Source organism: Microbulbifer variabilis (assembly GCF_052468405.1).
Genome location: NZ_CP174343.1, coordinates 3253701 through 3484386 on the forward strand (window position 1 = coordinate 3253701; position 230686 = coordinate 3484386).

The window sequence follows — 230686 nt, forward strand, 5'->3', positions numbered from 1 at the left end:
GCCAGCGCAGCTAGACAAACATGCCAGCTATGTTCAGCTGAATTTTCACGACGATTGATTCCGACCGGCCGAGTTTGACGCAAAACACTTTTCAATTTTTCCACCTCTATCAAGAAATCAAGAATCTGCTCAATCTCTCCCATAAAATTCCTTTGTTTATATTTCTTATTCAAATGGCTATTTAGCGAAAAAACAGGTATTAAATTCAATTCAAAATAATCAATTCTATAGCCATGCAGTATTAATTTTGCACACAATCAACGATGAAAAAAACTTTGACAAGTGAACTTATTCTTTGATCTTTCCTCGCATCGCCTTTACCTGAGAGCGTCGATTTTTGCTTTGCAGCCTTCTCTCTTTTGCTCCGCGACTGGGCTTGGTAGGAATACGCCGCTTTGGAACTTCAGCAGCCTGCTCAATTAGCTGTTGCAACCGAGAGAGGGCATCCTCTCGGTTTTTTTCCTGGGTACGGAAAGTCTGGGCCTTGATTACTACAATGCCATCAGAGGAGATCCGCCTATCTCTTATTTGCAGAAGCCGCTGTTTAATATTCTCTGGCAGCGAGGATTCATAGATATTAAAGCGCAAATGAATAGCACTGGATACCTTGTTAACATTTTGACCTCCCGCGCCCTGTGAACGCACAGCACTCAATTGAATTTCATCCTGAGGTATCTGGATTCGTCGCCGGGTGCCCAACATTTCACCTTTAAGTTCAATTCAAACACATCAGCAAGTGATAAGTCCTTGCATACCTGTGCATTTTAAGCTAACTCCTGGCGATAGAAAAAATACAAGTACAATACAAGTGTACCTATTTACCTCCTTAGGACTCTTCACGCAAATAAAGTGCAATGTGGAGAACGAGGTGAGTAATTTTAAAGTTAGGATGTATTTACCAAAAAAAAATCATCCAGTACTATTGCGCCACTTTTGTAGAGTGTCTCTCAAGGCCACTTCATCCCTAAAGTGACCAAGCAGCCAGCCTCTTTGCCCGTGACTTATTTTATTGTCTGGGTCAAATCCGCTAGTATTGCCACGCTTCCTTGAGGTACAGGAACAAAAAAAATAAAGACGCACACCGTTGTTTCCTCTGGATTCCTCCCGATGTTTCCTCTGGGTGTGCGATTACCGCGACTAGGAGAAAACCATGCCCAACGTCAAGCGCAGCCTCGCGGCCGCTATTGCACTTGCGACCATGACCAGCGCCTCTGCTTTTGCAGAGGAATCAGCTTTCAGCCAGGTTATTGCCTTTGGTGACAGTCTGACCGACGTAGGCAACTACGACGTATTTACCAATGGTGGTGATGCCAACGATATTGCCATCAACATCCTCTCTCAAAATCTGGGGCTGGGCCCTGTGACTGCTTCCTGCTCTGGAATGCAATCTCCTTTCTGCCTACCAGCTGTTGATCCAACATTGAGCCCTGCGGAACTTGAAGACTCAGTTTCAATGCAAGTTACCAGCGGTGCGCTTAATGCCGGTAGTGTTTGGGCTGTAGGTGGCCACAAAGCTGCTGATGTATTAATGAATGTGATTGGCACCGAGAACTATTTAGCTTTCCTTGAAGCCAATGGATTGCAAGATAGCCCAGCCCGACACAACGTCCTCAGTGCGCTGATGCCTCATGTCGGAGCTGATGGCCGTCCAGCCTACCCAGATTCTGAGCTTTTGGGCCTACTGCTTCTAAAGCAGGAAGAAGCTAAGCAACTGGCAATTAAAGCGAAAACTGCACAATTACAAGGTGATTTGGCCGCTGCAGTTGATCTTGGAAAGCAAGCGGAAGCAGCCAAAAATGAAGCCGGGCAGGCATTACAAGCGATTGTTGCCTCCACCGGTACCTCTGGAAACCCACACCCATTAGGCCGTGGTTACCTGGAAACCACCTCTGGAACAGCTGATGCCAATGCCCTCTACTGGGTCAATGGCGGCGGCAATGATCTGCTTAGTGGTTTTAGTAGTTTCGCTGCCGGTGAGATGAGCATTGAAGAAGCTACCGCTGAAATCGGTATAGCTTCCGCCATGCTGGCAACTGCAGCCGGAGCCCTGTCTGGTGCAGGCGCCAACTATATTCTGGTATCCAATGTACCCGATATCAGTAAGACACCTGCTGTTTATGCAAAGATTACCGCTAATTTAAATACTGCTGTAGAAGCAGGCCTCATGACTCAGGAACAGGCTGATGCAAAGCTGGAATCTTCTTTACAGCAAGCCAGCGCAGCCTCCGAAGCCTTTAACGCCAGCCTGCTAGCACAAGCCAAAGATATTGATGGCGTGCTGATGGTCGATCAGGCCGGCTTGCTCAAGGTGGCACTGGAAAACGCCGGCCAGCTGGGCCTTTCCGCTGAGTTCGACCAAAGCCAGTACTGTTACGACGGTAGCGGTGGTGAATGTATTGAGCACCCGGTTTACGGAATCAGCCAGGATACTGCTGACGCCTCCAAACTGATATTCAACGATACAGTACACCCGACGCAAGTTGGTCAGCAGGTACTCGCCGACTACTACACCGCTATCGTTAACGCGGCCCAGGTTGCCGGTCAGTTGCCTGATATCGGTGCCCAGGCGGCCCGCACTCACACCAACAGCCTGGATGAAAACCTGGCCGGTGTTCGTTATAGCCAAGCCCAAACTGGCGTGTTTGTGGGCAGCGTCTTCGGTGACATTGATTACGATAACGGTTTTGCCGCAGATATGAGCGGAGATAGCAATGCTAACCTGATCGGAATGACCTACGCCCTGCGCGACAATCTCGAACTAGGTTTGGCAGTGAGCCGCTCCGATATTGATGTGGACAACGCCCGCTCCGATATCGAGTCCACTTCCACTAACTACAGCCTGTTCGGCCGCTTCCACCACGATATCTTCTTCGTAGAAGGTAGCGCCACCCTGACGGACGTGGACTTCGACCAGGTGAACCGCGCCCTGGCTCTTGGCAATAGCTTCTCCTCAGAACTGGAAGGAGATACTTCCGGAGAAAACACCACCCTGAGTTTAACTGCAGGTGCCAATCTGTTCAGTTACTCCAGCTTCCAGTTCGGCCCCTTTGTTGGTTTAACTCGTGCAACTATGGAAGTGGATGGCTATACCGAAGACGCGATTGAGGGCTTCACCTATAGCGACTTGAATGGCAACGAGTTTGACCCGCTGGGTATGAACTATGGAGACCAGGAACGTCGTTACACCACCATGCGTTTTGGCGCCTTTGCCAATAAGAGCTGGAATACCGTTAACGCCTACGCCCAGCTCTGGTATGAAGATACTCGTGGTACCGACGAAGACACTCTGGAAGTTGGTGTTAAGTCCATGGCGGGCAATATGAATGCCATGCCCAGCTACTCTAGCGTAGATCAGGGCCTGTTCGACGACGGTATGGGCCTGATCGCCGGTATTCGCTGGCAAGCCGCTGAGTCTATTGCACTGAGCGCGAATGTGACTTCTCGCCCAACGGCAGAGTCGGCTTCCGTCAACGTAACCTACCGCTTCTAGTCCTGCGATAGCCTTTATGTTTATGTGCCTCCCAACTGGGAGGCACACTCTTCTCTCCACGCCCTTCTTCGAAACAGCCAGACTCAACTCTCGCCAACTGCTGACTGCCAAGGCAAAATAAGCGTTCAACTCAATATAACTGTGCGCCCTGAATGTTCCAAATTAAAACGCCCAATCTGGTTTTACTCGAGCTAGGACATGATGATGCAGAGCTGATGCTCAACCTGCTCAACGACTCCGACTTTTTACAGAATATTGGTGATCGAGGTGTGCGTAACCTTGAGCAGGCTCGCCAATATATCGAGAACGGCCCCGTGTCTATGTACCGACAGCATGGTTTTGGCCTTTATAAAGTGGAGCTCAAAGATGGAACTGCAATCGGCATCTGTGGCCTGATCAGGCGTAATGGTCTAGATGATGTGGATATCGGCTTCGCTTTCCTGCCGCAGTACCGGGGCAAAGGCTATGCACTGGAGGCCTCACAGGCCATAATGCTCCACGGCCAAAAAGCCTTAGGCCTGTTGCGTATTGTCGCAATCACTCGACCAGATAATACGCCCTCAATAAAGCTTCTGGAAAAAATCGGACTCAAAACTGAAAAGAGGATCACATTGCCCGGAGAGACAGAGGAACTACTGCTAATGGCCTGGGAGGCTGAGAATAACTGCTCTAAGGCATAGCAACAGATTGTTTCATATAAGAAAGTTATTGACTGTTATTGTCAGGCCCGCTTCCTGGAAGAGTTTCTCTCTTACAGAAAAGAGTGCCCCTCTCTATTACCTTACAATATCTAAGGTTTCTCGTTGACATACCCGAAAGCTGGGCTAGTCTCCTTTTACCAACCAGGAGAAGACAGCCATGATTATCGCGACAGATATGCCTGAAGTCAGCAGGTGTGCCGCCACTCAATGTGCCTACAATGCTGACGATGGCTGCCATGCCAGAGCTATCACTATTGGCCACGGGACAGATCCCGACTGCGATACATTCTTTACCAACTCGAAACATACTAGCAGCTCTCGCACTGCCGGCGTTGGCGCATGCAAAATGGAAGACTGTAAGTTCAATGACGATTTCGAATGCTCCGCTGAAAGTATTGAAGTTGGCCACACTGGCAACACAAACAACTGCCTGAGTTACACTCATTAAATTGATCATCGAAAGTCATTCGTAAAAAAAGCCCGACAATAATAGATTGCCGGGCTTTTTTGCATATATATGTTGGCTTCTAAGTTTATGTCTTAGCCAAATTCAATTCACCGCCTGCAAATCAGCCTTTGTTTTCTGAGTGCTATCACTATCTCGTGTCTCCCACACAATACCTTCCATATCTGCAAACTGCTTAAATAGATACTGGTAGTGGGCATCCAATACTTTACGTTTAATCTTCAAGGTGGGAGTTAAGAACTCATTTAGTGGAGTCCACTCCTCTTTGCAGATAAATATAGTCTTGATGCGTTCGTGATGAGGCAAGCGTTCATTTACTGTCTCCAATATTCTTTGGAGCTGTTCATTGACTTCGGTACGAGGCATTTTTTCTGCAGTTTCAGATAGTGTTGCCAACATTACCGGCTGATCCATTCCATGACCAAGCACACAAAGTTGCGCCAGAAGTGTCTCATTCCCAAAGTGCCCCTCTAGGCGACTGGGCTGAATAAATTTTCCTTTACTGGTTTTAAAAGTCTCAGAAATTCGGCCGGTAATATGTAACAGCCCATCCCCATCAATATAGCCCGAGTCTCCGGTATGGTAATAGCCGTCACGGATAACTTCCGCTGTTTTCTCAGGCTCCAGGTAGTAGCCTTTCATGAGGGAGCCACTCTTGAATAATATTTCTCCCTCATCAGAAATCTTCAACTCACAGCCATGGTATGTTTTGCCTACCGTACCCGGTACTGGCTCCTCCCCCGGCAATACAAAGCAACCATAGATAAAGTTTTCTGTCATGCCATAGCCATCGGCAATCTGCATTCCCATACGCTCATACCAGCGCAACAACTCAATAGAAATAGGCGAGGCTCCTGTTACCAGCATTCTCGCCTGGTCCAGACCAAGACCTGTACGCACCTTATTTTTTAGCCAGCTGCTCAATCCTGGTATGCGCAGTAAAACATTTTGTAATGCTGGTGGAATTTTTTCATCTATACCCTCTTTAAACTTGGTCCATAGTCTGGGGACTGAAAAGAACATCGTGGGTCGAGTACGCTGCAAATCCTCAAGGAACGTATCCAGGGACTCGGGAAAATGCACCGGGGTACCCGAGTAGAGGCAGTGAAATTCTACCAGGATACGCTCTGCAGCATGGGCCAGTGGTAAATAAGAGAGAACACGATCAGCCTCATTAAACCCGTAACCCCGAATCATATTTGGTACAACAAAAATTACTGAAGACCAGGTGTGCATAACCCCCTTCGGATTACCGGTGGTTCCAGAGGTATACATAATGGTAAAGAGATCGTCTTCATCGAATACCGGGCTTTCCTCGTAACGTGCACTGGCGTTTATAACCGCTTCGAGTTCCTGATCACAATGAATCTCACAACGCTGAATCGCTACACTCGGTAGAGAGTCTGCAACTTCCTGCAATGCAGCATTATTATCCGTGGCACCACAGAAAAGTAGTTTTGACTCAGAGTGCTGCAAGACGTAGGACATGGAAGACGCAGACTGCCCAGGGTATAGGGGCACGCTCACCATCCCCGCCAGCATGATACCTACATCCACGATAATCCAGTCTGCACAGTTTTTGGCATGGATCGCGATACGATCCCCAGGCTCAAATTGGCTAAGCAGGTAACCCGCAATCCTTCGGGCTTTGTCCATCACCTCATACCATGTGTATTCTCGCCATTGACGCCGCTGCATCTGGCGGAGAAATACTGTTTCTGGCTCTTCGGCCTCTCTCTTATAGAGGAGCTCCAGAGGCTGGAGGCCTTTCACCTTTTCGTATCGTTCTTCCGGGGTCATCGCTTTCCTCACTCATTATTGTGTTTATTGTGATCTGATGTGTTATTACTGCACCTAAGTACCATATCAGTGCAGTATGTTGCGCCCAGAGTATTTACCCTAGTTACCGTTTAGAACTAAATTACCACTATCGTCAGCCCTGGCTAAGACCAGAACTAAGGTATGGCAGTCGCAACACATAAGAAAGGCAGAATCTTCTTATCCTTATTATTCATCCAAAGTTACTGAAGATATGCGGTTAGTGCAATTCCTTGTGCCACCCTAAAAACAGTTATTTTTTATTAGATAAAATTAGACTGATCAGTCTGTGAGGTAGGTAGGAAAGTTCGCCAAATTGAAGTCTCAATAACTTTGTTGAAATAATCTGTGACTTGTCGACTTAGGCAACTGTACGATTAGCAACGGCAGCACTGAAGTTAAGGAAACCGAGCCACTAGTTAATAAGGCAATCAACATGTTTTTAAACATTAAACTTCAAATTTTAGAGCACCCCTAAATGGTGTAAATATTTGCAGCCTGCCGCCATACAAATGTTAAATTTTTTCCCAGGATAGAAACCTGTACAAATTGATAAACAATTTAAAACAGAGAGACAAACCTATACACAACTTTAAAAGACATTAATATCAAATTTCTTACTATTGTTACCCCAAATAAAACGCCCATTGATATAGCTTATAAAACCTTAGAAAACGAAGAGGCGAAAAAACAGAAGAAAGCATGTGAAGGAGTGAACTACAAACTCTAACAGTTTACAGATGCTGTCCGGAATTTTAAGTAAGAAAAGAAGAGAAACAGCTTTAGAGGTATTCAGTCAAAAGATTTACCAGGGGCAAATGAAAAATTTTCACTTGCCCCTGGTCTGCACTAGCCTACCTTCTCCCCGTGTGCCTGCTTATCCGCATGGTAAGAAGAGCGCACCAACGGGCCACAAGCTGCGTGCTTGAAACCGATTTGTTCTGCATAGCGGCGATATTCTTCAAACTCATCCGGGTGGACATAGCGCTGTACAGGCAAGTGCTCCTTGCTCGGCTGTAAATACTGGCCGATGGTGAGCATATCGATATCGTGCTCACGCATATCATCCATTACCTGGAAGATTTCTTCCTTTTCCTCACCCAGGCCCACCATCAAACCAGACTTGGTTAGTACATCCGGGCGGCGTTTTTTATATTCCTGTAGCAACTTCAGGGACCATTTGTAATTAGCTCCAGGACGGGATTCCCGATATAAACGGGGCACAGTCTCCAGGTTGTGGTTAAATACGTCCGGTGCCTCCTTCTCTAGAATATCCAGCGCAACATCCATGCGGCCACGAAAATCCGGAGTCAGGATTTCCACCTGCAGATCTGGTGACAGCTGGCGAGATTCACGGATGCATTCCGCAAAATGCTCAGCACCGCCATCGCGCAAATCATCACGATCCACCGAGGTGATCACTACATAGCGCAGGCTCATGGCGGCAATGGCTTCAGCCAGATTTTTGGGTTCTTCCGGATCGAGGGGATTGGGTTTACCGTGGCCCACATCGCAGAATGGGCAGCGGCGCGTACAAATCTCCCCCATGATCATAAAGGTCGCTGTACCACCACTGAAGCACTCCCCAAGATTTGGGCAGCTTGCCTCTTCACACACTGTGGAGAGCTTTTGCGAGCGCAATATGTTCTTGATACGGTCCACCTCTTTGGAGGCTGGGACTTTTACACGAATCCAATCCGGCTTACGCAAAACGGTATCACTGGCAATTACCTTGACTGGGATACGCTCGACCTTATCACCGTCGCGTAATTTTTCCCCCTGCTGGAGGCGGCGGGTGCGCTTTACCGGCACCAGATCGGGTTTTTCAGCCATTACTTAATTCCTGCTGTTCCGCGCTCAGTTGCGCCAAAGTGTGTTCGTCTAGTGGCTGCCACTCTGCTGAAGGCAGCTCGAGCGTGCGCAACAATTCGCACACAAAAATTTCTGCCACTTGCTTCCAAGTAGGTGTCTCTTGCAGTAACTCGGCCATTTGCACCATTTCCATACCTGCGTATCCACAAGGATTAATCCGGTGGAAGGGGGCCAAGTCCATATCGATGTTGATGGCAATACCGTGGAAGCTGCAACCACGGCGTACTCGCAGCCCAATGGAAGCAATCTTGCTACCACTGCGGGGGCCGCCCTCAGTCAAATACACTCCGGGAGCATCAGCGCGGGGGGCGGCAGCAATGCCAAAGGCCTTAAGCATCGCGACAGTGGCGCTCTCCAGTGCCGTCACAAGGTCACGTACGCCAATTTTGGCCCGACGCAAATCCAGAAGTGGATAAACTACCAATTGCCCAGGGCCGTGATAGGTAACCTGCCCACCACGATCCACCTGAACTACCGGGATATCCCCAGTATTCAGCAGGTGTTCGGCTTTGCCGGCCTGTCCTTGGGTGAATACAGGCTCGTGCTCCACACACCATATCTCATCAGAGCTATTTTCATCGCGGAGGTCAGTGTAGCGAGACATCGCGCGCCAGACGGTCTCGTAATCTCGCTTGGCGAGGTTGCGCACAACGGTCATCAAAGCACCATATGCACCGCTGGGTGCTCTTTCAACTCTTCAAACAGAGCTTTGAGCTGATCTTCACCGGTAGCGAGGATAAAGAATGTCATTGAGGTGAATTTACCGGTGCTACTGTCGCGCAGGGTAATTCGATCTTCATCCAGCCCGGGGGCATGGCGACGCATCACTTCCAGTACAAACTCGTGCGCTTGGTCATTGGCATCCCGCACCACTTTGACCATATAGTCTTCGCAGGGAAACTCAATTTTCGGGGGTTGCTGATTGGGGTCTTGGCTCATACCACTCTCCGAGGTCCGGCTGTCAGGTATTAAGAAGAAGCTTAGGCACAGCCGGGCGACGATTATACAGCGAGCAGTGTGCAGTGGACAGGGAGTGGCAGGGGGAAGTAGGCAGAGAGTTCGGGGAGCTGGCCAGGGGTGGCTAACAGCCACCCCTATCTCATAAGCTTGGTGAAGTTAGTTAAAGAAGCTGATCACGAAGCGCTTGATGGAATCCCACATCCGCTTAAAGAAACCGGCGCGCTCCACATCCTCCGCCGCTACGGCTTTCACATCGGCAACTGTCTGGCCATCCAGAGTCACAACAACTTTGCCCACTGGTTGGCCTTTCTTAATCGGAGCCTCCAGCTCACCATCAACAATCAGATCAGCTTTAATACCCTCTTCACCACCGCGGGGGATAGTGACAAAGATATCCTTCTCCACTGCGATACCAACGTTGGGCTCCTTGCCACCCCACACTCGCTCGGTTTGCAGGACTTCACCCTGGCCGTACACCTTGTGGGTCTGGTAATAACGAAAACCGTAAGCTAGCAGCTTCTGAGTCTCCGAAGCCCGCTTCTCGTCACTGTCAGTACCCACCACGATTGCAATCAAGCGCATACCACGCTTCATCGCAGAGGCCACCAGGCAGTAACCGGCCTCTTCAGTGTGACCGGTCTTGATGCCATCTACCGCAGAGTCACGCCACAACAGGCGATTGCGATTGGGCTGGTTGATACCGGAATAGCTGAAATACTTTTCAGAGTAGATATCGTAGTGCTCAGGGTGATTGGCGATCAGCGCGCGGGCCAGGATGCCCAGATCACGGGCAGTAGTCATATGCCCTTCAGCGGGCCAGCCAGTGGCATTAACAAAATTGGTATTTTCCATACCCAGAAGTTCTGCCTGCTGGTTCATTACCTCAGCAAACACTTCTTCACTACCAGAGACATGCTCCGCCAGGGCAATACTGGCGTCGTTTCCGGATTGAATAATAACTCCGCGCATCAGGTCCATAACTGGAACCTGGTCGCCAACCTTGACGAACATCTTCGAGCCGCCCTTCCGCCAGGCCTTCTCGGAGATACGCACTTTGTCATCTTCTTTGATACTGCCTTTGAGCATCTCTTCCGAGACAATGTAGGCCGTCATCATTTTGGTAAGACTAGCGGGGGGCACCTCTTTATCCGCTTCGTGCTCTACCAACACCTGGCCGGTATTGGCATCCACAAGTAGGTATGAGGTGGCCGCCAGCTGGGGCGGAGCCGGAATGAGTGATTGCGCCTGGGCCAGGCCCGCACAAAGCAACAGGAAAGAGCAGGCGATAATCCGTGTGATCATAGGTGAGAGTCTCGTTAATCCTCGTGTTCGTAGGCTGGCTGTTAACCCAATATTCATTTTAAAAGATTAATACACGACCATGGTCTGTCACCAAATGCCGTCAGCCAGGAATGTTGACAAAATACAAGAAAATTCGCGCCATTGCGCAGTATTTTGTAAACGGCTATTCAACTGACCGTCACCTATAGTAGCGGTCGCTGACTGCCAGAGCCTAGTGCAGGGCTCGTTGAAACATCAGACTTGGCTATTTATTCATATACCACCTGGGGATCACCCAACTGGTTCTTCTGCACGGTTTCCCGAGCGGTAGCCAGAGCCCTCTGCTGAGAAATTGGCCCAATACGCACCCGATAAAATGTCTTGCCACTACGCGTTACAGGACTGACAGAAACAGGATAGTCAATTGAAGCCGTCAGCTGTGCACGGATCTTCTCCGCCTGGCTGGCATTACGGTATGCACCAACCTGAAGAAAGGTATTTTCCGGTAACTGAATCGTCGTATCCTGCGGCAGGCTACGTGTAACGTCACCGGCCAGTATAGTTTCAGTCACAGGAGGCAGAGAGGCCGGGTCCAGCGCTTCTACCTCAACCCGTGCAATCCCCTTATCCACATACCCCAACTTCTGAGCGGCAGTATAACTTAGGTCGATAATACGCCCATGCACAAAGGGGCCACGATCATTTACGCGCACAATAATACTGCGGCCATTATCCAGGTTGGTTACCTTGGCATAACTGGGTAGTGGCAAAGTTTTGTGCGCCGCGGACATGGCGTACATGTTGTAGATTTCCCCATTGGCAGTACGGCGGCCATGGAACTTGGTGCCATACCAGGAGGCTTGGCCCCTCTCCTTATAACCTTTGACCGCACTGCGCACATGGTAAGTAACGCCCCTTACTTTGTAGGGAGATTTGTTTCCGGCTGGGCCAATGGGCTCGCGTACAGGAGTTGGCTCAGGTGTAGCCAGCATATCCACCGGGGCTGCTGGACCACTATCCTCAACGCTGTCGAAATCTGAATCGGCTTGCTTACCCGGCTGGGTTTGCGGCCCCCCACAGGCCATCAAGAATAAAGCGGCGAGGAGGGCCCCACGCCGCAAACTGCACTGAAACATAATCCCCCCGGCGCGCGGCAACCACTAGTTGCCGTCTCCAAGCCGCTATTATCTGAAACTACTTAATAAAATAGAAAGTTTTTGATTACAGGTGGCGCCATTGGTTCCACGATACTGGCAGTTTTTGCCGGTATGCGGCTATTAAGCTCTGCCTAGGATTTCCCTCCACGCGCTTTGACGATTTCCTGAGCCAACTCATTTACCGCCATAGCGTAGAGGCGGCTGCGGTTATAAGTGGTAATGGTGGAAAAATTATTGAGCCCCAACCAGTACTGCTTGCCCTGCTCTGTCTGCAGGGAGAAGACAATTGCCGGCATTTCCGGAGCAACCTGACTCGTCGCGTTGAAGCCTTTTTCTGCCAGCTCTCCCACAGTCCACTCTGGCAACAGGGTGTCATTGACGATTGTCATATCCGCATTGGGGCGCGGGCTCGCCAGCACGGTAACCGGCTCACCGGGTTTCCAGCCATGTTTGGCTAGATAGTTAGCCACACTACCAATAGCGTCAGTAGTGTTATTCCAGATATCCACCTTGCCGTCATTGCTGAAGTCCACGGCATAGGCACGGTAGCTCGAAGGCATAAATTGCCCGTACCCCATTGCACCAGCATAGGAGCCCCTAAGTGCAAGGGGGTCCATTTCCTGATCCCGGGTCAGAAGCAGGTAATTTTCCAGCTCTTTGGTAAAAAACTGTGAGCGGCGTGGGTAATTGAAAGCCAGTGTAGAAAGCGCATCCAGCACCCGGTAGCCTCCCATATTGCCACCGTAGCGGGTTTCGATACCGATGATGGCAACGATCATTTCAGCCGGCACACCGTATTTGTTCTCGGCTTCAGCCAGGGCTTCCTTGTTCTTATCCCAGAAATCAACACCACCGGCGATGCTCTGTGGGGTCAGAAATAGCTTGCGGTATTCATACCAGGGCTTGGCTTTTTCAGCCGGGCGCCTGATTGCCTTGAGTATCGAGTCTTTGCGCTTGGCCTCACGCATTAATTCCTGCAGCTCTTTGCGGTCAAATTGGTGCTCTTCCACCATGTACTCTACGAATTTCTGTGCATCCGCATTGTCACCATGACCGGGCTCCTGTGCGCAGGCGGCCAGGGCCAGCCCCATCCCAACCAATAGTCCCGAGGTCCACTTCAAAACGACCGCTCCTGTCTTCATCTCGCGTCTCTACACATCCAGTTATTAATGGTCAGCGCAAACTTTCAAAAATGCACTCTGCGCCGTTCTGTCCCTACAGCCATGAGGATACCGAATCCTGCCATCAAGGTAATCAGTGAGGTTCCCCCGTAGCTGATAATTGGCAAGGGTACCCCCACCACTGGCAGTAATCCTGTAACCATACCAATGTTTACAAACACATAGACAAAAAAAGTGAGCGTTATACTCCCCGCCAATAGGCGACCAAATAGGTGTTGCGCCATAAAGCTGATATAAATGCCACGCGCTATAACCAGGACGTAGAGTAATAGCAGCAACAATACACCGCGCATACCCCACTCCTCCGCCAGTACCGCAATAATAAAGTCGGTGTGGCTTTCCGGCAGGAAGTCCAACTGAGATTGAGTTCCCTGTAAATAACCTTTGCCATAGACGCCACCCGAACCAATAGCAGCTTTGGAATTAAAAATATTCCACCCTGCGCCAAAGCGGTCATCATGGGGGTTGAGCAGAGTTAGGATTCGCTGGCGCTGATAGTCACGGAGGCCCCACTGCCAGATCGGCCAAGCCGAAACCAGAACACCCAAGCCCGCAGCACCAATCATTTTCCAGCTCAAACCAGCGAGATAAAGTGCAAACAGGCCTGAGGCCGCAATCAAAATTGAAGTGCCCAAATCCGGCTGGCGCACAATCAGCGCAGCCGGCACTGCCACAATGGCCAAGGCTCCAAAAACAGTCATCAAAGATGGTGGTTGCGCACGCTGGTGCAAGAATGCAGCCACCATCATCGGCACCCCCAACTTCATAATTTCTGATGGCTGGAAGCGGAAGCCGGCAATTTCCAGCCAGCGCTGCGCACCCTTCGCACCAGTGCCAAATAGCAGCACCCCGACTAGCAAGGCACAGCCCCCTAAATAAGCCCATGGCGACCAACGCCGGTAAAAATCCAAGGGTATCTGGGCAACAATAAACATGCCCACAAATGCCAGACACATAAAAATAGACTGGCGCCGCACATAGTTTATATCTCCACCGGAAGCACTAAAAAGCACTCCCAGGCCAACCGAAGCCAACACCAATAGCAGCACTAACAAGGGCACATCAATATGCAGGCGACGAGCCAGGCTTACCGGCTTCCTGAGGCTGCCATGTGCATCGGACAGCCGGTGGGAAAAATCACGGCTAGCCATTATCCGCCCCCTCAGAAAAACTTACATCTGCGGTCGTATTGACTGCTGATTCGGTTCGCGGCACCCACTCAGCAAATAATTCCCTAGCCACCGGCGCAGCCACCCCACCACCGGCTTCACCGTTCTCTACCAATACCGCAACAGCGATACGTGGCTTTTCCACCGGCGCAAAGGCCACAAACAGCGCGTGGTCGCGATGACGCTCCTGTAGCGCCTCAGAGTCATAGCGAGCTCCCTGGGCGATACCCACCACCTGGGCAGTACCTGATTTACCAGCGACACGAAAATCCAGATCTTTGCCAGCTCGCTTACCTGTGCCATAGCTTCGATTAACTACAGCATCCATCCCCTCAAATACCAGATCCCAATTATCCGGATGAGCTTCCAGGTTGTGCAGTATTTCCGGAGGCTGTTCGGCCCCATTAATGGTTTTCACTATCTGGGGACGATAGTGAGTACCGCGATTCGCTAAAGTAGCGGTCATAACTGCCAACTGTAGCGGAGTGGCCAGTACAAATCCCTGTCCCAGCACCGCGTTGAGACTATCCCCCGGGAACCAGGGCATGCCTCGCGCACCGCGCTTCCAGTCCCGAGAGGGGAAAAGGCCAGAACGCTCCATCGGCAGGTCAATACCGGTTTTGGAGCCCAGGCCAAAGTGGGTTGCAATGTCGTGCATGCCGTCGATATCCCAGCGGTGTGCCATATCCCAGAAGTAAACGTCACAGCTCTGTGCCATCGCCTGGATCAGGTCCACCTTTTCACCATGCCCCCAGCGGACATGATCCCGATATATACGAGGATCATTCGGCAGTTTATAGAAACCCGGGTCCTTGATTTTGGTCTCGCGAGTGATAAGTCCCGCCTCAAGCCCTCCAAGCCCCATTAATGGCTTCAGGGTTGAGCCGGGCGGATATTGTCCTTGCACTGCGCGGTTAAAGAGCGGCACATCAAGTGAGTCGCTGAGGGCCCGATAATCGGCAAAGCTAATTCCGGTTACAAACAGATTTGGGTCAAAGGAGGGCTTGCTGACAAATGCCAAAACACCACCGGTGTTAACATCGATCGCCACTACAGCCCCACGGCGATCTCCCAGTGCATCGGAAGCCACCTGTTGCAGGTGCGCATCCAGGTGCAGGGTCAAGTCGGCGCCGGGCTTGGGATCCTGGCGTTCCAATACGCGCAATACCCTTCCCCGCGCATTGATCTCCACATTTTCATAACCCACCTCACCGAGCAGGGTTTTCTCGTAAGAGCGCTCCAGTCCCACTTTGCCGATACTATTGGTACCGCGATAGAGACGCACGTCTTCTTCAGTGAAGTTACTCAGGTCGCGATCGCTAATGCGACCTACATAACCAACACTATGGGCAAACAAATCCCCCAGCGCGTAATAGCGCACCAATTCGGCCTGCACTGAAACGCCGGGCATACGAAACTGATTAACGCTTATCCGTGCGATTTCCTCTTCGCTCAAACGAAAGCGGAGAGGCACCGGCTCAAACGGCCGACGGCGCTTCATGCGCTTGCGGAATTTAGACACATCGCTATCTTCGAGGCGAATTAAATGACCGATTAATTCAAGGGTTGCGTCCAGATCCTGCACTCGTTCACGGACAATAGAAAGGTTGAAACTGGCTCTGTTGTCAGCCAGTAATATTCCATTGCGGTCGTAAACCAGCCCCCGTGTGGGAGCCACCGGGCGCACCTGAATACGGTTCTCATCGGACTGGGTGCGGTAATCGTCGTAATTAACAACTTGCAGGTTATAGAAACGAGCTACCAGAACAGCCAGTAAGGCGATCACACCGACAATAGCCACCAACATACGGTTGCGAAATAACCGCTGCTCCGTGTGTGGGTCCTTAAGGTGATGGTCGTGAGGCATTAGAATTTATTTGAATGAATTTGACTGGCGCGCGAAAAGTCTAATCGCCTACATTACCACAGGGAATGTACGGAGAGAGAACTCGAATTGGCAAATCTCTCCGCCATTCATCGCAAACACTTTACTTGTGGTAAGGGTGCCCCGCCAAAAGTGTCCAGGCCCTATAAACCTGCTCTGCCAAAACCACTCTAACCAGAGGGTGTGGCAATGTCAGTGGTGACAGGGACCAGCGCTGATGTGCATTTGCCAAGCACTCCTGGGAGAGGCCATCGGGACCACCGATCAGCAGGCTGACATTTTCTCCCAGCAGTTGCCAGTCGCGCAGCTGACCAGAAAGCTGCTCGGTACTCCAGGGTTTGCCCTTCACATCCAGTGCCACTACATGATCGCGCGGACCGAGGGCTGCAAGCATTGCCTCCCCCTCTTTTTTCCGCGCCTTTTCGATCAACGCTGCAGAACTTTTCTGGCCGCGTTGCCCAAGAGGAATTTCCACCATTTCCAAGGATATTTCGCGGGGCAAACGCTTGGCGTATTCGGCATATCCCTCCTGAACCCAGCCGGGCATTTTCCCCCCGGCGGCAAGAATTCGGATCTTCACCCCACTTAGTCCTTGTGAGGGTCTCTGCCATCGGCATCATCACGGGTATTCGGTGTCATCGACCAGAGCTTTTCCAGGTCGTAGAAATTACGCACATCAGCCAACATGACATGTACGACTAGATCGCCATAGTCCACCAAAACCCACTCGCCCTGCTCTTTGCCCTCAACACCAATCGGGCGCACACCTTCCAGCTTAAGTTCATCCACCACATTCTCTGCCAGGGACTTCACCTGACGGCTGGAGGTACCTGTACAGATCACGAGGTTGTCCATTACATCGGAGAGTTCAGATACGTCCAGCGCAACAATGTCTTTGCCTTTCAGATCTTCCAGAGCCTTGAGCGCGATATCTTTAATATTTGTCATAACACCTTGATTCATTACTGGTCACCAATGGCAACCGCTTTTGTATAGAGTTGATGGTCTTCAATGTATTGCAATACGGTGGCCGGCAACAAAAATCGCGGCGACCGACCACTATTCAATAACTGGCGAATTTCAGTCGCCGAGATAGGCAACATGGTCTGCTCGCGCAATACCAAGCTTCCATATGCCTGCTCGTGCAAATCTTTTGCTGCCCCTTGATGGCTCTGTAGCAAGTCCATCAGTTCTGGATTGCCCCCCGCATCACCGCTTTCTGGAAGATGCCAGCCGGGGCGGGTCACTACCACCAAGTGTGCAAGCTCCAATAGCCTCTGCCAGCGGTTCCACCTATGCAGGGTCAACAGGGAATCAGAGCCCATACAAAAACTGATGGATACGTCCGAACCCAGTTCTTTGCGCAACTCCTCCAGGGTATCCACCGTATAGGTATCACCGCCACGATTTAGCTCCCTCTCGTCCAGCTGCAGCTCATCACAGCCCTGCAGGGCCAAAGCCAACATGTCGCTGCGCTGGCGCGAGGAAACCCCGGGACTTTGGCGATGGCGTGGCTGGTGGCTGGGAAGCAGGCGCATTTCATCGAAATCCAGGGCCTGGCGCAGTTCCAGCGCCATGCGCAGGTGGCCAAAGTGCACCGGATCAAAAGTGCCGCCGAACAGGGCTATCGTATGCCGCTTAGTCGCCAAAATTACCTCGTTACTGGCTCATGAGTGAGGGCCGGAATTAACGGCGAATGTGCCCATCCCCAAACACAATCCACTTCTGAGAAGTGAGCCCCTCCAGCCCCACCGGGCCTCGGGCATGGATTTTATCAGTACTGATGCCGATTTCCGCCCCCAGTCCATATTCAAATCCATCGGCAAAGCGTGTTGATGCATTGATGATCACCGAGCTGGCATCCACTTCCGCCAGAAAGCGACGACTGCGCGTGTAATTTTCAGTAACAATCGCCTCAGTGTGTCCTGAGCCGTAGCGGGCGATATGGTCCATCGCAGCATCCATATCTGCCACCACCCGAATGGACAGTACCGGGGCCAGGTATTCTTCACTCCAATCACTTTCTTTGGCCTCTGCGCACTGGGGCAGTATCTCGCAGGTACGGGCACAGCCACGCAATTCCACACCTTTAAGCTCATAGGCTTCTGCCAAACGCGGCAGCATTCGCTCTGCAATCCCCTCCGCCACCAGTAGGGTTTCCATAGCGTTGCACACGCCATAGCGATGGGTTTTGGCATTCAGGGCAATCTCAAACGCCTTCTGTTCATCGGCCAAGTCGTCGATATAAACGTGACAAACACCGTGCAGGTGTTTGATCACCGGTACTCTGGCCTCACGGCTGACCCGCTCAATCAGGCCAGTGCCACCTCGAGGAACGATTACATCCACATAATCTGGCATGGAGATCAGGGCACCAACTGCCTCGCGGTCACTGGTGCCCACCACTTGCACCGCCGTTTCCGGCAATCCCACTTCCCGGAGCCCCTGGGTAATACTGGCCGCGATCGCCTGATTCGAGTGCAATGCCTCACTGCCACCACGCAAAATAGTGGCGTTACCGGATTTCAGGCATAAACTCGCCGCATCAATCGTCACATTAGGGCGGGATTCATAAATAATCCCCACCACTCCCAGGGGTACACGCATCTTGCCCACCTGGATACCACTGGGGCGATAACATAAGTCCTCAACTTCTCCCACTGGGTCAGGCAGGTCCGCAACCTGCAACAACCCCTCGATCATTGCGTCGATGCGCTCATCATTGAGTTCCAGCCGATCGAGCAGCGCCGCATCCAGACCGCGTTCACGACCCGCCTGCATATCCTGAGCATTGGCCTCAGCCAGTTGAATCCGTTGAGCTTCCAATTCTGCGGCAATTGCCCGTAGAGCGCGGTTCTTACTATTGGTATCGGCTCTCGCCATTAGTCTTGAGGCAGAGCGAGCGGCGCGGCCCATCTGTTCGAGTTTGACGCGGGTGGATTGCTGATCAGTGGTATTGGTGGCGGTCACTTGGCGCTCCGTGCGAAATCCGGTCGGCCGCGCAGTATACCCCAGTGGCTATGGGTTGAAACGGCATAAATATAGGATGCCAACGGAAAACAGGTCGCATTCTTACTCCCTCGCCCAGCGGTCCAGGTTCTCGGCGATACTAGCGAGACGCATCAAGGGGTCCTCAACGGCCAACAACTCTACTCGCGCCTTATCCTCTAGGGGAAGCAACTGGGCGAGCTGCCAGGAGAGGGCATCTGCAGAGTCGACACTATCGAACTTGAGTGACAACATCTCAGCGCGATCCTTCAGCTCATCAAGCACCGATAGCAGGCCATCGCAGTCTGCGGGAATGGGTTTGGGCTCTTCGTTTGGCAACCATTCAACCTCCCCGAACAATAAACCGTTATCAGCGCGCTCGGTGCTGGCAATGCGGAAGCGACGCCGACCAACCACCTGTACATTCAATAATCCCCCCTCTCCCTGGCTCCAGTCGACAATGTGTACATAGACACCGAGCGGCCATACGGAGGCGTGTCCTACCTCCCCTCCGGAGCGGATCAATACAACGCCGAAGCCGCTATCACTTTTCAGTGACTCGCTGACAAGATGTAGGTAACGCTGTTCAAAGATACGCAATGGCAGGGTGACCCCCGGATACAGGGCCATACTCAGGGGAAAAAGGGGAATCTTTTGCAATGCTGTTCTCACCAGTTAGCTCATTTTGTAAAGATACCACCCACAGTACTACTCCTAGATAAATAGGAAGGGCGTTTTAGCGCCAATCCGCAGAACTGCGACAGAGTTTCCGCTTTATCCAAGTAATTGCCGGTGGCATGCTCGCCCTACACCCATTAAGCTGCTGCGGTTTATCAACCGAATGGAGACTATTGATGCCCAAAGCAACAGCCCGCCATATTCTGGTAGAGAGCGAAGGCAAGTGCCTGGAACTGAAGCAACAAATCGAGAATGGTGCAGATTTCGGCAAAATCGCCGAACAGCACTCCCAGTGCCCATCAGGCCGTTCCGGTGGGGACCTGGGCGAATTCAGCAAAGGCATGATGGTGCCCGAATTTGACAAGGTCGTATTCTCCGAGGAGCTCCACAAGGTGCACGGCCCGGTGAAAACCCAGTTCGGTTACCACCTGCTGGAAATTACCAGCCGCCAGGATTAATTGCTTGCGAATTAATCTACAAATAAAAAGCCGGGCAACAGCCCGGCTTTTTATTTGTAGAGAGGGGAATTCCCTCAGGCTTTGGCTGCGCCCTCAGGAATGTCCACTTCTCCCTTGTCCACTGAAGAGCCAGCACCCAGCGGCTTAAATATCACCAGCAACAACGGCAGCAGAGTGAGTGATCCAAGCAATGCTGCAGACATCGCCAGTGCGGTCAGTAAGCCAAAGTAAATTGAGGGCACAAACTTGGACAGCGCAAGAATTGAGAAGCCGGCAATAATCGTAATTGCCGTATAGAACATCGCGCGGCCAATAGTCGCATGGCTGCGATGCATGGTCTCCAGGTAATTGCCGTCTTTGGCGAATTCCGCACGGAATCGGTACAGGTAGTGAATCGCATGATCCACACCGATACCCACAGTAATCGCGGCGATGGTGATAGTCATCATATCCAGTGGAATACCGGCGAGACCCATACCACCTAATACCACACAAGCAGCGAGCATATTAGGCACCAGCGCAATAATAGCGATCGACAGGGAGCGGAACAACACCAGGAACATCAGCAGGATGCCCACAAATACCGCACCCAGCGTCAGGATCTGGGACTTAAACAGGCTCTGCAGCATATTGTTATACAGCACCAGCAAGCCGGTCTGATGGATATTTTCCGGCGCTATGCCCATTTCATTATGGGCGTAGTTGTAGATACGCTCGATCAATTCGCTACGGCGCAAATTCGGATCGGTTTCCATCACCCGCAAAGTGATACGCGCCTGGTTGTTCTCAACAGAGAGATAGGGATTTACCAGCACGCTACTGATTTCAGGCGGCAGGCTGGTGTTGGCTACTGCCAACTCAAAGTCATTGAGCTGACCGCCTTTTAAATCGCGAGCCACCTTAAACAGGGTCGCCAGGGACTGGACCTTGCCAATTTCCGGCTGCTGCTCCAGGTAATCGTGTAACTGTTCCAATTTGGTGAGGCCTGCCACAGTAAACCAGTAACTCTGCTCCCGGGACTCCTCTTCTCCACCGAAAGGATCATCAGAGGCGAAGGGATCTTCTTCAACCGCGAACGGGTCCTCCTCCGCCTCCATGGCAAAAGGATCCTCCTCACCTTCGAAGGCCGGTTCCGCTTCCTCCGGCTTGTCGAGGATAATATCCAGGGTCACTGTGCCACCCAGGCGGCGGTCAATCACCAACATGCCCTGGTAGATTTCAGTGGAGTCATCAAAGTAATCGATAAAGCGGTTTTCCACTTTCAGCTGGGAAATACCCACCACACTGACCACAGCTGCCAACAGGGAAACGCCCAGTACGATGAATTTATGGCGCTCAGCAAAGCTGGAGAAACGCAGGGTAAACGCGTGCGAATTATCCTGGCTCACTTTGCCCTGGCGCTTGGGCAGGATCATCAGGAAGCTGGGGATAATCAGGAATGACAACACCAGGGCCAGAGTTACTCCCATGGTCATCATCCAGCCGAAATCAATCACCGGACGGATACCGCTCACCACCAACGACACAAAAGCAACGATCGTGGTCAGGGCAGTGTACAGACAGGGCTTGGCCATAAAGCGCACCGTCTGCAGCACCAATTCCTCGCGCCCCCATTGCGGATTCTGCGCAATATATTCGCGATAGCGCACTGCCAGGTGGATGGTGATCGCCAGGGTAATAATCAGCAGTAGCGCAACAAAATTGGCGGAGATCACCGTCATGCGCCAGTCGAGCCAGCTGAGCAGTCCCAAAATCATCACTGCTGTAGTGACACAGGTAAGTAGCGGCAACAGTACCCAGCGCGGCTGGCGGAAAATCAGTAATAAGGTAAGGATAATAAAGGCGAGGATACCCACACCAAAAACCACCAGATCACTCTTGATAAAGGTAATCATGTCTGAGGTGATCATGGTTACACCACCGAGGAACAATTCCGCCTCGCCTTTATAACTGGCGAGAATCCCACGCACCTCATCAACCCGTGCCCGCGCTTCCAGCTCCTGGGCCGTTCGGTGTTCCAGATAAACTGCGCTTACCTCTTCCAGACGCGTAGCCTCTTCCGGGCTCAAACCCTCGCTATTGCGCTTGCGGCGCAGGGCGTCGCGCTCGCGCACCAATTCGATACCACGGCTGTCCAGTTTCAGGTTGGCAAGCAGCGCGGTCGTCTGGCCATCTGGACTTAGAATAAGCTCGCGGTAAATAGGACTGGAGAGGAACTCCTGCCGAGCCAGGTCCCTGTCAGTATCCGGATTGGACAGGGTGCGAATCTCGTCAGTGATATCGGTTAAAGACAGCTTGGGGCTGTACAACAAGGGCACATCGAGAATGGTTTGTACACTGGAAACGCCATCTACCCCGGCCAGCTCATCGCGCAGCTTGGCGAGAGTCTGCAGAGACTCGTCGCTGAACAGATCACCATCGTTGTAGCGGTACGTCACTACCAGGAAGTCGCCACTGGCGTAGCGCTCGGCAATCTCACGGAAATAGTCCAGGGATTTGTCCGCTTCCAGAGTTAGGGAGTCAGCGGAGGCATCGATCTTAAAGCGGGGCAGGCCCATAGCTGCCACAAGGGTGAGTAAGCCAACAACCATTAACACAGCCACAGGCCGTTTGGTCACCAGGTATTCGTAGCAGGTCTTGAAAGCTGACAGCATAAATTTCCGCTTATATCCAATAAATCAGTGGGCCGCGATGCGGCGCATATTTTGATCGCCCTGGCGGTGAATACGCAAATATAAAATTTGCAATATCACGGCGCTATTGGAAATATTTTCAGGGAGTATCGATATGTCCCAGATCGCGCTCGGGAAACAGCAAGTCCCGAACGCGCCGTTTGAGTTCTTTTGCTCCGGGAAAGCCGCCATCACGCTTGCGCTCCCAGATCAAATTTTCACCAATACGGATTTCAAATACTCCTCCAGTTCCGGGTTGTAATGCAACCTGTTGGAGGTCATCGGCAAAGGTATACAGTAGTTCCTGGGCCATCCAGGTGGCTCGCAGCATCCAGTTGCACTGCACACAGTAATGAATCGTGATGCTCGGTTTCACGGTTCTAGCCTCCCTCCAGTCTACTCACCCCAATGCGGAAGCAGCTTTTGTTCTACCCCCAGCTGGTCTAGTAGTCGTGCCACCACAAAGTCGACAATATCCTCAACTGTGCTCGGCTTTTGATAAAAACCGGGGCTGGCGGGCAGAATCATCGCGCCCATACGAGTGAGTTTGAGCATATTTTCGAGATGAATCTCCGAGTAAGGTGCTTCGCGTGGAACCAATATCAGCTGGCGGCGCTCCTTCAGGGCTACATCAGCAGCTCGCTCAATCAGATTGTTGGAGGCTCCACAGGCCACTGCTGACAGAGTGCCGCCGCTGGCTGGACAAACCACCATACTTGCCGGCGCTCCTGTGCCTGAGGCCACAGGAGAGAACCAGTCCCGTTTACCGAACAGGGTCAGCTGCCCCTCCTTTGCCGCAAAGCGATCGGCAAGAAAGCCCTGCAGGATATCATCATCACCCTCGGGCAGCTGCAGGTCTGTTTCCGTATTGATTACCACCTGAGCCGCATCAGACAATAACAACCAGACACGCACGTTAGCGGCGAGCAGGCACTGTAACAAGCGCAGGCCGTACTGGGCTCCAGAGGCCCCGGTCATGGCCAGGGTAACGGTTTTATCAAAAGTAGGTTGCTGCAAGGTCAATCCCTCGGGTTTCTTGATGGGAAACCCAGGGGTTGCCCACCGGTATTCTTTTCTAGACTGGGCGATGGTATTTCTGTTCCAGAGCGCCGATCAGGCGCTGGTGGATACCACCAAAACCTCCGTTGCTCATCACTACAATATGGCTGCCCTCACCCGCAAGCTGGAGCGCAGATTCCACTCCCCCCTCAATGGTGTCAAAAACTTTGGCTGGAACCGGGGAGTGGTGGGTGACTTCATCCAGAGACCAGTTCATTCCCTGTGGCTGATACCACAACACCATATCCGCACCGCTACAGGAGTTTGCCAGCTGGCCCTGGTGCACGCCCATTCGCATAGTATTGGAGCGCGGCTCAATCAGGGCGATGATCTTATCTTCCCCCACCTTGGCCCTGAGCCCATTTAAGGTGGATTCAATTGCTGTGGGGTGGTGGGCAAAATCATCGTAAACACGGATGCCTGCCACTTCACCCAAGCACTCCATACGGCGCTTCACCCCCTCAAAACGCCCCAATGCGACGGCACTCAATTCCGGTACAACACCCACGTGTCGAGCTGCAGCCATGGCGGCGAGGCCATTGCGCACATTGTGCATACCAGTGAGTTCCCACTCCACTCGCGCCACCTCAGCCCCTTCAAGCTGCACAGAGAAGCTGCTGCCATCCGCCGCAATATCGTGAGCCAACCAGTCTCCCGTGCGAATGCCCGGCGGGCCTTCAACACCGAAACGCTGTACCTCAGTCCAACAGCCCTGCTCGAGAACCTGTTCAACATTTTCCTCAGCTGCAGCAACAATCAGACCATTGGCCGGTACGGTACGTACCAGGTGGTGAAACTGCCGTTGTATCGCCGCCAGATCATCAAAGATATCCGCGTGATCAAATTCCAGATTATTGATGATCACTGTGCGTGGGCGGTAATGCACAAACTTGGAGCGCTTGTCGAAGAAGGCAGTATCGTATTCATCCGCTTCCACAATAAAGAAGGGAGACTCCCCCATACGTGCCGACACACCGAAATTACCAGGCACACCGCCGATCAGGAATCCAGGCTGCATATCTGCCGCTTCCAGAATCCAGGCCAGCATACTGGCAGTGGTGGTTTTGCCATGGGTACCGGATACTGCCAGCACCCAGCGTCCACCGAGGAAGTGGTCACATAACCACTGGGCGCCAGAGGTATAAGGCAAACCTTTTTCCAACACCGTCTCTACTGCGGGATTACCCCGGGACATGGCATTACCAATAATGACCAGATCCGGGGCTGGCTCCAATTGTGCCGGGTCATAACCCTCGGTGATCTGGATACCCGCCTGCTGCAACTGGGTGCTCATTGGTGGATAGACGTTCGCATCGCTGCCGGTGACCCGGTGTCCTTCGGCCACGGCCAACTGGGCCAGACTGCCCATAAATGTGCCGCAAATACCTAATATGTGGATATGCATGGCGGAAATGTGTACTCCTGCTGGTTGCGGCGCAAGCTTAACACGGCAAATCAAGCCAGTAATTGCCAAATCCCGCACTTGCAATGCAATTTACTCGCTATTCCATTAGACTCCGCCCCCGCACTGGTCGGCCTCATCCCCTGTACGGTGGTAGGAATTTTCCAACAATGGCCGACACCCGATACGAGCTCCCGGAATTCCCTACTAGTACCGCTAATTGAATAGTGAGTACTGGGAAGAATTACCGGATCGGGACACTTCCCTAGATTTCTACGAATACAGGATAACCATGTCGAAGAAGAACGCCTTTTACGCACAGTCCGGTGGTGTGACTGCCGTGATCAACGCATCCGCCTGCGGCGTAATAGAAGCTGCCCGTGAAAACCAGGACAAGATTGGCAAAGTCTACGCGGGGCTGAACGGCATCCTCGGCGCACTGCGCGAGGAACTGATCGACGTGAGCCAGGAAAGTGTGGAAGACATCGCCGCGTTGCGCCACACCCCATCCGGCGCCTTCGGCTCCTGTCGTTACAAGCTGAAAAGCCTGGAAGAAAACCGCGCGGAATACGAGCGTCTGATCGAAGTGTTCAAAGCCCACGATATCGGCTACTTCTTCTATAACGGCGGCGGAGATTCTGCGGATACCTGCCTGAAAGTATCCCAACTATCTGAAACCATGGGCTACCCAATCCAGGCCGTACACATTCCCAAAACTGTGGATAACGACCTGCCTCTGACCGACAATTGTCCCGGCTTTGGCTCAGTGGCCAAATATGTAGCGGTATCCACCAAGGAAGCCGCAATGGATGTCGCCTCCATGTGCGCCACCTCCACCAAAGTCTTTATCCTGGAGGTGATGGGCCGCCACGCGGGCTGGATTGCCGCAGCGGGTGCCCTGGCCCAGGAAGAAGAAGGCGATGCACCGCATATTATCCTGTTCCCGGAAGTGGCCTTCGATAAAGAAAAGTTTCTCGCCAAGGTACAGAAGACCGTGGATGAAAAAGGCTACTGCGTTATTGTCGCCTCAGAAGGCGCCCAGTACGCAGATGGCACCTTCCTCGCCGATGCCGGCACCACCGATGCTTTTGGCCACAAGCAATTGGGCGGTGTAGCCCCGACTCTTGCCAATATGATCAAGAGCGAACTGGGCCTGAAATATCACTGGGCACTGGCCGACTACCTGCAGCGCGCTGCCCGCCATATCGCCTCCGCCACCGATGTGGAGCAGGCCTACGCCGTTGGTCGCGCCGCTGTAGAAATGGCGGTAGCCGGCAAGAACGCGATTATGCCGGCAATTATCCGTGCAGAAGGTGAAGAGTACAGCTGGTCTATCGCGGAAGCGCCGCTGTCTGAAGTGGCCAACGTGGAAAAATTCATGCCTGAAGAATATATCAGCGAAGACGGCTTCGGTATCACTGAAGCGGGACGCAAGTACCTGCTGCCGCTGATCCAGGGTGAGGATTACCCCCCCTACAAAAACGGCATCCCCCAGTACACAAAACTGAAAAAGCAGCTGGTGGAAAAGAAGCTGGACACTGAGTTTAAAGCGTAATCTAAAAACTCTTTAGCCCTGGTTCAAAAAAGCCCCCGAATAAAACCGGGGGTTTTTTATTGGCGCAGCTGGAAAAATTACTTTTGTAATCCTGTATCTGACCAAACTGCAAATTCATTACCGCAGGGCTCGGCAAAGTGAAAGCGCCGACCTCCAGGAAAGGAAAAAATAGGTTTTATTACTTTGGCACCGCAGCTCTCGACTTTTTGTAAGGTATCCTCTAGGTCAGAACTATATAACACTACCAGCGCTGCACCGTTGACTGTTGAACTGTGCAGATTCGCCTGAAAAAAACCACCATCCAACCCTGCACCGGAAAAAGCAGAATACTCGGGGCCGTAATCCGTAAATTCCCAGCCAAAAGCTTCAGAAAAGAAAGCCTTGGTCTTTTCCAGATCCTTCGATGGGAACTCTACATAATTAATCTTTTCGTGATTATCCATATAACCTTCTCCCGGTATTCTAATTAAATGACATCCTAATCCGTGATGGGCTTATCTGGCGTGTCCACAACTCGGAAACTGCCATTGGCCACCGCCAGGGGTTGGTCATTATGCATAATAACTGCGCGATCCATCATCAGATCAAAATCCAACATGGCGTAAAGAACAACTCCACTTCGTCCCTGGTAGATATCCGGACGATAAACCAGTGCTGCCATGCGTACTCCCATTGGTGCATACGAATAACTGGCTTTGCCGACCAGTTTGCCCCCCGCAGTAACATAACAGCTGGACTCGGTTTCATAACTGACAATATGAGTGGATAAATCGGGAAAATCTCCCCCTTCGGAGTAATGGGTGCCAGTCCACTCCAGACTTAATCCCACAAGACTCTCAAATGTACGTGACATAGAAGGGACTCCCCCCTGCAATCCAATTGGTATGAACAGACTCAAGTATGGCCGTTCTTTCGGGGCGCAGAAATCCAGGAGCTTAAAAATTTATTAAGAGTGATTAATTTTTTGAGGGGAGCGAAATAAAAAGGACCGCACCACCAGGGTGCGGCCATTCGCTTCTAGGGAAAAGCTATCAACTTCAAGAATCCTGGAGAAGCGACGACAGGGAGCTGATAACCCCATCGCCAGGACAACCAGAATATTTATTATTAATCAAAAATTGATATATATCAGCGTGGCCAGGAAATTTTGACTTCGCGAGAGGCGCTATCTTCAGCACCATCGCCATCACTCACTGTGAGGGTAATTTCGTAATTTCCAGTTTGAGAGTAACGGTGTAACGCCCAGCGCCCACTACGTTGTACGCCATCACCAAAATTCCACTGATATTGAAGTTTATTATCGCCATTATATTGACTGCGATCTTCTACCCATACCCAGCGAAAAAAGCGATGTAAATTAAAGTTCGCTTGCAGAGAGGCAACGTCATCTTTCACTTCAATAATTTGCTCAATAGTGGATACCGCACCACGATCATCTTTTACCTGCAAACGTACCAAGTAACTACCTGGGATATCGAAACTGTGGCTGGGGTTTTGCTCTGTGCTTCTCGCACCATCACCAAAGTCCCAAGACCAGCTCACCAGGTTCCCATCTTCATCGCTACTGTTGTCGATAAAGTGGAATATAAGACCCTCAGACGCCCAGCTAAATTCAGCCGTGGGGACCAGGTTGTCTGCACCCAGGTCCAGATCAACGATTAAAGGGTCGTGATCCGATGCTCGGTAAGGCCCCGCGGAGTACAGATTTTCCTGCTGCTCTACGCTTTTATATTCGGTGTTGTAATCCAGCGCACGCGGCTCATCGGCATTGATATGCCAATCCACTGTGGCAGTTACCAGTGGAGCCAGGGAAGCGCTGGCAAGAGCATGATCCAGGTAACCGGACTGGCCGTCATACACATAGGAATAAGCTTCGCCTGCTCCGTACCATTCCAGCAGATCGGTATAACCTGCATCCTTAAGCACGGTAATGGGGTTTTCCATGGCGTAGCTGTTGAGATCACCCAATACCAGCACGCGATCGATGCCAGTTCCTGCAGGGTCGCTATCGATCCAGCCAGCCAAGGCATCCGCAGCCAGAGTGCGTAGGGAGTTCCAGCAGCCCTGTCCATCCCCCTGATCGCTGTTTAGGCTGCCATCACTGGGGCAACTGCCCTTGGATTTAAAGTGGTTCACAACCACGACGAGACGCTCACCGGAGGAAATCTCAGCAAATGCCTGTAACAGCGGTTGGCGATTACCATCGTCGAAGGGATAATCCTGCAGTGTGACAGCACTGCCGATCGGCATAACACGGTCGCTGCGGTAGATTATACCTACGGCAATTTCATCGTCGCCGAGCTGTGGGAGATCCGGATTTACAAACTGGTAGCTCTGCCCCGAGCCTGCGCTGTTCAATCCATTGACCAAGTCCTGGATTGCACTGTCACTACCGTAGCCATCATTCTCAATTTCCATCAGGCCAATGACATCGGCATCCATACGCAGGATTGCAGAAATAATTTTATCTCTCTGGCGCTCGAACTCTTCCGGGGTGTCAGCACCACGAGCTGTGGGGAAGCCGCCTCCGCTGCCATCGCCATTGAAGTAATTCAGCACATTAAAACTGGCAATACGCAAACTGCCTTCACCAGGCAGGACAGGAGCTTCCTCACGCAGGTTTATGGGAGAGAAGTGCGGTATCTCAACCGGGTGTACTCGATAGGCACCAAACCCATAAGCCATCACGCCGGTAAGTTCTTCCAGAGTATCTCCACTGCGCAGCGTGTTGTATGCGCTCAAACCCGGTGCCGGATAAGGCATTTCTTCAGGGTTTTGTACGGTGGAGCCATCATCCAGAATAATTTGATTGAGCTCGTTGGCCGCTGCCTGGGCAATAGCCGCTGAGCCGGGAGCATTATTGTGGGTAGGGATGTAAAGTCTGCCGCTGGAAAGAACAATCTCACCATAACGGCCCAGGTTGTAGTGACCATTGACTGTCAGGCTTTGCGGGAATTTCACCAGCATGCCCTCGAGCTGCTCCTGCTCTTGGGCTGAGTTAAATGGCATCTGCACATTGGCAGCCGTTACTTCGTAACCGCTACCACAAACGCTAACGCCGTCCACCTGATTCAGCTCAGTAAAATCGTAAAACTCATCAACAATACCGCCAACCCGCACCAGATCTCCAACCTGAACATCCACCCCGAAAGCATTATCGTGGATAAACAGACCTTCAGAGGTCGAGTCCTGGCCATCCTGATCACTGTCCTCTTCCTGCAGGAAGAAGCCGGCAAGGCCTGTATTGGAATCTTGGAAATTGCCAACTACTACGGCTTCAATTTCGTGGCGTTCACCCTCCAACGAACTTGCGAACCCTTCACCCTGTATCTGGCTGATGAGTGTCCCTGCATCACCACAAGCACCTAACTCGATTCCACCGTTGCCATCGCCACCGCCTGTATCACCCTCAATATGCCAACCCAGGTGGTCGAAGTTGTTCTGGCCAACACTGGACCACTCCTGGGCGGGATTGAACGCACTATTGCCATCCGTACGACCACTGACCACATCCAGGTTGCGTATCAGAGTCTGATTCTGGGTACCGACACTGCTATTGCCCCACTGGCTACCGGGGTCAGTACCAATTTGACCGATTACATCGACGAAACCGTTAGGGCCAGCAAGTGCTACCGCATCGTCACCATTGAACAGGCCACCGCTATAAATCTGGTCGGCCACATCCAGCATGGCTGCATCAGAGCTGCCGTGGGCGAGAACAAACACTTCATCATCACCCAGGGTTCCAGAGAGTGTGATATTTACAGCGGCAGAATCGGAACCATTGAAAAAAAGCTGTATCGAGTAATTACCCAGATCTACAGCCGCTCCGGTACCGTTATAGATTTCCAGTGCCTTGTTATTGCCGCTGCCCTCGATATATTCCGAGATTATGAGGTCGTTGGCCTGGACCTCTTCAGCCATCAGTGGAAGACCCAGGGCTGCCAGAGCAGCCAAGCCAAATTCTTTCATCGCCATTTTTCCCAATTGCCGGATTCGCATTTAGCGGCGCAAAGAGTGGCGGGGAATTCCTAAATTTCGATGAAACAAATGTTAAGGTTAAGTTTCAGTGACTCGACTTGGCGACTCATCCTCAATTTGCACTCAACTTGAGTAGCAAGCTCTCTCCCTTTAACAAAAAGACAAGCTGATAGTTGCATTTGTCACCAGACAGTATATAGTCATTTATATAAGTACTTATATAAATATTAATTTATGGATTACAGTCAATTGGGAACTCGCCTCAGACACCTGCTTGAGCTACTGGATGGCGATGTCAGTAAGAGCTATAGCAGCTGCGGTATAGAAAATTACAAACCGCGGTATACCCCAGTAATGCGCACTCTAATGCAAAAAGGCGACGTTACCATCGGCGAGATAGTAGCCAGTGCTCAACTGTCCCAACCTGCAGTCAGTCAAACCGTTAAGGATATGGTGAAACAGGATCTGGTAGAAATAGTGAAAGGAGTAGATGCGAGAGAGCGCAAGGTTAGACTGACCCACAAAGGCGCATTACTTCTACCGCGCTTGAAAGCTCACTGGCAAGCCACTGTATATGCAGAAAAGTCCTTAAATGCAGAGCTACCCATGCCATTGTCAGATTTGCTGGATACCGCCATCAACGCCCTGGAAAGAAGCCGTTTTCAAGATCGTATACAGAGGCAATTACCCGAGGAGATCAAGAAACAATGAAGCCAGTCATAGCGCTTTTCCTGCCCTTGCTATTCTCTGCCCATTCAGGCCAAGCTGAAGAAAAATGCCAGTTCAATACCAATTCAGTCATCAAAGCGGTATCTGCCGCTGTCAGAGATAAATACGTACTGGCAGATAAAGCTGATATCCTGTCGAAACAAATAGCTGAATTAGCAGACTCCGCCGAATTAGAGCAGTATTGCAACAATACCCAGATATTCTCCCAAAAAATCACTGATAAAATCCGCGAGTTATCCGGCGACAAGCACTTCTACTTGGAACATGTTGGAGACCAGGATGAGTCAAATAACTGGATAGAACAATGGCGAATAGAAGCCCCAAAAAATAATTATGGAGTGAAGAAAATCGAGATACTATCTGGCAATATCGCCTATATATCCCTTTCCTCTTTCCATACTTTTGAAAATGCCAAGCCCACCCTAGGGGCAGCTTTTACACTGATCCAACATAGTGATGGCCTAATTTTGGACCTGCGTAACAATGGCGGAGGCGATGAAAATACTGCAGGCGCTATTCTGGAATCCCTTATCGATACCACTAAGCCGCTCCCCTTTGTAATAGAAAGCAGGGAAAAGAAAATAAAACCAAGTCGTATCACCACTCTACCCTGGCCAGCCTACGGTACGGAGAGACCACTGGTGATCTTGATTAATGACCGCTCCTTCTCCGCCGCTGAAAGTGTTGCATTCTCGTTGCAGCAATTGGGCAGAGCCAAAATTATCGGCACTGCCAGCGCCGGTGGGGCGCACATGATGGATACACCCCAATCCCTACCCTTCGGATTTGAGATCGGCATTCCCAGTAGCCGCCCGGTTTCTACATTGACTGAAGGCCCGGTTAATTGGGAAGGGCACGGTGTAAATCCAGATATTGAGACCGGTGATCAAGATAGCTTACAGGTTGCTCTAAAAACGATAAAAAAACAAAATTAATCGTGAATCGTTTACAAGGACCTCGGTAATGGAGTTTAAGGATTAACGATGGCCACCTCCCTTCGACTAATAACCAAGGATAATTACGAGGCTGTTTGCGATCTAGATGTTGCCTTGGAGCAGCAGGAATATGTCGCATGCAATCTGTGGTCACTGGTAGAGGCACAGTTCAATACTGGGTATGAAACCCGCGCAATTTATTTTGGAGAAAATCCAGTTGGTTTTTTTATGTGGGTCAAGGAAAACCATGAAAAGATGTCTATATGGCGTTTTATGGTTGACCAGAAATACCAGCAAAAGGGAATAGGCAGGGCTGCCCTGAAGTTAGCCCTGCATGAGATCAGGCAGACCCCCACTAAGCAAATAAAGATTTGCTACAACCCCAAAAACCCAGTTGCTAAAGATTTCTACTCTAGCTTTGGCTTTGTAGAAGTTGGAATAGATGACGATAACGAGGACATGCTTGCCATAATCGACCTCTCCAATACAGAAGTCCAAGTTGAGCCCTGTACGTACCAGTAGCTTTAGAGCATAGAGTTATGATTACTTAGCGAAATGGACAAACAGGCTTAACTCCGCTCCAAACGGTTAAGCTCTGATCTTCCTTGTTGTCGGTAGGCGCTCCACTCCGGCTCTTAAAAGAGCCCTCCTCTATAGTCAATCGCATTAGCGCTGTGCCCTTGCGTTCCTGGATGTTGGGAGGGCGGACCTGCTCCCATCGGTCAGGCTCAATATCGTTCATTATGACTTTAAAAGCCTCATCGAACTCCCGGGAGTCATGCACACGTTCCCCACGGCAAAACAACACTGCCGAGCGATAGTTGGCACTGTGGTGAAAAGCAGATTTTGCCAGCACCCATTCATCGTATTGTGCAAATGAAATACAGATTGTTTCCCCCGCATCTACCAGCTTCTGCAAACGGCTTTTATTTGCCACATGGAAATACAGGAAGTCTCTCTTCCGCCATACAGTCAATGGAATAATGACCACCTCCCCATTCTGTATAAATCCAACATGGCCGAGCTTTAGCTCATCTACCAGCTGATACACAACCTCCCTTTGATAGCTGGCTCTCTTTGCCGCCCGACGTATCCTGCTCTTTGCAGTGGCAGGCAACTCAGGGCCAAAATGATTGGTAGTGTCCATAGAAACCTCCTTACTAACCGCTGCTCATTCAATCTATATCGCCAATCTAAGAAGTTACTGGTACTATGAAAAGGTCCAGTTTTTGCTCTTTCATGGTGCCAGTTTTGAGTGTTCCAGACTTCACTGACCTAACCCTGGATCGGGCCCAACCACTACAGGCCCAGCTGTATCGAATGCTTGTACAGCGCATTTGCAGTGGTCGGTTGAGCACCGGCAGTAAATTGCCATCTTCCCGCAGAATGTCGGCGTCTCTGGGAGTAAGTCGCAATACCATTACGCAGGTATTGGAACAGTTAAAGGCCGAAGGCTTCCTCACCAGTAGATCTGGTCAAGGCGTGTTTGTCTGTGCATCACTGCCGCCACATGTGGAAGCCCCCCAGCGAATGAGCTGGCAATCGGATACTGATCATCCACCACAGCTGTCAACTTTCGGGGAATCGTTAAGAAATGCACCGCTTGTCAGGGAGAAGCTATTGCCCTTTACACCGGGATTACCGGATCTCGATAGCTTTCCTTTTCATCTATGGAATCGCCTCTATCGGCGGCATCAAGACAGAACAGCACTCATCGGCTATGGCCCCAGTCAGGGCTATCAGCCATTAAGACAGGCATTGGCAGAATACTTACGTAACTCCCGGGGAGTCCGCTGTAGCGCCGAGCAAATCATTATTACTAACGGTGCCCAGGAGTCCTTGAGTCTCTGTGCACAAGTCATACTAAATCCGGGGGATACCGTAACCATGGAAAACCCCGGCTACCGACGAGCACGCATCGCTTTTCAATCCGCCGGTGCAGACCTCCATTTGGCAGGACTAAAAAATGGCTCTCTGGATGTAGAATCACTGACAAAGCACAATCACACCGCCAAGCTTCTCTATACCACCCCTACACACCAATATCCGATGGGTGGAGTAATGCCTGCCAGTGACCGCTTAAGGCTGCTGGACTGGGCAGCAAGCTCTGAAGCCTGGATATTGGAGGATGACTACGACAGCGAATTCTCATTTGTACACAAACCCGTGGCAGCGCTGCAAGGAATGGCGGAGGACACACCTGTACTTTATATGGGCAGCTTTAGCAAAACTCTTCAGCCCGGTATTCGTCTGGGCTATATGGTGGTTCCCACACCAGTGATACAGGTATTTAACCACGCCAAAGAGATGCTATCTGGTCACTCCCCCCTACTTGCCCAGGCCATAGTTGCCGACTTTATTGAAGAGGGACATTTCGTACGACACCTGCGTAAAATGCGCATCAACTATCGGGAAAAATGGCTGCATTTTTGCGGTTTGGCACGACATAAACTTGAACCCCAGGCGCAACTCATCGCAAGTAGTGCCGGAATGCACGTGGTACTCGCCACGCCCGGCAGGAATGACGTAGAACTGTCAAAGCAATTAGCCGAACACCGCATCGGTAGCACTCCACTTTCTTTTTTCTATCCCGACAAATCCTTGAACCATGGCCTGGTATTAGGGTTTGCCAATACCAGTAAACAGCAGCGAGAGGACTGTATAGATCTTCTGCAGCGTTTTTTGACAAACTCATCCAGCTAGCAAACTTTCAATATCACTATTATTGGCAACAGCATTTCTATGCTATGACCAATAGAAAATACTGTTAGTGCACCTCCTATGCACACTCACCCTGCACATGCCTGATCAACCCTAGCCTGAAGTTATCCACACTTTCCTATTGCCGATAAAGACAACAACTGGGATAGATACACGCTGAAATAGCGAACTTTTTTTTGGCACAAGTATTGATCTATGGGAATCGAATTCAACTAGGATAGGATTTATGCACAATTCCAGCCAAACTTTAGATACTAGCCAAACAAAAACGGCAACCTCGTCAACTGCATGGCTAGCCATGATAAGCCTTTTTTTAGGCGCCGCCTGTATCCAACTGGTCATTACGCGCTACCTTAATGGCGAGGTGGCACCGCAGGCCTTTGCAGCCGCATTAGAGCAGCTTATTCAAGCGGAAGAAGCCCCCACAGCCATTCAATCTTTAGCCATATTTTTTACGCCGCACATCACCAGCCTGACCTACTCACTGCATTTTGCCATTCTACTTGCCGGAGCACTCTTAATATTGCGGATATTAATGCCCCTAGGCGCCCTACTCATGTTTGTAAGCTTCATAGTATTATGGGGCTTTACTTATATGGGCGAAAATAGCTGGTTCTTTGAATTTTTATCACCGGCTTTGTATGCATTAGTCTTAGCGGTAAGCAGCTATAGCCTCACCCCAAATATTCAGAAACCATCCGATCACCCCTCATCTCATCCAACGCCCTATTACCAGCGTCTATTGGGCGATATTCTGGCACCCGATATAAGCTTTTTGTCCTGGTGCCTCTGGGTGATTGTGGTATCTAGCGTGCTGTTTGCGATATTTTTGATGTCGCGCAATGGTGGCAATCACATACTTCTAGCCAGCCTATTATCCAGTATCACCATTGCCGTCCTAGCAATACTTTCGAAATTTTTAGACCGATATCGCGTAGTCGCACAGACACAACAATCCAATCTGCTGGTAGGACGTTGGATTAACCTGTTCACCATCATCATTGGTGTTATGTTGATTTTCCAGGTTTATGAAGACAGCTTACTGAACTGGTTTACCGTAGAGGGCTATAGGGGACTGGTGAACTCCTATGTAGAATACGGAAACACCCCGTTATGGTTTCGCAACGCATTAGCCTGGGTTGCAGAGCATGCCAATATTTTTATGCCCATTCAAAGGGTTTTCGAAGTCTCTGCTGCAATCTGCATGGTCATATTAGTTTTTCGTTTCCCTATTGTTCTATTGACCACCGGGCTATTCGCCATTCTTTCCTTTACCGAATTCGGAGTAACCAATATTTGGCCCCCAGCACCTGGCAAGCCCCCGGCCTGGGTGTTTGAGCTACTACTCACAACGTTAGTGAGCTTAACCTGTGGCCTCTACTATCTTTTTGATGCTTTGAAATGCAAATCCTGGCGTTACTGGCTGCTTGGTTCCAAGGTGTTTGAATCCATATCTAACCTGGATAAACGCCTACTTTTTGTCTTATTTTTCATCTTGGAAATAATTTTATTTTCTGAAGGAGCCATCAGTAAAGAAAACGATATACTGGCATTACATTTTGCATTACTCGCACTGATTCCTTTATTTTATATATTGATACTTATAGATATCTTTAGAAAAGATATCACAACGCTCTAACCATCAATTAGATTTAAACTTGGTTAAAATGATATCTGGCCAGGCTCAACTCCTCACTTTATCATTCACATAATTAATCCGTAGAAAAAAATTCGTTAAAAATACAACATGAGGTTAAAGCACCCCATTTGATAAGCCGCTACTTTAGCTAGAACAAACTAATACTATAAAACTACTCTTAAAGACAGATATCTATTGATACCTGCCAAATAGCACATAAAGAATTTTTAAAAAAATTATCTGATAAGCGTAATTTCTGTGCCGCTTTCACTCTGATCAACCCAGGTCCAACGGGCACTGGGATTGACGTCAGGGAAATAAATATAGTAATCGCCGGAGAGTGGAACTGCCGAAAGCTTAACAGTACTGTTTACACCTATACAGCCGCTTGTATCGCTAACGATATAGAATAAATCTGATATCTCGCCACTCGTTTTTGGTAATTCATCATAAAATTCGGCAGTGTCTATCAGAGGCTCTTTTTCATCTACAACAAATAATATTTGATCTGCCAGATACTGTTTGACCTTAATTATGTCTTTATCTTCCAAGCAATTTTGATTATTATTTCCGAATCCCTTGAAGTGTAAATTAAGATCATACCTATCAGCTTCCGTCTTTGTATCAACCACTTCGGGCAAGCCAATACCCTCATCATTGGTCTTCATATAAGTCCCAGAAGGACTGACGAGATAGACCCTATCAACACCCACACCTGCAGCCTTTGATTGACTGGCGCAAACCAACCCTACAGCTAACAATATAAATTTAAAATTAAAATTAGATCGAATATTCATTTTCCCAGCATCCTTTTTTACATTTAATCTAAAATTATATTGATTCCATCATCATACCTGATATTAATTCGATTATTTTTTAATTGAGTAGATTCAGAAAAATAACTTAAAACTGACGAACACCTCACAAAGATAACAGAACCATCAAGCTAGACCCGATATATCAGAAATTGGAAGATACGCAGGTGTAACCACTTAAATTAAACATGACACGATGACATAAGCTTCGAATAAGAGCGATTTTTAAGCTAAGAAACACTATCGAAAATATTATAATCAGTCTGCATTCCAGGAAAATCAAACTAAAATTAGAAGAAGATATAGTAAGTTATGAGGCTAAGTTAAACACCTCGCAATTCTAAAAGATTTCGCATTCGCTTAGAAAGTAGCAGAATTTTATCAATGGTTGATCTCGCCCCAGCTTTACCCAAAAAGAAAAAATGGCCTCCCGGAAGGGACTCTGAGAGATAGTTTTCAGAAGTCTTAACTAAGCGCTTTAGTTCTTCCCAACGTGTTAGAGAAAGCTCCTTAAAACTCTTATCTCTTAGCACTTCCCTAATTAAAACTCGACTTCTAATAAATGCCCAGTCGGCTGTATTTAGCAGTACGTTTTCCGCATCACAAAGTGAATCTCCGTGGATAACTACAGGAAAAGGATAATCTTCATAACCAAAAGTATTAGCTGACTGGATACTTCCTTGAATATCATCAATAAAGCGGTTTTTCTTATACATTAAACCGGTGCCAATCAGGCCTACTGGTGTAGCCCCCAGCATACGCTCTCGATAGACTTCTTTCTTTAGAATAGGATGGCCATTATATTTACCTTGATCTTCCAAAGCTTGAAAAAACCAAGGATATAGACATTCTCGATTGGCTAAGCCCTCGGGTGTCATGGTGATATTTTCTGAATTAGCCTTTGGCATAAAGCCGGGAACTGCAGGATCTCCAGACATTGCGACAAACATCGCAATTGAAATCTTCTTTCCAATAACCTCCTTCCCAAGAGCTCCGGCAATCTTACATCCCATACTCCAGCCGCAAACGATCACCTCACGTTGTAAGTTATTCCTAGAAACCACCTCATCAATCACTTCAGCGACTTGCTTTCCCCAATCGGCAATCGTAAAGCTGGGATAGAAGTCATCAAAAACCTTATTGGCAATTGGGAAAGAGACAGCCAGGAAGGGATGGCCTGAGCGATGAACCCAGTAACTGATAAAATCCTCTTCCCTGGCCTCAGGACAGCCATAGAAGATACGTGCCAGATGAGAGTTACCCGGTATGAACACCATTAAAGGTTTGGATTTTTCCGCAGCAATATATCGGTAAAGAACAGGAAAGCCAGCTGCAGAGCCCAAGACTTCCCCTTCTTGCAATATCCCAGGCTGTATTTTTTTCATGCCTTTACCAAGACTGAAGCCCTACAGGCACGCTTCGATGCAGGGTTAAAGAAACCACTATAGAGAAAGTAATTAAATGCTGCACCAGCCTGATTAACCGGGCGCTTTGCCCCAGACTTCCTCCAGTCGCTGATCTCGCCCACAACGGAATCGATAGTACTTATAACGCAGTGGATTACGCTGGTAATAATCCTGATGGTAAGCTTCCGCAGGATAAAATGTAGCTGCGGGTTTTATCTGGGTCACCACTTTCTTACCCAGCTCGGCCTCTACTTTCTTCTTACTCTCTTCGGCCAGTTGTTTCTCTTCTTCATTGCCGTAGAAAATTTCAGCGCGATACTGGTCACCCCGATCACAGAACTGTCCACCAGCATCAAATGGGTCCACATTGTGCCAGAAGATATTGAGTAAATCCGAGTAACTCACTTTGTTAGCATCATACTTAACCTGAACCACCTCAGCATGACCGGTACCACCAGCGGAGACCTGATCATAAGTGGGATTTTTCACGTGACCACCGCTGTAACCTGAGGTGGTTTCCAGCACGCCATTCACTTTGTCATAGGGTGGTTCCATACACCAGAAACAACCACCGGCAAAAATAGCGGTACGGATATTTGGGGAATCCTGGGCATATCCGAGGGTGGCAGCCAGGAAGATAAACAGAGTAAAGACGCCGCGCATAACTAATTCCTGTGGACAATTCTATTGATAGGTAATCTTCTGTCGGCTTACAGGGTGAAACTCTTACAGTGTGACACTACCCTGGCAAGCACGCAGGAAAATATCGCGATATTCCACTGCGTTAAAAGACATGGGATTACTGGCTGCAGACGGATCTTCTGCAGCCAAACGTCCAATCTTATCGGCATCATCGCTACCAATACCAATTTCTTCCAAAGTATGAGGAATACCCAGCTGCTTACGCAGGCCAATAACCCAGTTAAGCACTGCATCAAAGCCGCTCTCAAACATATCTTTCCCGGTCAATTGCAATGAGAGTGCCAATTGTCCCATGGGAACCTCTATGGCTGGCCTGTTCGCTACAAGGACATAGGGCATCAATATGGCATTGAGTAAGCCGTGATGTTTATCGTAAAGGCCACCAAGTGGGTGGGCGAGTGCATGGATCGCACCCAAACCTCGCTGGAAGGCTGTGGCCCCCATACAGGAGGCAACCAGCATCTGCTGACGTGCTTTTAATTCAGTGCCTATCATATAGGCCCGTGGAAGGTAACTTTTAATCAGGCGCATACCCTGTAGGGCAATTCCCTCAGCCATAGGGTGATACATAGGTGAGTAATAAGATTCCAAGTTGTGAGAGAGGGCATCCATCCCAGTCGCCGCGGTAATTTCTGGTGGCAATCCCAAGGTAAGTTCGGCATCGAGAATCACAATATCCGGCAAGATATTAGGGTGGAAAATCAAGCGTTTAATTTGCGCAGCTTCATCGGTAATCACTGCTACACGCCCTACCTCCGAGCCTGTTCCAGCAGTGGTAGGTACTGCAATCACTGGCACCATACCATTAGGATCGACACGCTTGTAATTATCACCAATATCCTCGAATTCCCAAATGGGCCGGCTCTGCCTGGCCATTAACGCGATTGCCTTGCCGGCATCAATCGCTGAGCCACCACCAAAGGCAATGACTCCATCGCAATTTTTACTCCTTAAAATTTCGACGCCTTGATCAATATTCTCACTATTAGGGTTGCCTTTTATCGCTGAGAAAACTTCTAGTTCTAGGCTATTTTCCCGACAGGGAGTATAGGCACGCTCAATCAGTGGCATAGTGGCAAGACCGGGATCTGTCACCACTAAGGGGCGCTGTATATTCAATTCAGCACAGGCCTTGGCAAGATCCGCTATTCGCCCGGGTCCAACCCAAATATTGGTAGGGAAATTCCAGTTTACCCGGTATTTATCCACATTTGCCTCTCTATTTATCCAGTCCAGCCAATGCCCTCAATGACTTTCTGAAAACAGCTAATCTGCAACCTGTAAACGGGGCTTTATTGAGTTAACCAGATTAAAAATCAATGTACGGTTTATCGAGTTACAATCTTCCCAGTACCCTATTCCAAAATGATCCTCACCATTTGCCATAGACCAAATCTCTCCACACATCCCTTCATCTTCATAGCTCAGAAAATAGCCGGAAAATTGTCCCAGTTGAATTGCGGTAAGGGCTGCCTCACCCTCGTCGTAGTCATTTAGGAAAGTTTCAGTTTGTTGCTGTGCAGTTATCCCTTGAGAAAACCCTATTTTCAGTTGCGCATTGCTACACCGTTTCCTTAGCTCCATGCCCATTTCTCCATCAACCGTCTGTATGTACCACTTTTCCGGGAGGTCTATTGAATAATTTTCTAGCTCGTATTCCGCGGCACTAATCAATAACGGAGAAAAAAATGACAATACTATGCAACAATGTATGTACTTCACCTCAACACCTCCACCCAAATACCCACTCTATGTAACTTATAACTCACTAACTATTCAACGGTGTGAACTTTCATTGTGATAGATTTAACCACTTCGATTACCGGCGAGAAATCCACCGAATTACAGTCACTTTGAAAGTGTGCAACCAGTAAATCGATTCCATCGCCCAAAAACCAGTTTGCCATACACTTTCCTTTCGATTTAAAAGTGACGAAATAACCGGAATAATTACCAATCTGCACTGAAGAAACCGGATGTTCCAATGGATGTTGTTCTAAAAATACGTCAGGATCGCCACCATCTTTTAATAATCCCTCTCTCAGAATGTAGGCCATCAAGTTACCGGTGCCTTTCTGTCGAAATTGAATTCCTATCTTGTTGTAAGGGTCTTCGTACCTTGACCACTCACCGGGAACATCTAAAGTAATATTTTTATAAAGATAAGGTTCCGCTTTTAGCACCAATGAATTGAGTAAAAGTAACCCTGCAACACAACTTTTAATCAACCTCACAGAAATTCCCTCTTTAACGGTTCCCTAGCCTTAAATTTTAAAATGGAAGGACTTGGGTCTAGTTAACTGCTCAAATCCAACCCGGGACAAAGTACACCCCCTTCCGGACCGCTTTACCCCAGTCCAGGCCAACTCTGGGTCCAGGTAATCACACCGATTAAGGAAAACTGTGCCTACCTGTAAATGATCCCCAATTGCCAGGGCGACCTCTTCATCCTGTGAAAAAATTGCTGCGGTGAGGCCAAACTGGCTGTTATTCATAAATTCTAGAGCCTCGCCATCATCATGCACTTTTTGCACCCCCAATACCGGTCCAAAAGACTCCTCACGCATCAGGCGCATTTTTTGGCGTACTCCAGTCAATAACTGTGGTGCCAAATACTGGGTACCGCGTTTATCCAGCGGGAAGTCACTGGTGCTCAGGTGCGTCTTGGCGCCCTCGGCCACAGCTTCGTCTATTTGTACACGTACTCGATCAGCGGCTTCTGCACGAACGAGGGGGCCTAGTGTGGTGTCCGGATCATCCGGGCGGCCAAGCTGATATTTGCCAACCAGAGCGACGGCACGCTCTACAAATTCGTCGAATAGTTTTTCTTGAACATAAACACGTTCAATGCCGCAGCAGGATTGACCTGAATTAAAAAATGCGCCATCTACAATTGTCTCCACCGCCAGCTGAAGATCCGCATCTTCCCGTACATAGGCAGGATCTTTACCTCCCAGCTCCAAACCCACCTGAATAAAGCGGCCTGCTACGGTGCGCTCCAAGTTTGCCCCGGCTTCTACCGAACCCGTAAAAGCGATGTGCTGGATTTCCTCCGCGCATGCCAACCTTTGGGTGTAAGCGTGATTCAGGTGTAGAAACTGAAATACCCCGTAGGGTAGTCCTGCCTCTCTAAACGCCTCAACCATTCGCTCTGCACAGAGAGGAGTTTGCGCAGAGTGCTTCAAAATTACAGCATTGCCCGCCAATATTGACGGCACCACTGCATTTACAGCCGTCAGGTAAGGGTAATTCCAAGGGGCAATTACAAGGGAAATACCCAGCGGTTCGCGACGAATAAACCGGGAAAACCCCGGCTTGGCTGACAGCTGGATATCTGCGAGGGCCTCTTCCGCAATATCTGCCATGGCTGAAGCGCGCTCGGCAAAACCATCAATTTCCCCGGGGGCGAAACGTATTGGCCTTCCCATCATCCAACAAATTTCCTCAGCCAGACGATCTCTGCGCTCCGCAAAAAATTCCACTGCGCGGTGTACAATAGCGATACGTTCGATAAGAGGGGTTAGGCGCCAGGCCCGCTGGGCCGATGCCGCTCGATCCAAAGCCACACGAATTTCAGCTTCGCCAGCCAGCGCTCTTTCCAGGTACACGCTGTTATCTACAGGGGAAATACATCGCAGGTGGTGCATATTGGAAATCCCTTTAATTAATTTTCACCGGTTTCCTACCAGTGAAGGAAAGACAACTGGGTTACGCTTTCAAAAAGACGGGCAACTGCCCAATTAAAGTACAGATGTGAATGGCTTAAATCAGATTATTTCGAAATACCTATCCAGCTCCCAGTCAGTCACATGACGGCGATATTCACGCTCTTCCCATTCGCGACTGGCCGCGAAGTGCTCAACAAATTCACTGCCAAACAACTCCTTAGCAGCTTCAGAGCTTTTGAAACGCTGGGCTGAATCCCACAGGGTAGCGGGCAACGTTTGCTGGATCTCGGGCGTCAGTGCATAGGCATTGCCCTCAATAGGATCGCTTGGCTGCCATTGCTGCATCACGCCATACAGCCCAGAGCCGAGCGCTGCAGCCAGAGCTAAATAGGGATTGGCATCGGCGGCACCAAGGCGATATTCCACTCGCTGCGATTTACCGTTGCCAGGAATAGCGCGCAGCGCTGTAGTCCGATTCTCAACTCCCCAATTAGCGCCGGTAGGCGCCCAAAAGCCGGGTACCAGGCGACGGTAACTATTTACAGTGGGCGCCAACATGGCCAGAAACTCAGGCATCAGGCGCTGTTGGCCAGCAATAAACTGGCGCATAATTTCGCTGACCCCTGTGGGTTGGCTTCTATCAAAAAATGCCGATTCACCATTGTCCGCACTGCGCAATGAGAGGTGGATATGGCCACTTTGTCCGGGGTAATCACTGGACCAACGCGACATAAATGTCGCCATTAATCCCATGCGTTGAGCCAGGATTTTCATAAATGTTTTAAACAGGGCGGCCTTGTCCCCTGCAGCCTCTGCTTTATCCACTGCAATTGCGGCTTCAAGAACTCCTGGACCCGTTTCCGTATGCAACCCTTCCAGCGGGAAATCCATGCGCTCCCCCATATCCAGGATTTCCCCGTACAGTTCGGAATGCACAGAGTTGCGCAATATTGAGTAGCCAAACCAGTCCGGGGTGAAAGGCTTCAGATCGCGAAAGCCCTTTTCGCGCACGGAATGCGGCGTTTCATCGAATAGGAAATATTCATACTCAAGGGCAGCAAAGGGCTCAAAGCCCGCTGCCCGGCAGCGCTCCACCACCCGGCGCAAAGCCGCGCGGGGGCATACTGCCTGGGCCCGCTGATCAAACTCAGCCAGAAACAGCAACATATTCTCTTCAAAGGGAATATCTCGGCAGCTATCTGGAAGTATCCGCACAGGAGCATCCGGATACCCTGTATGCCAACCGGTATAGCGGGCGTTGTCATAGAGCTGGTCTTTTACATCCCAGCCCAGCACCACATCACAAAAAGAGAAGCCCTTATCCAAGGAAGAGAAAAACTTTTCGCGGCTCATATATTTGCCGCGCATGACACCATCGATATCGAAAAGGCCCACTTTGACATGACTGAGGCCGCGCCCTTCGACAATCGCACGGGCCTCCTGAACGGTTTTAACCTCCCTGGCTTTTAGCATTTCCGTCCCTGCCCCGTTGTTGTTATCAATGACTTACAGGATAGACCCGCCAGCCAAATCCTGACGCCCGATATTTCCCCAGGGGCGTGACTTTCAGCTGTGCCGAACTGCATATATAATCCGCGCTCCAAATTTTTCGTTTTACCCAGTTCAGGACCAGCAATGAGCTTCGACAAGATCCCCGCAGGTAAGGACCTGCCCAGCGATATCAACGTTATCATCGAGATCCCTGCCAACTCCGACCCCATCAAATACGAGGTGGACAAGGACTCTGACGCCGTATTTGTGGATCGCTTCGTTGCCACTCCGATGTTCTACCCGGCTAACTACGGCTACGTGCCTCAAACCCTGTCCGAAGACGGCGACCCCCTCGACGTGCTGGTTGTCGCGCCTTACCCGGTAATGGTTGGCTCTGTTATCCGCTCCCGTGTAATCGGCGTTCTGAAAATGACCGACGAATCCGGTGTAGACGCCAAACTGCTGGCGGTACCTCACACCAAGCTGACCAAGCTGTATGATCACGTACAGGAAATTGGCGACCTGCCGGAATTGCTGCTCAAGCAAATCGAGCACTACTTCGAGAATTACAAAGCCCTCGAAGCCGGCAAGTGGGTAAAAGTAGAAGGCTGGGCCGACGCTGAAGAAGCCCGCAAAGAAGTGCTTTCCTCTCGTGAGCGTTACCTGAAGGAAGAAGGCTGAGAGCCACTTCCTTTAGCTAGGCTCCTGGGCACAAAAAAACCGGCTTTATGCCGGTTTTTTGTGCGTGGAGACTCCCTCAGAGGGAATGATTTATGTTTAGTCCAGATCCCACTTGGGAATATTGACTGGGGCAGCCTCCGCCTCAGCGCGCTCACTCTTATCAAGCAAAAGTCCTTCCGCCGCACGCAGGCTGATATGGTCAGTGGAAACCTCGACCGCAGCCACTTGCTTGCGCTCATGATCTTTGACCAAATTTCCCTCCATGGGCGCAAGCGTCCAATTGGGTATCGGGGAACTGTCGGATTCAGGTGTTCCCTCAGGCTGAACAGTCTGTGCCTGTATGGTTTTGGGCTTGGCGGTTGCTATCCCACTCTCATCCTTCAAGGTTACCTGGGCACCGATTTTGGCCAAAGTGGCTTGAAACTGCTCTGCCTGGGCTTGGCTGAGGCCTTTTCGCAAGATCAGTGGACGACCACTGAAAAGTTTCTCCACTGCCTGCGGGGTGCTCTTAAACAGGCGCGCCATATTGGATTTCACATCGTTCGCAGTAAATCCGTCGATCAGGTCACCGCGGAAAACCAAGCTATAGGTGGCTTGCGACATTACTTAATCCCTGTGTTATTCATCCGGGTCCAGAGTCTGGTCCATGGTAAAGGCAGGAGCTCCCTCAATTCGGCCACCAACTTGGCGCGCTGGCACACCAGCTACCGTGGTGTGATCGGGCACATCGTGTAATACCAGGCTGCCAGCAGCAATCTTGACATCATCTCCCACCCGCACAGGCCCTAATACCTTGGCACCGGCACCAATCATCACTCCGTGACCGATTTTTGGGTGGCGATCGCCGGAGCCCCGGCCACTGCCACCAAGGGTCACAGAGTGGAGGATGGATACATTGTCCCCCACTACACAAGTCTCCCCCACAACCAGACCAGTCGCATGATCAATCATAATACCGCCGCCAAACTTCGCCGCCGGGTGAATATCCACAGAAAACTGCTCCGACACCCGGCTTTGGAAATACAAAGCCAGGGTGAAACGCCCCTGCTTCCAAAGCCAATGGGCAATTCGGTGGGATTGCAGCGCGTGGAAACCTTTGAAATAAAGAAACGGAGTCAGGTATTGATCGCAGGCCGGATCACGATCGTACCAAGCGCAAATATCAGCATGCATCCGACTGGAGATTGAGGGATCACTCTCCAGGGCGGAAGCAATAACTTCCTGCAGTGAAGTGGCAGTCAGCGCATCGTGATCCAACACAGCAGCCAACTGGTCGGCAATTGCATGCTCCAGCGATTTGTGGCGCAGGATAGTATTGTGGAAATAACTCGCCAGGATCGGTTCGCCACTGGCAGCGGCAGCGGCCTCCGCACGCATGGATTTCCAGACATCACGGGGCTCGATCGAGCTGTCGATAATGATTTCCTCGCCGGTCTTTTCCACTTTCCTGTTACTTCCCAATTGTATATGCCAAGGGCTGAAGCCCCGCGAAGCTTGGCAGGAATGGCAGGACCTTTCAAGCGCCGCCCACTGGGGAATCCGGGGGCATAACAAGGCGGCGCCCGCTTCGTTCTCAGAGCGGCATAATCTCCGGATAACAGTGATCCGGGATCCACACAAAGCGCGTATAGATTTCCTCAAGATGCTCACACACGGTATCACACAGGGCCAGGTCACCGCGGCGCAGCTGTTCCTGCAGGCGCTCAATCGTCAATAGATCCTGCAATTCCTTCGCACGCGGTGCATAACTCAGGTGCCAGCGCTCAGGGGCCACCCCCCCCTGATCTGTGGCGAAGGGGCGAAACAAGCCATAGCTCTGCGCGGAGGCAATACGCTCATCCAGCCAGAGATGAAATGGGCCAAAAATGCCATTGTCCGCCACTTCCTGGGGGGTTAGCTGAACATCGTAGCCCTCCGGGAGGGCAGCCGCATCGATCATATCGAAGTCGGTGCCCCAGTGGTGGCGGGAAGCACCAGGCAATGCCGACCAACGCAATATGGCCATGACCAGCTCTCGCGGTGGCAATCCGGAAATTTCCAATGCCACTCCCTCGCTGTCGAGCACCGGCCTGAGTCCCTGTGCCTTGCCGTTCCAGATCGTGCGCTGGCGCTCAAAGCTACGAAAGCCTGAGGCGATCTGGGGATCAAAGCCTGCCTCGCGGGCATCACGTCTCAGGCGCTGGAAGGCCACCAGGGCCTCGGGGTGCAGCAACTGGCCCGAAGTTGGATCGAGGATGACATGCTCATCGGTGAGTCCAAAGAGCATACGTTGTAGCGGAACAGATAACATTTGACTCCTATAAGCGGGCGATTTTTGTAATGCGGTCTAAAGTGAACAAACCCAAGGTGCCTACTCTATCAAAGAGCAATACGGAATAAGCAGGTCAGCCCGGAATTGTAGGAAAAGCAATTGGCGCTGTCACAAAGGTACCGATGGTTAGGTTTACTGATCGACAATTAAATTATGTTAAGTTCAGCCCGCGATCGATGGAGAGATCGTATTAACTGAACGTTAAACCTTGTAGGGAAAACTGAATGCACCCGAGTCAATCAGAGTTACTGAAACTGAAAAACCTGGGCCTGGCCTCTGTAAATATCCTGCACTCTATCGGCATCCGCTCCCATGAAGACCTGCGCCGCATAGGCCCAGTGGAGGCGTTTATCAGTATTCGCAATCGCGGCATCAATGCCTCCAGAGTCATGCTCTACGCTCTACAAGGCGCTTTATTGGACGTCCACTGGAACGACCTGGACCCAGACCTGAAGCAAAAGCTGGCCAGCGAGGCTGACCGACTGCTGGCCACTCAAAACTTAGACTAACGCGAACAGCCCAGATTTCTCCCAACGATTTAACGCCCGGATAGCCCCTGCGGGGATGGAAAGGGTGCTCGGCATGGTATTGCATATCGCCCGACTGTCACACAAAACGCCCCGCCCTATCTAAACTTACTCAAAGACGATTAGATGGAGAGAGCCGATGTTACGCATTGGGCTATTCCTGCTGACTAACTTGGCGGTCCTGGTTCTGGTTGGCATTATTTTCAACCTTTTTGGCATAGGAGGCATCCTCCAGGCCAATGGCGTTGACCTGAACCTCGGCGCCTTACTACTTCTCTGTGCACTATTTGGTTTTGGCGGCTCTTTCATCTCGCTACTGCTTTCCAAAACCATTGCACGGATGACCACCCGCACCCAGATTATTACCGAACCCCGCAGTGCCGATGAACAATGGCTGGTAGAGACAGTGCGGGAACTTTCACGCAAAGCCAACATTGGCATGCCAGACGTGGGGATATTCCCCATGCCCCAAGCCAACGCCTTTGCCACAGGCTGGAATCGCAACAACGCCCTGGTTTCTGTCAGTGCCGGATTGTTACAGCGTTTTAGCCGCGAGGAGGCGCGTGCAGTTATCGGGCATGAGATTGGACACGTGGCCAATGGGGACATGGTAACCCTGGCTCTGATCCAAGGAGTCGTGAACACTTTTGTCATGTTCTTCGCGCGCCTGGTCGGTTTTTTTGTCGACCGGGTAATCCTGCGCAACGAGCAGGGACTGGGAATCGGCTACTACATCACCTCTATCGTCATGGATATCGTCTTTGGTTTCTTTGCCATGATTATCGTCGCCTGGTTCAGCCGCAGGAGGGAGTACAGGGCAGACCACGCAGGTGCAACACTGGCTAGCCCCAATTCCATGATCGCAGCTCTGCAGAGACTCAAGGTGGAATCCGAGCGGGGCCACGAAGAGCCACTGCCTGGCAATATGAAAGCCTTCGGAATCTTTGGCAACATGGGCGCACTGCTGGCCACACACCCACCTCTGGATGATCGCATCCAGGTTCTGCAGAATTTCCGTAAATGATTTTCACGCAACTGCACAAGCGCTGTTGTTTCGAATTATCCACAGGTGCAGATTTTATTCTGGTAAAAAAAAGCCTGTGAATACATTGATCCTGCAGGTACAGGTTTGCATAAACGCCGCTGTCTTTTCGCCCCCGGCTCAGGCGAGGTAAACTTTCCAGCAAATTGACAAAGGAAAAACTGCTATCCATGACAGCGCTAAAAACTCTGCCAATTATTTTTTCCTTAATGCTCCTCTGCCTCACATCTCCCCTGTATGCACAAGTCCAGGACTTCGCTACCGATGATGAGCGCAACACCATGCAGGTGTTCAATTTTGCCAGCCCGTCGGTGGTTTACGTTACCAACGAAGCCCTGGTGCGCGATCGCAGGACCCTGCGACTGCATGCTGTACCCAAAGGTGCCGGTAGTGGTTTTATTTGGGACGAACTGGGGCACGTGGTTACCAATTTCCACGTAATTGAAGGTGCGCGCAAAGTTACCATTACACTACAAGACCGCAGTGAATGGCCTGCCCAGCTGGTGGGCTCAGCTCCAGAGAAAGACCTTGCCGTACTGAAAATTGAAGCGCCTAAAGAGCGATTAAAACCTCTTGTAGCCGGTACTTCCAGCAACCTCTCGGTGGGGCGCAAGGTACTCGCCATCGGCAATCCGTTCGGCTTGGACACCACGCTCACCACTGGGGTGGTGAGCGCTCTGGGGCGTGAAATTGAAGCTGCCAATAATCGCACCATCCGTAATGTAATCCAGACCGATGCTGCCATTAACCCCGGCAATTCCGGCGGCCCACTGCTGGATTCCCTCGGGCGCTTGATCGGCGTCAACACGGCCATTTACAGCCCCAGCGGTACCAGCGTGGGAATTGGGTTTGCCATTCCGGTGGATACAGTCAAGAAAATCGTCCCGGAACTGATTGCCCACGGCCGCCTGGTTCGCCCCATACTCGGCATTGAATCCGCACCGGATCAATGGAGCAGTCGTTACGGTTTCGAAGGCGTAGCCGTATTGCGCATAGCCCCGGGGCTTCCCGCAGAGAAAGCGGGCTTACAAGGCATTTATCGCACACGCCAGGGAGGGTGGCAGCTGGGGGATGTGATTGTTGAAGTGGAGCAGCAACCCATCCGCAGCTACGACGATCTGCTCAACGCTCTGGAAAAACATCAGGTAGGTGACGAAATTACTTTGGGTATCATGCGCGACGGGACAATACGCTACACCTCGATTACACTCGCGGCGCCGCAATAGAGCAATAATAGATCCCAGAGCCGACTTTATGCAGAAATACTTCCTGTGCCGCTACGATGAATTGAGCGAGGGACAGTCGAAAGGCTTTTCCCTCGGCGATACTGCCGCCGGAACTGACAATGTCTTTGCCGTGATGAAAGAGGGGGAGGTTTATGCCTATAAAAACACCTGTCCACACCGCGGTATCAACCTCGACTGGCAGGAAGACCAGTTTCTCGATCCGGATGGGGCCCTGATCCAATGTGCCTCTCACGGGGCTCTGTTCCTGATTGAATCCGGTGAGTGTATCGCTGGCCCCTGTACCGGCGATGCACTGACACCTGTGCCTGTGGAATACGCCCAGGACGGCCTCTACGCCCTGCTGCCGGAGTAGGGTTTATCTTGCCGGGCCGTTCCTGCCCGGCCATTCATATCAACCCCCTCAGCGAAATGGCAGTTCCTGCGCGAGGACAATTTCACTGGCGCCTAGTTGCGCCTTGTAAGCGAGCACCTGCACACCGGCTGAAACCGCACTGTCGAGGGCGTCAGCATAGGCGGGGTCAATCTCACGCGCGGCCTCAACACTTTCGATACCACTGTGCTGAACACAATAAAAGAGTACTGCACGCACTCCGTCTTCAGCCAATTTCTGCAATTCCCGCAAATGTTTAGCGCCGCGGGCACTCACTGCATCGGGAAAGTAACCGCGCTCCCCATCTGCCAAGGTGACATTCTTAACCTCCACATAGCAGTCCCCCTGATCACCGGACAACAGAAAATCAATACGGCTATTCTCATCCCCGTAACGCACTTCCCGGCGCAGGGACTCGTAGCCTTGGAGTTCGCCAATTACCCCGGAGCGTATTGCCTCCTCCACTAGAGCATTAGAGCGCCCCGTATTTACACCGGCCAGGGCGCCATCGGGGGTGGTGGTGATCTCTAAAGTATGGCGGTACTTGCGTTTGGGATTACCCGAGTCCGAATACCAACAAGCGCCACCCTCAACCCAACAGTTCTTCATGGAGCCGGTATTAGGGCAGTGAATAGTGAAAACCTCCCCTTCTGAGGACTCCACATCTGCGAGAAAACGTTTGTAACGACGCAACAGGGTTGCCTTTTGCAACGAGGGGGTAAACTTCACGGGCTGGCACTCTTGTACATTTCAGCGCCACAAAATAGCAGACAACTATTTGTGGCGCGAATCGCGTAGATTTGATAGCTTCCTCGCTCTCGGTCGCCGGGGTATCGGCGGCGGAAACAAGGATTAGCCTGCCACCGCAAGCTTTTTGACAGGTGAAAAAAGCATCAAACAAAAAGATTCCGGTCTAGGCTAGATTGAATTTGGTGGTATCGCCCCCATTATCGGGGGCCCGTATAGAAAGAGAGGCAACGACTATGCCCAAAACTGCTGCGAGCACCGATTCTCTGCACGGCTTTGAGCCCTACAAGGAGACTAAGGGCGAAGAGTACATGAATGAGAAGCAGCAGGAGCATTTCCGCAACTTGCTGTTAGCCTGGAAGGCCGAACTGATGGCGGAAGTGGACCGCACCGTTTCCCACATGAAAGACGAGGCCGCAAACTTTCCCGATCCCGCCGATCGCGCCAGTCAGGAAGAGGAGTTCAGCCTTGAACTTCGCACCCGCGATCGCGAGCGCAAACTGATCAAGAAGATCGACGCCACCCTGGAGCTGATTGACCAGGATGACTACGGTTTCTGTGAAGCTTGCGGGGTTGATATTGGAATCCGCCGCCTTGAGGCTCGCCCCACCGCAACCCTGTGTGTGGACTGCAAGACTCTGGCTGAAATCAAAGAAAGACAGATTTCAGGCTGATCCATAACTAATAGAAATCCGGTGATCCCTAAGGGGCACCCGGCGCGAAGGGGCGGTCGACGGGACCGCCCCCTGTCATTTTGAAAAGTACTCACCCCTATATTGGTCGATTCGCTCCCTCCCCAAGCGGCCCCCTGCACTTTGGCTCTTTGGTGTGCGCACTTGGCAGCTACCTGGATGCCCAGTCCCATGGAGGCCACTGGTTGCTCCGAATGGAGGATCTCGACCCACCGCGCGAAGAGCCCGGCGCGGCCACCCGCATCCTGAATTCCCTGGAGACCCACGGCCTGCATTGGCACGGTGCCGTGGAATGGCAGAGCAAGCGGCACAGATTGTACGAAGAGACCCTGGCGCAACTGCGTGAACAAGACCTCCTGTATCCCTGTTACTGCTCACGCAGCCAAATCCGCCAAAATGGCGGGCACGACAACCTTGGTTGCAGAGTCAAACACAGTGGCAGTGGCCCCTCTGCCCTACGCCTGCAATGTGCTGGTGACGAGGAGGTATTCGAGGATATCTGGCGCGGGGAACAACACCAACCGGTACGTGAAGACACGATCCTGAAGCGTCGCGATGGCCTGTACGCCTATCAGCTGGCAGTAGTGGTGGATGATATTGCCCAGGGGGTTACCCAAGTGGTGCGTGGCGCCGACCTTTTAGATACCACTGGCGCACAGATCCGTCTGTTCCACATACTCGGCACAACCCCTCCGGTCTTCGGGCACCTGCCTCTGGTAATGGGCCCAGGGGGAAAACAGAAACTCAGCAAGCAAAACCACGCGCCAGCTATCGATGACAATAAAGCGGCAGATAACCTGTGCGCCGCATTAATTTTTCTCGGTTTCCATGTGCCCGAAACACTGAGACAGGAGAAACCAGAACATATTCTGAAGTGGGCCACAGCCCGTTGGCAACGACACCAAATTGATAAGCGCGACCGGCAATTGCACTGAACTGCTGAGACATTTAACATTTTTGCGCCAGCCGCACCCACCTTTTGGGTAATATACGCATATCCCAATAGCGCCTTGCCCCTAAATCCAAGGTGATCCCGGCCACCATTAATGCCTTTTCCCAAACGGGTTTCCAAGACTGTCTATGAGCAATCGCACCCTGTTAATACTGCTCGTGCTAGTGGGCTATGTGTTTTCACCCACCATTTTTACCTGGATGATCAATCCCGTTGGCGCCTGGTATCGCCCTTTTATTCTCTGGTTCGTTTTGATCCTGTTGGCGATTTTTATCCAATGGAGACGCAAATCGAATGAGCTTTGAAATAGCCCATATCGCCCTGATTGGCGTCGTTTATATTGCCACTCTGTTCTTTGTGGCCTTCGCCACCTCAAAGGGCTGGCTGCCCGCACGCTGGGTACGCCACCCACTCGTTTATGTCCTCTCCCTGGGGGTTTCGCTGTCTGCCTGGACTTTCTACGGTATTGTCGACCTGGCCTGGCAGTATGGTTATGGCGTATTGGCCTACTACCTGGGCACCGGCGCTATGTTTTTATTTGCGCCAGTAGCTCTAGAGCCGTTAGCGCGGCTTGCCCAGCGCTACCAACTGTACTCCCCAGCGGATCTACTGGTTTTTCGCTACCACAGTCGCCAGGTAGGCATTCTCGCCACCCTGTTCATGTTACTGGCACTGTTACCACTGGTAGCTCTGCAGATACAGGCGGTATCTGAAACCCTGGCTCTTTTATCCCGGGATAGTGTTGCCGCGCTCGGTTTGCCAGACAGTGGGGTTTCCAGCAAGAACCTCATTGCTTTCTTCTACTGTGTGCTTTTGGCGGTGTTTACCAGCATGTACGGCGCGACCCGCGAACGGGGCGAGGGCCTGGCCAGTGCTATGGCGCTGGAATCCCTGGTTAAGCTGGTTGCTCTCACTGCGGTAGGTGGCTATGCCGTTTATGGTGTATTCGGCGGTTTCTCGGGGCTCGACCAGTGGCTACTTGAAAACAGCGATATGCAACAGCTGCTTTACACTCCCATTGAACAGGGCTCCTCCCACACCTTACTGTTGGTATTTATCGCCACCGCTGTGGCCATGCCGCACATCTTTTATCTCAGTATCGCTGAACGCCCCACAGGCCAGGCCTTGCGTACCGCCAGCTGGGGCTTCCCCCTATTTCTGTTACTGATGGCACTGCCAATCTTTCCGATTATGTGGGCGGGCTTCGCCCTGGATGTGGCAGAACCGGTGCAGTACTTCTCGCTGGCGGTGCCGAGAGCCAGTGGTTCAGCGCTGCTCACCACGCTGGCCTTTATCGGCGGTCTCTCCGCTGCCACCGGCGCGCTCATTATGATTACCCTGGCATTGTCCACCATGGTAATGAATCATTGGCTGCTGCCCGGTACACGCTGGCACTCAGAGGACAATATGTATCGCCAGCTGGTGTGGCTGCGCCGTGCGCTGATTGCCGCGCTGTTTATTGCCGGCTTTGCCTTCTACCTTCTGTTGAACAACCGCCTCTCCCTATCGGACCTGGCATTACTGGCGTTTATCGGGTCATTGCAATTCCTGCCGGGAATATTCGCGGTAATTCACTGGCCACGCGGCAACCGGCGCGGCTTTATCGGGGGACTGCTGGGCGGTATGCTGATTTGGGGCTGCGGCCTGATGTTGCCGTCTATTTTCGACTTAACCGGCATCACTCTGCCCGGTACATCGATTCAGATACCTCTAGGAATGTCGATCTGGACACAGATCACCACTCTATCCCTCAGCATCAACATTCTGCTATTTGTCGGGCTGTCACTCTTTACGCGCACCAGTAACCTGGAGCAATACGCTGCTGATCTTTGTAGTGATGACACTATTGCTCAAGCGTTACGATTAGGTCTCGATGTGGAATCCGCAGCAGACTTCCGTTTGCGTCTTGCGGAGAGTCTCGGTGCCGCCACCGCCAATAAAGAGGTCAAGCGCGCCCTCAACCAGCTCGACCTGCCGGATGATGAGCGTCGACCTTACGCCCTGCGCCAGCTGCGCAACAAGCTTGAGGCCAACCTCTCCGGGCTACTTGGGCGGGTGCTGGCAGGGCAGATTATCGACCGCCACTTCCCATTCCAGAACAGCGATCAACCGGCTAACAAGGATATCCACTTAATAGAAACGCGCCTGGGACGCTATAAACACCAGCTCACCGGGCTTGCAGGGGAGCTAAACAACCTGCGCCTCTACCATCGCCAGATGCTGGAAGAGCTGCCCATGGCTGCCTGCTCCCTGGGCCGGGACGGTGAGGTACTGCTTTGGAATTACGCCATGCAGGACCTGACCGGTATTGCAGCCGGCGAGGTAATCGGCTCCAAGCTGGAGTACCTCGCCGAGCCCTGGCGCGGGCTGCTGGCGGAATTTGCCGAATCCTCTGATGCCAGCCGTTTTAAGCAGCAGGTGAGTCTGGATGGCAACAGCCACTGGCTCAATTTACACAAGACGCGCCAGAAGCGCAGTCGCAACGATCGTGTACGCAACGAGCGCGGCGACGGCCAGATGTTATTGCTCGAAGACATTACCGAAACCCAGGTACTGGAACAGGAGCTGATTCACAGCGAGCGTCTGGCTTCGGTAGGGCGCCTCGCTGCCGGAGTCGCCCACGAGGTTGGCAACCCTGTGACCGGCATTGCCTGCCTGGCACAGAACCTCCAGTTTGACTGTGACAACCCAGAAGTACTGGACACCGCCGACCAGATACTTAGTCAAACCCAGCGTATCAGCCGGATAGTGCATTCATTGGTCAACTTCTCCCACAGTGGCAGTCAGGAGAGCGAGCATGCCCCAGTAGACCTCTATGCCTGTGTGCAGGAAGCAGTAAACCTTCTGTCCCTGCAGCGCGATAAAACTGAAGTGCGTTTCGACAATACCGTACCTGAGGACCTGATCGCTCCGGGAGATAACCAGCGCCTGATCCAGGTATTTATCAACCTGCTCAGTAACGCCCGCGATGCCAGCCCCGATGGCGGTCATATTCTGATCGAGGGCTACATCGACAACGGCAGCGCCTGTGTCTCTGTAACTGACAACGGGCCCGGTATCTCAGCCAAGCACCGAGACCGTATACTCGAGCCATTTTTCACTACAAAAGAACCCGGCGAGGGCACCGGCCTCGGCCTGGCGATGGTATACAGCATCGTTGAAGAGCATGGAGGCCAACTGGAGTTAGTGAGTCCCGCCAACCGGGAGACGGGACGTGGCGCCAAGTTTATTGTGCAGCTGCCACTATCGGGTTGAGGCGTAGATTGCCAAATTGAATATTTTTTAATCAAAAAGCAATCAATTCTCAGTATTTGAGTTGCATAGAAACGGCGCGCAGGTAAAACTAGGCGCTTATTGAGCATTTTGTAACCAGGCGTAACACATGAGCCACATCCTGATCGTCGAAGATGAAGCCATTATTCGAACGGCGCTGCGCAAACTGCTGGAGCGGCATCGCTACAAGGTCAGTGAGGCGGGGTCAGTACGCGAGGCCCTGAGCAAATACCGCGTAAATGAAGTGGACTTGGTGATCTCCGATCTACGCCTGCCCGGTGCCCCAGGCACCGACCTGCTCAAGCATGCTGGCGAAGTTCCGGTGTTGATTATGACCAGCTACGCCAGCCTCAGATCTGCGGTGGATTCCATGCGTATGGGCGCGGCAGACTATATTGCTAAGCCCTTTGATCACGATGAGATGATTGCCACTGTGCGGCGAGTTATCGGCAAGGCTGAGCAGAGCCGCGCACAGGCACCCTCAGAGAAAGATAATACCGGCACGATTGCCGGCATGATCGGTAGCAGCCAGGTGATGCGAGAGCTTTACAGCCGTATCCACAAGGTCGCGCCAACAGACGCCACTGTGCTGGTACATGGTGAAACCGGTACCGGTAAGGAACTGGTGGCCCGCGCCATTCATGAGGAGAGCCGCCGGGCAGGCAAGCCGCTGATATCTGTTAACTGTGCAGCCATTCCCGAAACGTTGATCGAGTCAGAGCTATTTGGTTACGAAAAAGGCGCTTTTACCGGCGCCCAAAGTGCCCGTGAGGGGCTTGTTGCTGCCGCTGATGGAGGCACTCTGTTTCTCGATGAAATTGGCGAGCTTCCCCTGGAAGCCCAGGCTCGCCTTCTTCGGGTGATCCAGGAAGGGGAAGTACGCCCTATCGGCTCTATCGAGTCACGTAAGGTCAATGTGCGACTGGTAACAGCAACCCACCGCAACCTCCGCCAACTAGCGGCAGAGCGCAAGTTCCGTGAAGACCTTTACTACCGTATCAATGTCGTACAAATGACCCTGGCACCTCTGAGAGAGCGTGGACGAGACGTGCTTGCACTGGCAGAGCACCTACTGGAAAGGTTTTGCACCAAAATAGAGCGTTCCCTGCTCCGCTTATCTCCAGAGGCCATCCAGGCTGTTACGACCTACACATGGCCCGGTAACGTACGCGAGCTGGAAAACGCTATTCAGCGCGCTGTGATCCTCACCGATCGCGACAGTCGGGAGATTAACCACAAGACACTGGATATCGACCTGGACCTGGTGCCTGTGGAAGAGACTGGTGAGATTCCTCGCCCTAGAAGCCTGCACACAGACCCCCGTGAGGACTTGTCACTGGAAGATTACTTCGCCCGCTTCGTGATCGAGCATCAAGACACTATGAGTGAAACTGAGCTGGCCAAAAAGCTGGGGGTCAGCCGCAAATGCCTGTGGGAGCGCCGTCAAAAACTGGGCATCCCCCGCAAGAAAACCCGCCGTAGCGCAGTTGCAGAGGCCTGATGCCCTCTTTCGGGGCTTAGGCCCTCACCGCGGCCCCCAGGTAACCCCCTCTAAATACTCACCCTCTACTGTGGGTGTACCGCACGCTGTCCCTTTGTGCTCCTCAACTACCACATCGGTAACAAAAGAAGTGTTACCCCAGACGCCCTGCAAGTAACAATTGCCGCACTTTACGTAACGCAATGGACTTAAAAAAAGTTCCGTCAAATTTCGTAAAGATCGTAACTTATTGATTTATATCAATTTTTAAAAGTTGGCACACTAAGTGCTTTACCCTTAGTACAAAATTTGAAAACGGCCAACAATAAAAATAAATGACCGTTAAAAGCCCTATAACTACTCACAATAAGCGGGCGAAACACAATAAGAATAATGGGGAGGCCGACAATAAAAGCAATGAGTGGCCAAAACCGTAAGAACAACAATAAATAATAACAATAAACCTTAAGAAAGAATAAAAATAACAACAAGCGCGTTGCAAACTGACTGAATTGTACCTGGGAGAGGGTGTTTGCTTGATAGCAAATTGAGAGCGCAAGGAAGCCGCTGCCTTCATACTGGTAATAATAATTCCCAAATCTTTTCTCCAAACTTCCCGGCACCCGCAGATTGCGGGCGCATTCCTTTGCGTGTGTTAGAATCGCGCCCGCGAATCCAACTCACCGGCAATCGATGCCATTGGCACCCCTGGTTACGGACTTCGCCCCCTGGGCCCGCCCAGGTATATGAGGCCCCAGCAGTGCCGCAGAGAACTCCCTGGTCAAAAGGGGTAGAGACGCGCGGGTACCAAACCTGCTGCCACCGGAAGTGTGGCCTGAGCACCAGCAGGGCTTTTCCGGTCATTTACGAATGGCAGCAGTCAAAATAGACAGCCGTATGCTCAACAATCTGATTAGTAGTATTAAGCGCTGGCGCAAGCCGGCCAACAAAGGCCCCCGGGTCATCGCCCGCAATGACCACAATATCTCCCGCCGAGAGATCAGCCGCGCGGCCCTGACAGTTATGAAGCGTCTACAGGATGCTGGTTACCAGGCTTATATTGTCGGTGGCGGTGTTCGCGACCTGATGCTAGGCGGCCACCCTAAAGACTTCGATGTTGCTACCGATGCGACGCCAGAACAGGCCAAGGAATTATTCCGCGGCGCTCGTATTGTGGGAAGGCGTTTCCGTATCCTGCATGCTCGTATCGGCCGCGAGGTCATTGAGGTAACCACTTTCCGCGGACACCACAGTGATGGCGAAGAGCATGAAGCAAGGCAGTCCGAGCACGGTATGCTGCTGCGGGACAACGTCTACGGTGATCTCGAAAGTGACGCCATGCGCAGGGACTTCACCGTCAATGCGCTCTACTACACCACTAATGGTTTTGCCATCCACGATTACACTGGTGGGGTCGAGGATATTGAAAAGCGCTTGATCCGTATGATCGGCAAGCCCACCACCCGCTATAAAGAGGACCCTGTACGGATGCTGCGCGCGGTACGTTTCGCCGCTAAGCTGGACTTCGCGATCGAGAGCAAAACTGCAGAGCCTTTACAGGAGCTTGCGCCATTGCTGCGCAATATCGCTCCAGCCCGCCTGTTCGATGAGATACTCAAATTACTAATGAGTGGACAGGGCGAGCGTACTTTTGAGCATTTGCACCGCTACCATTTGTGGCAGCACCTGTTCCCGGACAATGCCCGCCAAATTGAGAAGAGCCCCGCTGCCCTGGAGCTGACCAGGCGAGCACTGCGCAACACAGACAAACGTATCCAGGCGGATATGCGCGTCACCCCCGCCTTCCTTTATGCCGCCCTGCTGTGGCCAGCAGTAAACGAAGAGCAACAAAAACTGGTGGAAAAAGGTATTCCACCGGCGCCAGCCCTCGCCCAGGCAGCCCAAAAGATTACCAGTAACCAGCTGGCCCATACCGCTATACCCAAACGCTTCTCTATCCCCATGCGTGAGATCTGGGACCTGCAGCACCGCCTGCCCCAACGTGGTGGCAGCCGCGCTCAGCGCCAAACGGAGCATCCCCGGTTCCGTGCAGCTTATGACTTCCTGCTGCTGCGCGAGGAAAGTGGCGAAATTGAGGCCGGCCTTGGTAAGTGGTGGACGGACTTCCAGCAAGCCGATGACGAGCTGCGTCAGCAAATGGTGCGCAAACTACAGCGCAGTGGCGGAGGTAATCGCCGCGGCCGTAACTCTCGCAGTGGACGCCGGCGCAAACCCAGGGCAGCTGAGTGATGGAAAGAGTTTATATCGGGCTCGGCAGTAATCTGTCTGAGCCACAGAGGCAGCTGCGCAGTGCCCTCACAGCAATGGACAAAATCCCCAGCAGCTGCCTACTGCGCTGTTCCGGTTTTTATAGCAGCGCCCCCATAGGCCCAAGCGGGCAACCGGATTATGTCAATGCAGTGGCTGAGTTGAACACGTCACTCTCACCGATTGAGCTACTCGACCAGTTACAGTCTATTGAGGCCGCTCACGGTCGCGAGCGCTCAGTGCGCTGGGGAGCGCGCACCCTCGACCTGGATATATTGCTATTTGGAGAAAAGCAAATTGATAACGTGCGCTTGCAAGTACCACACCCACGTATGGCAGAGCGCAACTTCGTACTCCTGCCACTGGCAGAACTGGAGCCCCAGTTACAGCTGCCTAACGGCGATCCATTACAGCAATTGCTGCAGAACTGTCCGCAAAACCGCCTGAATAAAATCTGAGCAACCTCCGATAGCGCGATAAAAGTACTCGACTGAGCGCCCCGCTTAATAGTACTTTGGCGCCTGCAGCCCATCAGGGAAGACGCCCCAACAAGAGGAGTCGAACACGTGGTTATCGACAACAGCGAAACCAATCCGTGTGAATTCGGCCTGTCGGACAGGACTTTGCCGAAATTTATTGCCGTGGAAGGCAATATCGGCGTAGGTAAAACCACATTGGCCAAGAAGCTTGCCACTACCTTCAACTATGACACTCTACTGGAACTGCCAGAGGAAAACCCCTTCCTCGAACGCTTCTACCGCGACCCCAATAACGCCGCGCTACCGACTCAACTGCATTTCCTTCTGCAGCGGTCCCAACAGATTCAGGCCCTGCGTCAAGACGACCTGTTCGAGCCGGTACGGGTGGCAGATTTTCTGATCGAAAAGGACCAGCTGTTCGCCCAGGTAACCCTGGATAAGGACGAGTTGGCGCTCTACCAGCAAGTTTTCCAACACTTAACCTTAGAGGCTCCCAAGCCAGACTTGGTAATTTACCTGCAGGCACCGCTGGAAGTACTACAGGCACGCATTCGCAACCGCGGTATTCCCGCAGAGCGCGCCATTAGCAATGAGTATCTGGCAACGCTCAACGACGCCTACACCCAGTTTTTCCACTTCTACGACAGCTCACCATTGCTGATCGTCAATAGTGAGGAAATCGATATTGTCGATAGCCCTAAGGATTACCGTCAGCTGGTCGAGTACATGCTTACAGTGACCAAAGGCCGACACTACTACAACCCGGGAAGTTAATCGTTATGTATGCACCTTCTGAATTAGAGAAGCTCGTCACCGTTCAGACCCTGCGCAAAATGAAGGCAAATGGTGAAAAGTTTATTACCGTGGCCCTTTACGACGCGCCTATGGCAGCCATGGCACAAAAAACCGGAGTAGAAACATTGTTGGTGGGCGATTCCCTGGGTATGACAGTACTCGGGTATGACAGCACGGTACCGGTAACCATGGAGCAAATGATTTACCATGTGGAAGCAGTAGCGCGCGGCAACAAGAAATCCCTGATCATGGGCGATATGCCGTTTATGACCTATGCCACTCCGGAACAGGCTTTGACCAATGCCACCCGCATCATGCAGGCAGGCGCCCATATGGTGAAAATTGAAGGCGGCGCCTGGTTGGTCGATACCGTTAAGATGCTCACTGACCGGGGCATCCCCGTCTGCTCCCACTTGGGACTCACTCCTCAATCGGTTCACAAACTCGGAGGCTACCGTGTTCAGGGCCGCGATGAAAAGCATGCAGAACAGATGCTTGAGGATGCCATCCTGCTAGACCAGGCGGGCGCTGACCTGTTGGTACTCGAGTGTGTCCCAACCGCCCTGGCAAAACGTATCACCGAAACAGTTTCAATGCCTACCATAGGCATCGGCGCCGGTCGTGACACGGATGCCCAGGTATTGGTTATCAACGATATTCTCGGTCTCACCGAACAACCGCCAAAATTTTCCAAGAACTTCCTGGTAGAGGCAGAGGACATCCCCGGGGCCCTGCGCAAGTACGCTGAAGACGTCAAGCTCGGCATCTTCCCTGGCGACTCCCACACTTTCAGTTAATATCATTTGCCCGGACATTAAACAGCCTCGGCACTCTCGCAGGCAGCTCCATCGGAGGCTGCCTGCCCAGCGGTAACATTATGAACTTCGATCAACTACTCCTTGAGTGGAATCCAGGCCAGGACAACATCGCTGTCCCCGAAGGCTGGAGCCAGGGGCGTGCCACCTTTGGCGGCCTGGTAGCAACAATGCTCCAGGAAAAAATGACAGCGGAAGTAGCTGAGGACAGCAGCCTGCGCTCTGCAACCTTCTCATTTGTCGCCCCAGTAGGCGCAGAAGCGGTACAACGCTCCGCAGAAGTTTTACGTGCCGGGCGCTCCGTCACTCAAGTGCAGGGTCATCTGTGCCAAGGCGGCACTGTCGTACTTGCGGGGCTGGCCAGCTATGGTCGAGGCAGGGATTCCTCAGTGAAGGTGGGCGTGGCAACAGCACCAGAATTTAGCAAGCCTGAACAATGCATGGCGCTCCCCTACATTGAAGGTGTAGTGCCGGAGTTTACGCAGAAATTTGATTACCGTATTGCCCTGGGTCAATTGCCTTTTAGTGGAACTCAAGAGAGGCAGTTGGGCGGTTGGGTACGCTTTAAGGATGGCAGTGAGAATACAGTATCCATTAACCATCTCCTCGCCCTGATTGATGCCTGGCCCCCTGCCACTTTGCCAATGCTTAAAACACCAGCTCCAGCCAGCTCATTAACATGGACAGTGGAGTTTATGGAGCCCCTCCCCAATCACAAGGCATCTGACTGGTGGCAGTATCTTGCCGAAGTTGAACAGGCAGGGGATGGCTACGCTGTGATCCAAGCCCGCCTATGGGATGTCAGCGGCAAACTTGTCGCCCTGTCCCGGCAAATGGTCACAATTTTTGGCTAAAAAAACGAATTAGCCATGCCTATGGAAGAAGTGCCTTAGATCTTTCAATCCTTACCTGCCCCACGAGTTTGGCGCAATTCCATCTTTTCTTTTATTGATTTCATTATTTTTTTCCCAAAAAGTACATTTTGGCGCCGCCATTACATAAAAATAAAATAAAGAAAATATTTTTTACTCCAATTTGTAATCTACGCTTTCCATCATCCCCACCCGCGGAGGGACAAAGCCTCAACTCAAGAGCTTTACAAATCCCTCCACAATTAACTCGCGGTAACAAATGTGGAGAAATCAATAATGATAAAAAAAATATTTATTTGTCTCGCCTTGCTCACCAGTTTTCCAGCCAGCGCAGCAGATTTTGAAGACGTTTGGGATGCTATTACCTCGTGCAACTGGTTCGAATTTATTGGCGATGTCGATGACACCGGCTCGAAAGACCTGGACGGCTACGAGTATGGTGACACCAGCTTTAAAGATGCCAACTCAGGCACCTTTAACATGATTGTGTACAATATGGACGGTTTTTTACAATGTATAGGTGGTAATAGTAAGTCAGATTTCAAACAAATTATTCGCACGTTCAATGACAATCCCAAAGATCTGTGGTTAATGCAGGAAGTTTGGAACAAAACCAAAGCCAACTATCTAGATGACGACGATAAGCTAAGCAACGACACCGTTCCCTATCGTTCAAAACACTGGAAAGGTAGTGGCACCTCTTTTGGCAACGGTCTACTGACTTTTTCTAAGTTCCCCTTTGATCGGGACAATCGTGATGATAACGATTATTCCTTCGCGACCTATGAGGAGGAAACCTTCAATAAGTGCTCAGGCAACGATTGTGATACCGAAAAAGGCTTCACCGTAGCCAAGGTCGAAGTGACTGAAAATTATCATGTGCATATTTACAACACCCATATGGATGCAGGCCATCAGGATGAAGACCTCAGCGCCAAGGCAAAGCAACTCGATCAAATCGCCGATATGATCGTTGCACACTCGAGTAATGCCACCGTTATTTTGGCCGGCGATTTCAATATGGCATTTGATGAAAATGATAATGACTGGCGCGGTGTCAATTTTCAGACATGGAAGGCCTTCTTTGAGAAGACCGGAGGCAAGCACGCCTGCCAATACATGCTCTCCGGCAGCGATACCAGCCTGGAGGCCTGTGCCGATGAGCTTCAAAACGACACTGACCATGTAGTGGTTATCAACAATAATCCCAACTACACACTGGAAGTCACCAACTATTTTATCGGGTCCCCAGCTTATTCTGGATTAAGTGATCACGATCCAGTTTTTGTAGATTTTTCCTGGGCAAAAAACTAGCCAGATAAAGAGCTTCCTTCACAGGGGATTGGAGGGAGCCTCAGAGCCACTTTTTCCAGTAAAAAAAAGCGACTTGTCCGGCAAGTGCTATTGCCAGCAGAATACAAAATGCCAGGAACCCCTCTCGAGCTTGCGCCCATGGAATCCCACCGACATTAATTCCAAACAACCCGGTTAAAAAGCTTAAAGGCAGGAAAATTGCTGCAACCATCGACAAAACATACATACGACTGTTGAGTTGGTCGGAATTACGACTCAGCAGCTCCTCCTGGGCAATCGCCGCCCGCTCACGCACTGTATCTATATCATCGATGTGCCGCTGCAAGCGTTCGTTGATATCCGCCAGTAAGACATGGCTCCCTTCATCAAACCAGGATACCGACTCCTGCTGCATACGAGTTAAAACCTCCCTCTGCAGACAGAGGTATCGTCGCAGGGCAATTGTCCGCTTGCGAAACTGGACTAAATTCGCACCCAGGCCCTTCACCGACCACTCGAGTAACTGATCCTCAAGCGCGTCAACCTTTTCTTCAAAGTCATCAACCCGGTCTCCCATGCGCAGCACAAGCAGATCAGCCAGGGACACTACCAGTGCTGCAGTACCACGCGGTCCACAACCACTGCGCAGACGGGAAATCAAATCCTCCTCTGCCAACAGGCGTCTTTTACCGGTGCTGATAATACGGTTCTCTTCCACCCAAATTCGAATAGAGACCCGGTTTTCCCTCCGGGACTTGTGCTTTGGGTCCACTCCACACATTGCAAGGAAAAGTCCATCATCGACAGCCAGGGTGCGCGGTCGAATCTCTTTAGCCAACAACGCCTCTACAACCACAGGCTGCAGCCCACTATTATCGCGTATCCAAGCTGAAACCTCTTCATCAGCGCTATCGAAGTGAAGCCACAGCAAGCCCTGGCGGGGATGCCAGGACTCCACTTCAGGCCAGGTCATTTCCCGACCTGAGCCATTCCTATCAAGCAGGGTTGCGTGAATATGCCCAGATTCCATGGACTTAAAATTCCATTCGCTAAACATCCGGTGGAGAAGTCACCCTCCACCGAGGGTTTTAAATAGCGTCAAGTTAGCCCCGTTTCACTGCAGCGATACAAAAGAGGTGGGGCTCGATAATTACTCATTCTGGCTCAGGTGCGCCAGCTCTGCTGCATGCTGTTCCCAGTTCTGCCCATCGAAAGGCTGCACTTTAAGTCCCCGCGGCCGCTCATCCAGACATCGAGCATTGAGACTGTAGCCATCAGGGTTTGAGCGTGGGATATAAAAAGACTTCACCCCACAGCGGCTACAAAAATAGTGCTTGGCAACACCTGTATTGAAGGTGTAGCAGCTGAGCACATCCTCTCCGCTCACCAGCTCAAAATTCTGCGCAGGCACTATCAAGTGCAAATAGCCTAGCTTTTCACACATAGAGCAATTACAAGCGTGAGCTACCAAGGGGTCATCATTGTTACGCTTATACAGAGCAGTAAAACGCACGGCTCCACAGTGGCAGCCCCCTTGCAGTTTGGTAGTTATTTCATTCATCAGCAGATTTATCTCGGATAAACAACGGCCGCGCACATAGCAGGGAAAAAACAGAAACGGCTAAAAGGAGGTGGAACCAATTCGTGCGCGCCAGGCCCAGCAGCTTCGAAGAACCAGTACCGATCAAAAGCCCGTTTATTACCGCCAGCAAGGCACCACCACCCAGTAATAGAGCATGGTTTCGTGGAAGTCTGCCAGATCCAACTAGTTCCAATAGGGCCACCAATAACCAGAGCAGCAAACCCAGGGCTGAGTAGAGATCCACTACCGTCGAAGGCATCAAGATCCCACTCTCGCTGAAGCCAATTGCGCTGGCGAGGACCAGCACCATTACCACATAGGCTGGAGCCCGGTTATCCGAACCCCATGTTAGCTCTAGCCGAGCCCAAAGGAGGCCGATGCCAATTAGTATAAAAGAAGTAAAGCCGGAAAGTCGTGAGAGTGCCCGATGTAGCTCGGTTATACCGGGGTCTATTCCGTAGCGGTAAGCACCGACCAAAGCTGCGAGGGCCATGCACAACAATGCAGCGACAATAATCAAAGCCGCAGATTGGAAACGCTCTCGTGTGAGGTACCAGTATTGATTGGCCATCAACAGGCAGGTGAGCCCAAGTATTAGGTCGAGAAGCCAGAAATTAAGCAAGGTTTTCCCCTTTTTTCTTTGGATTCTAACCTAAAAATATCTTTACTAAATGCCATAAAGGCTCTGCCCCCCTTAAAAAATCCATAAAAAAACCCGGCTCAAGGCCGGGTTTTTTCAGGTCTTTTAAGGCTTACGCCTCTTCGGAACCCTGCTTCTCCTCTGCAGAAGCAGCCTGATCGGCTTTGGCTTCTTTGATAGAGAGCTTGATACGTCCACGCTGGTCCACGTCCAGTACCTTTACGAATACCTTCTGGCCTTCACTCAGGTAATCAGTTACAGCGTTAACACGCTCCTCAGCAATCTGGGAGATGTGTACCAGGCCGTCTTTACCCGGCAGGAAGTTAACGAATGCACCGAAGTCCACGATACGCACCACAGTGCCCTCGTAGATAGCGCCGATCTCAGCTTCCGCAGTGATTTCCTCGATGCGGGTTACCGCCGCTTCCAGGCTCTCACCGTCTTCACCGAAGACCTTGATAGTGCCGTCATCTTCGATATCGATGGAGGCGCCGGTCTCTTCAGTGATGGAGCGGATAGTCGCACCGCCCTTACCGATCACGTCGCGGATCTTGTCCGGATGAATCTTCAGGGTCGCGTAGCGCGGTGCGTTCTCATTCACGGTGGTACGGGAAGAGTCGATCACCTTGTTCATTTCCGCGAGGATGTGCAGACGCGCTTGCAGGGCCTGCTCCAGAGCGGTTTCCATAATCTCTTCGGTAATACCTTCGATCTTAATGTCCATCTGCAGCGCGGTCACACCAGAGGCGGTACCCGCTACTTTGAAGTCCATATCGCCGAGGTGGTCTTCGTCACCGAGGATATCGGTCAGAACCGCATAGCCTTCGTCTTCCTTCACCAGGCCCATAGCGATACCGGCTACCGGTGCCTTCAGCGGAACACCCGCATCCATCAGCGCCAGGCTGGAACCACAAACGGAAGCCATGGAACTGGAACCGTTGGATTCAGTGATTTCGGAAACCACACGCACGGTGTAGGGGAAGCTGTCCGGGCTCGGCAGAACTGCAGCGATACCGCGACGAGCGAGGCGGCCGTGACCGATTTCGCGACGACCGGTAGCACCGACACGACCCGCTTCACCTACAGAGTAGGGAGGGAAGTTGTAGTGCAGCATAAAGTAGTCTTTGCGCTCACCTTCCAGGGCGTCGATGATCTGTGCATCGCCAGTGGAACCGAGGGTAGCCACTACCAGAGCCTGGGTCTCACCACGGGTGAACAGCGCAGAGCCGTGGGACTTGGGCAGAGCGCCAACTTCCACAGCGATCGAACGTACAGTCTTGCTGTCGCGACCGTCGATACGGGGCTCGCCACGCACTACAGCGCCGCGCACCAACTTCTTCTCCAGCTTGCCGAAGTAGCTTTTTACCAGATCGGCGCTAATTTCTTCGGTAGCCAGGGCTTCAGCGGCTTCGCCGCGCAGTTCCGCCAGGCGGGTGCTGCGCTCTTGCTTGTTGGTGATGCGGTAGGCTTCGGCAACCTTCTCGCCAAACTGAGCGTCCAGGGCAGCTTTCAGCTCGGTGTTTTCCGCCGGAGCCTGCCAGTCCCATTGGGGCTTGCCCGCTTCCGCTTTCAGCTCTTCACAAACCTTGATAATGGCCTGCATTTCCTGGTGTGCGTAGAGTACGGCACCCAGCATGATGTCTTCCGGCAGCTCCTGGGCTTCGGACTCCACCATCAGTACGGCGTCTTTGGTACCGGCAACGACCATGTCCAGCTCGGAGGTCTTCAGAGCTTCGTAGCCCGGGTTCAGCAGGTAGCCGTCTTGCTGGGTGTAACCCACACGCGCAGCACCGATGGGGCCAGCGAAGGGAATACCGGAAACAGACAGCGCTGCGGAAGTGCCGATCATGGCAGCGATATCCGGATCCATGTCCTTCTCCGCGGAGAGGACAGTACACATCACCTGAACTTCATTCATAAAGCCGTTCGGGAACAGCGGGCGGATCGGGCGATCGATCAGACGGGAAGTCAGGGTTTCTTTTTCAGACGGGCGGCCTTCACGCTTGAAGAAACCACCGGGAATTTTGCCAGCCGCGTAGGCTTTTTCTTGATAGTGCACGGACAACGGGAAGAAGCCCTGATCTGGCTTGGCTTCTTTAGCGCCGATAACAGTACACAGGACGACAGTCTCTCCCATGCTAACCAGGGCAGCACCGGTAGCCTGGCGCGCGATACGGCCGGTCTCGATGGTGACTTGGTGTTGTCCGTATTGGAAAGTTTTGCTTACTGGATTCACTAGTTTTTCCTATTTCCTTACGGTTACTGGCCCATTCCAGTAACCCCTACATATTTGCCGGGGCCGGGGCTCCAAACCTCCTGCCCAGGGCGGTACGGGGATGTACCGCCACCGACCAGGGTGGCCGGTGCAAGCGCAGCACTTTCATTTGGGTTTATCCCTTAAGGCCATGCTGCGTGTCTGCCAAAAGTGACAACTAAGCCACTTTTTAGCAAGCATTAAAAAAGAATGCCCGCCAAAGGCGGGCATTCCAGGGTCTTAGCGACGCAGGCCGAGCTTGGCGATCAGCTGTGCGTAACGGTTCAGATCCTTGCGCTTCAGGTAATCCAGCAGCTTGCGACGCTGGTTTACCATGCGGATCAGACCACGGCGAGAGTGGTGATCCTGCTTGTGCGCAGAGAAGTGACCCTGCAGTTTGTTGATATTGGCGGTCAGCAGGGCTACCTGGACTTCCGGGGAACCGGTATCGCCTTCGGATTGGCCGTGCTCTTTCAGGATGGCTGATTTTTCAACTGCAGTCAGTGCCATAACGAATTACCTCGTCGTAATATGCTTTAAAAGATCCGGCTGGCCCGTGCATATTTACAGACCAGCTAATCGCTATTGTGGGCGCAACCGCCCGGCACTTTCACTCACACCGCTTAATTAGTTATCACCAATATAGCGGCTTGTGCTCAGGTGCCACTTACCAGACGCCGAGGCGCTACGCACCCGTCGTCAGTAATTTCTCCCACACCCAGAAAATCACCATTTTCCAGGAAGAGGCGCACCATATCACCTTCCGCACCGATACGATAGACCTGTAAATCCATTACTGGCTGCCCTTGTCGCACATAGTAACCAGAGTCATCTGGCAGTATGAGTTTGGCCAATGAGGAGGCAGGGGAGTCCACTGGTAACAGATGGTGGTCCAGCTCTTCCGCCCGACCCTCACCACGCTCTTCGGTGAGTTCATCCAGGGTCACTGAATCCGCTTCGTCGTAGGGGCCGGCGGCGCTGCGATGCAACTCTTCCACATAGGCACCGACACCCAGGGCCTGGCCCAGGTCTTCGGCAATACTGCGAATGTAAGTGCCCTTGGAGCAGTGCACCTCAACTTCCGCACGGGGCTGGGCGCCCGCTGTAAAGCTCAGCAGTTCAAATTCAAAAATCTCCACTTCCCGCGCCTCGCGCTCCACTTCCAAACCCTGGCGAGCCAACTTATACAGCGGCTGCCCCTTGTGCTTGAGGGCCGAGTACATGGACGGCACCTGCTTGATGCGACCGCGGAAAGCCTCCATCGCTTTCAGCACGGCTTCTTCGGTCAAACCGGAAGCATCTTTGGTTTCCAGTACATCGCCATCAGCATCGCCACTGGCAGTGGTCATGCCGAAAACAAAAGTACTGCGATAACGCTTGTCCGCATCAAGCAGGTACTGGGAGAACTTGGTCGCCTCGCCGAAACAGATCGGCAATACACCGGTTGCCAGGGGGTCCAGCGCTCCAGTATGACCGGCGCGATTGGCGAAAAAGAGTCGTTTGGCTTTTTGCAGGGCGTCGTTGGCGGTAATCCCGGCGGGCTTGTTCAATAACAGCACGCCGTGAACCGGCCGGCCCCATTTTGGTCTGCGGCCCATGGATCAATCTTCGTTAGAGTCGCTATCGTCGTCTTGGTGCTTGCGATCTTCTTTAACCGCCTTGTCGATCAGGGCAGACAGCGCCTGGCCACGCACCGAGGTTTCGTCGTAGCGGAAGTGCAAACGGGGAATAGTGCGAATCTGGATCGCGCGCGCGAGCTGCGTACGCAGAAAGCCTGCGGCTTTGTTCAGCACTTCCACGGAAGTATTAATTTTGCTGCGGTCGTCCTCACCCACAAAGGTGACAAATACTTTAGCAACGGTCAGATCGCGGCTGACTTCAACATCGTTGACGTTGACCATACCCAGGCGGGGGTCACGTATCTCGTGCTGAATCAACTGGGCCAGCTCGCGGCGCATGGCATCGGCAACGCGATCTGCGCGGTGGAATTCTCTTGCCATTGTTTACCTATTGAGAATGGCGGTTTAAAGACAGGAAAACCCGCACGGCCAAGCCGCGCGGGTTTCTCTTTCATCCGGTCCGGAACGCTTTACAGTTCGCGGGCTACCTTGACGATATCGTAAACTTCGATCTGGTCGCCAGGTTTCACATCGTTGTAGTCCTTCACCCCGATACCACACTCCATACCGTTGCGCACTTCTTGCACATCGTCCTTGAAACGACGCAGGGATTCCAACTCACCCTGATAGATTACAACGTTGTCACGCAGTACGCGGATCGGCTTGTTACGGTAGACGGTACCCTCGGTCACCATACACCCGGCAATCGCACCAAACTTCGGCGAGCGGAATACGTCGCGCACCTCGGCAATACCAACAATCTCTTCGCGAACTTCCGGGTCCAGCATGCCGGACAGGGCCTGCTTCACTTCATCGAGCAGGTTGTAGATTACGCTGTAGTAGCGAACCTCAACCCCTTCGGTTTCGGCAGTCTTGCGTGCGGCTGCATCGGCACGGGTATTGAAGCCCAATACAATAGCGCCTGAGGTCAGGGCCAGGTTGATATCATTTTCGGCAATACCACCTACACCGCTGGATACAACGTTTACGGAAACTTCTTCATTGCCGATATCCGCCAGGGCACCCAGGATGGCTTCCAGGGAGCCGCGCACGTCGGCCTTGATAACAACCGGCAGAACCTTGCGCTCGCCGGCTTCCATATCTGCAAACATGTTTTCCAGCTTCGCAGCCTGCTGACGTTGCATACGCTCACTGCGCTCTTTTTCAGCGCGCTGCTCGGCAACTTCACGGGCCTTACGCTCATCCGCGACAACCATGAATTCATCACCGGCATTTGGAGTGGAGTCCAGACCCAGTAGCTCTACCGGGGTAGACGGGCCAGCTTCCTTAACCTGCTTGCCGTGTTCGTTAGTCATGGCGCGCACACGGCCATAGCTCTGGCCGGCCAGAATAATATCGCCGCGCTTCAGCTCACCATTCTGTACTAACAGGGTGGCAACCACACCGCGACCTTTTTCCAGGCGGGATTCAATTACAACACCGGTGGCCGGCACATTTACCTTGGCCTTCAGCTCGAGCATTTCCGCCTGTAGGGAAACTGCCTCCAGCAAGTCATCAATACCCTGGCCAGTATGCGCGGATACGTTGATGAACTGGGTATCGCCGCCCCAGTCTTCCGGGATTACGTCTTTCGCAGCCAGCTCATTTTTCACACGATCAGGGTCGGCGGCTTCTTTATCGCACTTGTTCACGGCGACAACCAGCGGTACACCAGCAGCACGAGCGTGGTTTACAGCCTCTTCAGTCTGCGGCATTACACCATCATCGGCAGCGACCACCAGGATTACCACGTCGGTAGCCTGGGCTCCACGAGCACGCATTGCAGTAAAGGCGGCATGTCCCGGAGTATCCAGGAAGGCAACCTCGCCCTGGCTGGTTTTCACTCGATAGGCACCAATATGCTGGGTAATACCGCCAGCCTCACCGGAAGCCACTTTGGTTTTGCGGATATAGTCGAGCAGAGAAGTTTTGCCGTGGTCAACGTGGCCCATAACAGTCACTACCGGCGCGCGGGTAACCTCTGTGCCCTCCTGAGCCTGGGCTTGCGCTACCAGGCTATCTTCCAGCTCAGTCTCGGAGCGGTATACCACCTTGTGCCCCATCTCTTCAGCGATCAACTGAGCAGTTTCACGGTCCAGGCTCTGGTTGATAGTGACCATCTCACCCATTTTCATCAGGCGCTTGATCAATTCACCGGCCTTCACATTCATCTGCTTGGCGAGTTCGCCAACAGTAATCGTTTCGCCCAACTGAACTTCGTACACCTGCTTCTCCGTAGGCCGTTTAAAGCCGTGAGTTGGCTTCATTTTCACGCTCGCACGGGACAGGGAGCGCGTACTGCGCTTACTGGCTTCGTCTTCTTCAAATACTTCCAAGGCCTGCTCGTACAGCGCTGTTTTGCTGGACTTCTTCGGCCCGGACTTGGAGCGACGCCCGCGGCGTTTACGCGGCTCATCCTCGGATCGATCGGCCTCAGCCGGAGCAGCAGCCTCGAGCTTGCGACGTAAAGAAGGCTTAACTTCTTCAGTTTTCTCAGCTGCTTTCGCGGGCTTCACCTTGGCGGCCTGTGCAGCTTTTTCCTTCTTCTCTTGGGCCGCACGTCGGTCGGCCTCTACCTTGGCTTTTTTCTCTTCGAGTTCGCGCTTCTCCTGCTCCGCCTGCTGCTTGCGACGTTCCATCGCGGCAATACGCATAGCCTCGATATCGTCTACATAGCTTGAACGGATTGGAGCTGCGGGCTCCGCTTTCTGCGCGGGCTTGCTCTCAGCTTTCTGGGTCACATCTGCCTCTTTTGCAGCCTTCTCTTCGGCTGCGGCCTTCGCTTCTGCCTCTGCGGCAGCCTTGGCTTCCGCTTCGGCTTTCAAGCGAGCTTCTTCTTCCTCAGCGGCGCGACGAGCGGCCTCTGCTGCTTCTGCTGCGGCCTTGGCTTCCGCCTCGGCAGCTGCTCTGGCTTCCGCCTCGGCTTGCAGTCGAGCCTCTTCGGCCTCTGCAGCTGAAACGCTTTCCACGGCTTCCGCGGTGTTTGCTCCCGCTTCAAGTTCAGCCTGCGGGCGCTTTACATAAGTACGCTTCTTGCGAACTTCCACGTTCACAGTCTTGCGGCCTGTGCCAGAGCCGGTTTTCAGTGTGGTCGTGGTCTTGCGCTTTAAGGTGATCTTGCGCGGGCTCGCGCCCTGCTCCCCGTGACTACTTTTCAGGAAACTGAGCAGGACCTGCTTCTCCTCATCTGACACCACCGCAGTCGCAGAGGTGTGAGGCAAACCCGCTTCTTTCATCTGCTTGAGCAGACGGTCTTCGGTGGCACCAACCGATTTGGCGAGTTCGCTAACTGTTACTTCGGCCATTCTCTCTCCTAAAAGTCACTTGGTCGGAGGGGGTTATTTATACGTATGTCTTGTGTCGTTATGTTTAAGCCTGTTCGCCGCTGTCATCAGCGAACCAGGGCTCACGCGCCTTCATAATCAGCGCTGCGGCACGTTCTTGGTCGAGACCTTCGATATCGAGTAGGTCATCAACCGCCTGCTCTGCCAGATCCTCCATGGTAGCGATACCACGACTGGCAAGCTGGAAGGCCAGGTGACGCTCCATACCTTCCATGTTGAGCAGATCTTCCTGCGGCTCCGAGGCATCCAGCTTCTCTTCAGAGGCCAGTGCCTGTGTCAGCAGGGAGTCTTTGGCCCGGGCACGCAGCTCTTCGGCGATATCTTCGTCGAAGCCCTCGATCGCGAGCATTTCCTCAATGGGGACATAGGCCACCTCCTCGAGAGAGGTGAAGCCTTCGTCAACCAATACAGCAGCCACATCTTCATCGATATCCAGGCGGTCAATAAACACCTGCATAATGGAGCTGGACTCTGCTTCCTGTTTATTTTGCCACTCGTCTGTGCTCATGACATTGATCTGCCACTGGGTAAGCTCAGAAGCGAGACGAACATTCTGTCCACTGCGACCAATAGCCATAGCGAGGTTTTCCTCGGCCACAGCCACATCCATGGACCCGGTATCTTCATCCACAACAATGGATTCAATTTCCGCAGGCGCCATAGCGTTGATTACGAACTGAGCGGGGTTCTCGTCCCACAGTACGATATCGACACGCTCACCAGACAGCTCGTTGGAAACCGCCTGCACACGCGCACCACGCATGCCCACACAAGCTCCAACTGGATCGATACGGCCATCATTGGTGTTCACGGCGATCTTGGCGCGCAGGCCGGGATCGCGGGCGGCACCTTTAATTTCAATAACCTGTTCAGAGATTTCCGGTACCTCGATACGGAACAGCTCAATAATCATTTCCGGGCAGGAACGACTCAACATCAATTGAGGGCCGCGGGCTTCCGGTTGGATCTCCAGCAGGATTGCGCGCACACGATCACCTAGGCGGAAAATCTCGCGTCCAACCAGCTGATCACGAGGCAGGCGCGCTTCAGCGTTATTACCCAAGTCCACAGCAATAAAATCGCGGGTCACTTTTTTAACTGTACCGCTGACCATTTCGCCAACCCGATCGCGGTATTCGTCTACGACCTTGGCACGCTCGGCTTCACGCACCTTCTGCACGATTACCTGCTTGGCAGTCTGCGCGGCGATGCGGCCGAATTCAACATTCTCTACTTGCTCGCGGTAGATATCACCTGCTTTCAGCTCAGTATCTTTCTCGTGAGCTTCTTCCAGGGTGAACTGGGTGCCCAGTTCCGCCAGAGTTTCATCATCAACCACTTCCCAACTGCGGAAAGTTTCATAGTCGCCACTACGGCGATCAATGATAACCTCAATGGTTGAATCCTCGTCGTAGCGTTTCTTCGTGGCCGTTGCCAATGCCGCTTCGATGGCCTGGAAAATAATCTCCTGGTCAACGCCCTTCTCGTTGGATACCGCCTCGGCTACCAGCAAGATCTCTTTGTTCATGCAACTGTGCCTCAAAATCGCCTGAGCTCAGGCTCCTACAGGTTATTTGGTAAATTGGGGAATAATGCTTGCCTTCTCGATGCTGTCGATTGGCAACAGGTATTCATTTTCGCTGTCCACGCGCAAAACTACTTCATCGCCCTCTACGCCGGCCAGCAGGCCTCGCCATTTACGCTGCCCATCCAGCGGCATGCGCAGGCGAACTTCAATCTGGGCACCGGTAAAGCGCTCGTACTGCTCCAGTTTATAAAGAGGACGATCGAGCCCCGGGGAAGAGACCTCCAGTGTGTACTTACCACTGATTGGGTCTTCCACATCCAGTACTGCACTGGACTGACGACTCACTTTCTCGCAATCCTCAACCGAAATACCGTTTTCAGAATCGATATAGATGCGCAGCAGCGCGTTACGACCGTGAGTTTGATATTCAATACCCCACAGTTCGCATCCCAGCGATGCCACCACCGGCGCCAGAAGCTCTTCCAGCAATTCGCGTTTGCTCGCCATTTACGTCACCACATACAAAAAATGGGCCTGCGGCCCACTTCGAAAAATATCCGCAACTTTTCTTGCAGATACGAAAAAGCCCCTGACGGGGCTTTGACCGCACATTTACGCAGCCAGTATGCGTAAATGCAAAATTTGGTAGCGGGGGCAGGATTTGAACCTACGACCTTCGGGTTATGAGCCCGACGAGCTACCAGGCTGCTCCACCCCGCAACAACGAAAGCGCATCAAAGCCTTTATATAAAGGCGAGATTGGTAGCGGGGGCAGGATTTGAACCTACGACCTTCGGGTTATGAGCCCGACGAGCTACCAGGCTGCTCCACCCCGCAACAACAAATGCGCAATCAAAAGTATTTGCTTAAAAGCAAATTTGGTAGCGGGGGCAGGATTTGAACCTACGACCTTCGGGTTATGAGCCCGACGAGCTACCAGGCTGCTCCACCCCGCAACAACTCCAAGAAACAAAGCCTGGTTGACCTTCGTTTCCCTGCGGCGGGACTAACCCAACCACTCAAGAGGCTGCGCATTCTATGTATACAGCCCTGGTGAGTCAAGCTGTAATTGGCATTTGTTTTCGCCTAACGCGTAAAACCCCCTACCTTTTTCTGGCCCAAGCGCCCCCCGAAGATACTTTTATGCTCCGGGTATGCTCCGGGCTTTACTGGCCGCATAGAGATCACTGTAAAACTCCCCTGCGTAGAATCACCTAAAGGGCCACTTAGGGCCATTCGTTGCATATGACAGACAACCCTAAAGGAGGGCATAGTACGAACGACTATTGCGGCTTTGGGAACAAGTGCGAGTTGAACATCGAGCACTACTTCTTTATCCCTGCAATCTCCACTGTCGTCATTCCCACACCCAAAGCGAAAAGCGACAGCTTCACAACAACTAGGTAAACACTCGGGCCAGCAGGTCGGTATCCAGGTACGCAGTGATCTCTACGATTTTCGCATCGCGCATCACCATCGCCCAACAGTAAACCTGCTTGTATTCTACGCCATTTAATGCATGGCCGGTGCTTTCAAAGCGCAAAAATACCTTCTCTCCCTCTGCTGCAAGGTCGACAAAAGTTGTCTTGAGACCATCCTCCAGGTGATCTAATAGCGGGCCGAAAGCATCATCAATTAAAGCCTGCTTGGAGTGAAAGATCCCCGAAGCGCATGTAGTGCCTATCACTGTCCACAACACGTCCTCAGCGATCAGGTCAAAAAGGGGGCCACTGTCACCCGCCTCCCACGGGCGGAACGCTTCGCGAACCAAGTGCTTGTTGGCTTCAGGGATGTTCATGCGCACAGCCCACTCTTTACCAAACGCTAGCCGGAATATAGCTCACTTCGGAAGCTGCAAATCAGACAAAGCCCGGGAAATGGAAATATCTGCCGTGAGCATACGGCTGGGCCGACCATATAGGAGTAATTGCCACTGACATTATTGTCTGGCGCACCTCTATGCCTTACCCCATGCCAGTCGCTCTGTAATTGGTTGCCTTATCAGGCTTTTTGGCGATGAAAATACCGTTTTTTAACTAGCCGAAAGAGTACTAATCGCAAATGATACTTTTTACTCCCCACAACCACCTGCAAATACATTCGTCTCAACCAACAGGTTGTCGATATCACTTTCGATTACAGTCAACGCGGTGGTGTTCAGATTACCAAGTGCCTCCCAAAGTACCTCCACCGCAAGCTCTGCAGATTAAACCGCATAGAAATAGGCTACCTGCCTGGCCGAGAATCGGCTTCCATGCCCTATTCCTTTCTCGCTCGCAACCTACTCCCGTAGGCACGTATTTCACTATTTCGCACAGGCCTTCGGTCAGTGACGGGTAAGCTGGTGCACTATGGCTCGCCGCACCGGCGGAAAATGTTCGCTAACACGCAATACCGCCTTGCGCAGTAGTTTGGCCGGCAAGTGATCATTGGTGAACAGATCAACCACCCGATTTGTACCCGAGTAAATAGGCTGAGATTCAAGGCGATGTTGAATCTGGTAACGAGACAGCGCTCGAGCTAACTTCGCAGGCTGATACAAACGAGCCACAGTTTCTAATTGGCGACTCAGCGAGTCCGTGCCAGCAAGTCCCAGGTTAAAACCATGTGCTGTCACCGGATGCATCCCCACAGCTGCATCCCCGACCAAAGCAAAGCGCTCCGCATAGAATTGATGCGCATAAACCCCCACCAGCGGATACTTGTGGCGCTTACCACAAGGCTCCACTGAGCCAAGTATTGCAGTGCTCTCACGCTGCACATGAGCAGCAAACTCAGCATCACTTAGCTGCATAATTTCTTCGGCCCGGCTGGCCGAAATTGTCACAACTGCAGAGGAAGTCTTGGGCTCAGATAATGGCAGAAGCGCTAGCGTGGAACCGTAGCGAAAACATTCCCGTGCAATCCCCTGATGAACGCGCTCCGTCCGCACCCGGCCTACAACTGCCACACGGCCAAAATCCCGCATGTCAGCCCCAATCCCAGCCATGCGCCGTACCTCAGAGAAACGACTATCAGCCGCTATTAATAACGCAACAGCCAGATCGTCAGCCCCCTCAATATTCAAGACTCGGCAGTTATCTTCCAAGTGCATACCGGTAACGGCACTGTTGCAACGCAACTGAATATTCGCTTCCTCGCCAGCAACCTCATACAGCGTGCGGCGTATTGCTGAATTGGGTACAATAAACCCTAAGGGACCTCGCCCACGGCTATCAAAATTCAGGCTGGAAGTCGAGTTGCCATCTACCACCGTTGCTGCTTGTAAGACACCGACTTCATCATCCCGCAGGCGTTGCCAGACCCCGAGGCTCTCTAAAATTCTGACCGACTTATGGGTTAGGGCTATTTCTCGTCCATCATCATCAGGATTCCCCAAGGTCTCCTCGCCCTGGCGCTCCAAAAGCGTTACCCTAATGTCGCGCCGGGCCAACATCACAGCCAGGGCGAGTCCTGCGGGACCAGCCCCTACGATAGCAATATCTGTTTGCAACATTCCAACCCCCTAGAGCAAGCCCTTTTCCACAACAATTTTGATATCCGGCAACACTGAAAAGAAGTACCGATTTTACTTCTGGCGAAATGCCCAGCACCGGCCAAAGTGACGCAGACTGTAAAGTGGAAATACCGTTGAAATACTGATACAGATCAGGATCAAGGGGCTATTTAGGGGGTGATTGAAAAATCATTAGTGGTATCGGGCATCCCGCCCATCTTTATCATAGCTGTTTCTTCAGCTGAGCATTTCAATTATTGAAGGGAACTCTAGAATGGAACTAGAAATTAATATAGTCGACGCCTTCACCGAAACTCAATTTGGCGGCAATGCTGCAGCAGTCATAATTACAAAAAGCTGGCTTAGCGAAATGCAAATGCAAGCTATTGCGGCAGAAAATAACCTTTCTGAAACCGCATTCCTGCTCAAACAATCTGAAAGTGAATACCAGATTCGCTGGTTCTCCCCAATAACCGAAGTGGATTTCTGTGGTCATGCAACCCTGGCCTCCGCCTTTGTGGTCTTCTCAAAACACCCCCAACTGGATACCCTAAATTTTTCTGCGCAAGCAGTAGGGAAAATGCAAATTACCCAAAATAGGGAGGGCGAAATTTTTATGGACTTCCCCAACAGAAATCCGGAACGTGTAGAGCATACCCCCGAAGATTTGATCGATGGATTATCCAGCCCTCCCAAACAAGTTCTGCGCAACCAGCAAGCCTACTTTGCCATCTATGACAGCGAAGATACTATTTATCAACTGGAACAAGATGCAGAAAAATTAAAAAAGCTTGCACCTTATGATGTAGTAGTTACTGCTCGATCGAAGGAATTTGATTTTATTTCAAGATACTTCTGGCCATCCAATGGCGGGGCTGAAGATCCGGTAACTGGCTCTATTCACGCGGGGCTTGCTCCCTACTGGGCCGCTAAGCTGGATAAATCGCGACTCACAGCCTTCCAAGCCTCAAAAAGAGGGGGGGTGCTCAACTGCCAAATCAAGGGGGACAGGGTTATTGTCTCCGGCAAGGCGATTCAGTACCTAAAGGGAGTTATTCAAATTTAATATATTTATTTCACTTCTAAATATTTTGAAACTATAGGTATACCCTCAATAGGACTAAAAGATAATAAACCCAATCTATCTACTTATAGAAATAACGGTTCACAATCAACTGTTAAGGAGCAGCTATGAATAAATCAGGATCCTGCCTCTGCGGAGATATCCATTTCGAAGTCGACGGTGACTTTGAAAATTTTTTTCTTTGCCACTGCAACCACTGTCGTAAGGACACGGGCTCTGCCCACGCAGCCAGCCTGTTTTCAACATCGGCTAAATTAAACTGGATCTCTGGGAAACAACAGGTAAAAGTATTCAAGCTGCCAGCCACACGCCATGTAAAAAGTTTCTGTAATAATTGTGGCTCGGCACTACCCTTTGAAGATAAAGAAGGTGGTTACCTGGCAGTGCCTGCTGGCAGCCTGGACTGTGAGGTTTCCATGGAACCCACCGCACATATTTTTATGGCCAGTAAAGCGGACTGGGACCAGAATCTGGACAAGGCGCTCAAGTTCGACGCCTTCCCCCAAATGGATAATATTGAGAATAATTAGTGACAGCTGCCTGACAGGAGCGGCGCTCGCTAGTCGCTAGCCAGCGTCGCTATACTGAATATCCAGGTGCTTACCCCGGATGCCCATCTACACGAGGCTGAAAAAGAACCGGGGTGTAATACAGTAAGAAGAGAGAATAGCCTACAATCCAAGCAATAATCGCTGCAAGAAAACCGCTGGGAGCTGGGGCCCAGAAGATACGAGCCAACGCGGACAATGCCAGTGCAGCAAATGCCAAGGGCATCAAGCGCGGTGCTTTCAACATACGCCCTGTGTGACCAAGGCTGACTCGACTGGTCATAGCCAGAATCAAACCGCCAATACCACCTACCGCAAATGCATGTAATGCGGGACTCTGCCAACCGGGCGCTAAACCGCTCCAGGAGAGCGCTGCAAGAAAGCACCCCAATACCACCAACCAGTAACTCAAATGTAGTGACCAAACCATAGGCTCACTCCAAATCTTAGTCGGGTGCCAGCGCAGTACGCGCACCAGTTGTAACCCACCAAGCACCAGTGCTAACAAGGCCCAAACCATACGGGGTAGATCAATCACTACACTCAACAGAAGCAGCACAGCAGCTATGTGGGTACCCCACTCGATAACCGGTAGCTTATCGCGCTGACTTAGCTGAAAGCGCCTTGCAGTAAAGAAGGGAATCACCCTGCCACCAATCACCAGAATAATTGCTGTAACCAGCAACAGAGCCACGAGAGCTACCCTGCTCTGCGCGCTGGGCAGCAACCAATGACAGGCTGAAAGCCCGGCAAAAGCCAACATAGCAGGCAATACAAACAGATTGCGCCATTGCCGGGTGCGCAATACCCGTGCACCGAGTAAAAAGGCTGCTAATAGGAAAAATGTCACTTCAGCACAAACCGGCATCCACAGTGGTACTGCCGCTATGAGATAGCCCAAGCGAGCTAATAGCCACAGCCCCGCCAGGCCCATTAACTGTCCCCCTTTAGGTGAGGGAATTCCGGTCCATGTCTGCATGGCTGTGCCGAGGAAGCCAACTATCACCGCCGCAGCAAATCCAAATAACATCTCATGGGAATGCCAGGCTACGCCGACACGTAAAGCTGGAAGCTGCCAGCCAGAAAGCTGCATTTGCCAGATTAGCAGGGCAATCATGCTCCAGAGTGCCCCACCCCAGAAAAATGGGCGGAACGGCATCCGCCAGAAGGGCGCTATGGATTCCGCGCTAACACGGTCAACGATGGGTATCACAATCTGTTCTCCTTACCTAAAGGGAGGCTATTTCTCCCGAGACAATTAACCCAGCGATCGCAAGGGCTATCCAACCTAAAGGGCTCTCTCGGAGTGATTCACCTTGCTGTTGGCCAGGAACCAAAATCCTGACTTCGCTGTTTCCCATAAAAGCTATGGGGAATAAGCCACCGCAAGGCAAATTAACACCTGAGATTCCATTCCGAGGATTAAATGAGAGGATTATTTTTACCTAATTAACAGGATTAGTTAATAGGAAAATGCCGGGGATTTTCAGCCTATAACCACACAAAAAAATAGGTTTTTCATCAAACCGAATAGTCACAAAAAAAATGAAGTGAGTAAAACCACATAAAATACAGCATCAAATAAAACTTAGCGCCCCAAATAAGTTGAAGTTGCACTTTAACCTATTTGGGGTTCTCCCGAAGCTAAAAAAAAAGCAAGCCTCTTTCATTATTAGCGTTCAGCCAGAGAAAAACCTCAGTGAAGAAAGAGTCATCGAAGATATGCGAGACAAAGCCTGGTATCTGTCCAGCCTTGTGCCCACACAGACAGATCAGCCTGAGGCGACAGGCCCTCTTTTTGCAGGCTTGCCTTTTACGAACAAAATGCAGACAAGAAGTGCGGCCAAGGCAAGGTATGCATTGACACTGAAGGCCCGGTCAATACCTTCTGCAAGACTTGGAGCCAGGGCCACAATTGTTGTGTTCATCGCCAACCCGATAGCACCACCAATAATTTGGAACATAAATATGAGCGCTGCAGCAAGGCTGGAACGGCTAGACCCTACAGCGGTGACTGCCGCCGTGGTAATTGTGGGGAAAAATAAGCCTAACCCCATTCCGAGGAAAATCATACCGGGCACCAGATGCAAATATCGACTTTGCTCGAGTAAGCCGGACAATAGAAACATTCCCAAGCCCAGAAAAATAGCGGCTGCAGACAGAATTACTTTGGCTCCCATAATCTCAAATAATCTGCCAGCGATATAGGAAACGATTCCGTAAGTCACCATCACCGGTAACAGGCCAACCCCGGACCAGACTGCGGAGAAGCCAAGCTCTTTAATTAAAAACTGGGGAATATACAACAACATAGAAACAAAAATTACGGAAAGCAGTAGAGTAGTCACTCCCACTGTAAAAAATCGCCAGTTAGTCGCTACATCCGCTGGTATTAGCGGATCGCTCCTGGTGTTTGATTCAATCCAGGCAAAAATTATAAAGAACAAAACTGAGATCACAAATAGGCCAATTATCAACGGGTTTCTAATACCAGCATCAGTAACAAAATCTAGTGCCAATAACAAGGTCAATAAACATAGCGATAGGGAAACTATACCCCCATAATCCACCCTGCCTTCAATGCCCTCTGGCCGGTCATCTTCTATTACCCGCCAACTGACAAGCATTGCAATCAGTGCAATCGGGAAGTTGATAAAGAAGATCCAACGCCAACTGAGAAAGTCAGTAAAGAACCCGCCAAGTAGAGGCCCAACTGAATTAGCAAACCCACATACGGTCATAATCAGGCCACCTGCCTGCCCCGCCCGATCTTCCGACATCAATTGATAAGTCATACCCAGGATTGCCGGCCACATCAAAGCACCTCCCACCCCCATTAAGGCTCGACTTCCCAGCAACATCCAGTCATCGACTGCCAGCCCACCCAAAACAGAGAAAAATATAAAAATGCTGGTACCGATAAAGAAGAGCCTGCGACGGCCAAACATATCCGCTAGTCGTCCACCAGTGACAATTAGCACTCCAAAAACTAATGCATAGCCGTTTATCACCCACTGGACAGTAGAAATATCGGTATTGAAATGCTTCTCTATAGCGGGAATTGCCACAGAGAAGGCAGTAAAGTCATTGGCGATCAGGAAAATAGCAAAAGTTAGCGCCGTAAGGCCAATAATTTGTTGTCGGGATAACGGTGTTTTAGGGACAGACATCAGTTATTCATCTTACAGCGCACTTTTTGCATTGGATATTAACCCTTTTAGTCTGGACCAAAAAGAAAAGCACTGCTTAACATCACCTAAGCTTCTTCCCCCCTCTGTTTCAGCAAGCGTTTCTGTCATCTAATAGGTCAACTAAAATCCTACTATTAACAATGCACCCTAAAAATTAAACATATTAAAAACAATCGTTTTTCACCTACGATTATTGGAAGGGAACGCCAGTTCTTTTTAGTTAAGGAAGTAGTGGGCATGCTTAAACGTAAATTTGTATAAGAGGTATTTAATTCTTTACGTGCTGATCCAAAACCATTCCTGGAATACATTACCAATAATGTGCACTGGATTATTAGAGGCGCCCACGATATGGCCAGGAAGTACACATGCAAGAGACAGCAGAGCATTTAAAGAGATTGGCGAGGTACTTCAGGAGGAAAGGCGACGATGAAGGTAAAACGGACACTAATTGATGGACGTTACGCTGCAACTGAAATGAAGAACACCTGTACCACTTTAAATGGCAGGCGCTACAATAATACCTACTGCTGAATTGTAAAAGTTAAAAATAATCTTATTACCGAAGGTACTGTTTATGTTGACTCGGCACTATTATAGGAAATTTGAGTGAAAATTTATAACTGGCAGCATTTTTACTGCTGAACTTACTTCCCTGCGTATCCCAAATGAAGCCGATGACCCTTCCAAAAAGCCCGGCAATAAAACTATTGCCGGGCTCGCTGATTGAGTAAAGCCGCTATTTAAACTGCCTCTTATTGTTAGTTCTGGTAGTCAATCGTCATATCAAAGTTGCCTTTCACACACTTTGCATAGTCGCCTTCATTGAGCGCAGAATAGGCTGTTTGATAGTTCACTAATTGACAGGAGAAGCTCTCATTACTGGGGTTATCCGCTGACCATCCCCAATTTTTATCCCAGTAGATATTCAGGGATGCCGCACCACCAGACTGGAACTGGCCCATATTGGCACATCCTAGCTCTTCATCCGCCGGAATATCCACTCCCAAGTACTCGGTAAAGCTCCGGTAATAATCCATACGGTATTGCGAGCGGTAGTCTTCACTGCCTTTACTACATTCGATAGCGCCATTAACGATATTAGTCGTAACTCCAAAACCTGGAGTTAGATTATTGGCCAGATCAATACTGTTTGGCTCCCAGGTGCCATCAACAACATGCAACATGCTCGGTTTGGGTGGCTGCGGGTATACGAAGAAGAATATGGCACTCGCCAAGTTCAGCCAGGTATCTGCTACCAGCTCAGGGTTCTCCAGCAAAGTGTAAATGTCGCCATACATTGCCTGAGAGAACGGGCCATAATTATAATTCCAGCTCAGCTGTTTGGCGCCTCGGCCAAAGTAACTCTTGTACCCACCATCGGCATTGATTGCACAGGGCCATACCTCTGCAGCCCAGCTACTACCAGAATCACAGGCACCGTACCCTCCGGAAGTTTCCTCTGTCCAACCAATCTCTCGAATCCAGTACAAGCCCTGACGCCATTCCGGTTCATCCCAGGCAGCCGCATGCGCACCGGTTTCCTGGCCAAAATGAGCAAACATAACCGACAGTACCTTGCGGCAAATGGCATCTGAATCGCGGCCATCGGTATATTCCCCACAAAACGCTGGGAACTTAGCCACCGCTCGCAGAAAGTTGGTATACGTATACTCATCGGCCCGAACAGGGAATAGGTAATCCCAGGTATCCTCGGAAATAATACTCTCTACGCGCAGCACATTTTCCGGATTGGTATTACGACCTGGTTGAACCGCTTCTACAATCGCGTTATTACGGGTTTCAACTGTATCTTTCACTTCTTGCAGGAGTGAATTATTGGCAAGGGTATTTTCTGCCGCTTCCAATTCATTCTGGCCCATCACATGGCCCGCTGCAGGTGCACAACCCGCCTGGCTGATGGTAACCTCATCAACATCACTAGCAGCAGAGGTGTCGGTTGCGGTCAACTGGAAAGTATAGGTTGTATCACTGTAAACCTCAGATAGCACAGCCTGGGTAGAACTACCTACATAGCTGGACAGTTTTACAGAGGGGCCACTGGTCTGGCTCCAGATATAGCTCATACTGCCGCCGCCAGTGGATTGAGAACCATCCAGAGTGATGGTTCCGCTACAACCAATGCTATTTTCAGAAGTAGAGATAATTGCTGTTACTGAACCATCGGAACCGTCATTCTCTTCGGGCCCACCAGTGTCATCCCCAGCCGCTAAATTCTGTATCGTTAGCTGCGCTTCTTCAGTGCTTTCTCCATCGCTGACAATCAGGCTAAAGACATAACTGATATCATAAGCCGCGGCCGGTAAAGTCACTGAAGTTACAGCGCCGGTGGCGGTAGAAATACTTGCCTCTGGCGAACTGGGGGAAAGCTGGGCCCAGCTATAGCTCAGTGTGTCGTCTCCTCCAGAAGCAGTTGCACTAAGCTGGACTGTGCCACCACCAATGATCTGGGACTGGGAGGATGAAACACTCAGGGAAATAGGAGTGGAGTCAGTGCCCTCACTATTATCGCCACCGGTATCACCACCATTGTCTCCACCATTGCCGTTGCTGCCAGTACAGCCATCAGTTTCTTTTAAAATCCAAGGGGAGTCCCAGGTGTTTTGCGCGATCAGAGCATCAGAGGGAAGCTGATCTCCATTTGCCCACCATTGGGCAACAAAAATATCACCGGCATAGCAAACCTCACTTCCCTTTCGGTAATTCTGTCCGGGCTGATAAGTCGCTATTGAGCTGGAGCCATCGCCGGAATCCAGGTTGCCACCATCTGTACCATCGTTATCCGAGGCATCGTCACTATTGGAATCATCACTTTCACCACCGGTATCATTATCATCGCTGTTACTGCCCGAGCTATTACAGGCTCCCGCCCCCTCCAGAATCCAGGGAGAATCCCAGGTATTTTGCGCTGTCAGGGCATCGGAGGGTTTCTGATCAGGTGTAGCCCACCACTGCGCTTTAAACAGGTCTCCGGCATAACAAACCTGGCTACCACCGCGATAATGCTCACCGGCAACATAGTCATCGGCTGGCTGAGAGGCCGCCGCACCCTGAGCGCCAATCATCAGTGCCGAAGCTATAGCTGTGCGAATAAAAAGAGGGGTCATAGAGTCTCCGGTTATCTTTTTTAGGGCTTTATTACAAACACCGCAGTACTCGATAGGGACACCCAGCAGAGATCATATGTTATTGCAGTAAAAAATCTTATAAGAGTTTTCGTGAATAATGTGTAACGGCAAATGGATTTGGATAGCTAAAAGTGTGAAACCGCCTTGTTCTTTCCTAGAGAGGCTAAATACAGTGAAGCAACACCTAAATTACCAGTATTAGATTTTTATACATCACTGAGAGTGAGGACACCCTACCCCATTTTACTCTTACCCGTTCTACTCTTATTAGTTCAGAAAATTGAACTCTTAATATTTTCACAAAAACTTAAAATTTTTCTGCGCTCTGCCGATAACACCCCACACAAGCACAGCTGATTCGATAAGGAAGGCAAGAATTGGTTCCCGATTCGCAATACAGCTTTACCTGAAGCAACCACCAGCAAAAAACAATGTTCTACTATAAGCACTTTAAATAAAACATAAACCCAGAGAGGGCAGATTCAGCAGAGTCACATCAATCATCAAAAGACATTAAAATGAAATTACATTTTTTATTTATTTTTTCTTTTGAAAAAAGAGAACAGCAAAATCCAACCTGGAAAAGTCAAAAATAAAAACTTACACATTTCTTCCTTATTTATAAATCGTGATCAAAAAACCATAAGACATAACCCAAGCACGATATACTTTTTTCTATACAAAAAATGCACCACTTTACAGATGAAAACCCGCTCTTCATATCCAAACACTATCGGCCCACATTAACACCTGTCTAAGTCAAGCTTTCTATCTAATAAACCCATACTTACATAAGAGAAGGAGAGCCTAGCACGGCCCTCATCATGTGAGCTTGTCCAATAAATAACTGCCACCAACTATAATTCTGCAAATTGTTGTAGCCTGCCTTGCCGCTTTTCCTCAGAGAAATCACAACTGGTTAAACGAAACATCAGGGAATAATCAGATAAGCAACGAGTATCATGAATATCGCCTGGGAGGAATGCACTACAATCACCTGGATGCATAGTATAAGAACCCCGACTTACAAGCTGCTCTTCGCCTTTTACAGTTCTCACCAGTCCATAAGTGGACATTTCAACCTCTCCATGCTGAAGTGCATAAAAAACCCAGCCATTGCCATGATTATGTGGATTACGATATAAACCTTGAGTCTCCACATGTGCCAATAATATAAAGCCAAGTTCTGAGTCCCTATATAGCTCAGTCGTTGCCTCTCGATTTTGGTGTAACTTTGCAAGCCACCCCTCGGAATTTGAGGAGCTTGCCAACTTAGCCAGTACTGCTCGACAGTGAACCACGGTATCCGAGTTCAAACCCATCCAGTATTTACGTAATTCTGCAATATGGCGCTCCAAAGAATTACTTACCATAACTTATCTCCAGTCAAATTTAGGTTTAGCTGGTGAGATCTATCGGAAAATAGATTCCGGTAACGTAAATCTGCAATCGATATTTTGTATATTGCGTACTCTCACCAAACAGGGATAAGTTACAACTTCAAGCTCACTTTAGGTCAATAGGTAAATTACTCATAATTCTGCCAGAAGCCTTAACCCAAAAAACAACCCAACAGGTACCCTATTAGCTGTTGAGAGGGCAAATATAAAGTAATGACTAATCCACAGATTCATAATTTACGACTGACCAGGATAGATACCGTCTGAGCAATAAAGGCTATGACAAGAAACAGTAAAGCCAGCAGGTACACTTGATTAAGGCCGGAAACTACCAGCCCTGAATCAAAAGAACTCAAATATGACAAGTGTGAGGTTTTTGCAAAAACCACACTCATCAACGACGCCCCTGTAAGTAGCCCTAGATTTCTCGATAGATTTAGGAGGCCTGAAATACTGCCTTTTACTTTTCTACTAGCACCGTTCATTGTAAAAGTATTGTTAGAAGACAAGTAGATCCCGTACCCTATGGCCATTGCTATTGAGCAGACTAAATAGCCAGCTACACCATAGATCTGTTGCAAATTAGCCATCCCCAAAGAACCCAGTACCAGGAAGAACAAACCAATAATCACTATGCTTCGCGATCTGAATCGGTCAACCAAACGTCCAGCAATATTTGAACAAACGGCAACGACGAAAGACCCCGTAGACATCACCAGGCCTGTCTGAGAGAAACTCAATCCTAATGCCAAAGTCAGATAAAATGGCCCAACAACCAGAGAACTCATTACCGAAGCAGCTACCAAAAGATTAGTAGCTAGGTTCGTATACAAAACATAACCGCCCAGCGCGGGCCCAGGATCGATGCCTCTGCTCAGGTATAAACCCAGTACACCGATGGCAGACAATAAAAAAGTCAATATATTGATAATTCCATAATTATCATTCAGGGGCTTTATCGACAGGGTATAAAAAAGAATTGCTGAAAAGATACAGAATGCGGCAAGAATATTACGTGGATGACGAGCTTGTTCGAGAGCTATGTACCTGGCATCCTCGGGAAGATATTTCTGAGCCAGCCAGTATACGATTACACCCAGGGGCACTTTGACCAGAAAGATTGCTTGCCAGCTGGAAACTTCCAGTAGTAGTCCACCCAATACGGGCCCCGAGCCAGTGCCCACCGCCGAGATACTTCCCAGGAGACCCACTACCGTGCCCACCCGAGCTCTGGAATAGACGTCACTGGCAATTGCCATAGAAACAGCGGTAAACATTGCCGCTCCGATACCTTGCAATGCTCGGAAGAGAACCAATACCCAGATATTTGGCGATAGAGCACAGAGTAAAGTCGATACACTAAAAAGCAGCATGCCGTGAACAAAAATTTTCTTGCGCCCCACTTTGTCGCTGGCGCGTCCGGCAATTGCCAGAGCCGCAGTTAGAAAAATCATAAAAGCGACAATGATCCACTGCGTCCGCGCGTAGGTGGTTCCAAGGTCTGTAACTAACTCCGGAAGCGCAATATTAACACTGCTAACCGCCAATGCATTGAGCAGGGTTGCCAGGCATAAAGCGGTCAGGATTCCCCGACTGGAGAGGTTGCTGGTGGCACCTTTGCTGAATGGTTTCAGAAGTCTTTTAACTGCAAGCATAAAATCCCAAGTGTGGTTAGCCAGACACCGATAAAAAATTAGTGTGCTCAGAAAATACGGAGAATCATGAAAAAAAATACTATTTGCTCACCTCGTTAACGGATATACCACTTTTTGCTCCGATATAACTGTGGATAAGCTAAGTGTATATAGCGAGTAACTGGTATACATTCCATCCTTCCCTGCACACTCCTTAGCCCCTGACTCCCTGAGTTATTTGTCTTTCTTTTTGATTTAAGACTTGCCAGGGACCACAGTGAAAACTAGGATACAACCTCAAGTCAGCTTGAGGTCAATAGAGATGGATGATCATCGGGAAATAGATATTCGGGAAGTCTCCAAACGTACGGGACTACCCTCCTCAACACTGCGATATTATGAGGAGAAAGGCCTAATTAAGTCTATCAGCAGGCGTGGTATCACCAGGGTGTTTCCCGGCAGCGTAGTGGAACAACTGTCATTGATATCCTTAGCGCGCTATGCCGGGTTTTCTCTCAATGAAATCGCCTCTTTGTTCACCTATGGCAGCAAACCCAATATCGACCGTGAACAATTACTTGATAAAGCTGATGAATTGGACAAAAACATTCGCCGGCTCAAGGCTATGCGCGATGGTTTGCGACATGTGGCTAATTGTCCAGAGGAGAACCAGCTGGAATGCCCCAATTTCCAGGGGCTGATCAAGAAGGCGATGAAACTGCAGCACAAGGAAGACCGTAAAGTAAAATCCACCAAACCTAGTAGACGAAATTAGCTACAGAGAATATCTAAAGGTATAGTGCTTGTACTCAAGAAACACTGAATTCCGTCATCATGCCTGAATCTTCATGTTCCAATACATGGCAGTGGACCATAAAAGGCATATCTGGCATCGCTTCCCGTGGAAAACGTACATATATCTCTGCACTGCCGCCACCTGAGATAGGTACCGTATCCTTCCATCCACACATATATGCTGGCGGTAACGCCCCATTAAATTTAACGACTCGGAACTGACAGCCGTGAATATGTACTGGGTGCAGCATCAAATCACTGCCTTCTGAAATACGCCAGTGAAGATCTCTATTGATTGGCACCTTGAATCCTGGCTCGGTAAATGCAAAGGAGACCCCATTGACTGCATTGGCGGTGAGCTGTGCCTTTAACGGCATTGCCGGAGCCTGGGTAACTAATTGCAATACCTTGTCTACTACTGCTGGATCTGTCCGCCCTGTGGCGATCATCTGTGGCAAACCTGTAGCGTTAATCAGTTTATTGGCCTGAGCCTGCCGGTTCATTTGCATCACCAGACGCTGAGAGATAGGCGGCAATGTTTTAGGTATTTGAGGCAGCGGTACCAACTGTTCTGGCAAGGTGCCCCTTCCCTCTGCTGCTGTAGGTATCACTCGCAGAAATGCCACAGGGCCATCAAACGGGGGTAAACGCATTACCGGCTGCGGCACAGGCAGGGTGATCAAATCAAAAGGCTTACCATCGCGCGCATCGATCATCAGCTCATAACGTTCGCCCGCCGCAATAGGCAGAATATCCACCTGTACCGGTTCGTGTAGGAAGCCTCCATCACTGGCAATCACATACATTGGGCGTTTATCACTAGTACTCAAGCGATAATTGCGCCCATTTGATCCATCCAGAATACGAAAGCGCAGCCAACCCCGGGGAGTTTTCACCTCTGGATTAACGGCCCCGTTAGTCAATAGACAATCACCACAATAACCTGCAGCTACGGTTATCTCATTGAAGCGATGAAAGAAACTACCATCTTTGTTAAAGCGGCGATCCTGAATAATCACTGGAATATCATCAACGCCCCATTCTTTTGGCAGAGGCAAAGTATCACTATTTTCATCATCAATAATAATCAGGCCAGCCAATCCCTTAAGCACCAGCTCGGCTGTAGTAGGGTAGAGGTGAGGATGAAACCAGAGCGTAGCTGCCGGCTGGATTATCGGCAGCCTTGCATGCCAGGTCTGCCCAGGCACGATCGGCATATAGGGGCCGCCATCCTCATGGCCTGGGACAATCAGGCCATGCCAGTGGGCTGTCACATTCTGCGTCAACTGATTATTGACACTCACTGTAACTGTCTGCCCTTTGCGTAAGCGTATGGCTGGGCCGAGGAAAGGCCCGTTAAATCCATAGGTAGGTGTGGTTAAACCCTGAATAAAACTCTGTTGATCCGGTTTTACCACTAGATGTATATTCCCCGCTGAATCAGCTCTCAACTCCTTTGGGATAGGCAGTGCCAAACGTTTGCCCCCATTAGGAAGAGAAGACTCCTGAGCCCTTACTTCTGTACCAGTGAATAGCGATGCCGCCATAGCACCAGTACCAAGACAAAACTCCCGACGCGTTAGACGAGACATCCTCCCTCCTTTGGAACCAAGCACATAGATAGCTCTATCCACAAATAGTAGAAAAGCAGGTGCTGTTGGGTATTGAATTGCAGGATAAACTGCCAAGCGTCATTTCAGATTAGAACAAGTAAAAGTATGCCAATTTAAGCGCCCCAGTAAGAACGCATACAAATACAGACAAGAGCAAATCAGTCTTAGAACTCCCATGATTCTGATTGTGGAACAATGGTACCTGTCAGACAGCCGGCATACTTAGTCTTGGCTTAGCGAAGCCGCTCGTTTACCCTACCCCCCTTTTGTGCAGTTCCTGGCAAAAGCAGTAGCTGTGTAGTCCTCTAAGCCGGATAAATGTCTTCCCAATATGCCGTTTTTAGTTCTCTCCATCCTGATACAAGTCGCTTTTGTTATTCACGTACTGAAGACCGGGCGCAATACCACCTGGATATGGATCCTGGTCATGCTGCCTTTGGCGGGACTTATTGCCTATCTGATTTTAGAAATATTGCCAGAAATGAATAATTCCCGAAACGGACAAAAGGCTCGTAGAAAAGTCCAGAAACTGATGAATCCAAATCAAGATATCAATCAGGCAGCACAAAATCTGGCCAAATCCAGTAGCATAAAAAACTATATAAAAATGGCGGAGGAGTGCCTTGAGAAGGGGCTGAACCAGGAAGCCAAGGACTTATATCAAAAGAGCTTGCAAGGCCCCTTTAAGGATGACCCTCAGATTTTGTTCGGATTAGCTCGATGTCTATTTTTGCTCAAAGAATTTAACAACTGTAAGGAAACCCTGGATTTTTTGATAGACAAGAGTCCAGAGTTTAAAGATCAGGATGCCCATCTACTCTATGCTCGCACCCTGGATGCCTTACAGATGATTGCCGAGGCTGAACATGAATACGAGACACTGTACAGCTATTATAGTGGGCCCGCCGCAGGTCTTTACTATGCAATCTTTTTAAAAAGGCTTCAACAAGGAGATAAAGCTATGAATATACTGCAAAGAATCCTAAAAAATGCAGATGAAACAAACAGTTTTTACCGCAGCATCCATAAGGATATTCTTAAGCAGGCTAAAGCAGAACTGTCAGGATAAGGCATAAAGCAGGAAATATTCTTACTCCTAAATACTTTGCTCTAAAGAAAGTAACTCTTTTCTAATACTGGAGCTTGGTAAGTGATCCCGGCTGTTGATGTAAACTATCTGGAGCAGCTACCCCGTAAAGAACAGACACGGAAATAAAAAAACAACCAAGCACAAACGAGGACTACTTTGCATTTTAGCTCTAATCAAGGAAAACCAACTACAATCGCAATTTATTGTGATTGATAACTATGTCACACTGGGTTCAGAGCTGCAGCCCGACCTAAGGACCTATCTATACCAAGTGCTAACATATAAAGTCCCAATTATCGGATCCGCCAAAAAACGATATAAAGGGACTCCAGGCAAAGCTGACACTCTACAAGGTAATAGCATCAAGCCATTATATATAAATAGTTTTGGTGTTGGCCTTACAACCTAAAAACCTCATATCCTACAAGGTATGGCCAATACAGAATACCCTCACTTTTGAAACTGGTAGATAGAGAATGCAAGCACTATCCGGTTAGCTGGTCCAAGGAAAGGATGCCCTAAAAAGTAGTGGCCTGCAGCCGAACATCGACTGCTGGCCATTGCACTCGTACAGCACAAACCCCATCCCCGGCAAACACTCTAGCAGATAACATCATTCCCCAGAGTTTGTTCAACCCTGCACAGGCAGGGAAACATCCACACTCCGACTAACGATTTCTCCATCGTCGGTTCATCCCCGTGGGCACAGGGAAAGTTCAAACTTTGAAGATTTAGTAATCAGCTAATTATTTACGTCGCCAGAAATAGGCGCGATAACTTACCACTAGAATTATGAAAGTGCATTACCCCTAAATAGGTAATTCAACACAAGGAGGGAAATTATTAAAGCCTTAGTCGAGTTTTATCAACTGCCTCCAGACCATTGAGAAGCTCACGCCTTAGGCTAAGCTATTGCTCCCACAGTAAACTGACCCCGCATAGCGGGGAACATATTGGCCTTCATCTGTATTTTAAAAATACTACCGGCTAAACCCCACCCATGTGGGGAACACACCTGGAGAAAATCAATCGGGATTGATTTTATCGGTAAAGCCCTGCCTGAGCTGGGAAATTGACAATACTTGTTTCATACTCGAGAAAGTGTCTAATATATACGCCCTCATCAAAAAAACTCAGCCTGCAAATACTCTACTCTTCTAAAAGTCAAATGCGGCGTATCAGCATCAAACCACAACCAAATGCCTTGGCCGGACCAATACCCGTACAAATCTTCTGTAAGAATAACTCTGGATCAGTCACCAGCAGTTCTCCACGATAATCTACTGAGCAGAAACCAGCACCGCGTCCTTTTTTCGGCAGAAGGTTCCAGCGATAGCCATTACTGTGAAGTTTTGGAGGGTAAATATCAAAACCCATGCGCGAGCCCCTATCAATCAGCCAGTGACGAGAAGCTACCACGGATACCTCCTGGAGCCGGGATTCTATTTGCCCACCTGCATAGAAACCTGGTTTTGCATCCAGTAGGCGCTGTTTCAACTCTCCCTTTCTTCCGCTTTGCAAAAGTGAATGAGTTTTACATTGATCACGTAACCAATGATATTGAGCATCCATCAAAATATCATGACGCTTACCTCGGCCAGCCACAGCCGACTTTCGTGAAATAGTAGGGTTGGCTCGCAGGCGAAACGCCAGCCGATCCCCGGCCTGTAACCGAGGTATAAAAGCTTTACTCTCTACACTAAACAGCGACCCATCTCTAATCGGCTTCTTCCGAGAAAGCAGGTAAAATACTGGCAGACTTCGCTCACTCAGGAGCTGCTCACAGGCTGATTCCTCACGAAACAGAAAACGCTCGCTACCATTGAATAACTCCCATAACATCTGATGGATACCGTAGCTGTTATTTTTCAACAGGGTCGCCAATTGCGCTTGTATGGCTAAACTGGAGGACACTTGAATTCTGGATAAGTACATAGCCACTTCCTTATGAACGCCAGTGATATTCCATACGCGGCTGGAACTGCCAGCGCTTGCGAGATAGAGGTTCGTCCAGACGACTCAATTGCTGCACAGCTCCCAAGGAAAACTGTTCATCTTCCTGTGAAAAATCCTCTATATCACCCTCCCAGTAGTATTGGCTATGCAAATCATCAGGTCGCCAGCGCTCCTGCCTTGCCCATGTAAGTTGATACTGCAAGACGTCAGTCAATGGGTACAGATCAAGTGCATGCCGAAAATTCTCAGCCTCTATTAAATGAGCAGCAGTGGGTACCGACAAAGGAAAAGCCTTACGCCCCAGATACAGATGAAACTTGGGGCGAGCCAGTGCCCCAGCCAGATCTTTCAGCGACCAATGCGCGCTCTCTGTTGCTTTAAGAGCGACCAATACTTGAGCATCGGCTAAGTATTCGCGCTGAGACAAGATAGTGCCCAGCCGACTGCAGCCCACTACCAATTCGTCCCTACGTGTGCGATAACGGAATTTACCGGCACTGTCTGGAGCTTGTATTGTATGAAAGTCTCTTTGCAGAATTCCCGAGTTAACTATTTTTATTGCCTGACAATACCCTCTCGCCAACTCCAACTGCTGTGTTTCCTCTGATCTTTTAATACCCAATGCTGCACCAAGCAAACCTGCAATAGCTGACTTGCTGGGATAACACGCACTTTGCCTGATTCCACCAACTGCAACCTCTCCCCAGGATGCCATGGCGCCATAAAGGCGAAATACCAAGTGTTCCATAAAGCCACCTATTCGCTAACGAATGCCAGCAACTCTCGCAGGCTACCCTGCCCATTTACGGCATTGAGAATATAGCGGCTGTCAGCACATTGGCCATATACCTTGTCGAAATTATGCAGTTGTCCTTGCAGCGCATCAATCGCCTCCTGAGCGTAATCCTCGCTATAGCGATCCACGGGTTTTAAATAGGCTACGGAAAGTGATCGCGGCTGCTGATCGCCGACTTCAGCGAGCACATAAGAGGCATATGCACGGCTGGCATAACTGTTTTGTTTTCCGGCAGGAGCAATTTTGAGAATTGTTTCAGTCAAGGCTGCAAGTGTACGATCGGCAAGTGATTTATCTTCACCAAGGTTATCAATCAGCTGCTCTTTGTTGATACAAATATAAGAGTAGAAAAGTCCTGCGGCAAAACCGGCTTCTCCGAGGTGAGCTGCACCATTATTCTTACCATGATTATTGAGGTCGTCCACTGCGGTAAAATAATCATCCTCAATGACTACAGAATGTACTGATAGTGCATGAGCCACTTGACAAGCGGCTTCGATATTATAAGCAGGCTTGGAGGCGAGCATTCTACCAAACAGGGCGATATCTACCGCCATATTTTCTATACGCAGTAAGTCCAGCTCAGATTTTTCCGGCTCACGACCTTCTGCTGCAAGTTTGTATAACAGATCCTCAATACCCTTTTGCTCAGCCAAACTCAGGTGCACCAGCTGCTCAATTTCGAGATCCGCACTTGGATTATCTTTTTCCGACTTTTTTAGTTTGCCAAATTGTTCAGCTATCCTCTGAGCCCATAGTTTTGCTTTCTTCTCTGCTACTCCCAGCCTAAGTAACTTTTCAAAAACCAAAACACCTTGTCGCTTACTACGCGTTCCAACTAAGCCATTTTCTGCCTCTCTCCCTAAGGCACGCTGGAATAAATCTGAAGTGCGCCAGTGACGTTTTAGACTCTGTGAGGATATGCGAAGTCGATCATACCCCCCCATTTTGGCAGTTTTTGGTCTCCCTAAATCATCCCGGTTCAGATTAGCTGGTGGATAGGCAGTCAAAACATGTAATTGGATAAACCGACTCACTACTCTCTCCTTGTTTTGAGACGATTGTTCGCTCAAAAGCACTCACGCCAGCTTTGATACCGATAAGAACTCTAAAGGAAGTTCATAATTTGAAAATCAACTTGCTGACTAAAAAATATTAAACTTGAGACTAACTAATAATCTAACAGCCTTGCGTAATAGTCCGTTGCCCAACGAACAGCCAATCGCTCCCTTACATTTCGCACCGGTGCCACTCGCCTTTCATGCTGCCAATGCAACAAATCATTAGCTAGACTGGCGATATCTGCTTTTCCACTAAGTAATCTTAGAGCCCTGACCAGACGTCGATAAAATTCAGGAGTGTCTCTACTCCGTTGCAGTTGGGAAAAGCGCATCTCACTCATCACCGGCCGTCCATTTCCTTCATCAACAGTAGCTAGAGAATGAGCAATTGTTTTCGCCACATCTCTAGGAGTATCACTGCTAACGTGAGCAGCCAAAGTCGCTACAAGTGCAGCATCCTCCAGACGAATATCTTCGTTGTTTTGCCAACGGTCGGGCATTGCCTTCAAAAAACGAATGAATGCTGAAGTAACCAAAGCGTCCATTGGTTCTACAGCACGCCGTAGCCGCGCACGGTCTGCGCGTCCCTCTAACGTATTGAGCCAGGTATGCCATGCACGCAGTTTCGAAACATCTTCACTTTTGAGAAATTGATAACTCGCCATCACGCTCTCTCCTTGCTCAAATTCAGCGTCACTATCCAGTAAATTCACTCTGGCCATACGACTTAACTTGGCTTGTAGACCCTCCCTAGCTCCAAAAACTCTTTTCTGATTTAAATCTTCTACAAAATTGTCAAGTATCCACCGATCAAAATTTTCTTCTGCAACAGTTTTAAGAGTTCTGTACCAGCTTGCTATCATATTTTGTGACACAGATTTTAGTTCTTGAGAGTGTGTGGAGAGGATGTTCAGCATTTTGTAAAATTCCGGCTCAGTAATTCTCCAGAAATTTCGATCAATAAATGAAAGATTGCCTTTAGCTTCTTTATATTGAGGAAACCACACAGATTTGATATAAAAGCGCAGTGCCTTTAACACATCTCTTGCCATCTTTATTAGCAAACTTACTTGCTCAACAAAATGCACTTGTTCGTGCTGCTTTACTAAAATTACAGGCATTTGATATTCGGACCAATAGCGGGCCTTCATGTTGTCCATGTCATATCCAAAGCACCACAAACTCAGATGATTACCACCAGTCTGTTCATTAATTAATTCACCATACTCCTTATTAAAATAATGCACAGTTGCACTGGCACGATCACCTAGAGTATCGTCATGCCATAACAGGCCAAGCCAGCGTTGATAACCGATTGCATCCCGCTGCCCCTTTAAACTGATTGGTGGGCTCTTTTTCTTTGGATCAAATCGATAGGGTGTTAACGGATGAAGCCAAGCACCATCGTAATTGACACCATAGTTCTTGGATATAAAATGACTAAGTAAAGAAGAAGAGTGCTCGCCGCATAAGTCGCATGAGCCAATATGTAATGTCGCTAGATCCAGGCGAATCCTTCGAGGCATGGACCAGTACATTTGCAAAGGGTGTGTATCTTCGGGGTAAGTAGGCATCCCGTTGGTGTTGGAAAGTCGTGTAGGAGCCAGCCAAGGAAAAACACTGGTATCCTTATTACTCGGCCTAGTGGGTATTTCCTCCATTGGTAATACATTCAGCCAGAGCTTTTGCCAGAGACTACTTTCATCTGAAGACGACATTAGCAGCGTGGTTAAAGGGCCCCCGCCACGCAGGCTGGTTCTATGCCCCAGCCCACCTGAAGGGGCATTGATCTGCAAGGTTAAAAGAGCAGTGGCAACACAGCTAGGACAGATACCTTGAACCTGGTTACACTTAATAAAGTGATCCAAATTTGCCTTACAGGTTTTATTACCGGGCGCTTCAATCAATAAGGAGACAACCGGCTTGGACTCACCAGTAACCAAACCCAGATCCTGCATAAAAGCTGGCTCGGTCCAAGCCATTAACTCAAACACATTTTCATAGTATGAAAAAACAGCTTTGAGTGACTCTGGTGAAGGGGATTCCTGATATAGCCTCCCCCAAGAATTCACATTTCTCGGTGCAAAAGTAGTCTGTAGCAGGCCAATCAGAAACTGATACAAAGCCCCGCGAAAATCTGCACGTACTGTCACAATATCAAGGATCGAATTATCCCGATCCGTAATCTGCCAAGGGGTGACTTTAACTCTTGCTCCATCCTGACGAATTACCGGTATCCATGAGTCACTAATAAGATTCACTTTGATCCTCCCTGATCAAATCCTATCCAGTTTTATTGCAGCAATATTACCAATCCTTTTCATAAGGACCAGAAATTACATTCACCTTGATACTTGGAGGTCTCGCTATAAATATTTGATGGCCTATCGGCTCTCACTAATAGACATTCTAAATTTAATTGATTCTTCTCCCAATAAAATGATCTATCTCAATTAATAGGTATTTTTTTCGTTTATTGACCAGGGCTCTTCATTAATTTAGCAGTAGAGTAACTGTCCAGTTCATTAATATTGCCCTCCTATAGAGACCGAAGTCTTTGTGGTTATTGGATATTGAACTCACGCCCCTTAAAGTGATGCTATTATTTTCACTAGCTCATCGAGGATTTTGTCTGGTTGGATCTATAAGGCATATATTAAAAGTTTTAAGCTTCTATCAACGGCCAATGTGAACACCCCTTAAATCTTAACGAATCTCATTAATCATGGCTTCAACAAACAGGCTTAATAAAAATAAATAATTCCAAAACAGGACCAAGTGGCAACCTTAGAGATTTTTGAAAACGATCTTAATTTTTATAAACTACGATATACAGATGATCTATCTAAGACATGTGGTTAAGACATTGCCCCCAGCAAGCAACACCACAAAATTAAGAAAAATAAAATTTATTCATATAATTGCATTATGCAACTATCAGGGAGTAGTGGCGCTCGAACGCATAGAAAATAGCAGCTTTATTAAGCTCATGTTCTTATTAAGTGCCTAGCTAATTTGAGACACAATTAAAACCCAAGCTCTACAGCTCCATACCAAATATTAAGTAATTACTCAAAGATAGGGGGTCTCATACTTTTCTCAATACAAGGTAATTTTAGATCCTCAAAGGGTTTAACTTGGGTCTTATAATAAGTCCACAATCAGTAACGGATATTACATTGAAACAGAGTCCGACTATAGGATAGCCGGTATTTCTACCGGCACTATCAATCTACGAACTAAAATACCTCGTAAATATAAACTTCTAAATCTACATCTTTGATCACGTCCATATCACCTTGAATATCGACTGTTAAATTATCGCACTTGCCTTCTGTAATTAAGGTATTATCGATAGTTAAGATTACCTCTTTGCGCAAATCTGAAATAGGTACGTTGGTGTAGATATTCTTGTTGTCCCTATCAGCTCCTATTGCAATTTTGCTACCATCTTCAGCAATACAGCTAGCTGTCATCCTGATGTCATAAACAAAATCATAGATCTTGGGACGATCCATGGTATAACAATTTTCTCTGGCGTATGAAGAGCGACAAATGACGTCTGGTTTAATTTCTCCTAGACCTGATACGACTGCAGTAATATCAAAGGTAATTTCCTGTCCACTGTCACCGAAGATTTCAATATTTGCAATGCGCCGGGTATCTGAACTATGGGAAAAATCTGTAACACTATGCTTAACACCAGCAATTGCAACCACTTCCGCAAACAATGGGCTGGAGAGCAAAAAAGCCAACACCAATAACATAACTTTAAAACACTTCATTTTTTATCCTTAAAAAATTAACATACGCAGCGGCAGTATAAATACCCTTTTATTTACTAACAAGTAAATATCGAACTCAGTCAGCTCAATTACATTGACGCACTATAAATCAAAGGATTTCAGTTCAATTATCATTTATGGCGCTGGCAATTAAACGCTTAACTTCACCCCTACTTTACTCTTAATAGAATGTACCGCGGTGCCATTTAGAAATAATCAGACTGGGGAGCTAATTTTACTTAGCTAAACAGAAGAGTTCGGGTTGCTCTCACTCCGAAGAGCACATTAAAGTTTGATTCTATCTGCTGACTTGTAAGAAGCCCCAAGTGCGAACCCTGCAAGTCCCTGGCATAGCTACATAATGAATAACGGCCTCACTTCTTGCAGGGAAAATTTACCTATCTATCATTGGGTGCTAGATAGCCACATACTGTTCGCTAAAGCCTGCCGTCAAACTAAATTATTGACTTACGGATTCTTGAAGTGAAAGTACAGTAACTAGTTTCCCAGCTACATTTAGCTCCGCCAAGACAATTGTGGAACTATGAGCAAGTTTGCCAAACTGAACGGCATAGCAACAAATTCAGCGAATATCCCGCAAAACCCGTAGAGCAACATGCATTACATCCCGCTCCTCAATATGACGGACAACAGAAATTTCATCTTGGGAATGCAGGTAGGTGTTAGGCCTTTGCCCAATTTGAAAGAAGGTATTATTTCTTAACCTGGCTCGCACATGATCGGCGATCCCTTCTGCCTAAATCCCTTTTTGATAATTTCATCACTCTTCCACAGCTGCAGAAAAATTTCAGTCTATTCGAATCTCACCTGGTGTTTTTCAATGTGCTTTCTACCAAAAGAGGCACGCCTCCTACGAATAGCAAATTTATTCCCGCAACTTTTACTACTTCTGCTATAGGCAATCCCGGAGCCAGCGTTCATTGCTTTGCCTGGAATCGGCATCCACGCGGCCAATACTTTACTCCAGTAGATTTGAGCACAAGCACAACCCCTGGCCATCTGTTAGCCACTGGTCCTTGTCGCTTGGTTTGACCTGCTTGGTTTGGGCATTCAGAGCCATAGTGGTGTTACCAGTTTCTAAATTGAACCAGGTAGCACCAAATATAGCACCGGATGACAACGAACAAGAGCGGGGGGCTGTACCCTCCAGATAGCAAAAAGCCCGGATTTACCGGGCTTTCTGGATGATTCCGAACTTCTTCGGATCTTGATGTGGTGCCCAGGGCGGGACTTGAACCCGCACGAGCATAGCTCACTACCCCCTCAAGATAGCGTGTCTACCAATTCCACCACCTGGGCTTAAAATTTACTGCTGTTCCTCATTTTCCTGATCAGCTTCAGACTCTGTGGAGTCACTGTCAGTGGGAGCCTGGGGAACATCACCAGATTCCAAATCTGCTTCGAGTTGCGGGATATCACTTTCGATTTCGGGCAACTCTGTAGCGGGGGCGCCCTGCTCTATTACAGCAGGTATTTGCGGCAGGTCTGCATCGACATTAGCATCGGCGTTCTGACGAGCCAAAAAGGCCAGCCCCAAACTGGTGACGAAGAATACCGTCGCAAAAATTGCTGTCAAGCGAGAAAAGAAATTTCCGCTACCCTGACTACCAAAAACTGTCTGTGATGCACCCGCACCAAAAGAGGCACCTGCTTCCGCGCCTTTACCTTGTTGCAGCAAAATCAAACCGATAATGCTCAACGCTGTCAGAACGTGTACGACTAATACCAATTTTTCCATTTTCTGGAAACTCTCTGCCGGGGTTGAACCAACCCGTTTTCAGTATTCCCTAACCCACCCGCTGTAATCTAGATTGCAGCGTGGCAAATTGCAGCGAACTCTTTCGCATCAAGCGAGGCTCCACCAACAAGGGCACCGTCAATATCAGCCTGCGCAAACAGCGCGCCGGCATTAGCGGATTTTACACTACCGCCATATAAAATCTGCACTTCAGCACCAATATTACCGAGCTGAGCACGGATAAACTGATGCACACTCTGTGCTTCCTCTGGAGTCGCAGTTTTTCCTGTGCCTATGGCCCAAATTGGCTCATAAGCAACAACAGCGTCTTTCCAGGCGTTTGTATCAATAAGATCACTTATCGCCGCAATTTGTGCAGTAACAACCTCTAGAGTACGCCCCTCTTCCCTCTCTTCAAGGGTTTCTCCCACACACAAAATGGGAATAAGACCAGCCCGCTGAGCAGCAACAAATTTCTTCGCTACCAGCTCATTGGTTTCTGCGTAGAGGCTACGGCGCTCAGAATGACCGACAATTACATATCGGGCATTCCAGTCGAGCAACATGTTTGCAGAAACTTCACCAGTAAAAGCCCCTACGGGCTCCTGGCTCATATTCTGCCCGCCGACCCAAATGCTGCCTTTATCCTTCGCTACCTGAGCAACCAAGGGGAGGTAAGGGAATGGCGGACATACAACAACGTCGGAAGTCACTCCCTCCAGATCGAGGTCTGCAAAAAAATGCTCGGCAAACTCTCGGCTGCCATTCATTTTCCAGTTAGCTGCTACCAGCGGTGTTCGCATGTGTGCTCCTTCAAGGGGCGCAAATCTTAGCGACATTGCCGCCAACATACAACCAAAAATATACGACTTTACCGTATACCCCGCTCAGTCCAGCTTACCAAGCTTTCTTCAATTCGGAATCAGCTATTCCCTATCCGCTCAACCACGGAGGAAATCTGTTTTGCCAATTGTTCAACCAGTGCACTGTCGCGTCCTTCTACCATTACCCGAATCAGTGGCTCAGTGCCTGATGGGCGCAAGAGTACACGTCCACTATCGGCAAGCTGGCCCTCTGCATCGCTAACGGCCGCTCTCACGTCCCGGTGCTCAATTACACCATCTCTATGCCCCAGTCGCACATTAATCATGTGCTGGGGTAGCATTCTCATACGCGATTTGAGCTGATGCAAGGGCTCATTAAATTCACGCAAAGCACGAAGTACCTGAAGTGCAGCAACAATACCATCACCGGTGGTGGAGGCATCAGCACAGATAATATGGCCCGAAGATTCACCACCCAGCATCCAACCATTTGCAGACATTTTCTCCAGGACATAACGATCCCCGACTTTTGCCCGCTCAAATGGGATATTGCGCTCTCGCAAGGCCAGCTCGAACCCATAGTTACTCATTAGGGTGCCGACCACCCCTTTACACCCACCAAGGAACTCTTGCTGGTGCAAGCCGATAATAAAAAGCAACTGGTCGCCATCGACGAGTTCACCGTTACGATCCACAAATAGTACTCGGTCACCATCGCCATCGAATGCAATTCCCAAATCCGCTCCCTGTTCCAGCACTGCCTTCTGGAGCTGCTGGGGTTGGGTCGAGCCGCACTCAAGGTTGATATTCATTCCATCAGGACTAACACCCAAGGCTGTGACCTCGGCTCCAAGCTCACGGAATACTTTCGGGGCAATATGGTATGTCGCTCCATTGGCGCAATCCAATACGATCTTGAGCCCATCGAGGGAAAAGTTCCAGGGAGTAGATGCCTTGCTGAACTCGATATAGCGAGCAGCAGCATCATCAATTCGGTGGGCCTTGCCGAGATCCTTTGCGGTCTCCATAGGCAGGCTCAGCGCCGCCTCAATTTCCATCTCTATCTGATCTGGTAACTTGCTACCCTCAGCACTAAAGAACTTAATACCGTTATCATGGTAAGGGTTGTGAGAGGCACTGATCACAATACCTGCGCGCGCATGGAAAGTCCGGGTTAAGTAGGCGATTGCAGGCGTTGGCATTGGCCCAAGCAATCCCACATCCACGCCGGCATTTATCAAGCCAGCCTCCAGTGCGGCCTCAAACATATAACCGGAAACCCGTGTATCCTTGCCAATCAAAATACAGGGTCTGCCCGGACGCTTCTCGCCAGCCATTTTTCCCAGCACCTTACCGGCAGCATATCCCAATCGCAGCATAAAATCCGGGGTAATCGCGCCTTCGCCCACTCGCCCACGGATACCATCAGTGCCAAAAAATTTTCTTTCCATAACTCTTCTCAGTAACGTCAAATACCGCTTTTTTATTTTGCGGAAAATACAGAAATTTCCCAGCGGCTCGGTTTAACTTTGTCAGTGGAACGGGTTAGCCTTCGCGGTCAACCATTTGTTGTAAGCGCAACACATCCACGGTCTCTGCGACGTCATGGACCCGCAGAATCTTAGCTCCTCGCTGCGCAGCCATCATGGCGAGAGCCAGACTTCCAGGCAGCCTTTCATCCACTTCACGTTTTAGCAGCCGGCCGATCATTGACTTGCGAGATAACCCGGCAAGGATAGGAATATTGGAGGGGGCCAGCTGAGATAAACCACGTAATAGTGCTAGGTTATGCGCATCAGTTTTTCCAAAGCCGAAACCCGGATCAATGATAAGCCGCTCGCGTACTATTCCCCGGCTTTCACATATCGCGATTCTCTGCTCCAGATAAGCGGCAACTTCCTCCACTACATTTCCATAGGAAGGCGCCGCCTGCATGCTACCTGGCTGTCCCTGCATATGCATCAGGCAAATTGGTAATCCAGTTTGCGCCGCAGCTTCTAAGGCCCCAGGCCGCTCCAAAGCACGAACATCATTAATTAAGCCTGCCCCAACTTCGGCAGCGGCCTGCATCACCGCAGGAGTACTGCTATCGACAGAAATTACAATTTCAAAGTTCGAGCTAATAGCCTCAACAACTGGAATAACCCGATCTAACTCCTCTTGTTCCGAAACCGGGCTTGCTCCTGGGCGGGTGGACTCACCACCCACATCCAGAATGGCAGCTCCTGCCATCAGCATCTGTTCAGCTCGACACAGAACCAGAGACAGGTCCAGGCTTCCGCCAGCATAGTAGCTGCCGCCGTCAGAGAAAGAGTCCGGTGTTGTATTCAGGACCCCCATAACAACAGGCTGGGATAAGTCCAGCGCATGTTTTCCACAAATAATTTTCATGTCAAAGATAAAAAAACGGAATGCCAGAGCGGAATAGGCATACGCCTTATCTCCGATCGGGCATTCCGTTAGTTATGTCCTTGTAATTCTGTTTGGAGCTCAATGCTCGTTCAGCGGGCCGCCCACGGTATTACTTTTATCGGCTTCGGTAGAAGCTTCATGAGTCTCAGTATCCGCTTCGCCGGTAGAACTGTTACCGCCAGAACCAAAATTATTGTCCTGCCAGTCCCGCGGCTGGCGTACCTTACGGCGAGCCATCAAATCATCAACTTGCTCTGCATCCAGGGTTTCATATTCCATCAACGCATCTTTCATCGCTTCAAGAATATCCCTGTTTTCCTCGAGCAGTTTACTCGCTCGTTCGTAGCAGCTATCAATAATACGGCGTACTTCCTCATCAATTTCATTGGAGGTCTTACCGGAAACAGGGTTGCCCTGCCCTGGCTGTCCACTGTCATCCTCACCGTAGTGCAGCGGACCCAGTTTCTCGGAAAGCCCCCACTTGGTCACCATATTGCGCGCCAAATCAGTGGCTCGCTCGATATCGTTGGAGGCCCCAGTCGTTACGCCATCGATACCCAAAGTCATTTCCTCAGCGATACGCCCACCAAACAGAGAGCACAACTGCGATTCAATCGCACGCTTGGAAAGGCTGTACTTATCTTCTTCTGGTAGGAACTGGGTGACTCCAAGCGCGCGGCCACGAGGAATAATGGTTACCTTATGTACAGGGTCATGCTCCGGCACCAGGCGGCCAATAATAGCGTGACCAGCTTCATGGTAAGCAGTATTCACTTTTTCCTTTTCATTCATAACCATGGACTTACGCTCGGCACCCATCATGATCTTGTCACGGGCACGTTCGAATTCTTCCATAGTCACAGTGCGCTTGTTTGCACGAGCAGCAAACAAGGCTGCCTCATTTACCAGGTTGGCCAAATCAGCACCGGAAAAGCCGGGAGTCCCACGAGCAATAGTCTGGGCATTGACCTTGTCATCCAGAGGCACCTTGCGCATGTGCACTTTAAGGATCTGCTCACGTCCACGGATATCAGGCAGACCCACAAATACTTGACGATCAAAACGGCCGGGGCGCAAAAGGGCATGGTCAAGCACATCAGGGCGGTTAGTTGCGGCAATAACAATCACCCCTTCACTACCCTCAAAACCATCCATCTCCACTAGCAACTGGTTCAGTGTCTGCTCGCGCTCATCGTGGCCACCGCCCACACCGGCACCACGGTGGCGACCAACAGCATCAATCTCATCGATAAAGATGATACAGGGGGCCTGCTTCTTGGCCTGTTCAAACATATCGCGTACGCGGGAAGCACCCACACCGACAAACATCTCTACAAAGTCGGAACCTGAAATAGAGAAAAATGGTACTTTGGCCTCACCGGCAATAGCCTTAGCCAGCAGAGTCTTACCAGTACCAGGAGGACCGCACATCAAGACCCCACGTGGAATGTTGCCGCCCAAGCGCTGGAACTTGGTCGGGTCACGCAGGAACTCAACTAACTCCTGCACTTCCTCTTTTGCTTCATCCACACCCGCAACGTCGGCAAAGGTGGTTTTGATTTGATCTTCGCCCAACAAACGCGCCTTGCTCTTGCCAAAGGCCATTGGGCCAGAGCGCCCACCGGCACCGCCCTGCATCTGGCGCATAAAGAACATAAATACAGCGATGATGATTAGAATCGGGAAACTGGCAACCAACAGCTGCTGCCAGATACTGGGGGACTCCGGCTCACGACCGACGAACTGCACATTGCTGCGCACTAGCTCATTAGTGAGTTCGTCATCAATGATTTGTGGCTGGATAGTCTTAAAGCGGTTGCCATCCGCCTTCTCCCCGGTGATCACCAGGCCATCTACAACCACACTTTTTATCTGGCCCGACTGCACATCCTGAACAAAGTCGGAATAGCTGAGAGCCTCATCCCGTGACTGCGGTTTAAAGTTCTGAAATACCATCAGCAGCACCGCCGCGATGATCAACCACAGTACAAGGTTCTTTGCCATATCATTCAAAGGGATAGCCCTCTCGCTTTCGCACTCAAAATCCGTTCATCCGGCAACGCCGGTCACATCGACACTGATTCAAACCAGTATAGGTGCGGGGGTCAACAGCCCTGCCCCCGATCTTGGTATCGCTTATACCATATCGGGCGCCCAGACCAGAAATACACCGCTCGCCTCAACCGCCCTTAAAACCACGCGCTACCAAGTAGACTTCGCGGGAGCGGGGCCTGGAAGCACCGGGCTTACGGGTCACAACACTGTTGTAGCTGCCGCGTAGATCGCGAATCAGCTCGTCAAAACCCTCGCCCTGGAACACCTTGGCAACGAAGGCCCCGCCGGGTTTCAGAACCTGGCGAGCCATATCCACAGCCAATTCCACCAAATACATGGAGGCGGGCTGATCCACGTCGCGTATCCCACTCATATTGGGGGCCATATCGGAAATCACAAGGTCTGCCAGATCATCACCTAAGTGTTGCAGCAGCTCATTGAGCACTGACTCCTCGGTAAAGTCGCCTTGTACAAAGTCCACGCCCGCCAGAGGGTCCATAGGCAATATGTCAGACGCCAAAACCCGGCCTTTGTGCCCCACCAGCTCCATTGCGACCTGGGACCAGCCACCCGGCGCCGCTCCCAGGTCGACAACCGTCATGCCCGGTTTGAACAAGCGGTCCTTATTGTGCAGCTCCTGCAGCTTGTAGCTGGCACGGGAGCGGTAGCCCTCTTTTTGGGACTGCTTGACGTACTGGTCATTAAAATGTTCACGCAACCAACGGTGGCTGCTCTTAGATCGGCCCATCAGGTACAATGCCTACAATCACTACAGCTTAATTATAAAAGCGGCCACAGACCGCGCATGTCCCAAACGTCTGCTGGTGACAATCGAGGTCTGTGGCTGCTTCCACATCGATATCCACAAAGTGGTAATGGAGTATTGTATGCCTTTAACCGCCGACCGCAAAAAAGCTCTTCGCTCTCTCGGTCACAACCTGAAACCCGTGGTGACTGTAGCCGGCAATGGGCTCAGCGATGGCGTGATGGAAGAACTGGAGCGTGCGCTTGAAGATCACGAGCTGATCAAGGTCAAATTAATGATTGCCGACCGTGAAGTTCGCCACCAGATCGTGGGCGACCTCTGTGCGAAATCCTCCTCGGAACTGGTGCAAGAGATTGGCAAGATTGCATTGATTTACCGTGCGGCGCAGAAGCCGGATGTTAAGAAATCCAACTTATTGCGTTAATTTTTTGGAGCGGCAAATGCCGCTCCAAAAAATCACCTCGAAGCTATCAATACCCTGCTAAACCAGCGAAATTATTGCCTTTCCCTTCCAGGCTCCAGAACTCAACTAATATCCTACTCTGCCGGTGAAGGATCTGTATTATCAGGGATATTATCCCCATCAGTGTCAGGATTAATGGGGTTTGTACCCAGCTCAAATTCCAGGGCATTCGTCAGGCCATCACCATCGGGGTCTTCACCACGATCCTCTGGGCGACTGGCATCCAGGCCGTATTGGTTCTCCCAAAATGTAGGAAGGCCATCTCCATCAAAATCATGGCGATACTGCGAGTTGGTTGGGAAGCGATCTTCGCCATCCTCTACCCAGTCACCATCGCTATCACGCTCTTGCGGGTTAGTGCCCAGCTGGTATTCCTGCAGGTTGCTGAGACCATCGTAATCTTCATCAAAAATAGCATCAGTGGGATCATCGCTACGGAGGCCATGTTCCTGTTCCCATTCGTCCGCCATGCCATCGCCGTCTTCATCACGACTGTAGCGGGCATCGGTTGGCAATAAGTCCTGGCCATCTGCAACACCATCATGATCGCTGTCTGGATCACGCGGGTCGGTGCCAGCTTGGTACTCTTGTAAATTCGTCAGGCCGTCACTGTCGGTATCTTCCGCTGCATCACCGGCATCGCCATCATTAAAGTGATGCTCCTGTTCCCACAATTCCGGCAGGCCATCGCCGTCATGATCAAAACGATAAGCGGCATTTAGCGGTGCGATATCTTCGCCATCTTTAATACCATCAAAGTCACTGTCACTAAGATCTATTCGGGTGCCTGCTTGGTATTCCTGCAAATTGGTGAGACCATCAAAATCATTATCCTGAGTTGCATCTTGAGCATCGTCATCATTCAAACCACGGCTGACTTCCCAGGAGGCGGGGATGCCGTCACCGTCATGATCCCAGTTCTTATTTGGGTCTAGTGGCCACCAGTCTTCACTATCACGGGCGCTGTCCCCATCAGTGTCAGGATTAATGGGGTTTGTACCCAGCTCAAATTCCAGGGCATTCGTCAGGCCATCACCATCGGGGTCTTCACCACGATCCTCTGGGCGACTGACATCCAGGCCGTATTGGTTCTCCCAAAATGTAGGAAGGCCATCTCCATCAAAATCATGGCGATACTGCGGGTTGGTTGGGAAGCGATCTTCGCCATCCTCTACCCAGTCACCATCGCTATCACGCTCTTGCGGGTTAGTGCCCAGCTGGTATTCCTGCAGGTTGCTGAGACCATCGTAATCTTCATCAAAAATAGCATCAGTGGGATCATCGCTACGGAGGCCATGTTCCTGTTCCCATTCGTCCGCCATGCCATCGCCGTCTTCATCACGACTGTAGCGGGCATCGGTTGGCAATAAGTCCTGGCCATCTGCAACACCATCATGATCGCTGTCTGGATCACGCGGGTCGGTGCCAGCTTGGTACTCTTGTAAATTCGTCAGGCCGTCACTGTCGGTATCTTCCGCTGCATCACCGGCATCGCCATCATTAAAGTGATGCTCCTGTTCCCACAATTCCGGCAGGCCATCGCCGTCATGATCAAAACGATAAGCGGCATTTAGCGGTGCGATATCTTCGCCATCTTTAATACCGTCAAAGTCACTGTCACTAAGATCTATTCGGGTGCCTGCTTGGTATTCCTGCAAATTGGTGAGACCATCAAAATCATTATCCTGAGTTGCATCTTGAGCATCGTCATCATTCAAACCACGGCTGACTTCCCAGGAGGCGGGGATGCCGTCACCGTCATGATCCCAGTTCTTATTTGGGTCTAGCGGCCACCAGTCTTCACTATCACGGGCGCTGTCCCCATCAGTGTCAGGATTAATGGGGTTTGTACCCAGCTCAAATTCCAGGGCATTCGTCAGGCCATCACCATCGGGGTCTTCACCACGATCCTCTGGGCGACTGACATCCAGGCCGTATTGGTTCTCCCAAAATGTAGGAAGGCCATCTCTATCAAAATCATGGCGATACTGCGGGTTGGTTGGGAAGCGATCTTCGCCATCCTCTACCCAGTCACCATCGCTATCACGCTCTTGCGGGTTAGTGCCCAGCTGGTATTCCTGCAGGTTGCTGAGACCATCGTAATCTTCATCAAAAATAGCATCAGTGGGATCATCGCTACGGAGGCCATGTTCCTGTTCCCATTCGTCCGCCATGCCATCGCCGTCTTCATCACGACTGTAGCGGGCATCGGTTGGCAATAAGTCCTGGCCATCTGCAACACCATCATGATCGCTGTCTGGAGCACGCGGGTCGGTGCCGGCTTGGTACTCTTGTAAATTTGTCAGGCCGTCACTGTCGGTATCTTCCGCTGCATCACCGGCATCGCCATCATTAAAGTGATGCTCCTGTTCCCACAATTCCGGCAGGCCATCGCCGTCATGATCAAAACGATAAGCGGCATTTAGCGGTGCGATATCTTCGCCATCTTTAATACCGTCAAAGTCACTGTCACTAAGATCTATTCGGGTGCCTGCTTGGTATTCCTGCAAATTGATGAGACCATCAAAATCATTATCCTGAGTTGCATCTTGAGCATCGTCATCATTCAAACCACGGCTGACTTCCCAGGAGGCGGGGATGCCGTCACCGTCATGATCCCAGTTCTTATTTGGGTCTAGTGGCCATAAATCCAAACCATCTGGCACACCATCGAAATCGGTGTCTTCTTTTCTTGGGTTGGTCCTAAGTTGGAACTCAGCCAAATTGGAGAGCGTATCCATATCCAAACTAGTAAGGGCATCATCTGCTGAGTAAATATTCAACCCATAAGCGCTCTCCCAGTAATCAGGCATGCCATCCATATCAGAGTCAAAACTATCGGCATAAGACCAACTACTGAAGACTGACGCAGTGAAAAGTAAAGAAAAGGAACAAGATACAGAGAATGGTACAAAACGATTCAGATCGCGACGGCGCATGGCTTCCAGCCCCCGATTATTTAAGCCTTATTTCACCTAGCAATTCCCAACAGGTGAACATCCAGATTGAAGTTTGGCGCCAATATATCTCAATCCAAAATATAAAAATACCATTTAGCTTGCACAAAATAAAATCAAATTAATAGATTTATACCAATTTGAAAGAAAAATCCTAGAATTTCAATAACTGCAGGGCAGAGAATAAGAGGCAAATTGTTAAGCGCCCCAAGAATTCAAACCAGTTGCTTTCTTATAAAAATAGCGAAAGAAAGAAAAACGGAAAAGAAAATATATTTTCAGAGGAGTAGAAAAGCACTATTGATTACTGGGTGCACAATATAGAAAAATGAGAAGGCTATACCTCGTTGCCTTCTTCATTTACAGCTATTGAATATTACTTTTTAACTTACAAGAAACTTGTAATTCCCATAGTTTTCCATCAGTAAGACGCTCCAGCAAGCATCTATCTCCATCAGAAACAAGCTGAAATTTAGTTGGCCGGCTATACTCACGACCAATACTTCTCATTTGCTTACGGCCAGGCTCAACAACCAGCAAGCTTTCATAAGTAAGCGCCTCAACTCCAACAGTTACCTGTATACCTCCCATAGCCTGAGAAACAACTCGCTGTAGTTCACTGTGCGCTTGTGGACTCATCTCATCAATCAGAGCGGGTTGAAGGCTTTCAGATACCCGCTGAACTCCACAACCTAAGCATACTAGAGCGATTAATAGTAACTTTGTTGTAATCAAGGCTTTCACTTTTACCTCACCATAATACGGTTACTGCGAGAAATCTCTTTTGGTACACTTACATTTGATTCAAGTAATCGATTGCTTGTACCAAATTCAGCGAACGCTTTCACCGCAACATCACCGCAGTCACCGCCCTCAATATAATTAAGCGCTGCAGCAAATCGCGCCTCATTCACATCCCCTAATAAATGATCAAAATCGTCGTCCACCTCACAACCTGGTAAATCTGCTTCAGTACCAAATGGGCCATTAGGAACAAATCCATCCGAATATTCACCAAATCCCTTGGCATTGGCACCAGAAAACTGGATTGTGAAATAAGTAGTGCCACAATTATCTAGGGGATAAAAACCGTAAGGCTTACCACAGGTGGTCTCACCGATCTGGATTACTTCCACATCCACTCCCCGCAATCCATTAATAATGGCTTCACTGGCTGAACATGTATTACCACTAGTCAAAACAAATAATCGCGGGAGATTCAGGGTCGGGAGCGGATATCCTTTTAAGGAATCATCAGCAAGTCCCAAAGCAGAAGTATGAAATGGAGTTGGATCAAGAGGTGCCCCAGTAACTGGGTTTATTTCTGGGTGTTGATCATTGAACTGCATATGTTCAAATGATTGCCCAACACTATTATCGCCAGCAATCATATAGGCTAATTCAGCCGCAATATCCAGGTAGCCTCCACCGTTGTAGCGAAGATCCAAAATCAGATCATCAATACCTTCAGATTCAAGCTCAGTAATCGCATCAATCAATTCTCCCTCTGCCTTGGCAATATGGTCATTAAACAGCATATAACCCACTTTACGATCAGAGTCAGTGGTTTCCACCTTCACATGCTGCACGGGATCTGACTCAACCTCGGCCGATACTAAAGTAACTGTCACAGGGTCAGAGGCACCCAAAGGTAGTATTTTAAACTCGTGAGACTCACCTGATTTAGCGGGCCACATGCCTTCATTCAATGTATCGACATCGCTACCATTAGCCAGGTCAACGCCGTCAACACTAATAACTTCAGCGCCGCGAGTAATGGCATCCGGCAGGCTGCTATCTTCCTGATCAAGGTAAGCAACTAGCGCTTTGCGTGGCGGTTCGCTCGATATCAATGCCCATTGCACACCATAGCCAATATATATCCCGGACTCGCTTTGAGATAGCCATTCATTCGTCGGCTCAGTGAAGTGAAAACGATCTTTTTCTCGGCCAGAGGGGGTTAAAGCGAATGTTCGCAACTCCTCAAAATAAGTCAGAGAGCTATCAAATCTCGCAGGATCCTTATCTTCGATTTCGTCATACCAAAGATAGAGTTCATTACTCATTGAACGCAGCCAGTTATTTTCATCCTGGCGTGTGCCCAATACATCAGCATAAGCAGATCCGGTTATAGGATCAGTGCCACTACGCGGTGAAACACAACGGTCGGTGAAAGTTGAGACTGGCAGAAAATTACCCTTTTCCCATGAGCCACCAACAGGAGTAGGGTTCTCCACGCCAGTAGCCCCCCCTTCCGAGTCACTACTCCCACTTCCACAAGCCGCAAGCCCAAAGGCTCCAAGGGCAATAGCTCCCACCAAGGCCAATTTATGCAAATGGATTCCCATCCCCAGACTCCCACTTATTATTTTTCGTGAAGATATGCAAAGGACTGGAGGTTATCATTAATCAGTAAGCCGAGCGATAGCCTAATTATTACTGAAAATAAATAGCTTTCCGTGAGAAAAGAGGCTTGGAGGTACTGTAGTCCCTGGACACCAGTCCTCCAAGCCGGAGGGATTTTTTACGCTTTCCTAAAGCCGGCCAACAACGAATCAGGATTAGTCACTGACCCTGCCTAGCACGCCTTGAAGACTGTCTTTCGCATCCCCAAAAAGCATTCGTGCGTTTTCTTTATAAAAGAGTGGATTGGCAACTCCCGCATACCCCGATGCCATAGAGCGTTTTAGTACAACAACTCTGTGAGCTTTCCATACTTCTAGCACCGGCATACCGGCTATGGGAGAACCCGGCTTTTCTACCGCATCTGGGTTTACGGTGTCGTTAGCACCTATAACCAGTACCAGATCAGTACTGGGGAAATCCGGATTGATCTCATCCATTTCCAGCACTATGTCATAGGGCACATTGGCCTCAGCGAGAAGAACATTCATATGGCCAGGCAGGCGTCCCGCGACAGGGTGAATACCAAAGCGTACCATTTTACCCATGCCGCGCAGGCGATCGGTCAAGTCACTGACTGCTTGTTGCGCATGGGCAACAGCCATTCCGAACCCAGGCACGATGATAATACTATCAGCGGCCTTGAGTTCCTCGGCAAGCTCTTGCTGGTCAATCGCAATAACCTCACCATCAACCTCCTCATCGGAAACTTCACCACCATCTGAACCAAATCCACCGAGAATCACACTGATAAAGGAGCGGTTCATACCACGACACATAATATAGCTGAGTATCGCACCGGAAGAGCCAACCAGAGCCCCCACTACAATCAGCAGGTCATTGCCCAACATGAACCCGGTCGCAGCTGCGGCCCACCCTGAGTAGCTGTTCAGCATGGAAATAACCACTGGCATGTCGGCACCGCCAATCGCCGCCACAAGGTGAATGCCCAATAGCAACGCAATAGCAGTCATCAGGAGGAGATTTATAACCGTCCCCGCATGTACATCTGCAGGTACAAATAAAATCCCCAATACAATACAGGCCAGGATTGCAATTAAGTTCAACCAGTGACGAGCTGGCAGCATTAATGGCTTGCCGGAAACTAATCCCTGCAACTTACAGAAGGCAACCAAAGAACCAGTGAGAGTTATCGCACCGATAAAAACACCGAGATAAATTTCAGTGCTGTGTACAACATGAGCAGCACCGTGCAGAGTAATTCGAGGATCAAGGAAGCCCCCCCAACCAATCAACACTGCAGCGAGGCCAACAAAGCTATGCAGCAATGCCACCATTTGCGGCATTTGAGTCATGGCGACACGCCTGGCCAGGGAGAGCCCTATCACAGCTCCTACAACCATTGCGATAGCCACCATCCAATAAGCTCCGGTAGCCACGCCTGAGATTGTGGCAATTATGGCAACTGCCATGCCCACCATGCCATAAATATTTCCGCGACGAGCTGTCTCATGGCTTGACAAGCCTCCGAGACTTAAAATAAACATCACCGCAGAGAAGAGATAAGCCATTGCAATCATACCGTTCATTACACTCTCCCTCCCTTACCGGCGAAACATTTTCAGCATACGGTAGGTCACAAAGAATCCACCGAATATATTAATACTGGCAACCAGTACACCAATAAATGCGAGCAAAGTTACCAAACCAGAACCAGTAACTCCGAGCTGTACCAGCGCCCCGACAATTACGATTCCAGAAATTGCATTGGTCACACTCATCAGAGGCGTATGTAATGCATGAGTGACATTCCAGATTACTTGCCAACCGACAAAAACTGCCAGTACAAAAACAGTAAAGTGGGAAACAAAATCAGGTGGAGCAACCCGCCCCAACCAAAGGAGTAAAACAGCGGCAACGGCCCAAAAAATAAAGATAGACAGAGGCGACCTTCGTTTTTCAGCCTTCTCCTCAGTAATCACCTTCACTTGTTCAGCAGCTTTACTGGCTGCTTTTGGCTGTGCAGAAATTTTAGGTGCAGGAGGTGGCCAGGTAATTTCTCCAGACTTAACTACTGTTGCACCACGGATAACTTCATCATCAAAATTTAGGTTTATGGTCCCGTCTTTCTCTGGAGTCAATTCTCCAATCAGGTGAGCAAGGTTGGTTGAATACAATCTGGAGGACTGAGCTGCGGCACGACTAGGCAAATTGGTATACCCAATAATAGTGACACCACTCCTCTCAATCTTTTCATGCGGCACTGTATAATCACAATTTCCACCCATTTCCGCTGCCAAATCCACTACCACCGATCCTTTCGACATGCTGTCAACCATATCGGCAAGCCATAGTTTCGGCGCTGGCTTACCAGGTATCAAAGCAGTGGTAATAACAATGTCCACATCCTTGGCCTGCTCCCGAAATAGAGCCATTTCAGCCTCGATAAACTCCTTGGACATTTCCTTGGCATATCCGCCAGAGCCAGAACCTTCCTCCTCTATTTCAACAGTCAGGAACTCCGCTCCCATAGACTCAACCTGCTCACGCACTTCTGCACGGGTATCGAAAGCACGCACTATCGCTCCCATACTTTTTGCTGTTCCAATAGCAGAGAGACCAGCAACTCCGGCTCCAATAACGAGTACTTTTGCAGGGGGGATTTTTCCCGCAGCGGTAATCTGCCCGGTAAAGAAGCGTCCGAAGTTATGTGCGGCTTCGATGACCGCTCGATAACCGGCAATATTGGCCATGGAGCTAAGAGCATCCATCTTTTGTGCGCGGGAGATTCTTGGGACTGATTCAATGGCCAGGGCGTTAATATTTCGTTCAGAAAGTTTCTGCAGAAGCTCAGCATTTTGCGCTGGCTTCAGAAAGGCAATCAATGTAGCCCCCTCGGGAATAAGAGCCAGCTCAGCATCACTAGGTGCTTGTACCTTTAAAACTACTCCGGCACCTGCCAGACACTGTTGCATATCCTCGCGAATTTCTGCACCGGCTTCAGCATAAGCTTCATCAGTAAAGCTGGCCTTTTCGCCGGCCCCCTTCTCCACCGCTATAGAAAATCCCATATCGCGCAAACGCTTTACGCTATCAGGAGTTGCCGCAACACGAGTTTCCCCCTCTGCGGTCTCTCTAGGTATGGCTATTATCACCGCCGTGCCCCTCTTAGTTAGTATTATGAACTTACAGCTACATCTACCTCAAAAAGTATTGGACTGCCCAATTTATAAACAACTCGAGTGTAAACCTCGCAACAAGGGATGAAAAGAGGAATAGTCTGATAGCGGTAATTGGCGAAATTTATAAGACTATTAATTGGAATGGCCTTGTGAAAGAGATAACCACTAAACAATAAACCGTCTCAACTGAAACTGTATTTAATCAACGGCAACTTCCAGGCTCTCCTTGGGACAATCTACTTAGTTTTGTGTGGATAAAAAATAACCCATATGCACATCAAAATTTCCTTCCCTTATTCAGATCCTGGCTATGAAGCCCTAAGATGGCTTTTGCAATGACCGTCCTTAAGACAAATTAGACTTTAGCGACTATTTAAAATAGAAAAATTTACAATTCAAAACTATAAGAATTAGCCGATTTTTATCTGTATGCCATCTAATACTGGGACGGATATCCTTGTAAATATGCATGGAGGTTACAGAAAACCAATAATAAGAAAATTTTAGAATATAACTTTCAGCCATCGAAACTAATCACGGTTTTATGCAGGCTATTTCGAATAAAGCCCCCCACTTGTGCAAGAAATGCAATATACGCAGAATATCGCACCAGGAAATAGCAGTAACAGCCACTCTAACTTCATGGAAATAGAAGAAGATATTTTGTTTATCCCTCCTTGCACGCTTGGCATAACTATTGATTGACACTTGGATAAGTGTATAGAAATCATTTAACGAGTGCCGCAGTAATACAGTGACTAACGCAAGCCCCGCCATCATGCTGGTCGATGACCATTCCGAGCGTGCTCACCTTGTTTGTGAGCGATTACGCGCAGCCGGGTACACTGTTGTTGCCCAGATTAATAGTGCTGAGGGATTACTTTTCCAGGTAGAGAAATATCGCCCCGATGTAGTGCTGATCGATATTGAATCCCCAGACAGGGACATTCTTGAAAGCCTGGCAATTGTCAATCGTGAAGCGCCGACCCCCGTAGCCATGTTCTCCAGTAGTGGCAATGCCGAGTTCATCAGTCGTGCCGTCGAGTCCGGAGTGAGCGCCTATATGGCCGAGGGCATTACGGCAGAGAAGGTAACACCAGCCATAGAAATAGCCATGGCGCAATTTAGAAATTTCCAGCAACTGCGCCAATCCCTGGAACGAACCCAACAACAGCTAACAGAGAGAAAAGCCATAGAGCGGGCCAAGGGATTATTGATGGCCAAGAAAAAACTCAGCGAGGAAGACGCACATAAAACGCTGCGCAATCTTGCTATGAGCAGTAACTCCACCATGCGTGCAGTTGCCGAACAAATTATCCACTATTTCCAGAGCGAGCATTAACTTACCGATGTCACTATCTCTGCGCCCGGAAAAGACTTCAATAAAATTGTTATACCTGCGCCTGACCGACAGTGCGCCCTTAATTATCGCCAAGGAGAAGGGCTACTTTCATCAGCTTGGCCTGGATGTGCAGCTACACAGGGAAACCTCCTGGGCAACCCTGCGTGACAAGCTGATCGGACGTAAAGCAGACGCTGCTGCTATGCTAGCGCCGATGCCGCTGGCACTGAAGCAGGCTCTGCCAAACTGTCGGGAACAGCTCTTAAGCGGGCTTATCCTTAGCTGTAACGGCAATGCCATTACCTTATCGGAAGACCTTTTCCATCGCTTGCAAAACTATATCAGCGGCAGTTCACAAGCTGATATCGCCGCGGCACTCAAGCGGTACCTACTGAATAATGCAGGCTCCACCCCGGTGAGGCTCGCTACGGTATACCCTTTTTCCAGTCACAGTTTACAGTTGCGACACTGGCTGCGCTCAGCAAATATTGACCCAGACAGGGAAATACAGTTGGTAGTGCTGCCCCCGGAGCAGATGCTGCAGAACCTTCATAGTGGTGTTATCGATGGCTATTGTGTGGGTGAGCCCTGGAATACCCTCGCCGCTCACAAAGGAGCCGGTGCAATCATCACAGCCTGTAACAGCCTACTGCCAGCTATGCCGGAAAAAGTCCTGGCAGTTACTAAAAGCTGGCATGAAGCTCATCCCGCCACACACCTGGCTTTACGCGCTGCATTACTTCAAGCCTGCACTTGGCTTGCCGCACGGGGAAACCGTCGTATAGCTGCAGGTCTGCTATCACAGAAACAGTATCTTGACTTACCCGAAACACTAATTCAGCTCTCACTCAGTGATCAAATCCTGTTCCGCAGGGATGCAGCGATCATTGCCAATCCAGGCTGGCACCTCTTCGCCCACAAGGACAATGTTAGTGGCCGACCTTGCGCAGACAAGGCAAGTCAGCTGTTGGAGATGTGCAAGGGCTTTAGTGAAGTATCCCCCCAGGCAGAGAAGGCCTTTAGAGCCGACCTCTACCGGCAAACCGTGGACTTTCTCCTCTCAAAAAAATAGTGGCACATTAATTGAATGGAAATATTTCGATGATGCAATTGCCTTCCCTCTGGCGCATCAGCACGGTGAAGTGGTTATTCGCCGAAAATCACGGGCAACGAAGTCCATCGACTACAGTCTACCGGCTGTGGCTATGGGCTTTTTTTTGTGCCTGCGGAATTAGCAAATAAAGGAAATGCGCATGTCCAGTGATACACTCAATCTATTCTCGTTCCGCGGGAAGATAAAAATCCTTCACCTTACCTGGGTGGCTTTTTTTATCACCTTCTTTGCCTGGTTTAACCATGCTCCCCTATTAATGGCAATTGCCAAGAGCTTATCGCTTAGTCCGGATCAAGTTAAAACCCTACTGATCCTAAATGTGGCTCTGACTATTCCTGCTCGCATCGTAATAGGAATGCTGACAGATAAATATGGTCCACGGCTCACCTACTCTCTCCTGCTGGCGATTGGTAGCGTGCCTTGTTTTATTTTTGCCCTGGCAGACAATTTTGTACAGGCGGCAATAGGCCGCTTCCTGCTCGGGTTTATTGGTGCGGGGTTCGTGGTCGGCATTCGCATGGTATCGGAGTGGTTCCCAGCCCGCCAACTGGGAACTGCCGAAGGCATTTATGGGGGCTGGGGTAACTTTGGCTCCGCTGCCGCAGCTATGTCCCTACCAACCATTGCACTGTTTTTTGGAGGCGATGATGGTTGGCGCTACGCCATTGGCCTTACAGGAGTGATTGCGCTTGTATACAGCGTGATTTACTACTTCTCGGTTACCGACACCCCCAAGGGGTCTACCTATTTTAAACCAAAGAAAATTGGTGCAATGGAAGTTACCAGCACTGGGGATTTTGTCCTCTTGTTGGTGATGAAAGTACCTATGTATGCAGCTCTGGCACTGCTCACCTGGAAACTATCCAGCGGAGTCAACTTAATATCCAGCCTCACTGCAAATCTGATTTATTGCGGACTGGTAGTACTTTATCTATTGGACGCACGAAAAACCTACAGTATTAATCGGGAGGTACTCAGTAACCCTCCTGCACCTGTGCACCGTTATAAATTCAAGCAGGTCGCTGTTTTGAACCTACTCTACTTTGCAACATTCGGTTCTGAGCTGGCCGTGGTCTCCATGTTACCCCTGTTCTTCTCCGAGACTTTTACCCTGGATCCGGTAAAGGCTGGCTTATTGGCTTCCGCCTACGCTTTTATGAACCTGATGTCGCGCCCAGCGGGAGGACTGATCAGTGATCGCTGGGGACGTAAGCCCACTCTGCTGATACTGACTGCAGGCCTCGCTTTGGGTTACTTCGCCATGAGTTTGATCGATGCAGAATGGCCACTGTACCTGGCCGTTGCGGCTGCTATGGCCTGTTCCTTCTTCGTACAGGCTGGTGAAGGGGCCGTATTCGCTGTTGTTCCTCTAATCAAGCGTCGACTTACCGGGCAGATCGCCGGAATGACAGGGGCTTATGGCAATGTGGGAGCAGTGTTCTACCTTACAGTGCTAAGCATGGTGTCCTACCAGACTTTCTTCCTGGTCATCTGCGCCACGGCAGTACTCGGTTTTACTGCCCTGTTAATGCTGGAAGAACCAGAAGGGCAAATGGCGGAAGTACTTCCCGATGGCAGCGTATCCATGATCGATGTCGCATGACAGCGGTATAAAAATAACTGCGGGACTGAAAGGTGACAGTCCCGCTACCACAAACTGTGGGCAGGGCAATTACTATGGTGCCTTGCAGCTGTTTAGTGCCTCCTGTGCCGGTCTTCGGCAGCATAATGATGACGCCTGCGCGGTCAGGCTTCCGGAAGGAGCCGAGCTACAGCGCCACGGCAGCCTCGCAGCGCTCGCTGATGGAGTTGCCAATGCAGAGGCTGGCGGCGAGGCAGCTCGAGCCGCTATCAATGGTTTTTTTTCTGACTACTACAGTACTCCGGAAACCTGGTCGACCAAACACGCCGTCGCACGTGTATTACATTCCCTCAACAGCTGGCTTTTCCGTCAGAGTGGCGGCAGCACTGAAATCCAGCGAGGATGGCTGACTACTTTCTCCGCCGTTATATTCAAAGGTACCAGCGCTCACCTGGTACATATTGGAGACTCTAGAATTTATCGTCTGAGAAATAGCAGACTGGAATACCTTAGCCGTGATCACAGCCATACCCTTGGCCCGGGGCGTACCTTTCTAAGTCGCGCATTGGGTATGGATGCGCATATTGACGTGGACTACCGCTGTGAAGCTTTACAAGCAGGTGATGTTTTCCTGCTCAGTAGTGATGGTATCCACGATTTCCTACAGGAAGATACTATTAAGGCGCTGCTGCAGAATTTCTGTGCCTACACTCCGCAACAACTAATTGATACAGCCTTACAAGCAGGATCCACAGACAACTTAAGCGCAATAGTTTGCAGGGTAAACTCCGTTGGCCTACCCGAGTGTGATGAATTGGCAATGCGCAATCGAGAATTGCCATTTGCGCCGGACCTGCGCCCGGGACAGAAACTCGATAACTTTCAAATTCTACAGGAACTGCACGCCAGCAATCGCAGCCACCTGTATTTGGCACGAGACCAGAACACAGACAAACTCCGAGTAATTAAAACCCCTTCGGTCAATTTTTGTGATGATCCCCTATATATCGAGCGTTTTGTTGCCGAGGAATGGACCGGACGACGAATAACTCACCCTGGAATTATTAAAGTTTTCGCTCCCAACAAAGAGCGGCGTTGCCTTTACCATATTCTCGAATATATTGAAGGCCAGACTTTACGGCAGTGGATGCAATTAAACCCACAACCACAAATCCCCCAGGTACGGGATATCCTCGGGCAACTGGTCAGTGCTCTGCGAAGCCTGCAGCGCATGGAAATCGTTCACGGCGATCTCAAACCAGAAAATATTATGATGCGCAATGACGGGCGCCTCGTAATTATTGATCTGGGTGGTGCTGATGGTCCCGGACTCAGAGAACAATTACACTTATCCGGCGAATGTGCCCCCGGTAGCAAGAATTACACAGCACCGGAGTTCTTTTTTGGTGATAGCGCCAGTCACCGCTCAGATATATTTTCCCTCGGAGTAATCACCTATGAACTTCTCACCGGTAAATATCCCTATCCAGAGCGTCTCGGCAATTATCACTACCATCTGAAAAGTTACAGCCAGATGCAATTTACCAGGGCTTCCCGGTATCGGGACGATATTCCGCACTGGATAGATGGAGCTTTACACAAAGCCTGTGCGGCAGATCCAAAGAAACGCTACATCGCACTATCGGAATTTATCCAGGATTTGCAGGTTCCAAATCCAGAATTCAAGTTGCCAAATAAGCGCCCACTCCTGGAACGCAATCCTCTGCTGTGTTGGCAGTTACTGGCTCTATTATTACTGCTCTCACATCTGCTCTATTTCTTCTGGCTCTAGCACACAGGATTTGAATAAGCACTTTCAATGCGCAAGAAAATTGCCGCATGCACTAATTTGTCGCAGATATCGTAGACAATCGAGCCAAAACGCTACCATTTCTATAAATAAAGTTGGCATGGAGATTGAATGTATTTAATTACCAACAAAATACTCCCCTATTTCGAGGCAACGGCGCCTGTACTCTTCGGCAGAAGAGGAGGCGCCCTTGCTGCTTTTCCTGGGCCTGCCCCTGCCGAACAAACAAATTGAGACGGCAGGAATGTAAATGAGAGTAAATACAGAGAAACAAAAGCTGATCGTGATTGGCAACGGTATGGTGGGACACCATTTCCTTGAACAGCTGGCCAATCATCAAAAATCCACAAGTTTTGAAATTTCCATTTTCTGTGCAGAACCAAGGCCAGCCTATGATCGGGTTCATCTGTCTGAATATTTTTCTGGTCTCAGTACAGAAGACCTGGCTATGGGTAAAACTGAGCAATACCAGCAATGGGGATTTGAGCTTCTGCTCAACGACCGGGTTGAGGAGATTGATAGAAAAAATAAAATAGTCACCGCTGCCAGCGGCATCACTCGTTCCTACGACCAGCTAATACTCGCCACCGGCTCCTATCCATTTGTGCCGCCAATTCCGGGCCATCAGCACGAGCGCTGTTTCGTCTACCGGACCATCGAAGACTTAGATGCAATCCGCTCTGCTGCCGTGAATGCCAAAACAGGTGTTGTAGTTGGCGGCGGCCTGCTCGGCCTTGAGGCTGCCAATGCATTAAAGACTCTGGGGCTCGAAGCTCATGTAGTGGAGTTTGCACCGGGGTTAATGGCCACCCAGCTCGATGACGGCGGTTCAACGCTGTTACGCAATAAAATTGAAGACCTGGGGGTCCAGGTGCATACCAGTACAGCCACCGAACTCATTGAAGAAGTGGATGGTCGCCTATGTATGCAATTTAAAGGGGATAGGAAACTTATCACCGATATGATTGTATTCTCCGCCGGTATTCGCCCCCAAGACTCACTCGCAAAATCTTCGGGCCTACAAACCGGAGAGCGAGGCGGCATAGTTATTGACAGCAGTTGCCGAACCTCGGACCCGGATATTTTTGCTATCGGTGAATGCGCCCTGTACGAAAATCAAATATTTGGTCTAGTCGCGCCGGGATATAGTATGGCGCGTACAGCTGTTGCCCAGCTGGTTGGAGAAGAGGAAAATTTCACCGGCGCCGATATGAGTACCAAACTCAAGCTTCTCGGGGTTCAGGTAGGTTCTATTGGTGACGCCCATGGACGCAGTGACGGTGCTGCCGCTATCACTTTCGTCGATGAGCAGAGCGGCATCTATAAACGCATGATTACCGATAGCACCGGGAAACAATTACTCGGCGCCGTAATGGTTGGCGATACCAGTGAATATGATAGCCTGCTGCAATATCACCTGAATAATATCGAGTTGCCCGAACACCCGGAGCAACTAATTTTACCTGCAGCAGAAGGTGCAACTCCTACCCTGGGTGCAGCAGCCCTTCCAGCAACCGCTACAGTGTGTTCCTGTCATAATGTGAGTAAGGGCCAGATCGTCGATGTTATTGCCGGAGGTTGCCACTCCCTAGCTGAAGTCAAGGAAGTAACCAAGGCTTCCACTGGTTGTGGTGGCTGCACCGCCTTGCTGAAGGATATTGTTGACGACGAGCTGGCCGCACTGGGCATGGAAGTAAACAATCATCTCTGCGCTCACTTCCCCTTCTCACGCCAGGAGTTATTTCACATTATTCAGGTGGAGGAAATTAAAACCTTTGCCGGACTGCTGGAAAAACATGGCAACGGTCATGGCTGTGAGGTCTGTAAACCCACCGTAGCCTCCATACTCGCCTCTTTATGGAATGAGCATATTCTCGAGCAGTCCCATGTCGGACTGCAGGATACCAATGACACTTTTATGGCGAATATGCAGAAAAATGGCAGCTACTCAGTAGTGCCTCGTATTCCCGGTGGTGAAATTACGCCGGAAAAGTTGATTGTTATTGGTGAAGTCGCTAAACGCTATAACCTCTATACAAAAATTACCGGTGGTCAGCGTATCGATCTATTTGGTGCGAGGCTGGAGCAACTACCGGAAATCTGGAGCGAACTGATTGACGCAGGCTTTGAAACCGGCCATGCCTACGGAAAGTCTCTGCGTACAGTCAAATCCTGTGTCGGCAGTACCTGGTGTCGCTTCGGAGTGCAAGACAGTGTTTCCATGGCTCTGCTTGTGGAAAATCGCTATAAGGGCCTTCGCTCACCACACAAAATTAAAATGGCGGTATCGGGTTGCACCCGTGAATGTGCTGAAGCGCAGAGCAAAGATGTGGGAGTAATCGCCACCGAAAAAGGTTGGAACCTTTTTGTCTGTGGGAATGGAGGCATGCGCCCTCGCCATGCAGATTTATTTGCCACCGATCTGGATAGCGAAACCCTGATCCGTTATATCGACCGATTTTTAATGTTTTACGTACGTACTGCCGATAAATTACAGCGCACATCAGTATGGCTCGAAAATCTCGACGGCGGTCTCGATTACCTGCGTGAAGTCATTATTGATGACAAGCTGGATATCTGTGTGGAGCTGGAGGCGCAGATGAAACGTGTAGTCAATACCTACCAGTGTGAATGGAAAACTGCGGTCAACGATCCCGAAAAGCTCAAACGTTTTCGCCAGTTTGTCAATAGTGACCAATCAGATGAAAAAATAATTTTTGTCAAAGAGCGTGGTCAGCCACGACCGGCAACTGTGGAAGAAATTGTGGAAACCGCAGAGTCCGCATGACACCAACCCGGCAGCTTAACCCACCGGCCCGCAAATGATGAAGACTTCACTTTTTAACCTCTTAAAGTCTTGAAAGGAAATTATTATGAGCTTAGCCGCACTGCAACAAAGCAACACAAATTCAATTGCCATAACCCACCCTCAATGGTTACCAATCTGTCAGCGATCAGATCTGGTGAATAACTCAGGGGTGTGTGCCCTTTGGGGTGATACCTCTGTATATCCTACGGAGATGTTCAGTAGAGCCAATAAAATTATTGAACAGAGAAGTATCGCCCTATTTTTTTTACCCGATCAGGAGCAACAGCTTTATGCCGTTGACAACTGGGACCCGATCGCACAAGCTGGCGTAATTGCAAGAGGAATTATTGCGGAAATGGAGGGGGAATTGACTGTTGCTTCCCCACTTTATAAACACCACTTCCGCCTAAGCGATGGAGTCTGCATGGAAGATAGCGATATCAGGCTTGCCACCTACCCACTGGCACTTTATGAGGATAAGGTTTACATCGGCTGCAATAAGATACAGTAATGGCAGTAACGGAATTTTTGAGCGCGCGCCGCTCCTGCACTACCTGCCCCTATTGCGGCGTAGGCTGTGGAGTAACGGTCGACAAGGAAGAGCGCGCGGACACTACGGCTATAAAAGTCAGTGGCGATACCCAACATCCCGCTAATTTTGGCAAACTTTGTGTCAAAGGCGCCGCGCTTGGGGAAACCCTCGGTGAACGTGATAGGCTGCTACGTCCTCGCTTGCATGGAAAGGAGTGTGACTGGGATAGTGCCATGTCCTATGTGGCCGATAGCTTTGCGCAAAATATCCGTGAATATGGTCCAGACTCCGTAGCCTTTTATCTCTCCGGGCAGCTACTTACCGAAGATTACTATGTTGCCAATAAACTGATGAAGGGATTTATTGGCAGCGCTAATATCGATACCAATTCACGTCTGTGCATGTCCTCAGCAGTTGTCGGGTATAAACGTGCATTTGGAGCAGACGCCGTACCTTGCTGCTACGGTGACCTGGAACACACAGACCTTATTATATTAATTGGCTCCAATGCCGCCTGGACCCATCCAATCCTTTTCCAGCGCATGCAGGCAGGCAGTGCAAAACTGGTCGTCATAGACCCTCGTGCGAGTGCTACCAGTGAAATGGCCGACCTACACCTCGCTATTATTCCAGGCAGTGATGCATCCCTGTTTAACGGCTTGCTTAATTTCCTCGCACAGCACAATCAACTTGATCATCAATATATTCAGCAACACACTCAGGGCTTTGAGGATACCCTCGTCGCAGCTCAGCACTGGTCTCTTCAACAAACCGCGCTGGCCTGTGGAATATCTACAGAAAAATTACAGGCATTCTTTCAGCTGTTTGCCGAAACAGAAAAAACAATCAGCTTTTATTCCCAGGGTATCAACCAATCCAGCAGTGGTAGCGATAAAAACAACGCTATCATCAATTGTCACCTGGCTACAGGGCGCATTGGAAAAACGGGAACGGGCCCTTTCTCAATCACGGGACAACCCAATGCCATGGGGGGGCGTGAAGTGGGTGGCCTTGCGAATATGCTCGCTGCCCATATGGAATTCGATATGGATGCCATTGATCGGGTAGGCCGTTTCTGGTGCGCTCCGCAGGTCGCACTGACTCCCGGCTTAAAAGCAGTAGATATGTTCCGCGCAGTGGAAAGTGGGCAGATTAAGGCCATCTGGATTATGGCCACCAATCCTGCAGTGAGCATGCCAGAGGCAGACCGAGTGGCAGAAGCGCTGCGCAAGTGTCCGCTGGTAGTTGTTTCCGATTGTATTGCCGATACAGATACCGCACGGTGTGCCGATGTACTGTTACCAGCTACTAGCTGGGGAGAGAAAAATGGCACGGTTACCAATGCAGAACGGCGTATCTCCCGGCAAAGGCCCTTCCAGGAACCAAGCGGAGAGGCTCGGCATGACTGGCAGGCCATTTGTGACTTGGCAGGTCGTCTGGGATTCGAGGATCAATTCAGCTATTCACATCCCGCAGATATTTTCCGCGAGCACGCTCAATTATCCGGCTTTGAAAATAACGGTAGCCGAGCCTTTGATATTTCCCTCTTTGGGAATATCCAACGCAGTGACTACGACAAGCTACAACCGGTGCAGTGGCCGGTCAATACTGCAAACCCCAACGGCAGTGCACGCTTGTTTGGAGATGGAAGATTTTTTACCGAAAGCGGACGCGCTAATTTTATTCCTATCACACCCCGCTCTCCCCAGCAGCAAATTAATAAGGCCTACCCATTGTGGCTCAATAGCGGACGCATGCGTGACCAGTGGCATACTATGACCCGCACCGGCCGCTCACGCAAGCTGCTCGACCACAGCGAAATTACTGAGGTTCAGATCAATCCGAGAGATGCCAGGGAATACGGTGTTGACGAGGGAGCCCTGGTAGAGCTGCGCAGTGCGCAGGGCAGAATGTGCGGACGCGCAGCGCTAAATGCCGCACAAAAACATGGAGAGTTATTTGCGCCCATCCACTGGAGCCAAACTCTTGCGCAGGAGTCCAAAGTCAGCGCCCTTACCGAAGCAGTTGTTGATCCCCTATCAGGCCAACCCGAGTTCAAACAGGTACCAGTTCAACTACAGCCCCTCGAATGCCACAGTTATGCCACCCTGATCTGCCCTGATCCAGTAGCCAAAAGTCTATGGCAGTGGTTACAAACACATAACGACAGCAACCTCCTGCACTGGTACAGAGTGCCTTGTGATGGTGGTTATCGCTTTGAGCTGGCTCTGTGCCATCCCCTGGATGGCCGCAAGTTAGGTGCAATGCTATTGCAAGATATCCCCGATATTCACTGGCAACAGGTCGAGACGTTAAAGAGTCAGCGCTGGCTGGCCTATAACGATGAATTCCAACTACTGATTATTGCTAATAACGACTGGCACAACCTACCGGATCGACGGACTCTAGAGCGCTATTTGCAACTCGATATGCCCCAAATTCCAGCTCAACTGCTACACCCTATCCCAGCCGGTGTGCGTATGGTCTGCACCTGTATGCAGATTTCCCGGCCGCAGATCGAGCAAGCAATTGGAAATGGCATCCACTCCGTAGAAGCGCTAGGTCATGCACTCGGGTGTGGAACCCGCTGCGGTTCTTGTAAACCGGAAATATCTGCCCTGATCCGCACAGCGCGGGAAAGTGGTGTTTCCGGACAGGCAGTAGCCGCTACGATGGAGACCGAAGTGGTTAAGTCTGCCAAAAATAAGCACAAAGAACTTAAAGAAAACTACGCAGCTGGCGCCTAGGAAGTCCTTTTGAATTAACAGAAGGGTCCAATTCATCCCCGCAATATCCCCAAGACAATAACTATCTGTGGATGAAATTATTTCCTTTAGAGGCTGACCTGCCGATTTAGAGCAGAAAGGCCTCTATTATGGCGTTGCAAGGGCCCTCTCAAGTTAATATCAACTTTATTCCCTCTACAATTAAGGCCGATATATCTAGCGCGTCATAGCGAAGCTTTTCAATCAAGCACACGGGGTTTCCATGTTCAAAATCGACCATATTGATCACGTGGTTTTACGCGTAAAATCACTAAGCGCTATGCGCGATTTTTATGAAGGAATCCTCGGCTGCAAGATGGAGCGGGAAAATGAAGACCTCGGGCTTTACCAGATGCGAGCCGGCAACTGCCTGATTGACCTGGTTCCGGTAGACCACTCCATTGGTTTAGCGGGAGGCTCAGCCCCAGGAAAAGAGGGACGTAATATGCATCACTTCTGCTTGCGTGTTGATCCTTTTAACCCAAGGGAAATTCACAAATACATGAGTGAAAATAATGTCGAAGCCTCCCCAGTAGAGCAGCGCTACGGAGCCGAAGGCATGGGGCCATCAATCTATATTTCAGATCCCGAGCACAATGTTATAGAGCTTAAGGGCCCGCCAACCACTTAGGGAACCCCGAAACAGCTTGATAATTTTCCAGTCCCGAAGAACAGAAATGTAAAAAACCTGAGATGGCTGATTACTCAGCCAATGAAGATTTTTTAGCAGCTTTCACGGATGGAATAGCAGCATTAAAGAAAAGCCCCTGGAGTATCCCGACATTTTAATCACAAACCACCTATCAAGCTCATTAAAAGCAGTATAACTACATTTTTTTGAAAAAAGTCATTTAGGGATCGGCAATTATTCTAGCCAGCTATTGATATACCAAAATCCTGAGTTAGTATCGCAACACAAAATATGATTATCACAAAAAAACCACATACAATAGTGCACGCTGGCGAAGGGAAATATTGAGCCTCCTATTCAATAATTGATGGCACCCTGAGCATTAATAAGAGTGTTCACATCTATGGCTTAATATACTTGGGACGATTAGAGGATTATATCTTTATTACGCATCCCGAAAGGCCAAATTAAAGCCCACCATTTCAATATGGAATTCTTTCCTATAGAAAAAATGATTTAACTCACTTTGACCATTTATGAAAAAGCTGTTTTCAATCAACTTGCATGCAGCCCCAAAAAGGCTTTTACTGACGGATATCAATAATTATCAACAGGAAAGCTATATGTCTTTACTTTTAGCTATGTTCGGATTTTCTCTGGCCATGTCGATCACGCCGGGGCCAGTCAACATGGTAATTATTTCTTCCGGCGTCAATTATGGTTTTGGCCGGACAATGCCATTTGTTTCAGGAGCAACAATAGGATTTACCCTCTTATTGGCAGCCATTGGCTTCGGTTTTTATCAATTACTGGCTGTTTATCCCAAGTTTTTACAATATCTGGCCATACTGGGTTCGGCTTATGTGATATATATCGGTTATAAGATAGCAACGGCTTCTGATGCAACTATTGATATTGCAGAGCAGACTAAACCGAGATTCCATGAAGGATTTTTGTTGCAATGGCTTAACCCTAAAGCGTGGGTAGCCTGCATATCTGGAGTTGCACTATTCTCGAGTGCAGAAAGCCACTCCAGTTTAATGACCTTTGTACTAATCTACTTCCTCGTATGCTATACATCTTTGGCAATCTGGGCTCTGGCAGGAGATAGAGCTCGATTACTACTAGGTACCGAACACCGGGTAAAAGTATTTAACGGTATTATGGGGGGGCTTCTGATCCTTTGTGCGCTCTATCTCTTGTATACAAAGCTCCTAACTGGACAATCCGGGCTCACCAATTTATAGAGCTCTTCTATTTTTGCCTTTAACCCCACTAATTTAGTGCAGGGTTATTTAAAAAATTTTTGGCCGACCAAAACTATGCAAATCAAGAAATGCTTTCATTATATATCGCCATTGACACCCTTATATAATTTAGTTAGCACTTCTAGCAATTTTTCTTGCTTAATTTCTGCTAGAAGCCCGTCTCTGAACTCACTATTTAAGAATAGCATCCAAATTCAGTATTAAATGAAATGACTTTATTGCTTTGCAGATGACGTAACTAAATATAATGTTTAAGTTCAACAAACGATAGGACTGTGCAATTGGACGCCAAGTAGATAATTTTGGCCTCTATCAGCTCTACACTTGTGTATGTCTGATTGATTTTGTGCCAGTGAATCAACCACTTGGCCTAAAAAGTGCGGCTACTCTGGGTGCTGGAATATGCAATTTACCTTCTTGCAGATCCTTTTTATCCTGGTACCACTCAACAATTTTTGCAATAAAATAACATTCAATCCTCATCTGTAGAGAAAAACTATGATACCGAGGATATGGGTTTTTCAGTATATTTTAATAATCTTGAAGTCAACATTACTAAATTGAAGGCGTTGATTGGCAAAATTATTTAATCAATTATCTCCTATAGAAACTTTGAGATTCAGACATTTTTATCAAGTAAGCTTACAATTTTCTCACAATTCAGGCCCTGAGATTATGGAAAATGAAGTCATAGATTATACGGTAAATGGTGATTCCTTTACCGGTTACCTCGCGTGGGACAGCGGTATTAACGAAAAGCGCCCCGGAGTCATTCTGGTACATGAGTGGTGGGGACATAATGCCTTTGTGAGGGAACAGGCAGACCGGCTGGCCGAACTTGGATACTACGCTTTTGCAGTGGACATGTTCGGTACCGGCAAACAAACCGATGACCCTGCCGAGGCGCAGAAATTCCATGATGAGGCCCTCAAAAGCCCCGTGGTTCTGGAAGCGCGTTTTCGTACAGCACTTTCGCTATTACAACAACACGCCGGTGTTGATCCCAATCGCATTGCTGCACAGGGATATTGTTTTGGTGGCGGCGTGGTATTAGCCATGGCACGCCTCGGCCTCGAGTTGCGTGGTGCCGTCAGCTTTCACGGTGCTCTGACCAGCGATGTTGTCGCGAAAAAAGGCAAGATCCAGGCCGAAATACAGGTCTATACCGGCGGTGCCGATGCCATGATTCCGCCCCAACAGGTCGGTGCTTTTGTTGAAGAGATGCAAGAAGCGGGAGCCAAGCTCACACTGGTGAGTTATCCAGGTGTACTGCACGGATTTACCAATCCCGCCGCAACTGAGCGAGGCGAGAAGTTCGGCCTACCACTCGCATATAACCAGGAAGCGGCGATGGATTCCTGGCAGGGCGCCCTGGATTTCTACCAAAAAATCTTCAACTGACAATGTTTGTGCCCGGTAAATTTACTACCGGGCACAAATCGCCTTTTAAATTTCAGAACTCTAATCTTCACTCAGATAGAGAGCACCTCTACCCTGCTCTGCCGCCTGGTCCCCTGGGTTGCGTAACGGGCAGTTATCCATAGAAAGGCACCCACAGCCTATACAACCTTCCAACCGATCGCGCAGCTGGGTCAGCTGGCGAATACGCTGGTCGAGGTCCTCACGCCAGCCTGCCGAGAGCTTGGCCCAATCTTTAGCTGTCGGCGTGCGTCCATTCGGAAGGGTTGCCAACGCCTGACGGATTTCGGCCAGTGGGATACCGGTACTCTGTGCCACCTTGATAATGGCCACACGCCGCAATACATCGCGGGAGTAGCGCCGTTGGTTACCACTGGTGCGCCAACTGCTAATCAGCCCCTTACTCTCATAAAAGTGCAGAGCGCTTACCGCTACATCACAGCGCTCTGCCACCTCTCCAACAGTCAACTCACGCCGGATACTTTGCCCCGGTTGGATAGCAGCTTTGTCATTTTTCGCCTTAGTCACCTAAAGGCCTCCCAAAACCATTGACCTCAATATTACTTGAGGTTTTACACTGCGCCGCGATCCAATGCAAGTAAAGGAAGGAAAGTGATGAACTGGAATCGTAAACAACCGAATCCGACTCTCCAGACACAGTCAGCACCGGGCTTCTTTCAACTGATGGTGGCAGCACAGAGCCTGAGCATCAGCCTGCTCAAAGAAACCAAGCAGCAAGAAAGTCCATCGGCTGCCAATACCGGGATCGGGTTGAATGCCTGCAAGGTCGGGGGCCAGTCATGAAAACTGTTGCTGCGATTGCAGTACCTGGTAATTTTACGGTTCCCACACCCCAGCGGCTGACGTTATTGTGCCTCGCAGCACTCACAATTATGTCCGGCGCTACTGTGGCGCCATCCCTGCCGGCCCTGGAAAACTATTTTTCCCAACACCCAGATAGTGCACTGCTGAGCCGGCTGGTTTTGAGTTTGCCCGCCCTGATGATCGCCATATTTGCACCTCTGGCCGGGATTATCTCAGACCGCTACGGAAGGCGCAGACTACTGCTATTGGCGGTAGGTCTGTATGGCTTTGCCGGGACTTCCGCTTTATTGCAAAACAGTCTGGAAGGAATTCTCGCCAGCCGCATTCTTCTGGGGGTGGCCGTAGCCGGCACAATGACCTCTGTCACTGCCTTGGTAGGAGATTATTTCACCCCCAGAGAGAGGCAGGTTTACATGGGGCAGCAAGGCGCTTTTATCAGCCTCGGGGGAGTTGTCTGTCTACTGGCCGGGGGATTACTGGCAGACCTGCATTGGCGTGGCCCTTTTGCCATTTACGGGGTTGCGCTGCTGTTGATTCCCGCGGTGCTGATCTACCTTCCTGAACCCAAACGCAGCTATACACTCAAAAAATCAAAAAGCATTGCAGAAAAAAAAATCTACTGGCTGGGATTCTCCGCCTTGCTCGGTGCTGCCATGCTGAACAGCCTGGCTTTTTTCCTGATCCCAACACAGCTGCCTTTCCTGCTGCAAGAGATCGGTGCCAGCTCTCCCAGTCAAGCCGGAGTAGCCATTGCTGCGGGTAATCTAATGGGCGCTCTCGCTTCGCTGACTCTGTTCCCACGTGCACACAAAATTTTTGGCAAATTTGGAATTTTCGCCTTCAGTTTTACCGTTATGGCCACCGGCATGGGGTTGATTTCCATAGCAGAATCTTTCTCTGGAATCATTATCGCCATGGCAATCTACGGTAGTGGTATGGGAACACTCATACCACATATTTTTTCTACAGGGTTGGAGTCAGCTACAGAAAATATGCGCGGGCGCATTTCGGGAGCGCTGACCGCCAGTGTATTTATTGGGCAATTTTTATCTCCTTTTCTCAGTCAGCCATGGGTTAATCACTTTGGTCTTGCAAGTGCCTTCTCTACAGTGGCTCTAGGGCTATTGTTACTGGCAGTTATAGCCCTGATAACCCACTGGCTTAAAACAAAAACATCCACTGAAATTAAATTGCGGTAGGATGTAGACCCGCCCGACAACGCAACGCCAAAGAAGTAACCGTAACTTTGGCAAGGAGAGAAAGTGAAACCTATTATTTCGATCCAGGGCCTCGGCAAAACCTATGCTGGAGGATTTACCGCCCTAAATAATGTCGACCTGGAAATTCAGCGTGGGGAAATCTTTGCCTTGCTTGGCCCCAATGGAGCTGGCAAAACCACCCTGATCAGCATTGTGTGTGGCATCGTCAACGCCAGTCAAGGCAGTATTCGCGTCAACGGGTTTGACATTCAGTCAGACTACCGCAAGGCCCGCAATGAGATCGGTTTGGTGCCGCAGGAAATTTCCACCGATGCCTTTGAAACCGTATGGGCTGCTGTGAAATTCAGTCGTGGCCTGTTCGGAAAATCCCCGAATCCCGCCTATCTGGAAAAGATTCTGCGGCAATTGTCTTTATGGGAAAAAAAGGACAATAAAATTATTACCCTGTCTGGTGGCATGAAGCGCCGCCTGATGATTGCTAAAGCGCTTTCCCATGAGCCGAATGTCTTATTCCTGGATGAACCCACCGCAGGTGTAGACGTAGAGTTGCGCCAGGATATGTGGGAGATGGTACGCGGACTAAAGGATTCAGGCGTCACCATTATCCTGACTACACACTATATCGAGGAGGCCGAGGAGATGGCCGATCGCGTCGGCGTCATCAATCATGGTGAACTGGTATTAGTGGAGGAGAAAAAAACCCTGATGCAGAAAATGGGTGAGAAGGAACTCAGCCTCAACTTGCCCGAGCCATTACAGAGAATTCCCGATGCCCTTGCCGACTTGCCTCTAAGCCTAAGCGGAGATGGCAGCCAACTGGTATACCGTTTCGATGTCAAAAGCGAAGACACTGGCATTGCGGAGTTTTTGCGCCGCCTCAATGCAGCCAGTATCGATTTTCGCGATCTACATACCAGAGAGAGTTCCCTGGAGGAAATCTTTGTCAACCTGGTGCACGGTGCGCGCAGGGAACGAGAGGAACAGCTAAGCAAGGAGACCCAGGAATGAACTGGTACGGAATCGCGGCGATTTACAAGTTTGAAATGGCGCGCACATGGCGTACTCTGATGCAGAGTATCGCCTCGCCGGTACTCTCCACCTCCCTCTATTTTATTGTGTTTGGCGCGGCCATCGGCTCGCGTATGGGGGACATTGACGGTGTTAGCTATGGAGCCTTTATTATCCCTGGCCTGATTATGCTGGCACTGCTAAGCGAGAGTATTTCCAATGCCTCTTTTGGTATTTTCTTTCCGAAGTTCTCAGGCACCATTTACGAAGTGCTATCCGCACCAGTATCGGCTTTCGAGGTTGTAGCCGGCTATGTGGGAGCTGCAGCATCCAAATCAATTATTCTCGGGCTCTTGATCCTGCTCACTGCACGCTTTTTTGTGGACTACGAAATTGTCCACCCCTTCTGGATGATCGTATTCCTGGTGCTGACTGCGGTCACTTTCAGCCTGTTTGGTTTTATCATCGGTATCTGGGCGGATGATTTCCAGAAACTGCAAATTATTCCGCTAATGATTATTACCCCCCTGACTTTTCTGGGTGGAGCTTTTTACTCCATTAGTATGCTGCCGGAAATCTGGCAGAAAATTACCCTGTTTAACCCGGTGGTCTACCTGATCAGCAGTTTCCGCTGGGCGTTTTATGGGGTTGCCGATGTAAACCTGGGCCTCAGCGTGGGAATGATCCTTCTTTTTCTTCTCCTTTGCCTGACAACTATCTGGTGGATTTTCCGCACCGGCTACCGGATTAAAACCTGATCAGTGAGATTTTAGGGATGGGGGAAATTCACGAGGGTGGCTGTGCCTGTGACGCCGTGCATTTTCGCGCCGCTGGCACTCCTCACCGAGTGAGCCTCTGTTCCTGTAGCTGGTGCCGAAAACGTACCGGCAGTCTAATCGGCGTGTCGGTGTATTTTGACAAGGCCAACGTAGAGTTCATCCGGGGCAAGTTGAAAAGTCACCAGTTAATATCCGATGCGAATCGCTGGATAGAGTGCCAGTTCTGCATCAGCTGTGGCAGTGCCGTTACCTGGACCCTGGAATTTCTGCCTAGGTATCGCGGTATTGCCGGAGGCGCCTTCGACGACCCGGTATTTATTCAGCCAGAACGCTACGTCTACTACCAAAATAAACCGGACTGGCTGGAAATAAATAGAGATATCAGCCGCTGCCCGATGATGGCGGGCCGCACCGACCAATATTAGAAATCAACGGTAACCGCGCATAAACAGTGCCACCGCCTTGCGCACCCGCTCGCGTCGCTCCTCCTCTGCCTGCACCTCACAGCAGCCGATCAATACACGCATATGCCGGCAACCCAGCAATATACCCATAAAGTCCTCAGCGGCCTCGGCCGGGTCCTCCACCCTCAACTTACCCATCTCGGTAGCACGGCGCAGCAACTGCTCAATATCCTTCAGAATTCGCTGAGGACCCGCATCGAAAAACAGCTGTGCCAGTTTTGATTCCTGCGCGGCCAGTGCGCACAAAAGCCGTAACAAGCGAATGCTATCTTCGCTGTCCACCATGCTCAGGAAGGCTTGGCCAATGCGCTCCAGTACTTCTGCCACCGAATCCCCCTCCTCCAGGTCGAAAATAGGCAGGGGCATCATCATCTCGCAGCGGGAAGTGATCGCAGCACTGAACAGCGTCTCTTTATCAGAGAAGTGGCTGTACACCGTCAGTTTCGATACACCCGCAGCAGAGGCCACCGCATCCACACTGGTTGCGGCAAAACCTTTGGTCAGAAACAGCTCCTTGGCTGCATCGAGAATTGCCTGGCGTTTGGCCAGATCCTTGGGACGCCCGCGCTGGGCAGCCGCCTGAGACTGTTCAGACATAGCACTCCATATACTGGACTCACCAGTTTAATAAATTTACTATACTCGCCAGTATAACATTACCGGCCGCCCGGCCATGACTCGTCCACTTCTGGACTTACCTTGTCGCCTCGCCGCCGAGGAAGGGAGCCCCTATGTACCGACCGCTACTCTTCACCGCGCTGTCGTTCAGCCTGCTGTTGTCCGCCTGCGCGCCATCGGAGCCCACCGAACAGCAAGAAAAACCCCGCCCAGCAGTAATGGTCCAACCCCAGGTGGCCAGCGCACAGATGGATGTATATCCCGGCGAGGTACGCGCCCGCTTCGAACCCGCCTTAGCCTTCCGCATCAGTGGCAAATTGCAGCGGCGCCTGGTTAATGTGGGCGACCGCGTTGAGCAGGGGCAGGCATTGGCCGAACTGGATACCGAGGACCTGCTCCTGCAGCTGGATTCTGCGCGCGCACACCTCACCTCTGCCGAAGCCGACCAGCGCTTGGCGAGCAGCGAGTTAGAGCGTCACCGTAAACTATTGGAACGCCAGCTGGTCAGCCACTCACAGTTCGATGCGGTGGAAACCCGCTTCGAAGCCAGCGATGCGCGTCTGCAACAGGCCAGGGCGCAACTGGATGTAGCGCGCAACCAGGCCACTTACGCAGAACTGAAGGCGCCTGAGAGCGGAGTGATCGCCCGCCGTATGGCTGAAGCAGGCCAGGTTGTCGCCGCTGGCCAGGGGGTTTTCGAGCTGGCCGCCGACGGTGAACGCGAGGTGCGCATCGATTTGCCGGAGCAGGCAATTGGTCATTTCCGCGTCGGCCAGCCACTGACCGTGGAACTTTGGTCGCAACCAGGTAAATCCTTTCCCGCCCTGGTGCGTGAGCTATCCCCCGCCGCAGATCCAGTATCCCGCACCTTTGAAGCACGCGTGGCTTTTACCGATAAAACCACCGGCATTGAAATAGGCCAGAGCGCCAGGGTCTTCGTTCCCAAAGCAGCAGCTACCGATGTTTTACAGGTCCCCATGTCAGCAGTGAGCGCCGATGAAGGCAAAGCCTTCGTATGGGTACTGAACCGCGAGCAGCAAATCCTGCATAAAACCGAAATCACTGTGGGGCCCTATGGCCAGGAGTTTGTACCAGTTTTCTCCGGCCTGCGCGTCGATGATTGGGTCGTTGCCGCCGGCACTCACCTTCTACTGGAAGGACAACAGGTTCGCCCAGTGGATCGCATGAACCGCCCAATCGAACCAGACCGGGCCCTCGCGCGCCAGGACTGAGTGGCGGCCGCACTCAGAAAAGAATCTGACCGGGCGCGCAGTAAAAGGCGCTGCTACGAATTTGCCGAAATACGGCTTGCTCGATAGGGCCGTACTTCAACACAGAGAAATTGCCATGGGTTTTAACCTTTCCGAATGGGCACTGAAAAATCGCCCGCTGGTACTCTACGCCATGATCGTACTGGGGCTGCTTGGCGCGGCCTCTTACACGCAACTTGGGCAAAGTGAAGACCCGCCCTTCACCTTCAAGGTAATGGTGATCAATACCCTTTGGCCCGGCGCCAGTGCCGAAGAGGTATCCCGCCAAATTACCGAGCGGGTAGAGAAAAAACTACTGGAGACTGGCGACTACCAACGCATCTCCTCTTTCTCCCGCCCCGGCCAATCCCAGGTGCTGTTTGTCGCCCGCGACGATATGCATTCGCGGGATATTCCTGATCTCTGGTACCAGGTACGCAAAAAGGTCAGTGATATCCGCCACACCCTGCCACCGGATATCCAGGGCCCATTTTTTAACGACGAATTCGGCACCACTTTCGGCAATATCTACGCACTGACCGGCAGCGGCTTCGATTACGCCCTGATGAAAGACTATGCCGAGCGCCTGCAGTTGGCACTGCAGCGGGTCAAGAATGTGGGCAAGGTGGAATTACTGGGTCTGCAGGACGAAAAAATCTGGGTGGAAATTTCCAACACCAAGCTCGCCTCCCTGGGTATTCCCCTCACCACAGTGCAAAGCGCACTGCAATCGCAAAACCAGGTCGCTGATGCCGGCTTTGTAGATACAGTGAGCGACCGTGTGCGTATTCGCGTGAGCGGCCAGTTTCACTCGGTCGATGAAATTCGCCGCTTCCCCATCACCGCCGGTGGGCGCACCCAGAGGCTGAGTGATATTGCCGAAGTACACCGCGGTTTCAGCGATCCTGCACAACCGCGCATGCGCTTTATGGGCGAAGACGCCATCGGCTTGGCCGTATCCATGAAAGAAGGCGGTGATATCCTCAAGCTGGGCAAACAGTTGGACACTACTTTTGCCGAGCTGCAGGAAGACCTGCCGATCGGCATGCAATTGCGTAAGGTGTCCGACCAGCCTGCGGCTGTAAAACGCGGTGTGGGTGAGTTCCTGCAGGTATTGGCAGAGGCGCTGGGCATCGTCCTATTAGTGAGCTTCTTCTCCCTCGGTACCCGCCCCGGCTTGATAGTAGCGCTATCGATACCATTGGTGCTGGCCATGACTTTCGCATTAATGAATTACTTCAATATTGGCCTGCACAAGATTTCCCTGGGCGCCCTGGTACTCGCCCTTGGCCTGATGGTGGACGATGCCATTATCGCCGTGGAAATGATGGCCATCAAAATGGAACAGGGGCTCAGCCGACTAAAAGCGGCCGGCTTCGCCTGGACCAGTACCGCCTTCCCCATGCTCACCGGTACCTTAATCACCGCCGCCGGTTTCCTACCCATCGCCACGGCCGAATCCGGCACTGGGGAATACACCCGCTCGATCTTCCAGGTAGTCACGCTTTCCCTGGTTGTTTCCTGGATTGCCGCAGTAGTATTCGTGCCTTACCTGGGACATTACCTGCTGCCCAATTTAGCTCGCCATGATCACAGCGGTGAGGTTCAGGACCCCTACCAGAAGCCCTTCTATCAGCGCTTCCGCCGCCTGATCACTTGGTGCCTGCGCCACCGCAAAACTGTCATAGTGGCAACCCTGGCGATCTTTATCGGTTCCCTGGCCTTGTTCCGCCTGGTGCCACAACAGTTCTTCCCCTCTTCCGGGCGCTTGGAACTGTTAGTAGATCTCAAGCTGGCCGAAGGTGCCTCACTGAAATCCACCGAGTTCCAGGCCAAGCGGCTGGAAACCCTGCTGGATAAAAACGACCTGGTGGAAAACTATGTGGTGTATGTGGGCACCGGTTCGCCGCGTTTCTACCTGCCACTGAACCAGCAACTTCCTGCAGCCAGCTTTGCCCAGTTTGTAGTGATGACCCGCAGTGTTGAGGAGCGCGAGCAGGTTCGCAGCTGGCTGATCGAAACCATGGCGGAGGAATTCCCCACCCTGCGCAGCCGGGTATCCCGCCTGGAAAATGGACCACCGGTTGGCTATCCGGTGCAGTTTCGTATCTCCGGTGAACATATTGGTGAAGTGCGCAGCCTGGCCCGCCAGGTTGCCGAGCGTGTGCGGGAAAATTCCAAGGTTACCAACGTACATCTGGACTGGGAGGAGCCCAGTAAAACCGTCAATCTGAATATCGATCAGGACCGCGCACGCACCATGGGTGTGAACAGCGCCTCGCTTTCCCGTGCCCTGCAAAGCTCACTCACCGGTATTACCGTTAGCCAATACCGCGAAGACAACGAGCTGATTGACGTACGAGTGCGCGGCGATGAGCAAGAACGCTACGCTCTCAGCCAACTGGGCAATCTGGCGGTGCAAACCGACAGCGGCCGCAGTGTCCCCCTCAACCAGATTGCCACCCTGGAGTACGGCTTCGAGGAAGGGATTATCTGGCACCGCGATCGCCTGCCCACGGTCACAGTGCGCGCAGACATTTATGGTGAAGAACTGCCCGCTAATGTTGTAAATGAAGTATGGCCGCGCCTGCAGAATATTCGTGAGCAATTGCCACCGGGCTACCTGCTGGAAATTGGTGGCAGTGTGGAGGAATCCGAGCGCGGACAAAAATCAGTGAATGCCGGTATGCCGCTGTTTGTGTTGGTGGTATTTACCCTGCTGATGCTGCAGCTGCGCAGCATGTCCCTGTCTACGATGGTCTTCCTCACCGCGCCTTTGGGACTGATCGGGGTTACCTTGTTCCTGCTGCTGTTCGGCAAACCCTTCGGTTTTGTCGCCATGCTAGGCACCATTGCCCTGGCCGGTATGATTATGCGCAACTCCGTCATTCTGGTGGATCAGATACAGCAGGATATCAGCCAGGGCTTGAGTGCCTGGGAGGCAATTATTGAGTCCACTGTGCGGCGTTTCCGCCCAATCGTTTTAACCGCCCTGACTGCGGTATTAGCGATGATCCCACTGTCGCGCAGTGACTTCTTCGGCCCCATGGCTGTTGCCATTATGGGGGGATTGATCGTAGCTACCGCCTTGACCCTGATCTTCCTGCCAGCCCTGTATGCCGCCTGGTTCCGGGTGCGAGAGGAGAAAACAGAGACTGAGGTAGAAATTCCAACGGAGTTAAATGGTGCTGAGCCGCAGGTATCCTGATAATCGCTGACACCCTAATAAAAAGACTCAAGTAAAAACCAAAAGAAAAAAGGCCCGGATATTTACATCCAGGCCTTTTTCATTCAGCAGCTTTTAATCGCCACCATCAACATACGATTAAGACTTCTTGGATTTTGCAGCCAGAGAGTCATACACAATACCGGTCCAAATATCCGGGGTCATAAAACCCTGTCCATACTGATCATCGAAATCCTTGGTGGGCTTGGCAGCAATGACTTGATCACGACTTTGACCACTATCGACCAATTTCTGAATGCGATCCCTCAGGGTCTCCAGCATATCCCGTTGCACTTTTAACTCCGCAGGATTACTCAGAGGACCATGTCCGGGAATGATTTTTGTGTTTTTACCAGAAAGCGCCAATGCGGTGTCCATAGCTTCAATCATGCCATTCACCGAACCACCAGAAGAAAGATCGATAAATGGATAAGTGCCATTGAAATAGATATCGCCCATATGAATCACATCGGCTTTGGCGAAATGCACAATAGAATCACCATCGGTATGGGCTGGGCCGACATGCTGTACCTTAACCTCATCACCATTCCAGTGAAAAGTGGTGGCATCGGTAAAGGTGATTACCGGTAGTGCTGCTGGCGGTGAGGGCTCAACCTTACGCTTAAAAGCCTCTATAAACTGTTCGGTACTCACACGTTTGCGCACATTCTCATGGGCAACGATCAGGGCACCACTTTTACCCAGGTTTTCATTGCCGCCGGTATGATCGCCGTGCCAATGGGTATTGATCACAAAGCGCAGCGGCTGATCTGCCAAACCCGCCACCGCTTTCTGTATTTTTGCAGTGAGTGGTGCATATTGGTCATCCACCATAAAGGTGCCGTCCTCTCCGACCAGTACTGCGATATTGCCACCAGCCCCCTGGAGCATATATACATTACCTGCCACCGGCTCACTGCTAATTTCGATCTTGGCAAATCGGTCTTCGGCCAATAGCGGGGTGCTGATTAGAGACGCTAACAGCACCGCAATAGCTGCAATCTGCTTCATGAATATTTCTCTGTTTTTATTGTCATATTGCTACAGTGATATTACTCAATTCAGGACGCCTGCTCTAGCTGCTTAGGCTCGCCCTTTGCTTCCTGACCGGACACCATGGCCATTAATATATCAGGGCGGTCGGTAACAATACCATCCACGCCCAGGTCGATGTAGCGTTGTAGATCGGCCCGCCCGTTTACTGTCCACACAGAAACATGCAGGTTGAGTTTGTGTGCCGCACGCATAGTACCCGCAGTTACCACATCCAATCCAAAGTGGAACATTGGCAACTGCATTGTCTGATAGTGAGGGGCCAGCAGGCCTTCCGCTCGAATTAATTGAGCAAAATACAATAGTGCCGCTTCCCAGGTCACTGCGCCTGTAGCAACATCCGGACTGAGACGCCTGAACGCACGAACAACTCCATGATGAAAGGAAGAAACAATCACCTGCCCATGCTTTTCCTTCGTCTGTAATACCTCGCTCAAAACCTCTGCGGCAGCGTATTTAGCGCTTTTTAACTCCAGAATCAGAGGAGTATCACCCACTTCCTCCAATGCCTCTTCAATAGTAATAATTGTCAGAGGATTCTCACGATAGGGATAGTTCTCTCCATCGGGGCTCCAATGATAAGCAATATTTAACTCGCGCAACTGGGCAAGGGTCATATCCTCAACAGAACCACTGCCATCTGAAGAGTCTTTCAACTCAGGATCATGTAATAAAACCAGATGGCCATCGGCGGTAAGCCAGAGGTCCACTTCGATACCATCGACACCCAGCTCCACCATTTTTTGTAAATACAACGAGGTATTACCGGGATACAGACCGTTGCTGCAATCATTACCATGGGAAATCACCATAGGGTTACGTGTATGTGTAAGCCGCAATGCCGATTTTTTCGCAGGTCTTGATCTGGCGTAAATCAACAGCACGATCAACAGACCAGCAAAGATCAACAACATAGACATGAATCAATACCATTTATACGCGACAAAGAAACAGTTGCTCTGGCATACCAAACACCGCTTGCAGACACAGTCAATACACAAAATCCTATAAAAGTCCTTATACCACGTAGAATTTCAACCATTGACAGCTGGCTCGGCCATTAGCTCTTCTCCAGCTCTCTCATTATTTTCCGTAGTATTCTCTCTCCCGCCACTGCCCTTATTAGCTCTCTCTTTCCAGTAGTGAAGCAATACATCCTGTAACCACAAAGGAAAAAAGATCACCAAATCATAAAAACGATTTAACAGTATGCCAGTATGCATTACTGAAGTGGCCAAAAGGCGCAGCCCACCACAAAGCAGACGTAAACTGAGCACCAGGCAGGTGCCTATTACAGTACGCGCAGAGGAGATAAATTGCTCCAATGGAATTGCAGTAAAAGCCAGAATTAAAGGAAGGATAAAACCAAGCCCCATCTGCGTCAGAGAAACAGGCCAATAAGTCCCCATTCCCGCCATCATCGGCAAAGCCTCACCTGCACTGGCAGCCAGCAGCTGGTCATACTGTAAAAGTAATTCACGCGTAAATGCCAAGCAGGCCTCTACCATAGAAAAAAGTAGCAACAGTGCCAAAGCAGCCCAGTTCAAACGACGCCGGATATTATCTGACAAGGTATTGATCGCCGGAAACATCCGTGTGATTTGCAAGCATTCCATCACCATGATTCCAAGGCTCACCTGTAAAAAGATAAGTACGTAGGCGACAATATCTGTAACAACAAAACTACCGAGAAAACTATTACCACCCAATATTTCTGCTACCGGGCGCGCGATTAACTGAAAATTAACAGAAATACCAGCCACCGCCACCATTAAAGCCATGGAAGCAATTAAAAATCGGCCCATGGAAGAGGCTGACAGAAAGCGCACACTACGATCACTTTCCTGCAATATTTCCTCATAGCGCTCCATATGTAAGTCCAGGGCTTTAGCACGCCGAATGACCGACTCTACATTTTTATTGATTCTCCCCAGTGTAATTAGCATTGCACGCCAACTGGGCATCATTCGTTTCAGTAACTGATGTCGCTCACGAGTAGATTCCCGATAAGACTCCAGAGCCTTGGATTCCGCCTTTCGCATGGAGTGATTAATCGTTTCCAGCACGTCTGCCACAACAGAATCATCCTGGGCGGGAATTTCTGATACGGAGCGAATAGCGCGAGCCCAGTTGGAGGGTTCAGGAGGCACTTCAGCACTGCGTACATAGTCTTCATCGATAGATGTCAGCTGCTCGCACAAACGACGGTGAAGTGTTGGATATTGCGCCAACTCTCTCTTCATTGCCCCTTCTATACGCTCAAATTCCCTTTCGATATGACGCTCTGCCGTCGCCCTGCCAGCTGCCAGCAAAACTTCTCGATTGCGCTCAAGGAGAGTCTGCTCTGCGGTGCCCAATGCACCAGCCGCAAGGCGCAGGGAACGATAACTAAAGCGCGCCAGAGCATATATAGCCCTATGTACCGGCCTCCTGGCAAGGAACATTGCGAAAAGGCCGAATAGGAGCCAAAGCCACAGCGGCAAACTATTGATTAATGGACTCACGATGTTAGCTCCCTAGCGACAATTCAATTGCCCATCCTATCAGCTAGCAGTCACACAATCGCCCAAAATGTCACAGTTTATATTGCTATAAGACGACATCACCCTATCAGAGATAAACCCAGACAAAATGGTACCAGGGTATCTATTTCAACAAGATAAACCGGCATCGAAATAGCATTTGCAGCATTAATGTACTGAATTACCCAATAGTGTTTATTCGCACGCCACACCTTCTCAAATTACAATGCCGACAAATTCTCGGGAAAGAGTCCTCCTCAAATATTCACTAACCAGGCAGTATTCCCAGATAAAAAATGACTCAGGAAATTCTCCAAATATTAAGCACCAATAAAGCGAAGCATTCAGAATAAAAAGAGGTAGGACTGAGAAGCTAAAGACGCAAATGACACAGCAAAAAATCACGACCAGGGAGAAGTGTTTTTGGGAAAATGACACTCAGGGATACATGAGAACAATTTTCACAGATAGTTCCACCAATAAAAAATAACTGCGACATTTTCTTAATGTGGTTTTTTTATAACTAAAAATAAGGCATCTATTTTTCCAAGCCGTCCCACCCCACGTCTACACTCCAAACTAAATTCTCACTGGGTGAGTCATTTTCCCTAAGCACAAAAAGGGAATATGCGTAAGCAGGGATGCCTTCAAAAGAGGCATCAAAAGCCAATCAGGAAACTTATGTAACAGGAGTTGATAGAGGATCTCAAACTCAAATTTGGGAAAGATCTATCTGTATCAAGGAGAGGTACGAGGTATATGCCGGTTCTTTTTTTCAGCAATTCCGGCCTTCAGGGCGATCTTTTATTTTCACTTTTTTCTCAGTCTATTCCGCTCCCATGGGAAAAGGCGAGCATAGGAAAACAGCGCCATTGCCTGCAGCACTATGAGGCAATAATTGTTGACTGTTGGCAAATAGGTATTGCCGCCACATCCAAAGAATTTCTTTCCGATCTGAAAAAAATCAGTCATCCAAAAGCTATCCTTATTAACTTTCCAGTGGACTTACCTTTACATATCTTGGAAAAACTGCGCCAAAGTGGTTTCTACCTCCTCTGTGACAGTAATACCAGCCAGGAAAATTTAATTCAGAGATTAAGTACTGCTATTCACAGCTGTGAAAGCAGGCAGCATGGCAGTACCCCAAATCCTCTTCCTCTAACACGCAGAGAACAGGAAATTCTAGGACAACTGACTACGGGTGAACCCAACAGTGTGATTGCCACCAAACTTCACTTAAGTGAACACACTGTAAAAAACCACATGTATAACATATTCCGAAAAATCGGCGTAAAGAATCGCCTGCAAGCCAGTAATTGGGCAAAACTCAATCTCCAGGAAGAGAAAATATGAGGCTAAGCCTGCTGATATTTTTTCTCTGTATGTCAATTGCCTATGCTCAGGATGACACAACCGTCCCTCCTGCAGACACCGACTCAGGCAAACTAGAGGATGAAATCAGCGGGTTTAATATTGATCGAACAATAACGCGAACCGGGCATGATTTTGCGCGTTATCTGAGTGAATACAGAAATCTGAACTATCCAGATTCAACTTACAACTTAACAGTTTACGAGCGCCCCTCCGCACGGTGGGGCAACCTGATTTGGGTAACCTATAACGACAAAATAGTTTTTCGGCGCTTTATCACCCCAAGCACCAACAATATACACCGGCTGGCCGATGAGGCAGCACAGTATATTCACCAAGCGGTACTACAAGATCGCGTAAGCAGTGCGTTCACAGATAATTTTGATTTGGGAAAGGATGAATTCTAATGCAAATCAGATATTTGATAGTTCCTGCTGCCCTGCCTGTGATTATGTTCCTGTCCAGCAGTGGCTATGCCACAGAATTAATTTACGAACCAGTAAACCCCAACTTTGGTGGCAACCCATTAAATGGCACCTACCTGCTACAAAATGCGCAAGCACAGGACAGCCATGATGACCCCGACAAGCCAGACAGTCTGTATGAGCAGCCCAGCGCTCTGGATCGTTTTACTGACTCCCTCGAAACACGGCTTTTAAACCAGTTGCTTACTGATGTGGGCGATGGCAATAGCGGTGAACTAATAACTGATGACTTTATCGTGCAGATCGTTGACAACGACGGTGTACTGACCGTGTTGATCACTGACCGGAGTACTGGAGATAAAAGCGAAATCGTTGTAAGCGGGCTCAACCCGACTAATTAGCATAGTACCCAACTCCGAAGGAAAACTGGCAATGCGTAATGCAATAAAAAAAGCCATAGTTTTGCCCGCCCTGGCGTTCATATTAACACTAAGCGGCTGCTCCGCATTTAAAAGTCTTGGTGATGCCATTTTTGGCCCAGGTCGTACTGAGGCCATGCTCACACCGCGTATGAACACCTACAGGGATTTACTTAACCTGCCAGAACCAAAGGGTAAAATTCTGGCAGCGGTATACAGTTTCCGGGACCAAACGGGACAATACAAGCCTGCCCCAAACAGCAGCTTCTCTACCGCTGTCACCCAGGGCGGTGCCGCCATGTTGATGGATGTGCTGAATGAATCAGGATGGTTTATTGCGCTTGAACGCGAGGGATTGCAAAACCTACTCACTGAAAGAAAAATTATTCGCGCTGGTCTCAGCAAGCCGGATGCCCCTGCAAACAACAGTGTCCCTCTACCTACCTTAATTGCCGCCAATGTCTTATTGGAAGGGGGAATTGTCGCCTACGACCAGAATATTCAAACTGGTGGCGCAGGAGCCCGCTACTTTGGTATCGGAGCTGATGAGCAATACCGTATTGATCAGGTCTCCGTGAATCTGCGTGCTATCGATATCCGCTCAGGCCGAATATTGCATTCGGTATTGACCTCGAAAACCGTTTACTCAAAAGCAATCAGTGCCGATGTATTTCGCTTTGTAAGATTCCGGCGCCTACTGGAAATGGAAGCCGGAGTGACATACAACGAACCCGCACAACTTGCTATGCTTTCAGCAATGGAATCTGCGGTAATTCATCTGATCAGTGAGGGAATTATTCACAATTCATGGGCACTGGCGAACCCCGATGATATCAACAACCCCGTACTGCAATATTACCTGAATGACAGCACGGTGATTATGTGATGAATCCACTTGAGACAGGACGAGCTTAAAAGGCTGAAGCAACCATGCCAAGTATTAACAAGCACCATCTCCCCCTGAGCCTTACCGCTGCCCTCTTTCTCTTTTCAGGGGTTTGCAGCGCCACAGACCTGGATTCCAGCAATGAGCTGGCGATCTCCAGTGAACTGAGCGCCGCCAACCTTATTTCTGTTTCCAATCTCACCGTCATTAACCAGGAAGGCGGTGTAAACCATATCAACGTACGACAGTCAGGGCGAACCAACTACACATCTGCTCATCAGGATGGCAATCGAAATAATCTCTCTGTCACCCAGGCTGGCGAAGACAATGTTATTCTATCAAGCCAGATAGGAGATCAAAACTTAAGTGGCCTGATCCAGGTAGGCTACGAGAACCTAATTGATATCGAGCAGTACGGCATGGGAAATTCTGCCGGGATTTCCCAATTCGGTACGCAAAACAGTGCCCATGTACAAGAAATTGGCATCTTGCATAAGGTCAATATCTACCAAAGTGGCCATGGATTACACACGTCTGTCACAGTAACAGGCACTGCGACGACCACCTATATCAGCCAATACGATTAAAACTGGTATTTGATCAATTCTCTACTGGCACTATTTTTTATTGGTTTTCTATCACCACCAAGGTCTGTCTCTCATTAAAAATTGCTTTCGGCGCATTTCACCTAAGTTAATAATGATTAATCCTGCACTGATTTCAACTCTGCTATCGATATAGTACATTCAACTCAACAAACCCTGTATATCTGGCCAGTCGCATATTTTGCCGAAATAGAAAGTTCCATAAATTTACCATCTAACGATTCGAACTATTTTCCTAGTTTTTAGAGAGTTACCTCCTATAGCCGTCTCGCAGGATTAGGGCAAAACTCTAAACATATCCGATCACTTGTTGTTTACACCTCTCGGACATTACGTCATGCAGGCATTAGGTTGTTATATAGAGATCATCTTCTCTGGGCCAAACCGGCCCTTCTTTACCAAGGTCCCGAATGTTGTACCTGGGAGACACTTGAATTTTCAACCTGGCATTAGAGCAGTACCGCCATCTTAATGAAATTTATCTAGCGACAGGGAACGATCAGTCGCTGGTAGCAGTATTCAGTCACGGATCAATAGTGTTTTAAATTCCCCAGCGGGATAAAACCGTATTGCCGTAATTACCCTTACCTGAAAAGGTACGGAAGTAATTCAGCGTAAATTTCGCTGGTTTATATAGCGTCGGAAGAAAAGGAGTATCTCATGAAGACGTTAACCCCTATCGCAGCAGTGGTCGCCATTGCCATAAGCAGTGGCGCACTTGCAGCAAGTAACACCACAATCCAGAATCAGGGAGGCGTTGGCAATATCGCGACTTCCACTCAAGTCGGCCCAGGTGTTGACAATAACCTGGTAATTCAGACTCAAGCTGGCACTGTCAATACATCAACTGCTCTACAAACTCTTGGCAGTGACCTCAATACTATCAACCATCTCCAAACTGGCGCCCTGAACACTGCTACATCCACTCAATCTGGCGGACTCCTGAACACCGCTTCTATTACCCAGGTTGGTAGCGGTAACAGTGGTATAACCACACAAGCCGCCTCGTCATTTGCATCTACAGCACTTATTAACCAGGTCGGTGATTTTAACACTGGCGTGGTTACTCAAACTGCCAGTTCACTGGATCTTGCTTCAATTAATCAAGCTGGCGACTTTAATGTTGCTACTGTTACCCAGACACTCAGCAGCTTAAATACTGCCATTGCCAATCAAGTGGGTGATGTTAACATCGCCACACACATTCAAACAGGTGCACTCCACACATCAACATCCACACAAGTGGGCACCCTCAATGTTGCTACCGTTTTCCAGGCTGGCTTGGGCAGTGATTCTTTCACACTACAGACTGGTTTCGGCAACGTATCCCTTCATGCCCAAACTGGCTTTTTTAACGATGCATTCACCAATCAGCTAGGCACTATCAACATTTCCACCATCACCCAAGCCGGGTTTGGGCACGATGCAATTGTCAATCAGGTTGGCACCGCCAACTTGCATACCATCACTCAATTTGGACTTAACGAAACCGCTGTTGCCACTCAGGTCGGTACTGGTAACGTCGGCATAATAGTGCAGTAGGAATACCGACCAAACCTTTTGAAAATGGATGTCAAATCACTCGTACTAGGAAGTTAGAGGTTTTACCATGAAGAAGTTAGCCCCAATCGCCGCAGCAATTGCCCTCACCGCAACTGCCGGTGCTTTCGCAGCGAACAACACAGCTGTTCAAAGCCAGTTTGGAGTTGGAAACCTGGCCACTGCAACTCAGGTTGGCCCAGGGGTAGATAACAATACCATTACCCAGACCCAGGTTGGCCTGCTTAATCTATCCACTGCATTACAATCTGCGGGAAATAGTTTGAGCACCATCAATCATACCCAGGCTGGTGCCTTTAATGCGGCCACCTCCTTCCAAATTGGTTCCACACTAACTACTGCAAATATTACCCAAGTAGGTGCTGCAAACGTTGGTACAACCACACAGACGGCCCCTTCCATCGGCAGTGTGGCAAATATCAACCAAAATGGATTTGTAAACTTTGCCAGCACTTTGCAAACTATCAGCTTCTTTGATGTTGCCACCGTAACTCAAAACGGTCTGCTCAACCTGGCTCTGGTAGTACAACCGCTGGGTGCCTTCAATACTGCTGCAGTTACTCAAACCGGTGTCCTGAACAGCGCATTCCATTCCCAGGTTGGTGCCTTTAACACCACTACCTCAAACCAGCTCGGCGCATTAAACAGCGCTACAGCTATCCAAACCGGTTTCTTCAATGATTCTGGCATCCTGCAAGCTGGTGCCCTGAATTTTGCTCTACATACTCAATTGGGCGCATTCAATGACGCACAGTCAAACCAAGTGGGCCTCTTGAATATTGCCACCAAAACTCAGATAGGTTTGGGCCATGATGCAGTAACAACTCAAGTGGGACTGCTCAATAGCCACTTCACCACTCAGATCGGATTTAACGAAACTGCATTCGCCACCCAGGTTGGCATTGGTAATGTCGGTGTAATTACACAGTAGTTCCTTAGAGAGAGAAGCTTGTGGCGGTCATTAAATGACCGCCTTTTTTTAAACCCTGATTTCTCTTTGCTTTTATAACCTCGAGGTACGATTACTTTTTTCTCAACGAAATTTGCGAAGCTAAAAGCTCCTGGAAATAGTAGAGGAGGCTGAAAAACCTTAATATCTAATCCCATGGTGTCACAGATTTATTTACTGTATGGCATAAGTATCGTTAACTTATAAAAAAGCCCACTTTATTCCCAGGTTTTCAAGACTTCTGTCCTATAGCCGTAGAACCGCTCCTCATCAAAACTCTACTCAGCATCAAGATGCTGTTCATGAGGTATCGCAAGGTTGATTTCCTGAATGTCAAAAATTGAAGTTCTGTCTTCAAATATTGATTGCAAAACTGCCACCTGGAAATACCCAGAAATTTTTTACAGTGTGAAAGTACTTTGCAGTACCGGATGATGCTGTTTTATCAATTTTTCCGCATTAAAAAGCTTCTCAAGCTGATCAAGATATCTCTCTAGGAGTACCGATGAACAAGTACACACCCTTAGCGGCAAGTATTTTTCTTGCAATCGCCAGTACCGGAGCCGTCGCTGCAAACAACACTGCCGTACTTTTCCAGAATGGGGCAGGAAACTCAGCTACTGCCGATCAAAGTGATCCAACCGTTAACAATAACTTTATTTTCCAGACCCAAGTGGGAAATAACAATACAGTTTATGCAGAGCAAACAAACGGCAATGGCTTAGGGGTGATTACACAAACCCAAACCGGGGATAATAATAACGCCGAATCTTACCAGGAAGGTAATACACTGGGCACCACGGCCACCATTACCCAGATTCTGAATAATCACAATGCGGTAACCGATCAGGATTTCAATACTGGCGGTGCCGCGGTTATTATCCAGTCTGGAGATATGCAGACAGCCCAGATTGATCAAGTTTCTAACGCACTAACTGTTGGCGTAGCAACACAGAGTGGCTTTAATAATAATGCTTTTGTATTCCAAATCATGAACCTGGCTGACGTGGCTACTGTTGTGCAAGATGGCACCACAAACCAAGCCAATGTTTTCCAGGTAATGGGTACCGGAGATGCGGCTACTGTCGCCCAATTTGGAGTAACCAATATTGCCACAGTTGCTCAAACATCGGGCACCGGTAACGTGGCCACTGCTACCCAGATTGGCACAATTAACGTTGCCAATATCACACAAACTGGTGGCTTTGCGAATACTGCCACTCTCACACAAAATGGCACCAACAGTGGCACTCTATTACAGAGTAACAGTAGCTTAAGCTCTATTAGTGCAATCCAATCTGGCACATCCAATGGTGTAGTACACAACCAGGTATTAGCAACAAACGCTACATCACTATCAACCCAGGTTGGCACCTTCAACCAGTTTAATATCACTCAACAGGGAGGTGACAACTACAGTGAGCTTTGGCAAGTTGGTGATAACCAAGTTGCTATACACAGTCAAACTGGTGACGATAACTGGGCACTAACCGAGCAATTTAGTAGCTTTAACTTTGCAACAGTCATTCAGCCTGGCAGCTCAAACGACTCCTTCATTTTGCAAGGTGTAGGAACAGGAAATGTCACAAATGTATCGCAGATTGGTAGCTTCAATAGCTCTATTGCAACTCAGGTCGGCAATGCAAATATGATCTCTGTTACCCAGCTAAGTGATGGTAATGTTTCCATAGAAAACCAAATTGGGGATGGCAATATGGCCGTTGTTGTTCAGTAGTTCAAACTTGGGAAGGCCGACCTGACAACAGGTTAGCTTTCCCAGCACTTCAATTCCGATCTCTGGAAACACTAGACACTTGAATCTTTACTACCCCTCCACGCCACAAAATTAGATTCTTTTATGTATTACGGTTTCATAGCTGCATCTTCCAAGTAATATTGAAATCCAGCATCTCTGGATATGTAGATGCACAACCAAAGGTAAATACCATACCAACAACTACCATCAACTGGTTTAAGTATAAGAAAAAAGCATCAGCTGGCACTATTAAAATCCAATACATCACCCAAGCAAACTAAACGACAATACGATAATTCGCATTTAATTAGGTGCCAAGAAAAATAGATTTAGAAATACACATCAATTGAAAAGACATATCTGCCAAGGCATTTTTTTTACGCTCACTTCAGCTAAAGTTTCCTGTAAGGAAATTTTGTAGGCCCCGGCGATGGCTTCACTTGGAAGAGGCCATCCTCGTGTAAATGGATATGAATGGACTCGAGTACACGGTAATACGCAGGAGTACACAGTGAGGAAGGTTACCGTTCTGCCCCTGGCAATTTTGTTGTCAGCCAGTGGTATCGTAAGCGCTTCAGATAACACCTCAACAATTGAACAGAGTGGCAATAACAATTCCGCCACGGCCGACCAGACGGACATAGGCGCTATCGACAACCATATTGAAGTTAATCAAAGTGGCAACCATCATAGCACTGAAGCCATACAGACCAATGAGGCTGACAGCACCATTTACCAAATTCAGGAAGGTACCCTGAATGACATGTACAGCCTGCAGATGGGTGGCATCGGAAACAATGTACTGATCTATCAATCAGGAATGGACAATCGAGCCAGTACTTACCAGATTTCGGCACAAAATAATGAGGCTATGATTCGCCAGAATGGAATGGGCAATGAGGCGGAAATCCACCAGCACCTTGGTAGTGATAATGTTTCAGTTATTGAGCAAATTGGCGATATTCATGGCGCTCTGATTGGCCAATATGCAAGCTTTAACTCCGAGGCTTATATACTGCAGGAAGGTTCCTATCACGAAGCCTTAATCAGCCAGGAAGGCAGTGGTCACTACGCCAATATTCATCAAGCGGGTATGTCCCACACTGCTGAAATTGAACAGGCTGATATGTATAACGAAGCTGATATAGTTCAAAATGGTGAAAGCAACCTGACTACGATTGTCCAGGTTTCCTGGTACAACAGCGCTTATGTTAATCAGGATGGATTTATGAACCATGCCACTATTATGCAGTCAGGTGGTGGCGGACTTGGTGGCGGACATATGGTGATAGTGAACCAGTCCGGTGGATTGAATAACGCAACGGTGATCCAGTCTGGGTTTTCTGAGTCAGCAAATATTACCCAGGTGGGCACAGGTAATACCGCCATAGTGCATCAGTAATCCAGATATTTCATGCTGAGGAGATTAATTAGCTCCTCAGCCATTCTTATTTTTTGGAGTTAATTTCCGGGCAATAATTTAATTTCCCTTACCATTTAACTCCCAGCTATTTTTTTGGGGAGCTACCCCCATATAGCCACACTTAATTTCCATTATCCCAGACCTACTAAACCGTAGAATAACTGCAAACGTCATCGAAATTGGATATAAATAATCACAAGCAGGTCACATAGTAAAAATTTTTTATCCGAAAACTAAATCATCCTTGCCATTCACTCAGTAAACTTTAATTTTTCGATAGCTATCTGTCGCACTTTGACTCCATTACGCCTCCCCTTATCTGCGCAGATTTTAGGTAGCCATATTGAATCACCTGACAGCGTCGCCAAAATCACTATTTTTCCTCTCTCTATTTCTACAAATAAAACTTTATTCCTAGAGAATTAGAACTTCTCTCCTATAGCCGCATCTCACTGCAGCTACAAGACTGAAGAGGACGGAACGAACATTTGGACTCCTAAGCAGTATCAAGGATGCCAATTATCATGTATTTGTTTTCCCCTCACCTCGATTTTCCATCGATACGCTATTTCATGCGGCCACCTCCTATTGCTGGCCGTATTCCCGATTTACAGTTGCGCTGACTCTGCCGGGCTAGTGCTTTCGCTGTAAAAACCTCGGCACAGGATGACGTGCCATCCCTATCAGCACTTGAACGCTGACCCCAATCGTGATGCTCATTTTTATGTAGTAATGGAGACACTCATGAAATCTTTGACCCCTATCGCTGCCGCAATTACTCTCGCTATCAGCGGTACCGCTTTTGCGGCAGATAATGTTACCGAGCAACTGCAATATGGAAACGGTAACACGGTAAATTCTTTTCAGGTTGGCGCTGGAAGCCATGACAATTACGTAAAACAAGTACAATATGGTGATCACAATGCCGCTGTCGCTTCACAAGGCGAAGAGCATGACAGCGAAGCCATACAATACCAATATGGTGACGGTAACTTCTCCAACATAACCCAAATTTTTGGGCACGATAACCATGCCACTTCCAAGCAGGTAGGGGACCACAATACTTCAGTAACCCTGCAGGTTAACGAGCACCATAGTAAGTCTTACCATTACCAGGAAGGTAACGGTAATGACGCTAAAACGCTTCAAACTTTTGGTGGGTACAATGTTGCCAAAATTAAGCAGAGTGGCGACTATGGCAAGGCATCCATAACCCAGCTGGGTAGCTACAATGGCGAGGTAATTATCAAACAAAAAGGCGACCATGCTGACACCGATGTTATACAAACCGGCGAAGGGAACTACGTCCATATCTATCAGGGTCATGGTGGTATGAACGATGCCGACGTACACCAGAGCGGTAATCACAACGATGCTCATGTTAAGCAAAAAGGCTGGATGAACGACGCACATATCAACCAGCCGGGTGATTATAACTACGCAAGCATCAAGCAGCGTGGCTATAAAAATGATGCCGAAATTGATCAACATGGCGATCATAATGATGCCAAAACTCGTCAAAAAGGCTGGAGGAATGACGCGGACGTCGATCAATACGCTGATAAAAGCTATGCAAATATAGAGCAGTACGGATATAAAAATGATGCCGATATTCGCCAAGCTTATGGGGAGCATAACGATGCCTCCATTGATCAGAAAGGCTTCTACAACGAGGCGGATATCTCCCAGGCCGGTTACTATAACTACGCCAATGCCAAGCAGATTGGATATGGCAACGACGTCTATCTAGGCCAGATCGGTAGTAAGCATAAGGCGTTAGCAGTCCAGGTCGGCGGATACAATGAAAGCTTGGTCGGCCAGCTTGGCCACTGTGAAACTGCACTGGTTCTTCAGGTAGGCCATGCAAACAAGAGCGTTGTTTTACAATAGGAAACTATCAGAAAGAAAAAGGGCGGCCTATGGCCGCCCTTTTTTGTGGTGAGGGACCTTATTACAGGTGCTCTACCGTATCAATCTCATACTCCACTGCGCCAGAGGGAGTATGCACCACAACCACGTCTCCCACTTCCTTGCCAATCAGGGCACGGGCAATCGGTGAATTTACTGAGATTTTGTGTTTCTTCACATCAGCCTCATCGTCACCAACAATCTTGTAGGTTACTTCCTGATCATTATCCAGGTGAATAATCGTTACTGTAGTACCGAAAATTACCTTGTCGCTGGGCTCAATCGACTTTACATCGATCACTTGTGCATGGGAGAGCTTGGCTTCAATTTCCTGGATACGCCCTTCAACAAAGCCCTGCTTCTCCCTCGCCGCGTGGTACTCGGCATTTTCCTTCAAATCACCGTGTTCTCGCGCCTCGGCAATAGCCTGTACAACAGCGGGGCGTTCGACTTTTTTCAGATTATCCAATTCTGAACGCAGCGCATCTGCGCCTTCAACGGTCATTGGTACCCGGTTCAATGTGGGACCTCCATTATAGTTACTACGAAACCGGGCCCTGTGTTACCACAAGGCCCGGTCGGAACTTACGAATTGTTGTGAATGCTTAGGACAGCTTTACCACACGCTGGTGCAAATCCTGCAGGCGGCGAACCTGCAACGGCTGCTCCTGGCGCATGGCCATCGCCATGGCCTGAGCGGCCGCCAGGGTGGTGGTGTAACACACCTGATGGTTCTCGGCACTGCGACGGATATCCGCAGAGTCGCGAATCGCCTGGCGACCTTCGGTGGTGTTTACCACCAGTGCAATCTCGTCGTTTTTAATCATATCGACGATATGCGGGCGACCTTCACTCATCTTGTTGACGGTTGTAACGGGAATATCGTTTTCTTGCAAGACCTTGGCGGTGCCACGGCTGGCAATCACCTCGAAGCCCAGCTCCACCAGATCGCGGGCAACGCCCACTGCATCGGCCTTGTCGAAGTCACGCACAGAGATAAATACGCGGCCGGACTCCGGCAGGCGATCGCCAGCGGCAACCAGGCCCTTGTCGAAGGCTTCCGCGAAGGTGGCGCCTACGCCCATCACTTCGCCGGTAGACTTCATCTCTGGGCCAAGAATCGGGTCCACTTTGGGGAACTTATTGAAGGGGAATACAGACTCTTTGACGGAGTAGTAGTCCGGAACGATCTCTTCAGTAAAGCCCTGCTCTTTCAGGCTGATACCCGCCTGACAGCGCGCGGCCACTTTCGCCAGTGAAGTGCCGATGCACTTGGAAACGAAAGGCACAGTTCGGGAAGCGCGCGGGTTCACCTCGATCACGTAGATCTCGCCGTCCTGGTAGGCCAGCTGGGTGTTCATCAGGCCAACTACGCCCAGTTCGCGAGCCATGGCTTTCACTTCCTCGCGCATACGGTCCTGCACATCCGACGGCAGGCTGTAAGGTGGCAGGGAGCAGGCGGAATCACCGGAGTGAACGCCACACTGTTCGATGTGCTGCATGATGGCGCCGATTACAACATCCTGGCCATCGGATACCGCATCGATATCCACCTCAATGGCGGCGTTGAGGAAGTGGTCCAGCAGTACCGGCGCTTCGTCGGAAACCTGTACCGCTTCTTTCATGTAAGTGAGCAGCTCGTCTTCTTTGTAGACGATCTCCATGGCGCGGCCGCCCAGTACGTAAGACGGGCGCACAACCAGCGGGTAGCCCACGTCTTTCGCGGCCTGGATGGCTTCGGAGACAGAGCGCACGATAGCGTTCTTTGGCTGTTTGAGGCCGAGACGCATAATCATCTGCTGGAAACGCTCGCGGTCTTCGGCGCGATCGATCTGCTCTGGAGTGGTACCAATAATCGGCACACCTTCGTTGGCCAGGTAGCGCGCCAGGTTCAGCGGAGTCTGACCGCCGAACTGTACGATTACGCCTTCCGGCTTTTCTTTGGCAACGATTTCCAGCACGTCTTCCAGGGTTACCGGCTCGAAGTAGAGGCGGTCGGAAGTGTCGTAGTCAGTGGAAACGGTCTCCGGGTTACAGTTGACCATGATGGTCTCGTAACCGTCTTCGCGCATCGCCAGAGCGGCGTGTACACAGCAGTAGTCGAACTCGATACCCTGACCAATACGGTTGGGGCCACCGCCGAGTACCATAATTTTCTTCTTGTCGGACGGCTCTGCTTCGCACTCCTCATCGTAGGTGGAATACATATAAGCAGTGGAAGTACTGAACTCAGCTGCACAGGTGTCCACACGCTTGTAAGACGGGAATACGCCCAGCTTGTGGCGGAATTCGCGCACACTCTTTTGGCTCACCCCCAGTAAGTCGGCGAGGCGGCGATCGGAGAAACCCTTACGCTTGAGGAAACGCATATGCTCAGCAGTCAACGCTGAGGTAGGCAGTGACTTGAGCGGCTCTTCAATTTTGATCAGCTCTTCGATCTGCACCAGGAACCAGGGATCGATACCGGACAGATCGTAAACTTCGCCGACGCTCATGCCCATGCGGAAGGCGTCGCCCACATACCAGATACGCTCGGCACCGGGTACGGAAAGTTCGCTGCGCAGACGGCTCTCAGCGCCGTCTTTGCCCGGGTCAATCTTGCTTTCCAGACCGAAGCTGCCCACTTCCAGGCCGCGCAGGGCTTTCTGCATGGACTCCTGGAAAGTGCGACCGATCGCCATTACTTCACCCACAGACTTCATCTGGGTGGTCAGGCGCGCATCGGCCTCACCAAATTTCTCAAAAGTGAAGCGCGGAATCTTGGTGACAACGTAGTCGATGGACGGCTCGAAGGACGCCGGGGTAGCACCGCCGGTGATATCATTTTGCAGTTCATCCAGGGTGTAACCCACTGCCAGCTTGGCCGCGACCTTGGCGATCGGGAAGCCGGTGGCCTTGGAGGCCAGTGCGGAGGAGCGGGAAACGCGGGGGTTCATCTCGATCACCACCACGCGGCCAGTCTTCGGGCAGACGCCGAACTGTACGTTGGAGCCGCCGGTCTCAACACCGATCTCGCGCAGTACCGCGATGGAGGCGTTGCGCATCAGCTGGTATTCCTTGTCGGTCAGCGTCTGCGCCGGGGCAACAGTGATGGAATCACCGGTATGTACACCCATCGGATCGAAGTTCTCGATGGAACATACGATGATGCAGTTGTCGTTCTTATCGCGAACCACTTCCATCTCGTACTCTTTCCAGCCGAGCAGGGATTCGTCGATCAGCAGTTCATTGGTGGGGGAGAGGTCGAGACCGCGCTTACAGATCTCTTCAAACTCCGGCCAGTTGTAGGCCACACCGCCACCGGAGCCCCCCATGGTGAAGGACGGACGGATAATCACCGGGAAGCCGAACTCTTCCGGTACCTTCTTCGCCTCTTCCATGGAGTGGACGATCTTGGCGCGCGGAGTTTCCAGGCCGATCGCCTTCATCGCCTTGTCGAACAGGTCGCGGTCTTCCGCTTTCTCGATAGCGTCTTTGTCCGCACCGATCAGCTCGACATTGAATTCCTTCAGGACACCGTGCTTGTCCAGGTCCAGTGCGCAGTTCAATGCTGTCTGGCCGCCCATAGTGGGCAGGATGGCGTCGGGGCGTTCCTGCTCGATAATCTTGGCTACGGTGCGCCATTCCACCGGCTCGATGTAGGTGGCATCGGCCATGGCCGGGTCGGTCATGATGGTGGCCGGGTTGGAGTTCACCAGGATCACCCGGTAACCCTCTTCGCGCAGCGCCTTACAGGCCTGGGCGCCGGAGTAGTCAAATTCGCACGCCTGGCCGATCACGATGGGGCCTGCGCCGATAATCAGAATGCTTTGGATATCTGTGCGTTTTGGCATCTTTCTTCCGTTCTACTACCGGCTAAGGCCGGCTGCGCTAAATTTCATTCGTGTCTTGTAAGGAGACTCTAAACAACTCCGTAATGCCTCTGGCTTGCAGAGCGGTTCACAATCAAGGCGCGGCTTCGCAGGAATGTCTAGACCTTTCAAGAAGTCGCAACGCGGAGTGTGAATCGCTATGCAAGCCCCGAAGGGCGGGCCTTGAAGGCCACAGCTGCTGCGTTGCAGCTCTTGCAAAGGGCTACGGCCATTCGCGGCGAGCTGCGCCTAACATCTGCAGCCTTCAAGGACCCGCAGAGGTATTACGGCGTTATTCAGAGTCTCCTTATAACCGCCGCAAAAGCGGCGGTTGTTTGCCCTACCCTGGGCGGGCTGCACCCTTAGGCGCGCTCTTTCATCAAATCGATAAAGTGGTCGAACAACGGTGCCACATCGTGAGGGCCCGGGCTCGCTTCCGGGTGGCCCTGGAAGCTGAAGGCCGGCTTGTCCTTCAGGTGAATACCCTGCAAGGTGCCATCGAACAGGGACTTGTGGGTAACTTCCACATTGTCCGGCAGGCTGTCGGCGTCCACTTCGAAACCGTGGTTCTGTGCAGTGATCATCACCTTGGTGCTGTTCAGGTCCTGTACCGGATGGTTGCCGCCATGGTGACCGAACTTCATCTTGGCCGTTTTACCGCCCACCGCCAGGCCCAGCAGCTGGTGGCCCAGGCAGATACCGTAAGTGGGAATGCCCGCGTCGAGGATTTCGCGGATAGCGGTAATCGCGTATTCACAGGGCTCGGGGTCACCGGGGCCATTGGACAGGAATACACCGCTGGGATTCATCGCTAGCACTTCAGAGGCCGGGGTCTCCGCCGGTACTACGGTGATATCGCAGCCGCGATCCACCAGCATGCGCAGGATATTGCGCTTCACACCAAAGTCGTAAGCCACCACTTTGAAGGGCTGTTCCGGCGCGGCCTTGTGGCCTTCGCCCAGCTCCCAGGTGCCTTCATTGAAGGGGTAGGCTTCCTTGGTGCTCACTACCTTGGCCAGGTCCATCCCTTTCAGACCTGCAAATTCCTCGGCCTTGGCCAGGGCTTCTTCGCGGTCGATATTATCACCGGCAACGATGCAACCGCTCTGTGCACCCTTGTCGCGCAGCAGGCGGGTCAGGCGACGGGTGTCGATATCGGCGATACCAACGATATTGCGCTCGCGCAGGTAGTCTTCCAGGGACTGCTCGTTGCGGAAGCTGCTGGCCAGCAGCGGCAGGTCGCGGATTACCAGGCCGGCAGCCCAGATATCAGCGCACTCTTCGTCTTCCTGGTTGGTGCCAGTGTTGCCGATGTGTGGGTAGGTCAGAGTCACAATCTGGCGGGCGTAGGAAGGATCGGTGAGGATCTCCTGATAACCGGTCATGGATGTGTTGAACACGACCTCGCCAACAGAACTGCCGTGGGCACCGATTGCGCGTCCTTCGAAGACACTACCATCAGCGAGCACCAGCAGCGCGGGAGTTGTACTCTGCATAAAGTTGTGGGGCATGAAGGCCTCCGACGTAGGGACAGCTTTAGTCAAGTTGAACTCCAATCTTCAGAACTGCTTCCGGGCGGGGTTTGTGGGCTTTGGAGCACGCGGCTCCTGACTGGCACGCGCATAAAAAAGCGAGATGAAACATCGCAGCTTCATCTCGCTTTAAAAATCTTTTCACGCGCGGCTCTCACAAATTGGCCGATGCTTGCCACCGGCTTTTTAGTGGGCTCGCGCTGCGCGATCAAGCTTCGCGGCACCGGCCCAAATTCGGGCGCAGATTCTACGCGAATTTACCTCTGGACGCTAGTGCAAAAATACGCCAAGCCTGGCGGGGCGCTCTTCTTTACTCTGGTTTCTGCCCCAGGCGGAACAAGCTGTTTCCCATTTTCAGCTCAGCCTTTTCCAGCATGGTCTTGTTCATGCGCAGGGCTACTTCACCACCGCTATCGGCAAACTCAATCATACCGCCAGTTGCAGCAAAGCGCTGGGCATCACTGATAGTGAGAACCGGGAAGTACTCTACAGCCACCAGGGCCTTGAGTAAGCTGGCACGCTCCATGGCACCGAGTACTACGATCTGGCACTTGCGCGCCTGCAGCATCTCTTTCAGGTCAATCTTTTCCAGCTCCACCCGACGACCGTCGATACGCTGGTTCTTAAAACGCTCCGCCAGGGGTTCACCTAGAGAATCGCCTCCCATCAGGCATACCCTGAAAGGCGCGCGCTGATTGGCAAAAGCATTGACCGGCCACTGCAGGTTGTATGCGAAGTGCAGAATGTAATCCACCATCACCCTTCTCCCCAAAGGGGTATCGGAAAGGTTCACTGCCGCCTGCACTACTGGCGCAGCAAGTAAGATTAGAAGTAGAGAAAGACAGGAGAGGGTGCGACAGCTGGGAATTTTCACGATCGTTAAAGCCCTGGGGTTGCGCCGTCCGGGGCCATACAATTATCGCCCCAAAACGGTTTTAATCGGCGGAGGCCCACGGTTTGGGACCTACACCGGGGCTCTGGTTGCGCGCCTGCAAAAAGCCCGGCCACCCCTGAAGGTTAGTCTACCGGGCCTGCCAGTGTCGGCGCCATTCCCGCTCCAGCGACAACTACACCACCTGCGGACTGCCTCCACTGCCATCGCCTGTTACCGCCGGGCGCCATTTGAGCGCCTTCTCAATAGACATAATCATGGCGCCAGCCACATCCTTACGCGTGGCACTCTCAATCCCTTCAAGACCAGGAGAGGAGTTCACTTCCAGCAACAACGGCCCCTTACTCGAGCGAATAATATCCACCCCGGCCACCTTGAGCCCCAATACTTTGGCAGCCTTAATCGCCAGGCGCTTCTCCTCCTGGGTGACTTTCACTACCGAAGCAGTCCCACCCTGATGAATATTGGCACGAAACTCCCCAGGTGCCGCCTCCCGCTGAATTGAAGCCACCACGCGACCATCAATGACAAATAAGCGCAGATCCTTACCTTGCGCTTCGCGGATAAACTCCTGCACCAATAAATTCGCCTTCAGGGACTTGAACGCGTTGATCACCGACTCCCCCGCTTTGCGGGTTTCTGCCAGCACCACGCCGCGCCCCTGGGTACCCTCCAGCAGCTTCACAACCAAAGGTGCGCCACCCACCATTTCAATCAGCTCATTGGTATCCACCGGGGAGTTGGCAAAACCGGAGGTAGGAATACTCAGACCGCTCTGCTGTAACAGCTGAAGGGAAAATAGCTTATCCCTAGACTGGCTGATCGCTGCAGAGCCATTCAGGGCAAACACATCCAGGCTTTCAAAATGACGCGTCAGGGCGCAACCATAGAACGTCTGGCTTGGGCGGATACGCGGAATCACGGCATCCAGGTTATTGAGAATTCGCCCGTCCCGATAGTGCACCTCTGGCTCACTCGGGTCGAGCTTCATGTAGCACTGGCGTATATCGAGAAAGCTCATGCGATGCCCCCGCTCGGCACCGGCTTCCATAATGCGGCGGTTACTATAGAGATCCGGATTGGATGCCAGTACACCGATACGCAGGCCAGTACCCGCAATATGGTGTTCATCCCGGTAGAATTCATCCAACTGGCTTTGGGGAATCTCACCCAGGCAAAAACTCTCTGAGGGGTCCACCAACATACGCCCCAGCATAGCCTCCCGACCAAGCAACATGCGATACCCCATACTGTCGCGATTAGTCAGGGTCAACTCGATATCCCAGACACTGCCCCCCACAGACATGGATGTGCGAATGACCGGGCGCTTCTCGCTTTCACCTGAGGAGCTCCGCACCAGGCGTTTATCCAGCAGGCGAGCCTCGCAACGCACAGAGGGGCGACGCTGGTGCTGCAATGGATGAGCCTCAAAACTTACCCAGGGTTCACCGTCGCGCTTAAAGGTATGGATGTTATAAGCGTGCAGACAGGAAGTTTTCGCTCCAGAATCCACTCGCGCCTTAATCGCCGGAATGCCAAGTGCAGGAAATCCGCACCACTCCTCACTGCCGACAATCAGCTTCTTTTCCAATAGCAGTTCCTCAAAAAGGGATTACAGGGTGGCCAATTAGGGAGGGAAACCCAGCGGCCTTTTATAGCTTCGCCCACAAAAATGGCGGGCAAATGAAAATTACAAAATCATCTGGCGGCGCCCCTGCAGGCACCAAAAATATCTGTTCAGGGTGAGATTAGTTCAGCCCCAACACATCGCGCATATCATAGTGTCCAGGTGCGCGCACGCTGCCATCACCAGCCAGCCACAAAGCAGCCCGAACCGCGCCACGGGCAAAAGAGAGTCGGCTGCTTGCACGATGACTGATCTCGACCCGCTCCCCTTCAGCCAGGAACATCACAGAGTGCTCCCCAACTACGTCACCACCACGCACGGTGGCGAAGCCGATCGTATCGCGCTCACGGGCGCCAGTCTGGCCCTCGCGCCCATAGATCGCCACTTTTTCCAGGTCGCGGCCCAGGGTCTCGGCGACTACCTCTCCCATACTCAACGCAGTGCCCGAGGGCGCATCCACTTTGTGGCGGTGATGCGCTTCAACAATTTCTATGTCCGCATCCTCCCCCATTACCCGCGCAGCGGTCTCCAACAACTTGAAACACAGATTTACACCGGTGGAAAAGTTACTGGCCAGGCATAGAGGCACCTTCTCCGTATTGGCCAGCACCTGTTTTTTCTGCTCCGCATCAAAACCGGTAGTGCCAATGACAATGGGACGCCCATGGGCAGCACAATAGGCAGAGTTATCCACAGTTGCCTGCGGCGCAGTAAAGTCAATCAACACATCGAAGCCAGCCTTTTCCAGGCTATCCACAACGGCGATACCATTACGCCCGAGCCCTGCGACTTCGCCGGCATCAGCTCCCACCAGGCTGGAACCCGGGCGTACAATTGCGGCGCTTAATTCGGCATTATTCGCAAGCTGTAGCGCCTCTGCCAGCGCCCGCCCCATACGTCCGCCAAATCCTGTAACCGCTATCTTTACTGCCATTCCCACCGCTCCTGTGTGCACCCTTAAGGCCTGAGATTCTACCCTGCACCCTCAGTGGCGCATAGCGAAATAGACCCCCTTTAAATGAAGAAGAGTGCAGACAATAAAAGCTGCTACCAGGCAGCTAACACACCATGGAAATATCAATGGTAATCTTTATTCCCAAGAGAGAGTTTGCTGCCAAAACGCTCTTGACCACCGCTGCTAGTCTTTATGTGATGGGATAAATGGAGCGCCAATATGCGACTTATGATCCGATCTAACCACCTGCCGCATCTACTTGTGGTGGTTATTTCCCTGACCCTGGCTTTTGGCAGCATGCCGGGCTCAGCCCAGCAACAAGGTGCCAATGCGGATTTTTGGGAGAAATACGATGACATAACAGATTGGGTGACGCTGCGTCTGCAGCTCACCCCTGAACAGGAAAAAGTCGTCTTGCCCATCCTGCAAGAGAGTTTTGCGGAAAAAAAGGCAGTATTGGAAGCCTATAGCTTGTTGAGCGACAAAAAAATTGATTTAACCCCCAAACAACGTGGAGAGATCGGCGCACAAATGGCTGCCATCAGCGCTCAAACGCTGAAGGAATTAAAGGGAAAATTAAATCAGAAACAACTAAAGGAGGCGGGCAGAATTCAGCACGAATTCCTACGTGAATTTGCTAACAGGTTACGGGTCCGGGCAGCCCAGGAGCGCTGACCCAGTAAAGATATTACTGGGTCATTCCAGTGCTCACTCAGCCAGCTCTAGCAACTGAGGGAGCCAAGTAGAAGATTACAGCTTCATATCCCCAAAGAAGTTCTTCACACCTTCAAACCAACCGGTCTGGCGCGGTGCATTTTTCTTTTCGCTCAGGGTATTGGCAAATTCCTGCAGCAATTCTTTCTGTTTGCCGGATAGGTTAACTGGAGTTTCCACTACAACCCGACACAGCAAATCACCGGTAGCGCCGCCGCGCACTGGAGTAACGCCTTTGCCACGCAGGCGGAACAGTTTGCCTGTCTGGCTCTCTGCCGGGATCTTCAGCTTCACCTTGCCATCCAGGGTTGGTACCTCCAGCTCACCGCCCAATGCAGCGGCGGCAAAACTGATCGGCACTTCGCAGTAGAGGTTCTTGCCATCACGCTGGAACAGTTCGTGCTCTTTTACCACCACTTGTACATAGAGATCACCGGAGGGACCACCATCGGGGCCTGCTTCACCCTCACCGGACAGGCGGATACGATCACCGGTATCCACACCGGGGGGAACCTTCACAGATAGAGTTTTGGTTTCTTCTACGCGACCACGACCGTGGCAGCTGCCACAGGGATCGGAAATGATAGTGCCACGACCGCGACAATTGGGGCAGGTTTGCTGTACAGAGAAGAAACCCTGCTGCATCCGCACCTGGCCAGCACCACCACAGGTGCCACAGGTTTGCGGCGAAGAGCCAGGCTTGGCACCAGAGCCGTGGCAGGTATCACAGGAAGCCAGGGTCGGCACCCGAATCTTGACTGTGGTGCCGCGCACCGCGTCCTCGAGGTCCAGCTCAAGATCGTAGCGCAAGTCGGAACCCCGCGCCGGGCCACCGCGACGGCCACCGCCGCCACCACCGAAAATATCGCCGAACACGTCGCCGAAGATATCGGAGAAACCACCGAAACCGCCGGCGCCACCACCGCCCATCTGGCCCTCTACACCAGCGTGGCCAAATTGGTCATAGGCAGCGCGCTTCTCTGAGTCCGACAGGATCTCGTAAGCTTCGTTAGCTTCCTTGAATTTGTTTTCCGATTCCTTGTCATCAGGATTGCGGTCCGGGTGGAACTTCATCGCCACCCGGCGGTAAGCTTTCTTCAGCTCTGCATCTGAAGCGCCGCGCTCGACGCCCAGGACTTCGTAATAATCGCGTTTCGACATAAAACTATGTTCTCTGGTCCGGCATCAAGAACGGCCAAACTCTTTCTACTTCTCTGTCCCTAACCAAGCTCCGCGTTGCGGAGCACTGCCAAAAGAAGAAACATCACTTTTGGCAGCTATCTGAAACAACACAGGGCGCGGGGCCTATCAAGAAGGCGCCGCGCCCCTGAAGTTTTCCGGCAGCCACTGTATAAGCTGGTGCCGGAAATGCAAGCGAACGCTTACTTACCTTCTTTTTTGTCGTCCTTTACTTCTTCGAACTCGGCGTCAACAGCATCGTCGCCAGCGGAAGATTGCTGCTGCTCACCCTGCTGAGCGTCTGCACCAGCGGCACCTTCAGCGCCCGCGGCCTGGGCCTGCTCAGCGTACATCTTCTGTGCAACCGGACCAGAAGCTTCGGTCAGCTTGGTGGTGGCAGCTTCCATAGCAGCCTTGTCATTGCCTTTCACTGCCTCTTCCGCTTCAGTGATAGCTGCTTCGATTGCAGACTTCTCTTCAGCGGTGGCTTTGTCACCGGCTTCTTCCAGGGTCTTCTTGGTAGCAGAGATCAGACCGTCGAGGGTATTGCGGGTTTGCACCAGCTCCTCGAACTGCTTATCCGCTTCGGCATTCGCCTCAGCGTCCTGAACCATCTTATCGATCTCGTCCTCGGAGAGACCGGAGGAAGCCTTGATCACGATGGACTGCTCTTTACCAGTCGCCTTGTCTTTCGCATGTACGTGCAGGATACCGTTGGCATCGATATCGAAGGTCACTTCGATCTGGGGTACACCGCGGGGGGACGGCGGAATATCAGCCAGGTCAAAACGACCCAGGGATTTGTTCTGGGAAGCCTGCTTGCGCTCACCCTGTACCACGTGAATGGTTACCGCAGTCTGGTTGTCTTCCGCAGTGGAGAAAACCTGGGACTTCTTGGTGGGGATAGTGGTGTTTTTGTCGATCAGCGGAGTTGCAACGCCACCCATGGTTTCGATACCCAGGGTCAGTGGCGTTACGTCCAGCAGCAGTACGTCTTTAACGTCACCGGACAGTACGGCGCCCTGGATGGCAGCACCCATAGCAACAGCTTCGTCAGGGTTAACGTCTTTACGCGGCTCTTTGCCGAAGAAATCGGTGACTTTCTGCTGTACCAGCGGCATGCGGGTCTGGCCACCAACCAGGATCACTTCGTCTACGCCTGAAGCGGACAGGTCCGCATCTTGCAGAGCGATTTTTACCGGCTCCAGGGAACGGGCTACCAGGTCTTCTACCAGGCTTTCCAGCTTGGCGCGAGTCAGCTTAACCACCAGGTGCTTGGGACCGGTGGCATCTGCAGTGATGTACGGCAGGTTCACTTCGGTCTGCTGGCTGGAGGACAGCTCAATCTTGGCTTTTTCCGCAGCTTCTTTCAGACGCTGCATGGCCAGGGGGTCGCCTTTCAGGTCGATACCCTGGTCTTTCTTGAACTCTTCCGCGAGGTAGTCGATCAGGCGCAGGTCAAAGTCTTCACCGCCGAGGAAGGTGTCACCGTTGGTGGACAGCACTTCGAACTGCTTCTCACCGTCGACGTCTGCAATTTCGATAATGGAGATATCGAAGGTACCACCACCCAGGTCGTATACCGCTACAGTGCGATCGCCACCCTGCTTGTCCAAGCCATAGGCCAGGGCTGCCGCAGTCGGCTCGTTAATGATGCGCTTAACGTCCAGGCCCGCGATACGGCCGGCATCTTTGGTTGCCTGGCGCTGGGAGTCATTAAAGTAAGCAGGTACGGTAATTACCGCAGCTTCTACTTTTTCGCCGAGGAAATCTTCCGCGGTTTTTTTCATTTTCTTCAGGACTTCGGCAGAAATCTGCGGCGGAGCTTTTTTATCGCCTTTCACTTCTACCCAAGCGTCGCCATTGTCAGCTTCGGTGATGGTATAGGGGACCATCTTGATATCTTTCTGTACAACGTCGTCTTTAAACTTGCGGCCGATCAGACGCTTAACCGCAAACAGAGTATTCTGGGGATTGGTCACCGCCTGACGCTTGGCGGACTGGCCCACCAGAATTTCGTTGTCGTCAGTGAAGGCAACAATAGAAGGCGTAGTACGATCGCCTTCGGCGTTCTCGATTACGCGCGCCTTGTCACCATCCAGTACCGCTACACAGCTGTTAGTGGTACCCAGGTCGATGCCGATAATTTTTCCCATCTGTAAAATCCTCATTTGATGCGCGCCGCCAGCTCTGTTCTGTATGCAACGCGCGAATAATTCCTGATGTCAGCTATATTGGTGCCGGCCAGCGAAATTCAAGGCCGTTCCACTCATTTGCCGTTACGGGGCCTTACTAACCACAACCATGGCCGGGCGAACCAAACGACCGTTGAGGCGATAGCCTTTTTGAAACACCTCTAGAACCGTATTCGGCTCCACCTCCCCGTTGGGTACCTGGGTCATTGCCTGGTGCAATTCCGGATCAAACGGCTCGCCAGCCGGATCAACTACTTCCACAGAATTTTTCGTCAGGGTATCGACGAAAGACTTGTGGGTAAGCTCAATACCTTCCACCAATGCCTTATTGGATTCATCAGCGTTATCGATGGTGGAAAGAGCCCGTTCCAGGTTGTCCACAACCGGTAACAAATCCTGCAACAATTTCTCTACAGCAAACTTGCGTGCACGATCGATATCCTGCTGGGCGCGGCGGCGGGCATTCTGCTCCTCCGCCTGGGCGCGCAGGGCGATATCCTTCTGCACAACCAGCTGTTCCTGCAGTTTGATAATTTCATCGTGCAGCGCATCGGCACTTTCGGCTTCTTCGTGCAAAGCCTCTTCAGCCTGCTGGCGCTCCGCTGTGGAGGGGTCTTCTATCTCCGCGGAAACCGCCTCGTCTGTAGCTGTTCTGTGCTCGTCCGCCAGCGCTTCCGGCTGCACTCCCTCTGTGATCTGATCTTCTTCGCTGCGCTCTCTGGCCACTGCTTTCTCCGTCGCGTCGACTCTGTCAGTAATGAGTTGGGGCCCGTCCCGCGGGCTCTGGTGGCTATATGGGGCCATCCCCGTACAGTTCAAGTGGTTTTTTGCGCTAGCGCACAGTGACAGGGGAATCTGCGCTTGACGCTATAGCTAACCCAAGGTGAATACTGTATAAATAACCACTAATTGGGCATTCATACCCATCCATATAAAAGGACACAGAAGCGATCTCTATATGTTGCTGCACTTGTCTATCAGCCAATTTACCCTGGTGGACCAACTGGAGTTGGAGTTCGGTCCCGGTACCAGCACCCTCACCGGCGAGACCGGCGCGGGCAAATCCATCACTCTGGACGCATTGGGGCTCGCCCTGGGTGGTCGCGGCAGTGCCGAACTGGTGCGCACTGGGGCCAATCGCGCCGATATTAGTGCCACTTTTGATATCTCCGAGCACCCAGCAGCGGGCCCATGGCTCAAATCCCAGGAGTTGGATGCAGGACAGGAAGTTATCCTGCGCCGCACTATCGGCGCAGACGGACGCTCGCGGGCCTATATCAATGGCCAACCGGTTACCCTGCTGCAATTGCGCGCCCTGGGTGAGCAGCTGATCGACATTCACAGCCAGCACGAACATCAATCTTTACTGAAAAAGGACACTCACCGTCGCCTGCTGGACGAGTTTGCCCAAGCCCAGGAGCTGGCTGCTGAAACCCGCAGCCGCTACAAGACCTGGCAAGATCAATACCGCCGCTACCGCACCCTGGCCAACAGTGTTGAAGAAGCCGAGGCACGGCGCCACCTGTTGCAGTACCAGCTCAAAGAGCTTGAGCAACTGGACTTGAGTGAGGGAGAAGTGGAAGCCCTGGAGAGTGAGCAGCGCCAGTTGGCCAATGCCGGTGAAATCCTAAGCGGCAGCTACCAGCTGGCCGCCCTTCTGTCCGGCGGCGAAGGCGATATCGCCGAGCAAATTCACCGCGCCCTGCAGCTGCTATCGGCCATGCCCGAGCAGGCACCGGCACTGGTGGAAGTGGCGCAAATGCTCGACAGCGCTCGCATCCAGGTGGATGAGGCTGCCGGCACTCTATCTCGGCATATCGACCGCTTTGAAATGGACCCCGAGCGCCTGTCAGAAGTGGAGGAACGCCTCAGCGCTATTTACCAGGCAGCGCGCAAACACCGTGTACAACCCAAAGAACTGCCATCCCTGCAGCAACAGCTGCAAGAAGAACTGGACGATATAGGCTCCGCAGACGCCCTAGAGCGACTCGCAGCGGAATGTGAACAACTGGAGCAGCAATTCCGCAAAACTGCAGGCAAGTTGAGCAAACTGCGGGCAAAGGCTGCCACAGCGCTTGCCCACGCAGTGAATCAACAACTGGGCGATCTGGCCATGCCCCATGCAAAGGTCGAACTGGCCCTGCAAACCCTGGACAAGCCCTGCAGCCATGGGCTCGAGGAGGTGGAAATCCTGATCTCCACCAATCCCGGCCAGCCCCCTCGGGCACTGGGTAAAATTGCCTCCGGCGGTGAACTTTCGCGAGTCAGCCTCGCGATCCAAGTGGTAACAGCACAGACTTCACGCACCCCCACACTGGTCTTCGATGAAGTGGATGTGGGCATCGGCGGTGCCACAGGTGATGTTGTGGGGCGCCTGCTACGCCAGCTGGGTGAGACCCGCAATGGCCGCACAGGCCAGGTAATCTGCGTTACCCACCTGGCACAGGTGGCAGCCAGGGCCCATCGCCAGTACCTGGTGGAAAAACACAGTGACGGTGAGCGGGCCTTTGTGGCTCTGCGCGAACTGCTAAACGGCGAGCGCCGCGAGGAAATCGCACGAATGCTCGGCGGTGCTCCCAGCACCCAATCCCTGGCCCACGCAGAAGAGATGCTCTCCAGGACCCACTAATGCAAGGCTGAGCCAAGCAGGTTCTACTTACCTGTTTGGCTGCCACCCCAGAACAGCCTGACCGCACAGACAGACAGAGGCATCCAAAATCCGGCTGTTGAGCAATGAAATCCCGCAGATCAATAAATAACCGCCATACAATCGGGCAAAATAGCCTGCTTGCCGGTGAGATATGCCGTTTTAGGACAAATTGACCAAATATGACTGGGTATGGCGGCAGAAGTCACCATATACTCAGCCGCTTGTTTAACTTTGTTTGAGTAGTATCGGCCGAGTTTATGCAGAGAACGATTTTTAACACCCCCATTGTCACGCCCCTGCTGCGCCAGGTAGCCAAACTGCTCCTGAAATTGCACGGCTGGCGCGTTAATGGCGACCAGCAGTCACTTAAGCTGAAAAAGTACGTATTGATTGGGGCTCCCCACACCACCAACTGGGACGGCTACTACTTTATTCTCGCCGCGCTCAAACTGAAGATGACCCCGCAGTGGATGGGCAAGGACAAACTGTTCAAGTTTCCCCTCGGCGGACCTATGCGCTGGTTTGGCGGTATCGCCGTAGATCGCAGCAAAGCCAATAACCTGGTGGATGCCACTGTTCGCCAGTTCAAACTGCACAAAGAACTGGTCATCGCTATCCCACCCGAAGGGACACGCGCCGTAGCCGAGCGCTGGAAGTCTGGCTTTTACCATATTGCGCGCAGCGCCAAGGTGCCACTGGTATTGGGCTTTATCAATTTCTCTAAGAAAGAAGTGGGTATTGGCCCGATTGCCCAATTAGGGGAAAACCTGGAAGCCGAATTGGCCAAGTTGAGGGAGTTTTATGCGGACAAGATCGGCAAATTCCCGGAACTCTACACGCCGCCCTGCCAGCCACAGCAATAAGCAGGCAAGGGAATGGGTGCGGCGAAGGCCGCACCTGAAATAATCTACTTTTCTTTCGCTTTCACATAAAGCACCAGACTGTGGCCTGTTAGCTCATAGCCGTGCTCTTCGGCGATCTGGCGCTGCAGCTCTTCGATTTCCTCATTGTGGAATTCGATTACCTTACCGGTATCGGTACACACCATATGATCGTGGTGATCACCGCGATCCAGCTCAAATACAGAGTGGCCGCCATCAAAATTGTGGCGCACAACCAGGCCAGCGCTCTCAAACTGGGTCAAAACCCGGTAAACAGTAGCCAGGCCGACATCCTCACCCGCTTCCAACAGTAGCTTGTAGACATCTTCTGCACTCAGATGCTGCTCACTGGTGCTCTCCAGCAACTGTAGAATCTTAACCCGCGGCAGAGTGACCTTGAGGCCCGCTTTGCGCAATTCCTGGTTTTCGTTCGACATGAATAAATTTTTCCCGACAGGATTTTATGGATTGTCTTTACTTGTAACAGCCCGCTGCAGAGATCTATACCCGTATAAGACCTCAGAGTTCCGTCTGTCAGCGAACCAACTCTTCGGGTATTATCCCATGCCCTACGGAGTTAGCGGAACCCCGATCACTTCGACAGGGGCAAATCGCGCAAGCGGGGGAACTTTCCTCCTCTCACGGAGCCTATTTCGGTTAACCGTATAAAATTTGTGCGAGAGGTGCCGTGTGAAAGAACATCATAATGGAGCAATGAATGCCGTCTAGCCTGAGATTTATCGCCATCGCCAGTCTATGCGCCTTATTAGGTGCCTGCACACTGGTTAAGTTTCCCGGCGTACACCGCATCGAAATTCAACAGGGTAATATCATCACCCAGGAAATGGTGGACCAACTCAAGCCGGGCATGACCCGCCGCCAAGTGCAGTTTGTTCTGGGCACACCGCTTCTGGAAGACACCTACAACCCCAACCGCTGGGACTACGTCAATCGCATACGCGATAAGAAGGGACAGTATACCCAGAAGCGCTTTAGCGTTTATTTTGATGAGGACTCACTGGTTTCTACCAGCGGCGACTGGAAGCCGGCGGGCTGGCCCTGAGTTCAGGACCCCTCCGCATCCTTCTTTTTCTCAGCCAGACGCTTGGCCTTCTCGGCGCGCTGCTTGCGCGCCTCTTTCGGATCTGCAATGAGCGGCCGATATACCTCTACCCTGTCCCCTGGCTGCAATTCATAGCTTTCCGCAGGCGGTAGCCCCTTACTGCCGAGGGGTTGGGCAAATATCCCCATCTTGGCGCTGTCCGGATCTACCTCCGGATACTCATCTGGAATTCCCGAGCGAATCAAAGCTTCCCGCGCAGTAGTTCCCTGCTTTACCAATAAGCGCATCAAGCGTTGCTCGTGAGGCAGTGCATAAACCACCTCCACCGAAATCATCTTTTCTTCTGTCATTGGGGTTTCCCGTAAATCACTTCGGCACGCTCACACATTACTGCCACCATCTGGTTGGCCAGATCACTGAAAAGCTTGCCGGCAGCGGCGGCGATCAAACGGCTTTTCAGGGAAAATGCCAGGGTGAAAGTCACCTTGCAGGCATTTTCAGAAAGCGGGGAAAATTGCCACTGGCCGGTAAATGATTCAAAGGGACCATCCACCAGTGTCAGGGTCATGCTTTGGGGTCGATCCAGTTTATTGCGGGTAACAAAGCTCTGGCGTATACCCGCGCGCGACAATTCCAGCCGCGCCTCCAATGTCTGTTCATCGCTATGCAAAACTTCCGCCCCGCGACACCCCGGTAAAAACTGCGGGTAACTGGCCACATCATTGACCAGGTCAAACATTTGTTCTGCGCTGTACATCACCAACGCGCTGCGTTCAATTTCAGTCATTCCTGCTGCCTAAGCCAGTCCTTCGGGCACAATCGCCCAGGATCGTCGTCTGGCCGCTAATTTTGCCAGCCAGCGCTACTCAAGCAAGACAATTCCTGTAACAATCGCGTTTTTTGCCATCGGGACACCCCCAGTCTCGCTGGAATAACAAAAACGAAAGCTGTATCCGATAAAAAATAATAGCGAGAGTACTATGACCGCCGTGAGAGAGCATTTTGGGTCAAGGCTGGGCTTTATCCTGGCCGCTGCGGGTTCCGCAGTTGGAATTGGTAATTTGGTGGCATTTCCAGTGGCGGCCACCAAGAGCGGGGGGGGTGCCTTCCTGCTGGTTTACGCTCTCTTCGTTTTCCTGATCTGCCTGCCGGTTATGATGGCCGAACTCGCTATAGGGCGCCGCTCCGACAAAGACCCTGTCGGCGCCTACCGCCAACTCTCCAATGGCTCAAACCTGTGGCGTATTCCCGGATGGCTGGCCCTCGCTACACCTTTTATGATCGCGGTTTTCTATTTAGTGGTTACCGTGTGGGTACTCGGTTACTTAATTGAAACCGTCACCGGCAACCTGGCCACACTGGCAACACCAGATTTCTTTATTCACTTTATTAACACCCCTCAGGTATTTATTTACCTGGTGGTACTGATGCTGATCATCAATGCCATTCTCGCTATGGGGGTTAAAGACGGTATTGAACGCGCGGCAAAAACCCTGATGCCGATGCTGTTCGTTATGCTGCTGGGCCTGGTAATTTTTGTATTGACCCTGGATAACGCCATCCTTGGAGTGAAGTACTACCTGGTACCGGATTTCAGCAAGATCGACGGCAACGTGGTGAGTAAAGCCATGGCCCAGGCTTTCTTCTCGCTGTCTCTGGGTATGGGCATCATGATTACCTACGGCTCTTATATGAAAAAGCGGGACTCCATTCCCGGCTCTTCCCGTGCGGTAGCCATTACTGACACCCTGGTTGCATTTACTGCAGGCCTGCTGATCCTGCCGAGCATCTTCCACTTTAACCCGCAGATTGATCCCTCTGAATTGAGCGAGTCTTCCGCAGGCATGATCTTCCTGTTCCTGCCGAAGATCTTCCTCGCCCTGCAGGACAGCATCGGCTATTTCGGCGCAAGTGCCGTAGCTGCGATCTTCTTCTTCCTGGTTCTGGTAGCGGCAATCACTTCCCTGGTTTCCATTATTGAAGTGCCCATTGCCACCCTGCGCGACGAGCGCAATATGGAGCGTCAAAAGGCCATTTACGTTGTCGCCGGAATACAGTTTGTACTGGCCATCGCTTGCGCCGTTTCCTTTGGCATGGTCAACTGGCTCACTGAATTTGTACAGTTGGCCGGCGTCAACAAGTCCTTCTTCGATTTAGTGGAGATCATTTTCTACGACACCATCCTGCCCCTGAACGGCCTGCTGGTATGTCTGTTCGTGATCTACAAGTGGAAGAAAGCCAACTTTGACAAGGAGCTTCAGGAAGGCGATGCGGCCTTCGCCGGCTCCTTCTCACAAAAATACATAAACTTCTCCCTGGGCACCTTTATCCCACTGATACTGCTGTTGATCTTTATCAACACCGTGGCCCTGAAGTTTTTTGGACACAGTTTTATCTAGTCATTAGAAGTTTTCATGGCCAAGAAAAAGAAAGCGCAAACATCCAATACCATCGCCCTCAACAAGAAGGCCCGTCACGACTACTTCATTGAAGAGAAGTTTGAGGCGGGCGTTGAGATGCAGGGCTGGGAAGTGAAAAGCTGTCGTGAGGGCAAGGCCCAGCTCACCGACAGCTATGTCATTTTCAAAAATGGCGAAGCCTGGCTGCTGGGTTCCAATATCCAGCCGCTGCCCAGTGCCTCCACCCACTATGTCACCGAGCCCGACCGCACCCGTCGCCTGCTGCTCACCAAACGCGAGCTATCCAAGCTGATTGCCGCCGTGGAACAAAAGGGACACACCGTGGTGGCCACCGCCCTGTATTGGAAAGGTCATCTGGTCAAATGCGAAGTTTGCCTGGCCAAAGGTAAGGCTATGCATGACAAACGCGAAACCGAGAAAAAGCGCGATTGGAACCGCGAAAAGCAACGCCTGATGCGCGCGACGCACAAGTAGTGCACAGAGACAAATAAAAGAATAATTACGGGATTTATCATGAGTGCACCGCGAGGACAGTTCAGCTCGAATATTGGCTTTTTGATGGCCGCGGCGGGGTCCGCCGTGGGCCTCGGCAATATTTGGGGCTTCCCCACCAAAGCCGCCAGTAACGGCGGCGCCGCCTTTGTGGTGGCCTACCTGTTTTTGGCCTTTGCCCTCGCCTACCCGGCACTGATGGCCGAACTCACCATTGGCCGTTACGCACGGCGCAATATGGTACAGGCACTACGCGCTATCTCCACTGGTCCTGTGAGCCGCTTTTTCGGCAGCCTTACCGGCTTTGGCGGTATCCTGGTGGCCTCCCTGATTCTTAGCTTCTACGCCATTGTGGCCGGCTGGATGGTGGCACATCTGGCCGAGCCATTCGCCGCCCTGTTTGGTGCCCAGGAAGCCGCACAGTGGCTCACCGAAAACAGTACCCAGCGCAATCTGATCTTTACCGCAATTTTCAGTGGCCTCACCATGTTGATTATTGCCAGCGGTGTTGAGAAAGGTATCGAGCGCTGGTCCACCCTGCTGATGCCCTCCCTGATCATCCTGTTGCTACTTTTGATCGCCTATGTACTCACCCAGCCCGGCGCCTTTACCGGCCTGGAGGTGTACCTGATGCCGGACTTCAGTCACTTCACCCCGAAGCTGCTGATTTCCGCCATGGGCCAGGCTTTCTTCTCTCTGTCTCTGGGTGTAGGCACCATGCTGATCTATGGCTCTTACCTGAGCCAGCAGGAGAGCCTGCCGCGCCTCGGTGCCCTGGTCACCCTGATTGATGTTGGTATCGCCTTCACCGCCGGCCTGCTGATCCTGCCCGCCATGTATGTAGCCCAGGAAGCCGGCACCCAGATCTTCGCCGCTGACGGCGCCCTGATTGCCGGGCCCAACCTGATCCTGCAGGTACTGCCAGCACTGTTCGATACCATGGGCGAAGCTGGTGTATTCGTAGCCATTGCCTTCTTTGCCCTGATGGTGATTGCCTCCCTCACCTCCTCCATCTCTATGCTGGAAGTGCCGGTGGCTTTCTCGATTGAGAACCTGGGGATTCCACGCCGTATCGCCACCCCAGCGGTAGGCCTAGTCATATTCGCCATCAGCAGCACCATTATTTACAACTTCGACACCCTGTTTGGACTGGCAGTCAGTATCAGTACTGAATACGGGCAGCCCCTGCTTGGTATCGCCCTGTGTATCTTTGCAGGCTGGATCTGGCGCCGTGACCAGCTACTGGGTGAGCTGAAAAAAGGCCACGAGGATATTGAACACACCCTGTTCTGGAAGATCTGGCCCTGGTATGTGCGCATCGTATGCCCACTGTTGATCCTGGTAGCCTTCGCCCAGTCAATTATGTAATCACTCCTCATACCTGCCCCGGCCGCAGCCAGCCGGGGCTACCCTCCACTTTCCTAACACCGCACCAAAACACCCCCAAACAGCCAGCAAAACATCTAGCACGTAAAAACTTATTGCTGAGGCCAAGTTTGAGGTATACTTAGATGACACACGAGAGTGTTTCTTATCGGGGATGACTTGGATTCGACGCCGGTTACGAAACCTTGGGTGCATGCCGAGATGGCAGCGAATCTCGTAAATCCAAAGCTGTATTTTATTAGTTGCCAACGACGACAACTACGGTGCCCAACTCGCTGCGTAAGCAGCTTGTGAAGCGCTAACTAAGGGTTCGTCCCTTAGCAGTCTTCAGCAAGGTTCCAGTATCGCGCTGTAGACTGTTATACAGAACTGGATCGCCGCAAGCCATACCCGTGGGTAAGCGGTTAAACAACTTTCGGGATCGCCCTATACGTCCTGACCGCCGGGCTGTAATGGGTTAAATCAATAGACGGAGCTAAGCATGTAGAGCCTCTGGCAGAGTGCTGACGGACGCGGGTTCGACTCCCGCCATCTCCACCAAATTGCTGTCTCAGACAGCCCACGAAAGCCCCGCAAACCTAGAGTTTCCGGGGTTTTTGCTTATCTGGACCATCCCAGTTAATCTAAGCTAACCCGTCCAAATTCCATGGAAGGTGAGCTATGCCGCTGTCTGACACCAAAGTCCGCGCCCTCAAGCCACGCGAGAAGAAGTACATCGAGTCCGATGAAAAAGGACTGGCTGAGAAGTGACCCCGACCGGGGCCAAGCGCTGGGTATTCCGTTTCCGCCTTCACGGCAAACGCCCGGAGACGGCACTAGGGTTCTCCCCAGATATGAGCCCAAAATATGCCCGCGAATTTCGCGATGAAGCCCGACAGCGTGTTGCCGAAGGTATCGACCCTCGCGATATAAAACATGCCCGTAAGAAATCCGCCTAGAAAACCAGCCGCAACATCCTCACACTATAGCGAGACTTAAAACCCTATCTGAGTTAATGCCCCATTTCCGAGATAAGCCCACCTGAAGTTTGCCATCTGCTAACTGCCATAGACGAATACCATGGCACCCCCGTAGTAAAAGCAGCCCTAAAACTATCTTCCCCTCCTATTCTGACAAGAAGCCATCATTATCTTTCACGCCTAATGTGGGTACAAAAAGCTTCATCCCGGCGATTCCTTACCCAGTTTTTTTTAGGGAGTATTATGACAAGTGATTAGCCAAACGCTTCGAAAGGTAATGCGGATATAATCCAGTATCGATTTATCTATCTACCAGAGGCAAATAGAGGAAAATGATTATGTGATTTTATAGTGTGCAATCAAGATAATTGACACCAAGGTACCGTTCATAAACTCAAATACTTAAGCTTTGTATGTGGCTATAGACAATAAATCCAGCCCTTTTTATGGACTCAAAAACTACTCCCATGCAAAGAAGTACTTTCCTGACTTACCATTACGATAAAAATTAACTAGTCGGCCCTAAAAAATGCCGTGAAGTCTTGTAACACTATGGTGATGTAGATATACCATATGGTACTGACCTCCTTGACCAACTTGATCCGTCAGATCCACTACTATTACTCTCAAAAGTAATCCCCTGAATAGATTTTGATCGCACTTTTGGACACTTTTATTCTGACAAAAAAGGACACCCGAGCATTCCCATTCACCTCCTCATCAGTCTACTTATACTCAAGCATTGGAACATTTGAGTGACGGGAATGCTGTACTTCAATGGTAACGAACCCCCCACTATCAGTCCTTCTGTAGTTTAATATCTTTCCAGAATAAAGCCCCCTGCCCCATAGAATGGGTGCATTTTCGCAGCCGCATTGGCGAGTTCATTGTTGAAAAAAATTTCAAGATGTCGGTGCAACTCCATGCCAATCTTATTGAAGATAAAACCGTAAATATCGATACTAAAGTACAAGAGAAATTTATTTATTACTTACCCATCGGATGGTAAGCTCGCGATCAAATTTATTAACCGCCTTAATAAACTTGCTAAACACAACGGTACTCAGCAGCACCTAGCCTATGCCAAGGAAGAAAAAGAAATGCGACTTAAACTGCGTTTCTTTCACCATGTCAAGAAGCGTTCCAACGCAAAAAGAATTAGCAAAATGGTTGCGTACCATAACGGGCATTTTTTGCAGGAATTGAAAAGAAAATTACCTAAAAGTCTTTTACATCTGTCAGGGTGATTTTGCGCTGCGTGAGTGTATCTTGAAACAATATAAAATGATAAAGATAAAATCTACAGCTTACACGAACCGCAAGTGTATTGTGTTGACAAGGGTAAAGATCATAAGCCATATGAGTATGGCAGCAAAGCTTCTATTGTCTCTACCGCGAAAGACGGCATTATTCTAATCGCTATGAATCACCACGAAAAAATTCACGATAGCAAGACCTTAGATGAAGTGATTAGCAAGGCTTATGAAGTCAGAGAATCCAAGATTGAAGGGGCCATATGGGATCGGGTCTATCGCGGGAAAGAAGATGGTCGAAGGTGCGAAAATAATTTTCGCCCAAACCTGCTTTGAAAAGGGATGATCGCTACCAGCGAGAAAAGAATCGGAAAAAATGTCGGCGTCGAGCGGCAATTGAGCCGTTAATTGGACACCTGAAATCTGATTTTCTTCTGTCAAGAAACTTCCTTAAAGGCACCGTGGGTGATGCGATCAGCCTTTTCAAGGCCGCATGCGTCTGGAATTTAAAAAAATGAATAGTTAAGGCTCTGGAAGCTTTTTATTTCGACCTAAAAAAAGCGCTTTCATCAATATTTTTAGCCTCAAATCCACACTCATTAACAATATGGCTCTTTTACTTACGCCTTGAAAGCTGAGTTTGGTACGAATTATCCCGTAATCCCACGCTGCCCGGTACTGGGGGTGGGTGTTTGTTTTTTTCAGGATCAACTACTTAAATAGGGGGTTTACTATGCGCGTAAAACCGATTCCGCAGTATCTAGCAGCGACCGTCTTGGTTACGTTACTGCAATCCGCGACGGCCGATCCGGGTGAAAAAGCTTCAGAGTCTCGTTCTCTGCAGTTGAGCGTGTCCCGCGAAGGTGCGTCTCAGTCGGAGCCCAACAGGCAAGCCTGGCCGGAGGTGGTCAGATATCGTGCAGATGAAGAGGTGCGTATTATCATCGAACTGCACGGGCCTTCGGCTGCGGAGCAGGCTGGCTTTCGTGCATCGGGCGCTATCGGCACACGGCGGGATATGCGCGCTTTCGTCGCCCGGCAGCAAGAGTTGGGCCTGCGCCAGCGGCAAATGGTCGCCAAACTTCAACAGCGCAAACTGATCACGAGCCACAACCACCGCTTTACTCGTGCAGTAAACGCCATCAGCGCAACCGCCAGGGTGGATCAGCTGCCCGCTATCGCCGCAATGCCGGAGGTACGCGCGGTAACGCGGGACCGGCAGGTACGCGCTTTTCAGGCCGGCAGTCTGCAACAAGTACGCGCGCCGGAAGTGTGGGCAATACGCGATGCGCAGGACAGAGCCGTGGAGGGATAAGGGACCAGCATCGCCATTATCGATACCGGTATCGATTACACACACGAAGACCTGGGCGGCTGTTTCGGCAACGGCTGCCGCGTGGTCGGCGGCTACGATTTCGTGAACGACGATAGCGATCCCATGGACGACGACTCTCACGGCACCATGGTAGCAGGGGTGGCCGCGGCGGTAGCGCCTGCTGCCAAGCTCTACGCCTACAAGGTACTGAACAACTATGGCTTTGGCAGCGAAAGCAACATCATCGCCGCCATTGAGGCCGCACTGGACCCGGACGGAAACCCGCAAACGGATGATGCGGTGGACGTGATCAATCTGAGCCTGGGCGGCGCGGGTGGCAACAACTCGGTTCTATCCGTCGCCGCCAATAATGCCATGCGCGCCGGTGTCGTGGTGGTCGCCGCCGCCGGCAACGACGGCCCCTTTCTCAACTCCATTGGCAGCCCCGGTTCCGCGGAGGAAATTGTCACCGTAGGTGCGGTAGATGGGGCGGGCAACCTGGCGGACTTCAGTTCCCGGGGCATGTTCGGTACCAGCCTGGACCTAAGCAGCAACAGCGTCAAGCCGGAGATGCTCGCGCCGGGCGTGGATATCACCAGTGCCAACCTGGGCGGCGGATTCCAAACTGGATCCGGTACTTCATTTGCCGCGCCCCATGTGGCAGGCGCCGCGGCGCTGCTGCGCCAGTTGCATCCGGAACTGACCAGCGCCGAAATCAAGGCGCTGCTGGTCAACCGCGCCTCGCAGGTGGACGGCAAACTGGCCGAGGTGGGCAACGGGCAGTTGGATGCCTTCGCGGCGGCGAGCGCTCGTTTTCTGGTCAGCCCGCCAACTCTCTATGCAGGGCACTTTGGACAGGGCGCTCACAGCCAGAGATCCCTGCAGGTGGCGGTTAAAAACCTGAGCGCTCCTGCCGAATTCACAGTTGCTACCGGGGGTACTTTCCCCGCCGGCGCCGGCTTGGATCCTTCCGCCGACCAGTTCGATTTGGAAGTGGGTGCAAGCAGAGCCGAGCTCGTCGACCTGAATGTCGATCACAGTCGGGTGCCCTACCTCGAACCACTTTACCTCGCCTACGATTCGGCGCTTGAATATTTGTCCGGCGAAGAGCGGGTGCGCCTGCCGGTGGCCTTCCATCGCGCGGAGATACTGGCCATGCGTGAATCCGAGGCGCCGGGGGGATTCTGGTCCTATTACGCATTGGTGTTCAATGAGAGCTGGTCTGCCAGGGGGAGCCTCTTCGATTTCGAAAGTACTGAACCGGTCCTGCATATGGCGGTGCGTGACGAGCCGATCAATATTCTGTTCGGTACGGACGTCTTTGCTGATGGAGAGCGGTATAACGTCTGGCAAGCGTTTGAAAACCGGCACGGGTCCGATGGTGAACTAGTAGTGCCTGCAAGAGTTCGGGGGGCTGGCATTCCCCCTCTGCAAACAGAAAGCGGCAAGACGCTCCAATTTGTGGAACAGTCACTTGAGGTGACCCACCCCGAAATTCACGGGTCGGCCTTGATCCAGAGGTACGGTGGGGATATGCCGACGACAACCCTGCGCAACCTGTCTGATAACTTTCATGTCAACTATATGGGTCTGGCGGAAGATGGGGACGCGCACCCGCAAGACCGCAAGCTGTATATGGTTAAGCACAGCCAACAGGGCATGTCTGAAGATCTGCACTTCGATCTCAGTAATTCCGGCAGTACGCAATTACTGATCGGTAATTCGTTCTGGAATCGGGAGGGCTATACCGTGGGTTACGGGCTCAATACGTACGATGCCGATATCAACATTTGGTCGAACCCAATCGAGTTGACCCACAAATCGTCCCTGCTTACCCTGCATGGGCAAGAGGAGGATATCGCTGCTTGGCCCACATTTTTGAGTTTGTATGTCCCCATAGGGGAAGATCAGACCACGGCGGCCCACAGTAACGAAATTTCCGTCGGCCGCACGGTCTACCGCAAGCTGCGACCTAGCGATAAGGACTTCACTACCCCCGAGGTAATACTGGAGCGGTCCAGCGGAATCATGCTTATGGGTCAGGGCCCCAGGTATTTTGCTGGGGGCCTGCGCAATGACGGCGGCAATCACCGCTTACTTCCCAGCCACATCGGCAGTATTTCTTCGAGCTGGATAATGGACAGCTGGGGCAACGGCTATAGACCGGAGTCGAAATACCGCGCCCTGTGCCTGCCCGGCGATAGTGAATTGAGCAGCAGCGACTTTATTCAAGAATACTTGTTCTTCGCCGACAGCGAATGCACCTTGGTGCAGGTGGATTTCGAGTACACCACGTCTCTCGGTGAAGATGAATACACCTCCAGCGCCCGGGTGCAACTCAACAATCTGGACGGTGCCGCCGCGCCGCGTATCGCTATGCTGGAACTGCTGGATGACGGCGTGATTTCGCACTATGCGCGCCGCAACGCCAAGCTGTTTTTGTCCCTCGAAAGCCAGTTGCCGCTCGACTCTGTGACCACCGAGCTGGCGCTGGGTGGGGGTGACTGGTTGCCGCTGGAAACCGCACCGGTAGACGGTCGCTACGTTGCCCAGCTGCCCGAAGTGTCGGAATCCGCCGTCGCCGATCTGCGCATTGTCGCCACAGACAGTGCCGGCAACAGTATGCAGAACACGATTCGCGGCGCCTTCGTGCTGGGCTTGAATGCGGCAACGGTAGTGGATACCGATAATGACGGCACGGTGGACAGCGAAGATGCCCAGCCCTTTAACCCCCGGTTCCAGCAGGCACCAAGTTCAGGTGTGAAGTTTAATTCAGGTACTGCGGGCGATCGCGAGGCGAGCCCCGGCGAGGAGGATGTGGTGGTGCAGGTATTAAGCCTGGAGACGGACGTGGAGTCGGAACTCAACACCCTGACCTTACAGGCATCCGGCAGCGGGGACGATGGATTGGATATCGCCCGGGCAAAACTCTACCTGGACAACAACAATAACGGAAACCTGGATGAGGGCGACACCATACTTGCCAGCAGTAGGTTTCAAGCAGATGACGGCGAACTGACTTTCCAACTCGACCTGCCGGGACCGCTGGCGCTGGAGCCCGGCGAGAGCCATTTCATCGTCACTTACGATTTTGTGCAGTGAAGGAGCGCAAACTGATGAACGGGAAAAACTTCATACTTAAATCTGCGGTCCCCGCTCTGCTGTTATTAGCTCTGAGTGCTTGTGGCGGCGGTAGCGGCAGTTCGGGTAGCCCCAGCAGCACAGACGGTTCTAGCAGTTCTAGCGGTTCCGGTGGTTCTGACGGTTCCGGTGGTTCTGACGGTTCCGGCGGTTCTGACGGTTCCGGCGGTTCTGACGGTTCCGGTGGTTCTGACGGTTCCGGCGGTTCTGACGGTTCCGGCGGTTCCGAATCTAAAACCTTCTCCAGCAGTATTACCGCCGTGAATATTAGCCGAAAGGACAGCGGTGATTTGCTGCCGGTATCTGGATTGCCTGCGGAAGGAGCAGAAATTACACTGAGCGAATGAATTACTTTTGGGTATAGGGAGCCTAAAAGCCCTTTTTGCTACCTACGAGTAAACGCCAACTGTAGCGTTCCACTTTGGATTCTGTCGCAAACTTTGCGACAGAATCCAACAATAGTCACCCTAAGAGCCGTCCCTGGGCTTTGCACAAAAATATCTTCAGTTGCTTAGAGTTTCGCAATCTTTTCCTCATAGGTGGGGCAACCCCCAACTATTAAACTCTCTTCCCCCTTTCCAGGTAGCGGTCTTCCGCTGGTATTCCCCCTCCTCACAGGTAGTTAGTACCCCACAACCAAGGGGTTATTATTTCGTCAAACTCAAGTAGAAGTTTTATCAAAGAAGGGCTTACCCTAATGTTGACACCTATAAAGGTTTTATTCGCGTCAGAACGGGGGCTTGGATACCCTAACTATTGAGCCAGGCCAACTCTCAGGAACATCAGCCTGTTAGTATCCTATACAGCACACACCAGCACAAAAAAAGCCATCAGTTCCCGTAGTTCGCTCTATAGGAAAGATTTATTGACGGGTTACCAAGTGCACGAAATATTTAATATAGCTTTATCAAAAAGTTAAGAGATATTTTCAGCCGCCATCTCCTCCAAATCGAAAAAGGCAATCCGGGACAGTTGACTTTTTTATTGCTTGTCCGTGATATATTCAGAAAAAATTACCCTTCCTCGCTCAGCCATTGAGGAAGCACACACGGGCTTAGCCGCAGGCGGTATTCCCATTGGTAGTATATTAGCCCGTGATGGTGAAATTATTGGCAGAGGCCACAATCAGCGCATCCAACAGGATAGTGTTATCAAGCATGCTGAAATGGACGCGCTGGAAAAGACTGGAAGATTACGAGCGATCGAGTATCAAGAATGCACGCTTTATACGACTCTTTCGCCCTGCCCAATGTGCAGCGGAGCCATACGTCTATACGGTATTAGGAATATTGTTATCGGTGAAAACAAAACCTTTCAAGGAGATGAACTATTACTCAGATCTGAAGGTATAAGCCTAACTATCCCAAATAATTCTGATTGCATTAATCTTATGTATGAATTTATCCAGCAGCACCCTGAGATCTGGCATGAAGATATTGGCAGGTAAAAGCGGCTGGTCAAAAGTCGAAACTAAATTTCCTTCCGAATATTACAAAGAGTAATTCACGAGCACTGTAGATTATTACTTAATAGGCGAGAAAAATCAAAGGAAGGTCTAGCCAGGCACCAAATATACCAAACCCACAATTTCACTTTTCAACCAGTTCATTTTTCAAAATATTATCAATCACTGTTAATAACTGTGGAAATTTTCTAAATCCATCTGAAGCCAAAAAATGTCCCGAATCAGGAATCGACACAATTGTTGCCTGGAGCTGATCAGCCAACTCTTCTGTCAAATAAAATGGGACTATGGAGTCTTGTGGAGAACCAATCACAATTATCTTGCCCGCCGCCAATATCAATTTACTAAAATCTAAATCCGTTTGAGTAAAACCATCAAGCTGCGGCAGATTTGGAATATTAGAAATAAAACCTGACACGAGTACAAGCCCAGCAATATGCTTCTCTTTTTTGAGAGAATTAAGATAGTTCAGTGTTGCAATGCAGCCAAGACTATGTGCGACAACGATACTATTACTGTCGATCTTACCTAACTTATCTGAAAGGGTCTCCTGCCACTCTTCGGGGTTCGGAACCGATGGATTTGGTAGCGACAAAACTTCAGTAGTGATACCACGATCTTGAAGCTCATTTCTAAGCCAGGGAAACCAGTGATCATCTGGTGAACTCATATACCCATGAACAACTGTAATATTTAAATCCCTAACAATTGGGCCTGAGTGCACATAAGTAGATACTGAGATTAATATTGTGACAATCGTGATCCGAGAAAATAAGAACACTGAAAGACTTTTAAAACAGTTAAATTTCATTGAATTTTACTCTGCCATTACGTTTAAGCTACACTGTAAACCTTAACAGTACTGTCAGAGTCAACCCTCAGAAGAGAAAAAATGCGCATTGGTGAACTTTCAAAAATTACTGGTGTAAGTCAGAGAATGCTAAGATTTTACGAAGCTGAAAAACTGATTACCCCTACCCGGTCTAAAGCGGGGTATCGCGAATACTCAAAGGAAGATATAAAGCTGATAAAAAATATAAAAACATTAAATGAAAGTGGAATTAAATTAAAAACAATAAAAGAATTATTACCTTGTATAGAGAGCGAGCATTCAATCCCTCGATTTTATGGGTGCTCCGCTGTCAAAGCCTCACTACAAAGTGAGTTAGAAAAACTTGATGAAAAAATAGTCCAACTAACACAGAGTAGGAATGCATTAGCGCAGTATGTTGGCGAGCTTCTACCAGACAGGGATTAGATTATTTCTTCTACCATTTAAACCACGGTGGTGCAAGCTTCCCACCATGAATATCGTGCTACATCGCATTTTCACCCTCACCAAAAGCCCAGTCTTATCCGGCTCTTCAAAATCTGATAACAGCTTTTTGGCACGTTATTTAGCCCTCTCCTTCCTCCGTTTTTCATATCCAAGGAAGCATTTTTGATCCGTCACACAATACTCATCCCGTAGCAATAACCTCGAGAGCCATGGATAAAGCCTTTGCTACTGCAATAGTGGCGTAACTTTTTACCGAAAGATTCCTTATAGAACATCCCAACAATGGCGCAAAAAATGTTATCAAACAAAAGACATTAACATTTTCCCTGATAATGCCTTCGACCTTGTTGGCTGATGCCCTTTTGAAGAGTAACTTAGGGCGGGTGGCAATTTTCTTGTGGGCCAGATATTCAATTGCTGTGTCAAAGAGGGCGCGTGGCGCTTCCCAGCTATTTGCCTTCTCAAAAAAATTTAATACGGAGCATCATCATGGACGAGACTCTCACACTCTCTCCCGACGACCTGCAGCGCCGACTCAAAAAACAAAGCGCGCCCCTCACACTCTCTCCCGACGACCTGCAACGCCTGCTGGGCAAGCAAGCTACACAGCTAGATAGTTCGACCTCGCTCTCTTTCGAATTCACGCCAACATCTCAAACAGACCCACTGCGAAGCGACCCCATCCTTGGCCAGCTCTTGCAACATGAAGCTCGCATGCTGGAGTGGCTTGGTGAATCTGAAGGCAATGCACGTCAGTTCGTGCTCGACCCAATTGCGACTTTTCAGCGGGTATGCGATCCGCGCCCCGAGCTGGTCCAGGGACTGCGCGGCCTGGTTGACCGAGAAGAGCCAAGCGACTTAATTGAAGAAGAAATTGAAGAGCAGCAAGGTCTTCAAGAAGTTGAATCCTCGCCAGATCCAGACCTTTCGCAGGGCTGGGACTTGATCAGTGCCTCGACTCAAGGCGCAGTCAACAATTGGATTAGCGAGCTCTTCGAAGGCGACTCCGGCCAATGGTCATTCAGCGGAAATGTCGGCAAGGGCCCCGCCAAGGTTCGCTACGAGTTTGCATTTGATTGTCCCGCCTTCATCGCTCCCGAAGACCAAAAGGCGACGCTCGACCTGCCCATCACAGGGTTCATCAAGTTCCCAGGTATCACAAGCAACATCGAAGATGCGCAGGGCCAAAGCCCCGGTCACGCCCGGCTCGTTCTTGACCTCGACAAAATGCAAGCCAGCGCCAGCATCAACCACGATGGGCAGGTCACCGTGACCATCCAGAAGCCCAGCTGGCGCATGATGGAGCTTGATCTCAGCGACGTTCAACTCTCGCAGCCGATCAAGGGTCTCGACATTACCGACGCGATGAAAGGCGCTGTCGACCAACTCATCTCAAGTTTCGAGTGGCCCATCAAGTACACAGTCGCTCAACGCACCCCCCTGCCCGCCGGGAGCCTGGAAATCGGAGTGATGTACACAGCCTTTGGTGGCGACTCCGACTCAAACCTGTTCGGGCTTGGGATATGCCGTAGGAATCGCCAGCCAATAGACGCGCTTCTGCCGCAAACTGTCCCTAGTGGTTGTACGTCGGCACTCATCGTATCCAACGACATAATTTTGACCTCGGTGGCCGCAGCGATTGCTGAAGCAACGCCACTGACCTCATCGCAGCTGACGGTGACCGATACCTACCCTGAAAAAATGTACCTCAACACCGACGTCGAAGATGTGATTGACGGCGCGCACATCAAGATAAAAGAGAATAACCTTCAAGCGGCCTTCAATAACGATGGCGACCTTGTTCTGAATGCCGACGTCAGGGTGAAGCGGGGGGCCATGACGCTGTGGGTCTACCAGACCTTTAAGCTCTCTGCGACAGTCAGCTTCAGTGCCTACGACGATGTGCTCAACATTCAGGTGAAGACCAAGGCAAAACTCCCCTTCTGGTGGGCATTCGTACCGCTTGGCTGGGTCATTCAACTGATCCTCTCGATTCTGAGTTCGAGGAAAGGGAGTATCGACATTGCAATTCCCGGCTTCCAGGTCAAGAAGACGAATTCGCCCGCCTATCTTCAGATTGGTGGTGACTGGGCCTATATGCCAATCAAGCTTCATTCCACCCCAATCGCGCCTCCGAACATTCAGATGATGCACATCAATCAGCAGCTGGATGAAAACGGCGGAAGGTTCCGGTTTGACTTCAGCAAATATGGCTCAGAAGTGACGAGCTTCATCGTTGCCGCCACCTACTGGTTCTTCAAGTACGAAGGAGGTACAGACCACCAGACGCAAACGCTGGGCCTTTCGCTCACCCAGGTCCACAACAAGAATGCCGTCCTCACCGTCACGCCTGACGCCACCTTGTTCGGCCAGAAGAAAGTCATAAGCCCCTCAGACTCCCAATTGACATTGTCGTGCATCGCAGTCGTCGACGGTCCTAAAGACGGTGTGATCCTACCGAGAACCATCACCGATATCCCCGATGAATCAACCAGCCCATACATCCCCCTCGATGAGCCAGAGGCTTATGCTGCCCTTGGAGGCTGGGCGTGCGAGTACCACAAGGACAACGACCCGAGCGAACCCCCAAAGTCACACCACGTTCGCACCATTGAGCTCGATGCAACCACCGCGGCTCCTAACAACTACGAAGTGGGTATCCAATCGACTGCACAGATGCACGATGACTCGGGCAACAATGCCATTGCATCGATTGATGGCAATCTCATTGAGCTGAGCAATAGCCCCCCTCTGATCGCAAAGTACGTGACAAACCTCCAAAACACGAGTGATGACGTCCCTGTCGAGATGGGCCAGCCCATAAGCGACGCGGCAGTATTCCTGTCTGGCTATCGCGTCCACTACGACAGCAGTGACCACGACATCCGGCAAGTCGGCGGAGGTTCGGAAACCTACTCCACATCAGGCTCGCAGGTCATACTGCACAATCCACACGCACTGATCGGCGACGGCGACTCGGGGAACTGCAAGCACACTCAAGAAAACAGCGAATCGCACGTGTCGTTCCTAATTATCGCAGTACCGGAGTAATTCGCGCGGTTGCTCAGGTGGCCATTACACGCCTGGGCAACCTATTCGTTACCAGAATCCCGCGACGGTGTGTACACGCTCCAGTCTTCTTTGGACGCCGCACCGTCAACGCGCCACGACAAACTGTAGTGGCGCGCAGTTTGTTAGTGAAAAGTAAGCGATGCACGAACTACATACGATACTGAATACTGTGATTTATGTACCACTGACTTTGCAGGAGCGTTTTGACCCTTTGCCTTCAAAAGCTTTATGGATACTCCATGATTTCTAGTGGGCAGGTACGGAAATAGTATTTGAAAATTTGTTGCAGATTTATGGAGTGAAAGCCTCAAAAGTCGCCGTAGTCCTAGCGAAAAATAATGTGCCTGAAAAAGAACCCAAGCAAACGAACCTTTAATCAGAATTACCCTACTTTATCGACCAGCCACTTCATATTGTTGAGATCGCGTGGTTTATGATCAGTAAAATCAGGCACCTTGGTGTGAAGAATGCATCGACAAATACGCTATGCCCTATGCTTCAAGTACTCTTAACAAATTAAACAGAGTGTTGCCATGAATAAATCCAGGCATGAAACTTTTATGCAAGCAGCGATTGAGGAAGCACGTAAGGGTTTAGCTGCAGGAGGTGTCCCCATTGGTAGCGTAATCGTACTGAATGATGAAATTATCGGCAGGGGTCACAATCAGCGTATCCAACAGGATAGTGTGATCAAGCATGCTGAAATGGATGCACTGGAAAACACAGGGAGGTTGCGCGCTGCCGATTACCAAAAATGCACGCTTTATACGACTTTATCACCCTGCTCAATGTGTAGCGGAGCCATTCGCCTATACGGTATTAAAAGTATTGTTATCGGTGAAAATAAAACTTTCCAAGGTGATGAATCATTACTCAAATCTGAAGGCGTAAGCTTGGTTTTTCTTAATAACCTTGAATGTATTGGTCTTATGAATCAATTCATTCAGCAACACCCTGAAATTTGGCATGAAGATATTGGCGAGTAATAAACCATTAACTGCAAAGTGTCTTTATAGTGGCCAACCTATAAACCAAATTATTAGAAAAGATTGACATTTCATGGATTCTTTCGATGTTTACACTGTGGCTTTCAAGAATTCAATTATGTTTGAGAAGCTCCACGGCCCCTCCTCAGCACCAATATGACACATTACTGGTCAGCCTGATAGTTGCTAAGCAGGCCCATTCGGTGAAGGCTGCAACAGCCACCAGATATGGGCCCTAACCTGAGGATACCTGAGGTACACAACTATCCTAGATCGAAATTTCAGCAGTAAGAGCAGCTCTAAAACTACCCTCTCTCCTATTCTACCCCCTGGAGAATTGGAAAAACTTGTGTGGACAGAAATCAGTTGGGGTGCCAAGCACATAGAACTGCCCAGCGAAAAAGTGAAAATGGGTCAGCCACACATTATCCCTCTTGCTGAACAGGCTATTGCCTTACTGCAAGAACTGGAGCCGCTAACAGGTCATGGCAAATATGTTTTCCCATCAGCTCGAGGCCAGTGCCGTCCACTGTCTGATAACGGTGTGAAGACTGCGCTCAGGTCACTGGGCTATGGCAATGAAACCATGACCACCCACGGATTCCGTGCAATGGCCCGTACTCTATTAGACCCCGGCACTCGGCAGATTTGATTTAGAATTCTCGTTTTCATCAAGGAAAAAATTGAATGTGGCACATGCATCTCAAATCAGAGAGGTAGAACACATTCATCAATGGATTTACGAGGATAAAAGGATATGTCTATCAACGAACATGCAACCAAGGTACAGGTGAGTCGACTGGTTAACACCGCTCTGGCAGCGATTAAGAATAAAGATCCGAGACTTGATCAGACTCTGGTCCACACTTTGGATCAACTCAGCTTAATCAGCCGGAACCTAAATACCGCCAAACATAACGTACAGCACTTTGGTGGAATGATGGCGAGCGGCGCTCATGGACAAAACGCCTACCGAGCCAATCAATCCATGAACTCGAAGCTTAGGACCCTCTCATCACTTGAAGCCTTCCTCGCAGAAGAATGGAAAAAGCTTGGTAAAGCAGTTGACGCATATAGGAAACAGCTACCATGGGAAGGCAAGACCGAATTGGAACTCCTGGATATGCTTGCGGGAGAAATCGAGTCGTTCGATAAATTACTTAAGAAAAACGTCATTCAGGTTCCAAAGCACCAGTCCAATCCACATCAAACGATGACCCTTCAAAGAGAAATCACCCAATTAAAGGCAATACCCGCTCATACAGCGCCAAGTATGCTTGTCTTAATTACCATCGGCCTTCGGTTATTTGCAATGTACGTCGGTTCTAAAAAAGTGACTAGCAATAGATAGTCTCGATTTCCCTTTTAGCAGTTTGCTAGGCGTTGAACGTTTTTCATCCGACAGGATCAATGCCTGTCGGAGCCTTATAAATAAATGGGGTCAGATCAATATTGTGTTAGGAATACCCACATTTATGGTAAAGCCATACATAGGCGTTCCAGCAGCATTTCCGTCACCCGCCTGGCAAACTGTTTCTCGATAGATTGAACCAGACAGGATTTGTAGCCCCCCACCAGAAAGTTCCCGAGCACCGATACTCCCGATTGAAGTAACGCACATAAAAGGCGTGATGGGACATCCACAGAAGATAAAGCATCCTACGTCACACCATATTGCGCTGTTTATACACCAGCAACACGCGGATGACTGGGATCTAAAAGAAGTGGTGTCTCGTTGGTATCGATTATGCAAAGGCTCAGCTTTATCACAGCGTTTTTGTAGAGATGAAACCCAGATCACGCCGAACCCACCCAACTCACAGAGGTAGTAAAAATTTGGAAGGCACGACTTACCGATGCCAGTTGGTTCATGCGCTATCTGAACGAATCTATTGCGAGAGAGACCAACCGTGAGACTGGCCTTTTATATTTTTTTCAAATTAGAAGGAATTTCTAATTCCCCAAAGCCCACCTAGTAAGGGGCTAAAAGGCCAGGAACTGTTGCCTCTAGCACAAATTTATTGTGCCGGTGGATTAAGGTAGTCGAAATGCCAGGTTGATCGAATATTGCTACCTAGAGGAGAAAATCATGGCTCTGTTTTATGGTGAAACACTACAAGAAAAATTGACATTGGATATTTTTTAAGTGGATATGTACCCTATACAGAGGAAGCCTCTCGTCTCTACAGGTTCTTCTTAGCCATGATTAAAAGCCTAGTCAGAACTACCCTGTAATGGGTGCTCAGAATACTGTCCAGAAAAGCGATACAAAACTTCAGGCGGACACCTTTATCAAAAGGGTTATAAGCAGTAGCGAGACAATTACAATGAAAACGCGCAAAACCAAACCCTTAAAAAATATTTCGCAAATTTAAAAAGCTGATTGCTTTGAAAACTGCAACTCTCATAAGACTCCAAAACTTCATTTAAATTCTGGGTTAGAGAAATGAAAGCTTCTCGACACCCCCTTTATAAAGCTGCATTTCTTCGCGGTAAGTACACCTAAAAATATAGGCGCCCAAATAATCTTATTGGAATTTATTCAGTTTTCTTCAGCGTCAAAGCTGCGTAGAATCGAAAGATATTTATCAAGATTCTGGGCACTGATCAAACCGGCTTCTACAAGCCAACAGCCCAGGATAAAACAAGGACACTAAAAATTTTCTAAAAGACCTATTCTCAAAGGAGAACGGTAGCGTGACGTAAGAGTAAGTAAAAGGCGCTGACCCAAGGTGCGGCAACACCCGGGGCCAGCTAACCAAATTGATATCACAGTTATCAAAGTGGCTACATGAATGGTACGCTAGAAACCCGCTCGTCTTCAATAAAAGGTTGCAAATTCAGTAACCTGAGGCGATTCCCCAAGCACTGGGAATCTAGCGCCCGTCTTTTCTTCTTTTACGCCTACCGTTCTCGCGCCCCTCCTAATGCCTGCAACCGATATTACTTTCCTGGCCTTCCCGTTGCGGGAGGTACGCCAATGCTTTGCGTCTCATTAGGAAACCAATATGTTGATTTTAAACCGCCGTACTGGCGAGAACCTCAGGATTGGGGAAAACGTCTCAATCACAATATTAGAAGTTAAAGGTAATCAAGTGCGGGTAGGCATAATCGCCCCAAGGTCCTTACCGGTTCACCGAGAAGAAATTTATAGAAGAATCAAAAGACAACAGGGGCAAGACAACGGGGGGATAAAAAAACAGATTCTCCTAGTAGAATGAGTCCTAACAATCCTGCTTAGGCCCTACTGCTCCAAGGACGATAACAACCGCAACCCTTGTATAATCGAACAATCTGTCCAGCATTTAGGGTTTCCCTATTCCAAAGGTCCTAAATGCTGGACAGAAAACTTTAACAGCGCCTAGGCAATGTTAATTAATGTAACAATTTAGCCGGCTGTACCACTTAATGCAGAAGATACAAAAACCGGTAAAATACGTTGTTCAATCAAGCCCAGGGTTTTTTCTTCATCGCCGCGGCCGGTGATAGCTATCACCAAATCCAGGTCTTCGATGGATATCACATACTGGCCACCACCGCCCCAGCCAAATTTCGCTAGGTATTTCTTGTCGCCAACCTTCAGAGGGGTTCGCCAGAAGAAATAACCGTAGGAGAAATTGGTGTAGTCAAACTCATCATTTGTAGGAACAGCTACCTTACCAGTGGCCTTGGTGATAAACGCTGCCGGAATCAGCTGGTGGCCATTCCATTTGCCTTTATTGAGTACCAATGTACCCCACTTAACCATACTGCGAGATGTCATCATGGCTCTTGACCCTGCCTGGGGCACCCCACTAACGGCTTCCTTCCAGTGATAGCTATCGATCCCCATCTTCTCTAGCAGCTCTTTTTTAATAAAGTCGCTGGCGGAACCGGGAACCACGGCATCCAGAACCAACATTGCAATCATTGGGTCTGAGCCTTGATATAAATAGGTTTGCGATTCTGAGGTTATCGGTTTGCTATGGCTCAAATAGATTTGAGCCAGCTTTTTCCCAGTTAACTGCTCTTTATTTTCCAGTAAGGCACTCAGTTTTTCCTCTTTAATTCGAATTCCTGACTGCATGCTCATGGCATGATTCAATGTGACAAGGTCTGCGCCTTTAACAAGTTGCTTCTTATCCAACCCCTTTAGGAAGGAAATGACTGGCTTGTCCAAGTCTGCCATGGTCAAATAACCTAACTGTATTGCCCGCCCAATTGCCAGGGCTGTATAGGCCTTGGTGGCAGATGCTTGTGGGTGAGGCAAGTTGACACGGCCAAGGGAATAGTAGGATTCAAATACCAGCTTGTTATTTAGGGCGATAAGCAGGCTATCGTAGGGGGTATGTTGATTATCGGCTATTTCCTGGGCCAGCTTTTGCAAGCTTTCCTTAATTGTATCTATCTCACCAACAGGAATACCGTCTTTTCTATCCGCTGGCGCCGTATCAATAAACGCCTTTTTGAGCTTTGGAGTGGATCTCTCCAGGTTTGGGAGGTCACTACGATAGTCGGCCATATTTATTTCTGGTGCCTTTAAGTCTCCCGCGCCTGCAGTAGCGCTTATGCCGTACATTAGGCCGATTGTGATTAGTTTCTTAAAAATCATCTTATATCCTCAATTTAACTTTGAAGTTTTTTTAATATGACTCGATATACCATTGGTTAGTGTTTCAGCTTATCGGCAAGCCAATAAATACTGCGCACTGATGACTTTGGGAATGCTGTAGTGTGATTCGCGGATTCGATAACCGCTGGCTCCAGAATTAAATTAGCCAATTTTTGGCTCTTTAACTTACTTACGAACCTTTCTACCGTTGCACCCAGCTCCTTTTCTAAAGCGCCGTAGGCAATAAATACATTGGTTTGTTTTGGTAGTTCCATCAATGGTTTGTTAGGCTCTAATTCAAGACGAGAATCCATATAAGTGCCTATCAATCTTGATGGACTACCGATAATGTAGTTCTGAAAAGTATCCGGTTGATTGATTAAGGCATAGACTCCAAAGAGACCACCAAATGAGTAACCGAAATATGTCCGATTATCTGGATTCGCGCGGTAATTGCTTTCGATATACTTAATAACGTCATTTCTGATAAAGGCGAGATGCTGATGGGCCTCTCCTTTAAAGGATTCTTTATCGTTATCTTTATTATCTGAGGGTAGTGCTGGTTTAAAGTCCCGATATCGACTCGACCATTCTTTTTCAGCACCGGCCATATCTTTCTGCCAACTAATACCCACCAAAATGGCATCTTCCAGTGCGTATTCAGTAGTGGCAGATAGCATTTCAACCGCCCATAAAGCGTCTGTATAGTAAATAACCGGATGCTTTTTGGTATCACTCTCCCCATATTTCTCAGGCAGCTTGATATACAGCTCGTATTCCCTGTTATTGCCGGAGTCCTGAATAGGTATCACTTGGATTGTGGATAATTCCAGGGCTTTATGCTCACCGGCTTTAAGAGCCGTTATAGGTAGTAGCAAGAGGAAGGCAACTAGTAAACGCTTTTTCATATCAGTATTTATACCGTTACATGTGATCTGAGAAGCGCTCAATCTAAACAAGGAGACTATGAAACACCTGAAGTGCCCCTGACTTTTGAATGATTTTGTTCTGTTACTATAAAGTGCTTATTTATCAATAAGTTACAAAGTCTGCTTTAGCTGTAATCAGGGTTTATGCTAGTATCCATTGCCAAAATTCAGCTCAAATTTTGTTCAGGTAGATACATCAATGACTTCACAATATTGGGTGGGTGACTTCTTTGTTGATTTATCCAGAAACCAGATCACCCGACATGAGCACTCGCAAACTGTCCCCCCTAAAGCCCTTGCTGTCTTAACCCACTTAGCAAGACATCAGCGAAAAGTCGTGAGCCAGGATGAGCTACTGTCTGAGGTCTGGCCGGATACAATAGTCACACCCAATACGCTGCAAAGAAGTATTGCGCAACTTAGAAAAGCCTTTGGGGAAGATCGGAAGCAGCAGTCTTATATTAGAACCCATGCCAAACAAGGTTATAGCCTGGAATGTGATATTGTTTGGCAAGATGATTCTATTCCACAAGATAAGACAGCACCGAGAGAGGAAGCTCCCTCCCCTTCTTCCCCCAAGCCGGAAATAGATATAACACCGGCTAATCCAAGCCACCAAACCCAGTCTATCAAACCAAATCGATTTCCAATCTTTGCACTTGTCGGCTTGGTATTATTAGTATTTATTATATTTAAATACTCTCCGCCCAAGCAAAACGCTCAGCTTATATTTGATCGATTACAGGCAGTAACGGCTACGGATCACAAAGAATTTGGCCCCTCATATTCACCTGATGGTGAATATATTATATTTAATCGTTATTTGGATAAGCTCTGTGTGAATAAAATCTGGGCCAGGAATATACATACCCAGAAGGAAACGGAGTTAACTCCAGAATGGGGTACTTATGGCCGCCATACACTGTCACCGGATGGCAAGAAACTGGTATTTATTTCCGAAGAAGACTGCACCATACCGCTAACCCAGAATACCTGTTACAACCTGGTAAGCCTGGATTTTCAAAAGGCATTAGTCAGCCCACAACAGCCAAATGTATTAATGCGCTGTAAGAACTCGGCCATTAAGAACCCCGTATGGTTAAATAACAATAATCTCGCTATTTTGCATAAAGAGACTAACCGTTGGCGGTTGATCAACTATTCAGTCAGGGATAATACCAGTCGAGTCCTTTATGATCTGGAGAATGGAAATCTGGCCTATTTTGATTACTCAATAAGTGATGGATTAATAGCCGTAACCAGCCATCATCAAGATGGCCAGCTTTATATCGATATGCTGGATTCCAAGGGGGCGCTTTTATCCAGCCACCCGATAGACTATCCGGATGAAATCCCCCAGCGCAGGACCATATCCCCTAACTTTTCACCGCTTACAGATGAGTTAATCTTTAGCACAGGGCGGCGGCTCTTCTCTCTCACTTATGATGGAAAGGTCAGTAAGCTTGATTTACCCCTGGATCAGTCTGCCAGCTCGCCGGAATTCCACCCAAATGGGCAGAGGGCACTTCTGATTAAGGGCCGATACGATAGTGACATTGCATCAATACCGCTTAACCAACCTGAGTCAATCGATACACCTTCGGACGAAGATGTCAGCGAACTCTACCCAAGCACAACACGGTCGATTTTGGGAGAAGATGATGGCATTTTCCAACCCAATGGCAACTTGATTGCATTTACATCCAGGCGCTCTGGTGAAGATCAGGTGTGGATAACTGATGGCAGCGATTTACGGCAAGTCAGTCAGTTTCCAATGGATACCAATATCTACGGTATTAGCTGGTCTGCCGACGGCCAAAGCATACTGGCGAGTGCCAATCAGATACTGACTAAGATCTCCCTGGACGGTAGCAGAGAAGCCTTCTCACTAGCCCATCCAGTTGACCGACTATTCCAGTGGGATAGCGTGAGTAACCTCGCACTGTTAACTTTAACGGTTAAAGGCGTTACAAAGTTTGCAGAAGTAAACTTGGATAATCTCGAAGTTAGCATTATCAACGATACCCAAGTTAACTGGGCCCAACGAAGCGAAGATGGCCGGCTGATCTATATGGATCATATGAACCGCTTCTGGCAACCCGGCCCAGCGGAAGATCAACTAATCGAAGAGCTGGTTCATCAGGGTAGTGAGAAAAGGTTTGTGCTCAAAGAGAATGTGATTTACTCAATCAATCGAGATGACCAGCTGTGGTCATTCGATCTCAGCACTGGTGACTTTTCCATTTTGAGAGCAGTACATAGAGATATCGATTACTTGACTGATATTAATCAGGAAAACCTAATGATTACCTATGTTGTTGCCGCTAAAAAGGAAGTGGCTGAGTTATTCTTACGGGAATAGAAATACAGCCTGTTTTAGTTTTCAAAAATAAGATGGTTAGCTATAAACCATCTTATTTTCCTACCTCGATTTAATTCAAGATATCACTCTTATTTTCTATCAACTAAATTGCATGGCTACTTAAAAAGTTTCATCAGCTGTTCAACCATCCACATATGAAGCTGGCTATGGTTAGATCGACTATGCCATGCTGCTATAACCTCAAATTTTGGTGTTTGCGTGTCCAACTTAAGAGGAATAACTTTTTTGTTGGGTAGTAGTCTTGAGGGGTAGAACGCAATAGTGTCTGTCGCTGCAATAATATCTGGAGCGGCAGAAAAGCTGGGTATCGACATAACAATATTGCGTTTTAGCCCCTGCATCGCAAACCACTCATCGTGTGATCCTTTGAGGTTTGCCCGTGACGGTGAAATGATCAGTTGCGGAAGCTCGGCCACGTCTGCCAACGTTAATGACTTACTCTTCAGTGGAGACTTTTTTCCCGCTATACAGACATGTTGCTCCTCAAATAGCAATTTGTATGGCAGGTCATCCGGGATGAAATCAGGAAAGGTAAGCGCTAAGTCGATCTCACCAGCAACCATTAACTGATTGAGATTATCTGTTTCAAAGTCCCTGACGATAACTTTAAGTTCCGGGGCAGATTTACGGACAACCTCTAATAGCTGGGGCAGTACCGATTGAATTGCGTAATCCGTGGCACTAATACTAAAAATCCCTCTATAAGTTGCCGGATCAAACGCTATTGGGGTTAGCAGTGACTCTACATCCTTCAAAATACTACTGATCCTGCCTCCCAGCTGCTCAGCAACAGGGGTGGGCACCATACCGTTGCCTTGCCGGATAAACAGCCGGTCATCAAACACTTCTCTCAGCTTACGCAACTGTTCGCTTATCGCTTGCTGGGTTAACCCCACCTTTTCGGCTACCCGGGATAGGTTTCTCTCTTGCAGTAGCGCTTCCAATATACGTAGCTGTTTCAGGTCTAACCGACTTATACCATTCATATTTGTAACCAGGACAAAGAGTAGTTGTTTCTAATTGTATCTTTGCCTATCTATTATTCCCACCATCGTAAGGCACAGCCACATCTGGCTGGGGCTATTTAATAGCCCAAGTAGTTACTCTTCTAATTATCTGGAGATAGATATGAGCCGACCCACTAAGCGCTTTGCTCCTCAGGAATCTTATAAATTATTTATTGGTGGTGAATGGGTTAATAGCAACTCGGGGCGTACGATGGACAGCCTCAATCCTGCTACAGGCGAATTACTGACTCGCATACCGTTGGCCGATTCAAGTGATGTCGATGCTGCTGTCATTGCGGCAGAAAAGGCGTTCCCCATCTGGAAACTTACTTCCGCTATTGAACGACAGGATGCACTGCTCAAAATTGCAGACATGCTTGCAGAAAAGAAAGCATTCTTCGCCCACCTTGAGGCATTGGAAACCGGCAAGCCAATTCGCGAAACTTCAAATATTGATATCCCACTGGCCATAGACCACTTTCGCTACTTTGCAGGGGTTATCCGCTCTCACAGCGACGAAGCGGTGATGATTGATGATCAAACCATGAGCTTGGTATTCAGCGAGCCAATGGGTGTAGTCGGTCAGGTAATCCCATGGAACTACCCTCTGCTGATGGCCGCCTGGAAGATTGCACCCGCTATCGCAACCGGTAACACCGTAGTGATTAAGCCATCCGAGATGACTTCATCCACCCTGCTGGAGCTGACCAAGATTTTCAAGGAAGTATTACCAGATGGTGTGGTGAACGTTGTCACCGGCGTAGGCCCAGAAGCGGGCCAGGCTTTACTGGATCACCCTAAAGTCGCGAAGCTGGCCTTCACCGGGTCTACTGGCATCGGCTATAACGTGGCCAAAGCTGCGGCTGATAAATTGGTACCAGCTACATTGGAGCTGGGTGGCAAGTCAGCCAATATCGTATTCCCCGACACAAACTGGGAAAAAGCCCTGGAGGGCGGAGCCCTGTCTATCCTGCTGAACCAGGGACAAGTCTGTGAATCTGGTGCCCGCCTTTTTGTCCACGAAACTATATTCGACCGTTTTACCATTGAATTAAAAGCCAAGTTTGAATCTGTAAATGTCGGCGATCCGATGGACCCCAACACACAGATGGGCAGCCAGATCAGTGAAGCGCAAATGAACCGTATTCTTGGCTACATAGATATTGCCAAAGAAGAAGGTGCGAAGATCCTTACCGGCGGTAAGCGGCTGCAAAAACCCGGAATGGAACAGGGTTTTTATATTGAGCCGACAATTATTACCCATGCCGATAACGCTATGAAAGTGGCTCAGGAGGAAATCTTTGGCCCTGTGGTGGTAGTGATTCCTTTCTCCTCTGAGGAGGAAGTTATAGCGATGGCCAACCAATCCGATTATGGCTTGGCAGGTGCTGTTTGGACTCAGGATATAAACCGTGCACTGCGCGTTGCACGAGCCGTGGAAACAGGCCGCATGTGGGTGAATACCTATCACGAACTCCCTGCCCATGCACCGTTCGGCGGTTACAAGAAATCAGGTATTGGGCGTGAAACCCATAAATCGATGATTGATGCCTACACGCAGAAGAAGAATATCTTTATCAGTCTTAATGAAAAGCCCTACGGTCTTTTTTAAACCTCACTGCAATAAGCTTTTAGCAGGAAAGTAGTTATGAAAAACGAAGCACTATTCAGTGAAATCAACCTGGGCCCTTACACCCTGAAAAACCGCATTGTGCTGCCGCCGCTTACCCGGTCGCGTAGTTCACAGCCTGGCAACATCGCTAATGACTTAATGGCCAACTACTACGCTCAGCGTGCCGGTGCCGGCTTTATGGTTACAGAGGGCACGCAAATTGAGCCCCGGGGTCAGGGCTATGCCTGGACCCCCGGAATTTATTCACAGGACCAGATCGAAGGCTGGAAAAAAGTGACCAAAGCCGTACACGATCAAGGCGGTATTATTTTTGCCCAGCTTTGGCATGTGGGGCGTGTATCCCACACATCACTGCAGCCGGGTGGAGGGGCTCCCGTTGCGCCGTCTGCAATCCGAGCAGATGCGGTAAAGGTATTTATTGAGACAGGGCCAGGGCAAGGTGCTTTGGCTGAACCCAGTGAGCCCCGCGCGCTGACAACAGAAGAAGTTAAAGAACTGGTGCAGCTCTATGCCCAGGCAGCACGCAATGCTTTGGAAGCAGGCTTCGACGGTGTTGAGCTGCATTGTGCCAATGGTTATCTTGTAAACCAGTTTATTTCTGAGCATACCAACCAACGCGATGACGAGTATGGCGGTAGCCTGGAGAACCGACTGCGTTTCCTCAAAGAGATTGTTGCAGCGGTATCAGCAGAGGTAGGTAATGATCGTCTCGGCGTTCGATTTGCTCCGCTGTTTGAAAGTACCGATGTGGACCGTGTTTATCTTGGCCTGGTGGAGAGTGACCCACACACAACCTATATCGAAGCTATCAAACTATTGAACGAGGCGGGAATTGCTTACCTATCTTTAGCAGAAGCGGATTGGGATAATGCACCGGATTTACCTGAGAATTTCTACCAGGAAGTACGAGAGATCTTTGGCGGGCGCATCATGTATGCCGGCAAGTATTCCCCAGAGAAGGCTTTGCGGGTGCTGCAGGCGGGTAATGGAGATATCTTTGGTTTTGGCCGCCCTTTCATTGCCAATCCGGACCTTCCCATACGTATTCGCAATGATTGGCCTCTTAATAAGGTTGACCCGGAAACCATGTATGGCGGTACCGATGAAGGCTATACCGATTACCCTTCTTACCAGCCATAATTTTTAACAGTTCCTTAACAGGACATAAAAAAAGCCCCAGTAATTGAAGGTTACTGGGGCTTTAAACTTACTCGTATAACTTCTTGGATTCCTGAGGTAATTTTCAGTGTTTTTCCAGACACTAAAATAACTATTAATCCCTTTGGACACCTCGACTAAATAGTGATTTACTTCGAAATGATTATTAAAAACTAAAAGTCCACTCGGGCATCCAGTTCAAAGCCCAGGTTTCCAGGACTTTATCAAAGCCACTCAACACCATAATCCCAAGCAACAAAAGTATGGCGCCAAGTGCTACTTTGCCACCAACAGCAAAAGCGCCAACTGATGGTGATAAGCGGCTATAAATTTTCCGTGATAGCCCGCCTGCCACCAGTAGCGCAGCGCCGGTACCAAGCCCAAAAGAAAACATCACCATAAATGATTGGCCTAGTTGCTGGCCCATTGAAGCAAGCGCGATTGCTGCACCTAGCGTGGGACCTACGCAGGGCAACCAGATAATTCCTGTGAGAAAGCCGATACCAAACTGTCCGGCCCAGGCGCCATCACCAGTAATGCTCGCCCCTGCGGTAACTTTCGACAAACGCAGAGTCACCCAGTCGGAAAGGGGTTTGATCAGCAGAATAAGGGCAACGGCCACAAGCAGGATTGCAGCAATATAGCGAAATAGCTCTGGGTCCAGCCCTAAAGAAACCAGCAGGAAACTGAGTACAGTTCCAGCCAGGGCAAATGACAAGCTGAGCCCTACGGCGAGCGCATAAGGTCCCCAGCGCCCAGCACTGCTGGAGGCGCCAACCACCATTGGCACCAGCGGCCAAACACAGGGGGAGAGAATACTAAGTGTGCCCGCAATTAAGGCCAGGGGGATGGCGCTGACTTCAAGCATTTTCGCCGCAGGCCTTAACTGAGTTAAAGATATTCTGGCGAATAACATCAGCGCGTGTTTCAGCAACACTGAACCATACCTGCTTGTCCCCACGATAGAGCAGCAGGGTTGACTGCCTGGGCGCACGGAAATGCTTTACCCACTCTTTTTGCTTGTCGAAATTCACATTAAGGATTGTGAGGCCGCACTGGGGGTTATCTTTCTGGAACTGCGCAAGAATTATGCCCTGCTTCTTGCAGGTAGGGCACCAGTCTGCCCGCACATCAATCAATACGGGTTGCTTCGCAGCTTGCAGCTCTTTGAAGCGCTCTTCAGAGAAGGGCTCTCCGGCTGATGCGAAGGGCACGCTAAGAAGGAAGGAAGTTACAAGCAAAGAGCGTAGAAATAAGTGAAGAACTTTCATGCTAATCATATCCTCGGTATAAAAATGCACACCCCAGCAGAAAGGTAAAATTGGGTGCATTGCAACCTTAGTCGGCGTAGGCCGCAAATTATTACAGTCCATAATGAGGAATTTCTTAACAGATACTTACTGTAGAGCCGTCCACATTTACCATGGTTTGGATACAACACACTCCAAAAGCCAAGCCAGCTCAGGATTCAAAGGAAAGCCTGAACCCCGGATAAAAGAGAAATCCAGGGGGGAAGACGTGAAAATGTGCAGCTAATCCAATCGCTCAAGAAATGACTCAAAGCCCCAGATTCTTCTTAAAAGCTGATTATATGCCCCTGACTATAAAGTATAAAAACGCAAAGATTTCGTCATGCTAAGCCAGGAATGCCAAGTACATTTCAAAGGCCCCAAAGCCAGGCTAAGCAGATTCTCCTACTCTCTAGGAAAGCATGCACATTGGAATTCTGAGAATTCTGGCCAATTAATCGTTGGGAATGGGGAATCTGTAGGTCTCAAAAGTTAACCTAATTTATTGAAGGATGAACATAGAATACTAAATTAGCGATTTTTTATTTCCGGCCAATATTTTTATGTATCACCATTAATATCAGCGGAATCACCAGCCAACCCAAAGACCAAACCACAGGGCTGATGAATGCAAGTCCAATAGTAAGTACTGCGACGAAGGGTTCAGTCGTTGCGCTTTTGAAGACGTTATTTTTTTCATTGCTGGTAAGGGATGTGTTAGCGAAGCCCATCTTGCGGGCATACTGCCAGCCCGCGAGCCCGATAAATCCCGATAGAGCAAGGCATACACTCTGGCCAACGGTGGACGAGATGCTAACTAATTTAGGGTCATTGATCGCAAAATAGAGATAAAAACATACGACCACCTGCTGCAATAACACCAGCGAAGTATGGATATTATTGGACTGCTCAACAGGCCCAAGTAATTTATGCGTCAGATTCCACTGTACGAGCGTTAGTCCTACGGCAATAAATAGGCGGAAAATCTCTTGGGAATTCTCTACTAAAAGACTCAGAAGGCCAAATTCAAGCTTTATCCAAGCCATATCTTCTCCCGAAGGAAGATATAAAACGAAGTTGACAAATAAGAGCGCGTAAGCGACATCAATGAAATTTTCAAGTCGCCGCAGGCGGCAATGCCTTATTGCAATAGTTCCAGTATCTATATGGCGCATCAGGGAGACCAGACTTTTTAGCCACAGTGAGTCTCGTTATAGCAGACACCGGATGCTGTATAGATGCAAAAAATAGACTGAAAGCCAGTAATTTTTACGCCTCCCAGTAAAAAGAGGCAGAGAAAAGGGCCGGCCTGTTATTTGCTCTTAGATAACTTTTCGCCTGAAGAAGATAGTTCGATTAATGATCTAACTGGTACTACTGCCATCATTATTACACTAAAAGCTGATAGCCGGCCAATTTTGGTTGATAAGCAGACAGATCGAGCACAATTCAAACAAGGCAATACTATTAATCGATTGACTTCAAACAGAATCTACATAAGATCCTACGAAATTAACCCGGATAAAGATTTAACAACCATTTGCATAGCTATCCGGTCGCTGAGTTTGGTCAGTAGACCTCCTGACAAGATCCCCACTTTTCCAGGGTTAAAGGAATACAATTTTTACAGCCAGTAGAAAAAAGTATAATTATTTTTCTAGAAAAATTGATGATGCAAAAAACTTTATTGAACTCAATGCCGGTAAAAATACCTTCAGCTGCAAACCTTACCGTATCCAGTATGAAAACCAGCCTAAGTAAAAATCTCAGAGCTGGCTTTTGAAAGAATTGGCACGGTATCCTGAAGCAGTCAGATTAGAGGCTGAAAACACTCAATCGTCAGAAAAAATAGCAAGAGGAGTGACAGTGCTCCTTATCCATTTACCTTGGACAGCCCAACCTAAGCATTGCTTTGAATAATAAGTCAATAATACCCAGCAACCATATAAAAATGGGGTAATTATGGAAGGTGAATTACTTTCACTTCGAGCCGAACTCGCCCTGCTGGAGCGGGACAATCAACGCCGGCTGGAGACCTTCGAACGACGGCTCTCCGCCCTTGAGGCACAGCTCAGGCGGGACGATACAGAAACCAAAGAAGCCTTGGTAGAAAGTACTGCTGAGTTAGAAGACGAACTGGCCCTGCTTATGGGCACACCCTCCAAGCCCCGCCAAACCATTCAGCAAGCTCATTCAGCAACCATACCTTTAGCAACGGCAACTCCTACCCCGAAATCTTCTGAATCCAAATCAACGCCTGAGAGAGCCGGTAAACCATCAGTAGCCACTCCATGGTTACAAGAAGGCCTGGCCAGCCTATTGGCACCAGCCCTGGAACCGCTCAATCGTGTGTGGGAGCCCCTTGCAAACTTTTATCGCCATTACCAGCGCCAGGGTAAAGCCCCGGTATTCTTTATGACCGCTGCCGGCATACTGGCACTGGTATTTGGCTTCGCATACTTGCTGCAGTTCTCTTTCAACAACTATTTGGGCCCGGCCGGTAAGGTAATCTTGGGCTTTCTGGTTGCGGCGGCAACCACTTTTGGCGGTGTGACTTTTAGCCGGCGTATGCCCCATATGGCGGACTACGGCTCTGGATTAATAGCGCTCGGAGTGATTCTTCTCTACCTGTGTGGGTACTTTGCCGGGCCTTACTATCAGTTGCTGCCTGTTCCTGTTGGAGTCGGCCTGTTGGTGGCGACAACAGGGCTCTCTTACTTACTGGCCCTATTATTTGAGACACGAGTGGTGTCTATGGTGACCCTGCTGGGCGGTGCCACCATGCCTTTGGTGGCGAATCATTTTGATCCTTCCGCACTTGTTTACCTCAGCTATTTATTGGCACTCGCCCTGGCGATGCTGCATTTATCCAGGCAGATACGCTGGCCACAGCTTGCGATCGTCACTATGGTACTGAGCGCAGGCATGTTGGAGTTTTCGATCTCAAACCTGGATGGGGCTACATCTACCTGGGGACCATTGTTGATATTGCACGGCTTCTTTTATGGCTTTGCCCATTACGCCTTGCGGGGTCTAAACGCTGAATTGATAGAGTCCAAAGGGCTGGAGCGAAGGCGCCTGATTATTATTGCCGCAAACCTGGTGCTGTTTATCCACATCAGCTGGTCGCTGGCACCCAACAGTAACGCACTGGGCATTGTGTGGCTGCTGAACCTTCTACCCTGGATGGCTCTGGCCATTTATTCACGCTGGCTGTTTGGCTACAACGCCATCAGCATTTCCGCCCGTGTTGTACAGAATATGGCTCTACTACACGGTGGATTACTGGCAGGCTTGGCAATCCTTGCGTTGTGCAGTCCCGCTTTATTGGGGATTGTCTGGTGCCTAGAGGGATTGTTGCTGATTTTTCTCGGTGCCCGTTTTGGTTTTATCAGTGTAAGAAGCGAGGGTTACATCGCCCTATCTGCAGCTGGCATTACCATGCTGTGGCAAGCTCTGACCTGGGTAGCTGGCGGAGTTGTTCCCGCACCAATGTTGCTGTCATTAAGCGCAGATGCTGGTTGGGGTAACTGGTTGGCGCTCTGTGCGGCCACCTTCGCATTAACCCGGCTGTTGCAGCACTGCGCAGATCGGATTACTCCTAGAGAGCACCATTTAACCTCTTTCGCAGATAACGCTTTTGTGGTGTTTTTATCCGCAAGCTTTCTGCTATCTGTTGGCATCCTCTGGCCCCAGGGTATGTGGCTGCTTGCCTTGCTACCGATGGGCTTTTTAATCTGGCACGGCAAGCGCACTGGTTCAGCATTTAGTGAATGGTTTGGACTCAGCCATTACTTACTGCTGTTTATCCCACTACTCGCGAGTGCATCGATTGTGGGTAACTTGCATTTCTACGATCAAATACCTTACGGAAAGATCGCTAGTGTAGAGGCCTTCCTTAGCTTGTGGATGATTGCAGCTCTGTATAAACACCTGGATATGCAATCCACTGGCTTCTCTCTGGCACTCAATTTGCGCAAGCTGTTTTACGCTCTGGTGCCAATATTTTTCCTACCAACAGTACTTTATAAGGCCAACGACTACTTCCCCATCGCCGTTTGGCTGTCTGGCGCTATCGCCCTGGCACTTTATACACACCTGAAACTGGAGGTATTAAAACAGGAACTGCGCATATTGATCGCAGGCGCAAGCTTTGTAGCAATAATCAGTTGTGCTCTGCAGGAGTTTGCCAACTGGCAAGGGTTTGCCTTGAGTGGGTTGCTGTTGGGGCTGGTATCAATGGCGGCACTGTTGTGGATCGGCCAGGGATTGCGGCGGAAGCCAGCCGGCCAGGATTGGCGGTTGGCCCTGCATCGGGCACTTAAGCCACTCTTTCCATTGGCCTTTTACTATCTCGCGGCAACGCTACTTATTATTAGCTACGCGCTAAGCCGTGACTTTGCACTGGCACTTTTACTATGCCAGCTGTACTTCGCCGGTTTGTATATTTTTAAACCCCAATTAGCGCCGCTGCGCAACCAGTTGACCCCCCTTTATATGCTGAGTCTGCGCCTGTTTGAGTTTATTACCTTGTTGCAAGTTGCAGCGGTCATTGCCAATTCCGCTAAGGCGCCAATGTTGGGAGTGTATAACCTGGTGGCCCTGGGAATCGCTTCACTGTTGGTTTATCAGCGCTTTTTCGCCAATAGAGCCGTATGGCCTGGCCGCAGGCTGTTTAACCTGTGGGTGCTGCACCTTACAGCCATCCCAGCTTATATTGCGCTGCTGGCGCAAGTGCTGGAAACCATGTGGCTGCCAGCCATATCATTTGCCTTGGTGGTGCATGCAACACTGCTACTGTTCCAGACTCTAAGACCTGATACCCAAAAGTTACTGAAGCTCTCACTCATGTTGTTCGGCATTGCCGCACTAAAAATTGTGCTGTGGGATATGCAGGACTTTTCCCTGATACAAAAGATTGTGGTCTGTATGCTGGTGGGACTGTGCATGCTGGGGGCTGCATTCCAGTATCAGAAATTTCTGACCCCCAGAAAATGAAAACACCAAAAATACTGATCAGCTTATCTCAAAAATGTAATGGGCCTTTTTAGACCCATTACTATTTACAGTTGTTAAATTAGTTATGATTTGTGTGGGGTTATACAAGAACTCCATATGCTCTATCTTTTGAAGCAATACTTACAAAGGTTTGGCACAGATCACCCTCTATATATTGCTGCTAAAGACGTCTTATCACATCAAAGAACGCCTTACCCAAACCGCCCATTTGCCGGCCAACTACACTGAATGCGTAACTCCATTTCGATAAAATGCGCAGGGAAGCAAGAAATGAAACGGCTTCAGTTGGCAATAACGCTTTTTGCCGCCTTACTCATTAGTAGCCAAGCTTTGGCAGAGTATAAAAAAGGAGACTTTATTGTTCGTGTTGGCGCCGCCGCAGTTGATCCCAATGACGATTCCGACAATCTGCGCCTAAATGGCACCATACTGCCTGATACACGGGTTTACGTGGATACCGGTTACTCCGTGAGCGTTACGGGCACTTGGTTATTCGCAGACCACTGGGGATTGGGGCTTTTGGCAGCATTACCATTTAAACATGATCTCGACGTGCGCGGCCTGCCCGACCCGGTGACTGGCGAACCTCTCGGACGGGTGCGCCTCGGGGACATTAAACATCTGCCTCCTACCCTCACCTTGCAATGGTACCCGGTATGCACAGAATCCTGGGTGCAGCCTTACATTGGTGTCGGAGTAAATTACACCCACTTTTTAAGTGAGCATATCAATCGTGCGGCTCAGAATTACTTTGAAGCTGTACTCGGTGCAGAATCACGAGCAAGACTCAAGCTGGATGATTCTTGGGGCCTGGCTGGGGAAGTTGGAATAGATATCGCCTTTGGCCAGGATAGCCGTTGGCTGTTTAATGCCGCTATTTGGTACCTGGATATTGATACCGATGCAAATATCCGCTTCTATACAGGTGCGGAAGCTTACTCCCGTATCAATGTCGATGTGGACATAGATCCGTTTGTTTTCTCGGTCGGTATCGGTTATCACTTCTGATTTGGAGTGCCGGAAATCCGAAAGAGTGATTTTAATAGTTTCTTTTTAATGCCAGTCTGGGCATCAAAGAAATAAGTTATGGACTTTCCTTCCAGTCTGGCGGTAGCTCGCCTCTTCAGTAATCCACTCTCATTTTAATTAATCGAGCAAGCACTTCCCGTTGCGGCGTTCCGATAGACTCAACATTCATTCTATTTTCCCGAATCATACGGCCCGTTTTTAGCAATTTTCATCCTGTCCCTGCCCGATAAACTGCTCCCCATCGATAGAGGTTGCCCATTCCCTGGGGCACTACTTTAGAACTCACAGATTGAGGAGCGATACCATGACCACTTCCGCCCTGAGCACAATTCAAGATACCAACTCCATGTTTCCTGCTATTACCGACTTGGCTGGTCGTATAGGCCTGGCTGCGATTTTCTTACTGGCAGGTGTCAATAAAATTCAAAACTACGAGGGCAGCGCCCAGTACCTGGCCTACGGCGGCCTGCCTGAACTCCTGCTGCCACTGGTGATACTGTTTGAAGTAGGCACCGCCCTTGCCTTGATCGCAGGCTTTCAAGTTCGCTTGGTTGCATTAGCCCTAGCTGGATTTAGTGTGATTACCGCTGCCTTGTATCACAACAATCTGGCTGACCAGATGCAATTTATTATGTTCTTCAAAAACATCGCCATGGCCGGGGGCTTCCTGTTACTGGCTGCTAATGGTGCTGGACGATGGAGCCTGGACGCTCACAGACAGGGAGCCAAGCAGTAATTCCTCATAAAATAGACGGCAGAAACCCCGAGAAAATCGGGGCCTGCACCCACTCTTACAGGCTTTTAAGAGGTACAAAATGGGACTTTTAATCAGCGGAAAATGGCAGGACCAATGGTATAACACCAGCGAGTCTGGTGGCGCCTTTGAGCGAGAGGCGGCCCAACTGCGCAACTGGATAACCATTGATGGTAGCGCAGGGCCCAGTGGAACTGGTGGCTTTAAAGCCGAGCCCGGCCGTTATCACCTCTATGTATCACTTGCTTGCCCTTGGGCCCACCGCACACTGATCTTTCGCAAGCTGAAAAAGCTGGAAGGGCATATCGGCGTATCGGTAGTAAGCCCTGATATGCTGAACTCTGGCTGGAGTTTTAATATTGAAAAAGGCAGTAGTGGCGACCCCCTATTCAGATTCGATTACCTGTATCAAATCTACACCCACAACAAAGCCAATTACAGTGGGCGCGTAACTGTGCCGGTGCTATGGGACAAACAGCAGAACTGTATTGTCAGCAATGAATCTTCAGAAATCATACGTATGTTTAACAGCGCGTTTAATCTGATTACTGGCGATCAAACAGACTTTTTCCCACGGCAAAAGCGCGATGAAATTGAGGTTATTAATCATGAGATCTACGAGAATATTAACAACGGAGTTTATCGCTGTGGCTTCGCTACCACCCAGGCCGCTTATGGGGAAGCCTACGACAAATTATTCAAATCAATGGACCATGTGGAAACACGTCTGAGCCAACAGCGCTATCTTACCGGTGATCAAATCACTGAAGCAGACTGGCGTTTGTTTACCACACTAATACGCTTTGATGCAGTCTATCATGGGCATTTTAAGTGCAACCGTCAGCGCTTGGATGACTTCCCTAATATCCGTAACTATGTGCGCGAGCTGTATCAATGGCCCGGTGTAGCCGAAACTGTAGATTTTCACCATATCAAGCGCCATTACTACTTCAGCCATACTTCGATTAACCCCACCCAGGTTGTACCGGTGGGGCCCGCTATCGATTACAGTAGCCCCCACGACCGCAACAGGTTCCCCGTAAGATAAATCTTTAAGCCCGGCCCCACCTCAGGACTAACCCCAACCTCGGCCGCTCTGCGGCCACTTTTACTCAATCATGGGCAATGTCGTCGCCACCCATCTAAATTTTCGAACAAATCTTTCTATAATTCTGACTATCATTCGATTCTGGCGAACATTAGAGTAGCCCTTCGACAACTTATCCTGCCATAGGCATCAAGTTAAATGATCAACGGGAGAAGGCACCCATGCAGAAAACCACCCTGGAGCAATGGCGTATGTTTAAGGCTGTGGTGGATGCGGGAGGTTTCAACCAGGCCTCTTCAGTGGTGCATAAAAGCCAATCGAGTATTCACCATGCGGTAGGGAATCTGGAGACGGCACTGGGTGTAAAGCTTTTTGAAGTAACCGGGCGCAGAGTTACATTGACTGAAGCTGGCCAGCTGATGTTGCGCCGTGGAAAGTACTTACTGGATGAAGTATCCCGTATAGAGGCAATTGCGGAGTCTCTTAGCAGTGGTGTGGAATCTGAGCTGCGTATCGCTGTAGATGGTGCCTTCCCCCAGCAAGTGGTATTTAAGGCTCTCGAAAAAGTATCCGGAATATTCCCACAAACCAATATTGATATTGTCGATACCATTTTATCTGGCACTAATGAGTTGTTACAGGAAGGTGCTGTAGACCTGGGTTTATCACCAATGACAATGGCCGACAATCTCAATGAAGAAATCTGTACGATTGAATTTATCGCAGTGGCATATATCAACCATCCTCTGCATCAATTCAAACGAAAGTTAAACTATGATGATTTAAAATCTTACCGACAGATTATTGTGCGGGACTCAGCCACACAAACCAGCGTCGACTCGGGGTGGCTTGGCGCTGAACAGCGCTGGACAGTAAGTAGCTTGCGTGCATCTACAGAGCTGATTTGCCAGGGAATGGGGTATGCCTGGCTACCCATGCCAATTGCCGCCCCGCTATTGGAAAACGGAATGTTAAAACGTCTTCCATTGGAAAAAGGCGCATCCCGCACAGCCAGTTTTTATTTGAATTTTAGGGATCAAGACAGCCTGGGCCCTGCTGCGCGTGAATTTATAGGGGAATTACGGTTGCTGACACTAAATATGCCCACTTCGGAAAATTCACTTTAATAGAACAGCGAATCCTTATCTATCCAATATTTCTCTGGTGCAGACTTGAATAAAATAAATAAAACCATTATTCAAGTACTTGGATCTTGTTATGTACTATTTTAGACCGGCGCAGGAACGAGGAACTGCCAATTTTGGGTGGCTCCAAAGCAAGCATTCTTTCTCCTTCGGACACTACTACGATCGCATGCATATGGGGTTTTCTGTATTGAGGGTAATCAATGATGATACCGTCCGTCCCGGTGCAGGTTTTGATACTCACGGCCACAGGGATATGGAGATTATCTCCTATATCTTGGAAGGCGCTATTGAACATGTCGACAGTGAAGGGAATCGTTTTGTGGTCCCCGCCGGAGAAGTGCAAAGAATGAGTGCCGGAACAGGCATCACCCACTCAGAATATAATCACTCAACATCACAGAGATTAAAGTTCCTGCAAATTTGGATTCAACCCAATTGCCAGGGCATCAAGCCTGGGTATGAACAAAAATCAATTATTCAAACAAAGAAGCTGACTCCCCTGGTTACCCCAGATGGACGTGATGATTCACTAACCATGCAACAAGATGCCAGTTTGTATCGACTTCACTTGAAGAGCGGAGAAAGTGTGGTTCTGGATACCCGAATTCGCCCCGGATATTTACATGTGATTGGGGGGAGTGCCACTTTTAATAGCAATCATAAAATGATGGCAGGAGATGGCCTTGGACTGTTTAAAGAGGATATACAATTACAGGCCGGTATAGATGGTATAACGGCCTTGTGGTTTGATCTGCCACATCAATGAAAATTTAGTAAAATAAAGTCAACTCTTGAAATAAGGCAATTCGAAGTAATCATCAGCGGCAATATATATTTTTTCAATCAGGCGCAGTAATCGCCCTACCTGCTCTCTGGCCGATTCCCTCCTAAAATAGATCGAGGCAATTGGGGATCAATTGATGGGTGCAGTTGGCGACACGGATAGTCGCGATAGCAGGCAAGCCGAACCGGGGAGACTTATCTCCCTGCTCTCTCCTGTGCCCCCCACTATTTTGACACTGATCCTGTTGTTCTACATGTCAGATATATCTGCCGGTCGCGAAATTAGTTTTGGTGTGACCTGGGTATCTGACCTCGGTGTATCACTGCTATTTTTTATTGATGGTCTGAGCTTTCTTTTCGCCCTACTCATCAGTGGCATCGGCGTATTTATTACAATTTATGCCGCATCTTATTTACGCGGACATATGCAACTGCGCCGTTTTTATCTGTATCTCTACCTATTTATGATCGGAATGCTGGGTCTGGTGCTTGCCGGTGATCTGATTACTTTATTTGTATTTTGGGAAATCACCACTATCGCCAGTTACCTGCTGATTGGCTTTAATAACACCAGCGCCATTGCACGCCGCTCAGCGCTACAGGCCCTATTGGTAACCACCCTTGGAGGCCTGTGTTTACTGGCCGGTTTTATACTGCTTGGTTCACTCACAGGCAGTTTCGATATGGTGCAGGTACTCGCTTCCGGGGAGACAGTACGCGCAAGTTCACTATATGTGCCAATCCTGATACTGATATTAATCGGATCTTTTGCCAAATCCGCACAACTGCCTTTCCATTTTTGGCTTCCCAATGCGATGGCAGCTCCGACCCCTGTCAGCGCCTACCTACACTCTGCAACTATGGTAAAAGCAGGCATTTATCTATTGGCGCGCCTGCATCCAGTTCTGGCACAGACAGAAACCTGGGAGTGGATTTTGACCTGTACCGGTGCGGCTACCGCAGCAGTGGCTGCATTGGCTGCTCTGCGCCAGACCGACCTGAAACTTGCCCTGGCCTACACCACAATGATCGCACTCGGTACCTTGACTATGTTCCTTGGTTCCGATGCCTCTGCTGCAGTTGCAGCCGCTATCACCTTTTTAATAGTGCACTCTTTTTATAAGGCTGCACTGTTCATGGTGGTAGGCATCATTGATAAGCAGACTGGCACCCGCAATATGATCAAACTTGGTGGGCTCGGACGTGTCATGCCTATCACTTTTTTTACCGCACTGGCCTCAGCACTTTCTATGGCAGGATTCCCACCATTTCTTGGCTTTATTGGTAAAGAATTAAAATATGAGGGAGCGCTGGCTGTGGCATCCGAACCAGCTCTCGTATCCACTGCCGCAGTATTCGCCAATGCCGTCACTGTTACCGTGGCTGGTATGGTTGCTTTAAAACCCTTCCTGGGAAAATACCCACACAACCTACCCAAAGTCCACGAGGCATCGCTTGGCTTATGGATAAGTCCACTAATTCTCAGCTTTCTGGGACTTACCTTTGGTCTTGCCCCGGATCTCGTCGGTGGGGGACTTGTTGAACCTGCATTAACTGCTGTACTGGGTATTCCAGAGAGTATCGATTTACGCCTCTGGCACGGGATTAATATTCCTCTGTTAATGAGCATATTGACCTTTGGTCTTGGGGTCACTATGTATCTGGGCTTACGCCACCTGCGGGCTTGGCTGGCATGGGATTTCAAACATGCGCCTACCAGTGCCGATCTACTGTGGGACAAGTCCCTGGAGCTGTTGAGGTCCTTTGCGGCTTTCCAGACCCGGATATTGCAAAACGGGGTTATGCGGCGTTATTTGACGGTCATTTTTGTGACCGTTTCGATATTCCTTTCCTATGCCTTGTTACGATCGGGGCAATTCCCACTGGAATACAACTGGCCGCGTCTGAACCTGAAAGAATGGGCCGCCCTTCTACTTACCGTGGGTGGAGCTTTTATGGCGGGTACAGCACGCAAACCATTAATTGCAATATGCGCTCTCGGGGCCCTGGGTGTTGGAGTTGCATTAATCTATCTGTTCTTTGGTGCTCCGGATGTAGCTATTACCCAGCTCCTGGTTGAAACCCTATATTTGGTATTGGTTGCCGCAATACTGCCTCGCCTGCCAGTATTCAGCCCCGGTAGAAAAATCCGCTTTCGCCCTAGAGATGCCCTTTTGGGTGGCATGGTCGGCCTGTTGGTGACTTTGAGTATTCTTGCCGTATTACAAACACCCTTCGATAGTCCTACCAGTGACTTCTTTGAGCAGGCCGCAGTGCCCGAGGCTCATGGGCGTAATATTGTCAATGTCATCCTAGTGGACTTCCGCGCGCTGGATACCTTCGGAGAAATCATTGTGGTATTTACTGCTGCCGTAGCGGCAGTAACGCTGCTGGGCCATCAATTACGGCGGGGGCCACAATGAACTCTCTGATATTGCAAACAGCAACCCGAGTGCTTGTGGCGCTCATTCTGGTTTTCTCGGTATATATGCTCTTGCGCGGCCACAATTATCCTGGAGGGGGTTTTATTGCCGGGTTAATTGCCGCTTCGGCATTTGCACTCTTTGCCATAGCCTGGGGTATGGAAGCGGCCCAGCGAGCACTGCGGGTTCCTCCCGGAAACCTGGCAATGAGTGGCGTATTGATTTCGGCACTGTCCGGTATGCTCGCAGCTTTTAAAGGAGAAGCGCCTTTCTCGGGCCAATGGTTTCAACTTATCGGCGATAAAAACTCGGGCGGTATCTCCATCAGCAATGTACTAATTTTTGATATTGGCGTTTACCTGGCGGTACTCGGCGCTGTACTCACCCTGATTTTTGCCCTGGAAGAGGCTGGTTAATATGGAGGGTCCCCTCGCACTTGTGGTTGGCATATTGATTGCCACCGGAGTCTATCTGATGCTGGCCAGGGATCTGCTGCACTACCTGTTCGGGTTAATACTCATCAGTAACGCCGCCAATCTGGCCATATTTATTACCGGTAGATTAACCCGCGCGGCTCCGGCCCTGGTTCCCAAAGGGCTGGAAGTACCGCCTATGCCTGTAGCGAACCCCCTGCCCCAGGCACTTATCCTGACTGCCATTGTAATCGGTTTTGGTCTGTTGGCCTTTGCCCTGGCATTAATCGCCCAGGCCTATAAAGTGCTGGGTACCCTTGATGTGGACTCCATGCGCATTGCGGAGCCGGTGAAGCCCAAGAGGAAAAAATCCCCTTGAGCTGGTTACTCGCCCTGCCCTTCCTGATTCCCATCTTCACCGCACTTGCCGCTTTTCCTGCGCGCGGGCGCCCTTTGCTCTGCGGCTCAATTTCTATTTGCGGCTGTGTGCTGATGCTGGGAATAGCAATCGCCATTATGATACTGGTGGAAACCGGCAGTCCGCGCGCGGCCCAAATGGGGGATTGGGCGGCTCCCTTTGGGATTACCCTGGTAGCTGATCGTCTGAGTGCAGTAATGTTGCTAATCAGTGCAATTGTAGGGCTCTGCGTTTCATTATTTTCACTCTCAGACATTGATGAAAAACGGGTAAAGCTGGGATTTCACAGCTTCTTCCAGCTTTTATTGGCAGGCGTTTGCGGAAGCTTTATTACCGGAGACCTGTTTAATTTGTATGTCTGGTTTGAGGTGATGCTAATCGCCTCATTTGCCTTGCTGGTTTTGGGGGGAGATCGTATCCAGCTGGATGGCGGTATTAAATATGTCGCGCTGAATCTTGTGTCCACCCTGCTGATGCTCACATCCATTGGTATGATTTACGGGTTGACCGGCACCCTAAATATGGCACAGCTGCATATATCCCTGGCCACGGTCGACAATCCGGTGGCTGTATCTGCCCTGGCGGTATTGTTTATCAGTGCTTTTGGGATCAAAGCAGCTATCTTTCCATTATTTTTCTGGCTGCCAGCTTCTTATCATGCCCCACCTGTGGCAGTAACCGCTGTATTTGCCGGGCTGCTTACGAAAGTTGGAGTCTACGCGCTGATAAGAACCTTTACCCTGATTTTCCCTACAGACCTGGGCTTTACCCACAATATCCTTTTGGGGGCAGCATTACTCACCATGCTAACCGGCGTACTGGGCGCTGCCGCCCAATATGAATTTCGCAAAATCCTTGCATTCCATATCATTAGCCAGATCGGTTTCCTGGTGCTTGGGCTGGCTCTCAACTCCCCCTTGGCACTGGCCGGATCAGTGTTTTACATGGTGCATAATATTGTTGCCAAAACTAACCTGTTCCTGATCAGCGGTACCGCCCAGCGCCTTACAGGCAGCTATGAATTGAGCGAAATCGGTGGTGTTTATCAAGCCAGCCCTCTGCTTTCTACCTTTTTCTTTATTGCCGCTTTCAGTCTTGCCGGCTTTCCTCCCCTGTCGGGTTTTTGGGCCAAACTATTGTTATTAAAAGCCAGCATGGACCAGGCGGCTTACCTTGTGGCAGCTGTTGCGCTAATTACCGGCGCTCTAACCCTATATTCCATGAGTAAAATCTGGGCAGAGGTTTTCTGGAAGGACCACCCCAAAAGCTACTGTAGCAATTTGTATGAGATACCACGTACTGAGAGATTACAGCGCCTGCTACCTGTTGCCCTATTAGCATTCATTACCTTAGGGCTGGGGCTGGTTCCAGAGCCTTTTATTGATTACTCCCTAGGGGCCGCAAATGAGCTTCTGGAACCCCGGGAATATCTGGATGCGGTTTTGGGCGAGGGTTCCGCCCAGTACACAGGAAACCACTGAGTATGCGCGTATTTTTACTCAATCTGTTATTGGCCATCAGCTGGTCCGCACTTACCGGTAATGCGACACTGACGAATTTCTGTTTTGGTTTTTTAATTGGTTACTTGGCACTGAGGGTATCCCCCAGTTTACCCGGGGGAAGTAAGTATTTTTATCGTCTGCCGCGCTTCGCCCACTTGGCCTTTTTTTTCATTCAGGAGCTGATACTGTCCAGCCTGCGTGCTGCCTATGAGGTATTTTCACCCAAACTAAAGAGCCGCCCCATGGTCGTGCGTATCCCCCTGAAAATCACTGATCGCAACCAAATTTTTATTCTCACTAATTTAATCTCGCTAACTCCGGGAACCATGGTGCTGGAAATTACCAAAGACCACTCTGAACTTTTGGTTCACACCATGTTTGTGGATGATCCGGAAGCTTTTCGCGAGGAAATTCACCAGGGTTTCGAAAAGCGGGTACGGGAGGCCTTTTCCTGATGCCAATTACTATTGCCGACATACACTCCCCCATTATTGTAGGGGCGATTAACATCTCTTCACTGATGTTACTTTTGGCCCTGGCAATGTGCTTTTTGCGAATATTTTTTGGGCCTACGTTAGCCGATAGAGTTGTTGCCCTGGATGTATTAAATATTCTCGCCGTCGCATACTGTGCACTATTGGCAATTGCTTCAGGACAGCCTGTATACCTGGATGCGGCTATTGCACTGGCACTTGTGGCATTTCTGGTCAGTGTGGCCTTCGCGCGTTTTATCGAAAAAAGTGGCAAGAAAACCGTGATTCACGAAGGGGGCGGTGGTGGTAGTTTTCGATGAGGTTTTTATTGCAGCATTGATACTGGTAGGAAGTACTTTTGGGTTCAGTGCCGCCCTGGGATTACTGCGCATGCCGGATTTTTACACTCGCATGAGTACTTCCGGTAAGGCTGCTACCCTGTGCTGTGGTCTTTTACTGGCCGGAGTGGCCACCCTGTTCCATGATACCCAGGTTACGGCACGGGCGGTGGCTGCAATCCTGTTCCTGCTACTCACGGTGCCGGTGGGCGTGCATATGATCGCACGCGCAGCCTACCGGGTTGGTACCCCTATGTGGCGGGGAGCATCAGCCCGCCCCCGTTTCAAAAATCCGAAAAGGGACCTCCGTTAACCGAAAGTCCTTTCGAGGTGTCCCTAAATTAGTGGCTCTTAGAATACAGTTCAGCGATAACTGCATCACTGCGCCGGGAAAGTCGACGGGAACAGTCATCGACAAGGATGACATGCCCCATCTTGCGTCCCTCTCTCAGGCTTTTGCCATAAAGCCATACGCCTTCATTTTTCTGCGAGGGTGATTTATTCACTCCGAGCATATTAATCATGGCAGTTGGGCTGGAGCACTGTGTATCCCCCAGCGGCATATCGAGAATGGCGCGCAGGTGGTTGGCAAATTGACTGGTCTCTGCTCCCACCAGGGTCCAGTGGCCACTGTTATGGACCCGCGGCGCTATTTCGTTAACGATCAATCCCTCAGTTGTCACGAAACATTCCAGGGTCAGCGCGCCTACATAGTCCCAGTCACGCATCAGTTTATCCAGGTAGGATTGGGCCTGACTCATTAGCTGGAAGTCATGAAACGGCGCCTTGGAAACCAGAAGAGTGCCCTGGCGATGAAGGTTTTCAGTCAGGGGATAGGTTTTTACTTCCCCGGATACAGAGCGCACTCCAACCAGGGAAACTTCACAGGAAAAATCCACCGCTGCTTCCACCACGCAAGCTTGGCTCTGAGCTTCTTCGATAGCATCTTCAAGTTGCGCCTGGTTTTTAACCCGCCATTGGTTTTTCCCATCGTAGCCATTTTCACAGCTTTTAATAAATACTGGATAGCCCAGGGTGCCAAGGGCGCGACGTAATTCATCAGCCCCCAGCCCCGGTACAAAGGACGCCACTGGAAGACCGCTCTCGGTCAGTGCTAACTTTTCCCGCAGGCGGTGCTGGGCTTTTTCAAAGATATGGGGATCGGGATAAACCGGGCAAAACTGCTGTAACTTTCGCAACAAGGCCACATCCACCTGCTCTCGCTCGGCAGTAATTACCTCTGGCCGGCCCAAGGCTTGATACAAAACCTCACCGCTCTCATGCTCTTCAAGCTTGACCAGCTCTCCAAGCCCTTCGACACAGCTGGTGTTTTCCCCTTCCTCGGCGAGGAAGCTGAAAGTAATACCGAGGGGCTGGCCCTCCTGCGCCATCATCTGTGCCAGCTGCCCACAGCCAACTATAGCGATATGTCTGGTGCGCTCACTCACAGTGCCTTACTCCACAGACAGAGGAACTTGCTCACTTTGCTGCTCCCGCCAGGCAATCAGGCGCTGCTGCAGACCTGCATCGCTCAATGACAACATCTGTGCTGCCATCAGGCCCGCATTAAAAGCGCCGGAAGCGCCTACTGCCTGAGTGGCAACGGCAACACCCCGTGGCATCTGTACAATCGAAAGCAGGCTGTCCATACCAGTCATAAAACGGCTCTCAACAGGGACAGCAATCACCGGCAGCGGGCTCATGGCAGCAATCATGCCCGGTAAGTGCGCAGAGCCACCAGCACCAGCGATAATCACCTGGGTACCTTTTTTATGTGCCTCACTGGCAAATTCCACTAAACGTTGGGGGGTTCTGTGGGCAGAAACTACGGCGGTAGCGAAGGGGACCTCCAGCTCTGTAAGAGGCTTGGTCGCATTGGACATGGTGGCCCAATCCGAGCGCGACCCCATTACGATGGTGACTTTTTCAAAAGGCAGAGACTTCACTTGCAGTTAACTCCAGTGTTGGATGAAGGCCAGATAGACGGGGATCGCCACCAGCACGTTAAAAGGAAATGTGATTGCCAGAGACAAGGTGATCGAAACACTGGCATTAGCCTGGGGCAGAGCTACGGCCATCGCTGCAGGCACTGCGATATAGGAAGCACTGCTGCCCAACACCGCTAGCAGGAAGACGCCTCCGGCAGACAGACCGAGCAGGGAGCCGAGAACTCCCCCCGCAACGCCACCCATCAAAGGCATGAAGATGCCGAAGCTGAGCAGGAATGCGCCCTGCCCCTTTACGTCTCGGAGACGCGCCGCGGCTACCCGCCCCATCTCCAATAAGAACAGGGCGAGAACGCCGTGAAATAATTGACCAAAGAAAGGCATGACAGACGCAGTACGCTCTCCAGCCCAGGCACCAATAACAATACCGCCAAGAAGCAAGAGAACGCCCTGGTTACAGGTCAGCTCGTGAAACAGCTTGCCAGTGCCAGCGTCTTTAGCAGACTGCCTCGCCAGCAGAATGCCCACCACAATTGCAGGAACTTCCAACAAAGCGACAAACAGAGGGAAGTAAGCCTCGTATTCAATACCGCGTGAATTGAGAAGTGCAACAGCCACAGCGTAAGTCGCGACACTGACGGAACCATAATGGGCAGCTGTGGCTGCGGCATCGAGGCGGGACCACTTGCCAATCCAGTGAAGGACCGGGAAAGCCAACAGAGGTAGCAAGGCACCAAAAGCCAGAACAGCCAGTGATTGTGGTACCAGGGTAGCGGCAGAATAGGTGCTGAGTGCCGCACCACCCTTGAGGCCGATAGCCAGCAACAGAAAGATCACACAGCTTTGGTAGAGGCCAGTTGGCAGGCGCAGGTCACTGCGAACCAACTGTGCCAGTGCACCCAGCAGAAAGAAACCTACAACAATATCGAGTTGCATTTTCAGTACTTCCGACGCTGGGATCGTACTGGCTGTCGCTCCTGTCTGGCGATATCCACCCTGATTCGCCGGCGGCTTCGACTGGTAAACCAGTAACCGACGTTGGCAAGTAACACCAGGAGACCAACAGCCATGAGGGCTCCGGCTACGATACCGGCCAGTGTCAGGGTCCAGCCAACAAACATGACCAGTAATCCAACAGACGCGCCAAAATAAAGTTGTGACTTATGCATCAAAGAGGCCCCCGCTGTTTATTAAGTGGGCGCATTATCGATAGGACTATTGATAGATAAAAATAGATAATTATTATGTTATGTATCAGCAATCCTCTATACAGGTGCCTTGTGTCATCCAGCAGAGCCCACGCCCGCATCGGAACCGCACGACAATTGGAAATCCTCCTCACCGTGTTCGAGCAACGCAGCATTAGTACCGCCGCCAAAACCCTGCACCTGACCCAGCCCAGTGTGTCTATGCAACTGGCCAAGCTCTCCTCGGCAGTGGGGCTACCCCTCTACTATTCTGTCGGCAAACAAATCCACTTCACCGAAGCAGGCCTGACATTGGTGGAAAGTGCCAGAGAGATACTAAAAAGCTATGAGTACCTGGAGCTGAAACTGGCTAAACTCCGGGGCCTGGAAAGCGGTAAACTCCAACTGGCCGTTGTCACCACAGCCAAGTACTTTATCCCCCACCTAATTGGGGAGTTTTATGAACAACACCCACAGCTGGATATTCGCTTTCGTGTAGGTAATCGCCAACAAATCATTGATTATACTGGGGAGGATGCTGATGATTTTTATGTATTCAGTCATCCCCCGCAAAATCCCGATTTGGAACTGGTGGAGTTTTTACCCAACCGCTTGTTGGCTATCGCCCCAGAAAAACACCCGCTTGCAAACAGGAAAAAGATCTCCCTGAAGGAGTTTGCCAGTTGTCCTTTCCTGCGTCGGGAAGAAGGTTCCGGTACACGTCATGCAATTGAGCGCTTCCTGAGAAAAAGGGGGGTCGATCTCAATGTTCGTATGACAATTGAAAGTAATGAAGCCATAAAACATGCAGTGATGTCTGGTCTCGGCGTATCGATTCTCTCCGAGCATACACTTGCCTTTGGCGGGCGTGCCGGCCTTGCCATGCTGAATGTAGAAGAACTGCCCATTATCACTCATTGGTATCTCGCCCGGCGAAAATCCCGCCCCCTCTCTCCTGCTGCAATGGAGTTTCTGGATTATGCCCGTAACCTGGAAACTGTGCCGGAAGAAATTGGAAGCCCCAAAATACTTCAATCCAAGTAATTAACCTTCCCCAACTAAAACAGGGAGGTAGAGGAATAAATCAATCTTATATTTACTGGTGTCTACAGAAGAGATTGTTATTCGTACGATCCCTGCTTTTCTATTTCCTTTAAAAGTCATGCCTTAAAGTTCGTCAAATCCCCTGCGGCCGGCCCGAATCCTGCTACTTTTGGGATACCCGCCGGCAACCTCAAATAAATCCTGGCGGAAAAATCACAACGGCAGAAAAGAAAGAAATTTCCTGCGCAAGTACAGAATTTTTATAGAGGGACATAGTGATGAAACTTAAGGGACTAAGTTGCACCGCAATTACGTTTCTTTTGACCTTTGGTGCAAACTTTTCTCATGCCCAAGAGGACTGGCGTGACATAGAGTGGGGTGACTTTATAGTTAGGTTCGGGCTCAGCTATGTTACTCCCAATGATGCAGCTACATCACTGAAATATCGAGTTCTTCAACAGTGGGATCTTTACAATACAACCTGGGAAATGGACACCGCGCAAACCTGGCAGATCTCAGGAGTTTGGCGCCCCACAGATCGTTGGGGCTTTGAACTGATGCATATTAATAACGCTTCATATGACGTAACCCTGGATAACTTCACAGGCAATCCGGGCCGTGACCAAATCCAGTTAGGAGATTTCAAGGCCTCTAGCACACTCGCTTTCGCAAACTGGTATTTCTTGGACCCTTCCTATTTCACCCGTCCCTATGTAGGAGCTGGGATTAACTATACCAATTACCATACAGTATCAATCAGCCGCCAGTTTAATGAATATCTGATAGATTCAGGCATGGCCGTTGCACCTGGATCATTTAATATGGGGCACTCTTGGGACTGGGCGCTACAGGCCGGGGTGGACTTCAATTTGGATTTTCGCCAGTTTCAGTATCCACTAATAATTAATCTTGCAGCGCTTTATTACATGTCTGATACAGATCCCACAGTGGATTTCCCCACCGAACTGGGCAGTGATCGACTTTACGCCCACTTTGATTACGATCCATGGGTAATCAATATTGGCGTGGGAACCAAGTTTTAAAAACACCTCATTAATTGCAGCTATTAGATTCACCTGTTGAATTTTACCAGTGGATCACAGCAGTCAGCCTACATGAGTCAATAGCTGTCTGCTCCCCGTATATTATTTATCGGAGTCATTGTGGTCATCAAACATAAATTAAACCAGCTGCTCATTATCTTTAAACCTCGATACCTTATTTCATACCTCTTATTATTCTTACCTTTATTATCGATCCATCCTGCTGTAGCGGAGTGCACTCCGGGAAATACCGGTTCAGATGGCCCAGATCAAATTACCTGTGATGAAGATAACGATGCTGAAGACGCAGACGTTAATGCCTTGGGAGGCAATGACACCCTAAATCTAAATGGCGGCAACCTCAATAATGCCTATGGAGGATCCGGTGACGATGAAATCCATATTCTTGGGGCCATAGTGACCAACCTGGTTGATGGTGGCGATGGCGAAGATACTATTGTCTTGAACGAACGCAGTAGTGATGTTGGCACTTATCTTGGCGGTGGAGGTATTCACGGCGGTGCCGGCGATGATGATATTCAAATTCTGGACGGGTTGTCTTTCCATGTTTGGGGTGGCGATGGAAATGACAAAATCACCTTGGATGGTGGTTTTATTTTTAATTACCTGGATGCCGGCGAAGGGGACGACTATATCCACTGGGATGAGGGGCTCAGTAATGAAATTCGAGGTGGCAATGGCTCAGACACTCTGGTTATAGATTCCTACTCCTTCGAGGGCGACGCCATACTTAATGGTGGTGATGATCTCAGCGCTGAAGATGGTGATATTGATACTCTGATTTTCAAGCTGGATTATCGCGTAGATGGAACCCAGTTAGATAATTGGGAGAGGGTTGTTATCTGGGGTAGTTCTAAAATGATTTTTTCCGGCAGCCTCAACGTCGGCGGAGGCCAGGATAGCAATGGCAACCCTCTGGGATTGCACGTCAAGTGGGGAGGGCAAGCTTTTTTTGATACTGACGAATATACCGTGACTGGCAATGTTGCCAATGATGGAACTATCGATCTGGTTAATCAAAAATTCAATAAACTAACAGTAAAAAAAGATAGTAATGGTAACTATGGCCAATATATTGGCGGCAATGGCCGCCTATGGATGGATGTAATCCTTGAAGGTGATAATGCGGGAAGTGACCACCTGTTTATTGAAGGCGAAGCCAGCGGCACTACAGCAGTTACAGTTTTTAACCTTGATGGACAAGGAGCCCGCACCGAAGGTAACGGCATTAAACTAATTTCGGTATCAGAATCATCTACGGACAATGCTTTTGTGTTAAATGGTGATTATGTCACCAAGGATGACCAGCAAGCAGCTATTGGCGGAGCTTATGCTTATACCCTTCATCACAACGGAGTTTCAGGTAACAATGATGGTGACTGGTACCTGCGCTCTGTAGTAAATGACTCAAACAAATTTCCACAAGGTGGAATGACTCGCTGGCAACCCACTGCGGTATTATATGAATCCCTACCACAGATACTTCGCTCCCTGAACCTTCCCACCCCCTTACGCAGTCGTGTAGGAAACCGCTTTTGGGTGGGTAGCAGTTATAAAGATCTTCTTAATACTGATTACAGTAGTTCAGAAGAAACTGCTATCGATAGCAAAGGCCTGTGGATACGTAGTAGTGCACGTTATATTAGCGCCTCACCAAGCCAATCCACCACCTGGGCCAGCTGGGATCAAAATTATTTTCAATTGCAACTGGGAGCGGATTTACCCCTGAATGTTTCAGTCCTGGGCAGTTCGCCAGTTGCAAGTATGACCTTGCATTATGGCGATGCTAAAAATGATGTGGATTCATTCTTTGGCGATGGTGACATTGATGTCAGAAATTATGGTGTCAGCGCATACTTAACCTGGTACAGCTACCAGGGCTTATATCTGGATACGCAATTAAAACTGGACTGGTTTGACTTCGATTTTGATGCCTACGATCTACGTACTCTGCATAACAGTGGCGAAGCCTACGGTTATGCCATATCCATAGAGGGCGGATGGAGCTTCAAATTATACGATTACTATTCCATTACTCCTTTGGCCCAACTAATTTATACCTCTGAGGAAGCAGAGGATATCGAGGATACTTACGAAGTTCTCGTGAGTGATATCAATAACAATGGTCTTTTATTGCGCCTGGGTACCGCATTCGAGAAAAGAAAAAGCCAGCGCAAATCAAGCCGGAAAATGTATGGTTCGCTACCTTTGGAGCGCTTTAGCTTCTATATGACACCAAGCTTGATTTTTAATCTCGACCAGGAAACAGATTTGCTTGTTTCAGGAACCCGCCTATATCAGGAACCGGACAACTGGTTTGGTGAGCTTCGTATGGGCGCCAGTTATGAAGAGTGTGGAGATCATTGCTCAATATACTCAGAAATATTTTATTCAAGTAGCCTGGAAAATCTTGGGGATAGCTTTGTTGGTGGCCTGGAACTAGGTTTCCGCTATAAATGGTAGCAAGTACCAATTATAGCGGCTCATTATTAGCGCTTTTTATTGCAGCTTATCTAGCAATTGATATTCAGAAAATACCTTCTTTAACTTGCAATCATTGCCAGATTTCCTTTTCAGGTTTGTATTTTTTAAGCCAGATCCTTGGGCACCTGGTATTGTTAAAAACCGATCCCGCCAGTGACGGTGATCCGACACACGGACTGCCTTAGTTCCCTGCCTGATACTCATCGCCTTTAGCCAAATATCATCCGCATCAGGGCAAATTTTGAGGAATTTCTCACTATCAAACGCATCTTTATGCAAAGCATGAGGGTGATAAAGCACTCCTCCAACCCCGGTTGGGAATACCATATGGGAAGGTTTGGTATTGGAGAAGCCACACCAGCTTTCCCTCTTTAATCTCCATTTCTCATAGGGAAGTAGGTTTCCAGTCTTATCAAGGGTGATTTGATGGGCACGATGACAATGGATATATGAGGGTTCCCGTAAATAAGCCTGGTACAGCATATCAACCATGTCCGGTGGGTATAAGACATCGTCATCTACAGTAATTATTAAACTATCCGGGAACTGATTAAATGCGTAAAAGTATTTTTTATAAGAGCCAAGATCACCGTCAACAAAAAAGATCTGAAGACCTCTCTGCTGCTGCTTCAGCAACATCTCCGGCACTTTTTCATCGGGAAAATTTTCTCTGGACAACCACAGAGCTATAGCGTCAGCCTTGAGGGATTGTTGGAATAAACTTTCCACACATAAATAAACATCATGGATACGTCGACCGAAGGATGTCAACGAAACAACGATTTTATCTGGCTTATTATTTCCTACCCCCTCTTCAACACTGGTTAGAGTTTGCTGGCTCAACAGATGACTGCGAACCAGAGACTCCAACTTTAAGTTGTTATTTAAATCGTGGCTTCTGAGCCTTTTTTTCAAAAAGTATTGAAGCATGTCATGTAACCGAAAACTATTTTTTTTGACCATCAAGGTAACCAAAATATGTCACTCTTCTGGTTACCTCTTATAAAAAATAATATACATCAAGGTGTACATGAAAAATGCTCAACAGTATCAAATTTGGAACTATGGTCCATCAGCATAGATAAAAGAACTGTTGATACGCACCTTAAATAGAATAACTCACTGATTCGCGGCCATATTTAGTCAACTTACTCACAATAGCCAGGATTTACCCTGTCCAGTTTGCGCAGAAGTCCCGGCCACGCCAGCAAGCCTCCCTGGCTACCTGTAACCATGTCTCCCTCACTAACGATCTTATCCACAATTTCCTGGGGAACTGGGGTCAAAGGAGGATTACCGGCGAGCGCAGCAATTTGTATTTCACAGGCACGCTGCAGGATAAACATGGCGAGGAAGGTATCTGCAATGGTGGAGGCGCAGGTTAACAGGCCATGATTACGTAGGATCATGTAGTTCGCCATTCCCAGGTCAGAGACCAACCGCGCTTTCTCATCTTCACGCACGGCAATGCCTTCATAATCATGGTAGGCAATGCTCGATAGGGGAAAAAGGGATTGCTGGGAAATCGGCAACAGCCCTTCGGCATGTGCTGAAACTGCCACACCCGCAGTAGTGTGGGTATGCATAACACAGTGAGCATCCTCTCGAGCCTCGTGAATGGCACTGTGGATGGTGAATCCCGCGGGGTTCACCATCGCACCGCTGTCGTCAACCTTTTCCCCACCCAAGTCGATTTTGACCAGACTG

At 50.0% G+C, this 230686-nt stretch carries 198 protein-coding genes, 4 tRNA genes, 1 other RNA gene and 1 pseudogene (2 of these 204 only partly in view); 98 read left to right on the forward strand and 106 right to left on the reverse strand.

Annotated elements, in window-relative coordinates; all coding sequences use genetic code 11:
• Positions 1 to 173 carry the start of an HD domain-containing protein gene (locus tag ACJJJB_RS14825; protein WP_444946218.1) on the reverse strand. Its footprint begins 436 nt before the window's first position, so only the first 173 of its 609 coding nucleotides appear in the window; it begins with the start codon at positions 171 to 173; its stop codon lies beyond the left edge, outside the window.
• A 115-nt stretch (positions 174 to 288) separates the two neighbouring features.
• Positions 289 to 702, reverse strand: a complete 414-nt coding sequence (arfB, locus tag ACJJJB_RS14830; protein ID WP_020412471.1) for an alternative ribosome rescue aminoacyl-tRNA hydrolase ArfB — start codon at positions 700 to 702, stop codon at positions 289 to 291.
• A 448-nt stretch (positions 703 to 1150) separates the two neighbouring features.
• Between arfB and ACJJJB_RS14835 the strand changes: the two genes are divergently transcribed.
• From ACJJJB_RS14835 to ACJJJB_RS14845, 3 genes are all read left to right on the forward strand, one after another.
• Positions 1151 to 3490: an autotransporter outer membrane beta-barrel domain-containing protein gene (locus ACJJJB_RS14835; protein WP_445365089.1), complete on the forward strand. Its 2340-nt coding sequence runs from the start codon at positions 1151 to 1153 to the stop codon at positions 3488 to 3490.
• 152 nt (positions 3491 to 3642) lie between these two features.
• A complete protein-coding gene (locus ACJJJB_RS14840) occupies positions 3643 to 4170 on the forward strand; it encodes a GNAT family N-acetyltransferase (protein WP_445365090.1) in 528 nt (175 codons plus the stop codon).
• 178 nt (positions 4171 to 4348) lie between these two features.
• Positions 4349 to 4639 carry a DUF1540 domain-containing protein gene (locus tag ACJJJB_RS14845; RefSeq protein ID WP_020412468.1) on the forward strand — a complete coding sequence of 97 codons (291 nt, stop codon included), beginning with the start codon at positions 4349 to 4351 and terminating at the stop codon, positions 4637 to 4639.
• Positions 4640 to 4741: 102 nt separating this feature from the next.
• Here ACJJJB_RS14845 and ACJJJB_RS14850 read toward each other — a convergent pair whose 3' ends face one another.
• From ACJJJB_RS14850 to ACJJJB_RS14915, 14 genes are all read right to left on the reverse strand, one after another.
• Entirely contained in the window at positions 4742 to 6457 is a 1716-nt protein-coding gene (locus ACJJJB_RS14850; protein WP_445365091.1) for an AMP-binding protein, read from the reverse strand.
• A gap of 867 nt (positions 6458 to 7324) precedes the next feature.
• Entirely contained in the window at positions 7325 to 8308 is a 984-nt protein-coding gene (gene lipA, locus ACJJJB_RS14855) for a lipoyl synthase (RefSeq protein WP_020412466.1), read from the reverse strand.
• Positions 8301 to 9005 carry a lipoyl(octanoyl) transferase LipB gene (gene lipB, locus ACJJJB_RS14860; RefSeq protein WP_353375976.1) on the reverse strand — a complete coding sequence of 235 codons (705 nt, stop codon included), beginning with the start codon at positions 9003 to 9005 and terminating at the stop codon, positions 8301 to 8303. Before lipB ends, lipA begins: the two co-directional genes overlap by 8 nt.
• Entirely contained in the window at positions 9005 to 9286 is a 282-nt protein-coding gene (locus ACJJJB_RS14865) for an HP0495 family protein (RefSeq protein WP_282952549.1), read from the reverse strand. Before ACJJJB_RS14865 ends, lipB begins: the two co-directional genes overlap by 1 nt.
• Before the next feature lie 177 nt (positions 9287 to 9463).
• Positions 9464 to 10609, reverse strand: a complete 1146-nt coding sequence (locus ACJJJB_RS14870; RefSeq protein ID WP_020412463.1) for a D-alanyl-D-alanine carboxypeptidase family protein — start codon at positions 10607 to 10609, stop codon at positions 9464 to 9466.
• A 248-nt stretch (positions 10610 to 10857) separates the two neighbouring features.
• Positions 10858 to 11724: a septal ring lytic transglycosylase RlpA family protein gene (locus tag ACJJJB_RS14875; protein ID WP_020412462.1), complete on the reverse strand. Its 867-nt coding sequence runs from the start codon at positions 11722 to 11724 to the stop codon at positions 10858 to 10860.
• Between the two features lie 152 nt (positions 11725 to 11876).
• Complete coding sequence (mltB, locus tag ACJJJB_RS14880) at positions 11877 to 12887, reverse strand: lytic murein transglycosylase B (RefSeq protein ID WP_020412461.1); 1011 nt, start codon at positions 12885 to 12887, stop codon at positions 11877 to 11879.
• Positions 12888 to 12931: 44 nt separating this feature from the next.
• Positions 12932 to 14077: a rod shape-determining protein RodA gene (gene rodA, locus ACJJJB_RS14885; RefSeq protein ID WP_020412460.1), complete on the reverse strand. Its 1146-nt coding sequence runs from the start codon at positions 14075 to 14077 to the stop codon at positions 12932 to 12934.
• Complete coding sequence (gene mrdA, locus ACJJJB_RS14890; protein WP_026304987.1) at positions 14070 to 15962, reverse strand: penicillin-binding protein 2; 1893 nt, start codon at positions 15960 to 15962, stop codon at positions 14070 to 14072. Before mrdA ends, rodA begins: the two co-directional genes overlap by 8 nt.
• Positions 15963 to 16083: 121 nt before the next feature.
• Entirely contained in the window at positions 16084 to 16560 is a 477-nt protein-coding gene (gene rlmH, locus ACJJJB_RS14895) for a 23S rRNA (pseudouridine(1915)-N(3))-methyltransferase RlmH (RefSeq protein ID WP_445365092.1), read from the reverse strand.
• Between the two features lie 5 nt (positions 16561 to 16565).
• A complete protein-coding gene (rsfS, locus tag ACJJJB_RS14900; RefSeq protein WP_445365093.1) occupies positions 16566 to 16943 on the reverse strand; it encodes a ribosome silencing factor in 378 nt (125 codons plus the stop codon).
• Positions 16943 to 17629 (reverse strand): nicotinate-nucleotide adenylyltransferase, encoded by a 687-nt coding sequence (gene nadD / locus ACJJJB_RS14905; RefSeq protein WP_444946213.1) that lies wholly within the window; start codon positions 17627 to 17629, stop codon positions 16943 to 16945. The genes rsfS and nadD overlap by 1 nt, the downstream gene beginning before the upstream one ends.
• A 37-nt stretch (positions 17630 to 17666) precedes the next feature.
• Positions 17667 to 18950: a glutamate-5-semialdehyde dehydrogenase gene (locus tag ACJJJB_RS14910; protein ID WP_353375974.1), complete on the reverse strand. Its 1284-nt coding sequence runs from the start codon at positions 18948 to 18950 to the stop codon at positions 17667 to 17669.
• A gap of 102 nt (positions 18951 to 19052) precedes the next feature.
• On the reverse strand, positions 19053 to 19640 hold the full coding sequence (locus tag ACJJJB_RS14915; protein WP_245556667.1) for an LON peptidase substrate-binding domain-containing protein: 588 nt from the start codon (positions 19638 to 19640) through the stop codon (positions 19053 to 19055).
• A 182-nt stretch (positions 19641 to 19822) separates the two neighbouring features.
• Between ACJJJB_RS14915 and ACJJJB_RS14920 the strand changes: the two genes are divergently transcribed.
• Positions 19823 to 20104 (forward strand): peptidylprolyl isomerase, encoded by a 282-nt coding sequence (locus ACJJJB_RS14920; protein WP_020412453.1) that lies wholly within the window; start codon positions 19823 to 19825, stop codon positions 20102 to 20104.
• Between the two features lie 74 nt (positions 20105 to 20178).
• Here the strand turns inward: ACJJJB_RS14920 and ACJJJB_RS14925 are convergent, their stop codons facing one another.
• The 4 genes from ACJJJB_RS14925 to mpl form a co-directional block, all read right to left on the reverse strand.
• Positions 20179 to 22758 carry an efflux RND transporter permease subunit gene (locus ACJJJB_RS14925; RefSeq protein WP_445365094.1) on the reverse strand — a complete coding sequence of 860 codons (2580 nt, stop codon included), beginning with the start codon at positions 22756 to 22758 and terminating at the stop codon, positions 20179 to 20181.
• A gap of 118 nt (positions 22759 to 22876) precedes the next feature.
• Entirely contained in the window at positions 22877 to 23152 is a 276-nt protein-coding gene (locus ACJJJB_RS14930) for an Rdx family protein (RefSeq protein WP_026304984.1), read from the reverse strand.
• Between the two features lie 20 nt (positions 23153 to 23172).
• The gene (locus ACJJJB_RS14935; protein ID WP_051089485.1) at positions 23173 to 23754 is read right to left on the reverse strand and encodes a flavin prenyltransferase UbiX; all 582 of its coding nucleotides are present in this window, start codon (positions 23752 to 23754) and stop codon (positions 23173 to 23175) included.
• 97 nt (positions 23755 to 23851) lie between these two features.
• Positions 23852 to 25240, reverse strand: a complete 1389-nt coding sequence (gene mpl / locus ACJJJB_RS14940; protein ID WP_026304983.1) for a UDP-N-acetylmuramate:L-alanyl-gamma-D-glutamyl-meso-diaminopimelate ligase — start codon at positions 25238 to 25240, stop codon at positions 23852 to 23854.
• A 289-nt stretch (positions 25241 to 25529) separates the two neighbouring features.
• Between mpl and ACJJJB_RS14945 the strand changes: the two genes are divergently transcribed.
• The gene (locus ACJJJB_RS14945; protein ID WP_020412448.1) at positions 25530 to 26792 is read left to right on the forward strand and encodes a 6-phosphofructokinase; all 1263 of its coding nucleotides are present in this window, start codon (positions 25530 to 25532) and stop codon (positions 26790 to 26792) included.
• 77 nt (positions 26793 to 26869) lie between these two features.
• On the opposite strand, the gene ACJJJB_RS14950 is transcribed toward ACJJJB_RS14945, so the two are convergent.
• The 3 genes from ACJJJB_RS14950 to ACJJJB_RS14960 all read right to left on the reverse strand — a co-directional run bounded on the left by ACJJJB_RS14950 (position 26870) and on the right by ACJJJB_RS14960 (position 30764).
• A complete protein-coding gene (locus ACJJJB_RS14950) occupies positions 26870 to 27235 on the reverse strand; it encodes a VOC family protein (protein WP_020412447.1) in 366 nt (121 codons plus the stop codon).
• Positions 27236 to 27270: 35 nt separating this feature from the next.
• The gene (locus ACJJJB_RS14955; protein WP_020412446.1) at positions 27271 to 27645 is read right to left on the reverse strand and encodes a hypothetical protein; all 375 of its coding nucleotides are present in this window, start codon (positions 27643 to 27645) and stop codon (positions 27271 to 27273) included.
• 275 nt (positions 27646 to 27920) lie between these two features.
• Positions 27921 to 30764: an ExeM/NucH family extracellular endonuclease gene (locus tag ACJJJB_RS14960; RefSeq protein WP_445365095.1), complete on the reverse strand. Its 2844-nt coding sequence runs from the start codon at positions 30762 to 30764 to the stop codon at positions 27921 to 27923.
• 258 nt (positions 30765 to 31022) lie between these two features.
• Between ACJJJB_RS14960 and ACJJJB_RS14965 the strand changes: the two genes are divergently transcribed.
• Genes ACJJJB_RS14965 through ACJJJB_RS14975 form a run of 3 tightly spaced genes read left to right on the forward strand, consistent with a single transcriptional unit; the run spans position 31023 to position 32959 of the window.
• Entirely contained in the window at positions 31023 to 31484 is a 462-nt protein-coding gene (locus tag ACJJJB_RS14965; protein WP_445365096.1) for a MarR family winged helix-turn-helix transcriptional regulator, read from the forward strand.
• Positions 31481 to 32437: a S41 family peptidase gene (locus ACJJJB_RS14970; RefSeq protein WP_445365097.1), complete on the forward strand. Its 957-nt coding sequence runs from the start codon at positions 31481 to 31483 to the stop codon at positions 32435 to 32437. The genes ACJJJB_RS14965 and ACJJJB_RS14970 overlap by 4 nt, the downstream gene beginning before the upstream one ends.
• A gap of 48 nt (positions 32438 to 32485) precedes the next feature.
• Positions 32486 to 32959 carry a GNAT family N-acetyltransferase gene (locus ACJJJB_RS14975; protein WP_445365098.1) on the forward strand — a complete coding sequence of 158 codons (474 nt, stop codon included), beginning with the start codon at positions 32486 to 32488 and terminating at the stop codon, positions 32957 to 32959.
• Positions 32960 to 32984: 25 nt separating this feature from the next.
• On the opposite strand, the gene ACJJJB_RS14980 is transcribed toward ACJJJB_RS14975, so the two are convergent.
• Entirely contained in the window at positions 32985 to 33584 is a 600-nt protein-coding gene (locus ACJJJB_RS14980) for a pyridoxamine 5'-phosphate oxidase family protein (protein ID WP_353375968.1), read from the reverse strand.
• Between the two features lie 104 nt (positions 33585 to 33688).
• On the opposite strand from ACJJJB_RS14980, the gene pdxR reads away from it, so the two are divergent.
• Both pdxR and ACJJJB_RS14990 read left to right on the forward strand, forming a co-directional pair.
• The gene (gene pdxR / locus ACJJJB_RS14985) at positions 33689 to 35140 is read left to right on the forward strand and encodes a MocR-like pyridoxine biosynthesis transcription factor PdxR (RefSeq protein WP_445365099.1); all 1452 of its coding nucleotides are present in this window, start codon (positions 33689 to 33691) and stop codon (positions 35138 to 35140) included.
• A gap of 244 nt (positions 35141 to 35384) precedes the next feature.
• The gene (locus ACJJJB_RS14990) at positions 35385 to 36797 is read left to right on the forward strand and encodes a hypothetical protein (RefSeq protein ID WP_445365100.1); all 1413 of its coding nucleotides are present in this window, start codon (positions 35385 to 35387) and stop codon (positions 36795 to 36797) included.
• A gap of 236 nt (positions 36798 to 37033) precedes the next feature.
• Here ACJJJB_RS14990 and ACJJJB_RS14995 read toward each other — a convergent pair whose 3' ends face one another.
• The 8 genes from ACJJJB_RS14995 to ACJJJB_RS15030 form a co-directional block, all read right to left on the reverse strand.
• The gene (locus tag ACJJJB_RS14995) at positions 37034 to 37594 is read right to left on the reverse strand and encodes a hypothetical protein (protein WP_445365101.1); all 561 of its coding nucleotides are present in this window, start codon (positions 37592 to 37594) and stop codon (positions 37034 to 37036) included.
• A 341-nt stretch (positions 37595 to 37935) separates the two neighbouring features.
• Positions 37936 to 38997 (reverse strand): hypothetical protein, encoded by a 1062-nt coding sequence (locus ACJJJB_RS15000; protein ID WP_445365102.1) that lies wholly within the window; start codon positions 38995 to 38997, stop codon positions 37936 to 37938.
• A 93-nt stretch (positions 38998 to 39090) separates the two neighbouring features.
• Positions 39091 to 39681 carry a peptide-methionine (S)-S-oxide reductase MsrA gene (gene msrA, locus ACJJJB_RS15005; protein WP_020412436.1) on the reverse strand — a complete coding sequence of 197 codons (591 nt, stop codon included), beginning with the start codon at positions 39679 to 39681 and terminating at the stop codon, positions 39091 to 39093.
• 63 nt (positions 39682 to 39744) lie between these two features.
• Positions 39745 to 40929 (reverse strand): iron-containing alcohol dehydrogenase, encoded by a 1185-nt coding sequence (locus tag ACJJJB_RS15010; protein ID WP_445365103.1) that lies wholly within the window; start codon positions 40927 to 40929, stop codon positions 39745 to 39747.
• A 57-nt stretch (positions 40930 to 40986) separates the two neighbouring features.
• Positions 40987 to 41442: a hypothetical protein gene (locus ACJJJB_RS15015; protein ID WP_020412434.1), complete on the reverse strand. Its 456-nt coding sequence runs from the start codon at positions 41440 to 41442 to the stop codon at positions 40987 to 40989.
• A gap of 50 nt (positions 41443 to 41492) precedes the next feature.
• Positions 41493 to 41954, reverse strand: a complete 462-nt coding sequence (locus ACJJJB_RS15020) for a hypothetical protein (RefSeq protein ID WP_444946200.1) — start codon at positions 41952 to 41954, stop codon at positions 41493 to 41495.
• 30 nt (positions 41955 to 41984) lie between these two features.
• Positions 41985 to 43367, reverse strand: a complete 1383-nt coding sequence (locus ACJJJB_RS15025; protein ID WP_445365104.1) for an aldehyde dehydrogenase family protein — start codon at positions 43365 to 43367, stop codon at positions 41985 to 41987.
• 120 nt (positions 43368 to 43487) lie between these two features.
• Positions 43488 to 44861 (reverse strand): glutamine synthetase family protein, encoded by a 1374-nt coding sequence (locus ACJJJB_RS15030; RefSeq protein ID WP_445365105.1) that lies wholly within the window; start codon positions 44859 to 44861, stop codon positions 43488 to 43490.
• 162 nt (positions 44862 to 45023) lie between these two features.
• Between ACJJJB_RS15030 and ppa the strand changes: the two genes are divergently transcribed.
• Positions 45024 to 45560 (forward strand): inorganic diphosphatase, encoded by a 537-nt coding sequence (ppa, locus tag ACJJJB_RS15035; RefSeq protein WP_020412430.1) that lies wholly within the window; start codon positions 45024 to 45026, stop codon positions 45558 to 45560.
• Between the two features lie 96 nt (positions 45561 to 45656).
• Here ppa and ACJJJB_RS15040 read toward each other — a convergent pair whose 3' ends face one another.
• From ACJJJB_RS15040 to ACJJJB_RS15050, 3 genes are all read right to left on the reverse strand, one after another.
• Positions 45657 to 46163: a hypothetical protein gene (locus ACJJJB_RS15040; RefSeq protein ID WP_020412429.1), complete on the reverse strand. Its 507-nt coding sequence runs from the start codon at positions 46161 to 46163 to the stop codon at positions 45657 to 45659.
• A gap of 15 nt (positions 46164 to 46178) precedes the next feature.
• The gene (cysE, locus tag ACJJJB_RS15045) at positions 46179 to 47003 is read right to left on the reverse strand and encodes a serine O-acetyltransferase (RefSeq protein ID WP_444901021.1); all 825 of its coding nucleotides are present in this window, start codon (positions 47001 to 47003) and stop codon (positions 46179 to 46181) included.
• 130 nt (positions 47004 to 47133) lie between these two features.
• Complete coding sequence (locus ACJJJB_RS15050; RefSeq protein WP_157533404.1) at positions 47134 to 47850, reverse strand: M15 family metallopeptidase; 717 nt, start codon at positions 47848 to 47850, stop codon at positions 47134 to 47136.
• 245 nt (positions 47851 to 48095) lie between these two features.
• On the opposite strand from ACJJJB_RS15050, the gene ACJJJB_RS15055 reads away from it, so the two are divergent.
• From ACJJJB_RS15055 to ACJJJB_RS15070, 4 genes are all read left to right on the forward strand, one after another.
• Positions 48096 to 48380 (forward strand): TfoX/Sxy family protein, encoded by a 285-nt coding sequence (locus ACJJJB_RS15055; RefSeq protein ID WP_020412426.1) that lies wholly within the window; start codon positions 48096 to 48098, stop codon positions 48378 to 48380.
• 157 nt (positions 48381 to 48537) lie between these two features.
• Positions 48538 to 49422: a protease HtpX gene (gene htpX, locus ACJJJB_RS15060; RefSeq protein WP_020412425.1), complete on the forward strand. Its 885-nt coding sequence runs from the start codon at positions 48538 to 48540 to the stop codon at positions 49420 to 49422.
• Positions 49423 to 49610: 188 nt separating this feature from the next.
• Positions 49611 to 50666: a S1C family serine protease gene (locus ACJJJB_RS15065; protein ID WP_020412424.1), complete on the forward strand. Its 1056-nt coding sequence runs from the start codon at positions 49611 to 49613 to the stop codon at positions 50664 to 50666.
• A gap of 28 nt (positions 50667 to 50694) precedes the next feature.
• Positions 50695 to 51039 (forward strand): Rieske (2Fe-2S) protein, encoded by a 345-nt coding sequence (locus tag ACJJJB_RS15070; RefSeq protein ID WP_020412423.1) that lies wholly within the window; start codon positions 50695 to 50697, stop codon positions 51037 to 51039.
• Between the two features lie 48 nt (positions 51040 to 51087).
• Here ACJJJB_RS15070 and sfsA read toward each other — a convergent pair whose 3' ends face one another.
• On the reverse strand, positions 51088 to 51786 hold the full coding sequence (sfsA, locus tag ACJJJB_RS15075) for a DNA/RNA nuclease SfsA (RefSeq protein ID WP_020412422.1): 699 nt from the start codon (positions 51784 to 51786) through the stop codon (positions 51088 to 51090).
• 254 nt (positions 51787 to 52040) lie between these two features.
• Here sfsA and dksA point away from each other — a divergent pair, with 254 nt between their 5' ends.
• The 11 genes from dksA (at position 52041) to ACJJJB_RS15130 (ending at position 64744) form a co-directional block, all read left to right on the forward strand.
• The gene (dksA, locus tag ACJJJB_RS15080) at positions 52041 to 52478 is read left to right on the forward strand and encodes an RNA polymerase-binding protein DksA (RefSeq protein WP_020412421.1); all 438 of its coding nucleotides are present in this window, start codon (positions 52041 to 52043) and stop codon (positions 52476 to 52478) included.
• An 80-nt stretch (positions 52479 to 52558) separates the two neighbouring features.
• Positions 52559 to 53431: a tRNA glutamyl-Q(34) synthetase GluQRS gene (gene gluQRS, locus ACJJJB_RS15085; RefSeq protein WP_444946195.1), complete on the forward strand. Its 873-nt coding sequence runs from the start codon at positions 52559 to 52561 to the stop codon at positions 53429 to 53431.
• A gap of 145 nt (positions 53432 to 53576) precedes the next feature.
• On the forward strand, positions 53577 to 53753 hold the full coding sequence (locus ACJJJB_RS15090) for a hypothetical protein (RefSeq protein ID WP_169337099.1): 177 nt from the start codon (positions 53577 to 53579) through the stop codon (positions 53751 to 53753).
• Positions 53743 to 56703: an ATP-binding protein gene (locus tag ACJJJB_RS15095; RefSeq protein WP_445365106.1), complete on the forward strand. Its 2961-nt coding sequence runs from the start codon at positions 53743 to 53745 to the stop codon at positions 56701 to 56703. The genes ACJJJB_RS15090 and ACJJJB_RS15095 overlap by 11 nt, the downstream gene beginning before the upstream one ends.
• Before the next feature lie 127 nt (positions 56704 to 56830).
• Complete coding sequence (locus ACJJJB_RS15100; RefSeq protein ID WP_020412417.1) at positions 56831 to 58222, forward strand: sigma-54-dependent transcriptional regulator; 1392 nt, start codon at positions 56831 to 56833, stop codon at positions 58220 to 58222.
• Positions 58223 to 59071: 849 nt separating this feature from the next.
• Complete coding sequence (pcnB, locus tag ACJJJB_RS15105; protein WP_342664457.1) at positions 59072 to 60451, forward strand: polynucleotide adenylyltransferase PcnB; 1380 nt, start codon at positions 59072 to 59074, stop codon at positions 60449 to 60451.
• Positions 60451 to 60927 (forward strand): 2-amino-4-hydroxy-6-hydroxymethyldihydropteridine diphosphokinase, encoded by a 477-nt coding sequence (gene folK, locus ACJJJB_RS15110; protein ID WP_020412414.1) that lies wholly within the window; start codon positions 60451 to 60453, stop codon positions 60925 to 60927. The genes pcnB and folK overlap by 1 nt, the downstream gene beginning before the upstream one ends.
• 108 nt (positions 60928 to 61035) lie before the next feature.
• Positions 61036 to 61722, forward strand: a complete 687-nt coding sequence (locus tag ACJJJB_RS15115; RefSeq protein ID WP_020412413.1) for a deoxynucleoside kinase — start codon at positions 61036 to 61038, stop codon at positions 61720 to 61722.
• Positions 61723 to 61727: 5 nt separating this feature from the next.
• Positions 61728 to 62540 (forward strand): 3-methyl-2-oxobutanoate hydroxymethyltransferase, encoded by an 813-nt coding sequence (gene panB / locus ACJJJB_RS15120; RefSeq protein WP_020412412.1) that lies wholly within the window; start codon positions 61728 to 61730, stop codon positions 62538 to 62540.
• An 80-nt stretch (positions 62541 to 62620) separates the two neighbouring features.
• On the forward strand, positions 62621 to 63412 hold the full coding sequence (locus tag ACJJJB_RS15125) for an acyl-CoA thioesterase (RefSeq protein ID WP_444946192.1): 792 nt from the start codon (positions 62621 to 62623) through the stop codon (positions 63410 to 63412).
• A 294-nt stretch (positions 63413 to 63706) separates the two neighbouring features.
• A complete protein-coding gene (locus tag ACJJJB_RS15130; protein ID WP_026304980.1) occupies positions 63707 to 64744 on the forward strand; it encodes an endonuclease/exonuclease/phosphatase family protein in 1038 nt (345 codons plus the stop codon).
• Positions 64745 to 64784: 40 nt separating this feature from the next.
• Here ACJJJB_RS15130 and ACJJJB_RS15135 read toward each other — a convergent pair whose 3' ends face one another.
• The 15 genes from ACJJJB_RS15135 to ubiM form a co-directional block, all read right to left on the reverse strand.
• On the reverse strand, positions 64785 to 65753 hold the full coding sequence (locus ACJJJB_RS15135) for a zinc transporter ZntB (protein WP_445365107.1): 969 nt from the start codon (positions 65751 to 65753) through the stop codon (positions 64785 to 64787).
• A gap of 120 nt (positions 65754 to 65873) precedes the next feature.
• Complete coding sequence (locus ACJJJB_RS15140; RefSeq protein ID WP_444946191.1) at positions 65874 to 66284, reverse strand: GFA family protein; 411 nt, start codon at positions 66282 to 66284, stop codon at positions 65874 to 65876.
• The gene (locus ACJJJB_RS15145; protein ID WP_444946190.1) at positions 66277 to 66927 is read right to left on the reverse strand and encodes a hypothetical protein; all 651 of its coding nucleotides are present in this window, start codon (positions 66925 to 66927) and stop codon (positions 66277 to 66279) included. The genes ACJJJB_RS15140 and ACJJJB_RS15145 overlap by 8 nt, the downstream gene beginning before the upstream one ends.
• A 130-nt stretch (positions 66928 to 67057) precedes the next feature.
• The gene (pnp, locus tag ACJJJB_RS15150; protein ID WP_445365108.1) at positions 67058 to 69181 is read right to left on the reverse strand and encodes a polyribonucleotide nucleotidyltransferase; all 2124 of its coding nucleotides are present in this window, start codon (positions 69179 to 69181) and stop codon (positions 67058 to 67060) included.
• A gap of 258 nt (positions 69182 to 69439) precedes the next feature.
• Positions 69440 to 69709 (reverse strand): 30S ribosomal protein S15, encoded by a 270-nt coding sequence (rpsO, locus tag ACJJJB_RS15155; protein WP_444946189.1) that lies wholly within the window; start codon positions 69707 to 69709, stop codon positions 69440 to 69442.
• Positions 69710 to 69855: 146 nt separating this feature from the next.
• Positions 69856 to 70797 (reverse strand): tRNA pseudouridine(55) synthase TruB, encoded by a 942-nt coding sequence (truB, locus tag ACJJJB_RS15160; RefSeq protein ID WP_020412405.1) that lies wholly within the window; start codon positions 70795 to 70797, stop codon positions 69856 to 69858.
• Between the two features lie 3 nt (positions 70798 to 70800).
• Positions 70801 to 71199: a 30S ribosome-binding factor RbfA gene (rbfA, locus tag ACJJJB_RS15165; RefSeq protein ID WP_020412404.1), complete on the reverse strand. Its 399-nt coding sequence runs from the start codon at positions 71197 to 71199 to the stop codon at positions 70801 to 70803.
• 89 nt (positions 71200 to 71288) lie between these two features.
• The gene (gene infB / locus ACJJJB_RS15170) at positions 71289 to 74123 is read right to left on the reverse strand and encodes a translation initiation factor IF-2 (RefSeq protein WP_445365109.1); all 2835 of its coding nucleotides are present in this window, start codon (positions 74121 to 74123) and stop codon (positions 71289 to 71291) included.
• A 64-nt stretch (positions 74124 to 74187) separates the two neighbouring features.
• Positions 74188 to 75690, reverse strand: coding sequence for a transcription termination factor NusA (nusA, locus tag ACJJJB_RS15175; protein WP_020412402.1), 1503 nt, complete (start codon positions 75688 to 75690; stop codon positions 74188 to 74190).
• A 42-nt stretch (positions 75691 to 75732) separates the two neighbouring features.
• Positions 75733 to 76197 carry a ribosome maturation factor RimP gene (rimP, locus tag ACJJJB_RS15180; protein WP_020412401.1) on the reverse strand — a complete coding sequence of 155 codons (465 nt, stop codon included), beginning with the start codon at positions 76195 to 76197 and terminating at the stop codon, positions 75733 to 75735.
• Positions 76198 to 76333: 136 nt separating this feature from the next.
• Positions 76334 to 76410: transfer RNA gene (locus ACJJJB_RS15185), tRNA-Met, on the reverse strand.
• Positions 76411 to 76450: 40 nt separating this feature from the next.
• A tRNA-Met gene (locus tag ACJJJB_RS15190) sits at positions 76451 to 76527 on the reverse strand.
• Between the two features lie 42 nt (positions 76528 to 76569).
• A tRNA-Met gene (locus tag ACJJJB_RS15195) sits at positions 76570 to 76646 on the reverse strand.
• A 443-nt stretch (positions 76647 to 77089) separates the two neighbouring features.
• The gene (locus tag ACJJJB_RS15200) at positions 77090 to 77488 is read right to left on the reverse strand and encodes a nuclear transport factor 2 family protein (RefSeq protein WP_020412399.1); all 399 of its coding nucleotides are present in this window, start codon (positions 77486 to 77488) and stop codon (positions 77090 to 77092) included.
• Between the two features lie 528 nt (positions 77489 to 78016).
• Positions 78017 to 79186 (reverse strand): 5-demethoxyubiquinol-8 5-hydroxylase UbiM, encoded by a 1170-nt coding sequence (gene ubiM, locus ACJJJB_RS15205; protein WP_020412397.1) that lies wholly within the window; start codon positions 79184 to 79186, stop codon positions 78017 to 78019.
• A gap of 274 nt (positions 79187 to 79460) precedes the next feature.
• Between ubiM and ACJJJB_RS15210 the strand changes: the two genes are divergently transcribed.
• Positions 79461 to 80252, forward strand: coding sequence for a PhzF family protein (locus ACJJJB_RS15210; protein ID WP_444901014.1), 792 nt, complete (start codon positions 79461 to 79463; stop codon positions 80250 to 80252).
• A gap of 125 nt (positions 80253 to 80377) precedes the next feature.
• Entirely contained in the window at positions 80378 to 80800 is a 423-nt protein-coding gene (locus tag ACJJJB_RS15215) for a GFA family protein (protein ID WP_020412395.1), read from the forward strand.
• A 70-nt stretch (positions 80801 to 80870) separates the two neighbouring features.
• Here the strand turns inward: ACJJJB_RS15215 and ACJJJB_RS15220 are convergent, their stop codons facing one another.
• The 5 genes from ACJJJB_RS15220 to ACJJJB_RS15240 form a co-directional block, all read right to left on the reverse strand.
• Positions 80871 to 82031 carry an NnrS family protein gene (locus ACJJJB_RS15220; protein ID WP_020412394.1) on the reverse strand — a complete coding sequence of 387 codons (1161 nt, stop codon included), beginning with the start codon at positions 82029 to 82031 and terminating at the stop codon, positions 80871 to 80873.
• A 559-nt stretch (positions 82032 to 82590) separates the two neighbouring features.
• A complete protein-coding gene (locus tag ACJJJB_RS15225; protein ID WP_445365110.1) occupies positions 82591 to 83988 on the reverse strand; it encodes an MFS transporter in 1398 nt (465 codons plus the stop codon).
• 782 nt (positions 83989 to 84770) lie between these two features.
• Entirely contained in the window at positions 84771 to 87137 is a 2367-nt protein-coding gene (locus ACJJJB_RS15230) for a chitinase (protein WP_445365111.1), read from the reverse strand.
• A gap of 878 nt (positions 87138 to 88015) precedes the next feature.
• The gene (locus ACJJJB_RS15235; RefSeq protein WP_020412391.1) at positions 88016 to 88531 is read right to left on the reverse strand and encodes a cupin domain-containing protein; all 516 of its coding nucleotides are present in this window, start codon (positions 88529 to 88531) and stop codon (positions 88016 to 88018) included.
• Positions 88532 to 88788: 257 nt separating this feature from the next.
• Positions 88789 to 90213: an MFS transporter gene (locus tag ACJJJB_RS15240; protein WP_445365112.1), complete on the reverse strand. Its 1425-nt coding sequence runs from the start codon at positions 90211 to 90213 to the stop codon at positions 88789 to 88791.
• A 256-nt stretch (positions 90214 to 90469) separates the two neighbouring features.
• Between ACJJJB_RS15240 and ACJJJB_RS15245 the strand changes: the two genes are divergently transcribed.
• Positions 90470 to 90967, forward strand: coding sequence for a helix-turn-helix domain-containing protein (locus ACJJJB_RS15245; RefSeq protein ID WP_445365113.1), 498 nt, complete (start codon positions 90470 to 90472; stop codon positions 90965 to 90967).
• 34 nt (positions 90968 to 91001) lie between these two features.
• Here ACJJJB_RS15245 and cueO read toward each other — a convergent pair whose 3' ends face one another.
• A complete protein-coding gene (gene cueO / locus ACJJJB_RS15250) occupies positions 91002 to 92579 on the reverse strand; it encodes a multicopper oxidase CueO (protein ID WP_445365114.1) in 1578 nt (525 codons plus the stop codon).
• Between the two features lie 352 nt (positions 92580 to 92931).
• Here cueO and ACJJJB_RS15255 point away from each other — a divergent pair, with 352 nt between their 5' ends.
• Entirely contained in the window at positions 92932 to 93669 is a 738-nt protein-coding gene (locus ACJJJB_RS15255) for a PLDc N-terminal domain-containing protein (RefSeq protein ID WP_020412387.1), read from the forward strand.
• 1185 nt (positions 93670 to 94854) lie between these two features.
• Here ACJJJB_RS15255 and cas6e read toward each other — a convergent pair.
• From cas6e to rlmE, 12 genes are all read right to left on the reverse strand, one after another.
• Positions 94855 to 95625, reverse strand: coding sequence for a type I-E CRISPR-associated protein Cas6/Cse3/CasE (gene cas6e, locus ACJJJB_RS15260; RefSeq protein ID WP_282952511.1), 771 nt, complete (start codon positions 95623 to 95625; stop codon positions 94855 to 94857).
• 10 nt (positions 95626 to 95635) lie between these two features.
• Positions 95636 to 96394 carry a type I-E CRISPR-associated protein Cas5/CasD gene (cas5e, locus tag ACJJJB_RS15265; protein ID WP_445365115.1) on the reverse strand — a complete coding sequence of 253 codons (759 nt, stop codon included), beginning with the start codon at positions 96392 to 96394 and terminating at the stop codon, positions 95636 to 95638.
• A gap of 8 nt (positions 96395 to 96402) precedes the next feature.
• Positions 96403 to 97479 (reverse strand): type I-E CRISPR-associated protein Cas7/Cse4/CasC, encoded by a 1077-nt coding sequence (gene cas7e, locus ACJJJB_RS15270; RefSeq protein WP_445365116.1) that lies wholly within the window; start codon positions 97477 to 97479, stop codon positions 96403 to 96405.
• A 134-nt stretch (positions 97480 to 97613) separates the two neighbouring features.
• Positions 97614 to 99764 (reverse strand): type I-E CRISPR-associated protein Cse1/CasA, encoded by a 2151-nt coding sequence (casA, locus tag ACJJJB_RS15275; protein ID WP_445365117.1) that lies wholly within the window; start codon positions 99762 to 99764, stop codon positions 97614 to 97616.
• A gap of 978 nt (positions 99765 to 100742) precedes the next feature.
• Complete coding sequence (locus ACJJJB_RS15280; protein ID WP_445365118.1) at positions 100743 to 101288, reverse strand: hypothetical protein; 546 nt, start codon at positions 101286 to 101288, stop codon at positions 100743 to 100745.
• Positions 101289 to 102522: 1234 nt separating this feature from the next.
• Positions 102523 to 102608 (reverse strand) — tRNA-Leu (locus ACJJJB_RS15285).
• 7 nt (positions 102609 to 102615) lie between these two features.
• A complete protein-coding gene (secG, locus tag ACJJJB_RS15290) occupies positions 102616 to 103047 on the reverse strand; it encodes a preprotein translocase subunit SecG (RefSeq protein WP_020412380.1) in 432 nt (143 codons plus the stop codon).
• 68 nt (positions 103048 to 103115) lie between these two features.
• Positions 103116 to 103850: a triose-phosphate isomerase gene (gene tpiA, locus ACJJJB_RS15295; protein WP_020412379.1), complete on the reverse strand. Its 735-nt coding sequence runs from the start codon at positions 103848 to 103850 to the stop codon at positions 103116 to 103118.
• A 119-nt stretch (positions 103851 to 103969) separates the two neighbouring features.
• Positions 103970 to 105322: a phosphoglucosamine mutase gene (glmM, locus tag ACJJJB_RS15300; RefSeq protein WP_020412378.1), complete on the reverse strand. Its 1353-nt coding sequence runs from the start codon at positions 105320 to 105322 to the stop codon at positions 103970 to 103972.
• Between the two features lie 94 nt (positions 105323 to 105416).
• Complete coding sequence (gene folP, locus ACJJJB_RS15305; RefSeq protein ID WP_020412377.1) at positions 105417 to 106262, reverse strand: dihydropteroate synthase; 846 nt, start codon at positions 106260 to 106262, stop codon at positions 105417 to 105419.
• Positions 106263 to 106361: 99 nt separating this feature from the next.
• On the reverse strand, positions 106362 to 108287 hold the full coding sequence (gene ftsH / locus ACJJJB_RS15310) for an ATP-dependent zinc metalloprotease FtsH (RefSeq protein ID WP_020412376.1): 1926 nt from the start codon (positions 108285 to 108287) through the stop codon (positions 106362 to 106364).
• 175 nt (positions 108288 to 108462) lie between these two features.
• Entirely contained in the window at positions 108463 to 109086 is a 624-nt protein-coding gene (gene rlmE, locus ACJJJB_RS15315; RefSeq protein WP_020412375.1) for a 23S rRNA (uridine(2552)-2'-O)-methyltransferase RlmE, read from the reverse strand.
• A gap of 139 nt (positions 109087 to 109225) precedes the next feature.
• On the opposite strand from rlmE, the gene yhbY reads away from it, so the two are divergent.
• Complete coding sequence (gene yhbY, locus ACJJJB_RS15320; RefSeq protein ID WP_020412374.1) at positions 109226 to 109528, forward strand: ribosome assembly RNA-binding protein YhbY; 303 nt, start codon at positions 109226 to 109228, stop codon at positions 109526 to 109528.
• 113 nt (positions 109529 to 109641) lie between these two features.
• Here the strand turns inward: yhbY and ACJJJB_RS15325 are convergent, their stop codons facing one another.
• The 5 genes from ACJJJB_RS15325 to ACJJJB_RS15345 all read right to left on the reverse strand — a co-directional run bounded on the left by ACJJJB_RS15325 (position 109642) and on the right by ACJJJB_RS15345 (position 118043).
• Complete coding sequence (locus tag ACJJJB_RS15325; protein WP_445365119.1) at positions 109642 to 112506, reverse strand: hypothetical protein; 2865 nt, start codon at positions 112504 to 112506, stop codon at positions 109642 to 109644.
• 384 nt (positions 112507 to 112890) lie between these two features.
• Positions 112891 to 113268, reverse strand: coding sequence for a hypothetical protein (locus ACJJJB_RS15330; protein ID WP_020414677.1), 378 nt, complete (start codon positions 113266 to 113268; stop codon positions 112891 to 112893).
• Between the two features lie 2 nt (positions 113269 to 113270).
• Positions 113271 to 114872 carry a S41 family peptidase gene (locus ACJJJB_RS15335; RefSeq protein WP_445365120.1) on the reverse strand — a complete coding sequence of 534 codons (1602 nt, stop codon included), beginning with the start codon at positions 114870 to 114872 and terminating at the stop codon, positions 113271 to 113273.
• A 213-nt stretch (positions 114873 to 115085) separates the two neighbouring features.
• On the reverse strand, positions 115086 to 116477 hold the full coding sequence (gene pntB, locus ACJJJB_RS15340) for a Re/Si-specific NAD(P)(+) transhydrogenase subunit beta (protein ID WP_020414675.1): 1392 nt from the start codon (positions 116475 to 116477) through the stop codon (positions 115086 to 115088).
• A gap of 15 nt (positions 116478 to 116492) precedes the next feature.
• A complete protein-coding gene (locus ACJJJB_RS15345) occupies positions 116493 to 118043 on the reverse strand; it encodes a Re/Si-specific NAD(P)(+) transhydrogenase subunit alpha (protein WP_020414674.1) in 1551 nt (516 codons plus the stop codon).
• Positions 118044 to 118824: 781 nt separating this feature from the next.
• Here ACJJJB_RS15345 and ACJJJB_RS15350 point away from each other — a divergent pair.
• The 10 genes from ACJJJB_RS15350 (at position 118825) to ACJJJB_RS15395 (ending at position 133324) form a co-directional block, all read left to right on the forward strand.
• Positions 118825 to 119412 (forward strand): ANTAR domain-containing response regulator, encoded by a 588-nt coding sequence (locus tag ACJJJB_RS15350; RefSeq protein ID WP_026305250.1) that lies wholly within the window; start codon positions 118825 to 118827, stop codon positions 119410 to 119412.
• Complete coding sequence (locus tag ACJJJB_RS15355; RefSeq protein WP_445365121.1) at positions 119372 to 120484, forward strand: CmpA/NrtA family ABC transporter substrate-binding protein; 1113 nt, start codon at positions 119372 to 119374, stop codon at positions 120482 to 120484. The genes ACJJJB_RS15350 and ACJJJB_RS15355 overlap by 41 nt, the downstream gene beginning before the upstream one ends.
• 181 nt (positions 120485 to 120665) lie before the next feature.
• The gene (locus ACJJJB_RS15360) at positions 120666 to 122129 is read left to right on the forward strand and encodes a NarK family nitrate/nitrite MFS transporter (RefSeq protein ID WP_020414670.1); all 1464 of its coding nucleotides are present in this window, start codon (positions 120666 to 120668) and stop codon (positions 122127 to 122129) included.
• On the forward strand, positions 122119 to 123900 hold the full coding sequence (locus ACJJJB_RS15365) for a bifunctional protein-serine/threonine kinase/phosphatase (protein WP_020414669.1): 1782 nt from the start codon (positions 122119 to 122121) through the stop codon (positions 123898 to 123900). Before ACJJJB_RS15360 ends, ACJJJB_RS15365 begins: the two co-directional genes overlap by 11 nt.
• Before the next feature lie 268 nt (positions 123901 to 124168).
• Positions 124169 to 126706: a nitrite reductase large subunit NirB gene (gene nirB / locus ACJJJB_RS15370; protein WP_445365122.1), complete on the forward strand. Its 2538-nt coding sequence runs from the start codon at positions 124169 to 124171 to the stop codon at positions 126704 to 126706.
• Between the two features lie 85 nt (positions 126707 to 126791).
• On the forward strand, positions 126792 to 127238 hold the full coding sequence (gene nirD / locus ACJJJB_RS15375; RefSeq protein WP_445365123.1) for a nitrite reductase small subunit NirD: 447 nt from the start codon (positions 126792 to 126794) through the stop codon (positions 127236 to 127238).
• On the forward strand, positions 127238 to 130006 hold the full coding sequence (locus tag ACJJJB_RS15380) for a nitrate reductase (RefSeq protein ID WP_445365124.1): 2769 nt from the start codon (positions 127238 to 127240) through the stop codon (positions 130004 to 130006). The genes nirD and ACJJJB_RS15380 overlap by 1 nt, the downstream gene beginning before the upstream one ends.
• Positions 130007 to 130247: 241 nt before the next feature.
• Complete coding sequence (locus tag ACJJJB_RS15385) at positions 130248 to 130655, forward strand: VOC family protein (protein ID WP_020414664.1); 408 nt, start codon at positions 130248 to 130250, stop codon at positions 130653 to 130655.
• Positions 130656 to 131191: 536 nt separating this feature from the next.
• Positions 131192 to 131902: a LysE family translocator gene (locus ACJJJB_RS15390; RefSeq protein ID WP_445365125.1), complete on the forward strand. Its 711-nt coding sequence runs from the start codon at positions 131192 to 131194 to the stop codon at positions 131900 to 131902.
• A gap of 696 nt (positions 131903 to 132598) precedes the next feature.
• A complete protein-coding gene (locus ACJJJB_RS15395) occupies positions 132599 to 133324 on the forward strand; it encodes a dienelactone hydrolase family protein (RefSeq protein ID WP_020414661.1) in 726 nt (241 codons plus the stop codon).
• Between the two features lie 60 nt (positions 133325 to 133384).
• Here the strand turns inward: ACJJJB_RS15395 and soxR are convergent, their stop codons facing one another.
• Complete coding sequence (gene soxR, locus ACJJJB_RS15400) at positions 133385 to 133870, reverse strand: redox-sensitive transcriptional activator SoxR (RefSeq protein ID WP_020414660.1); 486 nt, start codon at positions 133868 to 133870, stop codon at positions 133385 to 133387.
• Positions 133871 to 133957: 87 nt separating this feature from the next.
• Between soxR and ACJJJB_RS15405 the strand changes: the two genes are divergently transcribed.
• The 5 genes from ACJJJB_RS15405 (at position 133958) to ACJJJB_RS15425 (ending at position 137599) form a co-directional block, all read left to right on the forward strand.
• Positions 133958 to 134146 (forward strand): hypothetical protein, encoded by a 189-nt coding sequence (locus ACJJJB_RS15405; RefSeq protein ID WP_445365126.1) that lies wholly within the window; start codon positions 133958 to 133960, stop codon positions 134144 to 134146.
• Positions 134143 to 135366 carry an MFS transporter gene (locus tag ACJJJB_RS15410; protein ID WP_353375714.1) on the forward strand — a complete coding sequence of 408 codons (1224 nt, stop codon included), beginning with the start codon at positions 134143 to 134145 and terminating at the stop codon, positions 135364 to 135366. Before ACJJJB_RS15405 ends, ACJJJB_RS15410 begins: the two co-directional genes overlap by 4 nt.
• Before the next feature lie 63 nt (positions 135367 to 135429).
• Complete coding sequence (locus ACJJJB_RS15415; RefSeq protein WP_282952492.1) at positions 135430 to 136395, forward strand: ABC transporter ATP-binding protein; 966 nt, start codon at positions 135430 to 135432, stop codon at positions 136393 to 136395.
• Positions 136392 to 137153, forward strand: a complete 762-nt coding sequence (locus ACJJJB_RS15420) for an ABC transporter permease (protein ID WP_020414656.1) — start codon at positions 136392 to 136394, stop codon at positions 137151 to 137153. The genes ACJJJB_RS15415 and ACJJJB_RS15420 overlap by 4 nt, the downstream gene beginning before the upstream one ends.
• A 17-nt stretch (positions 137154 to 137170) precedes the next feature.
• Positions 137171 to 137599 carry a GFA family protein gene (locus tag ACJJJB_RS15425; protein WP_020414655.1) on the forward strand — a complete coding sequence of 143 codons (429 nt, stop codon included), beginning with the start codon at positions 137171 to 137173 and terminating at the stop codon, positions 137597 to 137599.
• 3 nt (positions 137600 to 137602) lie between these two features.
• Here the strand turns inward: ACJJJB_RS15425 and ACJJJB_RS15430 are convergent, their stop codons facing one another.
• A complete protein-coding gene (locus ACJJJB_RS15430) occupies positions 137603 to 138235 on the reverse strand; it encodes a TetR/AcrR family transcriptional regulator (RefSeq protein ID WP_020414654.1) in 633 nt (210 codons plus the stop codon).
• A gap of 134 nt (positions 138236 to 138369) precedes the next feature.
• Between ACJJJB_RS15430 and ACJJJB_RS15435 the strand changes: the two genes are divergently transcribed.
• On the forward strand, positions 138370 to 139488 hold the full coding sequence (locus ACJJJB_RS15435; RefSeq protein WP_282952490.1) for an efflux RND transporter periplasmic adaptor subunit: 1119 nt from the start codon (positions 138370 to 138372) through the stop codon (positions 139486 to 139488).
• Between the two features lie 115 nt (positions 139489 to 139603).
• Positions 139604 to 142714, forward strand: a complete 3111-nt coding sequence (locus ACJJJB_RS15440; protein ID WP_445365127.1) for an efflux RND transporter permease subunit — start codon at positions 139604 to 139606, stop codon at positions 142712 to 142714.
• Positions 142715 to 142831: 117 nt separating this feature from the next.
• On the opposite strand, the gene ACJJJB_RS15445 is transcribed toward ACJJJB_RS15440, so the two are convergent.
• The 3 genes from ACJJJB_RS15445 to ACJJJB_RS15455 form a co-directional block, all read right to left on the reverse strand.
• A complete protein-coding gene (locus ACJJJB_RS15445; RefSeq protein ID WP_020414651.1) occupies positions 142832 to 143743 on the reverse strand; it encodes an MBL fold metallo-hydrolase in 912 nt (303 codons plus the stop codon).
• A 50-nt stretch (positions 143744 to 143793) separates the two neighbouring features.
• Positions 143794 to 144705, reverse strand: a complete 912-nt coding sequence (locus tag ACJJJB_RS15450) for a glycerophosphodiester phosphodiesterase family protein (protein ID WP_445365128.1) — start codon at positions 144703 to 144705, stop codon at positions 143794 to 143796.
• Positions 144706 to 144819: 114 nt separating this feature from the next.
• Positions 144820 to 146289 carry a hypothetical protein gene (locus ACJJJB_RS15455; protein WP_444946176.1) on the reverse strand — a complete coding sequence of 490 codons (1470 nt, stop codon included), beginning with the start codon at positions 146287 to 146289 and terminating at the stop codon, positions 144820 to 144822.
• Between the two features lie 711 nt (positions 146290 to 147000).
• Between ACJJJB_RS15455 and ACJJJB_RS15460 the strand changes: the two genes are divergently transcribed.
• The 10 genes from ACJJJB_RS15460 to ACJJJB_RS15505 all read left to right on the forward strand — a co-directional run bounded on the left by ACJJJB_RS15460 (position 147001) and on the right by ACJJJB_RS15505 (position 157591).
• A complete protein-coding gene (locus tag ACJJJB_RS15460) occupies positions 147001 to 147660 on the forward strand; it encodes a helix-turn-helix transcriptional regulator (RefSeq protein ID WP_245556716.1) in 660 nt (219 codons plus the stop codon).
• Entirely contained in the window at positions 147657 to 148085 is a 429-nt protein-coding gene (locus ACJJJB_RS15465; protein ID WP_020414647.1) for a CsgE family curli-type amyloid fiber assembly protein, read from the forward strand. The genes ACJJJB_RS15460 and ACJJJB_RS15465 overlap by 4 nt, the downstream gene beginning before the upstream one ends.
• Positions 148085 to 148504 carry a curli assembly protein CsgF gene (locus tag ACJJJB_RS15470; protein ID WP_020414646.1) on the forward strand — a complete coding sequence of 140 codons (420 nt, stop codon included), beginning with the start codon at positions 148085 to 148087 and terminating at the stop codon, positions 148502 to 148504. The genes ACJJJB_RS15465 and ACJJJB_RS15470 overlap by 1 nt, the downstream gene beginning before the upstream one ends.
• Before the next feature lie 31 nt (positions 148505 to 148535).
• Positions 148536 to 149408, forward strand: a complete 873-nt coding sequence (locus ACJJJB_RS15475; protein ID WP_020414645.1) for a CsgG/HfaB family protein — start codon at positions 148536 to 148538, stop codon at positions 149406 to 149408.
• 44 nt (positions 149409 to 149452) lie between these two features.
• The gene (locus ACJJJB_RS15480) at positions 149453 to 149995 is read left to right on the forward strand and encodes a hypothetical protein (protein ID WP_445365129.1); all 543 of its coding nucleotides are present in this window, start codon (positions 149453 to 149455) and stop codon (positions 149993 to 149995) included.
• Between the two features lie 678 nt (positions 149996 to 150673).
• Positions 150674 to 151555 carry a hypothetical protein gene (locus tag ACJJJB_RS15485; protein ID WP_026305243.1) on the forward strand — a complete coding sequence of 294 codons (882 nt, stop codon included), beginning with the start codon at positions 150674 to 150676 and terminating at the stop codon, positions 151553 to 151555.
• A 67-nt stretch (positions 151556 to 151622) separates the two neighbouring features.
• Positions 151623 to 152504 (forward strand): hypothetical protein, encoded by an 882-nt coding sequence (locus ACJJJB_RS15490; protein WP_026305242.1) that lies wholly within the window; start codon positions 151623 to 151625, stop codon positions 152502 to 152504.
• Between the two features lie 523 nt (positions 152505 to 153027).
• Positions 153028 to 154257, forward strand: coding sequence for a hypothetical protein (locus ACJJJB_RS15495; protein WP_445365130.1), 1230 nt, complete (start codon positions 153028 to 153030; stop codon positions 154255 to 154257).
• Between the two features lie 532 nt (positions 154258 to 154789).
• Complete coding sequence (locus ACJJJB_RS15500) at positions 154790 to 155680, forward strand: hypothetical protein (RefSeq protein WP_282952486.1); 891 nt, start codon at positions 154790 to 154792, stop codon at positions 155678 to 155680.
• 765 nt (positions 155681 to 156445) lie between these two features.
• Positions 156446 to 157591 (forward strand): hypothetical protein, encoded by a 1146-nt coding sequence (locus ACJJJB_RS15505; protein ID WP_020414640.1) that lies wholly within the window; start codon positions 156446 to 156448, stop codon positions 157589 to 157591.
• Between the two features lie 61 nt (positions 157592 to 157652).
• Here the strand turns inward: ACJJJB_RS15505 and greA are convergent, their stop codons facing one another.
• Positions 157653 to 158129 (reverse strand): transcription elongation factor GreA, encoded by a 477-nt coding sequence (gene greA / locus ACJJJB_RS15510; protein WP_026305241.1) that lies wholly within the window; start codon positions 158127 to 158129, stop codon positions 157653 to 157655.
• Positions 158130 to 158214: 85 nt separating this feature from the next.
• On the reverse strand, positions 158215 to 161442 hold the full coding sequence (gene carB, locus ACJJJB_RS15515; protein ID WP_020414638.1) for a carbamoyl-phosphate synthase large subunit: 3228 nt from the start codon (positions 161440 to 161442) through the stop codon (positions 158215 to 158217).
• Between the two features lie 168 nt (positions 161443 to 161610).
• Here carB and ACJJJB_RS15520 point away from each other — a divergent pair, with 168 nt between their 5' ends.
• Positions 161611 to 161826 (forward strand): hypothetical protein, encoded by a 216-nt coding sequence (locus ACJJJB_RS15520; RefSeq protein ID WP_020414637.1) that lies wholly within the window; start codon positions 161611 to 161613, stop codon positions 161824 to 161826.
• Here ACJJJB_RS15520 and carA read toward each other — a convergent pair.
• From carA to dapB, 5 genes and pseudogenes are all read right to left on the reverse strand, one after another.
• Positions 161823 to 162971 (reverse strand): glutamine-hydrolyzing carbamoyl-phosphate synthase small subunit, encoded by a 1149-nt coding sequence (carA, locus tag ACJJJB_RS15525; RefSeq protein WP_020414636.1) that lies wholly within the window; start codon positions 162969 to 162971, stop codon positions 161823 to 161825. The genes ACJJJB_RS15520 and carA overlap by 4 nt on opposite strands.
• 331 nt (positions 162972 to 163302) lie before the next feature.
• On the reverse strand, positions 163303 to 163866 hold the full coding sequence (locus ACJJJB_RS15530; RefSeq protein ID WP_245556715.1) for a YfiR family protein: 564 nt from the start codon (positions 163864 to 163866) through the stop codon (positions 163303 to 163305).
• Positions 163867 to 164059: 193 nt separating this feature from the next.
• Positions 164060 to 164989 carry a 30S ribosomal protein S6--L-glutamate ligase gene (rimK, locus tag ACJJJB_RS15535; RefSeq protein ID WP_245556720.1) on the reverse strand — a complete coding sequence of 310 codons (930 nt, stop codon included), beginning with the start codon at positions 164987 to 164989 and terminating at the stop codon, positions 164060 to 164062.
• 84 nt (positions 164990 to 165073) lie between these two features.
• Positions 165074 to 165475 (reverse strand): annotated as a pseudogene (locus ACJJJB_RS15540) (ATP-dependent zinc protease family protein); the annotation flags it as partial.
• A gap of 157 nt (positions 165476 to 165632) precedes the next feature.
• Positions 165633 to 166445 carry a 4-hydroxy-tetrahydrodipicolinate reductase gene (dapB, locus tag ACJJJB_RS15545; protein ID WP_020414633.1) on the reverse strand — a complete coding sequence of 271 codons (813 nt, stop codon included), beginning with the start codon at positions 166443 to 166445 and terminating at the stop codon, positions 165633 to 165635.
• Between the two features lie 240 nt (positions 166446 to 166685).
• Here dapB and ACJJJB_RS15550 point away from each other — a divergent pair, with 240 nt between their 5' ends.
• Entirely contained in the window at positions 166686 to 167141 is a 456-nt protein-coding gene (locus ACJJJB_RS15550) for a hypothetical protein (protein WP_020414632.1), read from the forward strand.
• A gap of 75 nt (positions 167142 to 167216) precedes the next feature.
• On the opposite strand, the gene dnaJ is transcribed toward ACJJJB_RS15550, so the two are convergent.
• The 3 genes from dnaJ to grpE all read right to left on the reverse strand — a co-directional run bounded on the left by dnaJ (position 167217) and on the right by grpE (position 171280).
• On the reverse strand, positions 167217 to 168341 hold the full coding sequence (gene dnaJ / locus ACJJJB_RS15555) for a molecular chaperone DnaJ (RefSeq protein WP_020414631.1): 1125 nt from the start codon (positions 168339 to 168341) through the stop codon (positions 167217 to 167219).
• Between the two features lie 221 nt (positions 168342 to 168562).
• Positions 168563 to 170515: a molecular chaperone DnaK gene (gene dnaK, locus ACJJJB_RS15560; RefSeq protein ID WP_282952481.1), complete on the reverse strand. Its 1953-nt coding sequence runs from the start codon at positions 170513 to 170515 to the stop codon at positions 168563 to 168565.
• A 123-nt stretch (positions 170516 to 170638) separates the two neighbouring features.
• Entirely contained in the window at positions 170639 to 171280 is a 642-nt protein-coding gene (gene grpE, locus ACJJJB_RS15565) for a nucleotide exchange factor GrpE (protein ID WP_020414629.1), read from the reverse strand.
• Between the two features lie 232 nt (positions 171281 to 171512).
• Between grpE and recN the strand changes: the two genes are divergently transcribed.
• On the forward strand, positions 171513 to 173183 hold the full coding sequence (gene recN / locus ACJJJB_RS15570; RefSeq protein ID WP_445365131.1) for a DNA repair protein RecN: 1671 nt from the start codon (positions 171513 to 171515) through the stop codon (positions 173181 to 173183).
• 278 nt (positions 173184 to 173461) lie between these two features.
• Positions 173462 to 174067 carry a 1-acyl-sn-glycerol-3-phosphate acyltransferase gene (locus tag ACJJJB_RS15575; RefSeq protein ID WP_445365132.1) on the forward strand — a complete coding sequence of 202 codons (606 nt, stop codon included), beginning with the start codon at positions 173462 to 173464 and terminating at the stop codon, positions 174065 to 174067.
• Between the two features lie 44 nt (positions 174068 to 174111).
• Here ACJJJB_RS15575 and fur read toward each other — a convergent pair whose 3' ends face one another.
• Positions 174112 to 174522 carry a ferric iron uptake transcriptional regulator gene (fur, locus tag ACJJJB_RS15580; RefSeq protein WP_020414626.1) on the reverse strand — a complete coding sequence of 137 codons (411 nt, stop codon included), beginning with the start codon at positions 174520 to 174522 and terminating at the stop codon, positions 174112 to 174114.
• A 281-nt stretch (positions 174523 to 174803) separates the two neighbouring features.
• Between fur and ACJJJB_RS15585 the strand changes: the two genes are divergently transcribed.
• On the forward strand, positions 174804 to 175148 hold the full coding sequence (locus tag ACJJJB_RS15585; RefSeq protein WP_020414625.1) for an outer membrane protein assembly factor BamE: 345 nt from the start codon (positions 174804 to 174806) through the stop codon (positions 175146 to 175148).
• A gap of 2 nt (positions 175149 to 175150) precedes the next feature.
• Here ACJJJB_RS15585 and ACJJJB_RS15590 read toward each other — a convergent pair whose 3' ends face one another.
• Positions 175151 to 175498 carry an RnfH family protein gene (locus ACJJJB_RS15590; RefSeq protein WP_020414624.1) on the reverse strand — a complete coding sequence of 116 codons (348 nt, stop codon included), beginning with the start codon at positions 175496 to 175498 and terminating at the stop codon, positions 175151 to 175153.
• On the reverse strand, positions 175495 to 175935 hold the full coding sequence (locus ACJJJB_RS15595) for a type II toxin-antitoxin system RatA family toxin (protein WP_020414623.1): 441 nt from the start codon (positions 175933 to 175935) through the stop codon (positions 175495 to 175497). Before ACJJJB_RS15595 ends, ACJJJB_RS15590 begins: the two co-directional genes overlap by 4 nt.
• A 193-nt stretch (positions 175936 to 176128) precedes the next feature.
• Here ACJJJB_RS15595 and ACJJJB_RS15600 point away from each other — a divergent pair, with 193 nt between their 5' ends.
• From ACJJJB_RS15600 to ACJJJB_RS15620, 5 genes are all read left to right on the forward strand, one after another.
• Positions 176129 to 177547 (forward strand): sodium-dependent transporter, encoded by a 1419-nt coding sequence (locus ACJJJB_RS15600; protein ID WP_020414622.1) that lies wholly within the window; start codon positions 176129 to 176131, stop codon positions 177545 to 177547.
• Positions 177548 to 177562: 15 nt separating this feature from the next.
• Positions 177563 to 178042, forward strand: coding sequence for an SsrA-binding protein SmpB (smpB, locus tag ACJJJB_RS15605; RefSeq protein ID WP_020414621.1), 480 nt, complete (start codon positions 177563 to 177565; stop codon positions 178040 to 178042).
• Positions 178043 to 178081: 39 nt separating this feature from the next.
• Positions 178082 to 179428 carry a sodium-dependent transporter gene (locus tag ACJJJB_RS15610; protein ID WP_282952477.1) on the forward strand — a complete coding sequence of 449 codons (1347 nt, stop codon included), beginning with the start codon at positions 178082 to 178084 and terminating at the stop codon, positions 179426 to 179428.
• 168 nt (positions 179429 to 179596) lie between these two features.
• Positions 179597 to 179986, forward strand: a transfer-messenger RNA (tmRNA) gene (ssrA, locus tag ACJJJB_RS15615).
• 206 nt (positions 179987 to 180192) lie between these two features.
• Positions 180193 to 180384 carry an Arm DNA-binding domain-containing protein gene (locus ACJJJB_RS15620; RefSeq protein ID WP_353375702.1) on the forward strand — a complete coding sequence of 64 codons (192 nt, stop codon included), beginning with the start codon at positions 180193 to 180195 and terminating at the stop codon, positions 180382 to 180384.
• 1478 nt (positions 180385 to 181862) lie between these two features.
• Here the strand turns inward: ACJJJB_RS15620 and ACJJJB_RS15625 are convergent.
• Positions 181863 to 182099 carry a hypothetical protein gene (locus tag ACJJJB_RS15625; protein ID WP_444946172.1) on the reverse strand — a complete coding sequence of 79 codons (237 nt, stop codon included), beginning with the start codon at positions 182097 to 182099 and terminating at the stop codon, positions 181863 to 181865.
• Positions 182100 to 182391: 292 nt separating this feature from the next.
• On the opposite strand from ACJJJB_RS15625, the gene ACJJJB_RS15630 reads away from it, so the two are divergent.
• The 4 genes from ACJJJB_RS15630 (at position 182392) to ACJJJB_RS15645 (ending at position 187561) form a co-directional block, all read left to right on the forward strand.
• A complete protein-coding gene (locus ACJJJB_RS15630; RefSeq protein WP_445365133.1) occupies positions 182392 to 182973 on the forward strand; it encodes a protease inhibitor I9 family protein in 582 nt (193 codons plus the stop codon).
• 9 nt (positions 182974 to 182982) lie between these two features.
• Entirely contained in the window at positions 182983 to 186075 is a 3093-nt protein-coding gene (locus ACJJJB_RS15635; RefSeq protein WP_445366288.1) for a S8 family peptidase, read from the forward strand.
• A 14-nt stretch (positions 186076 to 186089) separates the two neighbouring features.
• The gene (locus tag ACJJJB_RS15640) at positions 186090 to 186461 is read left to right on the forward strand and encodes a hypothetical protein (protein WP_444946170.1); all 372 of its coding nucleotides are present in this window, start codon (positions 186090 to 186092) and stop codon (positions 186459 to 186461) included.
• A gap of 647 nt (positions 186462 to 187108) precedes the next feature.
• Positions 187109 to 187561, forward strand: a complete 453-nt coding sequence (locus ACJJJB_RS15645) for a nucleoside deaminase (protein WP_444946169.1) — start codon at positions 187109 to 187111, stop codon at positions 187559 to 187561.
• Positions 187562 to 187703: 142 nt separating this feature from the next.
• On the opposite strand, the gene ACJJJB_RS15650 is transcribed toward ACJJJB_RS15645, so the two are convergent.
• Complete coding sequence (locus tag ACJJJB_RS15650; RefSeq protein ID WP_444946168.1) at positions 187704 to 188390, reverse strand: RBBP9/YdeN family alpha/beta hydrolase; 687 nt, start codon at positions 188388 to 188390, stop codon at positions 187704 to 187706.
• A gap of 81 nt (positions 188391 to 188471) precedes the next feature.
• Between ACJJJB_RS15650 and ACJJJB_RS15655 the strand changes: the two genes are divergently transcribed.
• The 6 genes from ACJJJB_RS15655 (at position 188472) to csrA (ending at position 196137) form a co-directional block, all read left to right on the forward strand.
• Positions 188472 to 188837: a MerR family transcriptional regulator gene (locus ACJJJB_RS15655; protein ID WP_444946167.1), complete on the forward strand. Its 366-nt coding sequence runs from the start codon at positions 188472 to 188474 to the stop codon at positions 188835 to 188837.
• A 510-nt stretch (positions 188838 to 189347) separates the two neighbouring features.
• Positions 189348 to 191909: a hypothetical protein gene (locus ACJJJB_RS15660; protein ID WP_444946166.1), complete on the forward strand. Its 2562-nt coding sequence runs from the start codon at positions 189348 to 189350 to the stop codon at positions 191907 to 191909.
• Between the two features lie 554 nt (positions 191910 to 192463).
• Positions 192464 to 192916: a nucleoside deaminase gene (locus tag ACJJJB_RS15665; RefSeq protein ID WP_444946165.1), complete on the forward strand. Its 453-nt coding sequence runs from the start codon at positions 192464 to 192466 to the stop codon at positions 192914 to 192916.
• A gap of 349 nt (positions 192917 to 193265) precedes the next feature.
• Positions 193266 to 193568 carry a tyrosine-type recombinase/integrase gene (locus ACJJJB_RS15670; protein WP_444946164.1) on the forward strand — a complete coding sequence of 101 codons (303 nt, stop codon included), beginning with the start codon at positions 193266 to 193268 and terminating at the stop codon, positions 193566 to 193568.
• A 105-nt stretch (positions 193569 to 193673) separates the two neighbouring features.
• Positions 193674 to 194267, forward strand: a complete 594-nt coding sequence (locus tag ACJJJB_RS15675; protein WP_444946163.1) for a hypothetical protein — start codon at positions 193674 to 193676, stop codon at positions 194265 to 194267.
• 1657 nt (positions 194268 to 195924) lie between these two features.
• Positions 195925 to 196137 carry a carbon storage regulator CsrA gene (gene csrA, locus ACJJJB_RS15680; RefSeq protein ID WP_371839273.1) on the forward strand — a complete coding sequence of 71 codons (213 nt, stop codon included), beginning with the start codon at positions 195925 to 195927 and terminating at the stop codon, positions 196135 to 196137.
• Positions 196138 to 196304: 167 nt separating this feature from the next.
• Here the strand turns inward: csrA and ACJJJB_RS15685 are convergent, their stop codons facing one another.
• Positions 196305 to 197507: a serine hydrolase domain-containing protein gene (locus tag ACJJJB_RS15685; protein ID WP_444946162.1), complete on the reverse strand. Its 1203-nt coding sequence runs from the start codon at positions 197505 to 197507 to the stop codon at positions 196305 to 196307.
• Between the two features lie 56 nt (positions 197508 to 197563).
• Positions 197564 to 198415 (reverse strand): alpha/beta hydrolase, encoded by an 852-nt coding sequence (locus ACJJJB_RS15690; protein WP_444946161.1) that lies wholly within the window; start codon positions 198413 to 198415, stop codon positions 197564 to 197566.
• A 220-nt stretch (positions 198416 to 198635) separates the two neighbouring features.
• Between ACJJJB_RS15690 and ACJJJB_RS15695 the strand changes: the two genes are divergently transcribed.
• Positions 198636 to 200798, forward strand: coding sequence for a winged helix-turn-helix domain-containing protein (locus ACJJJB_RS15695; protein WP_444946160.1), 2163 nt, complete (start codon positions 198636 to 198638; stop codon positions 200796 to 200798).
• Between the two features lie 116 nt (positions 200799 to 200914).
• Here the strand turns inward: ACJJJB_RS15695 and ACJJJB_RS15700 are convergent, their stop codons facing one another.
• Entirely contained in the window at positions 200915 to 201805 is an 891-nt protein-coding gene (locus ACJJJB_RS15700) for a LysR family transcriptional regulator (protein WP_444946159.1), read from the reverse strand.
• 142 nt (positions 201806 to 201947) lie between these two features.
• Between ACJJJB_RS15700 and ACJJJB_RS15705 the strand changes: the two genes are divergently transcribed.
• Together ACJJJB_RS15705 and ACJJJB_RS15710 are read left to right on the forward strand one after the other, a co-directional pair.
• Positions 201948 to 203438: an aldehyde dehydrogenase family protein gene (locus ACJJJB_RS15705; protein ID WP_444900975.1), complete on the forward strand. Its 1491-nt coding sequence runs from the start codon at positions 201948 to 201950 to the stop codon at positions 203436 to 203438.
• Between the two features lie 36 nt (positions 203439 to 203474).
• Positions 203475 to 204599 (forward strand): alkene reductase, encoded by a 1125-nt coding sequence (locus tag ACJJJB_RS15710; RefSeq protein ID WP_444946158.1) that lies wholly within the window; start codon positions 203475 to 203477, stop codon positions 204597 to 204599.
• A 184-nt stretch (positions 204600 to 204783) separates the two neighbouring features.
• Here ACJJJB_RS15710 and ACJJJB_RS15715 read toward each other — a convergent pair whose 3' ends face one another.
• The 3 genes from ACJJJB_RS15715 to ACJJJB_RS15725 form a co-directional block, all read right to left on the reverse strand.
• Complete coding sequence (locus tag ACJJJB_RS15715) at positions 204784 to 205485, reverse strand: cytochrome c biogenesis CcdA family protein (RefSeq protein ID WP_444946157.1); 702 nt, start codon at positions 205483 to 205485, stop codon at positions 204784 to 204786.
• Complete coding sequence (locus ACJJJB_RS15720; RefSeq protein ID WP_040629156.1) at positions 205478 to 205888, reverse strand: thioredoxin family protein; 411 nt, start codon at positions 205886 to 205888, stop codon at positions 205478 to 205480. The genes ACJJJB_RS15715 and ACJJJB_RS15720 overlap by 8 nt, the downstream gene beginning before the upstream one ends.
• A gap of 560 nt (positions 205889 to 206448) precedes the next feature.
• Complete coding sequence (locus ACJJJB_RS15725) at positions 206449 to 207081, reverse strand: hypothetical protein (RefSeq protein WP_444946156.1); 633 nt, start codon at positions 207079 to 207081, stop codon at positions 206449 to 206451.
• A 445-nt stretch (positions 207082 to 207526) separates the two neighbouring features.
• Here ACJJJB_RS15725 and ACJJJB_RS15730 point away from each other — a divergent pair, with 445 nt between their 5' ends.
• From ACJJJB_RS15730 to mnhG, 14 genes are all read left to right on the forward strand, one after another.
• The gene (locus ACJJJB_RS15730; RefSeq protein WP_444946907.1) at positions 207527 to 207667 is read left to right on the forward strand and encodes a DUF5329 family protein; all 141 of its coding nucleotides are present in this window, start codon (positions 207527 to 207529) and stop codon (positions 207665 to 207667) included.
• Between the two features lie 201 nt (positions 207668 to 207868).
• Positions 207869 to 210904 carry a DUF2339 domain-containing protein gene (locus ACJJJB_RS15735; RefSeq protein WP_444946155.1) on the forward strand — a complete coding sequence of 1012 codons (3036 nt, stop codon included), beginning with the start codon at positions 207869 to 207871 and terminating at the stop codon, positions 210902 to 210904.
• 291 nt (positions 210905 to 211195) lie between these two features.
• A complete protein-coding gene (locus tag ACJJJB_RS15740; protein WP_444946154.1) occupies positions 211196 to 211933 on the forward strand; it encodes an OmpW/AlkL family protein in 738 nt (245 codons plus the stop codon).
• Between the two features lie 325 nt (positions 211934 to 212258).
• Entirely contained in the window at positions 212259 to 212690 is a 432-nt protein-coding gene (locus ACJJJB_RS15745; RefSeq protein ID WP_444946153.1) for a DoxX family protein, read from the forward strand.
• Between the two features lie 79 nt (positions 212691 to 212769).
• On the forward strand, positions 212770 to 213756 hold the full coding sequence (locus ACJJJB_RS15750) for a glutathione S-transferase family protein (RefSeq protein ID WP_444946152.1): 987 nt from the start codon (positions 212770 to 212772) through the stop codon (positions 213754 to 213756).
• A gap of 221 nt (positions 213757 to 213977) precedes the next feature.
• On the forward strand, positions 213978 to 214883 hold the full coding sequence (locus ACJJJB_RS15755; protein WP_444946151.1) for a LysR family transcriptional regulator: 906 nt from the start codon (positions 213978 to 213980) through the stop codon (positions 214881 to 214883).
• Positions 214884 to 214974: 91 nt separating this feature from the next.
• Positions 214975 to 215670, forward strand: a complete 696-nt coding sequence (locus tag ACJJJB_RS15760) for a pirin family protein (RefSeq protein WP_444946150.1) — start codon at positions 214975 to 214977, stop codon at positions 215668 to 215670.
• A 154-nt stretch (positions 215671 to 215824) separates the two neighbouring features.
• Complete coding sequence (gene mbhE / locus ACJJJB_RS15765; protein WP_444946149.1) at positions 215825 to 218110, forward strand: hydrogen gas-evolving membrane-bound hydrogenase subunit E; 2286 nt, start codon at positions 215825 to 215827, stop codon at positions 218108 to 218110.
• A complete protein-coding gene (locus ACJJJB_RS15770; RefSeq protein ID WP_020414579.1) occupies positions 218107 to 218526 on the forward strand; it encodes a Na+/H+ antiporter subunit B in 420 nt (139 codons plus the stop codon). Before mbhE ends, ACJJJB_RS15770 begins: the two co-directional genes overlap by 4 nt.
• Position 218527: 1 nt before the next feature.
• The gene (locus tag ACJJJB_RS15775; protein WP_020414578.1) at positions 218528 to 218902 is read left to right on the forward strand and encodes a Na+/H+ antiporter subunit C; all 375 of its coding nucleotides are present in this window, start codon (positions 218528 to 218530) and stop codon (positions 218900 to 218902) included.
• Positions 218899 to 220422, forward strand: coding sequence for a Na+/H+ antiporter subunit D (locus tag ACJJJB_RS15780; protein WP_444946148.1), 1524 nt, complete (start codon positions 218899 to 218901; stop codon positions 220420 to 220422). The genes ACJJJB_RS15775 and ACJJJB_RS15780 overlap by 4 nt, the downstream gene beginning before the upstream one ends.
• 2 nt (positions 220423 to 220424) lie before the next feature.
• Positions 220425 to 220898, forward strand: coding sequence for a Na+/H+ antiporter subunit E (locus ACJJJB_RS15785; protein WP_020414576.1), 474 nt, complete (start codon positions 220425 to 220427; stop codon positions 220896 to 220898).
• Positions 220898 to 221236 (forward strand): cation:proton antiporter, encoded by a 339-nt coding sequence (locus ACJJJB_RS15790; RefSeq protein WP_020414575.1) that lies wholly within the window; start codon positions 220898 to 220900, stop codon positions 221234 to 221236. Before ACJJJB_RS15785 ends, ACJJJB_RS15790 begins: the two co-directional genes overlap by 1 nt.
• A complete protein-coding gene (gene mnhG / locus ACJJJB_RS15795; RefSeq protein WP_282952449.1) occupies positions 221220 to 221567 on the forward strand; it encodes a monovalent cation/H(+) antiporter subunit G in 348 nt (115 codons plus the stop codon). Before ACJJJB_RS15790 ends, mnhG begins: the two co-directional genes overlap by 17 nt.
• Before the next feature lie 28 nt (positions 221568 to 221595).
• Here mnhG and ACJJJB_RS15800 read toward each other — a convergent pair whose 3' ends face one another.
• Genes ACJJJB_RS15800 through ACJJJB_RS15815 form a run of 4 tightly spaced genes read right to left on the reverse strand, consistent with a single transcriptional unit; the run spans position 221596 to position 224369 of the window.
• Positions 221596 to 222702 carry a 5-(carboxyamino)imidazole ribonucleotide synthase gene (locus ACJJJB_RS15800; RefSeq protein WP_445365134.1) on the reverse strand — a complete coding sequence of 369 codons (1107 nt, stop codon included), beginning with the start codon at positions 222700 to 222702 and terminating at the stop codon, positions 221596 to 221598.
• 6 nt (positions 222703 to 222708) lie between these two features.
• Entirely contained in the window at positions 222709 to 223200 is a 492-nt protein-coding gene (gene purE / locus ACJJJB_RS15805; RefSeq protein ID WP_020414572.1) for a 5-(carboxyamino)imidazole ribonucleotide mutase, read from the reverse strand.
• A 6-nt stretch (positions 223201 to 223206) separates the two neighbouring features.
• Complete coding sequence (locus ACJJJB_RS15810) at positions 223207 to 224136, reverse strand: sodium-dependent bicarbonate transport family permease (RefSeq protein ID WP_020414571.1); 930 nt, start codon at positions 224134 to 224136, stop codon at positions 223207 to 223209.
• 2 nt (positions 224137 to 224138) lie between these two features.
• On the reverse strand, positions 224139 to 224369 hold the full coding sequence (locus tag ACJJJB_RS15815; protein ID WP_020414570.1) for a hypothetical protein: 231 nt from the start codon (positions 224367 to 224369) through the stop codon (positions 224139 to 224141).
• Positions 224370 to 224480: 111 nt separating this feature from the next.
• Here ACJJJB_RS15815 and ACJJJB_RS15820 point away from each other — a divergent pair, with 111 nt between their 5' ends.
• The 3 genes from ACJJJB_RS15820 (at position 224481) to ACJJJB_RS15830 (ending at position 228958) form a co-directional block, all read left to right on the forward strand.
• Entirely contained in the window at positions 224481 to 225431 is a 951-nt protein-coding gene (locus ACJJJB_RS15820) for a LysR family transcriptional regulator (protein ID WP_040629047.1), read from the forward strand.
• Between the two features lie 278 nt (positions 225432 to 225709).
• Positions 225710 to 226474, forward strand: coding sequence for an OmpW/AlkL family protein (locus ACJJJB_RS15825; RefSeq protein ID WP_020414568.1), 765 nt, complete (start codon positions 225710 to 225712; stop codon positions 226472 to 226474).
• A gap of 120 nt (positions 226475 to 226594) precedes the next feature.
• Complete coding sequence (locus ACJJJB_RS15830; RefSeq protein WP_445365135.1) at positions 226595 to 228958, forward strand: autotransporter family protein; 2364 nt, start codon at positions 226595 to 226597, stop codon at positions 228956 to 228958.
• Between the two features lie 36 nt (positions 228959 to 228994).
• On the opposite strand, the gene ACJJJB_RS15835 is transcribed toward ACJJJB_RS15830, so the two are convergent.
• Together ACJJJB_RS15835 and ACJJJB_RS15840 are read right to left on the reverse strand one after the other, a co-directional pair.
• Positions 228995 to 229942 (reverse strand): glycosyltransferase family 2 protein, encoded by a 948-nt coding sequence (locus ACJJJB_RS15835; RefSeq protein ID WP_020414567.1) that lies wholly within the window; start codon positions 229940 to 229942, stop codon positions 228995 to 228997.
• 185 nt (positions 229943 to 230127) lie between these two features.
• Positions 230128 to 230686: the 3' portion of a class II aldolase/adducin family protein gene (locus ACJJJB_RS15840; RefSeq protein WP_445365136.1), read on the reverse strand. The gene runs 209 nt beyond the window's last position; 559 of the gene's 768 nt are visible here — the last part of the coding sequence; the start codon falls outside the window, past its right edge; the stop codon is at positions 230128 to 230130.

What these genes read in the sequence shown, in the direction of transcription:
- arfB (WP_020412471.1), bottom strand. Translation starts at nt 702, where the DNA reads ATGTTGGGCACCCGGCGACGAATCCAGATACCTCAGGATGAAATTCAA.
- ACJJJB_RS14835 (WP_445365089.1), top strand. Translation starts at nt 1,151, where the DNA reads ATGCCCAACGTCAAGCGCAGCCTCGCGGCCGCTATTGCACTTGCGACC.
- ACJJJB_RS14840 (WP_445365090.1), top strand. Translation starts at nt 3,643, where the DNA reads ATGTTCCAAATTAAAACGCCCAATCTGGTTTTACTCGAGCTAGGACAT.
- ACJJJB_RS14845 (WP_020412468.1), top strand. Translation starts at nt 4,349, where the DNA reads ATGATTATCGCGACAGATATGCCTGAAGTCAGCAGGTGTGCCGCCACT.
- ACJJJB_RS14850 (WP_445365091.1), bottom strand. Translation starts at nt 6,457, where the DNA reads ATGACCCCGGAAGAACGATACGAAAAGGTGAAAGGCCTCCAGCCTCTG.
- lipA (WP_020412466.1), bottom strand. Translation starts at nt 8,308, where the DNA reads ATGGCTGAAAAACCCGATCTGGTGCCGGTAAAGCGCACCCGCCGCCTC.
- lipB (WP_353375976.1), bottom strand. Translation starts at nt 9,005, where the DNA reads ATGACCGTTGTGCGCAACCTCGCCAAGCGAGATTACGAGACCGTCTGG.
- ACJJJB_RS14865 (WP_282952549.1), bottom strand. Translation starts at nt 9,286, where the DNA reads ATGAGCCAAGACCCCAATCAGCAACCCCCGAAAATTGAGTTTCCCTGC.
- ACJJJB_RS14870 (WP_020412463.1), bottom strand. Translation starts at nt 10,609, where the DNA reads ATGATCACACGGATTATCGCCTGCTCTTTCCTGTTGCTTTGTGCGGGC.
- ACJJJB_RS14875 (WP_020412462.1), bottom strand. Translation starts at nt 11,724, where the DNA reads ATGTTTCAGTGCAGTTTGCGGCGTGGGGCCCTCCTCGCCGCTTTATTC.
- mltB (WP_020412461.1), bottom strand. Translation starts at nt 12,887, where the DNA reads ATGAAGACAGGAGCGGTCGTTTTGAAGTGGACCTCGGGACTATTGGTT.
- rodA (WP_020412460.1), bottom strand. Translation starts at nt 14,077, where the DNA reads ATGGCTAGCCGTGATTTTTCCCACCGGCTGTCCGATGCACATGGCAGC.
- mrdA (WP_026304987.1), bottom strand. Translation starts at nt 15,962, where the DNA reads ATGCCTCACGACCATCACCTTAAGGACCCACACACGGAGCAGCGGTTA.
- rsfS (WP_445365093.1), bottom strand. Translation starts at nt 16,943, where the DNA reads ATGAATCAAGGTGTTATGACAAATATTAAAGATATCGCGCTCAAGGCT.
- ACJJJB_RS14920 (WP_020412453.1), top strand. Translation starts at nt 19,823, where the DNA reads ATGCCCAAAGCAACAGCCCGCCATATTCTGGTAGAGAGCGAAGGCAAG.
- ACJJJB_RS14925 (WP_445365094.1), bottom strand. Translation starts at nt 22,758, where the DNA reads ATGCTGTCAGCTTTCAAGACCTGCTACGAATACCTGGTGACCAAACGG.
- ACJJJB_RS14935 (WP_051089485.1), bottom strand. Translation starts at nt 23,754, where the DNA reads ATGACCGGGGCCTCTGGAGCCCAGTACGGCCTGCGCTTGTTACAGTGC.
- mpl (WP_026304983.1), bottom strand. Translation starts at nt 25,240, where the DNA reads ATGCATATCCACATATTAGGTATTTGCGGCACATTTATGGGCAGTCTG.
- ACJJJB_RS14945 (WP_020412448.1), top strand. Translation starts at nt 25,530, where the DNA reads ATGTCGAAGAAGAACGCCTTTTACGCACAGTCCGGTGGTGTGACTGCC.
- ACJJJB_RS14950 (WP_020412447.1), bottom strand. Translation starts at nt 27,235, where the DNA reads ATGGATAATCACGAAAAGATTAATTATGTAGAGTTCCCATCGAAGGAT.
- ACJJJB_RS14955 (WP_020412446.1), bottom strand. Translation starts at nt 27,645, where the DNA reads ATGTCACGTACATTTGAGAGTCTTGTGGGATTAAGTCTGGAGTGGACT.
- ACJJJB_RS14960 (WP_445365095.1), bottom strand. Translation starts at nt 30,764, where the DNA reads ATGAAAGAATTTGGCTTGGCTGCTCTGGCAGCCCTGGGTCTTCCACTG.
- ACJJJB_RS14970 (WP_445365097.1), top strand. Translation starts at nt 31,481, where the DNA reads ATGAAGCCAGTCATAGCGCTTTTCCTGCCCTTGCTATTCTCTGCCCAT.
- ACJJJB_RS14975 (WP_445365098.1), top strand. Translation starts at nt 32,486, where the DNA reads ATGGCCACCTCCCTTCGACTAATAACCAAGGATAATTACGAGGCTGTT.
- ACJJJB_RS14980 (WP_353375968.1), bottom strand. Translation starts at nt 33,584, where the DNA reads ATGGACACTACCAATCATTTTGGCCCTGAGTTGCCTGCCACTGCAAAG.
- ACJJJB_RS14990 (WP_445365100.1), top strand. Translation starts at nt 35,385, where the DNA reads ATGCACAATTCCAGCCAAACTTTAGATACTAGCCAAACAAAAACGGCA.
- ACJJJB_RS14995 (WP_445365101.1), bottom strand. Translation starts at nt 37,594, where the DNA reads ATGAATATTCGATCTAATTTTAATTTTAAATTTATATTGTTAGCTGTA.
- ACJJJB_RS15000 (WP_445365102.1), bottom strand. Translation starts at nt 38,997, where the DNA reads ATGAAAAAAATACAGCCTGGGATATTGCAAGAAGGGGAAGTCTTGGGC.
- msrA (WP_020412436.1), bottom strand. Translation starts at nt 39,681, where the DNA reads ATGCGCGGCGTCTTTACTCTGTTTATCTTCCTGGCTGCCACCCTCGGA.
- ACJJJB_RS15025 (WP_445365104.1), bottom strand. Translation starts at nt 43,367, where the DNA reads ATGCACCACCTGCGATGTATTTCCCCTGTAGATAACAGCGTGTACCTG.
- ACJJJB_RS15030 (WP_445365105.1), bottom strand. Translation starts at nt 44,861, where the DNA reads ATGCTAAAAGCCAGGGAGGTTAAAACCGTTCAGGAGGCCCGTGCGATT.
- ppa (WP_020412430.1), top strand. Translation starts at nt 45,024, where the DNA reads ATGAGCTTCGACAAGATCCCCGCAGGTAAGGACCTGCCCAGCGATATC.
- ACJJJB_RS15040 (WP_020412429.1), bottom strand. Translation starts at nt 46,163, where the DNA reads ATGTCGCAAGCCACCTATAGCTTGGTTTTCCGCGGTGACCTGATCGAC.
- ACJJJB_RS15050 (WP_157533404.1), bottom strand. Translation starts at nt 47,850, where the DNA reads ATGTTATCTGTTCCGCTACAACGTATGCTCTTTGGACTCACCGATGAG.
- ACJJJB_RS15055 (WP_020412426.1), top strand. Translation starts at nt 48,096, where the DNA reads ATGCACCCGAGTCAATCAGAGTTACTGAAACTGAAAAACCTGGGCCTG.
- htpX (WP_020412425.1), top strand. Translation starts at nt 48,538, where the DNA reads ATGTTACGCATTGGGCTATTCCTGCTGACTAACTTGGCGGTCCTGGTT.
- ACJJJB_RS15065 (WP_020412424.1), top strand. Translation starts at nt 49,611, where the DNA reads ATGACAGCGCTAAAAACTCTGCCAATTATTTTTTCCTTAATGCTCCTC.
- ACJJJB_RS15070 (WP_020412423.1), top strand. Translation starts at nt 50,695, where the DNA reads ATGCAGAAATACTTCCTGTGCCGCTACGATGAATTGAGCGAGGGACAG.
- dksA (WP_020412421.1), top strand. Translation starts at nt 52,041, where the DNA reads ATGCCCAAAACTGCTGCGAGCACCGATTCTCTGCACGGCTTTGAGCCC.
- ACJJJB_RS15090 (WP_169337099.1), top strand. Translation starts at nt 53,577, where the DNA reads ATGAGCAATCGCACCCTGTTAATACTGCTCGTGCTAGTGGGCTATGTG.
- ACJJJB_RS15095 (WP_445365106.1), top strand. Translation starts at nt 53,743, where the DNA reads ATGAGCTTTGAAATAGCCCATATCGCCCTGATTGGCGTCGTTTATATT.
- ACJJJB_RS15100 (WP_020412417.1), top strand. Translation starts at nt 56,831, where the DNA reads ATGAGCCACATCCTGATCGTCGAAGATGAAGCCATTATTCGAACGGCG.
- pcnB (WP_342664457.1), top strand. Translation starts at nt 59,072, where the DNA reads ATGGCAGCAGTCAAAATAGACAGCCGTATGCTCAACAATCTGATTAGT.
- folK (WP_020412414.1), top strand. Translation starts at nt 60,451, where the DNA reads ATGGAAAGAGTTTATATCGGGCTCGGCAGTAATCTGTCTGAGCCACAG.
- panB (WP_020412412.1), top strand. Translation starts at nt 61,728, where the DNA reads ATGTATGCACCTTCTGAATTAGAGAAGCTCGTCACCGTTCAGACCCTG.
- ACJJJB_RS15125 (WP_444946192.1), top strand. Translation starts at nt 62,621, where the DNA reads ATGAACTTCGATCAACTACTCCTTGAGTGGAATCCAGGCCAGGACAAC.
- ACJJJB_RS15130 (WP_026304980.1), top strand. Translation starts at nt 63,707, where the DNA reads ATGATAAAAAAAATATTTATTTGTCTCGCCTTGCTCACCAGTTTTCCA.
- ACJJJB_RS15135 (WP_445365107.1), bottom strand. Translation starts at nt 65,753, where the DNA reads ATGGAATCTGGGCATATTCACGCAACCCTGCTTGATAGGAATGGCTCA.
- ACJJJB_RS15140 (WP_444946191.1), bottom strand. Translation starts at nt 66,284, where the DNA reads ATGAATGAAATAACTACCAAACTGCAAGGGGGCTGCCACTGTGGAGCC.
- rpsO (WP_444946189.1), bottom strand. Translation starts at nt 69,709, where the DNA reads ATGGCACTGACTGCAGTTGAAAAATCAGCCATCCTGAAAGAGCACGGC.
- truB (WP_020412405.1), bottom strand. Translation starts at nt 70,797, where the DNA reads ATGGGCCGCAGACCAAAATGGGGCCGGCCGGTTCACGGCGTGCTGTTA.
- rbfA (WP_020412404.1), bottom strand. Translation starts at nt 71,199, where the DNA reads ATGGCAAGAGAATTCCACCGCGCAGATCGCGTTGCCGATGCCATGCGC.
- infB (WP_445365109.1), bottom strand. Translation starts at nt 74,123, where the DNA reads ATGGCCGAAGTAACAGTTAGCGAACTCGCCAAATCGGTTGGTGCCACC.
- nusA (WP_020412402.1), bottom strand. Translation starts at nt 75,690, where the DNA reads ATGAACAAAGAGATCTTGCTGGTAGCCGAGGCGGTATCCAACGAGAAG.
- rimP (WP_020412401.1), bottom strand. Translation starts at nt 76,197, where the DNA reads ATGGCGAGCAAACGCGAATTGCTGGAAGAGCTTCTGGCGCCGGTGGTG.
- ACJJJB_RS15200 (WP_020412399.1), bottom strand. Translation starts at nt 77,488, where the DNA reads ATGAACATCCCTGAAGCCAACAAGCACTTGGTTCGCGAAGCGTTCCGC.
- ubiM (WP_020412397.1), bottom strand. Translation starts at nt 79,186, where the DNA reads ATGTTGCAAACAGATATTGCTATCGTAGGGGCTGGTCCCGCAGGACTC.
- ACJJJB_RS15210 (WP_444901014.1), top strand. Translation starts at nt 79,461, where the DNA reads ATGGAACTAGAAATTAATATAGTCGACGCCTTCACCGAAACTCAATTT.
- ACJJJB_RS15215 (WP_020412395.1), top strand. Translation starts at nt 80,378, where the DNA reads ATGAATAAATCAGGATCCTGCCTCTGCGGAGATATCCATTTCGAAGTC.
- ACJJJB_RS15225 (WP_445365110.1), bottom strand. Translation starts at nt 83,988, where the DNA reads ATGTCTGTCCCTAAAACACCGTTATCCCGACAACAAATTATTGGCCTT.
- ACJJJB_RS15230 (WP_445365111.1), bottom strand. Translation starts at nt 87,137, where the DNA reads ATGACCCCTCTTTTTATTCGCACAGCTATAGCTTCGGCACTGATGATT.
- ACJJJB_RS15235 (WP_020412391.1), bottom strand. Translation starts at nt 88,531, where the DNA reads ATGGTAAGTAATTCTTTGGAGCGCCATATTGCAGAATTACGTAAATAC.
- ACJJJB_RS15240 (WP_445365112.1), bottom strand. Translation starts at nt 90,213, where the DNA reads ATGCTTGCAGTTAAAAGACTTCTGAAACCATTCAGCAAAGGTGCCACC.
- cueO (WP_445365114.1), bottom strand. Translation starts at nt 92,579, where the DNA reads ATGTCTCGTCTAACGCGTCGGGAGTTTTGTCTTGGTACTGGTGCTATG.
- ACJJJB_RS15255 (WP_020412387.1), top strand. Translation starts at nt 92,932, where the DNA reads ATGCCGTTTTTAGTTCTCTCCATCCTGATACAAGTCGCTTTTGTTATT.
- cas6e (WP_282952511.1), bottom strand. Translation starts at nt 95,625, where the DNA reads ATGTACTTATCCAGAATTCAAGTGTCCTCCAGTTTAGCCATACAAGCG.
- cas5e (WP_445365115.1), bottom strand. Translation starts at nt 96,394, where the DNA reads ATGGAACACTTGGTATTTCGCCTTTATGGCGCCATGGCATCCTGGGGA.
- ACJJJB_RS15280 (WP_445365118.1), bottom strand. Translation starts at nt 101,288, where the DNA reads ATGAAGTGTTTTAAAGTTATGTTATTGGTGTTGGCTTTTTTGCTCTCC.
- secG (WP_020412380.1), bottom strand. Translation starts at nt 103,047, where the DNA reads ATGGAAAAATTGGTATTAGTCGTACACGTTCTGACAGCGTTGAGCATT.
- tpiA (WP_020412379.1), bottom strand. Translation starts at nt 103,850, where the DNA reads ATGCGAACACCGCTGGTAGCAGCTAACTGGAAAATGAATGGCAGCCGA.
- glmM (WP_020412378.1), bottom strand. Translation starts at nt 105,322, where the DNA reads ATGGAAAGAAAATTTTTTGGCACTGATGGTATCCGTGGGCGAGTGGGC.
- folP (WP_020412377.1), bottom strand. Translation starts at nt 106,262, where the DNA reads ATGAAAATTATTTGTGGAAAACATGCGCTGGACTTATCCCAGCCTGTT.
- ftsH (WP_020412376.1), bottom strand. Translation starts at nt 108,287, where the DNA reads ATGGCAAAGAACCTTGTACTGTGGTTGATCATCGCGGCGGTGCTGCTG.
- rlmE (WP_020412375.1), bottom strand. Translation starts at nt 109,086, where the DNA reads ATGGGCCGATCTAAGAGCAGCCACCGTTGGTTGCGTGAACATTTTAAT.
- yhbY (WP_020412374.1), top strand. Translation starts at nt 109,226, where the DNA reads ATGCCTTTAACCGCCGACCGCAAAAAAGCTCTTCGCTCTCTCGGTCAC.
- ACJJJB_RS15325 (WP_445365119.1), bottom strand. Translation starts at nt 112,506, where the DNA reads ATGCGCCGTCGCGATCTGAATCGTTTTGTACCATTCTCTGTATCTTGT.
- ACJJJB_RS15335 (WP_445365120.1), bottom strand. Translation starts at nt 114,872, where the DNA reads ATGGGAATCCATTTGCATAAATTGGCCTTGGTGGGAGCTATTGCCCTT.
- pntB (WP_020414675.1), bottom strand. Translation starts at nt 116,477, where the DNA reads ATGAACGGTATGATTGCAATGGCTTATCTCTTCTCTGCGGTGATGTTT.
- ACJJJB_RS15360 (WP_020414670.1), top strand. Translation starts at nt 120,666, where the DNA reads ATGTCCAGTGATACACTCAATCTATTCTCGTTCCGCGGGAAGATAAAA.
- ACJJJB_RS15365 (WP_020414669.1), top strand. Translation starts at nt 122,119, where the DNA reads ATGTCGCATGACAGCGGTATAAAAATAACTGCGGGACTGAAAGGTGAC.
- nirB (WP_445365122.1), top strand. Translation starts at nt 124,169, where the DNA reads ATGAGAGTAAATACAGAGAAACAAAAGCTGATCGTGATTGGCAACGGT.
- nirD (WP_445365123.1), top strand. Translation starts at nt 126,792, where the DNA reads ATGAGCTTAGCCGCACTGCAACAAAGCAACACAAATTCAATTGCCATA.
- ACJJJB_RS15380 (WP_445365124.1), top strand. Translation starts at nt 127,238, where the DNA reads ATGGCAGTAACGGAATTTTTGAGCGCGCGCCGCTCCTGCACTACCTGC.
- ACJJJB_RS15385 (WP_020414664.1), top strand. Translation starts at nt 130,248, where the DNA reads ATGTTCAAAATCGACCATATTGATCACGTGGTTTTACGCGTAAAATCA.
- ACJJJB_RS15390 (WP_445365125.1), top strand. Translation starts at nt 131,192, where the DNA reads ATGAAAAAGCTGTTTTCAATCAACTTGCATGCAGCCCCAAAAAGGCTT.
- ACJJJB_RS15395 (WP_020414661.1), top strand. Translation starts at nt 132,599, where the DNA reads ATGGAAAATGAAGTCATAGATTATACGGTAAATGGTGATTCCTTTACC.
- ACJJJB_RS15405 (WP_445365126.1), top strand. Translation starts at nt 133,958, where the DNA reads ATGAACTGGAATCGTAAACAACCGAATCCGACTCTCCAGACACAGTCA.
- ACJJJB_RS15410 (WP_353375714.1), top strand. Translation starts at nt 134,143, where the DNA reads ATGAAAACTGTTGCTGCGATTGCAGTACCTGGTAATTTTACGGTTCCC.
- ACJJJB_RS15420 (WP_020414656.1), top strand. Translation starts at nt 136,392, where the DNA reads ATGAACTGGTACGGAATCGCGGCGATTTACAAGTTTGAAATGGCGCGC.
- ACJJJB_RS15425 (WP_020414655.1), top strand. Translation starts at nt 137,171, where the DNA reads ATGGGGGAAATTCACGAGGGTGGCTGTGCCTGTGACGCCGTGCATTTT.
- ACJJJB_RS15430 (WP_020414654.1), bottom strand. Translation starts at nt 138,235, where the DNA reads ATGTCTGAACAGTCTCAGGCGGCTGCCCAGCGCGGGCGTCCCAAGGAT.
- ACJJJB_RS15435 (WP_282952490.1), top strand. Translation starts at nt 138,370, where the DNA reads ATGTACCGACCGCTACTCTTCACCGCGCTGTCGTTCAGCCTGCTGTTG.
- ACJJJB_RS15440 (WP_445365127.1), top strand. Translation starts at nt 139,604, where the DNA reads ATGGGTTTTAACCTTTCCGAATGGGCACTGAAAAATCGCCCGCTGGTA.
- ACJJJB_RS15445 (WP_020414651.1), bottom strand. Translation starts at nt 143,743, where the DNA reads ATGAAGCAGATTGCAGCTATTGCGGTGCTGTTAGCGTCTCTAATCAGC.
- ACJJJB_RS15450 (WP_445365128.1), bottom strand. Translation starts at nt 144,705, where the DNA reads ATGTCTATGTTGTTGATCTTTGCTGGTCTGTTGATCGTGCTGTTGATT.
- ACJJJB_RS15465 (WP_020414647.1), top strand. Translation starts at nt 147,657, where the DNA reads ATGAGGCTAAGCCTGCTGATATTTTTTCTCTGTATGTCAATTGCCTAT.
- ACJJJB_RS15470 (WP_020414646.1), top strand. Translation starts at nt 148,085, where the DNA reads ATGCAAATCAGATATTTGATAGTTCCTGCTGCCCTGCCTGTGATTATG.
- ACJJJB_RS15475 (WP_020414645.1), top strand. Translation starts at nt 148,536, where the DNA reads ATGCGTAATGCAATAAAAAAAGCCATAGTTTTGCCCGCCCTGGCGTTC.
- ACJJJB_RS15480 (WP_445365129.1), top strand. Translation starts at nt 149,453, where the DNA reads ATGCCAAGTATTAACAAGCACCATCTCCCCCTGAGCCTTACCGCTGCC.
- ACJJJB_RS15485 (WP_026305243.1), top strand. Translation starts at nt 150,674, where the DNA reads ATGAAGACGTTAACCCCTATCGCAGCAGTGGTCGCCATTGCCATAAGC.
- ACJJJB_RS15490 (WP_026305242.1), top strand. Translation starts at nt 151,623, where the DNA reads ATGAAGAAGTTAGCCCCAATCGCCGCAGCAATTGCCCTCACCGCAACT.
- ACJJJB_RS15495 (WP_445365130.1), top strand. Translation starts at nt 153,028, where the DNA reads ATGAACAAGTACACACCCTTAGCGGCAAGTATTTTTCTTGCAATCGCC.
- ACJJJB_RS15505 (WP_020414640.1), top strand. Translation starts at nt 156,446, where the DNA reads ATGAAATCTTTGACCCCTATCGCTGCCGCAATTACTCTCGCTATCAGC.
- carB (WP_020414638.1), bottom strand. Translation starts at nt 161,442, where the DNA reads ATGCCAAAACGCACAGATATCCAAAGCATTCTGATTATCGGCGCAGGC.
- carA (WP_020414636.1), bottom strand. Translation starts at nt 162,971, where the DNA reads ATGCCCCACAACTTTATGCAGAGTACAACTCCCGCGCTGCTGGTGCTC.
- dapB (WP_020414633.1), bottom strand. Translation starts at nt 166,445, where the DNA reads ATGGCAGTAAAGATAGCGGTTACAGGATTTGGCGGACGTATGGGGCGG.
- ACJJJB_RS15550 (WP_020414632.1), top strand. Translation starts at nt 166,686, where the DNA reads ATGCGACTTATGATCCGATCTAACCACCTGCCGCATCTACTTGTGGTG.
- dnaJ (WP_020414631.1), bottom strand. Translation starts at nt 168,341, where the DNA reads ATGTCGAAACGCGATTATTACGAAGTCCTGGGCGTCGAGCGCGGCGCT.
- dnaK (WP_282952481.1), bottom strand. Translation starts at nt 170,515, where the DNA reads ATGGGAAAAATTATCGGCATCGACCTGGGTACCACTAACAGCTGTGTA.
- recN (WP_445365131.1), top strand. Translation starts at nt 171,513, where the DNA reads ATGTTGCTGCACTTGTCTATCAGCCAATTTACCCTGGTGGACCAACTG.
- ACJJJB_RS15575 (WP_445365132.1), top strand. Translation starts at nt 173,462, where the DNA reads ATGCAGAGAACGATTTTTAACACCCCCATTGTCACGCCCCTGCTGCGC.
- fur (WP_020414626.1), bottom strand. Translation starts at nt 174,522, where the DNA reads ATGTCGAACGAAAACCAGGAATTGCGCAAAGCGGGCCTCAAGGTCACT.
- ACJJJB_RS15585 (WP_020414625.1), top strand. Translation starts at nt 174,804, where the DNA reads ATGCCGTCTAGCCTGAGATTTATCGCCATCGCCAGTCTATGCGCCTTA.
- ACJJJB_RS15590 (WP_020414624.1), bottom strand. Translation starts at nt 175,498, where the DNA reads ATGACAGAAGAAAAGATGATTTCGGTGGAGGTGGTTTATGCACTGCCT.
- ACJJJB_RS15595 (WP_020414623.1), bottom strand. Translation starts at nt 175,935, where the DNA reads ATGACTGAAATTGAACGCAGCGCGTTGGTGATGTACAGCGCAGAACAA.
- ACJJJB_RS15600 (WP_020414622.1), top strand. Translation starts at nt 176,129, where the DNA reads ATGACCGCCGTGAGAGAGCATTTTGGGTCAAGGCTGGGCTTTATCCTG.
- smpB (WP_020414621.1), top strand. Translation starts at nt 177,563, where the DNA reads ATGGCCAAGAAAAAGAAAGCGCAAACATCCAATACCATCGCCCTCAAC.
- ACJJJB_RS15610 (WP_282952477.1), top strand. Translation starts at nt 178,082, where the DNA reads ATGAGTGCACCGCGAGGACAGTTCAGCTCGAATATTGGCTTTTTGATG.
- ACJJJB_RS15630 (WP_445365133.1), top strand. Translation starts at nt 182,392, where the DNA reads ATGCGCGTAAAACCGATTCCGCAGTATCTAGCAGCGACCGTCTTGGTT.
- ACJJJB_RS15640 (WP_444946170.1), top strand. Translation starts at nt 186,090, where the DNA reads ATGAACGGGAAAAACTTCATACTTAAATCTGCGGTCCCCGCTCTGCTG.
- ACJJJB_RS15650 (WP_444946168.1), bottom strand. Translation starts at nt 188,390, where the DNA reads ATGAAATTTAACTGTTTTAAAAGTCTTTCAGTGTTCTTATTTTCTCGG.
- ACJJJB_RS15655 (WP_444946167.1), top strand. Translation starts at nt 188,472, where the DNA reads ATGCGCATTGGTGAACTTTCAAAAATTACTGGTGTAAGTCAGAGAATG.
- ACJJJB_RS15660 (WP_444946166.1), top strand. Translation starts at nt 189,348, where the DNA reads ATGGACGAGACTCTCACACTCTCTCCCGACGACCTGCAGCGCCGACTC.
- ACJJJB_RS15665 (WP_444946165.1), top strand. Translation starts at nt 192,464, where the DNA reads ATGAATAAATCCAGGCATGAAACTTTTATGCAAGCAGCGATTGAGGAA.
- ACJJJB_RS15675 (WP_444946163.1), top strand. Translation starts at nt 193,674, where the DNA reads ATGTCTATCAACGAACATGCAACCAAGGTACAGGTGAGTCGACTGGTT.
- csrA (WP_371839273.1), top strand. Translation starts at nt 195,925, where the DNA reads ATGTTGATTTTAAACCGCCGTACTGGCGAGAACCTCAGGATTGGGGAA.
- ACJJJB_RS15685 (WP_444946162.1), bottom strand. Translation starts at nt 197,507, where the DNA reads ATGATTTTTAAGAAACTAATCACAATCGGCCTAATGTACGGCATAAGC.
- ACJJJB_RS15690 (WP_444946161.1), bottom strand. Translation starts at nt 198,415, where the DNA reads ATGAAAAAGCGTTTACTAGTTGCCTTCCTCTTGCTACTACCTATAACG.
- ACJJJB_RS15695 (WP_444946160.1), top strand. Translation starts at nt 198,636, where the DNA reads ATGACTTCACAATATTGGGTGGGTGACTTCTTTGTTGATTTATCCAGA.
- ACJJJB_RS15700 (WP_444946159.1), bottom strand. Translation starts at nt 201,805, where the DNA reads ATGAATGGTATAAGTCGGTTAGACCTGAAACAGCTACGTATATTGGAA.
- ACJJJB_RS15705 (WP_444900975.1), top strand. Translation starts at nt 201,948, where the DNA reads ATGAGCCGACCCACTAAGCGCTTTGCTCCTCAGGAATCTTATAAATTA.
- ACJJJB_RS15710 (WP_444946158.1), top strand. Translation starts at nt 203,475, where the DNA reads ATGAAAAACGAAGCACTATTCAGTGAAATCAACCTGGGCCCTTACACC.
- ACJJJB_RS15715 (WP_444946157.1), bottom strand. Translation starts at nt 205,485, where the DNA reads ATGCTTGAAGTCAGCGCCATCCCCCTGGCCTTAATTGCGGGCACACTT.
- ACJJJB_RS15720 (WP_040629156.1), bottom strand. Translation starts at nt 205,888, where the DNA reads ATGAAAGTTCTTCACTTATTTCTACGCTCTTTGCTTGTAACTTCCTTC.
- ACJJJB_RS15725 (WP_444946156.1), bottom strand. Translation starts at nt 207,081, where the DNA reads ATGCGCCATATAGATACTGGAACTATTGCAATAAGGCATTGCCGCCTG.
- ACJJJB_RS15735 (WP_444946155.1), top strand. Translation starts at nt 207,869, where the DNA reads ATGGAAGGTGAATTACTTTCACTTCGAGCCGAACTCGCCCTGCTGGAG.
- ACJJJB_RS15740 (WP_444946154.1), top strand. Translation starts at nt 211,196, where the DNA reads ATGAAACGGCTTCAGTTGGCAATAACGCTTTTTGCCGCCTTACTCATT.
- ACJJJB_RS15745 (WP_444946153.1), top strand. Translation starts at nt 212,259, where the DNA reads ATGACCACTTCCGCCCTGAGCACAATTCAAGATACCAACTCCATGTTT.
- ACJJJB_RS15750 (WP_444946152.1), top strand. Translation starts at nt 212,770, where the DNA reads ATGGGACTTTTAATCAGCGGAAAATGGCAGGACCAATGGTATAACACC.
- ACJJJB_RS15755 (WP_444946151.1), top strand. Translation starts at nt 213,978, where the DNA reads ATGCAGAAAACCACCCTGGAGCAATGGCGTATGTTTAAGGCTGTGGTG.
- ACJJJB_RS15760 (WP_444946150.1), top strand. Translation starts at nt 214,975, where the DNA reads ATGTACTATTTTAGACCGGCGCAGGAACGAGGAACTGCCAATTTTGGG.
- mbhE (WP_444946149.1), top strand. Translation starts at nt 215,825, where the DNA reads ATGGGTGCAGTTGGCGACACGGATAGTCGCGATAGCAGGCAAGCCGAA.
- ACJJJB_RS15770 (WP_020414579.1), top strand. Translation starts at nt 218,107, where the DNA reads ATGAACTCTCTGATATTGCAAACAGCAACCCGAGTGCTTGTGGCGCTC.
- ACJJJB_RS15775 (WP_020414578.1), top strand. Translation starts at nt 218,528, where the DNA reads ATGGAGGGTCCCCTCGCACTTGTGGTTGGCATATTGATTGCCACCGGA.
- ACJJJB_RS15785 (WP_020414576.1), top strand. Translation starts at nt 220,425, where the DNA reads ATGCGCGTATTTTTACTCAATCTGTTATTGGCCATCAGCTGGTCCGCA.
- ACJJJB_RS15790 (WP_020414575.1), top strand. Translation starts at nt 220,898, where the DNA reads ATGCCAATTACTATTGCCGACATACACTCCCCCATTATTGTAGGGGCG.
- ACJJJB_RS15810 (WP_020414571.1), bottom strand. Translation starts at nt 224,136, where the DNA reads ATGCAACTCGATATTGTTGTAGGTTTCTTTCTGCTGGGTGCACTGGCA.
- ACJJJB_RS15815 (WP_020414570.1), bottom strand. Translation starts at nt 224,369, where the DNA reads ATGCATAAGTCACAACTTTATTTTGGCGCGTCTGTTGGATTACTGGTC.
- ACJJJB_RS15825 (WP_020414568.1), top strand. Translation starts at nt 225,710, where the DNA reads ATGAAACTTAAGGGACTAAGTTGCACCGCAATTACGTTTCTTTTGACC.
- ACJJJB_RS15835 (WP_020414567.1), bottom strand. Translation starts at nt 229,942, where the DNA reads ATGGTCAAAAAAAATAGTTTTCGGTTACATGACATGCTTCAATACTTT.